This window comes from Lactococcus sp. S64 (assembly GCF_016516525.1).
GTDB classification, from domain to species: Bacteria; Bacillota; Bacilli; order Lactobacillales; family Streptococcaceae; genus Lactococcus; species Lactococcus lactis.
On sequence record NZ_JACVUQ010000002.1, the window covers coordinates 57,672 to 288,357 of the forward strand.

Genomic DNA, 230,686 nt, shown 5'->3' on the forward strand with positions numbered 1-230,686 from the left:
ATTGTGAGTGATTATAAAAAAATTGAAGTCAATCAACTTTCACAACTCCTTAATGTTTCAAACGTAACGATTAGAAAAGACCTTGATAAACTTGAAGAGAAAGGAATTATTAATCGCCAGCACGGTTTTGCTTTGATTAATAATACAGATGATATCAATTTTCGTTTAGCTAAAAACTATGATTTAAAGCGAAAAATTGCTGTCAAAGCTGCTGAAAATATTCTTGATGGGGATACAGTAATGATTGAATCTGGTTCTACTTGCGCTTTGCTTGCCGAAGAGTTAGCCTTTAATCGAAAAAATGTCACTATCATCACTAACTCTGTTTTTATTGCCAATTATATTCGTAAATCCGACTCGGTAAAGGTAATTTTATTAGGAGGAGAATATCAAAATAATTCACAGGTCAACGTTGGACCTCTGATAAAAAAGGTGGTTGATGAATTTTACGTTGATAAATTATTTATCGGTATTGATGGTTTTGACCCCGTCCGCGGTTTTAGAAGTAATGATCTCGCTCGTAGTGAAGCCATTCATGTCATGGCTGCTGCGGCTAAGGAAGTGATTATTTTAACTGATGCTTCTAAATTCAACCAAAATGGAACTGTCACCTGTTTTTCATTCCCTGAAATTTCCCAAGTTTTCACTGACAAGTCAATCAATGCAGAAAGTCAAAAAATTCTCGATTTGAAAAAAATAAAGGTTACTACTATCTAATTAAAAATGGACAATGTCCATTTTTTTATTGACAGATTTTCTAAAATATGATATATTTTCTTCATAAGAAAGAATTATACTTTCGTTTGAAAGTTTTGCTTTTTTTGGAATCTCCTAAGATTTAAATATTATTACATAAAAAAATGAGTCTAACCAACTCATTTTTTTATATTTTTTCATAAGATGATTCTTTAAAACCAATCTGTTGAACTTGACCATTTTTCACTAGTAATGGACGTTTGATAAGCATTCCATTTGACGAAAGAAGTTCTGCCATTTCTTTTTCAGATAATGTTGCTAACTTATCTTTAAGATTTAAGTCACGATAAACTAAACCACTTGTATTGAAAAACTTTTTGATGGGAAAATCTGCTTCTTTAAACCATTTCTCAAAGTTTTTTTGACTCGGTGGGGTTTCCTTCAAATCAATCGCTTGATAATCTATTCCAAGTTCATCTAACTTTGCTTTAGCTTTTCTACAAGTTGAACACTTTGGATACCAATAAAAATCGTACATCTTATCCTCCTTATGCTTTAATTTTATTATAGCATATTAAAAAGGGATTTTTTGGTCCAATTTTCTATGAAAAATCTATTTTTTAATGATTAATTTTATAGCTTGTTCGAGTTTTTCTTCCTTGTCAGTCACTTCTTTATCCAGTAAAAGTTCTTTGAGATTCTCAGCTACGATTAGACCAATCAGGCTATCTAAGCTAGAGCGAACAGCAGTTAATTGAGTCACAACATCAATACATTCCTCTCCAGATTCCATCATCTTAAGTATTCCTGTGAGTTGTCCTGTCGCTCGTTTCAAGCGATTTTCCATTTTTTTGTCATATTTTTTCATCAGTCATCCTTTTCTTGTTTCGCTCCCTAATCAAGTAATTCCTTGGTAACTTTGCTGTATAATCCAAAGGCACCATCCAAATTTTTCACTTTGTAGCCCTCTTGTTTTAGAATACGTTCTGCATTGTAAGAGCGAAGTCCTGACTGGCAGCTAACAATATATTCAGTCTTTTTATCGAGTTCATTTAGCCGCTCACGTAAGTCATCAAGCGGAATATTTTGAGAATTTTTAAATTTCCCTTTTGCCAACTCATTTGGATTTCTCACATCAAGTAAGACTTTCCCTTTTGCTAATTCAGCCGCAAGTTCATGCCACTGAATATTTTCTGATTGCCCCAAGAGAAGGTTTATTGCGGCATAGCCAGCCATATTTACTGGGTCCTTGGCTGAACCAAAAGGAGGGGCATAGGTCAATTCCAATTCTGGTAAATCAAAAATGGTTAGTTTTGCTTTGATAGCCGTAGATAAAATATCAATTCTTTTATCTACTCCTTCTTTACCAATTGCTTGCGCACCAAATATTTGTCCACTTTCTGGTTCAAAAATTAATTTCAAAACAATAGAAGTTGCATCTGGATAATATCCCGCGTGATTATTTGCTGTGACATGAACAATTTTATGATTAATCTTTAAACCTCTAAGCTGAAACTCAGAAAGGCCTGTACTTGCCACTTGCAAATCAAAAACACGGACAATGGCCGTTCCAAGTGAACCGCGATTTTTAACTGGTAATCCACTAATGATATCAGCTACCTGACGCCCTTGACGATTAGCTGGAGAAGCCAATGAAATTAAAGCATCCTGCCCTAATTGATTTTTGACAACAATGGCATCGCCTACTGCGTAAATATCCTTAACCGATGTTTCATAATGTTCGTCAACAAGAATTGCATTTCTTAGTCCTAATTTGATGCCCGCACTTTTAGCTAGACTCGTTTCTGGCTGAATTCCCACAGAAAGAATCGTTAAATCCGATTGCAGACTTTCACCATTATCTAGCAAAATTTCGTCGTTTTTAAATTCGACAGCTCCTCTATTTGTCATTACTGAAAGATTATTTTTAATTAATTCTTCATTGACAAAAGCTGCCATTTCGCGATCAATGGTTGGTAAAACATGTGGTGCTTTTTCGACGATTGTGACACTTAACCCTCGTTTAGCAAGATTTTCAGCCATTTCTAAGCCGATAAAACCAGCACCAATAATTGTTGCACTTTTAGGAGCTTTCGCTTTCAAATAGGTCATTATTTTATCCACATCAGGAATATTTCGTAAGCTAAAAACATTTGTCGCTTGGTTCAAACCTTTGATTTGTGGAATTAAGGGTTTAGCCCCTGGTGAAAGAATCAATTTATCATAGCTTTCAACATAGCTTTCGCCGTTTGAAACTACAGTCACTTTCTTTCCTTCACTATCAATCGCAATAACTTCAGAATTTTCGCGCACCTCTAGGTTAAAACGGTTTTTTAGAGCTTTAGCAGATTGAACAATTAACTTTTCTCGCTCTGCAATTTCTCCCCCCACATAGTAAGGTAAGCCACAATTGGCAAACGAAACGTAAGGGCCTTTTTCAAAAACGATGATTTCTGCATTTTCGTTAAGACGTCGCAAACGGGTTGCAGCTGACATTCCACCCGCAACTCCGCCAACAATTAATATTTTTTCTGTCATTTTTTAATTTTCCCTCTCCAAGCTCGCATTCCTCCATTTACGTTTGTCACATCATAATTAGCTTTGTTTAATATTTTGTAGGCTTTTTTTGACCGCATTCCCGACTGACAAATTAATAAATACTTTTTGTTTTTGGCTAGAACATGTTCTCTCAATTTACTTAAAGGGATATTTCGAGCGCCTTTTATATGTTCATTTTGAAATTCATGAGCTTCTCTTACATCAATTAATTGTGTTCCTTTTTTTAATTCAGTACTTACTTCTGCTGGACTGATACTTTTTATTTTCTTAAATAATTCAAACATCGTTCTCTCTCTAAAGTCTGTCAGTAAATTCTAAGGGGCCATTCCAAGCAATGGTACCGCCTGAAATATTTATAGTATCAATTCCTTTTGTCGAAAGATACTGACAGGCCCTAGCTGAACGAGCACCTGACTGACAGATAAGATAAGTTCCGTCAGTAATTTCTGCATATCTTTCTTCTAGTTGACTCAATGGAATATTTTTGGCATTAGGAACATGACCACTGTTATACTCAAAATCTTCTCTTACATCTACAATTACTGGATTTTCACTTTCTGTCAGTAATTCTAATTCACTTATGTCAATTGTTTGCATTTTTCACCTCTTGATTATTTGATTTGTAATAATTATATACCCCCGAGGGTATATAAGTCAAGTTTAATATTTCCAAATGAAAAAACCTAAGTTTTAAATAACTTAGGTTTTGCTTAATTTTGAGAAATTCAATTATTTCTCGTTTTTATGTTTGACAGAGTCAACCGTATCATTAAATTTTTCTGCAACATCTTCAGCTAGGTCAGAAGCTTTGTCTTTGATATTTTCCAAGCCTTCTTTAGCTTTTCCCATAAGTCCTTCTGTTTTACCTTTAGCTTCTAGTTTTTCATCACCAGTTACTTTACCTGTGGTTTCTTTAACTTTTCCACTTACTTTATCTTTTGTTGCATCAAGTTTGTCATTTAAAGCCATTTTAAATCCTCCTAGTAATTGCGATTTTTTCTTTTATTATCATGAAAGTTTCATAATAATTTGTTAGAAAAACTAAATCAGTTAAATTTGTCAATCATTGACTGACAACCAATAATTTACGATTTCCCCTCCTTTAATCTTCTTAATCTATTCTCATTCTAACATCCGTAGCTCAAAAAGTACAGAAAACTGCTCATAAGACAAAAAAAACTTGGAAAATTCCAAGTTTTAATAATCATAGAGTTCTGTTGAAAGATAGCGCTCACCATTGTCAGCACAAAGTGCGAGAACTTTTTGACCTTTGCCAAGTTTTTTTGCCAATTCATAAGCTGCCCAAATTGCTGCGCCAGAAGATATACCTACTAAAAATCCTTCGCTTTTGCCAATTTTTCGTGCGGTCTCTAAAGCCTCATCACTTGTTACATCAATTACTCCATCATAAGCTTCTGTATCTAAATTTGGTGACATAAATGGAATACCAATTCCTTGAATGCGGTGTGGACCACTCTCACCTCCTGTTAAAATTGGTGATTCTGCCGGTTCGACAACAAAAGTTTTGATTTTAGAATTTTGACTTTTAAGATAGTGAGAAACGCCAGAAATTGTACCCCCAGTGCCTGCACAAGCAACAAATGCGTCCAGGCCATTTTCACCAAATGCTTCAATTATTTCTGGACCAGTCGTTAATTCATGGGCTTTTAAATTAGCTGGATTTTCAAATTGCATTGGCATAAACCAACCATTTTCTTCAACTAATTTTTGACCTAAATCAATGGCAGCTTTGATGCCATCAGCTGCTGGAGTCAAAATCAATTCTGCTCCATAAGCTTGAATAAGCTGACGACGCTCTTTTGAGTAACTATCAGGCATGATAATAACCACATTATAGCCTAAAGCTGCACCAGCCATGGCAAGTCCAATTCCTGTGTTCCCAGAGGTAGGTTCAACAATCGTTCCTCCCTTTTTTAAGCGACCATCTGCTTCGGCTTGCCGAATCATTTGTAAAGCAATCCGGTCTTTAACTGAGCCTCCAGGATTAAAATATTCAAGTTTTAGATAAATTTCTGCTCCATTTTCTGGACCATTTTTTAGTTTGATAATTGGACTATTTCCAACTAATTCAGTAATATTTTCAACAATTTTTACCATAATTAATTCCTAAATTACTGACAGCTTTGTGTCAGTTCAAGTCAACCAAATAAGCGCTTGAGGCGGGAGATAGATGAATTGTATGCACTTCTGTCAGTAAATTACTTTCAATTTCTACTGTCTAATTTTTCTGTCAGTTCAACAGGACCAATGTGAGCTGTTAAAGCGAGGGAGAAAGGAGTCGTAAGCTTTGCTTACAAGTCTGTCAGTAAAATTATTTTTTTTCAAGTGCTTCTTTGATATCTGTCAGTAAATCTTCAATTGCTTCAACCCCTACTGATAGACGAATTAGGCCATCCTTAATCCCAATTTCTTCACGAAGTTCTTTTGGAATAGAAGCATGAGTCATCACTGCTGGCACTTCAATTAAAGATTCAACGCCACCTAGTGATTCAGCCAACGTAAAATAGCTCAAGTTTTCAACAAAATCTTTGACGGCATTTTCATCCGTTAATTCAAATGAAATCATCCCTCCAAAGGCAGACATTTGTTTTTTAGCAATTTCATGCCCCGGATGGCTATTAAGACCTGGATAATAAACTTTTGAGACGGCTTTAGAAGTTTCTAAAAACTCAGCAATTTTTTGAGCATTTGCCGAATGAGCCTCCATCCGAAGCGCAAGTGTTTTAATTCCTCTTTGGATTAACCAGCTGTCTTGTGGTCCAAGAACTGCCCCAATTGAATTTTGTAAAAAGCCAATTTCGCTGGCGAGTTCTTTTGAATTGGTTGTAACTAGTCCTGCCACTACATCTGAATGTCCACCTAAATATTTCGTTGCGGAATGCAAAACAATATCAGCTCCTAAAGCAATTGGTTGTTGTAAATACGGTGTCGCAAAGGTATTATCCACCAGTGTTAAGGCATCATGAGCTTTAGCAATTGCTGAAATTTCCTTAATGTCCAAAACTTTTAATAAAGGATTTGAAGGAGTTTCAAAATAAATAGCTTTCGTTTCTTCTTTAAAAGCCGATTTCAAGTCATCAAGATTACTCAAATCAACTAAATCATAAATAATCCCTGTCTTTGTCAGCACTTTATCCATCAAACGGAAAGTTCCGCCATAAACATCATCAGCTAAAATGATATGATCTCCTGCAGAAAATAGCGAAAGAACCGCATGAATTCCAGCAAGTCCTGAACTAAATGCAAATCCTTGAACACCACCTTCTAAATCTGCAATTAATTCTTCCAAGGCATGACGCGTTGGATTTCCAGAACGTGAATATTCGTATTCTTTAGGTTGTCCAAGTCCGTTTTGTTTATAAGTTGACGTTTGATAAATCGGAACAGATACTGCTCCTGTTGTCTTGTCTGTTGAAATACCACCATGAATTACTTTCGTTTTTATACTTGTCATTGGCCCTTTTCTTTCTATTTTCAATCTAATATAAAGATATCACGAAAGTGTGCCCAGTGCTATAAGATTTTTTTATAGCAGAATTAACTTTTTTTATGTATATAAAAAAACGAAGGACATCCTTCGTTTTTTAATATTTTCTAAATCTTTCGTAGCGTTGTTCTGCCAATTCTATTTCTGTCAGTAATGACAATTCACCAAGTGATTCTGTCAGTTGTCTCTTGAGGTTATCAATCAGATTTTCCTCAGAAATAATAGCATCAACAAGACCCATTTCTAAAAGATGTGGCGCTGTAATTTTCATCAATTCAGCCGCTTCATCACGACGTGAACCATCTTTCCAGAGAATCGTCGCAAAACCTTCTGGAGAAAGTACTGAATAAACAGCATTTTCTAAAATATATACTTTATTGGCAAGTGCAAGAGCTAATGCTCCTCCTGAACCACCTTCACCTGTGATGAAAGCAATAATTGGAACTTTAAGGTCAGACATTTCCAAAAGGTTTCTAGCAATTGCTTCACCTTGTCCACGTTCTTCTGCTTCAATTCCTGGATAAGCACCAGCTGTATTGATAAACGTAATGACTGGACGACCAAATTTTTCAGCTTGCTTCATCAGTCTTAACGCTTTACGATAGCCATTCGGACTTGGTTGTCCAAAATTAGTAGCTAAATTTTCAGCAAGGTTACGTCCTTTTTGAATTCCAATAACGGTCACAGCTTGATTATTGAAGCGAGCAATTCCGCCGACAATCGCTTCATCATCTGTTAACTGACGGTCGCCGTGTAATTCAAAGAAATCAGTGAAAACTTTGTCAATAATATCTCTTGCCGAAATTCTGTCAGCCGCTCGTGCTTCATTAATAATGTCAGCAATATTTTTTTGTGAAACTTCACCTGTCAGTGAATCAATTGTTTCAGACATTTTCCACCTCCGTATGAAGTTCTAAAAGAAGTGCCAATTTTTGACGTAATTCAGTCCGCTTAACAATTGCATCAACAAAACCATGATTCAAAAGAAATTCAGCTTTTTGGAAATCATCAGGTAAAGTTTGACGGACGGTTTGTTCGATGACACGACGTCCAGCAAAACCAATTAAAGATTGGGGTTCAGCTAAAATAATATCTCCCAGACTGGCGAATGAAGCTGTCACTCCTCCAGTTGTTGGGTCAGTTAAAACTGTAATATAAAAAAGCCCTGCATTTGAATGTCGTTTCACAGCAGCCGAAGTTTTGGCCATTTGCATCAATGACATAATTCCTTCTTGCATTCTTGCACCACCTGATGCCGTAAAAACAATAATCGGCAATTTTTCGGTAGTTGCATATTCAAATAAGCGTGTCAATTTTTCACCAACAACAGTTCCCATTGAAGCCATGATAAAAGTCGAATCCATAATTGCCAAAGCCGTTTTTTGCCCTTTAATTGTGGCCGTCCCAGTCATAACTGCCTCATCAAGACCAGTCCGTGCTTTTGTTGCCGCCAATTTTTCAGGATAACCTGGAAAATCCAAGGGATTTTTGCTTTCGATTCCAGTGAACATTTCAACAAAAGAATCTTTGTCAGCAACAATTGCTAACCGTTCTTTGGCTGTAATTCGGAAATTGTAATCACAATTAGGACAAACTTTATTTTTTCCTAAATCTTTTTGATAAATCGTATGTTTACAAGCAGGACATTTGGCAAAAAGTTCATCAGGAACTTCTGGCTGCTCGGCTTGCTTTTCAATAATGGAACGATTTGGATTAATTTTAATGTATTTTTTCTTTTGGAAAAGAGCCATCTTTGCATCCTTTTCTCATTTTTTTATAAATTTTACTGACAGATGAATTGTAAGCCATCTGACAATTCTGTCACTAATCTATTGATTAATCTTCTTTTTGATATTCTGGTAAGAAAACATTTCCTAAGAAGCTTGTATCATAATCTCCTGCCACAACATGTGGGTCAGAAATTAATTCTAGTTGGAAATCAACATTTGTAATGACCCCTTCAACGTCAAATTCAAGAAGGGCGCGTTGCATTTTCATCAGTGCTTCAAAACGATTTTCACCATGAACAATGACTTTAGCAATCATACTATCATAATATGGCGGAATACTGTAACCACTGTACATAGCGCTATCAACCCGCAAACCAACTCCACCACTTGGCAAGAAAAGATTAGTAATTTTTCCTGGACTTGGTGCAAAATTAAATTTAGGATTTTCAGCATTAATTCGACATTCAATCGCATGTCCACTAAAAGTCACATCTTCTTGCTTGACAGACAATTCATTGCCATTGGCTACACGAATCTGTTCTTTTACAATATCAACACCTGATACAAACTCTGTGACCGGATGTTCAACTTGAACACGTGTGTTCATTTCCATGAAATAAAACTTACCAGAAGATTCATCAAGTAAGAACTCAATGGTTCCCGCATTTTCATAAGAAACATGCTGAGCTGCTTTAACAGCCGCAGCTGTTATTTCATTTCGTAAAGTGTGTCCAATTGCAACTGACGGAGATTCTTCAAGAACTTTTTGATTATTTCTTTGCAATGAACAATCACGTTCACCAAGATGAATCACATTTCCTTGACTATCTCCTAAGATTTGAACCTCAATATGACGCGCTGGGAAAATCATTCGTTCGATGAACATGGCTCCATTACCGAAAGCAGCTTGTGCTTCCGCTTGTGCTGCCTCAAATGCTGGAACAAGTTCCTCAACATTATTAACCTTACGAATTCCTTTACCACCACCACCAGCTGATGCTTTAAGCATGATTGGATAGCCAATTTCTTCAGCAATTTTTACTGCTTCATCAGTGGTATGAACTTCGCCCTCAGAACCCGGTGTTACAGGAACACCAGCTTTAATCATTTCTGCACGAGCATTGATTTTATCACCCATCATATCCATAACTTTTGCTGACGGACCGATAAATTTAATATTCATTTCTTCACAAAGACGAGCAAATTTTGAATTCTCAGAAAGGAACCCAAAACCTGGGTGAATCGCTTGTGCGCCAGTTGCCACAGCAGCTGACAGAATATTATTCATATTAAGATAAGACTCAGTACTTCTAGCTGGGCCCACACAAATTGCTTCGTCAGCTAAATGAACATGTAAAGCATCGCGGTCTGCAGTTGAATAAATGGCAACTGTACCCACTCCTAATTCACGAGCTGCACGAATAATTCTTACAGCAATTTCGCCACGATTGGCAATCAAAATTTTATTAAACATAGATGTTCTCCATATGGGAAAATACCCCGAGCTTTTGCTCAATGGGTGTTTTGAAAGGAATGATAAAAAAGAAAGTCATTCCCAACAAAACAATTTTTTGATAAATAAAAATAAGTCCGAATTTACCATAAGTAAAAAATCTTATGGTTAAAATAAATTTTTGTTTCTTAATCATAAAAAATATGATTATTTTTAAATGAAGATGAGCTATTTACCTAAGGCAGGACACAACCTGACATCTTCGATATCAGGTCACCTTGACCGTCTTTAATCCATACTCGCTACATCGCTAAAGCGATTAGTCGTAATGGTTATAAGCCTATCTCCACTTCGTTTCGCTGTCCGTTTTCTCTACTTGCTAAAGCAAGTGATAAAAAGGCAAGTACTAAAGCACTAACGCCCTAAGGCAAAAGTCAAAGTTCCTTTAGCCGCCAATTTTCCATCAACAGTTGCTTCTGCTTCAACAACCGCAATTGGACCACGACGTTTGATAAATTTAGCATGTAAGACCAATTGATCTCCGGGAGTGACTTGTTTTTTGTACTTAACATTGTCCATTCCCGCATAAAAAACAAGTTTTCCTTTGTTTTCAGGTTTAGATAATTCTAAAACACCAGCCGCTTGTGCGAGAGCTTCCATAATCAAAACCCCTGGCATTACTGGATATTGTGGAAAATGTCCTTGGAAAAATTCTTCATTAATCGTCACATTTTTAATTGCTGTAATTTCATCCTCAGCAATATCAATCACACGATCGACTAATAGAAATGGATAACGATGAGGCAAAGCCTCCATAATTTCAGTTACATTAATGTTTACTTCAGTCATTTATTCTCACTTTTCTTTTAGAGATTCACTGACAGAACTTGTCAGTAAATTCTCTGGCACTTAAACCAGAGCTGTCAGTAACTTTTACATCAAAGATAAACTGACAGAGCTTTGTCAGTAATTTTTTTATTTGATTCTCATCAAATCTTGACCAAATTCAACGACATCTTCTCCAGAAACCATAATTTCCGTGATGACTCCATCTTTTGGTGCAGGAATTTCATTCATTACTTTCATTGCTTCAATAATAAGCAAAGTTTGACCTTTTTTAACTGAATCACCAACTTTGGCAAATTCAGCCTTATCTGGTGAAGGTTTAAGATAGGCCACACCCACTAACGGAGAAGTAACTGCTTCACCCTCAGCTTCAACAGCCGCTTCACTTGCCACGGGCACTTCTGTACTTTCTGCAACTGGCGTTACTTGTTGAGCTGTAAATGCAGGTGCAGTAGGTGCAGCACTTTGAGCTCCAACAAGGGCTTGACCTTCATTTTTAGAAAATGATAATTCACCATCAGCATTTTTCCAAGAAAATTCACGTAAAGTAGAACCATTGAATTGGTTCATCAAATCTTTTACTTCTGAAATGTTCATTTTTATTTACTCTCCAGTCCATTTCTTGAATGCCAATACAGCATTGTGTCCACCGAAACCAAAGTCTTGCGACAATGCAAGATTAATATCAGCAGGTTTACCTTCACCAAGAACAACATTAATTGTCATTCCTTCATCAAGTTCAGTTGTTCCAGCATTTACTGGTGCATATTGATTCAAAAGTGCTTGAACAGTTGCCACTGCTTCAATTGCACCTGTTGCACCAAGTGCATGACCGTGCAATGCTTTTGTAGATGAAACATAAGCTTTATCGCCAATTACATTGTGAATTGCTTTGCTTTCAGTTTCTTCATTGGCATGTGTTGAAGTTCCGTGTGCATTAACGTAATCAACATCAGCTGGACTTGCACCAGCTTCTTCCAAAGCCAATTTAATCGCATTTTCAGCACCCACTCCTGAAGGAGTTGTCATATGGAAAGCATCATTTGTATTTCCGTATCCAACAATCTCAGCCAAGATATTAGCGCCACGAGCTTGTGCATGTTCAAGGCTTTCCAAAATCAATACACCAGAACCTTCACCCATTACAAATCCTGAACGATTTTTATCGAATGGAATACATGCTTTTTCAGGGTCAGTTTCTTTAGTCAAAGCAGTCAAATTAGCAAAACCTGCAATTCCAAGTTCACAAATAGCCGCTTCAGCACCACCAGCAATCATTGCATCAGCGTAACCATGTTTGATTTCACGGAAAGCTGAACCAATTGAATTAGCACCAGCCGCACAAGCCGTTACTTCAGCACGCGAAACCCCACGAGCACCTGTACGTAAAGCAACGTTACCAGTTGCCATATTAGCAATAGCAAGTGGAACGTAGAGTGGTGCTACCCCTTTACGAGGGCCTTTAGCGACAATTGCTTGTGAATTTTTTTGTGATTGTTCAAGTCCACCAATCCCAGAAGCCATGATACAGCCCAAACGGTCAAAATTAGTATTTTCTTCTGTAATACCAGACATTTCCATTGCATCAAGTGCTGCATAAACCGCATAAAGTGAGAAAGTATCCATGCGTCGTGCATCTTTTTTCTGGAAATATTTATCAAATGGAAATTCTTTTACTTCTGCTGCAACAGAAATCCCTGTTGCTTCAGCATCAAAGTGAGTGATTGGACCAATTCCAGTTTTACCAGCTTTAAGATTGTTCCAAAATTCTTCTGGGCTATTTCCAATTGCACTAACTACACCATAACCAGTGATAACAACTCTATTTGTCATATTTTTATCCTCTTAATTTTAAAATTTATCAATGAATAATTTACATTGAAACTCCACCATCAATGGTAAGTACTTGTCCAGTCATATATTCTTGTTCAGCCAAGAATTGAGTTGCTGTTGCAATTTCTTCAGGCATTCCAAAACGTTTCATTGGAATTTGCCCTTTCATTGCATCTTTAACTTTATCAGAAAGAACTTCAGTCATATCTGATTCAATAAATCCTGGAGCCACAGCATTGACACGAACATTTCGTGCCGCAACTTCTCTAGCAATTGATTTTGTCAAACCAATAAGTCCTGCTTTTGAAGCGGCATAATTTGCTTGCCCAGCATTTCCCATAAGTCCAACAACTGATGAGATATTAATAATTGCTCCAGAACGAGCTCTGGTCATCGGTTTCAAAACAGCCTGTGTCATATTGAAAGCCCCAGTCAAGTTGATTTTAAGAACAGACTCAAAATCTTCTTCTGACATTTTCAAAGATAAACCATCACGAGTAATTCCTGCATTGTTTACCAAAATATCTACTGAACCAAGAGTTTCAATCGCTTCTGCAACCATTCGTTTTGCATCTTCTGATTTTGAAATATCACCAGAAATACCAATTGCTTTAACACCATAGGCTGTAAATTCAGCTAATAATTCTTCTGAAATTGCTGAACGACCATTAATAATTAGATTAGAACCCGCTTTAGCAAATTGAAGCGCAATTGCTTTACCAATTCCACGTGTTGAACCAGTCACAAAGACATTTTTATTTTTAATTTCCATTATTTAAGATATGAGCTTGCCTAAGAAGTTTTAGCACTTTAGTACTAAGATTTCAAAAGGACAAACTCAATTCCTTTCTTCAATTTTACTGATTAATCAAAGCTTCAAATGAAGCTAAATTTTCAACATTAGCAATTTCTGCATTTTTATCAATTTTTTTAATGAAACCTGAAAGTACTCTCCCAGGACCAACTTCAATAAAGCGAGTCACCCCTAGTTTTTGCATTGTTTCAACCGATTCATAAAAACGAACTGGTTCCATGACTTGACGCGTCAAAAGTCCTTTGACTTCATCATTTTCCATTACTTTGGCACTCGTATTTGAGATTAATGGTAATTCAAAAGGTCTAAAATCAATTTTATCAAGTTCCAAAGCCAATTTTTCAGATGCTGGTTTTAAAATTGCTGTATGGAAAGGTCCTGAAACTTTTAATTCAATAAGTTTACGAACTCCGGCTTCTTTTAGCAACTCAACAGCATAATCAACCGCCTCAACTTCACCACCAATAACAATTTGTGCGGGCGTGTTATAATTTGCTGGACTCACAATACCGCCTTTAAATTCGGCCGCTTTCTGGCAAATTTCTTCAATCAAGGCTGGGTCTGTGTTCATTACAGCGACCATTTTACCAGAACCAGTCGGTGCAGCTTCTGTCATATATTGACCACGTTTAGCTACAAGCTTAACTGCTTCTTGAAAATCAATGATTCCTGATGCTACCAAGGCAGAATATTCACCCAGACTAAGACCAGCAACAAGGTCAGGTTTAATCCCATTCTCACTTAACAAACGTAAAATAGCAACAGAGGTTGTTAAAATTGCAGGTTGAGTGTACTTTGTTTCATTTAGTTTTTCTTCATCATTATCAATCAAAGCTCGCAAATCATATCCTAAAGCTTGACTTGCTTCATCAAAAGTTGCTTTAACTGTTTCATATTGGTCATATAAGTCACGTGCCATTCCAAGCTTTTGTGCCCCTTGACCTGAGAATAAAAATGCTGTTTTAGTCATAATATATAGTAATCAACCTTTTGAATCAATGATTCAAAATCAGTCAATTAGAATTCCTCGTATTTTCTTTTATAAAGTTAATTATTAGTATTGTAAAATGTTTTTTATCTTAAAAAAAATGACATTCTTCAATATGAAAATTATAGGACAAGCTCAGTATATCATTACTGAGCCCCCTATACTAGAATTCTATTTTGAAAATAGAACTAGTCCAACGAAAAGAAGGGGCGAAATTCGCAAAAGAATCAACTCCTTTGCTCGCTTCACCCCCATCCCGAATTATTTGTTGTTTTCTACGTATTTAACGAGGTCAGCAACTGTTTTCATATCTGCTTCTGTATCAACTTCAACGTCGAATTCGTCTTCGATGTCATTGATGATTTGGAAAAGATCAAGTGAATCAGCGTCGAGCTCTTCAAATGAAGTTTCGAGTGTTACTTCTTCTTTTTCTTTACCGAGTTCGTCAACGATAATATCTTGTACTTTTTCAAATACTGCCATAATTTTTTCTCCTTTAATTGAGTGAAAATATTTATATTATATCCGCAAAGCGGTTTATAACCATTAGTTAGTGAAGATTTTTTAAAATCTTCTTGTGAGTCAAAGTTAGCTGATAATGTTTTCTTATATAGACAACTTAAGAAAAACTTGCAAACTTTGAAGCTCTTATAAATTAATAATTGCTGTACCCCAAGTGAGGCCACCGCCAAATCCTGTCAAGACGACTTTTGTTTGACCGTCCAAACTAAATATACCATTTTTTACGGATTCTGACAACAATATAGGGATGCTTGCTGCCGATGTGTTACCATATTCTTGCATATTTTGAAGGAACTTTTGGCGCGTCACACCAAGCTTTTTAGCCATTTTATCAAGGATTCTTGAATTCGCTTGATGAAGGAGATAATAATCTACTTCTTCAGCAGACAAATTAGCTTTTTCTAAAGTTGCCTGGATATTTTTAGGAACATCACGTACGGCAAAATCAAAAATTGCTCGCCCTTCCATACTCAAGTTTGAACTTTCGTATGAAACAGAGGCAAATGGAGTTTGGATGTCAGCATAACTAGAAAGTAAACTGTTCCCACGACTTCCATCTGTTTGCATTTTTTCAGCAATAATCAGAGGTTGACTCGCGCCAGCTTCAATAAGCACACCAGCAGCTCCATCTCCGAAAAGAACAGCAGTTGATCGGTCTGACCAATCAATTACTTTTGAAAAGACTTCTGCGCCAATGACAAGCCCTCGTTGATATGCTCCTGAGGAAATTAATTTTTCCGCTGTTGATAGAGCAAAGACAAAGCCTGAACAAGCCGCAGTCAAATCGTAAGCAAAAGCATTAACTGCTCCTACTTGAGCTTGAACCCGTGCCGCGGTTGAAGGCATCAATGAGTCCGGAGTTACTGTAGCAACAATGATGAAGTCAATCGTTTCTGGGCTTAAATTTGAATCGCTAATCAACTGCTTAGCAACTTTAGCTGCTAAGTCTGAGGTGTTCTCTCCAGTTGAAATATGGCGATTTTTAATCCCTGTCCGACTGTAAATCCATTCATCATTAGTATCCATTATTTTGGACAAGTCATCATTAGATACCACATTTTCAGGCACATAGTGTGCCACTTGCGTAATTTTCGCAAAAGTCATTATTTCATATTCTCCAAAGAATCGTGTAAGGTTGCAAGTTCACCAGCCAATTTATTTTCAGTAGTTCCATAAACGCTATCAAATAGATTATCTGTAATCGTATGGAAAAATTCACGGTGAGTTGCACAAAGCTCATCACCCTTCGATGTCAGTATAATGTGAGTCACTCGTCTGTCCGCTGTAGAACGCTTGCGTTCAATATATCCCTTATCTTCTAATCGATTGAGGGTAATTGTAATTGTTGACAAGGCCAATTTTTGATTTTTGGCAATATCTGTCGCACGACAAGTTCCTAGCGTATGAACCAGTGTCAAAATTTGTAATTCTTTTACTGTTACATCTGAATAAGCTGAGTCCTTTAAAAATTGCTCCTCTAATATCATAAAATCATGAAAGAGTTGAATCAGCCATTCATTCACCTTATCAAAATCTGTTTTCATCTGTCATCCTCTTCATTATTTAGATGTGAGTCCGACTTTAGACATTACGAAAAAAAAGAAATTGAAATCAATAAAACCCCCTTATGAAATTTTATTATTACATTTAGATAGGGGATAAACTGATGCAAAAAAAACATCATCAACTTACCCCCTGATTTATTATTCTATTTTTTCTTTCTCGCAAGATGAACTCAATTTGTTTTTATATTGCAAATGGTTTTCTGTATCAAATTATATTATTTTTTAGAATGATTTGCAAGTAATAATTTTTAGAAAACGTCATCATTGCTCAATTTTTATAAAAAATATTAGTTTATGTCAGTAAAATTTGCCTTCCCAAACTACTGACAGAAATAATTTCAACAAAAAAAGTTACTGACAGAAAATTTAAAGTTTTCATCAGTAACTTTTGAATACATTAGGCAGGATTGCTGGCAATAATTTCTAATTGACCAGACAAATTCCATTTTTCAATGTTGCTTGGTAAGATGAAATGAGCTCCTTTTTCAACTGGATATTCATTTCCATCAACTGTTAATTTTCCTTGACCATCAAGTACAGAAACTAAAGTGTAATCAGCAACTTTGGTAAATTCATGGTCACCATGAATTTGCCATTTATAAACATCAAAGAAATCTGATTTCACAAGAGTTGTAATTTCTGCATCAGCAAATTTTTCAGTTTTAACTTGATTTTCAGGAACTTTGTCGCCCGGAATATTCAATACATCAATTGATTGTTGAATATGTAATTCACGTAGATTTCCTTGGTCATCTTTACGGTCGAAATCATAAACACGGTAAGTTGTATCAGAAGATTGTTGTGTTTCAAGAATAACAATTCCAGCACCGATTGCGTGCATTGTTCCTGACGGAACATGGAAGAAATCTCCTGTTTTCACTTTTACCTTACGTAACAAATGATCCCAATCACCAGATTTAATCATTTCTGCTAATTCTTCACGTGATTTAGCATTATGTCCATAGATAATCTCAGCGCCTGGTTCAGCTGAAATAATGTACCAACATTCAGTTTTTCCAAGTTCACCTTCATGTTTTTGTCCATATTCATCATCTGGATGAACTTGCACAGAAAGCCAGTCATTGGCATCTAAAATTTTAGTTAGTAAGGGAAAAACTTCTTTTTTACTATCACCAAACAATTCGCGGTGACTTGCGTATAATTGGTCAAGTTTTTGACCTTTAAATTCGCCATTAGCAATTGTTGACACACCATGTGGATGAGCAGAAATAGCCCAATATTCACCAACTTTGTCTGATGGCAAATCATAGCCAAACTCTTTCAAATGGTCGCCGCCCCAGATTTTTTCTTGCAAAACTGAGTTCAAAAACAATGGTTCTTTCATAATTTCCTCCAAATGAGCAGATTTTATTCGCTTTCATTTCACAATGTCTATTATATCACAAAATTTATCTAGAACAATTCTGTCAGTATTTTTATGACAAAAAAAGTTACTGACAGAACTGTCAGAATGTATTCAACCTAAAGAATACACTCAATTTTTTCGTCAGTAACTTTTTTAATTAATATTCTGATTTATTGTTAAGCCCACGAAGAAGCTCATCAATTTTTGAACCATATTCAACAGATTCATCTTTTGCAAAAGTTAAATCTGGAATTTTGAAAATGGTCATGCGTTTTGCCAATTCACTTTTGAAAAGTCCGGTTGCTTTTTTCAAAGCAGTTGCGGCTTTTTCATTATCAGAGGCAAGATTTGACAAGAGGCTATAATAAACAGTCGCTTGACTCAAATCACCAGTCAATTGAACATCAGTGATATTTACATCTTGAACACGTGGATCACGTACTTTATTTCGTAAAATATCATTGATTTCGCGTTGAATTTCTACAGCGACACGGTCGCTACGAAAAGAATTTCCCATTTTCTCCTCCTATTTTTTCGTTTAAAATGTAGATAAATGATTTTTAAATCACTTTTCCACACCCACATTTAAAAATGAGTAAAAGCTCCCAGAAACAATAAACTTAAATAAAATTCATCATTTTTAACCAGTCGCCCTCATCTTTTATTTAACTGAGTTCACCTTCTTAGAAGTCAGTGAAAATAGACAAAGTGGAACCTACGCTACGCGTATAACCATATTTCTCTATCTACGCTGTCTATTCTCACTATGCGACTAAAGTCACAAGTCAAATGGCATTTTTCATAACTTCTTAGCAGGATTTCCTCATACCTTATTATTTACGTTCGATTTCAACCATTTTGTAAACTTCAAATGTATCGTCAATTTCAACATCGTTGAAGTCTTCAACCATCAAACCACCTTCTTGAGCATTTCCGACTTCTTTAACGTCATCTTTGAAATGTTTAAGACTGGCAATAGCTCCATCATGAATCACGACACCTTCACGAATGACACGGACAGAAGCATCACGGGCAACTTTACCACGAATAACCATAAATCCGGCAATTGTACCAACTTTAGAAACGTTGAATGTTTCGCGAACAATTGCTTCACCAATGATTTCTTCTTTGAACTCAGGATCAAGCATTCCACGCATTGCTGTTTCAACTTCTTCAATTACTTTATAAATGATACTGTGCAAACGAATATCAACTTCTTCTTGAGCCGCTTGTTCACGTGCAAGACCAGTTGGACGAACATTGAAACCAATGATAATCGCATTTGATGCTGCTGCAAGTGAAATATCAGACTCTGAAATTGCCCCAACAGCTGAATGGACGATATCTACTTTCACACCTTCAACTTCAATTTTTTGAAGTGAAGCAGCAAGCGCTTCTGCAGAACCTTGAACATCCGCTTTGATGATAATGTTAACAGATTTAGTTTGACCTTCTTTAAGAGTATCAAAAAGATTGTCCAAGTTAACACGACGTGTATTTTGACGTTTGATCAATTGAGCACGTTTAGCACGTTCTTCCCCAGCCGCACGAGCTGCTTTTTCATCTTCAAATACTGCGAAGTGATCACCAGCTTGTGGTACGTCAGAAAGTCCAGTTAATTCAATTGGAGTTGACGGACCAGCTTCTTTAATCCGACGTCCGAGGTCATTTGTCATTGTACGAACACGACCATATGTGTTTCCGACAACAATTGGATCTTGAACATGAAGTGTTCCTTGTTGTACCAAGAGAGTTGCAATTGCCCCTTTACCTTGGTCAAGACGGGCTTCAACAACAGTACCAATGGCACGAACAGTTGGGTCAGCCTTAAGTTCTTGCACTTCTGCCACCAGAAGAACTGTATCTAACAATTCATCAAGATTTTGGTTAAATTTAGCCGAAATTTCAACGAATTCTGAACCATTTTCTGGATCCCAAGCGACTGGGAACACACCATGTTCAGTCAATTCTTGTGTTACACGTTGTGGATTGGCACCTGGTTTATCAATTTTGTTGATTGCAACAATAATTGGCACACCAGCAGCTTTAGAGTGATTGATTGCTTCAATTGTTTGTGGCATTACACCATCATCAGCAGCAACTACAAGGATTGTAATATCTGTGACAGAAGCACCACGAGCACGCATAGAAGTGAAGGCTTCGTGACCTGGCGTATCAAGGAAAGTAATTTTCTTACCATTCGATTTGATTTGGTAAGCCCCAATATGTTGAGTGATACCACCTGCTTCACCCTCAGTCACACGAGATTCACGGAAACGGTCAAGCAAAGTTGTTTTACCATGGTCAACGTGTCCCATAATTGTAACAACAGCTGGGCGTTCAACCATGTTTTCTTCTTTAAGATAACCATCTTCAACAAACAAACGTTCAATATCTGATTTATCTTCTTCAACTTTTTTGACTGGTGTTACACCATAATCCATGAGAATCAACTCAATTGTATCTTCATCAAGTGATTGGTTTTGGTTGACCATTGTTCCCATCATGAAGAGTTTTTTGATAATTTCAGCTGGTTCGCGTTTGATTGATTTAGCAATATCTTGAACATTCATTCCTACTTCATATTCAAGACTTTCTGGTAATTCATGGAATTTACGTTGAGTTGCTGGAACACTTGAAGATTGGTTGTTTTGGTGACGACCACGACCACCTTTTTGATTCCAGTTTGAGTTACGCGCATTACGAACTTGATTACGATTATCATTTACGCGAAGTGGACCACCTTTACGGTTACCATCTTTTGTATTATCGCGGTTATTATCAGATTTTTTACGGTCACGGTCACGACGGTTTGTTTTACCAGAAGTAGCTGGTGTAAACGAATCTGTTGCTGGTGCACTACCTGATGAAGCGAATTTGTCACGTTTTTGACCTTGATTTTGTCCTTGACCAGATGAACGGTTCTTATCATAATGGTTTCCACCTTGACCATTTCCATTTTGGTTAGGACGGCGATTATCATTACGATTATTTCGGTCATTACGATTTTTGTCGAATTTTTTCTTTTCAGGACGAGCTGCCGCTTGTTCTTTTTTGATATCTTCGGCACGTTTAATAACTTTGATTTGAATTCTTGGTTTTTGAGTCAATGATTTTTTCTTTTCTTCAGTAACAACTGGTTCTTTTTTATCAGCAACATTCTCTGGTTTTACTTCAGCTTTTGACGTTGCTGTGTTATCTTTTGTTTCTACTTTTTCAACTTTTGGCTCAGATTTAGCTTCAACTTTTGGTTCAGCTTTTTTAACTGGTTCACTAGCTTTAGGTTTTTCTGTAACAACAGGATGTTCAGTTGATGCAACTTCTACTTTTGCTGCTTTTTCAGCTTCTTCTTTAGCTTTAATTCTTGCTAAAATTGCTGGGTCCTCAACAACTGCTTTTCCAGCAAATGTGCGTGGATGGTCTTCCTTGTTTTTCTTTGCTGACTCAGCAGCTTTTGGTTGACTTTTTTTAACAGGTTTTTCAGCAACTTTAGCAGTTTGGTCAGTGCCTGTTTTTGCACTTTGAATGATTTTTTCTGCTTGTTCTGCTGTTACAGAACTTGAATGTGATTTCACTTCAAAACCGAGAGTTTGTGCTGCCGAAACAAGTTCAGCATTTGTTAATCCAGTTTCCTTAGCAATTTGGTTTATACGTTTTTTATCAGACAATCTTTGTCCTCCTTATATCATCAATTGTTCATGAGGCTCTCCATTTTCTTTGCAAATCCATCGTCCACAAGTGCAATAACCTTGCGATTTTGTCCTATGGCGTGCGATAATTCTATTTCTGTAAAGAGTGTTGAGACAGCAATCTCATAATAATTTGATTTATCAGTAATTCTTTTACTCAAATTTGCTGCGGCATCATTGGCAAGAAAAACTAATGTAGCTTTACTGCTTTGAATTGATTTAATCACCAATTCTTCACCACTAATAATTTTTCCAGCTCGTTTTGCAATTCCTAGTAAATTTGAAATTTGTTGTTTTTTATCCATCTTTAGTCGTAGTCCGGCGCTAAATCAGCGGAATAGGTTGCAGATTCAAGTTCTCGTCGAGCAACAAGGTGTTCAACATAAGTGATTAACTCATCATAGAACTCATCAGCAATTTTAGTTTGAAAAGCTCGGTCAAAAACACGTTTTTTCTTAGCTTCTCTTGCCTCTTTATTCAAAATAGCAATATAAGCTCCGCGTCCATGTGCTTTACCAGAAGGGTCAATTGAAATTTCTCCCTCTTTATTATACGCAATCCGTAACAAATCCTTTTTGGGAAATTGTTCATTCGAGACTAAAGATTTTCTCATTGGAGTTTTTTTCTGTTTCATCGAAAATCCTCAAAATTTCTGTTGAAAAAATGACTGACAGCCAATTTCTTGACCACTAGAATATCAGCCATTTTACTGACAGACCTATAAAAAGAAATTTTCAGCACCTTTGTGCTTTTTCTAAAATATTATTTTCTGTCAGTAAATTTTCAAGCTTTTAAAATTTATTCTTTACTTTCGCTAACTTCAGGTGTTTCAACAACTTCTTCAACTACAAGAGTTTCGTCAACTTCAGTTGTTGGAATTTCTTCCCCATCTTCACCCACGAATTCATAATCATCCATATTGAATTCATCAGCCGCTTTAATATCAATTTTACTGTTTGTAACGTGTGCAGCAAGACGAACATTTTGACCACGTTTACCAATGGCAAGTGACAATTGGTCGCGCGCAACAACTGCTAAACTTGAACCATCAGCAGTAATCAAAACTTGTTCAATACGAGCAGGTTTTAAAGCATTGGCAACAAGTGTCGCTTTATCTTCTGACCATTCAATGATATCCATTTTTTCACCCGCAAGTTCGCGAATGATTCCTTGGATACGTGAACCTTTAGCCCCAACCATTGTACCAATTGCATCAACATTTTCATCATGACTTTGAACGATGACTTTAGCACGGTCTCCAGCATCACGAGCAATTGATTTGATTTCAACAGTTCCATCAAAAACTTCAGGAATTTCTTTTTCAAACATACGTTTGAGCATATCAGGCGCAGTACGTGAAATGAAGACACGAGTTCCTTTTGGAGTCAAGACAACATCAGTAACATAAACTTTTACACGGTCTCCCACATGGAAGTTTTCTTGTGGAATTTGGTCTTTCTTAGTCAAAAGAGCATCAACACGGCCAAGATTTACATAAACGGCACGAGCATCAACTTTTTCAACAGTTCCTTGGATGATTTCATCTTTGTAACGGCTATATTCGTTATAAATAATTGTGCGTTCTTCTTCACGCATTTTTTGCATGATAACTTGTTTAGCAGCTCCAGCAGCAGTACGAGCAAAATCTTTTGGTTTTTCTTCAAACATAATTTTGTCGCCAATTTCATAGTGAGGATTTAATTCATGCGCATCCTCAAGTGAAATTTCAAGACGACTATCGAAAACTTCATCCACGACTTCACGAGTCGAATAAACATTGAAGTTTCCTTTCTTTTCATCAAAGATAACTTTAACATTTTGTGCTTGACCATATTGACGCTTGTAAGCTGCTGTGATAGCTTGCTCAATCGCTTCAATAACAATCTCAGATTTGATTCCTTTTTGCTCTTCTAACATTGCAAAGGCGTTCAGCATTTCTTTGCTCATTTTTTTCTCTCTTTCTTTTTATAAGAAAATTTCATTTTTAATATAAGCTAAGTTCGACTACCTTGAATCAAGGAAGTTCTACATTTTCGCCTAACTCAAGGAAATCGAACTCAGCTTCTAATTATTGATTCTCTTTAGAAAAATCAATAAATCCTGTCATATCTTTAAAATTTAACCATCGTTTGTGCTTTTGCAACAGCAGATAAAGGAATTTCAATATTTTTATGACGGGTCTTATCCAAGACATCTACCACTAAAGTTTCTCCATCAAAGCTTACCAAATCACCAGTAATTTCTTTTTCATTATTGATTTTTTGATAAAGTTTAACGAAAATATACTCACCAACTGCACCCGCAAAATGCTCAGCTTTACGCAAAGGACGTTCAGCTCCTGGACTTGCAACCTCTAGTAGATAACCTTCTGTTGGAAACGGGTCTGGACTAATGGTATCAAGCAAAGGTGAAATGATTTCACTCAACTCAGCCGTCTCATCAATTTCGATTCCGCCTTCTTTATCCACCAGAATTGAAAGCATCATATCTCCACCAAATTTTTCCCATTCAACTGCAAACAGTTCAAAAGGTTGAGGAATATGAGGTCTAATGAAATCTTTTACAATTTTAACAACATCATTCATAGGCAATTCTCCTTTCATAAAATACAAAGTTAAAGTCAACTTCTATTTTAAAAACACAAGAGAAGGAGCGCCCTTACGAACGCTCCTTTCTAATAGTTTATTTATATTTATTATAACACGTTTCAAGTAAAAGTCAAGCACACATTTTAAATTTTTTATTAAGCCATTTTCATTAGTCTAAAGCCAGTTTATCCTTGAAAAAGCCTATCTCGAAGAGTACAATAAAAATTGTTGTAAAAATTATCCGTAATTAACTTAGGGAGTTAACAAATATGAAAATTTACCTGCAATTATTAATCATTTTTGGCTTTTCTTTTATTGGAAATGTCATTTCAAACGTCTTTCGTTTACCAGTTCCAGGCTCTATTCTAGGAATGATACTACTTTTCCTCGCATTACAATTCAAAATTCTTGAATTTCGTCATGTTGATGAAGCCGGCAGCTTTCTTATCAATAATATGACCATTTTGTTTTTGCCAGCCGGTGTTGGAATTATGGCCAAATGGAATTTGATTAGCCACTTTTGGGCACAAATCCTCTTGATTGTTGTTGGAGCACTCATTATAAATATGCTCATCTTAGGAAAATTAGTTGAATGGATTAAAGTAAAATTTGAAGGCGATTATGTCGCTTTAAAACCAGAAACTACCGTCACTTCTTCCACTGAAGACCAATAATTTGGAGCATATAAAATCATGAATATTATCACTACCGACCCTCTCTTTGGCTTTGTCCTTACCGTTCTTGTCTTTATGATTGGAGTACGAATTAATGAAAACTTTCGTAAGCCTTGGACAAATCCACTTCTCTTTGCGACTGTCGTAATAATCCTAATTCTCTCACTAGCTCATATCCCTTATAAAAACTATTATATCGGGGGTTCAATTATCAATGACCTTATTGGACCTAGTACCGTTGCTCTTGGAATTCCTCTCTATAAAACTTTCCACTTGATGAAACATCACGCGCGCTCAATTGTTAGCTCAATTGCTATTGCGGCTCTAATCAACTGTATTTTTACCGCCCTTTGTGCTAAGTTTTTCAGCCTTAGTAAACTCGCTTCTCTTTCAATTTTCCCTAAATCAGTAACCACTGCAATGGCTATGGGAATTTCAGATAAAATGCATGGTGTTGAACAAATTACCGTTGTTGTCGTTGTTGCTACAGGAATCCTCACAAGCGTGCTGGGCGGCCCTCTCTTAAAACTCTTTAGAATTACTGACCCAGTTGCTCAAGGGATTGCCCTCGGAGGAACTGGACATGCTGTCGGAACCGGAACAGCGATTGAACTTGGAAAAACCCAAGGTGCAATGGCAGCTCTTAGTATCGGAGTGACTGGTATTATGTATGTGATATTTGCTCCAATCATTGCCAAAATCATTCTTGGCTATTAAAAAACTCCTATATAAATAAATAAGGTTGAACATTTAATTGTCCAACCTTATTTATTTAGCTAAATTTAATCATTTTATTTAACTTCTTCTTCTTTTTTTCTGCGTTTTTTTAAGCAGATAATAATCAGAAATAAGACAAAACCATAAGAAGTTAATAAAAGAGAACTAGCTACACCAGTTTTTGGTAATAATCCAAAAACTTTTTTTGATGAATCATCCTTACTTTTAGGAGCTTTAGGAACTTCAATTGGTTTAGGAGCAGGCTTAGGTTTGTTTGGAGGTCCGGTTTTTTCCTTATCAACATTAGATTTAGGATAAATATAAACCTCATTTAATCCTGAAACTGGAGCCTTGATTACCAAAGGTAAAGCTGCTTTCAGCAAACCTTTCTGAGGGTTAGTTTGTTCTTCAATCAAATAATAACCATCAGACACAGATAAACTAGCTACTCCATTAGAGTCAGTCGCCAAATCAGCAACCTCTTTTAAAACTGTATAACTTGATGGCGGTGGATTTGTTGCCTTAAGTTCTGAACCATCCCCAGTAGGTGAAATTTCATAAACTAAATAATGAATTCCAGAAAGAACTGACAGTTCGTTTCCTAAATTATCCAAGGGGAGGTTATTAATCTGTAGTCCATCATTTGTCGTCTGATTCTCGCTAAAACCTGTCGCTCCAGGGCTTAGCCCATATTTTACAATAATTAAGCGACTATCAGCAAAAGCTTTTTGACTGACAAGTCCCAAAAACAAAAGCAAAGGACTATTAAGAACCCCATTAACTTGCTACTTTTTGTCAATTATTCCTCCCCCTTTCTTTAATTTATTAATATTCAAGCATTTAATATACTTTATATATCCCAATGCTTCTTCTGTTTTCAAAACATACTGCATTATTTTCTTATCACTAGTAAAAGCAGGCCCTACGACAAGCGCATGTTTTTCATCCCCATAACCTTGTTTCTCATTAATATAATTTTGCCAGTTTTCCGTTTTATCTTTAAATATCCAGCGGGACAACTTTTTAATTCTTTTTAATCGATAAACATTTAAGAAAAGCTCTTCTGAGTTCAGCTTTTCTTTTTGAGCAAATTCATCTAACCACTGAAACACTAGTTTCTTAGAATCAGTTAAATAAAAACCTTCACCAAAATCTCCTACCAATTGTCCATCAGAAAGAACAGGTTTTTCAATTTTTCTAGCAGCAACATGATATAAGTTCCGCTTTCTCCCAAAAAGTAACCATAAAAGATAGACTAATCCAAGAAACATTAAGAAAGCAGACCCAAACATCACCCAAAAATTATAACCAAACTGATTGCGTTGAATATCTTCTTGTGGCGTAACCTTTGATAATGCTGTTCTTTCACCAGTAACTAGTAATCTTTTGTTATTAATACCTGTTGGATAACAAGTGACTAAAGTCACCAAATCTCGTCCTTTTTCAATACTCAAAGATGAAACTTGATTGGGAGCAACGATGCGAATATCATTAATCTTGTACTTTAGAGTGAGATTCAAAACATGAAGATAAAAGATATCACCATTTTTGAGTTTATCTAGATTAGTAAATAAAGTATCATTCACTCGCCCAGAATGAGCAGGTAAGACAGCATGACTATTGATTTCTCCAATTGGCAAAGAGGATTGAGGCACATGTCCAACCCCTAGTCCCAAAATTTTTTCAGAATCTCCATGATAGATTGGAATATCATTGACTTTAATCTGAGGAATCGTGATAAAACCCATCATTCCCGTAGTATCAATTTTTAAGACATTGTTATAGTTAGGAATTGGCTTATTCCAAGCAATATGCTGACTTGCATCATAGATATAATCATTGTAAAGTTGCGCGTTATAAAGCTGTGCTTGACTAAGCAATTCCTTTACTTTAGCACTTCCTATATTTGAAAGATTTTCATCGTATTTCTGAACAGATTTGATATTTTGCTGTCCTGCCAAATAGTTAACAACAATCGGGTAGAACAACAATCCAATAGCAATTATCCCAAGAATAATACTCAGTAAATTTCGGAAACTGAAGCCCTTTTTACGGGAGGTTTTTGGTTTTTTCTTTGCCATCATCCCCTCCTAATCTACAATATCAATTTGGCTAGTTTACCACTTCCATTAAAGATAAAGATTTTTATTTCACAACTTCTTCTTCGTTATCTTTACGACGTTTAATAGCAAAAGCAATCACCCCTGAAACAGTTGCAATAGCAATGATTCCCGCTAAACCTTGTCCACCTGTAAATGGTAATGCAAATGGTTTATTATTGGTAATTGTAGTATCAGTAGCAGCTGGTGCTGTGCTTGCGGTGACGGCACCAGTCAGGTTAGCTGCTGTAGTAACACTAGGAAGTTGATAACCTGTTGGAGCGGCAACTTCGACAAGATAGTAATTCGTTGTGTTACTACCATCCGTGTTATTATCAACCAAGTTCAAGCCGTTAAAGGTTGCAATCCCATCTTTACCCGTAGTGAATGTGACTGGTGCAGTTGCACTTGTATTTGCATTTCCTGAAGTATCCCCAGTGACAAAAGCCGCTTTACTTGAAGTTAGATTTGTTACTGTTCCACCTGAGGCTGAGTTATTAAAATAAGCTGCATTCGCTTCAACAAAATCTTGGGCATCCTCTTTATTATCAGCACGTACAACGGTAAAAGTTGCTCCTGCCAAAGCTGCATTAGTTGAAGCATCTGTTTTAGTCATTTCAAGACCACCCACATTAAGTGTTGATTTAACTGCTGTCGTCGTTGAAAGATCTGCTCCATAAGCGTTAGTGATTGTCGTAGTGGCTGAATCTGTCGCACTACCAATGGCGCTTTTAACCGTTGATGGAATGATAATATTCAAAGCACCATCTGCGTTGCCAAGCAAGCTTGCTGCGTGTTGTTGACCAGCCGTTGTCAAAGTAACCACGATTTTTCCATTGCCATCGTTTGTGATTGTATAGTCAGTTGTCGGAGTCAAAGTACCCACTTTTGTTCCACTTCCATTTGTAACATTTACAATCACCGTACTTACTGTTACTGTTGAGCTGTTGACCAGATTATTAGGCAATTGGTCGGTAACAATATATGTACCTGTGCCCCCTGTAGTCCCGTTTCCGTTGTTTGTTTGTGAAGAATCAAAAACTGTATTCACATTCCAATTCACAGTATTTCCAGCTGCCGCAGTTGTCGTATTTTGATTATCAGACCCATTTGTCCATGTTCCATTAGCCAGATTTTCATTTCCGGCATTGTTGTCCGTATTTGTGAGCGTTTGGTCAGAATTTCCCGTCGCATTTGGATTAGCAATTTGATTTGGTGTTTGACCATTGAAATTATCATCCGCATTTGTTGTCGCACTCGTTCCTAAACCTGCTGAACTTGACATATCTAGTTTTGGATAAACGTTAACAATACCCGCTTGGCTGTCTTCGTGGCTGACTTGGACGATAAAATCTCCAACAGTTGTAATCCCGTTGACTGTTGTCACTTGATGAAACAGATAATAACCATCGGTCAAGCCAGTGAAATCAGCAAGACCAGATGCATCTGTAGTGACTGGAGCTACAGAAGTTGTATCTGTAAATGAAGGATCAGTCACACCAGTCGGAACACCCGTCCCTACATATTTTGTTGCTGAAAAAGTCACATTTGCCATTGTGCTTGGAGTTGAACCTTCAAGAGTTGTTTGTTGGCTACCGTCGTTTTTGGTGCTTCCAGTATTTCCTGCTTGTCCTCCTGTTTGATTATTAGCAATCCCACTATCATTAACAGGATTGCCATCGGAATCTACAAGTCCGTTATTTTGCGTAGGATTTTGATTCCCAGCTGCTGATTGAGCATAGATAGCCACTTCGCCATTTGAGACTTGGTCCGCTACATTAGTTGTTTTCGCATTGACAGTTGCAAGTCCACTAAATCCTGCAAGAGTACTCAAAGCAAGTAAGCTAACGCTTGCCAAAGCAAAGTTTTTATTAAGTGAGTTAATTTTCATTTGTTTATCTCCATTTTTATTTGATTGAGTTATGAGTAATTAAGTTAAAAATATACTCAAGCTTTTGGAACGGTCTTTTATTTTATGTGAAATAGGGATTTCTTAACTAGAATTTCCTCTTATTTTTTTTATCATTCGTTTGTCCCCTTTCGCTGTGCTTGTGCTAAATGAGTCCGATTTTTTGTATGGAATATTTTTGCGTAAGGACGAGTGTGTCGAGAAGTTAGGTAAATATTTGATCGTTTATTATCATTTTTTCCTAAAATCTCCTTGTTAATAACTTCAAGATCTATTTCTGCTTTACGTCGTTGACTAAAGTAGAATCCAAGTGCCCCAAAAGCCGCCAATCCTATCATCAAATATAGGAATTGATTACCAGCTCCACCTGCAAAAGGAAGTACAAAATTAGTAACTGTCAACTCTGTTGTTGATTTAACATAGTCGCTTGTGGTCGCTTGGCTAGAATTTATAAAATCGCCAACTGTATGTCCACCTGAAGCTGTAGTTGTTTGCCAATTTGTATAATCAACTAAACCTTGGGCAGTTAAAGCATAATAATTTTCTATATAGGCTCCTTCTTGAAGTTTATTTGTCGGTAGGGTGATATCAGAATTATTTATCCAAAGTATGTTCCCCGAGCTATCAGTGATAAGAACACCAATTGCATCTCCGTTAACTATTGGATTTGTTCCAATATTTTCTACTGAGCTTCCATCAGCATTACTCGCCCCTACTAGATCAGAAGATGGATTGTAAGAAGCGGCGCGTGGAATGATATGATGATTATTTGTTGTAATTGCTGTTGCATCTTGCACTTCTAGAGTAGTCTGACTTGTTACTGTATCATTTGCCAAACTTGTCGCATCTAATGTTTGCAAAAACTGTGATACTGTCCCACCAGAATGACTAGAAAGCCAGTTAGTATAGGCTTGAACACCAAGGTAATTGAGAGCATAGTAATTCTCGGTATAAGTTCCAATTGAAAGTTGCAGTGAATTTGTTGCATCTCCCCAATAGTCTGTTTGTCCTCCAGTGATATTTACAATCGCGTTATAGCCATTGATTACATAACTTAAGCCATCATCGTCCGCACCATCTATATCGGTACTTGATGTAATTTCACTACTTGGAATATAATTTGTTGCAGGATTAACATGCTGACCTGAAGTGGAATTGCTTGTAATTGTAGTCTGGTCAACTGTCATCAACAAATGAACCAATTGTGTTCTATTACTCTTTGTCCCAGCTAAAACATAAGGATGAGCAGCTAATAAATCAGAAAAGGTTTTATAAGTTGTTGTTGGAGCTGAATTTGTGGCTGTAGTTGTTGTCCCCTCTTGATACTGATAGCCAGTAACGATATATTTAATACCTGTTGCACCATCAGTATATGTGACATTATCTGTTGTACTCAAAGTATTACCAGTAAGAGAATTCATATTATCAATGACTTGACTCTGATAATTAGTTGTTGTCGAACCTCCCAAAATTGAACCTACAGTTGGAGTAAAACCTCCTTGTGCAACATTTAGAGGATCATTATCAGGATTAGGGTCAATCGAAATAAACCAGGTTACATTTACAGTGTTAGGTGCCAATTGAATATAATACTGGTTACCAGTAGGTGCATAGACTTGTCCACTTGGCCAAGCGGCATTTGTTCCATTAGTTGTTGAGCTACTAATTAATGTACCTGATGCAGATGTTCCGGCATAAATAGCTGAGATGTAATAACCTGAAGGAATTTGTGGGCTAGTATTATATCCTGTCGGTGTAGTAACACTTCCTCCTGTTGTTCCAGTTGAAGTTAAAATTGCGGGAATTGCCGGAGTATTTAATGCTGTACTAGTGTATCCATAGGTGTAAGTTGCAGTTTGTGATACTGCAGTCAAAGTAACTGTATAAGTATTCAGGGTACTTGTAGCACCAACAGTCGGATTTTGGCTTGTAAAAGCAGCTAGGGTCGCTGCCGTTGTAGCACCGGAAACTGTTGTTGTCCCATTTGATATTTGCGTAATGTTGTAGCCTGTAGGAACAGCATTTGAAAGAGCTGTTGCATAGCTAGATAACAAAGTGGTGTTTGAAAAAGGGTTGTCGGTTACAACTGATGCGTCTGTTATACCAGTTGCTCCGTAAGCAATCTGATTTGGGAGATTTGCAAGGGTTGTTCCACTTGCCTTCGCCCAGTTGAATAAAACAGTTTGCTGACTTGGTGTATAGCTTACATTTAAGGCATTGGGGTTGGTTGTTCCTACAATAAAGTTAGAAACAGTTGTGGCTGAAGTATTCGTTGTGGATGCTGGGTTTGCTGCAAGAACTGTCGTTGTTGTTGCAGAATTAGCTTGATAACCTGTTGGAGCTGCTGGAACAACGTAGGTATAAGTATTATTATCTGGGCTTGTTGAACTTGGAGCAGTTAAAGCCGCACCAATCGTATCATTGACATTTGCCGTAATTGAACTTTGTGCCATAGATGGAATCGGCTTCCCTGTAACTTTATTGAGATAGTTTATAGGTACAGGTTCTGTTCCTTTTGATCCAGTAATCGTTGCTCCATTTAAAGAAACAGAAAGATTACCATAATTCCCGCCTGTCCCGCCAACAAAACCAACTGTTAATGAATTTTGTAGATTAGTATGAGTTGTTAAGGTATAACCACCCGTTCCTCCATTGACAGCACTTGCTCCAATTAATGCGCCATTACTTGTTGTTTGAGCAATCAAATTAAATGTTAAAGTCCCTGAAGTATAGCCTGTGCTTGCAGTATTTGTTGCATCAGGAGTCCAAGTGACTGTAATAGGTTCTTGTACGGACGATGTAATAGGAGAGGCGACACCTAATGCATAGCTTGTGTCGGTTGCAAAGGTGTAGGCTGTCCCATTTTGAGTGTTGGTCACGGGACTATAGGGAGCAGCACTACCTAATGAAGGATAATTAGCAGCTTGTAAAGTTCCACTACTATCCGTATTGCGAATTGCCATTACAACTCCTGGACCATCTGTCCAACCATTTACAGTTGCAGATCCGTCAATTCCTGTCAACGAACCGGTTGAGGCGTTGGATAAGTTAGAATAAAGATCGCGGCCGAGGAAAACTGTGTTAGGCAGACCTCTAATTCCAAGCCCATCATTTGTCGCCTGAGAAGATTGAGCATTTGCTGCTAACTGTGCCTTTGATGCCCCTGTTAAAATAACCCCGATGGCATCTCCTGATTTTGTGAAATCAGTCAGAGAACTTCCTGAATCAACTTTAATTGTTGACTTCAAGGTAAAACCTGTTGTTGCTGAAATAGCTGAAACTGATCCATTAAATATTCCTAAACCAACACTATTAGCTGTTGATGAAACAAGATTAATCCAATTACTTGCTACAACTGCTTTACCATATAAAGCATAGTTTGAAGAATTAGCAAATTCAGTTCCAGAGTAGGTATGTCCTCCTGTGTCATAACTTGTATTTCCTGGAACAAGTGTTCCGGATGAAACAGATGCTGCTTGCGCTTTCTCTGTTTTAGGCTGGAAAGCTAGGTTTCCAATAGGAAGTAGAGTTGAAGCTGTGAGAGTCAAAACGGTGGCACCATATAGCCATTTTTTCCCTGATTTCCAAGTACGAAAGCGAGTTGTTTTTACTTCATGACTGGTTGTATAACCTTTTTGATGCTTAGAACGATACATGCTTTATACCTCACTTTCTAGTTATTCATCTCTTACTGAATAGAATTTCTTTTTTTACTGAGAAAACATCTCATTTCTTTTTGTCTTGACCTCATTTTAACATTGCGCTTTTGTTTCATCAAGTAAAACGGAAGCAAGCTTTTTAATGTAATTAAAAACTTTCTTGCAATGTAATATTGTTTTTTTTAGAACTAAATTTAAATTATCCTCTGACTCTTTGTAAATCAATGGCTTGTAAACCACGTATTCTATAGACTTTAAAAATAAAATAAAAACCGTTCATTTAAAAGAACGGTTTTTATATGTCTTTTTCGAAAGTAATCTTTTCGTAATGTTACTTTAGCTATATTTTTTTAGATAATTATTTTTTATAAGTACATTATGATTTTAGTGCTATTATTATTTGTATTAAATTTTTGCTTTAATAAATATTTAAATAAAAAGTTCATTTTTCAGAACGATTTTCTCTTAGTATTCTTTTATCATACTGTAGCTTTAAGGTTTTTCGAAAATCTTCTGCTCCTATTTTTTTTAGAAACTTTAGTGTTTCCTGAAGCTGCATTTTCCCCTGTTTTTTATCCGTATAATAATAACAATAAAAAGATTCAGCAAAATTTATAATGACATGACTCATCACATCACCAGGCATAAAAAATTGTTTGGAAATCATCAGAATTTCTTGAGCCTTTTCCTTTTTTTCGCTATCAATAAATTTAAAAATTATTTTATAAAAAAAACGATAGATCAGTACACGATAATAGAGATTATTTTCATAGTAGGCTTTATCATAGCGGAAGTCCTCTATGATATTATCAATTATGGAATTGTCGAGCTTATCTCCTATATTTGCCAGAATAGAAAGCTCGAAAAATCCCCAAAATTGAACTCCTCTTAGATAAAATTCTATTTCGTTAAGCTCCTCAATAGTCAACCGTCGGTATAGTCCTCTTGCAGAAAATGCGATTAACTTTTGCTCGTTTGAGCCTTCTTTATTGATTTCGTATATATATTGAAGTTGTTTAATATTTCTTTGATAATAAGCATGCTCAATTTCATCAAAAATCGAAATATAATTATCCTGCTCGCCATTATTAATCATTAAACTATAGTCTAATGGAGAAACATTCATTTTTTGAAGTGCAAAATCAAGTCGGTCAAAAGAGAGCATGCTTTTACCATTTTCAAAATTGGAGAGGGTTGACTTTGCAATCCCCAGTTCTTCAAAGGCTGAAAGCGAAAACCCATGTTGAATTCTAAGGTCATGGAAGGCTTTCCCGTATTTAAAATATACCATTTAATCTTCTTTCAATTAAATTAATTTTTTTAATAGTATATTTCAAATTTAAAATTTTTTCAATTATTTTGCATAAAAAAAAACACTGATAAAATCAGTGAATTTTTTTATTTACGTTTACGTGCAATCAAATGAACTGGTGTTCCTTCAAAAACAAAGGCTTTACGGATTTGATTTTCAAGGAAACGAAGATATGAGAAGTGCATGAGTTCTTCTTCATTGACAAAAACAACAAAAGTTGGTGGTTTAATCGCTACTTGTGTTGCATAGAAAATCTTCAAACGTTTTCCTTTGTCCGTCGGAGTTGGATTAATCGCTACAGCATCCATAATGACATCATTCAAAACAGAACTTGAAATACGTAAGTTTTGTGCATGATGAATTTCTTTAATCATATCTGGGAGTTTATTCAGACGTTGTCCTGTCTTAGCAGATACATAAACGATTGGTGCATAATCAAGGAATTTGAACTTTGTCCGAATTTCTAATTCAAAGTTTTTCATTGTATCGTTATCTTTTTCAAGGGTATCCCATTTATTGACAACAATCAAAATTCCTTTACCAGCTTCGTGAGCAAATCCAGCGATACGCATATCATATTCGCGAATTCCTTCCTCAGCGTTAATCACCATCAAAACGATATCTGAACGGTCAATGGCACGCATGGCACGCATGACTGAGTATTTTTCAGTATTTTCGTAAATTTTTCCTGATTTACGCATTCCGGCGGTATCAATCATGACAAATTCTTGGTCTTCAGAATCGACAAAGTGTGTGTCAATCGCATCACGAGTTGTTCCTGCAATTGGACTTGCAATTACGCGGTCTTCGCCAAGAATAGCATTAATAAGAGATGATTTCCCAACGTTTGGGCGGCCAATCAAGCTGAACTTGATGACATTCTCATTTTCTTCTTCAATTTCATTAGGAAGATTTTGAACGATTGCATCAAGGACATCCCCTGTCCCAATCCCGTGAACGGCTGAAACAGGATAAGGATCGCCAAGTCCAAGTGAGTAGAAATCAAAGATTTCCATTCGACGTTCTGGGTTATCGACTTTATTGACAACAAGAATAACTGGTTTGTCTGTACGATAAAGAATATTAGCAACGGCTTCATCGGCATCTGTAATACCTGTTTCTCCGTCAACAACAGCGATGATAACATCTGCTTCGGTCATGGCAATTTCAGCTTGCGCACGAATTTCAGTCATGAAAGGTTCGTCTGAAAGTTCAATCCCACCTGTATCGATGATATTGAATTTACGGGTTAACCATTCTCCTGTGGCATAGATACGGTCACGAGTTACACCTGGAATGTCTTCGACAATTGAGATGCGTTCTCCTGCAATACGGTTGAATATCGTTGATTTTCCGACATTTGGACGGCCAACGATGGCTACTGTAGGTAAGCTCATATTTTTATTTCTTTCTTTGTTTACTTATTGAATAAAAAATTATAATAGTGAAGAAGTTTGTAATCCATAGACTATATAATTTTAGATTTGGGTTTCGAGGTTCATTTTAGATAATTTCAATGCCAAACAGGCTAGTAAAAAATGGGGCTTGGCTAAGACTTATCTTCATATTTTTAGCGAGTTGAGGTGTAACTTCCATGCGTTCAAATTGATTCGTAGAAAAATCAATTCCTGCAAGTGCTGTTTCCCAAAAATTTGCTGCTTCTAATTGATTTTTTAAAAGCTCCACATTCTTAAAATTACAGGCAGTAAAGAAGGTTTCTCTAGCTTCATTTTCTAAAAAGCGGACTGACTTTAAGGTAGAACCTGAAAAATTTGCATAAGTCATTAGATTTTCTGTAAACTGAAGGTCTTGTAAGTGACTTTCAGTAAAATCAGTTCCTAGCAATTTGCAGGATTTAAAGATTGAGCGATAAATGCCAATTTTATTGAAGTTTAAATTGGAAAAATCACATTTTTCAAAAAGGCAATCTGTAAATTCACTGATCGTATTGTCAGTAAATTCAAAGGTTGTGTTTTTGAAAGAACAACCTGAAAAAATAGTTCTTTGATTGATTGTCAAAGTTTTATCTATAAATTCTGCTTGATAAATTTCTCCATCAATAAAATCTTGACTTGTGGCTACTTGATAGGTGGCTGGAAGTTTTGGTTCTAAGATTTTCTTTAATTTCACAGTAATTTTTTCGCCTTTAAATTTTCTGTTGAAGCTGAAATTTCTGGTTGGCCCCACTGGTCAACAATCCGTTCAGACCATTTGTTTAAGCGTCTATTTCCAGCATATTCTTCTTGAACTTGGTCATATTTTTCAATGGTTTCAGACGTTTGCTCAACATATTTTTCTTTAAAAGCTGTTGCTTCCAAAGGAAGACGTGGTTTTACTTTGTTCAAACGTGCGGCTTTACCGAGTGCAATGCCAAAAATAGGATAAGTATAATCTGGCAAGTTCAAGACTTTAGAAATTTCTGAGGATTGGTCCCGAATTAAGCCAACCATCACCCCGTTGTAGCCTAAAGATTCCGCTGCAAGAAGCGCATTTTGTCCAGCTGTTGCGGCATCAACTGATGTAATCAATAAGCTTTCAATTCCTTGCGGTTGGAAATTGCCTTGATGCAATTCGACTGCCTTTTGAGCACGATTTAAATCGCCAACAAAAACTAAATATGCTGCACAATTTTTGATTGATTTTTGTGGTTGAAATTCATAAATCGCATCTTTTTGAGCTTGTGATTCTACAACAATCACAGAATATGATTGGAAATTTTTCCATGTTGATGCCATTTGAGCAGCTTTTAAGATTTTTTCCAAATCTTTAGGCTCAATTGCTTCTTCTGTAAAATTTCTGACCGAAGTGTGATTCATCATTAAATCAATCGTTTCATTTGTTTCAGTCATGACGTCTATTCGTCCCCTCTAATCGCATTTCTTCTGCCAAATATTTCACGCGTTCCATAACACGTTTTGCTGGCCAAATTTCATCAGCTCGCTTGGTTTCGGCTAAATGCTGTTCTAATTCTTCCATTCTTAAATTTGAAGTGAAGAAAGTCGGGAGATTTTCTTGCATGCGATGTTGTAAAATGACTTGTAAAATACTGTCACGAACCCAAGCGTTGTTTTGCTCTGCCCCAATATCATCCAAAACTAAAACTTGGCTGGCTTTTATTTCATTGACCCAGACTTTGGCATTGTCAAAATCTAAATCAGAAATGAAAGTGGGATAATGAAGTAAAGTTGTTGAAATTCCTTTTTTGGCTAATTCGTTTGCCATTGCCGCAAGCATGAAAGATTTCCCAACACCAAAATCTCCATAAAGATAAAGTCCTTTTTTCTTGGGAAAATTAGTAATAAAATCAACTAGGGCTTGGTATGGTTTGATTCTTTGAACATCATCAAGGGCAATATCTGCCAAAGTGACTTGTTTTAAATCTTTTGGAAGTCCAATAATATTCACACGTCGCAAAAGGTTTTGAGCTGCTTGTTGCTGCGCCAATTCATTTGTCGTTTGATATGAAACATCAGCATAGCCGTGATTCATGATTAAAACAGGTTCATAACCATCAGCTGCCCGTTTTTCACCTTTTTCAAATTTTTCATGCTCACGAACGTATTCATAAAACTTGGAGTAAGAGCGTTGAATTTCGTCAGAAGTCATTTGATGTTGGGCAATAAAAGCTTGCACATCAGCATTTTTTAATACTTCTGCGACTAATTTTTCAAAATTTTCACGGATGTCTTGACGTTTTCCTAAGATGTCTCCGATAGATTCCATTAATTTTGCTCTCCTTTCAGTTTTTTGAGAGAGTCAAGCCTTATTTTCTCAAGTTTTGCAAGTTCTTCTTGGCTTGTCTTATTTTCATAATCTGGATTTGACCATTTTGGTGCTTCTTTTTTGATTTTCATTGGTCTTTTTTCAGCTCCAGCTTTTGCTTTAGCAGCAGCTAATTCTTCTCGTTCCAAAATTCGTTTTACCGCTGTTTCAGCTGTAAATACTTCATTTCTCATCCAGTCGTTGGCTAATGCATTTACAAAATTTGGATTTAACGACGCATTTTTTTGCTGTACTAAAACATAGTGAATCAAAATATTTTGGACTTCTGCTGGCAAATTTTGGCGACTTAAATTAGTTAAAAGCTTATGTTCTTCCGAACTGACAAAGCCTCCAGCTTGCGCTTTTATCTGTCGGATGAAATCATCTGGTTCATGAGATTTACTGATGACAATCAAATCGGCAAATGCTTTAGGAAAAGCTGAAAGTGCTGGTTGCGGTTGGCTAGCTCCTGAAAGACTTCTCATCAAATTATTCATGTTCAAAGTTTTATCAGCATTGGCTGTTTTTTCTGCTTGCTTGAATAATTCGTACCAATTGAGTTCAAATTTTTCTGCTAGTGAATAGAGCGTTAAGGAGTCTTGATTTTCATTGTTTAAATGATAGCCTTGACGTTCCATAATACTTTTAAAGGCCCCCATATCAAAACGTTCATTTGTATTTGAAGGGTTTTGTTGAGCTTGTGAGTCAAAACTAACTTTATAAACTTCATGAAATTTCTTGGAAATTTCTTTTCCTTTTGGTTCCATTCTTTTAGCTAAAGCAGCTACTCGATTTTCACCAATTCTTGAAATCAAAAGTTGTCTATAAAAATCATCTGCAAGGAAATTTTCAAAATTTAGCGGACTTTTTACTTCAAAATAAAGACTGGTATGATCATCATAAACACGAACTAATGATAAGCCAGATAATTTATCTAATGCTTCAATAAAAGGATTGAGGCCGAGATTTAGATATTCCAAAAAGTGAGAAATTCTTCCAGTAGAGAAGCTTAGCATTAACTGATAAAGCGCAAAGGCATCCGTGCCAATGATTGGTAAATAGAGCAGACGAAAAGCCTCAGCGTCAAAGCTGGTCTTTCCTCGATTAAGCATTGTAAATGAATCTCCCGCTCTCATTTTTTTCCTCACTTTTTACTGACAGAAAGTTCAGCGAGCTGATCTTTCTTTTATTTGCCGATAAAATGCTCCTTATTCAGTCACTTTTTACTGACGGATTTATTTTTTGGTAATATTTTTAAGGAGCTCTTCTAATTCACTGACATCTTTGAATGAACGATAGACGCTGGCAAATCTGATATAGGTGATATCATCCAATTCAGCTAATTCTTGCATCACAAATTCACCAATAACATCTGATTCAACTTCATTACTGTCTAGTTGACGAATTTTTCTTTCAACATTTGCAACTGTTGTTTCAATATCTTCACTTGATACTGGGCGTTTGTATGCTGAACGAACTAAACCACGAACAATTTTTTCACGATTAAAGGGTTCACGTTTGTCATCTTTTTTGATGACTAAAAGGGGCATTTCTTCGATACGTTCAAAGGTTGTGAAGCGAAAACCACATGATTCACAAACACGACGACGGCGAATAGCATCTTCGGCTTGTCTTGAATCAACAACTTTTGATTCTTCAGAAGAACACTTTGGACATCTCATTTTATTCTCCTTAATAGATAATAAATTCTTATTAATTTTACTGACAGAAAATTGGTTTAGACTTTCTTATTCTGTCAGTAATTTTTTTCATTAGTTTTAATGACAGAAAGCAACTTATTTACTTCTTAGGCAAAAATTTTGCTTCTAATCGATAAATTACTTGACCTTTCTGTGAGAATTTTTGCTCATACTCGGTCATTACATTTTGAGGTGCAAATTCTTCGTCTTGGTGTAAATCTAACCAAACTTTTTTAAGTTCCATGCCATAGTTAGCTAAAGAAACTAAAGAATATTCAAACAATCCACGATTGTCAGTTTTGAAATGAATTTCACCTTCAGGACGTAAAATCTTTTCATAAGTTGCAAGAAAAGATTTATAAGTCAAACGACGTTTTTCATGACGTCCTTTTGGCCAAGGGTCAGAAAAGTTCAAATAGACTTGGTCAATTTCACCATCAGCAAAATATTCACTCAAAGCAGCTCCATCAACAAGCATCATTTGTACGTTTGGCAAATCTGCTTCAATTGCTTTATCTAAAGCATAAGATAAAACTGATAATTGCATATCAATTGCAATGTAATTTATTTCTGGATGAAGAGCTGCCATTCCTGTGATGAAAGCTCCTTTTCCACAACCCACTTCAATATGAATCGGATGATCATTTCCAAAACGCTCTGACCAACGTCCTTTAAAGTCCGCTGGATTTTCAACTACGATATGTGCGTTTTCAGCAAGCATTTCGCCTGCCCCTTTACGATTTCTGACGCGCAATTTTTACCTCAATTTTTTAATTTTTGATAGAAAATCAGCAAAAGTGATCTTCTATTTCTTTATTTTTATTATTCAATTATAAGCCAAAAAATAGGAAGGTCCAAACCCTAGCCTATTTTTACTAAAATAATTCACAAAATTTACGAAGTCCCAAGATTTCTTGATTCACTTCTTTCATTTTTCCTCTAGAAAGATATTCAGAGATTTGGCGAAGAAAAGAAAGTTTTCCATACCAAGCCACTTTATCCATAATATCTGAACGAGGTCTAACACCAGATGTCATCAACCACAAAGACCAGTTATTTGGTTTAATATAATGTGATAAAACATGTGCCATATCAACCATTGAATCTGATAAAAAGACGGTATCCCAATCTACTAAATAAATTTTTCCTGAATTATCATCCACTAACCAATTTTTATGATTGACATCGCCATGAACGACTACGACCTCTTCATTTTTGATTTCGGGAACTTGTTGACGCATTTCTTCAATGATTCCTGACAAAAAATGATTTGTTCGTAAAGCCTCAGTATTTTGGACACAATCCTCTAATAATTGTTCAGGAAGAATAATTTGACTTCCCAACTTCTTATAAGATTCAACCAATTTTTTTGAGTCATGCAAATGTGCTAAAATATGATTAATTTGGCGGTCTTCCATATCCTCAGGACTTAGTGTATGACCGTCAATCCAAGGTTGAGCAGATAAGGTATCGCCTTCAGCCGTACGTTTTGTCCATAAGACTTTTGGCGTGATTCCCTCAAGATAAATACTCGGCAAAAATGGACTGCCGTTTTTTTTAATAAAAACGCGTTCCTGATCACTTTTCCCAAAAAATGCATTGCCAGAGCCACCTTTAACAGGCGTCATATCCCAATCGGCTTTCATCATCCTTATCTCCTCCTTTCCTTTAAAAATCTATTAATCATTATTTGAACCATTTACTTTATTCCTCAAACTTATGCGTTTGGATAGTGAATTAAAATAGTTTGAGTCAAAATGTCAGCATATTGATATGACTCAGTTGTTTTAGGACCACGAGCCGGAATATTTTCAATAATGAAATGTGTTGCATAGGCTTCAATCAAGTTCACTTTATGACGATTTTCGCGTTTACGACCAAATTGTGAAGTAATTTCAATCGTTTCACCCAAGTGTGCTTGAACTTTTTCACGAATGTCAACGATTTTTCCTATTTCTTGATTTTGGTTATCCATTTTTTCCTCCAAATAAGACGTAAAAGTCGGATTTCTCCGAACGCTTACCTTATAAATCTAATTTTATCCTTGATTATATCTCTCTTTTTTGATTAAAAGAATCAAATTTTATAATGTATTCTTTATCGTTCATTTTTATTAATAAAGAGAATTAGACAATTACTCATATTATAACACGAATTAGTCAAAAAAATCTAGTCGCCATATCGGTTATCAATACTTGCGAATTTATTATGCTCTTTAATAAAGAGTAATTCGACTGTTCCACGGCTTCCTGAACGGTTTTTTTCAATAATAACTTCAACTTTATTATCTTCCAGAATCTCTTCACCGTCTTCATCTTCACCAGTTCCACGTTCATAATAGTCATCTCGATAAAGAAATGCGACAATATCGGCATCTTGCTCGATTGACCCAGATTCACGGATATCAGACAAAACTGGTCGTTTATCTTGACGTTGTTCCACTCCACGTGAGAGCTGTGAAAGGGCAATAACAGGAACTTTTAATTCTTTAGCTAAAATTTTTAACTGACGAGAAATTTCAGAAACTTCTTGTTGACGATTTTCTCGACCAGTTCCAGAAATCAATTGTAAGTAGTCAATAACAATCAAACCAAGATTTCCTGTTTCTTGGGCTAATTTTCTTGAACGCGCCCGAATTTCAGAAATCTTTATCCCTGGTGTGTCATCAATATAAATACTTGCTCTTGATAAAGTCCCTGTTGCCATGAAATAATCATTCCATTCTTGGTCATTTAATTGTCCAGTACGTAAGCTGTGTGAATCAATTGAACCTTCGGCAGCAATCATCCGGCTGACAAGACTTTCTGCCCCCATTTCAAGAGAGAAAATTGCAACGGTCCGGTCTTGCTTTGTCCCAATATTTTGAGCAATATTTAAGGCAAAAGCTGTTTTACCAACCGCTGGACGAGCCGCAAGAATAATCAATTCTTCTTCATGAAGACCTGTTGTCATGTTATCTAAAGCGGGATAACCTGTTGCGATACCTGTAATATTAGACTTTTGTTGAGCTTTTTGCTCAAGGTCATCCATATGAATCGCTAGGACATCAGAAATTTTCTTAAAGCCATTTGTATTACGTCCTTGTTGGACGTCAATTAAACTTTTTTCTGCTTGAGCTAAAATATCGTCCGCTGGTGAATCTTGTTCATAAGCTTTTTCGACTGATTCAGTTAGACGATTTATCAGTTGACGGAGTAATGATTTTTCAGCAACAATCTTGGCATAATAGGCCGCATTTGCTGCGGTGGGGGTTGCGGTGGCAAGTTCTGCAATATAAGCAATCCCCCCAATTGCCTCCAGCTCCCCTTGATTTTCAAGATGTGAACGAATGGTTAAGACGTCAATTGCTTCACGAGCATCAGATAATTTTTCCATTGTCCGAAAAATTATCTTGTGAGCATTTTTATAGAAGTCATCTGAACTTAAAAATTCTTTAATTTCGACTAAGCGTTCGCTATCTAAAAAAACAGCCCCAAGAACGGCCTGCTCAGCAGCTAGGTCTTGAGGCGGGGCTTTTATTAAATCAATTTCGGGCATTTAGTTTAGGCCTCGCTAATTTTGACTTTAACCACGGCTGTCACATCACGGTGAAGTTTAACTGGTACATCTTTTGTTCCCAAAGCTTGAATTTTGTTAATCAATTGAATTTTGCGTTTATCTAACTTGAGATTAAATTGACTTTTAAGGGCTTTTGCGATATCTGCTTTATCTACAGCACCAAAAGTGTGACCTGTTTGTCCAACTTTCATTTTGATTTCAACAACAGTGTCTTCTTTTTCAAGAACTTCTTTAAGGGCTTTTGCTTCTGCTAAAAGTTCTGCTTCTTCTTTTTCCTTAGCTTTGGCTTGACCTTTCACTTCAGAAAGAGCAGCTGCTGTAGCAACTTTTGCCAAATTTTTCTTAATTAAAAAGTTTTGAGCATAACCTGTTGGTACTTCTTTAATTTGACCTTTTTTTCCTTGTCCTTTAACGTCTTCTAAGAATACAACTTTCATTTTTCGTTTTCTCTTTCTTTTAGTATTTCAATTAAATCTTCTTGCACTTCATCGATATATTTTTCATATATTTGGGTTGCAGCATTATTAAAATGTCCACCCCCACCCATTTGCTCCATAATCGTTTGAACATTAAAACCATTTCGAGAACGAGCAGAAATAGAAATATAGCCATTAGTATGTTGTGTAATTGCAAATGCAGCAGTAATCCCTGCCATATCTAGGAGAGTGTCAGCAGCTTTTGCTGTTGCTATATTATCATATTTTTGATGTTTAAGTCCAACTCCTAAAGCAATTCCTGGTAAAACCATTTTTGCATTAAGAACAATTTCATTGGCCTTCTTATATTTATCAAAGTCAGTAGCCATAATCATTTTAATTAAATCGTTATCAGCTCCACGAGAGCGTAGATAAGCTGCTGCTTCAAATGTTCTTTCGGTCGTTGTTTTTGTAAAGTTTTTAGTGTCTAATTCAATACCCGCAAGAACAATACTAGCTTCAATGGTTGACATTTTTCTTTGATTGTTATCATGGAATTGAAGAATTTCGACAGTTAATTCACTAGCAGAGCTTGCTGATGATTCAATATATGACAAAAGTGCATGTTCTGGAAAATCATCATCACGTCTGTGGTGGTCAATGACTACTAATTTCTCAAATGATTTATAGAATTCAAGATTTAAGGTTTGACTTGTTTTTGAATGGTCAACCATGATAAGTAATGAATCTTTTTTCTTCAGTTTTTGGGCAGTTTCTAACTGGACAATATGCGTAAAACCATCAGAAGACTCATTCATTTTATTAATTGCACGCTCAACATCTGGCAATAACTGTTCAGGATCATAAACGACAAAGGCTTCTTTTCCAGACATATTAGCAAATGCCTTCATAGCCACCGCTGCTCCAAGCGCATCCATATCTGTAAAGCGATGTCCTACAATAAAGACATCTTCTGCTTCGGCAATAATTGTCCGAAGTGCTGTTGAAATGGCCCGTGCTCTTGTTCTGCTTTTTTGCGTTCTACTTTCGGAATTACCGCCGAAATAAACAGGACGAGCTTGAGGAGTATTTTCTCTCAGTACAACTTGATCTCCACCACGGACTTGGGCTAATTCAAGATTATTTAGAGCAACTTTACCAATAACTGGAAAATCATTCCAACCATAAGCCACACCAACTGAAAGAGTCAAAGGAATTTCTTTTTGAGATGAAAGTTCTCTAAATTCTTTTAGAACAGAAAATTTATCGTTAATCATTTTTTCAAGAATACGATAATCACAGAAAAAATAATGGCGACTGCTATTAATACGGCGAAGATAAACTCCGTATTTGTCAGCAAATTCTTCTAAAAATGAAGCGATAAAACTATTAATAGCTGTTCGACCACTGTCAGTAATTAAATCTGTAGCATCATCATAATTGTCAACAGAAATCGCACCAATAACCGCACGACTGTCATTAAATTCTGATTTAAAAGCAACTTCTTTTGTGGCATCAATTAAATAAATAAGATTCTTATCAGAATCAAGTTCTGCGACATATTTTTGCTTACCAAGGGTGATATACTGGTCATCGCTCGCATTTTTCAATATCTTTTTAATATCGTCACGATTGATAACTTTGTCATTTCCCTTAAAAATCATATCAATGAATGGATTAAACCATTCAGGTTCAAAGGTTTCACTATTAAAACGGATGACCCCAATTGGCATATTATCCAAGGTAGCATTGAGCGAATTTTCTGCTTCATCATTAATTTTACGAATAAAATCTTGACGACGCAATTGATAGTTTTGAGTTTGTGATAGTAAAATGAGTGTAATCGCTATGTTCAAAATCAACAAATAAATCCAAATTGACCAACGTGTTGCTGAAACATGAACAACAACAGTCTCAATGATTTGAACAATAACCATTATGATAATAATAGCAAGCGGTGAAAACCGACGGACAAAATTCATAATATTACTCCTATATTCCTCTATTTTAACATAGGACAGAAAAAACTTAAAGAATCACCGATTTGTCAGTGATTTTTTCTTTTAAAATGTTTATTAAGCCTTTATCATCTTTAGTGATGATTCTGTCAGTAATTTTTGAATAGCTGTCAGTGAATCTACCTTTAAGTCAGCCTTCTCTTGATTCATGCCAAAGCCTTTGTCTTCAATTGCCCAAACGGTCGCACCAGCTGCTTCTCCAGCTTGAATTCCTTTTTCAGAATCCTCAATAATTAATGTTTCAGAAGGTGTTACACCCAATTTCTTCATTGTTGATTGATAAATTTCTGGATTTGGTTTCGTTTGTTTAAAGTCATTTCCTGAAACCACTACTTCAAAATAAGAACTCAATTGATGTATATCTAACATTTGTTTGATATCAAACATTGACGAACTTGAAGCAAGTGCAATTTTTACTTCTTTATGACGCAAAAATTCTAAAATATCAGGCACATCAGAAAATAAAAGTTCTGCATAAGGCATCGGATGATTTTCTTTGAATTGCTCATAGTCTTCTTGCAATTCACTCGCTTTTTCTTCATCAAAAGACCCTTGCAAAATTCGTGGCCAAATATCTTTCATATTTCCACCAATAAAATCGCTAGGCGTCAAGTGGCTAATAGAAATCCCATGACCGCCAAAAAATTCTTCTCTTCTTTGTAAATAATAACGTTCGGTGTCAACAAGAACACCATCCATATCAAAAATCACTGCTTTAAATTTCATAGAACCATTATAGCACAGTATCTAAGCATGGTTCAATAGACTTCATTATAAAAGTATTTTTATTTTACACAGAAATTAGTTGACAAGACAACTAATTTGATATATATTATATTCGACGGAGGAATTTATGGAAGACAATCAATATGAATATCAAGGAATCCAATTTATTGGGAAGCTTTCTTCTGAAATTTATAGAAGAGGTTATATTTATTTCACAAAACGCTTAGTGCCTTTTGACATCAATTATATTCAATTGCTTTGTTTGATTTCTTTATATATCAAAGACAATCAAAGCCAAGAGCAAATTACTGATGATTTAAGTATCGATAAATCTAGTGTTCATCGAGCAATTAAAGGCCTGATTGAAAAAGAATACGTTAGCAGAGTGCGCGATGAAAAAGATAAACGTGTTTATCGTGTCTCATTGACTCAAAAAGCAAGAGACATCCAAACTCAAATTGAAGAAATGACAAAAGAGAGAGAATACTTGCTATCAGAGGGAATTGATCCCCAAGAAAAAGCAATTGCATTTAAAGTATTGAATCAAATGACTCAAAATGCAAATCAAATTTATGAAGAGGAAAAGAAGAAAAATGACAAATAATTTAAAAAGAGCGGTTGTATTAGGCGGTGGCGGACATTTTGGTATCGCTTGGGAACTTGGATATCTTAGAGGTCTAGAAGAAGCTGGGCTGCCCATTAGAGAGGCCGATATTTTTGTTGGAACTTCTGCTGGTTCACAAGCAAGCGTAATTGTTAGCTCAGATAAAGATTGGGATTTAATCTGGAAGGAACAGATTGAAAAAGAGATTAGTGAAATCACTCCCATCTCCGATGAAAAAATGGGAGAGCTTTTCAAAACATTTGAAAACATTGCTAAAAATTCTCATTCAGCCAAAGAATGGATTGTGGCGGAAGCTGAAATTTCTAAGAAAACCCAACCTTTTATCTCTAAGGAGGAACGATTAGCTATGCTTAAAGAACGTTATGGTTCAGGTCAAGCCCGCTGGAACAGCAAATTACGAATCGTTGCAACCAGTATTGAGGATATTGAGCGTCAAGTTTTTGATGAAAATTCAAATGTTGATATTCTAGTGGCTTTACAAGCAAGTGGAGCCCTTCAAGGCGTCTGGCCTTCAGTTGAAATCAATGGAAAACATTTTTTTGATGGTGGTTCTTTTTCAATGGAAAATCCAGATGTCGTTGTTGATGCCGACAAGATGCTTGTTCTTTCAACTGGACTGCCTGTCGATGTTCCATATAAATTAGAAGATTTACTCGCTCAATTAGAGAAAAAAGGGACAGAAACCAGCCTGGTTCTTCCCTCTGAAAAAACAATGAATATCTTAAAAGATTTTAACTATAATACGGTGGAAGCAAAAATTCGTCCCTTTGTTGCTCAAGCAGGTCGTGAACAAGGACAAGCTGAGGCTGCTCTGATAAAAGAACGCTGGTTATAATTCATTTCTTTTGAAGACACTAACTTTCAAATTGTCTCTTAACAAATTAAAACATACATTAACTACTTTTAATGTATGTTTTTTAAGTATTATCATCAAAATAATTATTTATTGAATACTGCAGAAAGAAAATAGGCTATAAATGAGTTATTTATTGAAAATTATCTGAAAATTAGCTATAATAAATCAATTTATAATTTAATTTAATTTAATCTTGAAGGAAGGTAATATTTAGTGAAAGTTGCAAAATTTGGAGGTTCGTCTCTCGCATCAGCTTCGCAAATCAAAAAAGTTTTTGATATTGTTCAAGCCGATAAACAAAGAAAATTTATTGTGGTTTCTGCACCAGGCAAACGTTCGGGGGCTGATACTAAAGTTACCGATGCTTTGATTGCTTATTATAAAGCTTATAAATCAGCTGATGAAAAAGGAATTCACTATTATCAGAATTGGATTATTGAAAGATTTCGAGAAATCTATGATGAACTTGGCTTAAAAAGTCCAGTCATTAATCAAATCGCAGAAAATATCAACTATTTAGCCCAGTTAGATTTAGATAATGTTTTTACTTATGATACTTTTTTAGCCGCTGGTGAAAATAATAATGCTAAATTAGTCGCAGATTTTTTCAATCATTCTGGCTTACCAAGTCGCTATGTTCATCCATCAGATGCTGGAATTATGGTTTCATCTGATCCTGGAAATGCTCGATTGCTTGGTGGAGCTTATGAACATATTAAATATCTTAATGAACTTGAAGAAACATTAATCATCCCTGGTTTTTTTGGAATCACAAAAGAGGGGGAGGTTTGCACTTTTTCCCGTGGCGGTTCTGATATTACTGGCTCAATTATTGCTGCTGGTGTGCGAGCTGAACTCTATGAAAACTTTACTGATGTGAATGGAATTTTCGCTGCTCACCCTGGCATCGTTAAGAATCCAGCTTATATCTCTGAATTAACTTACCGTGAAATGCGAGAACTTGCTTATTCTGGTTTTTCTGTTTTACATGACGAAGCACTCGTTCCTGCCTATCGTGCCCATGTTCCTTTGGTCATCAAGAATACAAATAACCCTGATCATCCCGGAACAAAAATTGTTGTTCAAAGAGAGACTAAAGGCTCACCTGTCGTTGGAATTGCTTCATCTAGTGCCTTCTCTTCTCTTTATGTCAGTAAATATCTGATGAACCGTGAAGTTGGATTCGGCCGAAAAGTCCTTTCTGTATTGGAAAATTTAGGAGTTCGTTTTGAGCATATGCCAACTGGTATTGATGACATGTCTATCATTATTCGCAGCCGCTATCTAACTCAACCTGTTTCAAAAGCCCTTATTTCTAATCTTACAGAATCGCTCCATCCGGATGAAGTCTATATTGACCGTGATTTCTCTATTATCACCATTGTTGGTGAAGATATGAAAGAACACGTTGGGGTTACCGCTAGAGCAACGGCAGCACTTTCTAAACAGGGCATTTCAATCGCTATGCTTTCGCAAGGTTCAAGCGAAGTTTCCGTCATGTTTATTGTCAAAGAAAAATACGAAAAAGAAGCTCTAAAAGCGATTTATTCAGCCTTTTTTGACTAAAATATGTTAATAAAAAACAGCTCTAAGAGCTGTTTTTTATTCTTCTATTTTTTCGACTTTTTCAAGTGTCTCATTGGAATTACCACGACTGCTAAAATTATTTAATAAGTCAGGGACGTCAATTCCCATTGTTCCTAAGACATCAAGGCCTTGTTTAAGGCTTTCTTGTGACATTCCGAGAATTTTTGACGAGCCTTCTCCACCATAAATATTAATAGAATCAACAGCTTGAAGATTACTTGATACACTAGCAACAACTTCTGGCAGAATTTCAAGTGCCATGTTCAATTTAGCCGCATCATTCATTTTTTGCATTGCTTCGGCTTTTTTATCAATTGCTTCGGCTTCGGCAAGCCCTTTAAGGCGAATCGCTTCGGCTTCAGCTTTACCAGTTGCTTCAATAGCTGTAGCTTCGGCCATTGCTGTTACTTCACGTTGTTTAGCAGTGGCTTTGGCTGTAGCTTCAATAGCGGCTGCTTCAGCCTGTGCTCTCACTTCGCGTTCACGCGCATCGGCTTCGGCTTTAGCAATTTGTGCAGCCTTGGCAGCTTCAGCAGCTTTTACGACATTGGCTTCATTTTCTTGTGCTTTACGGAGAACTTCTTGGGTTTCTAAGTCAGTTTCTCTTTGCTTTTTAATCAATTCAACTTGCATTTCAGCTTCAGTTGTTTCTTTTTTAGAAATTGCTTCTTGAATCGCGTAAGCTTGGTCAGCAGAGGCTTGGGCTTGGTCAGCTTGAGCTTTTGCTTCAGCAGCAGCAATTGATTGTTCTTGCTCATAGTGAGCTAAACTGATTGCTTTTTCCTTTTGGGCATTGGCAACTTGAGTTGCGGCAAGTGCTTCAGCTTTTTGGGCATCTTGATCAGCCGCTGCTTTTTGAATACGTGTTTCCTTGTCGGCATTTGCAACAGCAATCGCTGCTTCTTGTTGAACACGCGCTACTTCTTTAGCACCTAATGCTTTGATGTAGTTTTGGTCATCACGAATGTCATTAATAACGAATGAAACGATTGAAAGTCCCATTTTTGAGAGGTCAGTCCCTGCTTGACCTTGAACTTCAGCTGAAAACTTATTACGGTCTTCGATTAGTTCAGATACTGTCATTGTTCCAACAATCGCCCGAAGATGTCCACGAAGCACTTGGTCAGCCATTGCGTCACGTTGTTCATCTCTTTTACCTAAAAATTGCTCAGCAGCTGTCGCAATATCTTGCAAAGTAGAACCTACTTTAATCATAGCTGTGGCTTCAACCGTTACTGGAATTTTATCTTTCGAGAGAACTTTTTCCGTTTTAATATCGATTGCAGCAGATTGTAAGCTGAGGTATCTCGCATTTTGGAAGATTGGTAAAACAAAGGTACCAGAACCACGAACCACTTTTAATCGATTCCCTTGTGAGTCTTTATTGACACCTTTTGAACCTAGGCCTGAACCATAAACGATAAGGGCCGCTTGAGGTCCTGATTTTTTGTAGTTTGCAGCGATAATTCCTAATAGAATTAAGATGATAACAATCACCACAATTGCCAAAATATAAAGTAGTGGCATAATGTCTCCTTTGTATAATAAATTTTTATTTATTTGAGCAATTTTTTAGGTTCTCTATTGCTAATAAATCGTTTGTTGATAAGGAAGAACGTAAGCAATTCCTGCCTTACTCTCAATAATCAGAACTTGTGCTCCTGATTCAATTTGCTCGATATTATCCTTATTTGGTAGATAAATTTTTGCAGGCATTGTTTTACGTGATTCATTGACAAAGGTCGTCATAACTTCGCCAGTCGCCTCTTTTGAACTGATGGCTGTTGTCAAAATTCCTGTCAATAAATCTTTTTCATCCGCATTATACTTTTGATCTGACATTTTGTTAAAAAATGCCATTCCTGGGAGTAATAAGATTGTTAAAAAGATGATGAGTACAATGATAATCAAAGTAATGATAATAAATAGCATCCCTTATTCTCCTTGAAAGCCTTTTGTTACGCTTTCTTAATATTATACCATTTTATGAAGAAGCTTATCAGTAAAAAATTGTTATTTTCTTATTTATTCTCATGTTTTTTAGCGGCTACTCTTTTTTGTCGTTCTAGTTCTTTTTTTATTTTTCCTTCTGGAGCAAATTTTTCTTCCCAATCTTCTGGTTTTAAGACTTTGTGTGTAATCGGGTCAAAGTGTGGACGTCCATCTGGAAAAATTTTCCCCATATTTGCTCGATGAACAGCATTGAAAATTTCATAAGGGTCAATTCCTGAAAGGACAAGCGAGCCATAAGTGAAATAGAGCAAATCAATCATAGCATCTACTTGGCCAGTCAAGCTGTCTTCATTATGCTCTTTTAAAGTCACTTTATTTGCTGCCTTATCGACGGCTTGATGTAAATTATTCACAAGTTCTGTAAATTTCTCTTGGTTACCGTCAGCAGAGGCGTAAAGAAATTCGACAATTTCTTCGACTTTGAAATCAGCCCGGAAACTTGCTTCTGTTGGTGAAAAGGCTTTAGGAATTTCTTGTGTTTTTCCGTCCATTAATCGGTGGAAATCTTTTACTTTATTGAAGTTTTGGTCTTTAGAAACAAAGTCTTTTTCAACAGAATAATGAATTAAGCCATAGTAAGCTAATGCTTTGGCGATTCCATCTTGATTATTGGTATCTGTAATATAAGTCGCAATCTTTTTCACTTCTGGTACAGCATTGCCCATCGCAATCCCATAACCAACTCCAGAAATCATCGTCAAATCATTTTCCGAATCGCCAAAACACATGACTTGGTCTAAAGTAAAGCCATAGTGTTCTCCTAATCTTTGAATTCCTGGTAATTTTCCTCCTGATTTTGAAATTAAGTCAACAGAATAAGGATTGCTTCGTGTCACCAGTAATTCTGGAAATGCCTCCTGTAGGCGAGCCGTTTCGTTTCTTGTTGCAACCATCATCGCCTGATAAATTACTTCTTCTTCATTATCAGCTAAATTTGAATTTTGCGGTAAGACTCTGCGAATAATGTGTTTAAAACTGTTTCTTGCCACCCCGGAAGTACCTGAGGGCAAAACGCCTGACAAAAAACTGGCTAAACGTGTCTCGCCAAATTTTAAAAGGCCAGAGCCATTTACACCGTGGGCTGTTCCCAAAGAGATGTCAGAATGGTTTTCAGTGGCATAATTTATCAGGTTTTTTAAGGATTTTTGTTCTAAAGGATTTTGGAAAATCACTTCTTTTGGTGTGAAAATATACTGACCGTTGTAACTTACAGCAAAGTCTAAATCTAAATCTTCTAATAATGGCATGACAAAAGCTGGGCCTCGCCCGGTGGCAATCCCGACAAAAATATCTTTTTGACGTAGCTCTTGTATTGCTTTACGAGTACTTGTTGCTACTCCTCGTGTTGAAGTAAACAGGGTTCCATCTAAATCAAAAAATACTGCTTTTATATCCATCTCTCAAATCTTTTCTAGCTTTGGCAAAGCTTTCATTTATTAACTAAATTATACAGTAATTTTAATTCTATTTCATTTATTAGTTATTTTTTTCTGGACTAAATTTTGATATAATGCTAATGCTGGCTTTTATTCGGAGTCTTTAAATTTAAATATTTAATTATTGTTTATTATAGATAGATAAGGAAATAATGATGAAAAAAATCTTAATTCTCCACACTGGTGGAACAATTTCGATGGCGGAAGATGAAAATGGTCATGTTTCCCCAAATGCAGTCAATCCAATGAATGCTGTGAGCATGCAGTTTGATGAAGTAAACTTAGTGACAGAGGATATTTTTAACTTACCTAGTCCACATGTCACTTTATCAGATATGTTGGTTTTGAAAAATCGAATCAAAACAGCTTTTATTGCTGAGGATTTTGATGGAGTGGTCATTACACATGGAACTGACACACTTGAAGAAACAGCTTTTTTCCTTGACACTACTCTTTCGCGTGGTAAACCAATTGTTTTAACTGGTGCCATGCGCTCAAGTAATGAATTAGGAACTGACGGAATTTATAATTTACTGACAGCTATTCGCGTCGCTGCTGACAGTAATTCAAGTGACCGTGGCGTACTTGTTGTTATGAATGACGAGATTCATTCTGCTCGTTATGTCACTAAAACACACACGACTAATGTTTCAACTTTTCAAACACCTACACATGGTCCTGTCGGTTTACTGACAAAAAATAAAATTATTTATTTCCATAAAGATAGTGAAAATCAACATTTAGATGTTGCAACTGTTCATGGAAAAGTGCCAATTGTCAAAGCATTTGCTGGGATGACTGGGGAAATTTTAGATTTACTCAATTTGGAACAACTAGACGGTCTTGTCATTGAAGCATTAGGTGCGGGAAATCTCCCACCTATTGCTAGTCAATCGCTTCAAAGATTACTAGATGCTAAGGTTCCTGTCGTTCTTGTTTCTCGTTGTTTTAACGGAATTGCTGAACCTGTCTATTCCTATCAAGGCGGTGGTTCACAACTTTATGAAGCAGGCGTGATGTTTGCTGATGAAGTCAATTCTCAAAAAGCGCGTATTAAATTGATTATTGCATTGAATGCTGGCTTGAAAGATTTATCAGAATTACGACCTTTCTTGGAGAATTAAAAAAAATTACTGACAAAAAAGAATCATCAGCTGACTGATGATTCTTTCTTTTACTGATTTAAAGCTCATTAATCAATCGCTACTGACAGAATTATCAGCTGACTGAGAAATTATTTTCGTCAGTAAATTTATTTTAAATTATCTTGTAATTCTTGCCAAATTTGTTGATTTTCTTCTAAAGAATAAGAATTAGCTCCGGAAGCTAGTGCATGGCCTCCGCCATCATGTCTTTTAGCAATTTCATTAATTGGCTTTACTTTTGAACGCATTCTTACTCGGAAATGTCCATCGGCTTGTTCCACAAATATTGCCCAAGATTCAATTCCTCGAATATTTCCTGGTGTAGAAACAATACTTGAAGTTTCTGCGTCACGTAAATCAAATTTTTTCAAAATTTCTTGAGTTAATAAAACACGTGCAGCTCCTTTTTCTGAAACTTCCATATTTTCATAAACAAATCCTTGTAAGCGAGCAACTTTCATATCAAATGACGACATTTCTCGTCCTAAAGCTGGACGGTCAAATGGAAATTCTGCTAATTTTGAAGCTACTTTTAAGGTATTCGGCGAAGTGGCTGGATACAAGAAACGTCCAGTATCTCCAATAATTCCCGCATAAAGGAGGCGGGCGGCTTCTGCATTCAATTTAAGACCTGTTTCAAAGGCAAAATCGGCAACAATTTCTGATGCTGAGCTACGTTCAGGCTCCACTAGCAACAAATCTCCATAAGCATCATCATTTGGATGGTGGTCAATTTTAATTAGAAAATCAGCATTTTTGTAGCGGTCATCGTCAATTCGTGGTGTATTTGCTGTGTCACAAACAATAGAAAGATATTTTTCATCTTCTCTAAGTTCAACCAAATCCATTTCAGCTAAATAGGTTAAGGTTGGTTCGTCATAACCAACTGCATAAATTCTTTTTTCGGGGAAATTTTCTCTCAGAATTGCTCGGAGTCCTGCTTGAGAACCAAGGGCGTCTGGGTCTGGATTTTTATGTCTGTGAATGAGAATAAGCTCATAGGCTTTTATTTTTTCTAAAATTTCGTTCATTTTTTCCTCTTTTATTTTTTATGTTAATTGTACATTGACTAGAACTTTAGCTACGATGTTATTGACATGATAAATTTCACAATCAACCATTGCACCAATTCGTGTTTCTCCAATCACCTTTGGATAAATCTCTAGCACATTGTCAATAGCGGCGGCTCCCATCATATGCATATTTAATGCTTCAATGATGATATTCCGTCGTCTTTTTTTGGCAAAAACACGTTGAACAACTTGCGTAATAAGTTCTGCAAAAACACCATTAGCAATTGTTCCCACGCTATTTATCATAAATGGTTCGACCGTCACGGTGTAGGCTGAGCCTTTTTCTACCAAAGAATTAGCAATATTATCACTGAAAGTGTGAGCCACCTGACTTTCTTCCTGTGCTTTTTGTAAGCTTTGGAGAAGGTCTGATTTAGTAATAATTCCTGCGTAAGTATAATTTTCGTAAACGACAGGCATCATATCATAGCCTTCATAAATCATCTTTTGTGAAACGCTCGCCACTGTCATACTCGCTCTTGCAACATTAGCTCTTGTCATTACTTTATTGAGCGGAGTATCGTTTTTCTTATTTGTAACATCCCGCATGGCAACTACACCCACAACAACATTGTAAGTGTTGACGACGGCAAAACGACTGTCATTCGTTTTTTTAACTAAATCTAAAAAATCTTTGACTGTATCTTCTTCCCGTAAGGTTGCCCTTTTTTGATGAAAGACATCTCCGACCGTAATAATATCTTTTTTGATGAGTTCATTGGCCAAAGCGTGACTGATACGATTGGCAACGGTAAAGGTATCATAGGATGTCCGTAAAAGAGGAATTCCTAATTGATTAGCATAGTTGACAACTTCTTGGTCCACGTCAAAGCCCCCAGTAACTAAAACAGCATTCTGCTCTCTGAGGGCTAGATTTTGAATCTCTTTTCGGTCACCAACGATAACTAGACCATTGGGCGAGAGGTAGCGCTTGAAGGATTCTCTTTGCATGGCTGAAATGACAAATTTGCTGAATTCGACTTCTAATCCAGCAAGCCCACCTAAAACATCAGCATTAGCTATTTCTGCAAGTTTACCAAAGGTTAATCGATTGGCTACTTTTTGTCCTTTAACTGCCACTCTAACGGTTCCAGAACGGTCATTTACGGCTACCAAACCTAGTATTTCTGCTTCTTTGATTGCGCGATATGCCGTTCCATCAGCGACTTTCATTCGATTGGCAATCCCACGTACACTGACTTGTTTACCAATTTCCAAACCTTCAATATAATTTAATATTTCTTCGTGCTTTGACATAAAACTTCAAATTTCCCCAATCTCTGAATTTTCTTGATAAATTTCATCGTCACTTTTTCCAAGTTCATATTGTTCAAAATCTCTAATTTTTTTGCTGTATTGATTCGTCCCTTTAAATTTTTTAACTAAGTGATAGCCTGATTTAAGGGCAACTTTTTTAGACGGAACATTTTCTTTATCAATCAATAAAATCAACTTTTTAAGTCCAAATTGTTCAAAAGAAAATTCTGTCAGTACTTTTAATGCTTCTGTCAGTAACCCTTGATTCCAATAATTTTGATTTAAAACATAACCAATTTCCGCAGACTGATTTTTATCAGAAATTTTCACAAAATGAATATCTCCAATCAGCCGATGTTCAGATTTCAACTCAATTGCCCATTTCCCTAAAGGACTTTTCATATAATCGTTAGCAATTGAAAAACGTGTTTCTGAAAGTGACAGATGCGGGGCAAAAACAAATTTTAGATTTTCAGGATTACCTGAATAGTCAAACATGTCCTCAGCGTCTTTTAAATCAAAGGGACGCAAAAGCAATCGCTTTGTTTCAATAATGCTAAACTCAGCTAATTTGACATAAATATTCATGGCACTCCTTTTTGAATGTTTTCATGATTTTAATTATATCATAGTTTTTAACACTAAATTTAATCATTAAGACCTGATAAAAATACAAGCCTATCTGTAAGTGCTAAAGCGCCAACAGCTACGCTTTGACGAAGCGAGTCTTCGCAACTACATCGCTGGCACGGCAGTGAAGATACGAACAATGAGCATTATATCAGAAAGTCTATGAAAAATGAATGAAGATTTGTAATTTTAGGGCTCATTATTCCTCTACTATGCTGAGCTATGTTATAATTTTTATGGTAGAAAAAATGAATTATATAAAAATCAATTTAAAATTAAATAACCCCTTAGCTTTCTGGGCAAACTTTTCAGAAAGTGAGCGTTTCTTTTGGTTTGACCCTCAAAAAGAAACTTTTGTTATTGGCTGTGAGCGTTTGAAAGCCATTGACCTTGAACATGATAAGTTTTCTGACTATCCCTATCTCTTTCATAGTCAGACTTTTTTTGATGACATTAAAGGAGAACTTTGGGAAAATTTCGGTGGCGAAACCATTGCTTTTAAACATTATTTCGTTGTCAATAAGGAAAATTCTTACACCCTCACTTGTGATAGCCCACGAGAAATTCCTGAAATCACTATTCCAAAACTTAAGCATCAACTCACTGAAAAAGCTTCTGATTTTTCGGCTTGGCAAGAACTTTTTTATGCCATTCAAAAAAATTTTGCTGACGGAAAGAGTCGAAAAATTGTCGCTTCAAGAGAACTTGAATTTACAAGTCAAACCTCTTTTGAACTCGAAAGTATCATCCAAAATTTATTAGATAATAATCCAAATGCTTTTATTTTTGCTTATCAAAAAGGAAAAAGAATTTTCCTTGGAGCATCGCCCGAAATTTTAGTTCAAAAAGAAAATGACCAACTCCTTAGTTATGCCTTAGCTGGAACTTTTCCAAAAACAATGGAAAATGCGGGGCAAAAATTGCTGACAGACCCCAAAAATCTTTTAGAGCATGATATTGTTGTCCAAAAAATAAAAAGAAATCTGCTTGAAAAAGCCGAGACAGTTAAGGTTGGAACAACCGAATTAATGGAGTTGAAAAATGTTTATCATCTTCGGACAATTTTAAGTGCTAAAAATTCTGAGCTTTCACTTATTGATTGGACAAAACAGCTTCACCCAACGCCTGCTCTTGGAGGAGAGCCTCGTCATGAGGCCCTCGAATTCCTCAGAAAGCATGAAAATCATGAGCGAGGACTATATGCTGCACCTCTTGGCTTAATTGACAGCAAAGGAAATGGCACAATGATTGTCGGGATTCGTTCGGCTTTGATTGTGGACAAGAAACTTTATGCTTATGCAGGGTGTGGAATTATCCCTTCTTCCGATGCTTTAGAAGAATTTAGAGAAACCAAGGTAAAATTAAAAACCATTTTAGAAGCTTTGTAACTTTTTAAAATATTTTACGATTTTAATTTTTAAATTAGAAATGGAGATAGTCATGACCAATGAATATTTAGCTCCCTTTGTTGATGAACTTTTCAATTTAGGGGTACGTGAAGCTGTTTTTAGTCCAGGTTCACGTTCAACGGCTTTAGCCATGCTCTTTGAGGAATACAAAAAATACGATACTTATGTCAACATTGATGAACGTTCGGCTGCTTTTTTTGCTCTGGGAATTGCTAAAGCGAAAAAACGTCCTGTTGTTTTAGTTTGTACTTCAGGTTCTGCTGCGGCTCATCATTTCCCAGCTGTCCTTGAAGCAAAAATGAGTCGAGTTCCCCTTATTATTTTAACGGCGGACAGACCGGCTGAGCTTCAATTCGTTGGAGCTCCTCAAACAGTCGACCAGACCAGATTTTTTGGAAATTTTGTTAATCATTTTGAAAATCTTGAAGCTCCACATATTCAAACCCAGTCTCAGACAGAAAACTTTTGGACCTATCCACGTAAAGTCGCACAACGAGCTGTCTTATCAGCTATTTCCCCTCTTTCGGGTCCTGTGCAAATCAATATTCCCTTGCGTGATCCTTTAGTTCCAGAATTAAAAAGTGAAAATTATGAAAAAGGACGTTCTAAACATGCCTTTAAATTCTATAAGGGACAAGCACAAGTAATACTTCCATTTGATGAAACATTGCTTTCTGGAAAAACATTAATTTTAGCCGGTGCCAATTTTGACAAAGATTATTCTGAATCACTTTTAAAACTTGCGGAACAATTAAAAGCTCCAATTTTAGCGGATCCACTTTCTAATCTGCGTAATCACAATCATCCTTTGGTCATAGACTCTTATGATGCTTTTTTAGCAAATAATGATTTAAAAACTCAATTAAAAGCGGATGCTATTCTACTTTTTGGACAAATGCCTGTTTCTAAACGTTTGCAACAATTCGTTGTTTTCAATAACGAAGCTGAATTTATTCAAGTTGACCCTGCTCTTGATTATCGCAACCCTAGTTTGACAACGGCAACGATGGTTCAGTCTGATGTTCTCCCTTTTGCTTCTTCAATTAAAAAAGTAAATTCTGATAGTTCTTATTTGGAAAAATGGCAAAATGCTCAAGAAAAAATGCGCCAACTTCTTGAAAAAGTGACTTATGAAGAAAGTCCTTTTGAAGGACGTTATGTCCAAGAACTACAAAAACATTTGGAAGCACTGGATGCTCAACTTCTTGTTTCAAATAGTATGGAAATCAGAGATATTGACTATTGGTGGAAAAAAGCGGATGCCAAAGTTAGAATTCTAGGAAATCGTGGTGTGAATGGCATTGACGGGACTGAATCAACTGCACTCGGAATTGCTACAACGGGTAAACCGACGGTTTTATTGACTGGGGATTTGTCAATGCTACACGATTTAAATGGTTTAATTGTCGGTAAAACACATGAACTTAATCTAACTATTGTGCTATTTAATAATGACGGTGGTGGGATTTTTCATCATTTAGCTCAAAAAGGCGTACCGAATTTTGATTATCTTTTTTCAACTCCTCATGGTTTAAATTTTGCTGGACTGGCTGAGTTGACTGGTTTAGATTATCATTTGATCAGTGGCTATGCTGATTTTGGTCAGCAATTTGAAGCTTCTCTTCATCAATCTGGCATTCATCTTTTGGAAATTAAAACGGATAAAGATTTAAGTCTTGCTTTACATCAAAAATATACAACTTATGAAAATTGATAAAAAAATAATTACTATTGATGGTTTTGATTATGCTGTCCGTATTTGGGGGACTGGAGAGGTCCTATTTGCACTGCATGGTTTTTCTGAAAGTTCTAATACCTGGCGAAATCTTCATTTGGCCGGCTACAAAATTGTTGCTATCGATTTGTTAGGTCACGGTTCATCAGCAAAACCAAAGGAACTTGACCCTTATAAACTTGAGGCGATTTTGAAAAATCTGCACTTGCTTTTTGCACAATTTACTGACGGAAATGCTTTTTCACTTCTTGGCTATTCAATGGGCGGACGATTGGCGCTTCGTTATTGCCTTGCTTATCCGTCAGCTCCTGTTAAATATTTGATTTTAGAATCAACTGGTCCTGGGCTTTTATCTAGTGAAGACCGCAAAAAAAGACGACTGGCTGACGAAGAATTAGGACAGAAGATTTTGTTAAATGGGTCTGCTTGGTTTGCTGACTTTTGGGCTAATATTTCACTTTTTGAATCACAAAAAAAGCTGTCAGTAAAAATTCAACAGGAAATTTGGGAAAGCCGTGCAAGCAATTCACCCTTAGCTCTTGCCCAAACTTTGAATGGAACAGGTCAAGGCCAGCTTTTCTATGTTGGCGATAAAATTTCTTTAATAAAATCCAACATTCTCTATCTATCTGGTGATTTAGACGAAAAATATTCAAAAATTGCTAAAGAAATTTTTGCTCCAAATCCGAATGTCACTTGGATTTCTGTTGCTGCTTCTGGTCATAATATTCATCTAGAAAATCCGGTCACCTATCAAAAAATACTAGAGGAATTTTTACCTTAGTCAAAATGCTTTATGATATAATTGAAAGGTAATGCCTATATCACTTCTGTCAGTAAAACTGATGAATTAGTTTTACTGACAGAAATAAATACAATAAAAATAATTTTTCTAAGTGGACTTATGAAAGTTAATGAAAATAATAGAACTTCATAACTTCTAAACACTCAACGACAATCTGACATCAAAGATATCAGTTTGTTGCTGACCCTGAAGTCTAAGCGCTAAAGCGTAAAGACCCTAGGGCCCCTCACATCTTAATTTTAATTGAGTTCGGACTCGCAGAAGTTGATGAAAATAGATAAAATGGAACTTGGGCTATGCCCAGAACCGCATTTTTCTAATTTTCACAACTTCTAGCGCTCGTCCTCACATCTTAAAGGAGAATCATGTCAAAATTTAACTGGGTTGCTCTCAACCGTAACTACGAAGATATTATTTATGAAACTTATGATGGAATTGCTAAAATTACCATCAATCGTCCTGAAGTCCGCAATGCCTTCCGTCCCAAAACTGTCGTTGAAATGATTGATGCTTTTAGCGTCGCTCGTGATGATACCAATGTCGGCGTGATTATTTTGACCGGTGCAAATCATGGAAAAGGTGAAGATAAAGAAGCCTTTTGTTCTGGTGGAGACCAAAAAGTACGTGGAAATGGTGGATATGTTGGTGAAGACCAAATTCCTCGTTTGAACGTTTTAGATTTGCAACATTTGATTCGGATTACACCAAAACCTGTCATTGCTATGGTGAATGGTTTTGCCATTGGTGGAGGTCACGTGTTACATATCGTTTGTGATTTGACTATCGCTTCTGAAAACGCAAAATTTGGGCAAACTGGTCCACGTGTTGGTTCTTTTGATGCTGGTTATGGTGCTGGTTTACTTGCCGCTATGGTTGGGCAAAAGAAAGCACGTGAAATATGGTTCCTCTGCCGTCAATATACTGCCCAAGAAGCAATGGACATGGGAATGGTTAATACTGTTGTTCCATTTGACCGTCTTGAAGAAGAAACCGTTCAATGGGCCCAAGAAATGCTTGCCCTCTCACCAATGGCGCTTCGTATGCTCAAAGGTTCAATGAATGCTGCAACTGACGGACTTGCTGGACTGCAACAATTTGCAGGAGATGCAACACTTATGTTCTATACGACGGATGAAGCCAAAGAAGGACGCGATGCTTTCAAAGAAAAACGCAAACCTGATTTTGACCAATTCCCAAAATTCCCATAAAAATTTCCAAAATTGCTGACAAAGCGTCTTTTTGACGCTTTTTGTGATTTAAAAGTTACTGACAGGATTTCTGTCAGTAAAAAATACACAGAAAGGAGAAAATCGAGTTCGCTCACATCTTAAAATATGAAATGGTTAAAAAAACAGGCGGAACTTTATCCCCAAAAACAATTTTTAAATGACTATACTTTTGCCCAAATCAATCAGGAAGTCAATAAGATGGCGGAACATTTGGCTCCTCTTATTGACAATCAATCACGGGTTGCGCTCCTTTCAGAAAACTCTGTTGAAATGGCAGTCGTTTTGTTTGCCTTGCTCGGTTTGTCAAAAGAAGTTCTTCTATTAAATACACACTTGACCGAATATGAACTAGCTGACCAAATCAAGGAACTCGAGATTGAGACAGTCTTCACATCGGATTCACTGACAGAAAAAATTACTGACAGTATTTCTTTTTCAGAAATTTGGACTAGTAACCCTTGCCCTGTAAGTCTGTCAGCAGATTTTCCTGATGAAAAAATTGCGGTCATCATGAACACTTCCGCTACTACCGGAAAATTTAAATCTGTCCCTATTACTTGGGGCATGATTTCAAATCACGTCAAAGCCTCAAAGGAAACGCTTGGCGCTTATGACAATGATAATTGGCTTGTCATCTTACCCATGTTTCATGTCTCTGGGCTTTCCATTATTATGCGTACTTTATATAATGCAACATCAGCGACCGTTGTTGATAAATTTGATGAAAACCAACTTCTTGAAATGATCAATTCTGGGAAAATCAACATGGTTTCACTCGTCCCAACCCTCCTTACAAGAATTGCTGACAAATTGCATAGCAATAACTTACGTTTAATTCTACTTGGTGGTGAATTTATTCCCCAACCTTTAATCAAAAAATGCCAAGAATTAGGTCTTCCTATTTACAAAACTTATGGAATGACTGAAAGTTTTTCACAATCTGTCACTTTTAATATTTTAGATTTCCCTGATAAAACAAGCGCTGTCGGGCGGCCTTTACCAGGTGTTGAAATTGAGATTCGTCAAGCTGACCTTGCTGGCGTTGGTGAAATTTGGTTAAAATCTCCGATGTTGATGAAAGCTTACCTAGGCCAAAAGCCTTACGGCACAGCTTTTGAAACAGGCGATATTGGTTATCTTGACGCGGACGGTTTTCTCTATCTGCTCAATCGCAGAAAAGATATCATTATTTCTGGCGGTGAAAATATTTACCCCAAAGAAATCGAAGATTTAGTTTATTCTCTTCCTGAAATCAAGGAATGTGCACTTGTTGCTAAGCCAGATGCCAAGTGGGGACAAGTGCCAATTCTCTTCGTTTCAGGCAATATTTCCCAAGAAAAATTAGAAAACTTTCTCACTGAAAAACTGGCAAAATACAAACGACCACAATCCATCACTTTCATGGATGAATTGCCCAAAAATGCTTCTGGAAAAATCTTGAGAAAAGAGCTTAAAGGATGATAATTGAAAAAATTACAATGTTTCATGTTCAACTCCCTATGAAATTTAATTTTAAGACCGCCAAAGGTTCCTTAAATCTCCGAGATACAATTATTATAAAAGTTGAAAGTCCTAACGGACTTTCGGGATTTGGTGAGGTTGTTGCTTTCACGACTCCTTTTTATACTTCAGAAACTTTTGCTGATTCTTGGAAAATCTTGGAAGAAACTTACCTGCCAGAAATTTTGCAAAAAGAATTCTCACACCCTTTTGAAATACATGAATTTTTTAGAAATCCCTTACCAATGGCACTGGCCGGACTAGAAAATGCACTTCTAGATTTGTATTTTAAAGAAAGAAATAAAAATTTGATTGCTGGACTTTTTCAAGAAAAATTAGCTGATAAAATCCCACGTGGTGCGGTGCTTGGACAAATGTCTGACGAGCAAACCATTAAGGAAATTGACCAACTTATTAACAGTGGCGTCAAAAGAATTAAATTAAAAATTAGTCCACAAATTGGGACTGATTTGATTAAAAAGCTGGTAAAAAGATATCCACAAATTACATTTGCTCTTGATGCCAATCGAAGTTTTCAACTGACAGACTGGCCAGTCATCAAAGAGCTAGACGAACTTGGTCTGGCTTGTATCGAAGAACCTTTTGATATCAAAGATTTATCCGAATTAAAATTACTGACAGAAAACTTCTTAACACCAATTTGCTTTGACGAATCCGTTCAAGATTTAGAAAGTCTAAAAATACTGACAGAACTTCCTTTTCAAACGATGCTCAATGTAAAAATAGGTCGTTTAGGTGGACTTTATCAAACGCAAAAAGCTATCGAATTTTGCAGACAGCATCAGATTGGCTTTTGGATTGGCAGTATGGTTGAGTCTGGTATCTCAAAAATACTCCATGTCCAACTCGCTGCGCTTTCTGGAAATGCTATGGCCGGTGATTTATCCGATTCTAAGCATTATTTTGACATAGACCTCATTCAACCAGAAATTGCATTCCCAAATGGCTGGATGACCGTCCCGACTGGAATTGGTATCGGTCTGTCAGTTAATGAAACGCTACTCAAAGGTTATACTGTAAATAAATTAATTATGACCTACTTTAGATGAACGAAAAAGAAAAAAACTGGAACCTCTACTTACAAGTAAATTTTACTTCGTAAATTTCATCCACAACCTTGAAGCTCTGCTTCAAGCAGAACCACTTTTTTCCTACATCCGCTCCGTTGTCTCTTTTGGCAATGTCGCTAGCTACGTTATCGGTTCCAGCTAAGTACTGTTCTTCGCTACGCTCGAATGTCCATGCTAAAGCGCAACGAGAATCGCAAGTACTTGCTGGCAGGGCAAGCGTCAGCCAAAAAGGCATTTTTCATCATTTCAAGACAGTCGGCGACAAACTGCTTGTTGCTATCCCCAAAGCTCGTGCACTAAAGTGCTAAGGCCCTAGGGCGGTCTCACATCTTATTAAGGAGATTTTCCAATGAACATGATTGACCAACTCAATATCACCAATTTTCAAGTTTTTACTGACGAGAATTCTGACAAGTCTGTCAGTAAAATTTATAAATTCTCAAGTAAAATGATTCTCAGTGATTTTCATGCTCAACCACACGGCTTTTTAAATGGAGGTGCAAGTCTTGCTCTCGCTGAAATCACAGCTGGTATGGCAAGTAATGCAATCGGCTCCGGTCAATATTTTGCCCTTGGTCAAAGCATTAACGCCAACCATCTCAATCCAAAAAAATGCGAAGGTTTCGTAAATGCCCGCGGTCTTCTCCTCAAAAATGGCAAACGCAACCATGTCTGGGAAATCAAAATCACTGACGAAAATGAAACGCTCATTTCTCAAATCACAGTGGTCAATGCTTTGGTACCACAAAAAAAACTCTGACAAATAGTCAGAGTTTTTTTAGACGGCGTAAGTTAACCATTTTCTCTTATAAAATAAACCTCAAATTCATCAGCAACCTTATCACTTCCTGAAGGAAGAATTCTCATTTTTACTTTATTTTTATTAATAACTTTATAACGGAAAAAAGCTTCTTCTCCTCTTTTATTAATATTTATTTTCACTGGTCGAAAACCATCTTTGTCGAGTTCATTCAATGGGCGATAAACAGAATTTTCTCTTACAAATTCCCCATCAATATTCCCTCGACCATTTTTCAATTCTCTAAATATCAACTCCACTTGTTCTTTACCATACTTAAAATGAGACTCATTATCCAAATTGGCTCGATAAAATTGTACCTTGAGCTCTTTAGACATTGGTAATCTTACATCTGAAATCCAAGCGCCATGCAAAAAATGAATTGAATCTTTTTTATTTTTCTTCTCATTTTGACTTTTAGTCAAACTCTGACAAGATTTAAAAATTACTAAAGGAATCAAAATTACCACTAAAACTAAAATTACCCATTTCACATTTTTCCAATTTTCATTTTTCATAAACTCCTCCTTTGTCATCTTTATAATGATACTTTACCATAAATAAGGATACAAAAAAAGAGCACATAAGCTCCATACTTAGTGCTGCTACCGTCAGGTCCTGACACGCTTCGTAAGAAACTTATTGCTCCGAAAACTATTATAACACAATTTATTTTTTTCGTCTATTTTTAAAGAAATCTTGCATGATTTTTGCACACTCGTCTTCTAAAATCCCCGATTCTACTTGGACTCGATGGTTCAGTCGCTTGTCTTCTAAAATCTGATAAAGACTGACCGTTCCTCCAAATTTAGGATTTGTCGCTCCAAAGTAAACTTGTGGAATCCGCGCTAACCCAATTGCTCCGGCACACATGACACAAGGTTCAATGGTGACAAAGAGGGCGCAATCAAGAAGTCGCCAATTTCCCACTGCCTGATTTGCCGCTTCAATCGCGCAAACTTCAGCATGATGTGTCGCCCGACCATCAAGCTCTCGCCTATTGAAATCACGCGCAATAATTTCGCCGTCTTTGACAATGACAACTCCAATCGGAACTTCCTCATTTTCAGCTGCTTTCTGCGCTTCTTTGAGTGCTTCCTTCATAAAAAATTCTTTTTCTTCTTCTGTAAAATTCATTTATCCTAAAAATTTCTCTTGTTCAAGACAATATATTTTGACTGGAACTGCTTCAAATTGTTCTAATGTCCCATTGACAATTGTATTATCTAAACAAATATAGTTTCGATGTTTCCCAAATAAAAAACCACTCACATGACCAACAAAGACCTGAACATCAGTGTTTGGTACGCCCACAGCTTTAGCAACACTATTTCGCCGTTCAAAAGAATCACCTGGCAAATGTTCCCAAAACAAATCTTTTGTCTTCTCTTTTTCATAAGAAAGGCTCATTTTTGCACTATGAGAGAGTACCACCCACTTATTTTCAATTTTTTCAATCAACTGTTCTGGCTGACCAAAGTTATCTTTCATTTCTGTCAGTAAAAATTGTCTGTCAGTAACTGACAGCTTTTTCCAGTTTTCAATTGAATACTGCCAGCCATTTGGTGGAGCCCCTTCATAAATATCAATCGTTCCAATTGCATTAGAAAGTTGCTCTTCATCCGTTTTACCGTCACTTGCAAGTTCTGACCACATTTGCTCATGATTTCCCATCATGACTGTCACATGATAACCAGCATCTGGCAAAGTTTTCAACAAATAAAGTAAAGCATCAAAGCCAAAACGGCCATGATCAATGCTATCTCCCAAGACAAAAAGCCGGTCATTTTTACTAAAATGAATCTCTGTCAGCGTTTTTTTCAAGCCAGATAAGCGTCCATGAATGTCAGAAACAAATAAATTACGCTGATAGTGCTTATCATCACTGACAAACCTCGTTTTAGAACTGTCAGCACTTTTTTTAACCAATTGTTCAATCTGACTTTTCGTTTTTGGTGGATTGTAATTAAGCACACAATTTTGGATACTGACAAAACCAAAGAAAATTCCTGTCAGTAAAATGATAAATGAAATGAGGAAAATTAGCTTTTTAAAAGGGCTTATCAAAGTTGCCATATTTTATGCGGAACTGCTAAATCAGTAATGACAGCATCCCCCGCTGCTTCTTTTGCTTCTGTCAGTAAAATATCCAAATCACCAAATTGTGGCAGATGAGTCAAAATTAATTTTTTAACCTTTGCATCCTTAGCAATTTGACCGGCTTCAATTGATGATAAGTGATTAGGCATTTTTGCTTTATCTTTAAAGAAATAAACATCAGCAAGAAGAAGGTCAGCCTCTTTGGCAAAGTCAGTCAATTCATCAAAATAACCCGTATCTCCAGTATAAATCAAAACTTGTCCCGTTCTACGTTCAACAATGCGCATGGCATAATTCACCACAGGATGAACTGTTTTTAGAAAAGTAATATCAAAAGGACCAACTTTTGTTCCATTTTCGACATCATAAAGATGACCTTCCGAAACCTTATCCAAAGTTAATTTAGAAAATTCATATTCATTTTCCCCATGGCCATAAATAGGCAACATCATTCCATCCCAACCATCTTGACCCAATGGATAAAGCTGACGATATTGGCGAAGAGCCCCCAAATCTGCAATATGGTCTTCATGATAATGACTCAAAATAACTGCATCAAGTTGAGTTGGTTGCAATTCATGTTCAAGTTCTGTCACCGCGCGTGAACCACAATCTAAAAGCATGTTAAAGCCTGATTCTGATTGTAAAAGATAAGAGGTTGTTCCGGCATCGCGCGTAGGATATCCGCCCCAAACACCTAGTGCTGTTAATTTCATATTTTTTCTCGCTTTCTTTATTTTTTGCTTAAGTCTATTATAACAAAGCAAAGCTAATTTAGCTTATGCGCCATTTAATCTTTACTGACAAACAAAAAAAGTGGTAGAATCCACCACTTTTACTTTATTTCCAAATTTTATCCACAATCTTTTTAATATGTGCTAATTTAGCCCATTCTTCTTCTTCAGTCAAATCGTTTCCTTCTTCTGTAGAAGCAAATCCACATTGTGTTGAAAGTGCCAAATTTTCAAGTGGAATCGATTCAAGCGCCTCGTCTAAGCGAGCTTTAATGTCTTCATACTTTTCAAGTTCTGGATGTTTAGAAGTGAAAAGTCCTAACACAAGCAAGACATCTTTTCTTTGATTCCAGATTTCTGCTAAGGGAGCAAAAGAACCTGAGCGAGCATCATCGTATTCTAAAAAGAAAGTATCATAATTAAGCTGACCTAAGTATTTTGCCACAGGCTCATAAGAACCCTCAAATAAATAAGTTGATTTGAAATTTCCTCGACAAATATGAGTTGAAACTCTCAAGTCCTCAGGCAAATCCTTCAAGAGCTTATTAACAAGATAGACAATGTCTTCACACATCTTAACATACTTTTCATGGTTTTCTGGATCATCTAATAATCTGGCAATAAGATAAGCCCAAGTCGTATCGTCCAGTTGAATATAACGCGCACCCAATTCATAAAAATGGAGCAAAGTTTCATGATAAGCTTGAGCCAAATCATCTAAGAATTCTTCCCAACTTCCATAAAATTCTGGCCAACGGTCTGAACGACCATCACGATTTGGAATTAACGAAGGTGAAGGAATAGTAACTTTAGGTTCAACTCCTTCTGGTAAAAGACTTTTTAAACAGTTAAAATCCGCAAAAAAGGGATGTTCTGGGTTAAAAGCTACTTTACCAGTCAATTCAATATTAGTTGTCCTTGTTTTTGCACCATGGAATTTATAAGAATCCTCTTGTTCATAAGTCCCAACTCCATTAAGCCCCCAGAGGAAATCTAAGTGCCACCACGAACGATTAAATTCTCCATCTGTCACCGCTTTAAGGCCAACGTTCACTTCTTCTTTCACTAATCTCTTAATTTCAGATTCTTGAATTTTTTTAAAGTCACTTAATGGAAGTTGCCCTTCTGAATAAGCCAAACGTGCTTCTTTTAAAGTTTGGGGACGGAGAAAACTTCCAACGTGGTCAAAATGATAATGCTTATAAGTTTTTGTCATGAAATTACCTAGATTCTATTAGTTTAACTCATTCCATTGTAGCAAAGCGTCATTTCTTTGGTCTTAGAAATTTTTAATGACATGATGTAAATATTTAATATTAAATTCAAGTGATTGACTTAGGAGTCAGACTGGTATAAACTTTTACTTATAAGAGAGGTAGAGAGATGAAAGCAATTGGAACTATTGATTCTAGCAAAAATTTTATTGACTTTGAAATAGAAAAGCCAATCTTAAGACCCCATGATTTATTGATAAAAGTCGAGGCAATCTCAATCAATCCAGTTGATACAAAGGTTCGTAAAGGGATTAAAGACAATTTAGCAGAACCAAAAATTCTAGGTTGGGATGGTTTAGGAACTGTCGTCGAACTTGGGAGTGAAGCTAATCTTTTTAAGGTTGGGGATAAAGTGTTTTGGGCCGGTGATGTTACTCGTTCAGGTTCAAATGCTGAATTCCAAGCCGTTGATGAACGAATTGTTGGTTTTGCTCCCAAAAATTTGACCAAAGAAAAAGCAGTCGCTATGCCTCTAACAAGTTTGACTGCCTATGAACTTCTCTTTGAAAAACTAGAAGTGACTGATAAATCTAAAAAAAAATCACTCCTCATTATTAATGGTGCAGGTGGTGTTGGCTCAGTAGCAATCCAAATGGCCAAAAATGCTGGATTGACAGTGATTGCTACGGCATCAAATCCCCAAGCCATTGAATGGGTCAAAAATTTTGGCGCCGATTATACCGTCAATCATCATGAAAATTTGGTTCCTCAAGTTCATGAACTTGGCTTTAAGTTTGTAGATTATATTTTAATTTTAAATGCCGTTGTTGAACATATGCCAGCAGTAAATGAGTTAATTGCGCCACAAGGTTCGATTGCAAATATTGTTGAACCAGGGCAAGCTATTAATTTAGATCAACTAGCTCATAAATCTGCACGTTTTAACTTTGAATGGATGTTTACAAAAGTCGTCTCAAATACATCTGATTTACAAAGTCAACATGATATTTTAAATAAAGTTTCTGAATGGCTAGATAATGGCGTTCTAAAAAGTACAATGACTCAGAATCTCGGACCAATTACCGCTGAGAATGTGAAAAAAGCTCATGAACTCATTGAAGAAAATCATACAATAGGGAAAATTATCCTATCTTAACGCTTAAAAAAATCCTCTTATTTGAGGATTTTTATATTTCATCAAAACGAACAATTAGATAAACGGCCCCTATCATGAAAGTAGAGCCCATCATCGTCCAACTTCCAAACCAATTTCCAGCAAGTGTTGCAATAGCTGCTCCAGCAAAGAAAATACTGATAAGCGCGGCATATATACCAACTGACCGGAGTTTTTGTTTATCTTTGGTAATGATATACTGAGCAAGATTTGCCGACATGGACTTCATATTACCTGTCATAAAGATACTTCCGTAAGCACGACCATGAACTTTTGTAAAAGTATCATATTGAATCGCCATAAAGTAAGAGAAAATCCCAACATAAAAGGAAACAGGAATCTTCAAGCCCAAACCATAAGCCAAGGCAAAAATTGTCACCCCTAACCATTGAACCAATAACAAATAAGAGGCATCAAAACGGCGACGTTTCATCAAATAGTGAGAATAAAAGCCCCGAGTCATTACTCCTAATATAAAGAAGATAATCGGAATTGCAAAATCCCAAAACCTAGCAAAATCTCCTTTAGCAATATTAATCCCCGCCTGAATAACATTCCCTGATTGTGCACCAATAAAACGGTCATTAAAATGAAAGAATGAGAAACCATCCATAAAACCTGCATTTAATGCAAAAATTAATGCAATACGCAGTTTTTCTTTAACTTGTCTATCCATAATTAGAATTATATCACAAAGATTATTTTCATTGTTTTTCAATAATGGTTTGAATTTCACTTTTTTATTTATTATTCTAGATTTAAGTAATATATTAAATAGTGAAGCGGATTCAAAAGACTAAAAGAATCAACTTTTTTGAGTTATAATGGATTTAAATAATTAAGAAGACAAGCGATTTTTCACTTTACTAACGAGGAGGAGTTAAAATGAACGGTTATCAACAACAATACACTTGTATCAAATGTGGCAATCATAATTTTGAAGAAGATCAACTTCAAGCAACCGGTGGAAATTTTTCAAAGATTTTTGATGTTCAAAATAAGAAATTTATTACTATTTCTTGTTCTCAATGTGGTTATACAGAACTCTACAAAGCACAAACGAGTACGGGAATGAATATTTTAGATTTTTTACTGAACGGTTAGCTTAGGTAGTCAATAAATTTGAAAATAAGACTTAGGTCTTATTTTTATTTAAGAAAATTAAGTTATAATGTAAAGTACATACTTTAAGAAAAGGAAGAGAGTCTTTATGGCCGTTTTGGAATTAAAAAATATTAGGAAATCCTATTTTCTTGGAAAAGAAGAATTTCCTGTCCTCAAAGGAATCAACCTCGAGTTTGAACGTGGTGATTTCGTCAGTCTCCTAGGAGAATCCGGGGGAGGTAAGTCAACTCTGATGAATATCATCGGAGGACTTGACCGTAAATATGAGGGGGATGTCATCGTTGACGGCCTTGCTCAAAAAACAAAAAAAGAAAAAGATATGGATGCTTACCGTCGAGATACTATCGGTTTCATCTTCCAATCTTTCAATCTTGTTAGCTATTTGAGTGTATTAGATAACATTTTAATCAGTCTTAAAATGACAAGCTTATCTGATAAAGAGCGTCATGAAAGAGCGATTGAGCTCACAAAACAAGTTGGTCTTTATGAACACCGTAAGAAAAATCCATCACAACTTTCTGGAGGACAAAAACAAAGAGTCGCAATCGCGCGTGCCCTAGCTTCTGACCCTGAAATTATTCTTGCTGATGAACCTACTGGTGCTCTTGACTCACAAAACACGAAAGAAGTTTTAGCACTCTTACGTCAAATTGCTCAATCTGGTAAGACAGTAATCGTCGTTACTCACTCACAAGAAGTTGCTGATTACGGTACAAGAATTATCCGTTTGGCCGATGGACAAATCACAGGTGACGAACGTCTAAAAGAACCCTATCCTGTTGAATCACATCAACGGATGAACTCAAAAGCGTTGTCATATCGTGATACTTTCAGAACAGCCTTTAAACACTTTACTCACTCTTGGAAAATTAATTTATTAATTGCAATCGGAACAGCAATCGGTCTGTTCTCAGTCATCTTTTTCTTAGGACTAGGAAATGGTGCAACCAAATATATGAATGACACCATTACTTCAAGTGTCAATCCGAATGTGGTTACCATCTTCAAGCGGACAACAACTGATAATAAATTAGGAAATGAGCAAGCACTCCAACAAACGCAACAGGAACTTGGGAATGCTGCTACTAACCTTGACAGTGCTCATCTTTCAAAATTGAAAAAAGTTGATAACGTCAAAAAAGTTGAGCCAACTTATTCAATTTCTGGCTTAGGAACACTTACTGCCAGTGATAAATCTAAATCTGGTTTAATGACTCTTGATACTTGGACTCAATCAAATATCAATGATGATTACGTTGCTGGTTCAAAACCTGCTGATGGCGAAATCGCAATCTATGCTAGTGATGCTAAAGAATTAAATAAAGATTATAAATCATTAGTTGGTAAGAAAATTACTTTAAAAATTCCAGCTAAAACAGCTGCTGGAGCAAGTGTTGAAGTTACAAAAGAATTCACTGTATCTGGTATTTTGAAAAATCCTCAAGGCCCAGCAAGCTCTTCTAGCAGCCTAATTGCCACTTACAATACTGTCAAAGCTGCTCTTGAATCTGCTAATGCAGATAGTGATGCCACTTATGCAGTAGTTACAGTTAATAAAGTAGATAATGTCAAATCAACAACTTCTGACATCCAAAACTTGAAAATTGATGGAACAAAAGCATTTGTTACATATAGTGTTACTTCATTCCTCGATGTCATCACTAATATTACAAATATCGTCAGCTATGTTCTTGCCGCTATTGCCGGAATCAGTTTGATTGTCTCAATCTTTATGATTGTTGTTACTACTTACATGTCTGTTGCTGAACGGACAAAAGAAATTGGTGTTATCCGCGCACTCGGTGGACGTAAGAAAGATATTTCTCGTCTCTTCACCGCTGAAAGCTTGATTCTTGGTCTGTCATCAGCCGCTATCGCTATTGGATTTGCCTACCTCGGACAATTCCTCATCAATAAAGCTCTAAGTAGTTTCCTTGACGGGGCAAGTATCGTTCAAATTTCTGGTGGACACATTATCTTTGCGATTATCGTTGCTGTATTAATTGCTCTCCTCGCAAGTTTAGCTCCAAGTGGACGTGCAGCACGTTTGAACACAATTGAAGCCCTCGCTTCTGAATAACATACAAATTCTTCTGTCAGTCATTTCAAATGACTGACAGAACTTGTAGATGAAGTTTATCTACTGACAGCCTCTGTCAGTAAACCTATGATTTCAAAAAATAGACCTTGCCAAAAGACAAAGCCTATTTTTTGTACTTTATATTGTTTGGTGGCCTTCCAGCCTTATGTTAGAATTAAAGTAATAGACAAATAAAAGGAGTATTAATGCAAGAAATAATTATCCAAGTCATGAACCAATTTGGCTACTTTGGTGTTGCCTTTCTCATTATGATTGAGAACATCTTCCCACCAATTCCTTCCGAAGTAATCTTAACTTTCGGTGGTTTCATGACTACTTATAGCGAACTGGGGATTATCGGCATGATTATCGCAGCCACTATTGGTTCTGTGCTTGGTGCATTGATACTCTACTTCGTCGGTCGTCTTTTAAGCGTTGAACGCTTAGAAAAATTAGTTTCTGGACGTTTAGGAAAAGTACTTCGTCTTAAACCAGAGGACATCACAAAAGCTGAAAAATGGTTTTTAAAGAGAGGATATGCAACAATCTTCTTCTGTCGATTCATTCCTTTAATTAGAAGTCTAATTTCAATCCCTGCTGGTTCTGCTAAAATGAAACTCCCAAGTTTTCTTATTTTAACAACCTTGGGAACACTTATTTGGAACATTGTTCTAGTGTGCCTTGGAGCCGCTCTTGGTGATAACTGGGAGATGATTGCTGGAATTCTTGATTCTTACTCTTCAGTTGTGGTTGTGATTTTAGGGATTATTTTCATCCTTGCGATTCTTATCTTTGTCAAGAAACGATTTTTCCCCAAAAATAAAAACTATTCATCTGATACAGAAAAATAAGCTTTAATGCTTATTTTTTTTATAAAATTTCATTAACTTTTGTTATAATTGGTAATACAAAGGAGATTTTATGGTATCTAAAGGGCGTTTAGCCGGTTTTATTGATGCAATTATTGCAGTAATAATGACTATTATGTTATTAGAATTCGAATTACCTAAAACAGGTGGAATTCTTGATTTTTTGAAAGATAATCTCGTCTATCTGATTGCTTACCTTTTGAGTTTTATCTATGTTACAACTTCTTGGTTTAATCAACAATATATGCTTTCACAGGCTGAGAAAATCACTCGTCGAATCTATCATAGTTGCATGATTTGGGTACTCTCATTATCAATGCTTCCTGTACTTTCTGCTTGGGCTGGACGCACAATGGACTTCTTTCATGATTTCGGAATCCACTCACCAAAAGCACCTGCCCTACTCTTTATCGTGATGATTTATATTTGGGGATTTGCATATAGTTATATGACCGATTGTTTTATTGCTGACAATCCTAAAGAAAAGGCTGAACTAATCGCTCAAATGGAAGTTTATCACTATTTACGGAATCCTTTTTGGAAGATTGGAATGGTCATTAGCTTCATTATCACTTTCTTCTATCCCCCTTTTGTATTCATTTATACAGCAGGAGAAATGATTATTGCGACAATAAGAAGTCAAAATAAAAAAAGCTCAACTTAAATCGTTGAGCTTTTTAGTTTATTGACCAACAGTCAATTGTTCTGAAACATACTTAGCATAGAGTGGATGTGTGGCAACAAGTTCATTATGTTTGCCACTCCCTGTGATTTGACCTTTTTCAATGAAGTAAATCTTATCCGCATCAACAATTGTTGAAAGTCTATGCGCAATTACGAGCGTTGTGCGACCTTTCATCAAACTATCTAAAGCCTTTTGAACCATTGATTCTGATTCACTATCTAAACTAGCCGTTGCTTCATCAAGCATCAGGATTTTTGGATTTCTCAAGAAAGCACGAGCAATCGCTAAACGTTGTCTTTGACCACCAGATATTTTCACACCTCGTTCACCAACTTCCGTATTAAGTTGATCAGGCATATTTTCAACAAAGCTTCTTGCAAAAGCTAAGTCAAGAACTTGCCAAAGGTCTTCATCTGTATAGTCTCCTTCAAGTCCATAAGTTAAATTTTCACGAATGGTTCCAGCCATAATTGCTGAATCTTGACTGACAAAACCAATTTGACTCCGCCAATTTTCCAAAGAAATATTATCAATCGGTTGACCATCAATTGTAATTTCTCCTGCCGTTGGTTGATAAAAACGTTCTAAAAGAGAGAAAATTGTTGATTTACCACCACCTGAAGGTCCGGCAAAGGCAATAATTGAATTAGGTTGAGCTTCAAAAGAGATATCACGTAAAATTTGTTCAGAATCATCATAAGCAAAGTCAACATGGCGAGCTGAGAGGGTTTTTCCTTCCAAATCAAGACTTTCTCCTTGATGAAGTACTTCTTGTTCTTCATCAAGTAATTCGGTCAAACGACCAGTTGATCCTGAAGCTTTAGCAAGTTCTGTAAAGAAAGTTGCCACAGTTGGTACGGCTCCGATTAAGTTCATCAAATACATCATCATTCCAAGCAAAGTCCCAAGACTCATGACTCCTGTTGAGATGAGATAAATTCCGTAAGCAAGAAGTCCAAAGATCATCAGCATCATTGATAACATCATAACTGGTGACATCAAACCATCAAAGATGGCTTCTTTTACCCCAATTTTATAAAGGGCATTGACATCATTTTCTGCTTTTTTAGAGGCTTGTTTTTCAGCATTTGAAGATTTTACCAAGCGAATTTCTGATAATGATTCACTAGCAATCCCTTGGAAATTTGCTAAAGAATCTTGTCTAGTTCGCCCAATTTTTTGACCAAAAGTCATAATTGGGAACATAATGAGCATAACTACTGGAACAGCAATAATCATGGCAAGGGTCAAACGCCATTGCATCTGAAGCATGAAGACAATTGAACCAACCAAAAGTAAAATAGACGTAAAAGCTTGTGGAATACTGTTTGCAATTAAATTTTTAACTTGGGTGGTATCGTTGGCTAAACGAGAACTCATTTCTCCTGTTTTAACTTCATCAAAATATTTTACTGGCAGATGAATCATTTTATCCCAGACACGCGTCCTTAGATTTTTTACAACTGATTCACCAAATATCCCAAGGACAATTGCTGCAATAGCCGAAACAGCAGCTGAACCAATATAAAGAGCAATAACTAAGGCAACTTTGCCACCGTTTACTCCATGTCCAAAACTATTAACAAGTGGTTGAACCATTTTGGGGACTTGTAATTGAATTAGTGTTCCAACGATTCCTGCTAGAATCCCAATGATAAAGAAAAGATAACGTGGCTTTGCAGCACGAATCAATTTGACGAAATGTTTAATGGATGTTTTGTCAACCGCTTTTCCTTCGATACGATTGGCCATTTGTGGACCTCTTTCCATTGTTTGCTTACTTCCTTTTTCTAATTATTGAATTTCAAGACGAAAAGAAATGATTTCAATTACTTTTTATCTTAATTTATTTTTTTATTCTTCCAAATAAACTTTGAGTTTTTCTAAGACAAGTTGATAGCCCGCTGGATTTAGATGCGCTCCATCAAAAGTTAATTCTTTTTTCAAATTGCCATTTTCATCAGATAAACCATCATTAACATCAATAAAGTGAAAATGATGGTTATCTGCAAGTTTTTTTATTTTATCTGAAGCTTTTTGAAACTTTTTATTACTTCTCGTTTCAAATAAAGTTTTTTCATCTGAGTCTTGACCAAAATCAACCGTATTAATCGGATAGTAGCGCATCACATAAACTTGCGTTTGAGGTAATTTACTTTCTATTTGAGAAAGAATTTGATCATAGTTATTCAAAAACTCTTCTTCTGGAATCTCAAAACCGATATCATTCGTTCCAATATTAATAAAGATTTTTGAGGGTTCCAAATTAAAAATTTGACTCTCTATGTGTTCTAATAAAAATGAGGTCGTCGTGGCTCTAACCGCCCGATTGTAGATATAGTGTGAAAAAGTAACTTCTCCAGCTTCCTCCCACTTCTCAATAGGAAATATCTCCATTAATGATGAGCCAACAAATAAAGTTTGTCCCTTTTTTGCTGATAGGTTTGCCTTGTCATAGTTTTTAAGAAGTTCTTCTTGAAAAGCTGCAAGCTGAGGGTTTATCGTAAGAGCTTTGGTTTCTTTTGACATTATCTTCTCCTATAAATTTAGCTATTTTAAATCCACTCTACTTTGTTTAATTGAGCCACAAACTGTTTCTCAGCTTCCGGTAAAAACTCAATCGGGTGTTTTTTAGACTCTAGCTTTATCATTGATTTTGCAATAATTTTATCGTGCCAGTTAAAAGGGGTCAAATTATTTACCTCCCCTCCAAAGTTTGCGATAGCTACAGCATTTTTGCGCAAAGGTTCGGCGATTTCTTTTTTAATCACTTTCGTAAAACTATCATATTCAACCATTGTAACGAATGCCGCAAAAGGTTTCGTTTGCAAAATTTCTTGATATTTTTTTAAGAAACTGCCTACTGAACGTTCAAATTTATGACTATAAACAGGGCTGGCAACAATCACAGCATCAAAATCTTTAGGATTTACTACTTCAGCATTTAAATCCACAAGTGTGACCTGATTTAAATGTATCGCTAGCTTTCTAGCGCACTTGGCAGTATTTCCTGTCTTACCAGCGTAAGCGATGAGTGTTCTCATTTTCCGCTCCTTATCTATTCAATCCTTAGAAATCATCCCAGTTTTCTGGTTTTTTAGGTTCTTTATTTTTGTCTGTCTTTGGTTTAGAATCAAAATCTGGACGACGGTTTCCGTCAAAATCACCAAAACGATTTTTCATTTCATCTGAAAAGTGATCCCAATGTTCATTAAAATCGGCTTGATCTCTTCCACCAAAATTATTTCTAAAGCTATCTTTGAGCTGCTTACCAAAGGCTTTCCAATCTTCACCAAACGGAGCTTGTGAGCGTTCGTCACGACGCATACGATTTTGTCCACGTTTCATTTCTTGAGATGAACGACGCATTTCACGTTGCCAATTTTGCATTTCACGGCGCATGTGATTCCCAAATGCATGACGGTCATGAGCATTCATCATATTTTCCATAAATGGATTTCCGAAAAATTGTGCCATTCGTTGGAAATCTTGATCATTACGTGCGTCGTTATTTTCTACTAATTTTTCCATTAGAAAGGCTAATTGTTCTTGTTCTTCATCTGTTAGATTGCCAAAAATTGTTTCTGAAATATCATTATGCATTGTATCACGTGTTTCTTGAGCTTCACGACCTTTATCAGTCAAGAAAATGCGGCTGACACGTTTATCATTCTCATCTTGTTTACGAATAACCATTTCCGCTTCTTCTAATTGTTTAACCTGAGCTGTTACACTTGAAGGTTTAATATCAAGAAGTTCGGCAATTTCTGCATTGGTTAGACCATCTTTATTCCATAATTCAACGAGTAAACCTTGAGCTCCATTGCGGTTACCGCGATTTTTCATTTGTTTTGAAATCCCATCTGCTCTTAAAGCAAAAAGGATGTTTGGATTGTGCAATAGTTTTGAAAATAGATTCAATAAGTTGTTTGTTTGTTCTGACATTATGTATTCTCCTTATATCAAATTCTTTGTAATTCGTCATCAAAAGCATAGATTAGTCGTTCATCTGGGCCTTCAATAAGTCTGATGAACCAATTCAATTTTTGAATTATTATTTTTATCATCTTAATCATTGGTTCTCCTTTACTATCTTTTAATTTCTTGAAAAGTTTAAATTAATTAGTTAGTTTATTTTTTATTTACCTAACAAAAAAGATTATAAAACATTTAATTAGTTTTGTCAACACAAAAACTAACTAAATTAAAAAAATCAGCCCATAGACTGATTTTTTATATTATTCATTTCCTAAATCAAGTTGATAAAGTTCCTTAAATGTTGGATTATTCTCCAGTAATGACGCGGGTTTCCCATCAAATTTAATCGAGCCATTTTCTAAAAATAGAACTCGGTCCATATGATGAACACCTAATAAATGATGAGTAATAAAAATAATTGATTTATCACGGAGCCGTTCAAAAAAGAGACTTAAGAGTTGATTTTCTGTGATTGGGTCAAGTGATACAGTTGGTTCATCAAGAATTACAACATCAACATCTGATAAAATAACCCGTGCCAAGGCTAAGCGTTGACGTTCTCCACCAGAGAATCGTTCTCCCGCTTCATCTACTGGTGTCAGAAGTTTTTGAGGTAATGATTCAACCATTTTACGGAGGCCAACTAATTCAAGAGCTTCCCAAATTTCAGCATCACTGGCATTGAGTTTCGCCAAAGTCAAATTAGAACGAAGGCTTGTCGCAAAAAGATAAGGGGATTGATTAATGACACCAATTTTTTCTTCAACATTTTTAGCTTTAGATGGCTCAACACCAGAAAATTGAATACTTCCACTTTGGGGAACTAAATCTCCTCTGATTAATCCGGCAAGTGTTGATTTACCCACGCCTGAACGTCCCAATAGAGCGATATGTTCTCCTTGTTTAACTTCTAAATTAAAATTATCAAAAATTTTTTTATTTTCTTCAAATGAAAATTGGAGATTATTGATGACTAAATCTGTAGAAACAATTTTCTCAGTCCTTACTTCTTCATCTTGGTCTGGTAAGTCATTTAAACGATTGATTGAATCGCCATAACGTTGCGTTTCAACCACCGCATCAGACAAAGGAGAAAAAGCATCAAATAAAGGGAAGGCAGCAAGACTAACTGCCGCAATATAATTAGGCGCGTCTCCCAATCTTAAGGCACCAGAAGACCAAATCATCAAATAGATCACTAATGCGCCATAGACAACTTGTAAAAATAAATTTCTTCTACGTCCGAAAACTAATAGTTTGGCTTGAATTTTTCTAGCAGATAATTCAGAACCTCGATAAGCTGTCAGAAAATCTTCTTTTCGTCCTGAAAGCACCCAATCTTGTAATCCTAAAATATCATCTGTCAAATGAGAAAAAAGTTGATTGCGATAAATTTTGAGTTCTTCATCTAATTTTACTGTAAATTTCAAAGAAATTAATGGCAAGATAACAATCAAAAATCCTAAGAAGAGCGCTAAACCTAAAGCAAACCAAAGTGAGAAAAATCCTCCAGCAATAATTAGAGCAATCGATAAACTTCCAGCAATTAAAACTGGAAATAATGTTCTCAAAAAGAGGTCTTGTAGATTTCCAATATCTTCATTAAGAACACCCAATAAGTCACCTAAACGGTAACGATCTGCTAATGTAATAGCCGTTTTTTCCAGTCGCAAATAGAGTTTTTTTCGTAAGAGACTTGTGATTTTTAAAATCCAATTATGAGAAGTTAATCTTTCGACATAATGCATCACTGGTCGTCCAATCCCAAAAATACGTACAAAGAGAACTGGAACATAAATCATTAAGATATTTTCTGGTTTTGTTGCTGATTTAGAAATGACATATCCTGAGCTGAACATCAAAAGTCCCGCCATCGAAATTGTAATCGTTCCTAAGAAAATAGATAGAATAAAGCCTGAACGATTTTTTTTCAAAAATGGAGAAATCCAGTCATTACCAAACAAAATATTTTTTAATTTCATTATTTCTGACCTCCATTATCTGATGAAGCTTGGCTGACAGAGCTGTCAGTAGATTTATCATTTACTGACGAAAAGTTTGACCTCTCAGATACTTTTTCTTCTTGGTCCTTTACTGATTTGCTCGTTTCATTGTCTAATAAATTTTTGTCATCATCAACCCCACGCATCTGACTAAGTAATTTTTGATAGTAAGTATTTTCAGATAATAGTTGTTCAGGAGTTCCAATTCCTGCGACCTGTCCCTCGTTTAATACAATGACCAAATCCATTGATGAAAGCCAATGAAGACGATGAGTAGCAATGAAAACAAGTTTATTTTCAAGTAAAGGTAAAATATTTGCTTTAATTTCTAATTCGGTTTCAATGTCCAGATGAGCTGTCGGTTCATCAAGAAACAAAATATTGCGGGTATGACTTAAAAATGCTCTGGCTAATGCAACACGTTGAGCCTGTCCCCCTGAAATTGTACGGCCACTGGCCCCAATTTGTCCATCAAGACCAATTTCATCGATAAGACTTTCTAAACCAGCAAGTTTTGCCGCTGCTTTGATTTCGTCATCAGTAGAATCAGGTTCGTAAAAAGCTAAATTTTCACGAAAAGTTCCTGCAAAAATATAAGTCTTTTGTGGAATGAATTGAACTGACTGACGATAGTTTTCGTCAGTTAAAGAAGTCAAACTTTGCTCATTTAGTTTAATTTCACCAGCTGTTGGTTTTAGAAATCCAGCCAGCATTGAAAGCAATGTTGATTTACCAGAACCTGAATTTCCGACAATGGCAATTTTTTTAAAGCCATTTACTGACAGATTAACATTTGAGATTCCACGCCCTGTGTCGTAAATTTTTCCTAACGCTGTCAGTTGAAGTTGTGAATTTGCACTCCAAGTTACTTTTTCTGTAAGTACTGACAAAGTATTTTCCTCAGTTGAAAGAACTTCATTAACAGCTGCCAAAGCATTTTTTCCATTAAGCGTCGCATGATAATCACTTGCAAAATCACGCAGAGGAAGGAAATATTCTGGCGCTAAAATTAGAGCCGCTAAAGCTGGAAAAAGTAAAATATCACCGCTCATTAACCGAAGTCCCAAAAAAAGTGCGACAACAGCAACCGAAAGACTTGCAAAAAAATCAAGGGCAAAGGTTGAAAGCATAGCGATTCTCAATGCGCCCATCGTTTCTTTACGAAAGTCTTCAGAAGTTTTATAAATTGAATTTGAGTAATCTTTAGACAATCCAAAATATTTCAATGTAGAAATTCCACGCAATGAATCTAAAAAGTGATTTGATAAATATTGGAAAGTTTTATATTGACGTTCAGCACGTCCTTGTGCTGCGTATCCCAATAGAATCATAAAAATAATTGCAAAAGGAAATGTCAAAGTTAACACAATTCCACTTTGCCAATCAAGAAAATACACTGGAATCAAAATTAACATTGGGATGATCATCATATTTAAGACTTTGGATAGGACCAATTTAATATAATTTTCAACCTGATCAATTCCTGTGATTACTGTTGTTGCAGCTGAGCCCGAACCTAAATTAGCAATAGCAACTGGACCAAGTCGGAAAAATTTATCCAACATATCCCCCCGCAATTTTGTTGCTAATTGGTAAGCAAGTTTATCCAGAGCCTTTGAACGACCAAAATTAATAATTTCACGGCTCAAAAAGCAAGCAAAAAAGCCCAAAACCCAAGGAATGGTATGAGAAAATAATTGTCCTTGCCAAAGCTTAGTAATCGCAGTAGCTAGAAATAAAGCTTGACCGGCAATTGCAATGAATTGAAAAACTGCCAGAATCCCCAATATCGGAAACATTCTTCTTACACCTGGCAGTTCAAAAAGAGATTTATCAATCATGTTTAAAGTTACTGATGAGATAATATTTTACTGATAGAACTTACCAACAAAGCTGACAGTTCCTTCATTTACCGATTGAATGACTTCCTCTGGGAGCATTCAACTGACAGAACTTATCAGCAAGGTCGGCAGTTTCTAAAATCTGCTCATAGAATTTCTGTCAGTAAAATAAAATTCCTCAGTTCCTTTCTAAAAAATTTAGGTCAGAAAAAATTTTCCTGACCATAATATGTAGTTGTCTTAATTAATTATATCAATTTACAAACTAATCTGAAAATAACTGGTTCAACCAGTTATTTTCATGTTTTATTTTTTAATTCTTTTTCTGAAAATGAAATAGGTCCAGCCCATATAGATGAGTACAAATGGTAAGATAACCAGAGTAATGATCGTCATTGTTTTCAAAGTATAGCCTGTTGAACTAGCATTTTTAATCAAAATACTGTGAGCAGGGTTAGTTGCAATCATTACACGTGGGAAAATCCCTTGGAAAATCAATGCAACAAGGGCAATGAAAGTCAAACCTGAAGCTAAGAAAGCAGACATTTCTTTTCCTGCACGAACAGATAAATGTGCCACAAGAGTTAGAATAACAATCAAAACAAGTAAAACTAAAGTTCCAATAAAATGTTTTTCAAAGAAATCAGTGAAAATAGCTAGCAATACAGCAAATACAACTTCACCAGCATAAAGAACAAAATAGAGGATATTAGCTATCTTTGCAGCTCTCTCACGCAAAGCTCCCTCTGTTTTCAAAGCTAAATAATTTAAGCCATGAAGCCAAGCTAAGAGCATTACAGCAACACCACCAACGACTGACAAAAAGTTAACGTAAGTAGTAAAAGTAGCAGTCACATTTCCTTTAGCATCCATTGGAACGCCTTGAATCATACTTGTAAACATCAATCCAAAGAGAAATGGAATAGCAAAACTTGCAACGCCCAAAACTTTTGTCCAGAGCATTTTTCCTTTTTCCGTATGTGAGTGATGACGAAATTCAAATGTTACTCCCCGGAAAATCAAACCTACTAAAATCAAAAATAGAATAAGATAGAAACCAGAGAACAATGAAGCATACCAATAAGGGAATGAAGCAAACATTGCCCCACCGGCAGTTAATAACCAAACTTCATTCAAATCCCAAACTGGGCCAATTGATCCGATAGCTTGTTCAACCTCACGTTTGTCCTTGGCAATTGTGATTGCACTCATTCCTACACCATAGTCAAAACCTTCGAGGAAGAAAAAGCCACTAAATAATACTCCAACAATAATAAACCAAAAAAGTTGTAATCCAGTCATTATTTATCCACCCCTTTCTCATCAGTTTCTTTTTGAATTTCACTATCTTCTTTTGATGAAGGAGCAAAATTTTCTTGACTAAATGAATCTAAAGAAACATAAGCTGTTTCCGCTCCTTCTACTCCTTGTTTCATTCTTTGAAGCGTAAAGTAAACCATCACAGCACCAAGGAAACAGAACAGGAAGAAATAGACGATATTTGAGAATAAAAGTGAACCGACAGAAACATTTGGTGAAACTGAATCTTTGATTGTAAATAAACCATAAACGGTCCAAGGATAACGACCAAGTTCAGTAACTAACCAACCTGAGGTAATCGCAAGGAAAGGTGCAAATAGCATCCAACGATAAACTTGTAAGCCAAATTTATTTTCATATAGACTTGGTTTTTTCTTTCTAGTCCAAAATAGCCCCAGAGCAGAAAGTAAAATCATTAACATTGATAGACCGGCCATAATCCGGAAAGTCCAGAAAAGAACCGTTACTGGTGGGAAGAAATTTCCGCCAATTTCTTTAGCTACATCAGGATATTTCTTTTGAAGTTGAGCGTTAATTTCATTCATCCCTTCAACCGAACCGCTTGGACGGTGATAAGTCAGAATTGAAAGCATATAAGGAATTTGAATTCCAAATACTTCTTTGTGGTCAGCTTCATTAAAGAAGGCAACCATATCCCAAGCCGCAGGGTCAGGTGTTGTTTCATAAACCCCTTCAGTTGCAGCAAATTTCATAGGTTGAGAGTTTTTAACTTCAATCATTTGTTGGTCACCAGCAACAAAGTTACCAACTGCACCGATTAGAGCTACTAAAAGTCCTAAACGTAAAACTGGTTTAAACATATCAATTTCACGATTTTTAAGAATTTGATAAGCTGAAATACCAGCAACCACAAAACCACCAGTTACAAGGAAACCTGTTGCCACGTGGCTAAATTCCAAAATAGTTTGAGGATTTGTCAAAAGGGCAGAGAAACTTGTTAATGTTGCTCGTCCACCTTTAACTTCATATCCCACTGGATTTTGCATCCATGAGTTTGCCGCTAAAATCCATAAAGATGATAAGAAGGTCCCAACAAATACAATCCAAAGTGTTGCATTATGCAATTTCTTACCTAATTTATCCCAACCAAACATCCATACTCCAAGGAATGTAGATTCCAAGAAGAAGGCAAGTAAGGCCTCAACGGCTAAAGGTGCGCCAAATATATCACCAACATAGCGAGAATAATCTGACCAGTTCATTCCAAATTGAAATTCTTGGATAATACCAGTTACGACCCCTACTGCAAAGGATAAGAGCATAATTGATCCAAAAAATTTCGTCCGTTTTTTCCATTTTTCATCACCAGTTTTCACATAGATAGTTTCCATGATCGCTGTCATGAGAACCATTCCGACAGAAAGTGGTACAAAGAAAAAGTGGAAGATTGTCGTCATCGCAAACTGAAAGCGTGCGAGAGTTTCAATGGTAAACATTGTTTATCTCCTTATTTTTATTTACTATATATCAAATAGATATAGACTAATTTTAAAAATATTTTTATCTAAGACTAGCTTTGGTCCTTGGTTTAATAAAAATATTTATTTTATTAATAAATAAAATAAGAGAATTTTTAAAGTTAACAAGATTTTTCAATAATAATTAATAATTAAAAATATCAGTTCTAATCGTAAATCTATAACTTTTCACTATTTCTTATCAATTTATTTATTAATTTAGCAACAGAAAAACAATAATTATTTTTTCTACAGGCCTCTTCTCAGTATCTTTTCAAACACAAAATGTTCAAAGTTTTTAGTAAACTCATATTTCTTAGTCAACCACTTTTAATGGATGACCGTGCTTGAGTATCCTTACTTTGAATTTTATATTTTTAATAACAGAGTAACTGCGAGTTTTCGAATAAAAATAGCTTTGCTTCTCACCTCTATCCTCTATAAGTTTTATTTGTAAATAAGTGATTTCATACTTTATTTTAGCATTTGTGAATGTCTTTGGCCTTTTAACCAAAGGCACTAACATCTGCAAATAATTTAAAATCACGTTACACTATATTTTATCATAATGTAAGCGCAGATAAAAACGATTGATTTGTAAAAGACTTTTAACAAGTGTAACTTTTCAGACACTTCTATAGTTTTTAAAATACAAAAAACCTATCATTAAAGATAGGTTTTATTAATTACTAATTAACGAACATCTCCCATTAATTTCAAAATAGGTTTTTTGACAATAAGAAGGATAATTCCCACGATAATACCAATAATACCAGTAATCGCAAAGAAGTGAACTTCTGTTGCTGCTTTAAAGAGTGGTGTAATTTGAGCATTGATTGCTTGTGAAGTTGAATCTGCCAAGAACCACATCGCCATCATTTGTGATTGGAAAGCAACTGGAGCTAATTTTGTTGAAACTGATAATCCAACTGGTGAAACAAGTAATTCACCTGCCATTTGGACAGCAAACATCAATACTAACCAAAGAGCACTTGCACGACCAGAAGTTCCGTTCAAGAGACCTGGAAGTGTCATAATCAAATAAGAAATCCCTGTCAACATCAAACCAAGACCAAATTTTACAATTGTTGAAGGTTGACGTTCACCCAATTTATTCCAAAGACGAACAAAGATAGGTGACAAGAGAACGATGAAGAGCGGGTTCAATAATTGATACCAAGAAGGGTCAATATGGAAAGTAATTCCAAACCAAGTTGGGTCCAAATTAGAACGTGATTCTCCCCAAACCGCAATAATTGTAGAACTTTGTTCTTCAATTGCCCAAAAGACAATAGCAGAAAGGAACAAAGGAATATATGCTGTTAATTTACGACGTTCATCTGATTCTACCTTTTTAGAGGTAAACATCATTACGAAATAAATAATTGGAACAACAATACCGATAATTGATAAAACATTAATGAAGTTATTAATGAAATTAGCTGGACTTGCTTGATAAAGTAAGAAGAAACCAATAATTGCGACAATAACAACAATTGTCAATGTAATAAGAAAATTACGTCTTGCTTTTGAATCCATTGGATTTGAAGGCTCGCGTCCAATTTCTGGGAAGTGACGAAGACGTCCATACCAATAAGCAAATAATGCAAAAATCATACCGATAGCTGCAAGTGAGAATCCTAAGTGATAATTCACGCCTTGTCCAACTGTCCCAACAATCAATGGAGCAATCAGAGAACCCATGTTAATTCCGACAACAAAGATATTGAATCCAGTGTCACGACGTGAGTCATCTTTAGAATAAAGATGTCCAACCATATTTGAAATATTCGGTTTAAGCATCCCTGTTCCCAAGATAATTAAGAATAATGCCACGAACAGTGAAGATAAACCAAATGGTGTTGCTAAAGCGATGTGTCCCAAAGTGATTAAAATTCCACCAAGGAAGATTGTGCGCGAAGCGCCCAACAAGCGGTCAGCAACCCACCCTCCAACGATTGTTGAAAGATAGACAAGTGCACCATAGATACTTACAATCGCCATTGCTTGAGCTTTAGGAAGTCCTAAACCTGCGTTGTCAGCAGTTGTCAATGCATAGAGGTAATAAACCAGAATGGCACGCATCCCATAGTAAGAAAAACGCTCCCAGAACTCAGTCTGAAAAAGCGTCAATAGGCCGCGAGGTTGACCGAAAAATGTTTTTTCTGTTTTGTTTAAGTTTTGCATAGATTATATTATAAAGTTTTCTATACAACTTGTCAAGTTGTCAAACAATTTTGCCTATACAGATTCTTTGAAAAACGCGGGAAAAAGAGGGACAATAACAAAATTTCATAGATATTTATTTATATTTTCTTCTTTTCTAAAATAAGATTTAGCTAAAAAATATAGTTTTTATCATTTTTTACTGACAAATAAATCTGTCAGTAAAAAAACTTGCATCAGCAAGTTTTAAATTTTCATCTTTAATTCTAAATTTGTTTTTCCACTAATCACTTTTTCTGTCAGTAATTTTTTTAATTCTGGTAAGAATTTCAGATTTTGTAAAAAAGTAATTTCTTGAACTTCTATATTAAGCTCATCTTCACTCGGATTAATGAGTTCAACAAAAACTTCTGAATCTGTATATCGCAATATTCCTAACAACCTGTCAGTAAAAAAAGTTGAAAACTCTCCATATTTCAAGCTATTTTCTGACAGACGTTTTTGCGTCCAACTTTTATAAACATTGTAAACATTGGGTGAAATGTTATCCCAAGGAAAATATTTACGATTCTCAGGGTCTTTGCCACCTGACAATCCTGCTTCATCTCCATAGTAAATACAAGGAATTCCTGGTAATACAAAAAGCATTGCCAACGCTACTGACAAATTCTTTTCTCCAACCATTGTCAAAATTCGTTCAGTATCATGAGTCCCTAGATTGTTTAAATTATTATAAAAAATATCTTTAGGATAATTCTCTTGCAAAGTCATCAATTGATGAGCGACATCTTGACTAGAACGATGACCATTTAATAAATTAATAATTAAATCACGAAACGGATAATTCATAGCAGCTTGCAAACTTCCACCAAGAATATAATTTCTTCTTTTTCCATAAGAAATTTTGTTGGAAGCATCTTCCCAAATTTCACCAATCAATATCTTATCTGAATAAGAGTCAAGATTTTCTCGAATTCCTTTAATAAATGAATCAGGGAGTTCATCAGCAACATCCAGACGCCAACCATCAATACCCAAGTCATTCCATTTAGCTAAAACAGAATTTTTCTCACCATAAATAAAATTGCGAAAAGAATCATTATCTTTGTCTATTTCAGGTAAATCTTTAATTCCCCACCAAGATTTATACTCAAAAGGATAATTTTCAAATTTAAACCAATCAAAATAAGGTGAATCAGGATTTTTTGCTGCTCCCTCATCATCGCCATAATCACCATTAATATTGAAATAAAGCGAGTTTTTTCCTACATGAGAAAAAACACCATCCAAAATCAAATGCATTTTTTCTTGATGAAGCAACTGAATCAATTCTTCAAAATCTTCCTGCCTACCTAGCATTGAATCAATTTTTAGGTAATCATTCGTATCATAGCGATGGTTACTTGTACCAGAAAAAATTGGATTAAGATAAATCGCATTGATTCCCAGTTCTTTTAAGTAGGGAATTTTTTTAATAATTCCTCTTAAATTTCCACCGAAAAAATCCCAACGTGCAATATCACCATTTTCTTCTTTAACATAGAAAGGACTATCCGTTTTTCTTCCATAGATAAATGAATTGGGTTTTGGGTGATTGATTTGACCATTTTCATTTCCATTATAGAAACGATCTGGGAAAATTTGATAGAAAACTGCTTCACGATACCAGCTGGGAGCTTGATCTTCTTTTTCAAATACAGTCAGCTGATAAGGTTTAACATCATTTTCATCAGTATATAGAAGCCCCTCTCCTCCTATGCCAGAACAACCATAAAATCGCCTAGTTTCTCCCAAATCCGAAGACTCGACTATTTCAAAATGATAAAAATAAAGTCCTGGCTCTTCATCAAAAGGAATGGTAACTCTAAAATCTCCGCCTGAATCTTTGGTCATAGAAAATTCATAACGTTTTCCAAAATCACGTCGAATTACACATGTCACAAGTACAGAAGGTTGGTCAGTTGTAAATCTCAAGCTCATTGAGTTTCCAACCTTGATGGCCCCAAAAGGTTGTTTATAATCTAAATTCCACGGATTATAATAATACATCTAATTCTCATTTCCTTTATTAACACTTAAGGCTAAAGGCTCCTAAAATTTACTCTGTCAGTAACAAAAATTTCTGTCAGTAAATTTCTTCATTCTTTTTTAGCCTTTATATACCAAATGTCATCAGCATATTCCCTAACTGTTCGGTCAGAACTAAAACGTCCCACATTGGCAATATTCATTAAACTTGCTTGAGTCCATGCTTTTTGGTCACGGTAAAGTTTTTCAAGTTCAGCTTGTGCCCGAACATAATCATTAAAATCACGAAGTACAAAATATTCATCATTATAGACGGTGAGCGAATCAAAAATTTCACGACCTTCACTTTTAATATTTGGCACCGTTCCATCAATTAAGGCATTCAAAATTCGATTAACTACTGGATTTTGCTCATAAATATCACGCGCATTATAATTACCATTGCGATAATATTCATAAACTTCATCCTTAGTCAGCCCAAAAACAAAATTATTTCCATCCCCTGCCGCTTCAAAAATTTCAATATTTGCACCATCAAGTGTTCCAATGGTTAAAGCACCATTTAGCATAAACTTCATATTTGAAGTTCCAGATGCTTCTTTAGAGGCCAAAGAAATTTGTTCTCCAACATTGGCTGCTGGGATAATCACTTCCGCCAAACTTACATTATAATTTTCCATAAAGACAACTTTGAGTTTATCTTTAATCGTTTGATCATTATTAATCATATTTGCTATTTCGTTAATTACTTTAATGATAGATTTAGCATAATGATATGAAGGAGCCGCTTTTGCCCCGAAAATAAATACTCGAGGAACCCTATCTAATTCCGGATTATCTTTCAAATCAAAATATAATTTTAGAATATGCAAAGCATTTAACAATTGTCGCTTATAAGCATGCAGCCGTTTTACTTGAACATCAAAAATCGCATCAGGATTAACCGTAATTCCTTTTTGTTCTTTAATCACCGCAGCCAATCGTAGCTTATCATCAAATTTAGCTTTTTGAAGTTGTTCAAGTGTTTTTTCATCATTTTTAAAATTTTTCAGCAGCTTCAATTCATCTAAATCATGACGCCATGATTTACCAATTGTTTCATCTATAATTCCAGACAAGCGTTCATTTGCAATCTGAATCCAACGACGGTCAGCAATTCCATTTGTCTTATTATTAAAACGTTCAGGATAAATTTCATAGAAATCATGAAGTTCAACATCCTTTAATAAATCAGAATGCAATTTGGCTACGCCATTGGTTGAATGTGAACCAATGATTGACAAGTTGGCCATATGAATTTGTCCATCTTTGATAATTCTCGTATTATGCACCAGTGTTGCACCCACTTTAGGAAGCAACTCAGCCGTACGTCTCCGGTCAATTTCCACAATAATTTGATAAATTCGGGGCAAAAGTTGTTTAATCATCTCTTCTGGCCACTTTTCCAAAGCTTCCGATAAAATTGTATGATTGGTATAAGACATTACCTTAAGGGTTGTATCCCAAGCTCGATTCCAGCCCACACCATATTCATCAACTAAAAGGCGCATGAATTCTGGAACACAAAGTGCAGGATGCGTATCATTAATATGGACAGCAATATAATCCCCAATTTTTCGAATATCTTTTTTTTGTGTTCCTTTATAGTGGTTCAAAATTCGTTGAAGTCCAGCAGAAACAAAGAAATATTCTTGCTTCAAACGTAAAAGTCGCCCATCATAATTAGAATCATCTGGATAAAGTTCAGCAGAGAGCATCGAAGTTTGTCGCATATAATCCAAATTTTGAAATTTAGGGTCTAATTCCTCTGGCACTTCTGAGCGCCACAGACACATATTATTGACCGTTGTATTTTCAAAACCAACCATGGGCGTATCATATGGAACAGCTAGAACACGTTCCTGGTCCTTATAATGAGGAATAAGATTTCCTTTTCCATCATCTTCTAACCAAACTTCACCACCAAATGTTACTTCAACTGCTTTGTCTGCTCTACGTACTTCCCAAGGATTCCCATTATTTAGCCAAGAATCAGGTAATTCTACTTGGTAACCATCTACTATTTTTTGTTTGAATAATCCATACCGATAGCGAATGCCATTTCCATTTCCTGGAAGCCCCGTTGAAGCTAAAGAATCCATGAAACAGCTAGCTAAGCGCCCCAAACCTCCATTTCCAATGGCCATATCTGGTTCTATCTTAGCAACCTCATCCAGTTCAATTCCAAAATCATTTAACCCTTCTCGAACGGTATTTAAAATACCCAAGTTAAGTAAATTTGATTTAAGCATTTTTCCTGGTAAAAATTCAATCGAAAAATAATATGCTTGTTTTTTTCCAGTTTCATCCTTATATTGATTATCGGCTACCCAAATATTAGCATAGTAATGTTTCACAACAGATGCCAATGCATCATAAATTTCTTGATAACCTGCTTTTGTCAGGTCAGTCGCAAATTTTGAAGTTAGACGCTCTTCGAAATCTTGCTTAAATTGTTTTTTAGAAAGTTTCAATCGTCGCTCCTTTATTATTCTCAAACATCTTTTATTTTAAAATGAATTCTACCACAATTTAATCACAAGCGCAATCGTTTGCGAGATTTTATAATTCTTGATAGAGTTCAATGTATTGCTGAGCCTTCGTTCCCCAAGAAAAATTTTTACTCATTGCTGATAAAACCATTTTATTTAAGACTTCTGGTTCTTTTCCATAAACTTCAAGTGCACGATTAATCGTCTCCAATAAAATCTGTCCTTCAAAATCAACAAAACCAAACCCTGTTCCTTCTTTGCTAATAGGATTAAATGGAATCACAGTATCTTTCAAACCACCAATTTCATGAACGATTGGTAAAGTTCCATATCTCATTGCAATCATCTGTGATAGGCCACAAGGTTCAAAAGCAGATGGCATCAAGAAGAAATCAGAACCAGCATAAATTTCCTGTGCAAATTGAAGGTCAAATGCAATATTTGCTGACAACTTATCTGGATATTTTTGAGAAAAATATCTAAAACCTTCTTCAATTTCAGGGAAACCTGTTCCTAATAGGACAATTTGCACATTTTCTTCCAATACTTTTTCCAACTGAGTCAAAACTAAATCAAATCCTTTTTGATTCGTTAAACGGGAGACCATCCCAATCAATGGAACATTTGGATTCAATGGTAATCCTGTTCGCTTTTGGAGCTCTGCTTTCATTTGACCTTTACCAGAAAGCTCTTCCTCGCTGAAATGGTAAGGAATTAATATATCATTTTCGGGATTATAAATATCATAATCTATCCCATTTAAAATTCCAGAAACTTTTCCATCTACATATTGCAAAATCGATTCTAAACCACAACCAAATTCTGAGGTCTGTATTTCCTTAGCGTAAGTTGGCGAAACTGTATTAACCCGATCCGCATATAAAATTCCTGTTTTTAACATATTTAGCATACCATTATGACGGACTACTCCTTCAAAATAGCGCTCCATTCCCATACCAAAAAGCTCACTTAAAGCATCTCCATGCATCAAGCCTTGAAATTCAATATTATGAATGGTCAGTACTGTTTTAATTTTTTCATAGGCCTTAATCCAGTTGTATTTTTCTTTAAGTAAAAAGGGAACCATTGCAGTCTGCCAATCATTGACATGCAAAACATCTGGAATGAAATCTAACTTTTCTAAGAGTTGGCAAAGAGCCAAGTCAAAAAAGGCAAAGCGCTCTCCATCATCGCCATAACCATAGAGTTGTCCCCTACCAAAATAATGTTCATTATCTAGAAAATAATACTTCACACCCTCTTTTTCTAGACTTTTAACTCCAACATATTCGTGTCGCCAACCAACATCAACAAAATCATAAAATTCATCTTTTAAAAGTGAACGATATTCTTCTTTCATTTCATTCTTAAAATAAGGAAGGATCACAGCAACTGAATCTATCTCACTTTTTTTAGCCAATTCTTTGGGCAGTGCTCCAGCTACATCTCCAAGTCCTCCCGTCTTAAAAAAGGGGGCACATTCACTTGATGCAAATAAAACTTTCATTTTTCTCTCTTTCATTTCCTCTTTAAAATATAATTCTTTTTTTGAATTTTATTCAAGAACGCCGATAAATATTATCAGCGTCATTTGTCTTCTATAAGATATCTGCGGTAACAACTGTTCCTTTAGGAATCACTACTGGTTTTTCTGAACTACCAATAATTTTGACATTATTTTCGACAACCACTCCTTTATCAATGATGGCAAATTTAACTTGAGCGCCACTTTTAACTTCAGAGTTGGTAAAAACTAATGATTCTTCAATTAAGGCATCATCTTGAATCTTAACTCCACGAGAAATGAGAGAATTTTTTACTTTACCATTGATAATACAACCAGAACCTAATTGACTATTCTCCACTTTACTATTCTCAGAAAAATAAGTGGGAACTTCATTCTTAATCTTAGTATAAACAGGTTGGCTACTATATAAAAGAGAGGTAAAATTTTGGGGGTCGAGCATGACCATATTGGCATCATAAAATGACTTAATATTAGTGATATTACTCATATAACCTGTGTATTCATAAGTATTCACATCATAGTTCTTCATATAAACACGAATGAGACGGGCAATTGAAGTCAATTCTCCTATATCTTGCATCTCTTTTATAAAATTAATCAACCAATCGGTGTTCACGATAAAGAGATTCAAACAAAGAGCTTCTTTTTCTTGGGGATTTTCTAATTGATTAACATAACAGTTACTCATTTTCCCTGATTCATCAAAACGAAGAATAGTATCATACTCACTTGCTAAATCTGGAGAAACTTTTTTATAAACGGTGGTTATTTCCTTACCTGCCAATTTATGTATTTTAAGAACAGCCGTTAAATCGACATTACAAATAAATTTACTGCCCAAAAGAACTGTATATGGTGCTTTAGATTTACGCAAAAAATTTAACTGTTGAGCAAAATAATCCTTACCTTGTTCCCTTAAACGGTCAAAATCTTGTTGAATATAGACAAAGTAACGACTATTAAAGCCATCCAAGCCCCATTCGCCACCTGAACCTAGATGGTCAAAAACAGATTGCGTTTCTCCTTCATTAAAGGTCATAAAAATATTATCTACATGGGCATTTGATAATGATGACAATGGAAAATCAATCAAACGATATTTACAATCAAAAGGAAGAGTAGCAATCGGACGAACCTCTGTTAAGGGGCTTAAGTGTTTGCTTGAAGAAATATTTGAGAGGATTGCTGCCATTTTATTACTATTGTTCATTTTTATTTTCTCCTTTAATTTCTCCGTGGCCAATCACTGCGACTTCATTTTCACCGATTATTTCTACATTATCACCAATTTTTGCATTTTCACCAATGATTGCATTTTTGATTGTAACGTTTTCCCCAATAAATGTCCCAGACATAATGAAACTGTCCTCAATCACTGTTCCTTCTTGAACATGGACATTCTGTGAAAGGATTGAATGAACAACTGTTCCATCAACGTAACAGCCATCACCAACAAGTGCATTTTTTACATTGGATTTTTCTGTGATAAACTGTGGAGCTGAAATATCATTATGTGAATAAATCCGCCAAGATTTATCTGTAATATTTAGTTCATTATTTAAATCAAGAAATTCCATACTGGATTGATGAAGAGAATCAATGGTTCCAACGTCTTTCCAATATCCCTTAAAGCGGTAAGCGAACACATTTTCCCCAGCTTCAATATAAGCCGGGATAACATCTCCACCGAAATCTTCCATTGGATTTCCTTTCGAGTAACCATTCACAAGAACTTCGCGAAGCCTTTTCCAATTGAAAATATAGATTCCCATTGAAGCAAGATTTGATTTTGGTTCTTTAGGTTTTTCTTCAAATTCAATAATTCGCTCATTATCATCGGTGTTCATGATTCCAAAACGGCTTGCTTCTTCAAGCGGAACTTCCATTACCGAAACTGTTAAACTAGCTTCACGTTCTTTGTGGCTTTCTAACATGGCTTCATAATCCATTTTATAAATATGATCTCCCGAGAGAATGAGAACATATTCTGGATTTTGCTGGTCAATATAAGAGATATTTTGATAAACAGCGTGAGAGGTTCCTTCAAACCATTTAGAACCTTCTTGTGAAGAATAGGGTTGGAGAATAGTGACTCCACTATTGATTCCATTTAACCCCCAAGGTGCTCCATTTCCAATATGAGCATTTAGAGTTAAAGGTTGATACTGAGTAATGACGCCAACATTTTTTACATTGGAATTTGCACAATTTGATAAGGCAAAATCAATGATACGATAACGACCTCCAAAAGGAACAGCAGGTTTTGCAACATCTTTTGTCAATTTACCTAAACGCGTCCCTTGACCACCAGCAAGAATAAGACCAAGCATTTCAATTGCCATAATGAAACCTCCATTTTTTTCACAAAATTTTTGTTTTTTTACATATTTATTATTATTTTATAATTTATACTTTCTAATTCAAAATGATTTACTTTGAAATTTAATAGGCTCTTTTACTTTCTTTGATAAATTTCTTTAAAAATTCAGTCCAATCCTGATTATCAATCAATGTTTCAAGTTGACAATGCAATCGGTAATTCCAGTAATGGTATGGATTTGCTGGAATATTAATTTGTTCGGATTTTGCATCTTCTTTTCGCAATTGTTCACTCATTGCTAACCAATCTTGAATAGGTAAGATAACCATCATCGCATTGGAGTTTAAATGTCTTTTAACTATCTCTTGGATAATTTCTGCACTTGCATAATAAGGAGCTTCGCCATACCAACCCATGACTTCATTGTAGTAACGTTGAATTTCCTCATGATTTTCTTCCCACCAAGCTCTTAGTGGACTTGTATCGTGACTTGAAGTCGTTAGGACCGATAAATAGGGAACTTCGTTTAAAGGACTGACAAATCGATTATCTGAAGGCATTCTCTCAATTATCAAACGTAGAATATTAAGATGATTCATGACATCTGGTACATTGGCGGGAACCATTCCTAAATCTTCACCACAAGCTAACATATTCGTAGCATCTTTTAAAACTGGTAATTTTTCATAGGCCTTTTCTTTCCAAAATTCATAATTCCTTCCATAAAAATAGTCATTATAAAGTTTTTCAAGCCGTCCTTTATAGTCATCACCAAATTCTCGAAAGCTGATTGTTTGCATTAAAGAAATACGTGGATGATATTTCTCTGGATTCTCATCATCTTTTAATAATATTATATTTTCATGTAATTTATAAAGTCCTTCTCGCACCCAATCTTCTAATTGAGCTTTTTCTACTTTTTTCTGGTTATTATACTCATTTTGAAATGTATAATTTCCATTACCTATATAATCCAGAAATGTTTGAATAATCCAATCTCGATTATCTCGGCCAAAAATTTCATCAATTACCCAATCCTTGATGAAAGGATTAATAAACCGCTCGAGGCCCCATTGTCTTAATGGAATACCATAGTTATTTTCAATTTCTTCTGCTGACAAGGCAATAGCTGGTGAAAATTGGCCCAATAAACCTCTTACGGAATCCTCTGGCATCTGCCATATTCTAAAGAAACCAAGAATATGGTCCAGCCGATAAGCATCAAAATAATTAGACATGGCTGTTAACCGTTTTTTCCACCATTCATAACCATCTTCGGCCATTTTTTTCCAATTGTAGGTTGGAAAGCCCCAATTTTGTCCATTTACAGCAAAAATATCAGGAGGAGCTCCAGCTTGTTTATCAAGATGAAAAAGTTCTGGATGAGTCCAAGCGTCTACGGAATCATGAGCAATTCCAATTGCGATATCTCCTTTTAGTGCAATTCCTAATTGATGACAATAGTCAACGGCTTCTGAAAGTTGATAATGCAAAAGATATTGCACAAAGATATACAAATCCAATTGATTACTTTCTGAAGTTAACTTTTCAAAGAAATCTTCACTATAAGTGGCATACTTTCCCCAATTCATAAAATTAGCACTTTGATTGATATCTCTTAAATACGAAAATGCCGCATAGGCCTTTAACCAATCCTCATTTTGCTGATAAAATTGCTGATAATCTTTGCTTGTTTTAAATTTATGAGCTAAATTTTGATAAATAATCTCAGCATATTCCCATTTTAAGGCTAATGCTTTTTCATAATCTATTTTTTCTAAAGCATTTAATTCTAATTCCGCGATGAGAAGCTTTTCTTGTTGAATTTTTGTGTAAGAATCCCAAAAGATGTGAATATCTAAATAAATTGGATGCAATGCAAAAACAGAAATGGCACGATAAGGATATGAATCACGCCAGTCCATAAAAGTACTGGTATCATTAATTGGTAATAATTGAATGATGTCCATCCCAGAACGGTGGGCAAAATCGGCTAACTCTTTCAAATCTGAAAATTGCCCTACCCCACTTGAGTTTTCAGTTCTTAGTGAAAAAACTGGAACTGCTATCCCTGTATGGTAAGCTTTTTTTCCGAAAGGTTCAATTGAAAAATTATTGGTGAGCATTTTTACTCCTTAATTCTCTAAAAATAGTGTAGAATCGCAAAAGAAAACGTTTTCTTTTATTATATATCTTTTAAAAAAAATATACCAATATTTAGTGTGATTTTTCAGAAAATTAATAAGTAATGTTAAATAAGATAACTCATTAATTACAAAAGCTAGAAAAACGTAATAAAAAAAAGCTACAGATAAAATTATCGGTAACTTTTTTATTAATTTTATTTTAAGAAGTTAGTTAATACACCATTAATGAATCGGCTTGATTTTTCATCACTAAAGTCTTTTGAAAGCTCAACTGCTTCATTGACCGCAACAACATCAGGTGTTTCTGTATATAATATTTCATAACTAGAAACTTGAAGGATTGCTTGTTCAACAAGAGTCAAACGTGAAAATGACCAAGTTTTTGCCAAATATTTAGAAACATTTGCTTCCAAATCTTCTTTTTTATCTAAAACTCCATCAACAAGTTGTGTAAAGTATTCAGGAGCTTCAAGATCTTCTGGACGATCATTATCATAATTGAGAACAAAGCGTTTTGTATTTTTCAAAAGCTCTGACAATTGTGATTGAGCATTATTTTCTGCTTGTGCTAATTGTTCATCAAGTTCTTCTTTTAAAGTACTTGGAGTGAATAAATCACTTGTATATTTTTCAAGAACATTTTCATGAAGGAATGAGAAGGTTTTTTGGAAAGTTTCAAGAGATTGTTCAGCTGTCGCATTTTCTGGAAGATTTTTGAAAAATTCTAGAACTTTTGGAGCAACAGGTTCTTCATCAAGTTCAATTTGGAACAAACGAATCAATTTCAAATTTGCCATGACACCAACAAATAAATTTGTTGCTTCATATTCATTCATTTTCTTAGCGTAACCACCAAAATCTCGCATGAAAGCAAGAGCTTTAGCAACCGTTGTTTTCTCGATATCTTTAAGTCCAAGAATTTCATAAATTTCATAAATGGCTTCTAAAGGTTGAGAAAGTCCTTTTGGAAATTTACGAACAGTAATTCGTTCATCACGAAAATCAACGTCAAAACGAACAGTTTGAGAAAGTTCTTCTTCTAATTTTTCAACGTTTTCTCTAAAAGAGCTTACGACATTTGTTGCCATTTCTTTTTGGACAGCATAAGAAAATAAGACCTGGACCGCTCGTTGACGAATCTGGTGTTGAGTGAGCGTCTTAGGCATCAAAAAATCCCTCATCAAACAAGTCTTCAAGCGCTGGTTTTGGTTGTTTTTCAGTCATAATTCCGACAACGTGGATATTGACTTCATCAACAATAATCTCAGTAGCTTGGGCAACTGCTTCTTTCACTTCTTTTTGGATTTTTGTAGCAACGGCTGGTAGGCTTACACCGTAAGTAAGGTACACATAGATATCAACAGCTACTTTATCATCTTTTGAGTCAATATAAACACCACGGCCTTCATTTTTCTTACCAAGGCGGTCTGAAAAACGTTTGTTACGAAGGGCGTGTACCCCATCGATTTTGGCTGTTGTAATACCGATAATTACTTCAAGAACTTCAGGGGCAATGACGATATCCCCAAGTTCTTCAGAATGTACAGTTTTTTCTGCCATTTTGATTTCTCCTTTTGTCTTTGCAAATTTTTCCAATTGGAAAAATTTCACTTACAAAATGAATTTTCTTTACTGACGAAGTCTTTAAACTTCATAAAGTTACTGACAAAAGGCTGTCAGTAAATTTTTTCAGTAATCGTACTTAATTAAGCACGTTTCAAGTATTCACCTGTTTGTGTGTTGATTTCAAGTTTTGTTCCAGCTTCAACGAAATCAGGAACGTTAACAACAAGACCAGTTTCCATAGTTGCTGGTTTACCAGAACCTGTTACTGTTGCACCTTTAATAGATGGTTGTGTTTCAGTAACTTCAAGAACAACTGTTGTTGGAAGTTGAATACCAATTACTTCTGTACCGTAGAATTGAATTTTAACATCTGTATTTTCAAGAACATAAAGAAGTTCATCTTTAACTTGTTCTACTGGAATTTCATATTGTTCGTAAGTTTCATTGTTCATGAAATTAGCAATACCATCCATTGAGTAGAGGTATTGTGCTGTTACAGTTTCAATAACAGCTTGTTCAAACTTATCTTCAGGACGGTAAGTGTCATCAAAAGTTGAACCTGAGCGTACGTCTTTAAGTTTCATACGCATGATTGTATTCCCTTTACCTGGTTTGTGATGACTTGCTTCCATAACGCGGAGAAGTTTTTCCCCATTCAAAAATGTCATGCCTGATTTAAGGTCTTTTGCTAAAACCATGTTTATGTTTCTCCTAGTATTTATAAATTTAGATATTCTGTCATTTTTCTTTTGTCAGCAATTTTTCTGTACACAAAAGAAGTGAAATGACAGGATTTAACATCTTATTTTATCACAAGTTATTGCTTTTTTCAAATAACGATAAGCTCTTTTGGGGCTTTTGTTAAGACTTCACAGCCATTTTCTGTCACTAATAAGTCATCTTCAATTCTGACTCCACCAAATTCAGGAATATAAATTCCTGGCTCATCTGTAATAACCATCCCAGCTTCCAAGTGATTTTCTGTCATTGATTGATTAAAATAAGGAATTTCATGAACATCTAAACCAAGTCCATGTCCAATTCCATGCGTAAAATACTGACCAAAATTGGCTTCTTCAATGATGGTACGCGGAACCTTATCATATTCGGCATAAGTCATTCCCGCTTTGACTTCTTTGATAAGTGTTTCATTAGCCTTACGCACGGTTTCATAAATTGTTCGCATCTTGTCATCTACAGAACCCACAAAAATTGTTCTGGTCATATCGCTAGCATAATGTTCATAATAACAACCAAAATCAATGGTCACTGGATCACCAAATTGAATCATTTTACTGGTCGCAACGCCATGAGGCAAGCTACTTCTCTTGCCTGAGGCAACAATGGTTTCAAAGGAAATTCCGCTCGCCTCTAAATCACGCATTTTGAAATCAAGAAAATTAGCAACTTCAATTTCAGTTCGGCCCGGCTCAATGAATTTTAAAGCTGACATAAACGCTTCATCAGCAATTGCACAGGCTTTTTTTATCAAATCAATCTCTGTGTCATCTTTAAATTGGCGCAATTCCAAAACAAAATTACTTGTGGCTAAAAGTTCTAATCCTGGAGTGGCGTCAGAAAGTCTTTTAAAGAAAGCATAGTCAACTGTTTCTTCAAAAGCTATATTTTTAATTGATTCACTTGCTGACAGGTCTGTCAGTAAACTTATTGGATCTCTTGTTTCAATAATTTCAAAATCACTAATCAATCCACGCGCCATTTCACTATAACGGCTGTCTGTCATAAAAATATTTCGCTTCGCTGTCAAAAAAACTGTGCCCGCGGTTCCAGAAAATCCTGTCAGATAAAAGATATTCTTCATATCAGTAATCAATAAACTATCAATATTTTCTGTCAGCATTTTTGCTTTTAATTTTTCAATTCTCATTTTATTCTCCTTTAAATTAAGAATTAAACTTTAAAATATTTCTTCATTTTCTTACATGATAACACAAAAACGCTAACATGAGTTAACGTTTCCTTTTAATTTATTTTTTAAGCGGAAGTAGAGCATCAGCTAATTTAGCAAATTCTTCAATAGATAAGGCTTCACCACGAATTGTTGGCGATATTTCTGCTTGTGCCAATAATTTTTCAATTTCAGGTTTACTTTCTTTACCAAAAGCTGCTTGTAAATTATTCATCAATGTTTTACGACGATGAACAAAACTGCTGTGCATCGTTTTAAAGAACCATTCTTCATCTTCTACTTCAACCAATGGTGCTTCACGACGAACCATTTTCAAAATAGCTGAATCAACATTTGGTGCTGGAATAAAGACAGTTCGAGGTACGATAAAGGCTACACTTGCTTCCATATAATATTGAACAGCAATTGATAATGAGCCGTAAGCTTTCGTTTTAGGACTTGCAGCAATTCGGTCTGCCACTTCTTTTTGCATCATCACCACAAATTCTGAAAATGGAATTTTGCTTTCAATCAAATGCATCAAAATCGGTGTTGTGATGTAATAAGGTAAATTCGCAACCACTTTGATTGGTAAATTTGGATTTTTAAATTTTTGAATTTCTGAAAGTAAATCAACTTTCAAAATATCTGCCGAAACCAAGGTAAAATTATCGTAAGGTGCCATCGTTTCTTCTAAAATTGGAATCAAAGATTTGTCAATTTCAAAAGCCATCACTTCAGCTGCTTCTTCCAATAGATATTGGGTCAAAGAACCAATACCTGGACCAATTTCAATGACATTTACTTCTTTTGAAAGTTCAGCGGTTTGAGTAATTTTTGTCAGAATATTATGGTCTGTCAGGAAATTTTGTCCAAATTTTTTCTTAAAATTAAAATCATGGCGACGTAAAATGTCCTGAGTACGGATAATATTGGAAATGCGGTCTATGTTGTTTTCTGTCATTTTTTCTTTCTTTTACTTTTTATGTATTTTAAAACTGATATTAAGTTTCTGTCAGTAAATTTTACTGACAGAAACCATTGATGTATTCTATCAGCGACATTTATCTTCTGTCAGTAATTCTTCATTACATTTTCAATTTGTTCTTTTGTAATTTTAAACATGTTAAGTCGTTTCTTAATTTGTTTTCCATTCGCATAACCAATTCTGAGTTGCTCACAAAGAAATTCTCGACGTTTTCTACTGTCAGCGGCCATAACTAAGCCAAAACTCATTAAATCAGTTTGTGTCAGTTCTGTCAGCAATTCTTTTTTACTGACAGAACTTCTGTCAGAGGATGGTCCTTGCGTTTTAGCACTTCCAAATTCATCAGCAACTTTTTCTCCACCAAATACTTCTGCCAAAGCCTGATTCAGTGCTTCAAAATTTGCATGCTCAACTCCTAAAGAACCTTTTCCTTTAGGTCTTGCCTCATCGCGATTTAAAAAAGCATGTTTAGCATTTGGAACGGCTTGCATTATGATTTTACGAATTCTTTCTCCTTGGAAATCTGGATCAGTAAAAACAATAATTCCTCGCTTATCTTCTAACCTCTTTAGTCGTTCTAAATCTCTGTCATCAATAGATGAACCTCCTGTTTCATAGGTCTCACAGTCAAAATAACGCTTAAGATTCGCTGTGTCATCTCGTCCCTCTACCACAATTACTTCATTAATTTTTTGCTTTTCTACCATAATTTGCTAAATATTTCTCTTTATCTTTTCGATTTTTAAGGATAATCACTTTACTTTCAACATTAAATTCTTTTATTTTTTGCTCAATCTGTGGAAACTCTTTTTCAGGAAAGGTCCAAACAAATTTCAAAAATTCCAGATATTCTTTGTCCCATTTTTCTTTAAACTCTTCAGCAATATCTGGACGATTTTTACCAAAAACACAACTCTTAATCGAGCGCTTAATCACCCGAAACGTTGTTTTTAAACGGGGCGTCTTCAACCAGATTACTTCATCAGCAAAAGGTAATCGCTCATCTAAAGTTGAACCGTAATTTCCATCAATAATCACATTCTCATTTTGAAAAATAAAAATTCTTGTCGCCTCACGTAACTTTTCTCTGGCAATTTCACTTGGATATTTATGAAAAACCTTATCTAAATGCAAAATAGGATAACTTGTAATTTTTCCTAGTTCTCTTGCAAAAGTTGATTTACCACTTCCTGAACTACCAATAATCATAATTTTCATAAAAATAGCTCCTATCCAAATCAAAATAAATACGAATTTATTTTTTCAAGCCAAAAATCCTCAAGGCATTTTCTGTTGTCGCTTTAGCCACTTCATCAGCAGAAATTTCACGTAATTCAGCAATTTTCTCAACAATAAATTTTGTGTAAGCTGGTCTATTTTCTTTTCCACGATATGGCATTGGTGTTAAATAAGGCGCATCAGTTTCCACTAAAATTTTATCCAAAGGAACTGTAGCCGCAGCCTCCTGAACATCAAGAGCCTTCTTAAAAGTGACTACACCTGAAAAAGAAATCATCATTCCAAGCTCTACAAATTTGAGTGCCTCATCGGCTGTCCCAGAAAACGAATGCATAATCGCACCAGCAGAACCAACGCCTTCTGATTTAATAATTTCATAAGTATCATCAAGAGCATCACGTGTATGTACTTGAAAAGGCAGACCCATTTCCTTAGAAATCTGAATTTGTCTTCTAAAAACTCGTTCTTGTTCTTCTTTCGGACGGACCATCCAGTGATAATCCAAACCAATTTCTCCAAGAGCAATTACTTTTTTTGCTGACAGCTTGGTCAGTAAATAATTTTCAGCTTGGTCATCAAATTCAGCAGCATCATCAGGATGCCAGCCAATTGTTGCGTAGCATTCTTCAAATTTCTCAGCCAACAAAAGTGCTGCATCATTTAATTCATAATTACTTCCAACATTATTAATTCTTGTCACTCCAAATGTTTGAGCTTGGACTGATTCATCTTGAATTCGTCCTTCAAATTCACTAGTATTTAGATGAGTATGTGTATCAAAAATTTCCATTATCTTATTTGAAATTCCTTCTCCGTAATTTTTTAAGCAAAAAATTTTCCAATTTATTACTAGAGTTTTTTCTCTTTTTTATTAATCTGTCATTGATTAATTAATTTTACTTTTATTTAATCAACCCTAAAACATATTTTAAGTTTTTTCCAAGACAAAAAAGTCAATAAGCATTTATATTATAACATATCTGTATATCTCTTTCATCTCTTCCTAGACCCCTATATTATTTTTAATGCTTTCTATAGATATCATTCTGATAAAGCAGCTTGACAAATGTCATATAAAAAAATACAATCGTAAACAGGAGGAAGAAAATGGATAATTCAAAATTATTTGGCGAAGCTGCGAATGAAGAACAACTATTGAAAAATGATTATCGTAAGTATCGTGGTGAAAACATGGATATTTATTACAATGTAGCAATTTGTGAACATGCAGGTGAATGTGTTAAAGGAAATCCTTTAGTATTTGAAGTTGGCCGTAAGCCTTGGATTATCCCCGATAATGGCGAGGTCGCTTCCAATCAATCAGTAATCAATAGATGCCCTTCCGGAGCACTAAAATATTTGGCGAAGGAGAAAAACTAATGAACATTATTGAAAGAGAAAATCTATTTGAACTTCTGTCAGATAAAGGAGAAGTCATTGGCGAAATGGCCTATATGCCTATGAATAATTCAATAATAATCACTCATACTGGCGTTTCACTTGACTATCGCGGTCAAGGCCTAGCCGAAAAATTAGTTCTTGCCGGAATCCAAAAAGCAAGACGCAAACAATTAAAATTAGGAGCCACTTGCCCCTATGCCGTCAAATATTTCAGAGAACACAAAGAAGAATTAACTGATGTTTTAAAATAAGCTAATCCTTAAATATAAAAGACCTTTTAGCGGGGCCTTTTTTATGTATTCTAAATTAAGCAATAGAAAAAATTTTCTTCAAACTTTACTTTAACACTGAATTTACTTGGTAATTTAAAAGGCTTAATAAAATCAATCGTCATGTTTTCTATAAAATTGTGTTGTAAATTCACAATTTTTTTGCTATAATAATTCATTATTTTATCTATCAAACAAATCAATTATAAGGAGTATTTATGGAGGAAAAATTAGCTGGTAAAGATTACCTCTTTATAGGGTCAATGTTATTTGGACTTTTCTTTGGTGCTGGAAATTTAATTTTTCCAATACATATGGGTCAAGAGGCCGGTGCTGCTATTTCACAAGCAAATTTTGGTTTTTTAATTACAGCAGTCGGCTTTCCCTTTTTAGGAATTATCGCTCTGGGAATTTCTCAAAGTAACGGGGTTTTTGAGTTAGCTTCCCGAGTCAATCGTATTTATGCTTATATTTTTACAATTTTACTTTATCTCGTTATTGGCCCCTTTTTCGCTCTTCCTCGCTTAGCAACTACTTCTTTTGAAATTGGAATTTCACCTTTGTTAAGTCATGAACTCCAAGCTCCACTATTGGCTCTTTTTAGTATCCTTTTCTTTGGAACCGCCTGGTTTCTGTCTAGAAAGCCAACAAAACTCTTAGATTATATCGGAAAATTTTTAAATCCCCTCTTTTTGGTTTTGTTAGGTATTATTTTGGTCATTGCTTTCACTCATCCATTAGGAAAAGTTAGCCAAGCAGAAATTGGTAAAGCCTATCAAGCATCTCCTATTTTGACGGGTTTCACACAAGGTTACAATACTCTTGATGCCTTGGCCGCCTTAGCTTTTGGAATCATTATCATCACAACTATTCGCCAACGTGGCGTAAAAAATCCTAAAATTATTGCAAAAGAAACCATAAAAGCTGGCCTTATCAGTGTAGGACTAATGGCTATCATTTACACCTGCCTTTCTTACCTAGGTACTATGAGTCTTGGGCAATTTGCTATTAGTGAAAATGGTGGAATTGCTCTCGCTCAAATTTCCAACCACTACTTAGGAAATTTCGGCATGATTATCTTAGCACTCATTGTCATCATCGCTTGCTTAAAAACAGCCGTTGGCTTAATGTCTGCCTTTTCTGAAACCTTTGCTGAATTATTTCCTAAAAAAGAATACCGTTTTTATCTCCTCATCGTAAGTATTCTTCCTTGCATCTTTGCAAATATTGGTTTGACAAAAATTATAGAACTTTCAGTTCCAGTCCTCATGTTTTTATATCCCTTAGCCATTATCCTTATTTTATTAGCTTTATTAAGCCCGCTTTTTAAACATTCTAGACTCGTTTATCAGATAACAACTGCTTTTACACTTTTAGCGGCTATTATCGATGGACTCAATGCTCTTCCAGCCAGTCTTCACACAATTACTTTCATATCAGTAATAATTAATTTTGCTAAAGACTTTCTACCCTTTTTCTCCCTAGGAATGGGTTGGATTCTTCCGGCGCTTTTAGGCTTTATCATCGGATGTTTATGTCAAATCGCGATTACTGTATATAAAAATAAAAAGTCTTCAACACTTTCATAAAAGTTGAGAGCCTACAATATATAAAAAGGAGTTTCAAATAATTGATAACTCCTTTTCTTTTACATCAACTCAGATAATTAAATTTTTGATTTTCTCTTAATATAGATCATTCCAAGCACCCCAGAAATCAATAGAAGTATTCCCAACACTTTGAAAAAATCCCTTGGGCTATCCCCCGTTTTAGGCAACTCTTCAGATGTTTCTGATTCCATTGAAGAAGACGAAGTCGACATTACTTGTGAGGATGAACTAGGAGTAGTAATTGATTGGTCGGGTTTTTCAGGAGCTTCTTCTTTAACAGGGATGATTGTATTTATAAAATTATACCCCTCCTGTTGATTCGTGTAATTACTAACAGACACCTCTTTTACATCATAATCGTAAAGTTTCCCACTTTCATCATACTTATCCAAATTGGTAAACGAATATTTCCAATTTTCTTTAGCCGTCACATCTCGTGAATCAACTTTCTCTCCATTCCGATATAACTCAATACTAATAAAACTTGGTCTTAAACCACGTGCATTATTGTCATCAATCCAAGTTTTCTCTCCAGAAATAGAAAGTTTCATACTTGCATTTCCATTTCCACCATTGTTAGGAGTATGAACTTCTACTACCTGTTTTTCAATATTTTCTCCCGTCAATTCTCCTCTATTTTCATACTGTTGAGAAAGCTCTCCATCCGTTGCCCTCGTTGAATAATCGATAATAATCGTATTTGAAATATCACCTAAATTCACGGTAAATCTGTTCACGCCATTTTCTAAAATACTAGCCTGAGGATAATAGCTATCAACATTATAATTCTCTCCATCACTACTATAAGTCACATTAGCTACCGAAATCGAACCAGAAACTAAATTCTGATTCCCACCAATAATATCAGTATAAATAGCTTTCTGGATATTTTCTTTAGCATAATTGATCCGAACCTGCCAATGAATTAAGGTTGAATCATTCTCGTCAACCCATCCCCATTTATAAAGTACCTCATCTTTATCCGGTCCTGTTGCCGGACCAATGTTAACCTCTGTTGTTCCTCCATCTTTCCAATCAACTACTACCCTTGTATTTCCTCTACTTTTTGTTCATCCCAATTAACCCAAACGGAAAATGAATCTTTAATGTCTGAAGTTGCATTTTCAACAAGTTTTGAAAAAGTAACAGTTACCACCCCCGTAAGATGATTAGCAACCGCCGTTCCGATAATATTTCCAGCTTCATCTTTTATTTCAAAAGTAATATCTTTTGATAAGTTAATAAATCAGGAACATTGACACTCATTGTATCCCCCTGAGAAACGCTTCCCACTGGAATATCAAAATCCCAATGAGCCTGAACATCATCATAAATACCAAAATCTGTTTTCGGATTTCCCAAATCATCAGTCAGTTCATGTCCCGTTATAAATTTATTTCCATAGTCAGCAGCAAATACATTTGAAGGTTTAAATAAATTAATTCCAACCAAGCACATCAATAAACTCAGAACCATTAATAATTTAAATGACTTATTCTTCGCCTTCATGAATATCTCCTTCTTATTTTCTCTTATTATTGTGTCCCTTCACTTAAGAGCCAATGTTTGATAGTTTTCCAATTATCCTTCGTAACAATCAACCTAGGAATATTACTATATAGTGTTTCATTAGTCACTACACCTGGAGATAGTGTGAATATTCCTTGAATTCCATCTTGTAGCATATAATCTTCTAAGTCTTTATTTTGTGCTCCATAGGGATAAGCAAAAACTTTTCCTTTTTGATCTAACTTCTCACCAAATGCTTTCTGACTTTTTTGGTAATCTTCTTGCACTACTTTTTTTGAAATATTAGTAGATAAAATCGGTTCAAAGTTTTCTTGATAATGTAAGTCATTCGTATGTAGTCCTGAAGTAACCAAAGGATTTTCATTCATTTTCTTTATTTCTTTCCAAGTCGACATTTGTGAACCATCAATGGTTTGTCCAACTTTTCCCGTGATAATGAATTGCGTAAAGGGTAAGTCTAATTTTTTCATTATTGGATAAGCGTTCTCTGGCAAAGACTTATCAATGTCATCAAAAGTAATCACTACTGCTTTGCCAATCACCTCTTTTTTATTAAGCTTCTCTATCAGTTCTGAACTAGTCAAAACTTTAATATGATTTTTCTTTAAAAATGTCATTTGCTGTTCAAAATCTTGCAAGAATACATTATATTCATGGAGTTGAGAATTATGCGAAATTGAATAAGCGAAATTTGTAACCACCGTATCTTTTAACACACGGTGATAACAAAGAACAATAATTCCATCATTGTCTTTAAGCAAACTCTCATAAGCAAAATCTGGCTGCTCCTTTTTTCCATCTTGTACATATTTTTTTGTTTCACGTGTGGACATAAACACCAAGATAGCAATAAGACCAAACATCAATATCAAAAAAATATTCTTTTTACTAAATTTCATATTATAAATCTAAGCCTCCTTCGTTAAAATATAAAGACTAGGAATCGTTAATATTGAAAGAAGACAAAACAAATCATAAATTATATCTTCCCAATTTGTTATTGGAAACCCAATGATTACAAAAACAGAGATAATTCCATCACTATATATCCCCAGCAAAGAGATTAATAAAAGAACGAAAACAATTAATATAAACAGCCAACATAGTGAAACAGCCAAGAATTCCAAAAAATGTCGTTTTTTCATTTTTTTACGTATTACTAATTCCATTATTACACCCCTCTATCAGGACTTTCCCATTTTCCTTTATTTGTCCGATTAGTTAAAACAACAAGTTCAGCAGAAAGAGCACTAATCAAATTTAGAAACCAATAAGCAACAAGATAAGCTGGAAATATTAATTTATCAGTCAAGGATAAGCGGCTCTCCCCTTTATCATTATTAAGTCCTAAAAAGAATACAAAAAATGAAATAAGAACAAAAATCACGATAATTTGACCCGATACTTTGAATTCTTGATTTAACAGCATTTGGAGAAAATACTGATAAGATTCTATTAAGAAAAACCAACTCCAAATATGACTACAAATCATTTCAATCAAAAGAAACCGATGTTTAAATTCTCCTCTTTTAAAAACCCATGATAAATTTGTAATTAATACTTCTACTCCACCAACTGCCCATCTTCTCCGTTGCTTTAAAAGAGATTTTAAATTTTCAGGAACGAGAATATAGCTTAAGGCTTTAGGGACATATTTGACTTTCCATTGATTACGATGAAGTCGCCAAGTGACATCAATGTCTTCCGTCATCACTTCGGTATTAAAGCCCCCAATTTCTTTCAAAGCCTCTACACGATACATAACAATCACACCTGATACGGTCATTATTGCACCTAGAAAAAGACTTTGTGCTCTCTTAATCGCATCAATCACACTTAAATACTCTAAGGTTTGTAATTTCCCCAATAGAGTTGTTCTGTTTCTAACAATAGGTCGTCCAGTCACAGCCCCAATATCTGAACTAGAAGTTAATTCGGCCAATAAATAAGATAGAGCATCTTTAGAAAGATATGAATCCGCATCAATAACAAGCATATACTTGCTGTTAACTTGTTGCAAAGCAACATTTAAAGCCGTGGCTTTTCCCTTATTTTCCTTTTGCTCAAGAATAGTTAATGTTTCCCAATCGTCGAAAGATTTTTTTACTTCATAAAGTTTCTCCAAAGTGCGGTCACTACTCTTATCATCAACAATAAAGATCTCTAGGAAAGGGTAATTTAGATTACGTAGTGATAATAAAACTTCCTCAATCGTTTCTTCTTCATTGTACGCAGAAATAACAATACTAATTTTTTCAAATTCTTTTGTTTCATCAATTGCTTTCTTATCTCTTTCTTTCCGCCGAGATAAAAAAGCACCACTTGCCCAAATGAAGGACAAGATAATCGGATAATAAACAACATAAACATCTACCATTGTTGAGATTATCATAGTTTTAATTTTCCTTTCTTTCTTTTTTTCTCTTAAAAGGGAAATTTAAAACTTTTCCCACAAAAATTCCTAGTAATGCCGCACTAGTAAAGGCTACTGGAATAATAATCGGTCCTGCTATCACTCGTTGACTTAAGTTTGGAATTTCATGCTTAAAAAATCCATAGACAAACTGATCCGTTAAATCAGATATAAGATAGATAGTCAAAGTAGCGGTAGATAGAGCCTTTAGCAACCTAACGCTCCATTTTGGAATGGGAGTTCTCCACAAGATTGCTATAACTAATACTGTCATTATGGCTGTTTGATAACCAAAATAATCATTGTGGTCTAGCCACTGAAATTCTTGATTCCAACTTGCAAAAGTGTCCGTCAAAGTAAAAATCGTAAGTGCACTTAAGAATGCTGTAACAAGTTTTCCTATTGAAATTTTCTTTATTTCATTTTGATAAGTATAAAGGTAAGCTCCAATAAAATAATAACTAACGGGATAACAAATTTGCCAATAGTCTGGAATAACTTTTCCAAAACTATTTAATAAAGAGGGTAAGAATGTTAGCAAACTTGCGATAAAGACAATATATAAATGATAATTTTTTATTTCTTTTTTATAATTCCAGATAATATTTAATAAAGGGATAAAAAGATAAAGTCCTAAATACATTTCAACATACCAAGAGTAAGAATCGGTTGAATAATCAAAAATTCCATTTATGGCTGTGGAGAAGTCGCTTCCTTTTCCGACAAGAGATAGAACTCCCCATACTAATAAAGATATGCCTATATATGAAATGATGACAGGAACTATTCCCAGAACATATTGAGCACTTAATTCTTTTCGATTCATTAAAAATCCAGTTGCCACTAAAAACAAGGGCACACAAGTAATTAAAATCGTTCTTATCCCAATCCAAAAAATTGCTAAAGTGGAATGAATTGTCATATCATAAAAGCCCGAATTTAATAAAAAGTGGACCGAAATGACAAAGAATATTGCACAACTTTTCATTAAATCTATTGATGAATTACGTTTCATTTTTTTATATTTATAGCAGAAAAATTTTGCTCCTATAAATCCTTTCTCTAATTTGGGTTATAAACCGCTCAATTCAAAATTTACAATTATTTTTCCTTTACATCACTAAGATGTCTCGAAATCATGTTATTCTCCTAACTTTAATTTAGTATGGATTTATAACTAACGAAAATCATTAATTTTTGATTGCAATCCACCAATTTATCACAGTATAACATAACAAAAAGAAATATTGTAATATAAAGCTTACAAAAATTACTTAATATCATCATATTATTCATTTTTAATTATTATTAAACCCTATAAAGTAAAATATCAATCAATAAAAAAAGCGGTACAGCCCTTATAAACTGGCACTTATGATGGTTTTAGGCATATTAGATAATACTATAAATTGCAAATTTAGAAATCAAAAACAAACATCAGTTTGTAATTAGTAACATACAAAAAAAGTACTTACTCAAGTAAGTACTTTTTTGCATTGATTTACCATATTTTTATTTTAAAAACTTCTTTTATTCCTGACAATATTAATGTAGGTAGAGCAGGAATAAAAATCACAAGTAGATATACAGGTAATGTTAACTGAGCAGTTCCCATCACACTATTGAAAAACGGAATGATTGTTACTAAAAATGAAGAAACTCCTGCAAATAACACTGCTCCAACAAGTCTAATATTCCCAAAAGGATTACGTCTAAACAATGTTCTTGAACTTCTTGCATCAAATACATGCCATAATTGTCCATAAACTAAAGTCAGAAAAGCAACTGTTTGTGCTTCACTAGCGTTCAATCCATTTTGAGCAGCCAGGAGAAATCCAAGATAAACCATCGCTCCCATAACTGTTCCCCTAATCAAAACCCTAGACCACGTGTGGTTAGCAAGAATAGATTCATTAGGGTTCCGTGGTTTTTCTTTCATCAAATCTGTTTCGGCAACATCATAACCCAAAGAAAAAGATGGAATCGCATCACTCACCATATTAACCCAAAGAACCATTAAAGCAGTCAATGTCGGAGTCATTGCTGCTACATTTCCAACACTACTTCTAAATAAAACTAAACCTAATACAAGGGCCAAAACTTCAGCAACATTTGTTGTCAGTTCGTGTCTCATAAAGTTTTTTATATTAGCATAGATAGTACGACCGCTATAAACTGATTTTTCTATCGTTGTAAATTTATCATCTAGTAAAATGAGATCTGCAGAATCTTTAGTTACTTCTGTACCAGTAATTCCCATCGCCACTCCAATATCAGCAGCTCTTAAAGCTGGAGCATCATTTACTCCGTCTCCGGTCATAGCAACAACTTGTTGATGATTTTGGAGCTGTTTAACAATACGTTGCTTATGCTCTGGTGTCACTCTTGCATAAACATTAACATTTTTTACTTCTGCATAAAGCTCCTGATCTGACATTTCTTCAAGGTCAATTCCCTTTAAAACTGTTGCATTTTTTTCTTTTACAATCCCCAAATCATAGGCAATCGCACGAGCTGTTTTTTCATGATCCCCTGTAATCATGACCACATTAATATTTGCATCATGAAGTTGTCTGATAGATTCTTTCACTTCTTCTCGTGGAGGATCAATTATTCCTGCAACTCCCGTTAATATAAAATCTTTTTCTACGTCTTCCGTGGCTCCGTATAATGCCTCTTCTTCATCAACTTTTTTGTAGGCCACAGCCAAGGTTCTTAGTGCTTCATCCGCATAATCATCTACCACTTTAATAAAGTTATCTTTTGACTGCTCAGATTGGTCAACTATATCTCCAATCAAAATCCCCGAAGCTTTTTCCATTAAAACATCTGGTGCTCCTTTGGTATAAACGTAAAATCCTTCATCATTTTGAACAATGACACTCATCATTTTTCTACTGCTACTAAAAGGAAGAGTTCTTATAATTTTATTGTTTTTTAATAACTTATTCTTGCTATAGCCGGCTTTACTACCAAGAACGGTAAGAGCAACTTCTGTAGGATTACCAAAAGTTTTTACTTGCCCCTCAACTTCTTTGACACTTGAATCATTACACAAAACGATATTTTTCATAAATTGAGCAAAATTTACATTTTTTTCACCTTTTGATACCAAGTGAATTTCACCAATGGAACGATATCCCAGACCATCCACATTATACAGTTGACCATTAGCGTAAAATTTTGTAACGGTCATCTCATTTTGGGTCAATGTACCTGTTTTATCAGAACAGATGTAAGAAGTACTCCCTAAAGTTTCCACACTACTTAGTGTTTTAATCAAACCTTTATTTTTTGACATTTTGACTGCACCGATTGTCAATACTATTGAGAGAACAACTGGTAAAGCATCTGGAATAGAGGCAACTGCGAGAGCGATTGAGGTTGAAAATACTGAAGTAATTGAGTTAATTGAAAATTCTCCAGAACTTATTAATCCAAATACAAAAGTTAATAAAACAATCCCAGCGGATATTTTCATCAGTGTTTTAGTAAGTTTTTTTACGGTTTCTTGTAATGGAGATGATTTCATTCCCTCATCTTTCATCAACTGAGAAATTTTCCCAAGTTCTGTGTTTTCTCCCGTGGCTACAACTATTCCAATTCCCTGTCCATTTGAAACGATAGAGCCAGAAAATCCCATATTCGTTTGATCACCAATTTCGACGTTTTCATTAATGACCTCTATATTTTTTATTATAGCATCAGCTTCACCCGTTAAATGAGACTCAATTAATTGAAGTTCATCAAGCTCTAACCATCTTATATCGGCCTCCACAAAATCACCTACTGTAACTTTTACGATATCACCAACAACTAGCTCATTTGATGAAATTTTTTCTAAGGCTCCATTTCTTAGTACAGATGAAAAACGATTGTTCATTTCTTTTAGTGAATTTAAATTTTTACGAGCACTAATTTCTTGCCAAAAACCTAAAAATGCATTTATAATAATCAAAATAGCTATAGCAATCGCTTCATATAAAGATTCTAAACCATGTTTTTTATCTCCAACTATTTGGAATGAATAAAATGAACTAAAAAATGATAGAGCGACTGCCCCTAATAAAACAATGATTATTGGTTCTTTAAAACTTTTAAAAAATACTTTTAAATAGCTTTCTTCCTTTTCTTCTGGAAGTTTATTTTCACCATATCTTTCTCGATTATCAGTAACCTGAGTACTCGAAAGTCCTCTATCTATCTTAACATCATAACTATGTAATAATTCTTCTTTGGATTTTTGATAAAATTTCATATCATCCCTTTCTAGTAAAAAACGACAAAAAAGAACGCAAACCTCAAAACAATCTCCTCACCCTTGGAGATATGTCTTGAAGCTTGCGCCCAACCTAGTCGTTTATTTAATTAATTATATTTTAACATTATCCATATCGTAAGTCAATCCATTTTATATTGTTTTGACTACAACACAATATATAATTATATTAAAACTCAAATTATCCCTCCGTTCCCAAAACAAATAAGTTCCAGTAGCCCCTTTAGTAAGTTAAATGGTAAAATATTATTAGAATGTATGAATTTATAATATGTACTATATAAATGAATTTTCAATTATTTTAAAGCTAGAAAGAATATCATGACTAAAAATTACTTAGAAATCCCTGAAGAACTTTATAATAAATTAAGTGATTATGCAGAAAATGACCAACTATCAATCCGTTTAGAAAATCAACAGATATTATTAGAAAATCCGAAAATTAATCATACCAATAAACAAAATTTAGCTTTACACTATTTTATAGTACCTAGTTTAGCATCTGGAATAATTGCATTGCTTATCTTTTTAAGTACCAATCATCCACAAATCGCATTTACGGGGAGCCGCCACCTCTCTGTTGCAAGTTTGAGCATAATTCTATCAACCCTTTTTGGTTTTTTTGGTTTCATATGGACTTATCTTCGCAAAAGTTGTGACTTATCCAAATCTAAATTTAAAATTTTTAGAGAAACTTTAACGCTATCGGTAGCCTATACAAGTATTTCTTTTGCTGTTCAAATCATTTTTTGGTACATAATTGGCAAAACATTTAGCGGAGTAACTTTTGACCCCTTTACTGCAGGGTTTCTTGTCTTAGTATTTGTTGGAATCATCTTTTATTTTCTTATTTCAGCAGCTCTTTCCATCACTTTACCTAATCTTATTTTGCTCCTCTTTACCACTTTCATAGGGGGTATTCTTGTTTCAATGGCAACAAACAATCAAAAAGATTGGTGGCAACATAACTTCAGCTTCTTAGGAACTGGTGAAGCCACACAGCACTGGCAGTTCAATATCACCTTAATATTTTCTGCTCTTATTCTTCTTACCATAACTGATTTTCTCTTTGCTGAGTTTTCTAAGAGCAGCCTTTACAATTATAAATTTAAAATAATTCGTGTTTTTTATATTCTCATAGCACTTTTGATCGCTTTCGTCGGAATTTTTCCAGCCCAATCATGGACAATGCCTATACATAATAATTCTGCATTTGGTCTGGTTGCGGTTGTTCTTATTATGATTATCTTTCTTAAATGGTTAGTTCCCACCATTTCTAAAGAATTTTTAGCATTATCTTGGACTGCTTTGATAGCATTAACTTTATCTGCCGTTGCCTTTATGGGAATTCACTATCTCTCATTAACGGTCTTTGAAATTATTGCTTTTGCTATAGCTTTTACCTGGCTCGTTATGTTTATCAATTCACTCAGGGGAATTATTCAAGAAGGAAACGAATGGCAAGTAAAGCTCCTTCAAAAATAATTACCTCAAGCATCAGATAAGAAAAACAAAAAGGTTGAATTTTCAGAAAATTGTGTTATAATATCTTCACAAATACATTTTGGTTGGAGGTTCATCATGGAATTTAAAAGTTTACTGCTCCTTTCACTTGCTGCAGTTTCTGCAGTTGATCCATACTTACCCACAATTTTTATTTCAGCCACAACACTTGATGATATTGAATTTGAAGGATAACAATAACCATAAAAAATTTTTTAATTCATTTTCTTTTATTATCCAATAACAATTACTATGCACTCAACAAAAAAACATTGTTCCTTTCTGGCAGTGGTTTTTTTCAATAAAAAAAAAGACGCAAATGCGTCTATAAAAATTCCAATAAATGAATATTTTAATTATGAATTAAATTGCTGAACGCAAACGAGCGCCACCATTTTCTAAAACACGAACTGTACGAGGTAAAAAAGCACGGATTTCTTCTTCATTATATCCAACATGAAGACGTTTTTCATCCATAATAATTGGACGACGCATGATTTGTGGATTTTCAGAAATAATTTTAATTGCTTGTGAAAGTGAAATATCTTCAAAATCAACACCCAAAGTCTTCACAAAGCGATTTCTACTTGAAATTAATCCTTCAACACCATCGTCACATTTTTGTAGAATTTGACTAATCTCTGTTGTTGATAAAGGATCCGCGATGAGATTTCTTTCGTTAAATGGGATGTGGTGATATGAAAGCCAAGTTTTAGCTTTTTTACAGCTCGTACAAGAGGGTGCTGTATAGATTGTGATCATCGTCTCTCCTTCGTGTATATTTATTTATCTAATAGTATTAAACATCAATGATTGTACAATTATACCATATTTATAGACTTAAAAAAAGACCTTTTCAAAATTTTTTCACAAATTTTTTCAATAAAAAAACCACTGAAATCAGTAGTTTTTTTCACTGCATTAGATATTATAATGTTGTTTTTTCAACATCGATGGATAAACATTTTTAGCCTTTTGTAACTCTCGTTTTTTTGCCTCAATATCATCAGTAATTTCGACAGAAAAATTCTCGAAAATTGTACGAGATTCTTTGAAAATGTATCCCCCATTTTTCAAGTCCTGCTCGTCATCAAATACAGCTAAATGGTGAGAGAGCTTTTTGAAAAATGTATTCAAAAAATAAGTTGGAATGTATAAATTATACATTGAAGTATAGTTTTTCAAAAAATTATAATCGTAAAAAGGAACTTTCACATCACTTTGAGGATTAATTAATTCTTTATCACTCCCAGTAATTGGGCGATTAAGAATTTCAATCACTTTTTGATTAAGTGTGTTACGAACTTCAATTTCACGAAGTAATTTTTCAATTGTTAATCGTTTCTTATAACGATTTTCATCATAAATTTTGTAAATGTAGATGCCTGCAACCATTAGCCACGCGCCAATAATCAGACCAAAAATCATTGCAATAATAAGTTCTGTATTCATGTCATAATTATAACAAATTTGAAAGCGTTAAGAAAGTTTAAACTCTTTTTTTATCAAGTTTTAGGAAAAGTCATAAAAAAAGACAATATTCTTTGACCTTTTTTGACCAATGAGTTATAATATAGAAAAATAAACAAATGAATTCAATTTTATCTAAAATTAAATTCATATCTTATTTATAAAGGAGATTCAATCTATGGGTTATTTAGTACCTACCGTTATTGAACAATCAAGCCGTGGCGAACGTGCTTATGATATTTATTCACGACTTTTAAAAGACCGCATTATCATGCTGACAGGACCTGTTGAAGATGGAATGGCAAATTCTATCATTGCTCAACTTCTTTTCTTGGATGCACAAGATAACACTAAAGATATTTATCTCTACGTAAATACACCTGGTGGTTCTGTATCTGCTGGTCTTGCCATTGTTGATACAATGAATTTTATCAAATCAGATGTTCAAACTATCGTTATGGGAATGGCTGCCTCTATGGGAACAATCATTGCTTCAAGCGGAACAAAAGGCAAACGATTCATGTTGCCAAATGCTGAATATCTTATTCACCAACCAATGGGTGGTACAGGTCAAGGCACTCAACAAACTGATATGGCTATTGTTGCTGAGCAACTTTTGAAAACTCGTAAACGTTTGGAACAAATTCTTGCTGATAATTCCAACCGTTCACTTGAACAAATTCACAAAGATGCCGAACGTGACCATTGGATGGATGCCAAAGAAACTTTGGAATATGGTTTCATCGATGAAATTATGGAAAATAATTCCTTAAAATAATGATGTAAATTTTAAAAGCCCTGATTTCAGGGCTTTTTATTTTTCTGATTATCAATCTATTTTTTAATATGTTTTTATAAAATCAATCAAAACGTCGGAAAATTTTGAAGTTGAAAGTTTTCCACCTAAATCAGCTGTCAAATTTCCATTCCTGAATGAAAATGAAAGAGCAATTTTGATTAATTCAGCCACCTCTTGCCAGCCTAAATACTCAAACATCATCACTCCAGATAAAATTAGACTAGAAGGATTTGCTATATTTTTTCCAGCGATATCTGGAGCTGTTCCATGAGTTGCTTCAAAAATAGCATGACCGCTTTTATAATTAATATTCGCACCTGGTGCAATTCCAATTCCTCCAACCTGTGCGGCAAGTGCATCTGAAATATAATCACCATTTAAATTAAGAGTGGCAATTACTTCAAAATTTTCAGGATTTAAAATAATCTGTTGGAGGAAGTTGTCAGCAATTACATCATCTACATAAATTTTTCCTGATTTTAATGCTGCTTTTTTCTCATTTTCAGCTTGTAAACTTCCTCTTTCATTTTTGATTTCATCGTATTCTAGTTTTGTAAAAGTTGGATATTCCCTAGCAACCTCATAGGCCCAATTTCTAAATCCTCCTTCAGTAAATTTCATAATATTTCCCTTATGAACAAAGGTCACTCTTTTTTTGTTCATTTTCAGAGCGTACTCAAAAGCCGCATTTACCAGTCGTTTACTTCCTTCAGGACTAACAGGTTTTATTCCTAGTGCTGAAGTTTTTGGAAAGCGAATAGAATGGACATTCAATTCTTTTTCTAAAAATTTTAATAAGTTGTGAGACTCATTTGTTTCACTAGCAAATTCAATACCTGCATAAATATCTTCTGTATTTTCTCGAAAAATTGTCATGTCAACTTTTTCTGGCGCCTTAACTGGGGATTTTATCCCTTTAAAATATTCAACTGGTCTTACGCAAGCATATAAATCCATTTTTTGTCTTAAAGTAACATTAATTGAACGAAAGCTTTCACCGACCGGGGTCATTAGTGGTCCCTTTATCGCAATTAAATTTTCATTAATATGAGCGAGAGTTTCTTTGGGCAGATATTCTCCACAAGTCTCAAATGCTTCTCCTCCTGCCAATAATTTTTGCCATTCTATTTTCTTTTTTTGACCATAAATTTTTAGAACCGCAGCATCAAAAACTTTTTGCGCCTGAGGAAAAATATCTTCGCCAACACCATCTCCTCTAATATAACCAATTGCTGGATAATCTGGCACAACTAATTTTCCATTTTTCATCTCAATTTTCATAATAATTTTCACCTATTTTTTTATTTTTTCCGAATCACATAAGGCATTATACCGTCATTAGCATAGTAATCTAAATCCGCCTGAGAATCAAAGCGTAAAAGAACCTCAAAGTTTTTTTCGGCAGTACTTACAGTAATTTTTTCATGAATTTTGGGATTTTCTGGTAGCTCTATAGAAAAACTTTCATAACCACTTAATCCTAAAGTTTCGGCATTTTCATTATCTAGAAACTGTAGGGGAAGAACACCCATCATGACGAGATTACTTCGATGAATACGTTCAAAACTCTCAGCAATTACAGCCTTGACTCCAAGTAATTTTGTTCCCTTGGCCGCCCAGTCTCGACTGGAACCCATTCCATAATCCTTACCAGCAAGAACAATTAATCCTTGTCCTTGTTCTTTATATTTTTTAGCTACCTCATAAATAGGTAATGTTTCATTATTGAATAGAGAATAACCTCCCTCAAGAGGAGCAACAAGCTGATTTTTGATACGGATATTAGCAAATGTTCCCCTTGTCATTACTTTATCATTTCCACGTCTTGAACCAAAACTATTAAAATCCTTATAAGCAAGTCCTCGAGAACTTAGATAATCCCCAGCTGGGGATTTTAAAGGAATATTCCCTGCTGGACTAATATGGTCAGTTGTGATAGAATCACCAAATTTTGCTAAAACATGTAAATTTGACAGTGAAGCTATCGGTTTATTTATCATAGTTAAGTTTTCAAAATATGGTGGATTAGAAATATAGGTAGATTCAGATTTCCAGTCATAAACTTCACTTTTCTTTGTTTTGATATTATTCCAGACTGTATTTTCATCAAAAACCTTAGCATAACTTTCAGCATATAAATCACTTGTTACGTATTTTTGCACTAAATCATTCACTTCATCAGAAGTTGGCAGAATATCTTTCAAATATACCTTTTCACCTTCTAGATTAGTCCCCAGAGCAACAGTTGTTAAATTTTTACGAACAGAACCCGCTAAAGCATACGCAACTACTAATGGAGGACTTGCTAGATAGTTCGCCTTCACTAATGGATGAATTCGACCTTCAAAATTTCGATTGCCACTCAAAACACTCGTTGCAATCAGTTCTTTATTTCTAATCTCTGTTTCCATTTCACTTAAAAGTGGCCCTGAGTTACCTATACAGGTTGTACAGCCATATCCTACTAGATAAAATCCCAACGTTTCAAGATAAGGAAGGAGACCCGCTTTCTCTAAATAAGAGGTAACAACTTTTGAACCAGGAGCTAATGAAGTTTTAACCCAGCTAGGAACCGTAAGGCCTTGTTCTACTGCATTTTTTGCAAGTAATCCCGCCATCATCATAACATGTGGATTACTCGTATTGGTACAACTTGTAATAGCGGCAATTGCAATTTTTCCATCCTCTTCTTTCAGAGGTTTTTGTTTTTTAGCAAAGTCTTCAAAGTTATTTGCTAGCTCAGACAATTCAAGCATATCTTGGGGACGAGAGGGACCTGATAATCGTGTTGCTACTTCACTTAAATCAACATTAATCGTCTTATTATAGTATGGTTCACGTTTTTCGTCATAAAATAACTTATTTGCCTTTGCATAGGTTTCTACTCGCGCAACCACTTCCTCAGAACGATTTGTCGCCCGAAGATATTTCAAAGTTTCATTATCAATCGGAAAATATCCACAGGTGGCACCATACTCAGGAGCCATATTTGAAATTGTTGCTCTATCTGCTAAACTTAAATTTTTTAGTCCTTCTCCAAAAAATTCAACGAATTTTCCTACCACTTTTTCATCTCGTAAAATTTTTGTCATTGTCAAAGCTAAATCTGTTGCAGTAGCAAATGCTCCTAAATTACCTATTAATCTAACTCCTACTACTTCTGGAACAGGCAATGAGCTAGGCTCTCCTAGCATCACTGCTTCTGCTTCAATTCCTCCTACTCCCCAACCAAGAACACCAAGGGCATTAATCATTGTTGTATGACTATCTGTACCAAAAACACTATCTGGATATAAAACGCCATTTTTTTCGGTAATTACTTCACTTAAATATTCAATATTAACTTGATGAATAATACCTGTTGCTGGAGGGACTACTCTAAAATTATCAAAAGATTGCTCTGCCCATTTTAAAAATTCGTAACGTTCACGATTACGTTCAAATTCTTTTTTTGAATTTAACAGAAAAGCCTCTTCATTTCCTTGAAAATCTACTTGAACAGAATGATCAATTACTAAATCCACTGGAATTTCTGGGTTAATTAGTTCAGGATTCTTTCCTAATTCAACCATTGCGTCTCTCATTGCCGCAAGGTCAACAATAGCTGGAACTCCTGTAAAATCTTGAAGAACAACACGGCTTGGTAAGAAAACTGTTTCTTGACCAACTTCCCCTTTTAAATAGTCTTTAACGGATTGAATATGAGCCTGATTAATATTCTCATCATTTTTCTGTCTAAGCAAACTTTCTAAAAGAACTCGTAAACTATATGGAAAGTCTTCAATTCTTTCAGTTTCTGAGATATCATAATAATGGTATATTTTATTAGAAATACTTATTTTTTTCATCTTTCCCCCAACTTTATATAATTTTTTGATTCTAAGACACTTTCATAGGCTGGACGGATAATCTTATTCATATTAATTAGTTCTTCTATACGATGTGCTAACCAACCTACAATTCTAGCAATCGCAAATAATGGAGTAAATAATTCTTGTGGAATTTCTAATATTCTATAGACAAAGCCAGAGTAGAAATCAACATTTGGACAAATCGTTTTATATATTTTCCGATTTTCCGATATTACTTTAGGAGCTAGCCTTGCAACTTTTTCATATAACTTGAATTCCTCTTCCAATCCTTTTTCTTTTACTAAAGTCTCGACATAGGATTTAAAAACCTCAAACCGTGGGTCGCTTACACTATAAATGGCATGACCAATACCATAAATTAATCCTTGCTTATCAAAAACTTCTTTATTTAAGATTTTATGGAGATACTTTTCTATTTCAGCATCATCTTCATAATTAGAAATATTTTCTTTTATATTTTCTAACATTTTTGCTGCCTTAATATTAGCCCCACCGTGTTTAGGCCCTTTTAAACTGGAAAGGGCAGAAGCAATTGTAGCATAAGTATCTGTTCCACTTGAGGTGACCACATGAGTCGTAAAAGTCGAATTGTTACCTCCACCATGTTCCATATGGAGAATCAAGGCAATATCTAATACTTTAGCCTCTACCTCTGTGTAATGGCAGTCTGGGCGAAGCATTCGTAAAATATTCTCAGCGGTCGTCATTTTTGGATCAGGATAATGAATATAAAGACTTTCTTTTTTAAAATAATGAACATAAGATTGGTAACTGTAAATCGCAAGAAGTGGAAAATCAGCAATAAGTCCCAAAGATTGTTCTAAAACATTTTCAATCGAGATATCTGAAACTTTCTCATCGTAACTAGCAAGAGCTAGTATACAACGGCTCATCGAATTCATCACGTCACTTGAAGGGTTGGTTAAAATAGTTTCACGGACAAAAAATTCTGGTAGAGTTCTCCTACTGGCTAAAAGGTTTTGAAATTCCTGAAGTTCATTTGCCGTGGGAAGTTCTCCAAATAACAATAGATAAGTCATCTCTTCAAAACCAAAACGATTTTCTTTTCTTAAATCATTAATAATATCTTTAATATTATAAGCTCTATACTCTAAAATACCGGGAATTTGGTTTCCTTCTTTATCAAAAGAATGTATCGCCGAAATATTGGTTAAACCCGCTAAAACTCCTTTCCCATTAATGTCTCTTAAACCTTTTTTAACATTGTACTTTTTGTAAAATTCACTAGGAATTTGTGAATTTTTAATCATTTTTTCTTCTTTACTTAATAAATTCATAAACGCCTCCATCTATTTCATTATTATACACTTTTTATTCCGAAAATTATATATTTTCTGAAAATTTAAATATTTTTTTGAAGAAAAATAAAAAACCTACCCAAAAGGTAGGTTTAATTTATATTAATTAATTTCGATTAACAAGTCTTGAGTTTGAATTGCCTCACCTTTAACCACATGAAGGTCAACAATCTCGCCATCAAATGGTGCTTCAATAGTTGTTTCCATTTTCATGGCTTCAGTAACCATCAAGGCTTGACCTTTTTGAACTTTGTCACCAGCTTTAACTAAAATTTCAAGAACAGAACCTGGCATAGTAGCTCCAATTTGGTTTGGATTTCCTGTTTCGGTTTTGCGTTTAGCCACAACTTGAGTTTGTACAGATTGGTCATTAATTACGACTTCTCGACGTTGACCATTTAGGTTAAAGAAGAGAACACGATTTCCAGCTAGGTCAGGTTCTCCTATTTCATCTAAACGAATGCTGAGTGTTTTACCTTTTTCAATTTGTACTTCAATTTTTTCATTGAGACGCATTCCATGTAAGAAAGTAGGAGTGTCAAGTAGTGTAACTGCTCCAAATTCTCTTTGCATTTTTTGATAATCAAGGAAAACTTGTGGATACATGATATATGAGATGACTTCGTGATCTCCTGGTTCATAGCCAATTTTTTGTTCTAGGTCTGTTTTAACAGTTTCAAAATCAACTTTTTCTGCATGTAAGCCTGGACGGTCAGTAATTACGGCTTTATCTTTCACGATAATTTTTTGTAATTCTTCTGGGAAGCCACCCACTGGTTGTCCTAAATCTCCACGGAAGAATGATACTACAGATTCTGGGAAATTAAGTTCGTTACCACGCGCATAAACATCTTCTTCTGTTAAATCATTTTGAATCATAAAGAGAGCCATATCTCCAACTACTTTTGAAGAAGGAGTTACTTTAATAATATCTCCAAACATCATGTTAACTTTACGATACATTTGTTTGATTTCATCAAAACGATGTCCAAGACCAACTGCTGCTGCCTGAGATTTTAGGTTAGTGTATTGACCGCCAGGCATTTCATGCATGTAAACTTCTGTCTGAGGACTTGTAATACCCGCTTCAAATGGTGCATAATATTTACGAACATCTTCCCAATAATGGTCAATTTGTTCAGCATTTTTTACATTAATTGAGGCATGGCGAGGACCATGTTCAAGTGCATAGTAAATAGATTGCATTGATGGTTGAGATGTTCCGCCAGCAAGACTCGCTGTTGCTACGTCAATAATGTCTACACCTGCTTGAGTTGCACCAGAATATGTAATAATTCCATTTCCTGAAGTATCGTGTGTATGCAAATGAATTGGCAAATCAACGGTATCTTTTAATTCTGAAATCAAACGATAAGCAGCTTGAGGTTTCAATAAACCTGCCATATCTTTAACTGCCAAGATATGAGCACCTGTTGCTTCTAATTCTTTTGCTAAGTCTTTATAGTATTGAATATTATATTTTGGTCGGCTTGGGTCTAGGATATCTCCCGTATAACAAATTGTTGCTTCTGCAATTTTCCCATTATCTCGAACGGCTTGAATGGATTTTTCCATTTGGGGTAACCAGTTAAGACTATCAAAGATACGGAAAACATCGATACCTTCATGCGCCGCTACTCGGATAAATTCTTCAATCACATTATCTGGATAGTTTTGGTAACCAACTGCATTTGAACCACGGAAGAGCATTTGGAACATGGTATTTGGCATGAGTTTACGTAGTTTACGTAGACGATACCACGGTGATTCATTCAAGAAACGATAAGCCACATCAAAGGTTGCACCACCCCACATCTCAGCTGAGAAAAGTTCTGGTAGCCCTTGGTCAATCGCTTGGGCAATTCCTTTCATATCTTGTAAACGTAAGCGAGTAGCAAGCAAGGATTGGTGAGCATCACGTAAAGTTGTATCTGTTAATAATACTTCTTTTGTATTTTTAACATAATCAACAACGGCATCAGCCCCTTGTTCATCTAAAATATTTTTGGCTGTCTTTTTCTTTTCAAGATTAAGAAGGGGTTGACGTGGTTCTTCAAAATGACGTTTTTCAGTATTTTCAATCCCTGGGAAGCCATTGACTGTAATCATTGATAAATAATGCAGCGTCTTTGTTCCACGGTCACGTAAGTGTGGGAAGTTGAACAGACTTGGTGTATTATCAATAAAGGTTGTTGTTGCTTGACCACTTGTGAAGTTTTCATTAGCAATAACATTAATCAAGAAAGGAATATTTGTTTTGACACCACGAATACGGAATTCATGGAGAACGCGGTCCATTTTTCTTACGCTGTCACTAAATTCATTGGCAAAAGTACAAACTTTTACTAAAAGTGAATCAAAATATGGAGTTACTTCATATCCAGCATAGGCATTTCCGACATCTAAACGTACACCAAAACCACCTGGTGAACGGTAAGTATCAATTTTACCTGTGTCTGGCAAGAATCCATTTTGTGGATCTTCTGTTGTGATTCGACATTGAATTGCTGAACCCAAAAGTGGAATTTCAGACTGTGCTGGAAGTCCAATTTCTCTATGTAAGTCTTTACCTTGAGCAATCAAAATTTGAGCTTGGACAATATCTACACCTGTGATAAGTTCCGTAATTGTATGTTCAACTTGAACACGTGGATTTACTTCAATGAAATAAAATTTATCATCTTTAACAAGAAACTCAACTGTACCAGCATTAACATAGCCAACATTTTTACAAAGTTTGACTGCTGCTTCACATATTTCGTTACGGAAGTCTAGTGAAAGTCCCACGGCTGGCGCAATTTCAATGACTTTTTGATTACGTCGTTGTACTGAACAGTCACGCTCATGGAGGTGAATAATATTTCCATGACTATCTCCAAGAATTTGGACTTCAATATGTTTTGGATTTTCAATATATTTTTCAACATAGATTTCGCCAGAACCAAAAGCTCCAATTGCTTCTGATTTTGCTCTAGCATAACCATCATGCATTTCAGCATCATTACGCGCAACTCGCATTCCGCGACCACCACCGCCTAAAGCGGCCTTAATCATAACTGGATAACCGTAAGTTTTAGCAAATTCTAAAGCGCCGTCGATATCTACTGCCCCATTTGTTCCGGGAATTCCTGGAACTTTTGCTTCGTCGGCAGCTGCTTTAGCTTTAATTTTATCACCGAAAATATCCAAATGATGAAGTTCAGGACCCACAAAAACTAAACCTGCTGCGCGAACTTTGGTAGCAAATTCGAGATTTTCAGATAAGAGGCCATAACCTGGGTGAATAGCATCTGCTCCTGATTCAAGGGCAACACGAATGATATCATCAATATCCAAATAGGCATCAATTGGTTTTTTTCCTTGACCGATTAGATAAGATTCATCTGCTTTAAAGCGATGAACAGAATATTCATCTTCTCTTGCATAGACGGCTACAGTAGAAAGTCCGAGTTCATTACAGGCACGAAAGACACGAACGGCGATTTCTCCACGATTGGCGACGAGTAGTTTTTTCATTTTGACTCCTTAATGAGGCTTGCTTGGAAAGGTAATTGGTCATTACCTTTCACTCTTTCATATATTATAAAAATCTTTTATACACTTTTAAACGACTGACAATTGTCAATCGTTTTCATAAGTTGGGACACTGCTACTATAATGATTTGAGAGCTCAGAAACTTCTCTTCGTTTCTCATCAGCTGAAATATTTAATGCAAATGCAATTCCCAACGATAAGACAAGGAAGGACGACCCTCCTTGTGATAGGAAGGGGAAGGTTACTCCTGTTTCTGGAATAATTCCGATTGCTCCACCCACATTGACAAAGACTTGAACTAACAATAAACCAGATACCCCAATCATAATGAGTGAGTTAAAGGCACTTTTAGCACGAATTCCAACAATTAACATTCTGCTTATCAAGAAAAAGAGAATAGCTAGAATAATAATTCCGCCAATGATTCCTAATTCTTCCACGACAATTGGAAAGATAAAGTCAGTTTGAGCTTCTGGTAAGAAACCATTTTTTTGAATCGAATTTCCTAAACCACGCCCTGTCCAACCACCATTAACTATAGCATAGTATGAATTAGCTAACTGGTGTCCAGAATTGGCTAAGTCTGTAAAAGGATTAACAAAAGCTTCAAATCGTTTATTGATATAAGCGATGGGTAAGAAACTTGGAATGATATTTCCACCTACAATGAAAAGAAATCCTAAGAAAATGGCCATCAAAGATAGAATTAATTTTGAATAGCCGGAATACCAACGCCAAGATATACCGCTGGCTCCAATCATTATCAAAGCAACTGCAGCAATAATCAAAGTATTACCTAGGTCAGGCATGATAAGGTCAACCAATAAAATGGCAACTACGGGTAATCGCCAACCACCAAAAAGTTTTTGAAAGAGCGTCTTTCCTTTAAAAATCTCATTTATATCACGTTTTTCAATTTCTTCTTGTTTTGTTGAAAAAACTGAGGCTAAATACCAGATAATAAAAACTTTGGCAAATTCTGCTGGCTGCACCGTTCCGATTCCTGGAATATGAATCCAACCTCTGGCTCCATTTACGGGTGCTGTCAGAGCAAAACTGGAAGGCATTATCCTACAAAATATTAATGACAGAATCAAAATAACCATTATTGTTCCTATCATTTTTCTATTCTTAAGGGCTCTAAGTTTCAGACGGTAAATCACTGCAATCATAATGAGACTCAATAATACGAATGCTGTTTGGTTAATTACTAATTTATAAGGATTTAATCCTTTTTGTAACTGATCAGGAACCGTGGTTGAAAAAACCATCACAATACCAATTCCTGCAAGAATTAGGTATGGAATCAATATAGAGTAGTTTAAAAAATTATTCTTATTTAAATTCATTATCTTTTTTTCCTCATTCATATTATTATAGCATGAGTTGAATAATTTATAAAGATTTTCAAAGTGCTTATAAGTTTCTACCACCCAAAGATAAGGTATTTCCGAATATATTTTTTAAACTGAATTTTTTCTTTTATAAATAGTCCACAAAATTATGATTAAAATTTTTTATCTGTCTCTATCAACTGCTATTATAATGAAAAAATAATGTCTTTTTTTGCATAAAACACCTCTAATGAAATATTGTTTACTTTATTATATAATATTATCACAATTCTTAATAAGTGTACATAGTAAAAACTTATTATAAATAAAAAAACAGCAAGATAATTCTTGCTGTCTAACCTTCACGATGAAGTGTAACAATTCGTTCTTTGGGACAAAACTTCATTGTTTCAACTTTTTCCGGATGGGTTGCTTTATTTTTACTACTAATATAATTTTTATTCCCACAAGAACTACAAATTAATGTGATTTTTACTCTCATTCCATAATACTCCGTTTCCGCAGATATTTTCGGAAATTAATAAAGGACCAAATAATATTAACAATGACAAAAAGACTTGTCCCTACAATTGCTGCTCGATAACTAATATAACCTGCAATTGCTGATCCGACCAATGGACCGGTTACCATTCCTAAATTAGAACACATTTGTGCGTAAGCAAAAATTCTGCTGACACCTTCTTTGGGAGTAATTTTTGAAAGCAACGAATTTACTGACGGCATCAAAGCACCAGTTCCAAAACCAAGAAGGAAGCGTAATATCCCAAGTTGGAGTGGGCTTTGCACAAAGGCCATTGGTAAATAAATAATAAATGTAAAAACTAGTCCAATCAAAATTAAACGATGCGAACCGTATTTATCTCCTAAACGTCCTAGAAAACTTGATGATAACATTGCCGACAATCCAACTGCTGACACAATTAAACCTGAAATGAACATCAAATTGTTCGTGCTTGTCGTCAGGGTTTTGATATACAAGGTCACAAATGGTTCAATAGATTGCGAGGTGATTTGAATAATAAATGTTGTCACTAATAATCCAAAAAGAATTTGTTTGTTACTGACTTTATTAATAATTTCTTTACTAGATAACATTTCACCTTTAGCAATTGGTTCAAAGTTTTCATGAACAAAGAAAATGGTCAGTAAAGTTGCTAGGGCTAATAGAGCGCCGACAATCAAAAAGACATTTGCCATGCCAAACCACTCAGCTAATAACCCACCAAGTGAAGGACCAATCAGTGTTCCAGAAACCATTGCTGTTGCTAATGTTCCAAGGGCATAGCCTGATTTATCTTTTGGAGCTTGTGAAGCAATCATTGCTGTTGAGTTAGGGATATAGCCTGAGAAAAATCCCATTAGCAAACGTAATCCAAGTAACCACCAAACATTAGGGACAAAAGCTATTCCTCCCATTGTTAGGGTCATGACGATACTGGCACGTACCATCATCACTTTACGCCCATGTTCATCAGCTAAACGTCCCCAAATGGGGGCAACTAACCCTGAAGCTAAGGCTGGCAAAGAAAAAGCTAACCCTGAGTAAAGTTCAACATTTCCACCGCTTACGCCCAGTCCTTGAATATACAAGGGGAGAAAGGGCATGACGAGTGAAAATGATGAACCTACAAAAAAGCAGCCAATCCATGTTATAAATAAATTCCTTTTCCAATTAACTGTTTTCGTGCGATTCACCTCTATTTCTGTTCTTCTATCCTAGCTAGTTCTCGCTGGATTTGTTTTTTTAGTGCTTCAATCGTTCCAGAATTATCCAGAATAACATCAGCGACTTTTTGTTTTTCTGACAATGGCATTTGTGAGGAAATTCGTTTTTTAGCTTCTTCTTCCGTAAACTTATTTCTTGCCATCAGTCTTTCTAATTGTATTTTTTCAGGTAAGCTGACCAACCATATTTCATCAAATCCGGTATAATTGTATTCAATTAATAACGGAATATCCATAAATATTGGCTTATTTACTGACAGATTTTTTCCTTGACTCTTTGACTCAAAATTTTTACTGACAGACTTGTCAGTCATTTTTTTTAATAAGTCATCACGTCTATCATATAATTCTGTACGAATAATTTCATCTTGTAAGTTTGATAATTTCTCGCGCTCTTTTGGATCAGAAAAAACTAAAGCTCCTAATTTTTCACGATTTAACTGTCCATTGTCAGCAATAAAATCTAAACCGTAAGTTTCTACTATTGCCTTGTAAAGTTTTCCGCCAGGTTCTTGTAATTGACGGACAACTTTGTCAGCATCAATCACTTGATAACCCTCAGAAATCAAAAAATCAACCACCGTTGATTTCCCACTCGCAATTCCGCCTGTCAATCCAATTACCATTTTCATTCATCTATTTTAGCATAAAATTTAACTTTCTTAAACTAAAAACAATAGTTTTTAACTATTATGATTAATTTTTTCGTAAAAAAAGTCTGTCAGTAAAACTGACAGACCGAATATTCATTAAATTTTAAGAATTAGATGTTTGAAGTATGCATTACTTCTTCATCATCGTTTGAAAGAACTTCATGGAAGACACGTTCAGTTAATTCTTGTTTTTGTTCTGGTGTGAGGTATTTAGTATTGACACAGTAACCAGAGATACGAACGATAACATCTTCACCACGCATGATTTTATCGTAAACATCTTTAAGGTCCATTACGTTCAAGTTAACGTGTTGACCTGCAAATTCAGTACCATTAATCAAAGCACCTGGTGTGAAGTATCCATCAAGAATTTGAACCAAGTTATCCACTTGTTCATCACGAGTTTTACCAAGTGCACGAGGTGAAACTTGAGTAGTCAATGAAATACCATCATTTGCATCTTTGAATTCCAATTTAGCCAATGAGCGAAGGTTTTGCAACCAACCACCCTTAGCTTTATTAGATGGGTTAGCACCTGGTGAGAAGAATTCAAGTTTAGATTTGTTTACTGTACCATCTTCATTGAGGAATACTCCTTTATGCACTGGAGAATTACCAGTTTGTTTAGAGTAAGCAACGTTAGATGTAATTGTCAAAAGTGAAACAGTAGCTTCAGCATTTTTGTAAAGTTTGTGTGAAGCTAATTTTTCATGGTACATTTTCATGACAAGTTTAGCAATATCATCAGCACGATCATCATCTTCACCATAACGAGGGAAATCACCTTCTACTTCGTAATCGTAGATATAGCCATTTTCATCACGCAATGTTTTAACTTTAGCATATTTAATTGCTGAAAGTGAATCAACTGTATTTGCGAATCCACAGATACCAAATCCCATGTTAGCACGAACTTTAGTAGGCAAGAAGGCCATTTGAACTGCTTCATAGTTATATTTATCAGTCATGTAATGAATGATATTCATTGCATCAACATAAGTATCAGTCAACCAGTCGAGAGATTTGTCAAAGTTTTCCATAACTGTATCATAGTCAAGAATTTCGTCACGAACAGGTTCGATGTCGAATACTTTATAATCTTTATGAACGTCATCATAACCACCGTTCAAACCAGTCAACATTGCTTTCAAGACGTTTACACGCGCACCAAAGTATTGGAGGTTATGACGTCCTTCTTCATTTTCTGGATCAAGTGGTGAGACACAACAAGAGATACATGACATTTCGCCATATCCATCTTTAGCCATTGTTTCAACACCTTCATATTGAATAGAAGAATGCTTGTGGCTCATAGACATTGAATAACGTTTGAATGAATAAGGAAGTTTAGAATCCCAAAGAACTGTCAAGTTTGGTTCTGGAGCATTTCCGATTGTATCAAGTGTGTTCAAGAAACGGTAGTCCATTTTAGTGACACGGTGACGTCCGTCATTACCCATACCAGCCATAGATGTCGTGATGAATGTTGGGTCACCAGAATAAAGTTCATCATAAGCAGCTGCACGAGCAAATTTCATTGTACGGAGTTTCAAAACGAAATCATCAACAAATTCTTGAATTTCTTGTTCAGTAAATGTTCCACGAGCAAGGTCACGTTCTGCAAAGATATCAAGAACGATTGGAACACGTCCAAGTGAAGTTGCAGCTCCATTAATGACACGACATACTGCCATATAAGCGATGTTAACCCATTGGATTGCTTCTTTTACGTTCATAGCTGGACGTGAAACATCAAGACCATATAAAGCACCAAAGTTTACAACTTCTTGCAAAGCTTGGTATTGCATATTAATTTCTTCTTTAAGACGAATGTTTTCTTCGTTAATTTCAGTGATTGCATCCCATTCTTTTGCTTTTTCCTTCATAAGGTAATCAGCACCGTAAAGGGCAAGACGTGCATAGACACCAATGATACGTCCACGAGAATAAGCATCTGGCAAACCTGTTACAGTATGAGCATGACGTGCTTTACGAATTGCTGAAGTATAAGCACGGAAGATTCCATCATTTACAGAAGTCATTGTTTGTGACAAAACATCATGCAAGCCTGGGTCAACTGAGAGACCGTGTTCTGTCAAAATCTTTTCAGCAACACGAAGTCCACCTCTTGGCATGAAATTCAAGCGGAAAAGTTCGCTATTTTGCATCCCATAGATAAGTTCAAGTTCTTTATCATTAGCATCGATATATCCAGCAGGGATTTTATCAATAGAGGTTACGCGGTCAGTATCGAAGGGAAATCCTACTTCTTCGTAGTGATTTTTTGTATCTTCAATAATTTTCTTTACTTTAAGTGTACGTTCTGTTGGCCCAGCAAGAAAGCTTTCATCACCATCATATGGTTTGTAGTTTTCTTGTACAAAGCGAGTAACGCTTGCTTTATCACGCCAGTTGGTTCCTTTAAAACCATCCCAAGCTTGTTCAAAGATATTTTCCGTAACTTCGGTTTTCATTTTGAAATCTCCTTTGTTCTTTCTGTTTCAAATTACAACTTCATTATATCATACAGTTTGAGAATAGCAAACAGAATTCAAGAGAAATTACAGATTCTTTACTAATACAGTTCCAATTATTTTAATATCTGTTATACTTTTTTAAAACGTTTTCATAAATAATTCACAAAATAGTTTTAACAAACATTGCTAACTTCATAATCTGCAATCACTAATTAATTTTTTCACAAAGAGCAAAAAAATGGAGATTTTTCTCCATTTTATAACATATCTTTTTTATGTAACCACCAAGTGACCCAAACACATAATAAAATTCCTAGAACTAAAATAAGCCAAACCATCCAATTAAAATTTTGACCAGGAATTGGAACATTCATTCCGTAAAAACCAACAATTACTGCTGGAATCCCTAGAACGAAAGTAGCTGATGTCATGATTTTCATGACAATGTTCAAGTTATTAGAGACAATGTTTGAGAACAAATCTCGGAGATTTTCTAGTAACTTGAGCTGAATCTTGGTTTCTGTATAAGCTTGGTCTGTTTCGACAAAAATATCATAAATCTTTTCAGCAAAACCGTCTTCATCATCTTCTCTCAAGTAATCAATAAAATCCTGAAGTACTTGCATATTATTGTGCAAGGCATCTTCAAAATAAATTAAACTTGCTTGAATGGCAATCAAATCAACAATTTGGTCGTTCTTTGTTGAATTTTTGATTCCCTGTTCAAGTCTGCGACGCCTTGTTCGGAAATCTCTCAAATAATCATGGAAAGTGTGTGTCATTTGATACATCACTTGAAAAATAACTTGATGTTTGTAGCGTTTATAATCATATTCACGCTCGAAAATTAAGCCATTATCAATCTCATGATTAAGTGCTAAAATAACCGATTCATTTTTAGTCCAAACCAAAGAATATGGAAAAGTCGCCACTTCTCCATAATTAGAAAGTGCAGGATATTGTAAGAGAATCAGATTATTATCATTATCATCTGTTTCAAAACGGGCATTTTCATAGTCATCCAAAATTCCTGATAAATAGTCAAAAGGGAAGTCATAGTATTCAGAAATATTCCCAATTTCTTCACGTGTTGGATTGAGAACATAGGTGAAATTCTTCATTTCAGAGGTTGAAATTAATTTTTTTTCGTTGGATAGTTCATAATTTTTAATCATTTTCCTATCTATCCCTTCTTTTCCTGATAAAAGAGGATTGGAATCCTCTTAGTGTCCCTTTAATTGTAGCAGATTTTAGACTTTTTTTCCGAGTATTTTATTCTCTACGACTTAAGAAAACATTTACATTAACTATTGGTCTAAAGAATACTTTGTGATATAATAAACTTATTAACTTGAGGAGATTTTTTTTGAAATTCAAACACGAACCCCTAAATTTGTATCTAAACTTTAAAAAATCAGCTGAACAGTTTCCTGATAGCCCAATTATCTTTGATGAAGCTGTTGGAGCTTTCCCTGAACTAGCTCTTGAAACGACTTACCAAAAGACTCATCAAGCAATTGTTGATAAGGCAAGTCTCTTATCTGAGTTGGGAATCAAAAAATCGGATAAAGTCATTATTTTTAAATCAAGTGCTTTTGATACCTATCTTTTAGCTGTTGCTGTTTCTTATCTAGGCGCTGTTCCAGCAATGATTTCTTATCATCTTCCTGCCCAAACAATGGATATTTTAGCTGGACGTTTAGGCAATCCTTGGCTCATTTATGACCAAGTTACTGACAAAACTGTAAATGAAATGAAGAATCTTGAAGATTCTAAAAAACTTTCTGTCAGTAAATTTGCTTTGGAAAAACCTACTCAAATTGCTGACAGTCAGCAATTGGCCAGTGATGAGATTGCTTATCTCACTCATACTTCTGGAACAACTGGTGTACCAAAATTAATCGCTCACTCTGCTAATTCAATGGGTTGGCGTTGGGTACTTCAAAGAACTGTAATGGATTGGATGCCTGATAAGGAAGAAATTTTAGCTTTCCATATTTCTCCTGTTCATTCTCGTTTCAATATAGGGGTTTCATCAGCAATGACCTTTGGGTTTGGACTTATGCCCCTCAATGATTTATCAAAAGATAATCTTGTCAATCTTTTTGCTAAACATCAGCCTTATGCTTTTGAAACACATCCAAACGATTTTGTTCGTCTAGCGAATCTTGCAAAGCAAGAACCTGAGATTTTTGCTTCAATTCGTTACCTTCACTCAACTTTTGATGCAATTAATAAAGAAACAATGCACACTTTTCTTTCTGCCTCTAAGCAAAAAGAGCCAGTCTTTCTACAAATTTATGGACAATCAGAATGTGGCCCAATGATTTGGAAAAAGCACCGTTTATCAACTTTAGCAGACACTAATGCCCGTGAAATGGGGATTGGTATGCCTGGATTATCTAAAGCACGTATTGCCGATGAAGATGGAAATGAATGTCCTGCAGGTACGCCTGGAAGAATCCACTTCCTCTCAAAAGGAAGAGCTTTGACTTACTATAAAGAAGAAGAACGTTTTAATAAAGAAGTCTATGGTGACTGGTGGGATACTGGCGATTGGGGTCTCATGAATGAAGACGGAATTCTCTTTTTACATGACAGACAAGTTGATTTAATTGATAAAATTGAATCTAATTTGGCAATTGAAGATCTTCTGTTAGACCAACACGACTTCTTAGATGAAGTTGTGATTATTCGTGATAAATCTGGTAAACCACAGCCTATTTTGGCTCTAGCTGAAAATGCGGAAATGGATTGGCCAGCTTGGTGGGCTTCAATTGTTGATTTGCCATTTTTAAATGAACCTATTCTTATGGCTTACGATGAAATTCCTCGTACAGCAACAATGAAAGTTCAACGATTAGCTCTTGAAAGAGAATTGGCTAAATAAATGTTCCTAATTTTACTGACAAAACTGTCAGCCACTTATACATCAGCAAATTTATTATCAAAACTACTGACAAAACTGTCAGTAGTTTTTTTGCTTAAAAAAATTAATTAATTGATGTTAATCAATTAATTTGTTAGAATTTAATAAATGACACAGTGTCATAAATTGAATGAATTGGAGAAAAAATGCCTAAATCAACCTATTTTAGTCTATCTGACGAAAAACGTAATCGCGTATATGATGCCTGTTTAAATGAATTTCAGACTCATTCTTTTCACGAGGCCAAAATTATGCACATCGTAAAAGCTCTTGATATTCCGAGAGGAAGTTTTTATCAGTATTTTGAAGATTTAAAAGATGCTTATTTCTATGTCCTCTCGCAAGAAACCCTTGAAATCCATGATTTATTTTTTAATTTATTAAAAGATAATTCCATTGAAGAGGCTCTAGATAAATACAAATATCTCCTTCTTGAAAATTTAATTGATTCTCCCCAATACCAACTTTATAAATATCGCTTTTTAGATTGGACTTATGAACTTGAAAGAGATTGGAAACCCCAAAGTTCAGCAACCGTCCCAGCTAGTGAAAATGATAATCCAATTTCACAAGTATTAAAATCAGTTGTTCATAATCTCGTTTATAGATTATTCAGTGAAAATTGGACTGAGAAAACTTTTATTGAAAATTATGATAAAGAAATCAAATTAGTCACCGAAGGTTTACTTAATTATATTACTGACAGAAAAAACTAAAAGGAGATTTTATGTTTTTAGCACTAAGAGAAATACGTTATAATAAAGCTCGTTACACCTTAATCGGAGCTATTATTTTTTTAATCGCTTATGTAGTCTTTATACTGTCCGGACTATCTGTAGGACTTGCCAGTCAATTTAAACAAGCTGTCCTTGATTGGAAGGCCGAAAAAGTCGTTTTATCAACAAGTTCAAATAATATTATTTCTGCTTCACAAATTACTTCTGATGATTTAAGTAATATTCATATAGAAAATGGTTCAGAATTATCATTGTTTTCTACTTCTATGCGCAAATCAAAGAGCGAGCGAGACAATATTGCTATTATTGCCCTGCCTGATAAGTCTAAAATCATGCCAGAAGTTCTTGAGGGAAAAAAATTTACTGACAATCATTTAGAAATGATTATCTCAAAAAAGCTGGCAAATCAAGGATATAAAATCGGTCAAGAAGTTTCCGTGGGAAATAATAATATTAAAATAAAAATTGTCGGAATTTCAAAATCCTCTTCTTATTCTGCATCGCCTGTTATCTATACCTCATTTTCCGCTTTGAATCAGATAAAGTTTGGTGAAAAAAGCACTTCAACTTCTTCTGTTAATGCTGTCGTTGTAAAATCTGGAAAAGTTAAGATTGATTCTTCTATTTCAAATCAATATAAAGTCATCTCTATTTCTGATTTAATTAACGATATTCCAGGTTATTCTGCTCAAAATATGACACTCAGCGCAATGATTTACTTCTTATTTCTGATTGTACTGTTGATTATTGGAGTCTTTATGTATGTTATAACTCTTCAAAAAGTTCCGATTTTTGGCATAATGAAAGCCCAAGGAATTTCAAATCGCATAATAATGAACTCTTTACTTGGTCAAAGCTTTATCATTAGTTTAGTTGGCGTATTCGTTGCTTTTATAGCAAGTTATGGAACTAGCTTTATCTTACCCGATGCAATGCCATTTGAAATTAGTCTTACAAACTGGTTGCTCTATGCTTTAATTCTCATCATCGTATCAATTATTGGGTCACTTTTTTCAATCATTACTATCCGTAAAATTGACCCAACGAAAGCAATTGGAGGTTAAAAATGAAAACAATTCTTAAAATGGAAAATGTAAAAAAATCTTTTGGTAGTGGTCATAATGAGATTCAGGCACTCAAAGGAATCGATTTAGCAGTCAATCAAGGAGAATTTGTTTCAATTATTGGTCCCTCCGGTTCAGGCAAAAGTACATTTCTCACAATTGCAGGTGGTTTACAAAGTCCAACTTCTGGGAACATTTCAATCAATGGCTTAGATTTTACACCATTGTCAGAAAAAAAACGTTCTAAACTTAGATTTAAAGAAATAGGTTTCATCCTCCAAAGTTCTAATTTGATTCCTTATTTGACTATTGAAGAACAATTTCTCCTTATTGATAAAATCAATCACGAAAAACTAACTTCTAAAAAAGGGATTGAACTTCTTAAATCACTTGATATTTTAGACTTAAAAGATAAACATCCTAGTGATCTTTCTGGTGGTGAAAGACAAAGGGCAGCTATTGCTCGTGCTCTCTTTAATGAACCAAATTTAATTTTGGCCGATGAACCAACAGCAAGTTTAGACACTGAGCATGCTTATCAGGTTGTTGAATTATTAAGACAAGAAGCTCATTTGAAGAATAAAGCAACAATCATGGTCACTCATGACCAAAGAATGATTAAAAATAGTGACAGTATTTATAAGATTGAAGATGGACTCTTATCAAAAATCTAAATAAAATAAAAACTACTAGCTTACTAGTAGTTTTTTCATAGAATATTTTTTATAAAAAATAATCCTTCTCTAAATAAAGAGAAGGATTAAATCTAAATCATTCGTTGGTAAACCTTATTTTTTAAGGTTGTAGAATGCTTTAAGACCTTTGTATTGAGCCACTTCAGCCAATTGGTCTTCGATACGAAGCAATTGGTTGTATTTAGCCATACGGTCTGTACGTGAAAGTGAACCAGTTTTGATTTGACCAGCATTAGTTGCAACAGCGATATCTGAGATTGTTGAATCTTCAGTTTCACCAGAACGGTGAGAAACGATTGCTGTGAAACCAGCTTCTTTAGCCATTTCAATAGCTTCGAAAGTTTCTGTCAAAGTACCGATTTGGTTAACTTTGATCAAGATAGCGTTTGAAGCATTTTCACGGATACCACGTTCAAGGTATTTAGTGTTTGTAACGAAGAAGTCGTCACCAACGAGTTGAACTTTTTTACCAAGACGTTCAGTAAGGATTTTCCATCCATCCCAGTCGTTTTCGTCCATACCATCTTCAATAGTGATGATTGGGTATTTAGAAACGAGTTCTTCAAGGTAGTCAACTTGTTCAGAAGCTGAAAGTTTTTTACCGCCTTCACCTTCGAATTTAGTGTAGTCGTAAACACCGTTTTCGTAGAATTCTGATGATGCACAGTCGAAACCGATCATAACGCCATCTTCACCAGCTTTGTAACCAGCTGCTTCGATTGCTTTAAGGATAGTTTCTACACCGTCTTCAGTTCCGTCGAATTTAGGAGCGAATCCACCTTCGTCACCGACAGCTGTTTCAAGTCCACGAGCTTTAAGAATTTTCTTAAGAGCGTGGAAGATTTCAGCACCCCAACGAAGCGCTTCTTTGAATGTAGGTGCACCAACTGGTACGATCATGAATTCTTGGAAAGCGATTGGAGCGTCTGAGTGAGAACCACCATTGATGATGTTCATCATTGGAGTTGGCAATACTTTAGCGTTGAATCCGCCAAGGTAGTTGTAAAGTGGAACACCAAGTTCATCAGCAGCAGCACGAGCAGCAGCGATAGAAACACCAAGGATAGCGTTAGCTCCCAATTTACCTTTGTTTTCAGTACCGTCAAGAGCGATCATTGCACGGTCAATAGCTTGTTGGTCAGTAACTTCATAACCGATGATAGCTTCAGCGATGATGTTGTTTACGTTGTCAACAGCTTTTTGAGTACCAAGTCCGTTGTAGCGAGATTTGTCGCCATCACGAAGTTCAACCGCTTCATGTTCACCAGTAGAAGCACCTGAAGGTACCATACCGCGACCGAATGCACCGTCTTCAGTGTAAACTTCAACTTCAAGTGTTGGGTTACCGCGTGAGTCAAGGACTTCGCGAGCATAAATATCAGTAATAATTGACATTTTAGTCTCCTTATTATTTTTAAGTGCGTCTGCACTCTTAATACATCTTTGATTTTACTATTTTTTGAAAGATTTTTCAAGTGAAAATCTTCGCAAAGCTAAACTTCAAAAGGTTTTGCGCTTACATTTTGATTTTTTATCTGAACATTAATAAAAAAGGATAGAAAAATCTATCCTTATTTTTTTATTCTGTTTCAATTAAACCATAACGACCATCTGTACGACGGTAAACGACATGGGTTCCGTTACTATCAGCATCTGTAAAGACGTAGAAATCATGTCCCAACATATCCATCTGAAGCACTGCTTCTTCGGCATCCATTGGTTTTAAAGCAACATGTTTAGTACGTACAATATCTACGTGATCCTCAGCAACTTCATCGGCTTTTTCTAATGGTGCAAACTCATCGCCAAAAGCTTGTCCTGTTGGGACAGCATTGCGTGGTTTACGGTTCATACGTGTCTTATATTTACGAATTTGACGTTCGAGTTTTTCTTCAACAAAATCAATTGAAGAATACATATCTTGTGAAGTATCTTCTGCACGTAAAGTGACATTTTTAGCTGGAAGAGTTACTTCAACTTTAGCTCGTTTTTCGCTGTAAACTTTAAGATTAACATAGGCTGTTACTTCATGACCATCGTTGAAATATTTATCAAGTTTTCCGATTTTATCTTCAACATAAGCGCGGATTGCATCAGTCACTTCGACGTTTTCGCCACGGATATTAAATTTGATCATAAGAGTACCTCTTCAACAGTTCTTTTTGTTTCAATGAAGCCCTTAAACTTTTGGAATTTTCAGGACTTCTGAATCTTTTCGAACTGTCCTTTCCTTTATTTCTAATTTAATTATAACATGAAACAGCTTTCATCTCAAACAATTTGAGCGATTTTAATTTTTTTATTAGATGCCCCAATTGAAACATGATTACCTGCTTTGATTTCACCAGAGAGCAATTGTTCACTTAAAAGGTCTTCAACTTCTTTTTGAAGAGCCTTGCGGAGCGGACGTGCACCATATTCTGGGTCAAAACCTACCTCAGCAATTAATTTCACCGCTGACGGTGTGAGTTTAACATGAATATCTTGTTCTGCCAGACGTTTAATCAAAGATTTACTCATAATTTTAACAATTTGTTCAATCTCTTGACTTTCCAATGAGTGGAAAACAATATTTTCATCAATTCGATTAAGAAACTCAGGACGATAATGACGTTTAAGCTCTTCTAATATTCTTGATTTCATGGCTGAATAATCAGCTGTGATATTTTTAGCGCCAAAACCAACTGTCTTATCATCACGAAGAGCAGTCGCTCCCAAGTTTGAAGTCATGATAATAATTGTATTTCTGAAATCAACTTTACGACCTTTAGTATCAGTCACAAAGCCATCATCTAGAATTTGCAACATGATGTTGAAAACGTCAGGATGAGCTTTTTCGACTTCATCTAAAAGAACAACAGAATAAGGTTTATTACGAACGCGTTCTGTCAATTGACCACCCTCATCATAACCTACATACCCTGGAGGAGCTCCAATCAAGCGTGAAGTCGAATGTTTTTCCATGAATTCACTCATGTCAACACGAATCATATTATCTTCACTACCAAACACACTGTCAGCCAGTGCTTTAGCAAGTTCGGTTTTACCGACCCCTGTTGGTCCAAGGAACATGAAAGAACCCATTGGACGACAGCTGTCAGCAACACCGGAACGTGCCCGACGAATGGCTCTTGAAACGGCAGAAATAGCTTCTTCTTGTCCAACAACTCGTTTATGTAATTCTTTTTCAAGATTGATTAAACGATCACTTTCAGACTTAGTCATTTGTGTGATTGGAACACCTGTCAGTGTTGAGGCAACAGCAACAACAGCTTGGTCAGTAACTTCTTGACGTTTATCTTCTTTTACTGAGAATTTATAAATCTTGTCAGCAATTTTTTCAACTGCTTTTTCTTTTGTACGAGACGCTTTGATATCAAGTTTAATGACAGCTTCTGATAATTCTTCTTGAGCTTCCGCTAATTCTTTTTCTAAATCAAGACGTTTTGTTTGTTGATTTTTGACAGAAATTTTCACTGCTGCTGCAGCTTCATCAAGTAAATCAATGGCTTTGTCAGGCAATTTTCGGCTAGTCATATAACGAACACTGAGCATTACAGCACTTTTAATGGCTTGGTCAGTAAATTTCACTTGATGATAGTCTTCAAATTTTTCACGTAAGCCTTGCAAAATAGCAATCGCTTCATCTGGACTTGGCTCATCAACATTTATTCTCGCCAAACGGCGTTCTAAAGCTTCATCTTTTTCAATATATTTTTGATATTCATGATAGGTTGTTGCTCCGACCATTTGAAAATCACCACGAGCAAGCGCTGGTTTCAAAATATTTGCGGCATCATTGACAGAATCCATACCGCCACCAGCACCGATGATTGTGTGTAATTCATCAATGAAAATAATGACATCTGGATCACTGCTAACTTCTTCAACAATAGCTGTCAAACGATCCTCAAATTCACCTCTAAATTTTGTCCCAGCAACAACAGTCGCCATATTCAAGGCCATAATTCGACTATTCATCAAACCAATTGGAACTTGACCATTGACAATTCTTTGGGCCAAACCTTCAATAATTGCTGATTTCCCAACACCGGGCTCTCCAACTAAGACAGGATTATTTTTTGTTCTGCGGCTGAGAATATGAATCAAACGGTCAATTTCAGCTTCTCGTCCAATCATTGGGTCAAGTTTACCCAAGCGAGCTTCTTCGGTTAAATCTGAGGATACAGAGTCTAACGTTGGCGTCGTTGAATTTTCTGCAACTCCCTTTGCCACCTTACGTTTTGACATTGGAGTCACAGCTTTTTTACTTTCTGGAACTTTGAGTCCAGTTCTTTTCTCAAGCTCTTTTCGCAAAGATACAATATTGATTTTTTGTAATTTTAGAAGTTGAAGACCAAATCCATCTTCTACTTGAAGTAGGGCATAAAGCAGGTGTTCTGTTCCAACGGCTTCTGAGTTATTATGAATTGCTAAAAAACTTGCCGCAGTCATCACTTCTTCTGCACGAGGTGAAAAACGTAAAGTTGAACGTTTGACCTTAACATGACTTGATAAATCCTCTAAATCAATCAGTAAGTCAGAAGAATCAACATTCATTCCAGCAAGGAGGCTGTAAGCAATTGAGCCTGAGGTCGTTGCCATTGCAGCTAGTAAATGAGCACTTTCAATGGTGCCATATTGATATTGGTGAGCATACTCTTCCGCTTTTTCTAAAATTCGGTCAAGCGTTGGTGTATATTTTATATTTTCAAATTTCATCGTCACGGTCCAATCTGTTTATTATACTTTTCATCATTATACCACGAGTAAAGGGACTAATGGCTCCGTCAGTAATGACTAACAAAAGTAGATTTCCCTCACGTTCTGTCAGTACTTTCTCATCAAAGAGAAGTTGAACGATATCATGGGCAGCTTTACTTGAGAGATTAGCTGGAACTTTCTGGTAAAGAGCCGTTAAGAATTCATGACGAGCAGAATATTGATACTTCACAATTTTGATGTATCCACCGCCACCACGTTTTGATTCCACATCAAAGCCTTTTGAGGCCGTAAATCGTGTTTTTATCACATAATTAATCTGACTCGGCACGACATCAAATTGATTGGCTAAGTCCGCTCGTTTAATTTCAATGACTTGTGCTTCTTCTAAAAGCTTTCTCAGATAAGCTTCGATAATATCTGATGTATTTTTTTGACCTGCCATCGCTCCATCCTTTCTTTCATCCATTTTCTAAATAATCTTTGACTATTACTGACTATTATACCTGAAAAATATTATTTTTACCAAAAATAGCAATTTTAACTTACTGACAGACTTAAGCGTTGAAAAATAAAAAAACCGTTACTGACGGCTTTTTTACTTATTATATTCTAAAATAATTAGTCAACTTTTACAATTTTAACTGTCATTTCGCCAACTGGAAGTGGTACATTTACGATGTCTCCAATTTTTTTACCAATCAAAACTCGAGCAATTGGTGATTCATTAGAAATTTTTCCTGAAAATGGGTCAGCTTCAGCAGTACCAACAATTTGATAAGATTCTTCGTCAGTTTCGCCAACTTCAACAAAAGTTACGTTTTTACCAAGTGCTACTTCGTCTTTAGCAATTTTTGCGTTATCAACAATTTCAGCATAACGAATCATTGTTTCAACAGTTGAAATACGTCCTTCGATAAAGGCTTGTTCATCTTTAGCTGCTTCGTACTCTGAGTTTTCTGAAAGGTCACCATAGCTACGAGCAACTTTGATACGGTCAATGACTTCTGGACGTTTCACAAGTTTTAAATTTTCAAGTTCTAATTTTAATTTATCAAGCCCTTCTTGGGTCATTGGGAATGTTTTTTCCATTATATTTCTTTCCTTTTTTATAAACTTTTTTCTCTTTTAATCAAATCTAAATTAATGATAGCTTAGCTACTTATCTTATCATTCACATATTTTTGAACATTTGCATTTTGTTCAGCTAATGTTTTCGCAAAATAAACTTTTCCTGTTGTCACATCAGCAACAAAATAGAAGTAGTCATTTTGAGCAGGATCAAGTACCGCTTTAATAGATGACAAACTTGGACTATCAACAGGGCCAGGGCCAAATCCAGTATTTGTGTACAAATTATATGGCGAATCTAGGTTGGTGTCAATATTAGCATCCTCTGAAAGACTTGTTTTTTCACCAAGTTTACCTTCGGCATAAAGAATTGACAGATTAGAACCCAAAGTCATTCCAGCATTCATACGATTATAGAAGGTTCCAGCAACGTTGCGTCGGTCATCATCATTGTTGGCTTCTTTTTCAACCAAAGCTGCTAAACTCAAAACTTCATTGACAGTCAAATTCTTTTGAGCGATTGTATCATAGTAAGGAGTGAGTTGAGTATTGGCTGCTTGAATCATATTTTCAATGACTGATTCAACTGTCGATGATTTTGTGTAATCATAAGTCGCTGGGAACAAGTAACCTTCTAACTGATATTTGATTCCTGAATCTTTTGTTGGCAAGCTTGCGAACAGTTTAGGATAAGCCTTAACCATTTTAGCGATAAAGGTTGGGTCTTGAACGGTTTTCATGAAGTCTGCTTCAGAAAATGGCGTTTTTGCATTCTTTTCATTGCTTCCACTATTAACTGTCACAGCTTTAGCAATTTGTGTTAGCGTATAGCCTTCAGGAACTAAAATTTTACCTAAAGTTGGAGCAACAGGTTTTTCTGTTCCGCCTTCTTCAAGTTTGCTAGCAATCGTAGATAAGCTCATGTTTGGTGCAAGATTATAATAGCCGCTTTTAAACTCTGAATAATTTTTAAATTTTGTATAATACTGAAAAACCATTCCATTTTTAATAATGGATTGTCTTTGCAAAATTTCACCAATTTGCTTACTACTTGAACCAGCAGGAATATTGATTGACTTAGCTGTTGCATTCTTAGAATCCAGAGGTTGAATGCCAGATTTTACAAAGTTATAGCCATACCAACCAGTTCCTCCAACAACTAAAACTAAAAGAACAACAATCACAGCAATGATTTTTCCTGCTGTTACTTTTTTCTTTTTCTTATTTTTGTTCTTATTCTTGTTTTTCTTGCTCAAAGAAGTTTTTTTAGAAGGACTATTGGTTCTTCTTGAAGGTTGATGTTTAACCATTTTTTCTGATTCTTTTTTTTCCAAAAATTGTTCTTGTTCAATTTTTTCATCTTGAACTTTTGGTTCACTTCTTGAAAATTGAGGAGGAATATCTTGGCTTTGAATTTCCTCAGAAACCACTCCATCTAAATTTTGACGCAATGAATCGCCTTCTTCTGGAAGGTTTTCATTTTCTACAAAAGGTTCTTCTTCGTTTTCATCCGCTGCTGGAAAATCAAAGACGGGAAGTTTGAAAGGTTCAAGATCAACTTTCCTTGGTTCGATTTTTCGCTCAGGTTCTTCTGAGTCGCTCCTGCTGGGACGTTCGAAATCTTCAGGGTCTGGGAACTTAGTTTCTGCTTGTTTCGCTGCATTTTCTTCAAGTTGGCGAAGTATTTTTTCTTTAAAACTTCCTCGAGAAAATTCAGTTGTTTCTTTGTCCACCAAATTTTTTCTCCTTATGATTAGCTTTCGCTCAATAATAAAATTTTACTTTTCCTAATTGTAACCGTTCTTTTAATTTTTTACAAATAAAAAGAGAATATTCATAAAAGTGAGGCTGATGCCTCACTTTTTATGTGTTTTAGTCTTCATCAGTATCGTCTGAATCATCTTCATCGTCTTCTACATCGATGTCAACTTCTTCATCTACATTATCAAGTTCAACTTCCGCAAGTTCTGCGTCATAAGCAGCGACGTCATCTTTATCTTCGTCTTCTGCTTGAGTATCGTATGACATGTCTTCTTCAGTTGTTTCTTTTGCGCCTTCTTCATCTTCTGGATCGATTTCGTCTTCGATACCAAAAGCATTGACTTTTTTACGTTTTTTAGCTGGTTTTTCTTCTTCTTCGTCTTCAATTTCATCAAGAGCGATAACTTCTTCGTCAATCTCATCAATGGCGTACCATGAACGAAGTGCCCAGATATTATTTCCTAATGGAATGAAACTTCCGTCTGTATTGATTTCTGTATAAAAACGAGAAATACTAGCTTTAATTTCATCATCTGATTTTTCCAAATAATCTTGAATCGCTCTGATGATTTCAGAGAATTGCATTTCTTTGCCATTTTGCTCCAATAAAGCATGAGCAACTTCAATCATTGAAAGTTCTGAGATTTTTTGTCCTTCTAAGGCTGTAATTTTCAAGTTTTTACTCTCTCTTTTCCTAATATAAAATATAGGCTCATTTCCTAAAAAACGAACGCTATGTGGATTTTCTTTTTATAGTGTATATCAAAATTAGCTTGCTGTCAATATTTTACGCCAAAAAACCTCTGTTTACTTGCTTTTAGCTTAACTATACTCTCTTGTTTTTATCAAAAGAATACTAATAACATTTATTGGCTACCGACAGTAAAGAAATTAATAGTGCATTAGAACTTTATAATCGTAATCTCCGATTTTTTCGCGACCTTTAAGTTCATCAAGTTCGATAAGGAACGCACATCCGACAACAATTCCACCCATTTTTTCAACAAGTTCAATTGTAGCGGCAATTGTTCCACCAGTTGCAAGCAAATCATCAACAATCAAGACACGTTGTCCTGGTTTGATGCTATCTGAATGCATTGTGAGTGTGTCTGTTCCGTATTCTTTTTCGTAAGTTGCTTCAATGACTTCACGAGGTAATTTACCAGGCTTACGAACTGGGGCAAATCCTACACCAAGTGCAAAAGCAACTGGACATCCAATGATGAAACCACGTGCTTCTGGACCTACAACCATATCTATTTCTTTATCTCTTGCATACTGAACAATTTCGGTAGCAGCATAGTTATAGGCATTTCCGTCTGCCATCAAAGGGCTGATGTCGCGAAAAACTACGCCTTCTTTAGGATAGTTTTCAATTGTTGCAATATAGTCTTTTAATTCCATGTTTTTGTTACTGACAGAATTGTCAGTGCTCCTTTTTTCTAACATAAGTTCGTTATTTTTACTGACAGCTTTATTATTATGAGTATAGCTGATTTCGTCAGTAACTTTTTATAAAAACGAAATTATTTTTCTAATAAATTTTGATAAATTTCTTTGACGGGTGCTAAAGCAAAAAGTTCTTGCATTTTTACAATTTTTTCTAGTTCTTGATAAATTGTACTCTCAGAAATTTCGCGTTTATCGGCCGTCTTATTAACGGTCATTAAGCCATTGTCAATGCTGACAAATTCAAGTTCCTCAAAGATTTTTATCATCTTGACAAGCAAGAGATGAGGGATTTTCAAATAATCCGCAAGTGATTTTAATTTATAGCGAATATCAAATTCTGGAAATTGATAAATTGCTTTATAAAGTCTTGCAAATTCTTCTCGTGTTCCACTTCCTGTTAAATAATAGCTATCAGTGATTTTATTTTTAAAATAAATCATTTTAAAATCATCCGACGCTGCTTTACTGACAGCTTCTTTTAATACTGACAAACCTGCTAAATCTCCAGGTGTCTCTTCGATGACAAGCACATCTTCCATTATACCATGTTTTAGCTGATTTTGAGAAAAAATATTAGCCTCTTTTGGGATAGGAATTTGTTTACTTCTTATATCAAGAAGTTCGACACCAACTGAATCAGCATCTTCAATCATTAATTGAAGACTCGTATTTCCATTCCAACTATTACTTGAAAGTGTTGCGACTAATTTTGTTTGTGCCTGTTCGAATTCCAATTCTTCTGAACCATGTTGGAAATAAACGGCATCAATTTGTTGCTTTTCTTCCTGAATTTTTAATTTAAGATGAGCATTGTCTTTCCCCATACTTCGGCTTTGAATCACCTTATAATCTTCGATTAAAAATCGAGGCTTAGGATTATCCATGCCAAAGGGAGCCAATTTTGCTAAATTAGTGATTGTTGAGAGCGAAATATCGTCTAAGTGGCAACGGTCAGCAACTTCTAAGGCACTTTTTTTAGACATATCTAAATGATTGTCCACGATATAATCAATCATCGCCTTTTTAACTGCTTCTACGTTTTCCAGACTTAAAGTCATCCCTGCGGCTTGTTTATGACCACCAAAAGCAATAAAAAGTTCACGATGGGCATTTAATGCCTTGAAAATATCAAAATTTTCGATTGACCGAGCAGACCCACGCAAAATCCCATCTTCTTGGGCCAGCATGATTACTGGCTTATGTATGGCTTCTAGCAAGCGACCCGCAACAATTCCTAAGACACCTTTATGCCAGTCCTTATGATATAAAATCTGAACAGGTTCATCTGTCAGCATACTCAGAGCTTCATTGTGAATTTTTTCCACAATTTCTTTTCGCTCTGAATTTTTTTGGTCAATCATTTTGGCAATTTCATGCGCTTCATCTTCATCCCAACCTGTCAGCAATTCAATGGCTGGGTTTGGGTCATCGAGACGTCCCAAAGCGTTTAAACGGGGAGCAATTTGAAAACCAACCGTTTCCTCAGTGATTTTATCAAAATCAACCCCGGCATACTTCATTAATTCTTGTAGGCCGGCACGCTCTGTTTGGGCCAAAACTTTTAGACCATGAGCCACTAAAATTCGGTTTTCATCAGTCAAACTGACCATGTCAGCAATTGTACCAATTGCAACTAAATCAAGCATTTCACTGGGTGCATATTCTAAAAGAGCACAGGCGACTTTGAAGGCGACACCAACTCCTGCCAAATATTTGAAAGGATATTGACTGTCAGGATGTTCGGGGTGGACAATGGCATAAGCAGGGGGAAGTTGGTCAGGAATTGAGTGATGGTCGGTAACAATTACATCCACTCCATTTTCCTGTGCCCAGGTAATTGCCTCCAAGCCAGCAACCCCATTATCTACAGTAATAATAAGATTGATATTTTCATTCTTAATATAGTACTGATAAACGTCAAGATTTGGCCCGTAACCGTCAGTAAAACGATTGGGTAAATAAACTTGAGCCTCAGCTCCTAATTCATCCAGAGCTGACTTCATGACTGATGCTGCAGTCATTCCGTCAGCATCATAGTCACCATAAATTAAGATATTTTCACCTTGCTCAATTGCTGATAAAATACGCCCTGTTGCTTTTTCCATATCATGAAGTAGAAAAGGGTCATGTAAATTTTCTAAACTTGGCTTTAAAAATTGCTCAATTTCAGCTTCTGCATGAATTCCTCTTTGATAAAGCACGCGACTTGTCAATTCATCTAATTTATGTTTTTTCGCTATCTTTAGAAAATCTTCGGAAATGGCTGTATCAGCCACTTTCCAATCATATTTTGCTTTTATCATTTTAATTCTCTTTATCTTTTCTATGCTCAATTCAATTATTTTAGCATAAATTACTCGAAAAAAATGGCTAAGTTTAGAGATTATTTTTCTTTTATTTAATAAAATCCTAAACTTTTCTATAATTTACTGACACAAATAGCATTAAGCTTCTGTCAGTAAAAAAATTCTATTTGAAATTAAAAAATTTGGCAGATATAAAATCAAAAAGCGAAGGAAAAATAGCTCGCAATTTGGCCGCTGTGGATAAAGTCCAAGGTAAATTGATTTCTCTTTTCCTTTTTCCCAAGTTATTCACAACTTTGTCAGCAACTTTAGATGCTGAAATTGCATTTTTCCCCACTTTTTCCAGATAATCTCCATTATCTTTGTGAAATTTGGTTTTTACAGGTCCAGTATTCACAGTTGTCACAATTAATTGTGGATTTTCCATACGCAAAGCATCTGAAAATGTAATCAAAGCCGCCTTAGAGGCAGCATAAATTGATGATTTACCTGTTGGTAACTTTCCAGCAATTGAAGCAATATTAATCAATTGAACTTTCGGTTCTAATAATCTGGTCAACTGGATTGGCATTAACGTATTAATGACAAACTGTTCTGTAATTTCCCCATCAGTAAGTTCAGTGAATTCTTTAAAAATACCAAAACCAGCATTATTAATCAAAATATCCACAACAAAAGATTGTTCATTAGTCAAAAGTTCATCATTGGTCAGTAATGTAACATTTTCAAGCTGACCATAGCGTTCAATCAGAGCCTTACGGCTACGTGAAACCAAAATTAAATGGTCATTTTCTTTAGATAAAGATTTGACAATTTCTTTAGCAATATCACCAGTTGCACCTGTAATTACAATATTTCTAACCAATTTTTTCCTCGTAAAAATCCTTAACCACAAAAGTGTTGGAATGAACAGTTTGTGCCTCACGCACCAATTGTCCAACCAAAGGTCCAACATAGCGTGCACTAATATGAGTCAATAACAATCGATTAACTCCGGCTTCTTTGGCGACGTCTGCTGCTTGTTTAGTCGTTGAATGACCATGTGCTTTTGCCATTTTACTTTCATTTGCTTCATAAGTTGCCTCATGAACCAATAAGTCTGCTCCATAAGCTAAGCGTACTGCAACATTCGATTTTCTTGTATCGCCTAAAATCGTGACTATTTTACCAGCTTTATCCGCTCCGATATAATCTTTAGGATCGAAAGTTTTTCCTTCGTACTGAACAATCTCACCTTTTTTTATTTTACCAAAAAGGGGTCCGAAAGGAAGCCCAGCTTCTTTTAAAGCATTGGCATCGAGTTCACCTATTCGATTTTTTTCTACGACGCGATAACCCAAGCAGAAAATAGTATGGTCAAGCAAATCTGTATGGACTTCAAAACTATCATCTTCAAAGATTTTTCCAGCCGAATCAATTTCATGAAAATTGATACGATAAGCTAAGCGTGAACCCGAGATTCTAAGAGCGGTCAAAACAAAATCTTTAATTCCCACAGGGCCATAAAGCTCCAAATCAGTTTGTTCATCTGAACTTTGAAAACTTCTACTAGACAAAAAACCAGGCAAGCCAAAAATATGATCCCCATGTAAATGTGTAATAAAAATCTTAGTAATTTTTCGTGGCTTAATTGTCGTATTTAAAATTTGATGTTGCGTTGCTTCACCACAGTCAAAAAGCCAAATTTCATTACGCTCATCAAGCATTTTCAAGGCAATTGCCTGAGTGTTTCTTGATTTAGAAGGCTGACCAGCCCCAGTCCCTAAAAATTGGATTTCCATTGAACCTCCATCAGTTTCAACTCACCTTAAGGCAAATTAAAACTTTATTTTCTCAAAAATGAGAATTATTTTCCAAAACAAGAAAAGATTGTGAAACTTCCCCACAATCTTTTCTTCAATAAATTAGTGACCCGTGCTGGGCTCGAACCAGCGACCCTTTGATTAAAAGTCAAATGCTCTACCAACTGAGCTAACGAGTCATGCTTAAAGCGTCATTTTCACGACGAAATATATTATAACACAGACTTTCTGAAATTTCTAGTCTCAGCTGTAATTTTTTTATTTTTTTTAAATTTATTATTTATTTATCTCTGATAATGGCCACACACATGCCCAATTAATCATTTTTTTCATCATCAAAGGGCAGTAAAAAATGTGACCAATCCAAAAATTATACCTGGAAAGTTTGCCGTTGCCAAAGCTAAATCTCTAGGCTTTTTGCCAATTCCATAAGTGACCCAAAGTGTACAATTAATTGCAGCAACAAGGGGCTGAATAGGATTTCCTTTCATTCCACTAAGATTGTTAGCAATTTGCGGAAGATATGACACATACATCATTACCGACATCCCAGTCGCTACCCAACTTAAATACTTAATAAATTTCTCTTGATTCATAAAAGCCCTCCTGTAAAATGATAATATCAAAAAACTCTCGGTTTCATTCTAACTATTTTTTAAATTTAAAACCTAGTCATTTTACCTTCGAGTCAATATCTTATTATAACATATTTAGGATTCTATAAAACGCAGTCATTGGCACATGTTTAGCACAAAAACAATAAAAGCCGCTCAACCGAGCGGTTTATTTACTTAATTAAATGCGTCCGGAGGGAATCGAACCCCCATCTCAAGAACCGGAATCTTACGTGATATCCATTACACTACGGACGCGCTACAATCACTTTATTCTACCTAATTTCAAAAAAAATTGCAAGAAGAAGCTTGCTATAATAAAAAAAGCTATCCATCGATAGCTTTCCATTTTTACTTTATTTACCTGCTTTAATGGCTGATAAAATCTGAGTCCTTAAACTTTCTGCTCCTTCAGCTCCGCTTGGAAGGAAAATGGTTGAATTTCCACCTGCAGCAAATTGATTCAAGGTATCTAAATATTGGTTAGTTAACAAAATCGCCATAATTTGTTCTTCATCAAGCGCCACACCAAGCTTTTTGATTTCGGTAATTTGTTGAGCCAAACCGTCAACAATAGCCTTACGTTGTTCAGCAATCCCTACCCCATGCAGACGGTCTTTTTCAGCTTCTGCTTCAGCGGCAGTTACAACTTGAATTTTATTAGCATTTGCCAACATTTGGCTGGCATCTTGTTTACGTTGTGCCGCATTGATTTCATTCATAGATTGCTTAACTTCAGCATCAGGTTCTACTTTAGTAATCAATGTTTTTACGATAATATAACCGTAAGTTTGCATTTCTTCAGCAACTGTTTTTTGAACTTCAAGAGCGATTTCATCTTTTTTCTCAAAAACATCATCCAAAGTCAATTTTGGTACTGCTGAACGAAGGGCATCTTCAATATAAGCCTTAATTTGTTCACCTGGATTCATTAACTTATAGTATGCATCTTTGATGGATTGTTCGTTTACTCGATATTGCGTTGCAATATTCATCGTAACAAAAACATTATCCGCAGTTTTAGTTTCAACTGTCATCTCTGTTTGTAATAAGCGCAATTGAACTCGAGCAGCAATCCGATCAATTCCCCAAGGAAGTTTCAAATGAAAACCAGGGTTTGCAGTAAATTGATACTTCCCAAAACGTTCAACAATTGCAACAGTTTGTTGTTTAACAACAAATACAATTGTACTCAAACTAAAGATTAAAATGAGCAGGATAATTGCTAAAACAACGAGTGGAATAAAAATCATAAAAGTTCCTCCTTATATTTGACCAAAAGTTACTGACAAACTTTTCTGTCAGTAATTATGAAAAATTCAGTCTTATTAATTACTGACAGCATCGCCAGTAACCGTTTTCACATAGTCTATCACTTATCAAAGAGAAATGCAATTTTTTTGATAGTTTATTAACTAACGATTAAAAACCTTTTGTAATATAGATAAAGTGTTTACGTCCGTCACGCCCAAAGCATAAAGGACTTAAGAAGCCAATTTCTTCGGCTTGTTCTAATAAATCCTCAATATTATAGCCGGCTAAGCGAATATATTCCCCATTTTCTGCTTGTTCTGTTAATGCTGTTAGGTCTTTCACTTTCTCAAATTCACTTTGAAATTGAGCAGGTTTCATTGTCAATTTTCCGTCTTCTTCCACTAATAGATAATGCGGGAAAATCTGTGCAATTTCAAACATCAATTCGGCTGTCACTTTTACCGGAAATTCACTGAAAATAATTGCTTCTTCTGCGTCATTTTTATATGAAAAACCAAATGATTTTCCAGAAAGATTGAGTCGAATAAATCTGAAATTTTCATAACCATTTTTTCCTTCAAGTTGAAAATCTGGATTTTCTTCAAAAATATCAAAAGCTTTAGAAAGTTCAAAGAAATAATCTGTTGCATCTTTCGGTGAGCGTTTTTGATAAAGTTCAGCAAAATAAGCATTTAAAACTGATGCTGGTGGAGTCACCAAAAGTCTTTTATCTTTTACATCGGTTAAGGTAGCTAATCTATTTTCTAAAAAGATATGGTCTTGAGCCATGAAGCCACCATATTTCATTCCCAAATCAATCCATTTTTTATCAGTCATTTTTTCTCTCCATTTTTAATAAAATTTACTTGTAAAGCCCTTTTTTCAATCTTTTTCATTATAACATTTTTAAGAAAATGCGTCAGTTCAAAAACTGAGTGACTTTATCAAAAATTGGTTCAGGATAATTTTTTGAAAAAACATCTTCAAATTCGACAGACATTCTATTTTTAAACCAAGTCAATTGTCGCTTGGCATAGCGTCTTGAATTTCTTTTGACCAACTCAACAGCTTCTTCCAAACTAATGTCCCCTGAAAAATAAGGGAAAAATTCTTTATAACCAATCCCTTTTGCCGCTTGAACTTCTGGTGCTTGCTCATACAAAGTTCTAGCTTCATCTAATAAGCCCTCACGCATCATTTGATCAACCCGTTGATTAATTCGATCATAAAGCACTTTTCTGTCAGCATTTAATCCAATAAGCAAAAAATCATAATCAGAACCCAAATTTTCATCTTGAGAGCCGAAAGTTTGCAGCTCCAAAAAACGAATCGCCCGTCTACGATTTAACTCAGGAATTTCTGGATTTATTTTAATCACTTTTGCAAACAATTTTTCATCAGATAAAAGAGATAATTCTTCACGAAGTTTCATCATCTCCTCATGATTTTCCTGTCCGCCAAGATGATAGCCTTCGATAAGAGATTGAATATATAAGCCAGTTCCTCCAACGATAATTGGCACTTTTCCTTGGTCAAGAATTTCTTTAATTAATTGATTAGCTTCAATGACAAAATCATGAACCGAAAAATTTTCTGTACATTTACGTACATCAATCAAATGATGAGGAACTTGAGCTTGTTCAGCCATAGTCACCTTAGCGGTTCCAATGTCTAATCCTTGATAAACTTGCTGAGAATCACCAGAAATAATTTCACCATTAAATTTGATTGCTAAATCAATGCCAAGTGCTGTTTTCCCCACAGCTGTAGGCCCGACAACCACTAAAACTTTATTATTTTTCATTTATTTTTTATGACTCACTCTCACCATTTTCATTCTCTATTATTTCAGAAATAGCCTGTAAATTCAAGCACTGACAAGAAAAAATTACTGACAGCTCAATTTCTGTCAGTAATTTTTATTCTATTATTCTTAAAGTTTTTATGCAGCAAAAACTTTTTGATAAATTCTTTTTCCACGATTCATTAAAGATTTCCGATAATCTTCACGTCCCACAATCAGAGTCATTTTACTAAAGATATAGCATGAAAGTAGTGTGACCGCAAAGTTAGGAAGTGACAAGAATGTTAATAAGGAAACACTTAAAACGACCACATCGACCATAAACAAAACCTTGTCAATTTTAAAGTTCCATTGCTCCTCCAAAATTCGGCTCAATAAGATTGATCCTCCAAATGTTCCTTCAGAAATAATAACTAATCCTGCCCCGAATCCTGAAAGAAGTCCATCGAAAATTCCAGCAAAAATAACATGTGAGAATTGGAAACCAGTAACTCCTAATGCTTCATAAATCATTAACCAACCACTCATGGCAAGCGCTCCAGGAATGCTCAGTAGTAAAATTCTCCGCGGAAGCGAACGTCCTCCGAAAATGAAAAGTGGTACATTTACCAAAAAGAAAGTCAAGGCTGGGTTGATGCCAAAAACAAAATCCATAAGTACAGAAAAACCAGCGACACCATTACTTGCTAGACGATTAGGGATGACGAATAACTGAACTGAGAGTACATAAAGTCCGACACCTAAAATAAGTATGAGTAAGTCCCTCATAAACTTTTTGTCAATTTTTACACCTATAATTGTCATATTTCTTACCTTCTTTCTTTATCATTTATTTATTACAACTGCTACTAATATATCACATGCACCTAATCTTAACCTTAACCAGTTAATTATTAAAGAGTCTTTCTTTTTAAAATGTGCTTCGTTAGCGTTTTCACATTTTTTGATTTATAATTAAGATAGAGCAATTTTTAAATAAAATATAAAGGAGTCCACTAAATGAAAAATAAATTTATCCAAGGCTATCTCATTGGAAAATCTGTCGAAATTCTTGTTGCAGGTACAGCCCTGTTAATTGCCAAGAAAAAAGGTTATCTTCCTTCTGCTGATAAGAACGAATTTATCGCTCAAAAACGAAAAGAAGCCGCTAGAAAACGACTTGCTCGTTAAAAATTTTACTTACAGAAATAAAAACTTACTGACAGAAATTTTGTCAGTAAGTTTTTTTATATCCTTTAATGAGTTGCTGAAGCTTCTGCTTCATCCACCTGTTCCAATCGTTCATGAATTTCCAAATTACGTACATCTGAAAGAACCAAGGGAACTGTTTCAACAGTTACTTCCGAGAATTGAAGACCAAACCAACGAATTGGGGAAGCCGTAATTCTCTTGATTTGTGCTTTAGTTTGAAGAACAAAACGCTCGAAACCTGGCATTTGACGTGCATTCATTAGCTTTTCTTCAACAACGACAAAGCGGAAATCTCCAACTTTACGTCCTGGAGTGATACTGTAATGTTGATGCTGACGTGGCAAACGTCCTGATTCCATCAAATCCGTCACAATTGTTCTTAAATAACGCGGAACTTCTTGACGCATACGGAATCCAAGATAGAGATTCACACGAACAATAAAGTCAGTATCCATCATGTCTACTTTATACTCAGAAGTATAAGGCTCGTCAGTAACTTTTACATTTACAAACCAATAACATTCTGCACGTTTTGGTCGTTTATCCAAGATTGAATATAAGATTGAACGGTCAATCCATTCATGGTCCATTTTGCTTGTTAAATAAACCACATTTGTTTGATATAAATCATAAGATTCATCATGACGCAAAGCATTAAGTTGATTTTTATACTCATTAATATTCAATGATTTGATATATTTCATGACAATCTTGTGTGACTTGTTCCAGATGAACATCACGAAGATAATTGCCAAGGCAATCAGAACCACAATATATGCTCCGTTGATAAATTGGACAAGAGAAGCAGCAAAGAATGAGCCTTCAATACAAAAGAGACCGATAGAAATAATTGCAATGGCAATTTTTGGCGTTCCTTTTTGAATTAAGAAATAAGTCAAAAGTGTTGTTGTCATCAACATAGTGATGGTAATGGCCAAGCTATAAGCGGCTTCCATATGTTCTGAAGTTTTAAAATACAAAACAAAGAATGAAGTCGTTACCCAAAGAGCAAAGTTAACTGCTGGGATATAAAGTTGTCCCAAAGTTTGCCCTGGATAATAAATTTTGAACAATGGCAAAAGTTTCAAACGAATCGCTTCAGACACCAAAGTAAATGAACCCGAAATCAGTGCTTGAGAGGCGATAATCGCCGCCAATGTTGATAAGATAACGACATAAATAACCATATTATCAGGTAAAACAGCAAAGAAAGGATTAAGTTTTTCAATGTGTTCACCACGGTGAGCTAAAAGCCAAGCTCCTTGTCCACAGTAAGATAAGATAATACAAATCTTAACAAATGGCCAGCTGACATAAATATTTCCACGCCCAACGTGTCCTAAGTCAGAATAAAGTGCCTCTGCCCCTGTCGTTACCAAGAAAATAGAACCCAAGATAAAGAAACCAGCTTTATTTTCTGGACTAAACAATAAGTGAATCGCATAATATGGATTAATTGCTTTTAAAATTGATAAGTCAAGAAAAGAATTAATCAATCCACTTACACCCAAAAAGCCAAACCAGATAAACATAATTGGTCCAAATAAACGGCCAACCAAACTTGCTCCAAACCTCTGAATCAAAAAGAGAAAGGCAAGGATTATCAAAGTTGTTACCATGACTGCCGTCTGATTTGAGTAAACATGTGTTACTCCTCTTAAACCCTCGATGGCTGACGTGACCGTCACCGCAGGAGTCAATGCTCCATCCGCTAATAATGTCGCCCCACCAATCATTGCTGGAATAATCAGCCATTTTCTCATCCGTCTCACAAGGGTAAAGAGTGAAAAGATTCCCCCCTCATGATGGTTATCTGCTTTCAAAGCAATCAGAACATATTTAACAGTTGTAATCAATGTTAAAGTCCAAATTACAAGAGAAACAGCCCCCAAAATAAAGCTTTCAGAAAGATTTGCTAATCCTCCCTGTCCTCGAACAATGGCCTGCATGGCATAAAGTGGACTTGTTCCGATATCACCGTAAACAATCCCTAATGCAATCAGGAACCCTGCAGATGTCGCTTTATTAAACGACCGATTATGTAAGTGTACTTGACCCACTTTTGTAACTCCTCAACTTTCTTCAACGAAAATAGTCAAATAAAATAAAACGAAGCGTAGCTCGTTTTTTAATAGCTTTATTATAGCAGATTATCCCCTGTTTATTCAAAAAAAACTGCGGGAAATTATATTTATTTATTTCTCACAGTTTTATATATAATACAGTAATCATCACAAAAGCGATGATAGCAACAGTAAGCTATCTTTTGATTGCTTTTATTTTATTATGATTCTCCTTGATTTTCTTCTGAAATTCGTTCGTGAATTTCCAAATTTTTAACATCCGAGAGAACCAAAGGAACAGTTTCAACCGTCACTTCTGAAAAGTGAAGACCAAACCAACGTGCTGGCGAAGCTGTAATTTTTTTAATTTGCTCTTTTGTTTGAAGAACAAATCGTTCAAAGCCAGGCATTTGTCTTGCATTAATTAGTTTTTCTTCTAAAATAATAAAACGGAAATCTCCAACTTTTCGTCCTGGTGTAATACTATAAGTTTGATTTTGTTGTGGTAATCGTCCTGACTCCATCAAGTTGGTCACAATCGTCCGTAAATACCGAGGAATTTCTTGACGCATATGAAAACCGAGATATAGATTAACACAGACAATAAAATCAGTTCCTAGCATATCCACTTCGTATTCAGAAGTATAAGGCTCATCTGTAACATTAACCTTCACAAACCAGTAAACTTTAGCTTTTTTAGGACGCTTATCCAAAATAGAATACAAGATTGAACGGTCAATCCATTCTTTATCCATTTTAGCCGTTAAATAAACGACATTCGTATGATAAAGGTCGTAAGTTTCATCTTTGCGGAGTTTATCCATTTGTTCTTTATAATCATTAAGATTTGAAGAATTAAGATATTTATAAAAAAGCTGATCAGATTTATGCCAGATTGCCATAACAAATAGAATCATGGCAGCAATAATCACAACGACATAACCGCCATGCATAAATTTTACAGCGGAAGCTGCAAAAAACAAGCCTTCAATAAAGATAAAAACGGTGAAAAATAGGCCAACCAATACTTTTTTAACTTTTTGATAGTGACTTAAATAGACAGTTAACAATGTTGTTGTCATAAGCATGGTTACTGTGATTGCTAAACCATAAGCCGCTTCCATGTGAGCAGAACTTTGGAAATAGACAACAATAAAACTCGCTGCCAACCAGAGTCCCAAATTTACGGCTGGAATATATAATTGTCCGAAAGTTTCTCCTGGATAAAAAATTCTTAATCGAGGAAGGAGTTTAAGACGAATAGCTTCTGACACAAGAGTAAATGAACCAGAAATCAATGCCTGTGAGGCAATAATTGCCGCCAAGGTTGCTAAAATTACTGAAAAAATGATTAAATTTTGAGGAAGGACAGCAAAAAATGGATTGATATCTCCTAATGATTTTCCGCGATTTTGTAAAAGCCATGCCCCTTGCCCACAATAGGATAGGATGATACAAACTTTAACAAAAGGCCAACTGACATGAATATTTCCCCGACCAACGTGTCCTAAATCGGAATAAAGAGCTTCTGCGCCCGTCGTTGCCAGAAAGACTGAACCTAAAACAAAAATTCCAGCTTTATTTTCTGGGCTTAAAAGTAAATGAATTGCCCAATAAGGATTAATTGCTTGAAGAACAGAAAAATCACCAAAGAGATTAATCAAACCCGTAATTCCAAGAAAACTAAACCAAATAAACATGACTGGTCCAAACACTTTACCAACGATTGAAGTTCCAAATCGTTGAATTAAAAATAAGACCGCTAAAATCGCTAAAGTAATAATAACAATCGGTAATTGCTGCTGACCAAAAGCTTCATGAAAAGCTGGAATTGACCTCAAGCCTTCTATTGCTGACGTAACCGTTACGGCAGGTGTTAAGGCTCCATCAGAAAGCAAAGCAGCACCACCAATCATTGCCGGAATAATTAACCATTTTGCATACTTGCGAACAAGAGTAAATAATGAAAAAATTCCGCCTTCATGATTATTATCCGCTTTTAAAGCAATCCACACATATTTGACTGTTGTAATTAATGTCAGCGTCCAGATAATGAGCGAAAGTGCCCCAATAATTGACGTTTCTGAGATTCGCTCAAGCCCCCCTTGGCCTTGGACAATTGATTCCATTGTGTAAAGAGGGCTCGTTCCGATGTCGCCATAAACAATTCCCATTGCGATGATGAAACCGGCACCTGTTGCTTTATTAAATGAGCGATTAGATTCATAACCCATTCTAATTTCCTCAACTTTCTCTAGTTCCATAAAATTTATCAAAGTAAATAATTCACATTTGATTACCTAAATCATATAACAATTTCTTGATTTTTTGTTAAAAAATGGTCTAAAGAATACTGCAAAATTTATAAGAAAAAAAGCTAGAAAATTCTAGCTTTTAATTAATTATTTTTCAACTTAATCTTCTGTGTACCAGTCGTAGTGGAAGATTCCAGCTTTGTCTGTACGTTCATAAGTGTGAGCACCGAAGTAATCACGTTGGGCTTGAATCAAATTAGCTGGAAGATTTTCAGAACGATAGCTATCGTAGTAGCTAATTGCTGATGTGAATGTTGGAATTGGAATTCCTGCTTGAACAGCAAGTGAAACTACATCACGAACAGCTTCTTGATAACGTTTTGTGATGTCTACAAAGTAGTCATCAAGCAAGAGGTTTTCAAGTTCGCTATCTTTGTCGAAAGCATCAGTAATATTTTGGAGGAATTCTGCACGAATGATACATCCAGCACGCCAAATTTGTGCAATTGTACCGTAAGGCAAGTCCCAATCAAATTCTTCAGAAGCTTTACGAAGTTGAGCAAATCCTTGAGCATAACTCATAATTTTTGAGAAATATAGCGCTTTGCGGATTTTTTCAATGACTTCTTTTTTATCGCCTGAGAAATTAACCGCTGGTCCAGATAAAACTTTGCTTGCTTTAACACGTTCATCTTTATAAGTTGAAATGTAACGAGCAAATACTGATTCTGTAATCAATGGAAGTGGTACACCAAGGTCAAGGGCAGACTCTGAAGTCCATTTACCAGTTCCTTTGTTTCCTGCTTTATCAAGAATTTTATCAACGATGTAGCCTTCGCCTTCATCATCTTTACGTTTCAATACTTCTTTAGTGATTTCAATGAGGTAGCTATCAAGTTCGCCTTCATTCCATTCTTCAAAAATGGCTTGAATTTCTGCATTGCTAAGACCAAGAACACGTTTCAACAAATCATAAGATTCAGCAATCAATTGCATATCGCCGTACTCAATTCCGTTGTGAACCATTTTAACGTAATGTCCAGCACCGTTTGCTCCCATGTAAGCCACACATGGTTTACCATCTTGAGGAGCTTTAGCTGCGATTTGTTCAAAAATTGGTGCAACCAAATCGTAGGCTTCTTTTTGGCCACCAGGCATCATTGATGGGCCTAAAAGTGCACCTTTTTCACCACCAGAAACTCCTGTACCGATGAAGTTAATACCTGAGTCTGCAAGTTCAGCATTACGACGCATTGTGTCTGGGAAATGAGTATTTCCACCATCAATCAAGATATCGCCTTTATCCAAGAGTGGTAAAAGTGATTTAATTGTCGCATCTGTCGCTGCTCCTGCTTGAACCATGAGCATGATACGACGTGGTTTTTCAAGACTTCCAACAAATTCTTCAAGTGTTTTAGTGAGAACAAGATTCTTATCTTGATGTTCTTTATAAACTTCTTCAGTTTTTGAAGTCGTACGGTTGTAAATTGCAACGGTATAACCACGTGACTCTACGTTGAGTGCAAGGTTTTTCCCCATTACAGCCATTCCGACAACACCAAAGTTTGCTTGTGCCATTTGAAATCCTCCAGAGTATTTCTTTATATTCTATACTATATAGTATAACGCAATTTATTTCCAATTACCATAGTTAAGTATGTAAATATTTTACATGACAAAAAAATCTGCCTTAAAGACAGATTTTAAATTTTATTCTTTTTCGTCAGGAAAATTTGTTAATTCTTTGGCTTTGTCAGCAATTTTTTTCGCTTCTTCAGCAAGAGACTCAGTATCAATATCTTCTTTCACTTCATCTTTGGCATCACTGAACTTAGCCACAACTTCTGCGGCTTCTTCTGAGATGTCTGATTCATTTTCATCAAAGAGTTCTTCTCCACTGTCTTTCATTGAATTAATTTTTTCAACGACAGCATCTTTAGTATCATTGAAGAAATCAACAACTGAATCTTTAGACAGTTCACCTGAGTCAACTTTTTCCATAATTAAATCACGTTTTGAAAGCAAAAATTCTTTGGCCTTGTCAGCTGAAATTTCACCTGAATCAAATTTTTCTTTGATCTCATTAAATTTTTCAGCTGAGAAATCAATAGCAGTATCTCTCATTCCAGTCAATGTTTCTTGAGGGTTTTCTTTTAAATCATCATAAATTTTTCCAGCCCCTTCGCGGAGTTCGCTTCCTTTTTTAGGAGCTAAAAATAGAGCAGCTGCGGCACCAACTAAAGCACCAACTAGAAATCCTGTTTTTTTTGACATCGGTTAAGTCCTTTCTTTCGTAAGCAAGTTTAATTTACTTTTACACCCGCTTCAGTTTTATCTTTTTTAACAAAGAATTTTTTGGCTGTTTTTGCCAAAACGACTGCTGAAGCTGAAGTTGTTTTTCGTTTTGTTGAACCTCTATTAAGACGTGTCACAAGTTTACGACTTGAAGCATTGATGTCTGAAACACTTTCAGACAAGTCAGCAACCGCTGTAAACAAAGGGTCAATCGTGGCGACTTTCCCATTAACATCATCAAGCAAGGTATTGGCTTTAGTCATTATGCCATCAGCTTGATGAAGTAAGACATCTACATCGCTAGAAACTAATTTGACTGTACGGTTGGCTTCTTCTACAACCTTAGAAACTTTATGTAATACAATAACTAAGAAGACCACCAATACAGCAAATGCTATCGCGATAATCAATAATGCAATATTTCCCACGTTTCCTCCTCTTTATTCGGGTATAAAATCAGCACCCATTTTTTCAATCTTCTTTCATTTTGATGAAAGCGATTCTATTTGACTTCATTATAACAAATTGTTTCGCTATTTTCTAATATAACTTACATTTTTTTATGACAAGAAGTCTATCCTGAAGGATAGACTTCTTAATTTTTTTTCATTCTGCGATAAATAAAGAGAACAAGTCCTACAATTACTAATAAAACTGAAAGCCATTGTGACACACGAGCAGGTCCTAACATTAGGCTATCTGTTCGCATTCCTTCAACAATAAAACGAACGGCTCCATACCAGACGAGGTAGAAACTAAAAATATCCCCACGTTTTAAGCCTTTAATTCGATGTCTAAAGACCATGACCAGAATAAAACCGCTTAGTGTACCAATACTTTCAAATAGGAAGGTAGGCATTCGATAATGACCATCAATAAACATTTGATTTCTAATGAAAGCAGGTAGCCAGTCTAAATTTGAAACAATTTTTCCATAGGCTTCTTGATTGACAAAATTCCCCCAACGTCCCATTGCCTGAGCGAGAAAAACACCCGGGATAGTAATATCAAGCAAATCAAGCGGATGAATCATTCGATAGTAGCTAAAGACAAAGAGGACAATTGCTCCAGCGATTAAACTTCCATAGATGGCTCCGCCACCATCCCACATGGCAATGATTTGTGAAGGATGTTGACTATAGTAAGACCATTGGAAAATGACATAATAGAGTCTCGCTCCAACAATTCCTAAAGGAAAGGCAAAGAGAACAAAATCAATAATATCATCAGTTTTTATATTACGCTTTGGGGCTTCTTTACATGCGAGCCAAACGGCTAATGCGGCACCGCCCACAATAAAAATAGCATACCAGTGAATGGCTAGCGGCCCTAATTGGAGTGCAATCTTATTTAAAGCTAAAAAGGGAAATAGATTATTCATATTTTTTATCAGTTTTCTAAATTTACTGACAGAATTTTCGGTCAGTAATTTCTAAGTTTTATCTTATGATTCTTTATTATGACTGATTAAATCAGTGAGACGGTCTTCAAAAGTTTTTGTTGCATCAAAGCCCATTTGCTTAGCTCTAAAATTCATAACCGCAGCTTCAACAATTACTGACACATTCCGCCCAGTTTTTACAGGAATGCGGGTTTGTGGGACTTCAACATCAGAAAATTCAACAATAGTCGGTGCATTTCCCAAACGGTCAAAAGCTTTTTCCTTATCGTAGTATTCTAAATATATAGCCATATCAATATCCGTTGAATCTTTAACAGCACCAGCACCAAAAAGACTCATCACGTCAATAATCCCAACGCCACGAATTTCAATCATATTGCGCAAAATTTCTGCGGGTTCCCCAGAAAGTGTGAATGCATCCCGTTGAAAAACATCTACACGGTCATCAGCAACTAATCGGTGGCCACGTTTGACTAACTCAAGACCAGTTTCTGATTTACCAATCCCACTAGCCCCTTGAATAAGAACGCCGACCCCAAAAATATCCATCAAAACACCATGAACAGTCGTTCTTTCAGCTAAACGTTCATCAAGAAATGAGGTCAATACTGAGTTCAATCGGCTGGTTGCTTCACGTGATTGAAGTAAAACAATGTCAGACTTTTTAGCTGCTGCCACCATTTCACTAGGAATTTCTAAATTACGTGCAACAATAACAACCGGTGTTTCTTTGGCCATGACTTTTTTCAAGAGGTCATAACGATTATCTCCAACTACAGTCATCATGTATGACCATTCTTTCATCCCAAAAAGTTGAATTCGTTCGGGTGTGAAATAATCAAAATACCCAGCCATTTCTAAACCTGGGCGCATAATTTCTGAAGTTGTAATTTCTTTTTGTAATGCTGTTTCTGTTGAGTAAATCACATGAAAATGAATTTTGTCAAGTAAATCTTGAACTGAAACCGCCATTGTAAGTCTCCCCTATTATTTCATAAATAAGAACAACTGACAGAGAATATTTTTTCGTCATAAAACTTTGTCAGTACTTTTATAATAAAAATTGTGATAAAAATCACATTTTCATATCACGTATAAATTTATCCAAGCGATAAGCAAGGAAGATTCGGCGTACTAAAAGAAAGCCGAAAAACGTGGCTAAAAACCACGAAGCAGATAGGAAGGACCAGCTGAAAATCCAAGCTTCAAGTACCGTTCCAATCATAAAAGAATAAAATCGTTGTTTAGGCATGCCTCTATTATGACATTTTTAAGCCAGAAATGTCAATGGATTGTGTTGAATAATCCTTAATAAAAAAAGCTTTTTATTTTCTAAAAAGCTTTTCAATTTGATGATTTATTTAGCAAAGAATTTGATAATTAAAAAGATAAGTCCAGCATCAACCAATAGTCCCACATACCATGAGAAATTGAAATACCATTTTCTAGTTTTATGATGACAGAGATGCCCAGCCAAAATTGCTCCAATCCCTCCACCTAAAAGTGCTTGTGCAAGTAAAACTTTTTCAGGAATTCTCCACAGATGATGTTTGGCCTTGTACTTATCTACCGCATAAAAAACAAAAACAATAAGATTCCAAACTGCTAATAAAACTAATAAATAAAGAATCATTTTTCTCCCTTCACATCTATACTAAATATCATTAGATTTTAAATTCTTTCATTTTCTCAACTCGAAGAGCCCCTTTTTGACCACTAAAAGTCCAACGTTGTTTAAACGCCCGTCTTTCCTGAGTATTTCCCGCAATAATTTGACCAGAATTAACAGAAACAAGGTAGTCAATAGCTACAAAATAGAGGTCAACTTCAAATTGATTATCTTTTACTTCTTTATAACGCGTGATTCCATCCAAAACCACACTACGCGTGTGATTAATTTGACCTTTGTCACTCATCTTTTGGAGAATTTTTTCATGTTTTTCATATAAATTATCACCATAAGATTCGGACAAAGCTCGTAAGTCATGTTTATCCCAAGCATCTTGAACTTTTAGAAAAATTGCTTCTATTTCTGCTTCCAAAGCTGAATTATTTAATGTCTTTTCTTGAAAATAACCTCTTTTTTTAAAGGGAAGTTTAACTCTATTTCTTATAAAATAAAATCCGAGACCGGCAAGCACAATCAGCCATTTCCAAATCCTTCCTCTATTATACCTGCTCCCCATTCTAGATGTCCTAGAATTAAAAGTATAGCTATTAGAACCAGTATTACTATAATGGCTGTTAGTATTTCCACCTCCAAAATTACCGCCAGTTCTTGTACTTCTATTTCCTCCCCCCCGAAATCCTCATGCTGTTGCAAAAGCATGAGGTGTGACTAAAACTAAGCCACTGACGAGCAATAAAATAACCACTTTCTTCATCATTTGATTCAAAAATTATTTCCTTTTCTTTGTCACTGATTTTATTATATATATTTTGTTATTATACCCTATTTCCCTTTTTATTTGAAACATCTGTTAAATTGCTACTTTTAGTGGAGTCTATTAAAAGAGTGTGATATAATTACCTCATGAAAAAACTCATGAATCTTTTTAAGTCTGAAACTGTTAGATATCTCATTTTCGGAGTCCTAGCAACAGCAGTCTATGCCTTTGTCAAATGGTTAACTTGGCAAGCTTGGCATTCTGGCTGGGGTTCAGAAACTGCCGCTCAAGCTTCAAGTATTATTTTTGCATTTTTTACCAATAAACTTTTTGTTTTCAAACATGAATCATCAAACTTATTACGTGATTTCATCAATTTTACTTCAGGACGAATTGTTCTTTTACTCCTATCCATCTTTATTAACTGGTGGTTCATTGACCAACATCCTGATATTTTGATGAATCTTTTTGGACTTTCTAAAAATAATATGGTTGCTGCTCTTAACCTCGTCGTTCAAGTTTTAATTATTGTTATTAACTATCTTTATTCAAAATTCTTTGTCTTCAAAAAAGATAAAAATTTAACAGAATAACTAATTTTTTACTGATAGAAAATTACTGACAAGATGAAAAAAATACTGACAGAAAATCTGTCAGTATTTTTTTCATTTTTATCAGTTTTCTTATTTTCTAATTTCCTTGATGAATTCAACAATTTCACCACGTCGTGTTTCAATCTTACCAACTTTTGTTTTTTGATAAACAGCATTTAATATGGCACCAATAATCAAAACGCGGGCGATGAAAATAAACCAAATCATCAGTGCAAAGACGACCAATGACCCAATCAATTTCAAGTCATCTAATCGTTGAAGAGCAAAGCTAACATATTTTGCAATCCAGTTGGTTAGAAAAACAAGAACAAAGGTTGAAAATATTGTTCCAGGCATGGTGTATCTCAATTTTCTTATTTTAACATTTGGTAGGATAAAATAAAGCATCATCAAAGATAAAAAGGTCGCTACAGCAATCGCTGGTAAAGTCATATTGTGTAACGTTCGGTAGAGATGATCATCAAAAGGAAATAAGCGATGAACTTGTTCAAGAATTAATTGTCCAAAAGTAGAGAGAACAATTGAAAAGTAAAGAAAGAGTAAAATCGCAAATCCGGCAGCTAAACCGATAATTCGACTGACAATAAAATCTCGATGATTAAAGACTTCATAAGCTTTATTCATTGACATTTGTAGAGCAGATAAGGCTCTTGAAAAGGTCCAAAAGCCTGCCAAAACAGAGAGTGAAAGTAGGCCTGTATTTCTTTGATTTAAGAGATTATTAATGACTGGTTCAATTCCTTTGTAAACATCACTTGGGAGTTGCTCAGACAAAAAACTCAATAAAGCTGTTGTATTGATATGTAAGAAGGGTAAAATATTTCCAACAATCAATCCTAGAGGAAAGATTGCAAGTAAAAGGTAATAGGCAACAGCAATTGAAGACAGACTCATTTCTGAACTTTTGAAAAAAGTCATAAAAGTTGTCGTTAGCTCAGCAATTTTTTGTATAACTTTTTTCATCTTTCCTCTCATCTGTTTTTCCTTTTACTTCTTAATAAGTCCGTTCTTCGCCTTGAGAAGTCAAAATCACAGGACCATCTTTAGTGATAACAAACTGGTGTTCGTATTGACATGATAAACTTCCGTCAAGTGTAACGTAACCACGTTCACCATCATGGTCAATTTCCCAACCCCCAGTGTTAATCATTGGTTCAATGGTTAAGACCATTCCTTCGCGTAAACGAAGTCCACGTCCAGCACGTCCGTAGTGGGGCACCATTGGTTCTTCATGCATTGTTGGTCCAACGCCATGTCCTACAAGGTCACGAACGACACCATAGCCACGACTTTCAGCGTATTCTTGAATAGCTGCCCCAATATCACCAATACGGTTGCCTACTTTGGCTTGTTCAATTCCAAGATAGAGACATTCGCGGGTCACATCCATCAAGTTTTTTACTTCGTCAGAAACTTGGCCTACAGCATAAGCCCAGCAAGAGTCAGCAACGCCACCGCGGAATTCTTCTTGATATTTAACCATTGATTCAGCATCGTCAAAATTAAGTTTTGAAACATCAACAGAACCATCTTCAACCAACCCGAGAACCATGTCAACCTTAATCAAATCACCATCTTTAAGAATTTGATGACGTGGAAATGCGTGAGCCACTTCATCATTCAAACAGCAGCAAGTAGCATAAGGGAATGGATTATAATTTCCTTCATCCACTCCGATTTGTAAAGGTAAAACATTTTTTTCTTTACAAACTTTGCGGACATATTCTTCAATTTCCCACATGTCAATCCCTGGTTTAATCAACTCACGAAGCCCAATGTGGATATCTGCCAAAATTTTGCTACTACGTTCCATTTGCTCGATTTCACGTTGCGATTTTAATGTAATCAATTTATTCTTTCCTTCTAAAGTTCTGAGAAAAACTCAGTTCTTTTTATTTAAATTAATGTTTTGAAGTGACTCATACTTCATCGAAAAATAAATTTTCATTTACTGGGGTTACTGAATCCTTATAAGATAGTATTTATGACTTTATCTATAAGAATTTTCTTCGACAATCATGAGCCTTTTCAAAATTACTTTGAATGCTAATTCAACTGAACAGATTTTTTTGTAATCCAAAACAGTCTATTTAGTATAAATACACTTTATTTTACCATAAATTTCCCTATAACTAGGTGTTTTTTATATAAATTGGCAGTAAAACTTCATCTACCAATTCATTAATTTGCTTATCATTCATGGATTGACCTTCAAGGAGCATATGATGACGGGTCATCTGGAAAGGTAAAAGCTTAGCTGTTTGCCCAATTTTTTCACGCGCTTCCCCTCTTTCCTGAGCCCTTGCAAGCAAGCGTTCCATAATAATCAGATTACTTGGAAGGACATTGCCAACGGTCGATTCAAGAACATTTTTTCCTTGTGACTGCATAAATGAAACGAAGGCCAGAAATCCTTTGGGATAGAGTTTAAAATTCTCTCTCATAAAGGTTAAAAGTTCAATTAAATCTTGCCGCAAGCTCCCACTGTTAATTTCTTGGTCTATCACATTTCCTCGCCACTCAGGATTTTGTGAAATATTGAAACGGACAGCTTCAAAAATTAAGTCAAAAACATCATCCCAATAACGATAAAGTACGCTTCGTGTGGTTTTGGCTTCTTTTGCGACATTTTGAAAGGTTACTTTTTCGTAGCCTTCATTTTCTAAAATATGAACTGCCGCTTTATAAATTGCTTTCTTAAGTTCATCCCCTCTTCTTCGAGAATGATTAGGTGATTTTTTTTCTTTTTCTTCAAACATAAGAGACCTCGTGTTTCTTAATTCTATTATAACATCATCTTTATCTAATACCAACAAATCAAATTAGATACAAAAAGAATCTTATTATTGACAAAACTTATTCTTAGGTTTATAATAATTTTGTATTTAAGATACAAATTGTATGTTATTTTTAAATTATAATTCCTAAGTTTTAATAACTTAGTTTTCGCTCAGACGAAAGAAAGGATTAACATGGCAAAATCAAAAAAGAATGAAAAAGAAAAATTGCCAAAGGAATTGACGCGAAATGCTTGGATTTTAGTCATTGGTGCTATTGCTCCAATGCTTGATTCAACCATGGTCAATATCGCAATCAACAAACTTCAAAGTGACTTACATACTTCACTAGACATGATTCAGTGGGCAATTACAGGCTACGTTCTTGCACTTGCTGTAGCCGTCCCTGTCTGTGGTTATGTTGTCAATCACATTGATGGAAAAAAAGTAATGCAGTGGTCACTCCTTAGTTTTGGACTTTTTAGCTTTTTATCTGGAATTGCTTGGAATATTGATAGTTTTATCATTTTCCGAGCTGTTCAAGGATTTTCAGCTGGTTTTATCACTTTACTGATGACAACCCTGCTAATGCAAATTACGCCTCCAGATAAACTTGGTCAATTAATGGCTGTTGTCTCAACTCCTATTATTCTTGGACCAATTATCGGGCCAGTACTTGGTGGTGCAATTGTATCTGGAGCAAATTGGCACTGGATTTTCTATGTTAATATTCCGGTTGTAATTATTGCAGTCCTCCTTAATCATTTTTATCTAAGTTCTTTCAAACCTTTCAACCCTAAAGCTAAACTAGATTGGTTTGGAACACTCCTTTTGGCTGGCGGTTCTGTGGGATTAATTTACGGAATGATGAAGGGTTCAACTAATGCTAAAAATTTTTTCAATAGTCAAATGATTACTTTTGTCATCATTGGCTTAGCCTTGTTTGTTATTTACGGAATTTATAATCGCATTCGCAAAAATAATACTGTTCTTCCACTCAGATTTTTCAAATCTAAAAACTTCACTGCAGCGAATATTGGAATCTTTTTAGCTGGAATTGCTTCTAATGGACCTATGCTTTTACTGCCACTTTTCTTTCAAAATACAAAAGGCTTTACAGCCGTTGAAGCAGGTCTAATGTTGATTCCCCAAGGGATTGGTATGATGGTGACTCGACCTTTGATTGGGAAGATGATTGACCGTATGGGAGCTCGTCCTGTAGTACTTGTTTCCCTGGCTATTTCCCTTCTTGGAACAATTCCTTTCATTTTTGTTCACGAAAATACAAATTTGATTTGGTTGGGATTGGTTTTATTTGTTCGTGGAATGGGAATTGGTGGTTTGCAAATGCCAATGATGACTGATATTTTCATTGGTTTAGACAAACAAGATATCCCTGGTGCATCAGTAGGACAAAGAATCATTCAAAACGTTGGTTCATCTTTTGGTTCAGCCGTCATCTCGGCAGTTGTGACGGCGGTTGTGACGTCTGAAATTGCTGGACAGATGACAACTAAACTACATCAATTAGCGGCGATGCACACCAATTTAACACCGACTGTCATTGCAAGAGCAAAAACTTCTGTTGAAAAAGCAGTCACGCTTAATGGTTATCAACTTGGCTTTCTTGTCTCTTCGATTGTTTTAATTGTGATTGCTATTCCAGCCATGTTCCTTTCACAAAAGAAGGTCAACAAATAAAATTCGTAGTTTTTAGCTTTGATTTCACTTGTTTTTTGATATAATTGAATTGAATTATCTCAATAATAGATAGATGAACTTTAATCAATTAACTGAGCTTGGAGCGCTAAATTGTATGGCTCCTTGCATCTTATAGGAGAGTGAACAAATGCCATTAGCAAAAATTGTATATGCAAGTATGACAGGAAATACTGAAGCTTGTGCCGATATTGTCGCTGATAAACTTGAAGAATTAGGTTTTGAAGTAGAACTTGACGAATGTTCTTCTGTTGATGCCGATGAGATGGCTGATGCTGATCTTTGTATCGTTGGAACTTACACTTACGGTGACGGTGAATTACCTGACGAAATTGTCGATTTTTATGAAGAATTAGCTGAGGTTGATTTATCTGGTAAAATTTACGGTTGTTTCGGGTCAGGTGATACTTTCTATGATGACTTCTGTATCTGTGTCGATATGTTTGAAGCGCAATTTGAAAAAACTGGCGCAACAAAAGGAGCTGAACTTGTTCGTGTTGACTTGTCTCCTGAAGATGAAGACGAAGCTCATCTCGAAGCCTTTGCGGAAACTTTGGCGGCTCACTTTAACTGATTGAGTTAAGATATGTGATAAGAATTACTGACAAAGACGGAAAAATAAATATAAATGCAAAAAAATTACTGACGGAGGTTCTGTCAGTAATTTTTTTGTCTACCAATTTGATATTCGGTTGTTTGGACTGATTTGTCAGTAATTTTATAATGAAAACATCAAAATTCCAGCTGCTACAGCCACATTTAAAGATTCTGCTTGTCCTGGCATGTCAATATGAACGAGTTTGTCAGCAGCTTTAACGGCTTCGTCAGAGACTCCGGCCCCTTCATTTCCCATAATCAATGCGAAGTGTGGTTCATTGATTATTTTATAAGACACAGAATTTGCTGACAGCGTGGTCGTCAATATTGAAATGCCTGCTTTTTTAAGTTGAGCAAAACAATCTTCTTTAGCCATTCGTACAAGAGGCAAATGAAAATTTGAGCCTTGCATAGACCGCATGACCTTTGGACTGTAAATATCTGCGGTTTCTCCAAGTAATATAACAGCCGAAAATCCAGCCGCATCAGCTGTTCTAATCATTGTCCCTACATTTCCTGGGTCTTGTACGTTTTCTAAAAGTAAAAATTTTGCTGCTGAAAAATCAATGACTTCTTCAATTTTTGTCACTTCAGCAATCAGTCCTTGTGGACTTTCGCTGTCAGCTAAAGATTTCAACACTTCTTTACTGACCAGATTTACAGATAAGTCTGTCAGTGATTTTTCAGACCCAATCATTTCTGTCAGTTTAGTCAGTTTATTTTCTTCAACAAAAATTTGCTTTATTGAACGACCAGCTTTCAGCGCTTCCTCCAACAAATGAAAGCCTTCGATGAGATATGAATTTTTGCGGTATTTTTTTGTCAGCAATTTTCTTGCTTCTTTAATTTTTTTATTATCTTTTGAACTGATGATTTCCATTCTCCAATTATATCATAGCCAGTAAGGCGAAACAAAGTTTTACATTGCCAGTATCCCATTGCATTGATAATCAAATGAAGTGTAAGATAGCTGTCGCCACTTTACTGGCTTACAGATATGCTAGTTCTTTCATCTAAAAAGGATAATTTCCCACTAAGTGATTGTGACTTATGAAAAACATAGATCCCTTTGGTTTGGACAGCAAAGCATAAGCAGTGAAACTTTTATCAGATTTTTGTCAATCTTGCTGGTGCTTATGTTATAATAAAAGAAAACGTTTTAATTATTATCATTTCAACAACATAAAGCTAGGAGGTCTTAAGATGTTCAAAGTAAAAATGATTGTTTCTGGGCGCGTTCAGGGTGTCGGATTTCGTTATTTTGTTATCATAAGTGCGCGTGAACTGGGCATTTTAGGGCGTGTTTGGAATAATGATGACGGTACAGTTGAAATTCTCGCGCAAACAGAGGACGAAAAAAAATTAGAAGAATTCACTGCCATTGTTCGTGGGGAAAAATCAAGTAAAGGACGTCTTTCACCCTTTGCTAAAGTCACTGATGTCAAATCAAGCCCTGCAAATTTTCCTGATTTCACTGACTTCAATATCAAATATTAGAAATTAAAAAATACTGACAAAAAGCTTGTCAGTTCAATGCGACTGAAACGAGCATTGAAGCGGCAGATAAGAAAAATTACTGACGGAAATTCCGTCAGTAATTTTTTACATTTACATTTTATTCTTTATCAGCAAGTTTATCCACAAATTCCAAAACGGTCAGTAAATTTCGCTTATCAATATGATAGGAAACAGCAGCTTTGACCGCAGGTTTTGCACAAAAGGCAATCCCAATACCAGCTGTATTTAACATTGGAATATCATTTGCGCCATCACCTACAGCAATAACCTCAGATAAATTCAACTTATTTTCATTTGCCCATTGTTTGAGCCTATCAACTTTGAAATCTTTATCCACAACTGTCCCATGAGTTTTTCCAGTCAAATGGCCATTTTCCACAGACAAACGATTTGCAAAAACATAATCTATTTTTAAATCTCTTGCGATTTTATCCACTATTTCATGAAAACCACCAGAAACAAGGCCAACTTTCCAGCCTTTCGCATGCAAAGTTTCAATTAATCCCGTTGCACCCTTAGTTAAATGAATTTCTTTGTAAACATCGTCAAAAATAGTTGTGGGCAAACCAGAAAGCAAAGCCACCCTTTCTCTCAAAGATTCCTTAAAATCAATTTCGCCAGACATGGCGGCAGCCGTAATTTCTGAAATCTTATCACCCATACCCGCTTTTTCCCCTAAGAGATCAATGACCTCTTCTTCAATCAATGTGCTATCCACATCCATCACAAGTAATCCTTTTGCAGCCATTTTCTTCCTTTTCTATTCGTTTTTTAAACTAAACTCTGATTTTCAATTAAGCGAACACGAATAATATTATCAGCAGCCTCAAAACGTGAAACTAAAGCCGCCAACTTTCCTTCATCTTTTTCATCCAAGTCAAGTAAAGTATAGGCATAATCTCCTTGACCACGATTAACAATATTAGCAATATTAATATTTTCTGCTGCCACCGCAAGTGAAATTTGAGCCACAACATTAGGCACATTTTTATTGATTAAGGTCACACGATAAGGCGTATTCAACTCTTGCAAAACACGTGGAAAATTGACTGAATTAATAATTTCGCCAGTTTTCAAATAAGTTTGAACAGAATCCAGAGCCATTCTTGTGCAATTTAAACTGGCTTCCGCCGTTGAACCACCTAAATGAGGAGTTAAAAAAACTTGTGGATGATGATAAAATTTTTCAGAACCAAAATCCGTTCCAAAAAAGCGGACAATTCCCTCATCAATCGCTTTAAGCACTGCTTCTTTATCCGTAATCTCATCTCGTGCATAATTGAGCAAAATCACTCCCTTTTTACACTTAGATAAATTTTTCCAATTGAGCATTTTCGTCGTTTCATCCGTCGCTGGCGTATGAACCGTGATATAATCTGCCTTCTCAAAAATCTCAGCCAAATCATTCACTCTTTTAACATGATGTGACAAGTTCCAAGCGTGCTCAATTGAAAGATAAGGGTCATAACCAATAACTTTCATTCCTAAACGCTGTGCATCATTGGCAACTTTTGAACCAATATTCCCAAGGCCAATTACCCCTAAAGTTTTTCCTGAAATTTCAGAACCAGAAAACGCCTTTTTCCCATGTTCAACCGCCCCATCAATAGTATTATCATCGCCTTTTTGACCAGTCAACCATTTGTTTGCTGGTTTTAAATTACGCGTTCCAAAAATCATCATTGACAAAACTAATTCTTTAACCGCATTGGCATTCCCACCAGGCGCATTAAAGACTACAATCCCTTTACTGGCACACTTTTCTATCGGAATATTATTAAAACCAGCACCAGCACGTCCAATCGCCAAAAGCGCTTTGGAAAATTCATAATCGTGGAAAGGCTGAGCCCGACAAATAAATGCGTCAGATTCAGCTTCTGACACTTGATTAACAAGAAAGCCTTCGCCAATTTCATCTAATGCGATTTGGTCGATATTATTTCCAATTGTTTTGATATGATAAGTCATTTATATCCCTCTTCAAATTCTTTCATAAATTTCACTAATTCAACAACCCCCTCTAAAGGAAAAGCGTTGTAAATACTTGCTCTCATTCCTCCCACGGAACGATGACCTTTGAGTGATTTGAAACCTTTTTCTTCAGCTTTTTGGGTGAATAGCTCATCCAATTCTTGGCTTGGACTTGTAAAAACAACATTGCAAATCGACCGCTCATCTTTATTTTTGATTGGGTTCTGATAAAAGTCAGATTGGTCAATTAAATCATACAACAATTGAGCTTTTCTCTGATTCATTTCTTCGAGTTTTTTTACGCCACCTTGCGCTTTTACCCATTTGAAAACCAGCCCGGCCACATAAATAGCAAAAGTCGGTGGGGTATTGTACATCGACCCATTTTCAACCAAAATCTTATAATCCATCATTGATGAGAGGCTTTCAGCTTCATTTAGTAAGTCTTCACGAATAATGACAATGGTTAAACCAGCAATACCTAAATTTTTCTGAGCTCCAGCGTAAATTAAGCCAAATTTACTCACATCATAATCAACCGCCAAAATATTTGAACTCATATCAGCAACCAAAGGAAGGCTTGCAAACTCAGGCAAATTTTCAGGAAAAATACTTGTTCCTTCAATCGTATTATTCGTTGTCAAATGGAGATATGCCCCATTTTTTTCATCAATTTTAGATTTATCAATTTTCAATAGATGATTATAATTATCTTTTTTAGTTGAGCCCAAACTAATCGGTATTAAATCAAGGAAATGACTCAATTTCACCGCTTCATCATAAGCCTTTTCACCAAAGGCGCCCGAAATATTGTAATAAGCCTTTTTGCCAATTGCCAAATTCATTGGAACCATTGAAAATTGACTGGAAGCTCCCCCTTGTAAAAACAAAATTTTATAGTTTTGAGGAATTGACATCAAATCACGCAAATCGTTCTCAGCCTCATCAATTACTTTTTGGAAAGCCTTGGAGCGATGCGAAATTTCCATCACTGACATACCACTTTTTTCAAAGTCTAACAGTTCTTCTTGAACCTTCTTCAAGACTTCCTTTGGAAGTACACTGGGTCCTGCGCCAAAATTATAAATCATCGATTTCACTTCCTCAAATTATTTATTAATCACTATTATAGTATAATTTTCTGATAATTCAAATATAAAAAAATACTGTTCGACAAAAAAGCACAGTCAACTGTGTTTTTCTATCTTAACAGTAATTTACCAATTTAATAAATCAAGTAAGAGCATGTTCCATTCAACCTCTTTGGCATAGAAAATATTCCCACCATTAGAGTAGAGTTTTCCTTTATTATAAATCAATGAATCCAGAGTCAAATGATAATAAGTTTCACCCGTTGTATTTCCTAAACTTGGCGCAACGACATCACGAGAATAATCCTTAGAAAGAGCGATAGTGTTCTTTCCACCATGAGCAGCTATGTAATCAACATAGGCCTTCCCATAGTTATAAGCCTGAACTCCTGCCCAAGCGTCGACCTTTTTTTGTGAAGCATATTCTAAAACTTTTGACAAATTAGAAATACCTTGTTTAATACTTTCTTGTTCTGTTGAGAAAGTATTTGTTGTGCCATTCAAGCTTTCACTTGATTGCATAATATCAACTTGTTTTCCTTTAGTTTCTGTATAAATAATTGCCAAAGCCAACTTTGTATCACCACTCAAGCCTTGTGCTTTAAGGCTTTTTTCGACCTCTGCCTCATAAGACATTACGTGTTTCACATTTTCATGCATACGGTAAACATAAAAACCACTGAATACAAGAAGTATCAGTACTATTAATCCAATTAATTTTTTAAACATTTCACTTACCTAAATTTTCTGACTGCTCTTATTCTTTACTAGCACATATCATTATTTTTTTGCAGTCATTTTTTATATAAGTTCTATTATAACACTTCTCTTTTAAATTTAGCTTAACATTAAAAAATTAGACAAATTTTCTTTGTCTAATTTTTTGATATTATAAGGGAAATTGACGAGTCAGTTCTAAAGCTGCTTTCCTAACTTCCGCAAGTTTTTCTTGATTATCGTGATTAACCAAAGCTTCTGAAACCAATTGTGCAACTTTTTTCGCTTCAACTTCTTTAAATCCTCTTGATGTAATTGCTGCTGCTCCAATTCGCACCCCTGAAGTTTTAAATGGTGATAATGTTTCATCAGGAATTGCTTCTTTATTGAGTGTGATGTGAACACTATCCAATAAATCTTGAGCTTCTTTCCCATTAATTCCTAAGTCTAAAACTTTAAGATTAAGCAAATGATTATCTGAACCACCAGCTATCAATCGTAAGCCTTCCACTTTAGCAAATTCCTCAGCCATTGCTTGCGTATTTTTAATAACTTGTTCAATATAGGTTGTGAATTCTGGGTCAAGTGCTTCTTTAAAAGCTACTGCTTTTGCTGCAATGACATGTTCTAAAGGCCCACCTTGAGTTCCAGGGAAGATTGCAGAGTTAATTTTCTTGGCCAAAGCTTCATCGTTAGTCAAAATCATTCCACCACGAGGGCCACGGAGTGTCTTATGAGTTGTTGTTGTAACGACATCAGCATAAGGAAGTGGATTAGGATGCGCACCAGTCGCTACCAATCCAGCAATATGTGCCATATCAACCATTAATTTTGCTCCAACACTATCAGCGATTTCACGGAACTTAGCAAAATCAATCAGGCGTGAATAGGCAGAAGCGCCAGCAACAATCAGTTTAGGTTGAACTTCTTTAGCAATTTTTAAAATTTCATCATAATCTAAAAGCTCAGTTTCAGAATTAACTCCATAAGGAACAAAATGATAAGTTTTTCCTGAAAAATTGACTGAAGCCCCATGAGTCAAGTGACCGCCAGCATTTAAATCCATTCCTAAGACTGTGTCTCCAGGTTGAATTAATGCCATATAAGCTGCCGCATTGGCTTGAGAACCTGAATGAGGTTGAACATTGGCAAATTTTGCACCGAAAAGTTCTTTTGCTCGTTCAATAGCCAAATTTTCTACAACATCAACCGCTTCTGTTCCGCCATAATAACGTTTCCCAGGATAACCTTCGGCATATTTATTTGTCAAAACAGAACCTTGTGCTGCCATAACTGCTTTTGAAACAATATTTTCTGAAGCAATTAATTCAATATTTTGTTGCTGACGAATTTCCTCAGCATGAATGGCTGCCCACAATTCTGGGTCAAAACTTTCAAAATCTTCTTTATCAAAAATCATTGGTTCTCCTTGTATGTCTTTTGGGATATTTTAAAAAATATAAGTAGAATTTTATAGTCATTGGCGCTATAAACTTAATCAGTTAATTTTAGTTTACTTTCGCAAGCAAACTTTCAACTCTAAAACTATTATATCGGCTAAAGGCTCTTTTTTGAAATAAGTTGGCTTGTAAATCTCATCATTGCCAAAGAATGTTCGGAAATTTTTAGATTACTTTTTTCAGCTTATTTTATTCAATTTGACCAAGTTCAGGAACTTTTTTAAGTAATTCTTCTTTAGTAACAGCCCCTTGACGCAGTAATTTTGGTTTTTCTTGCGTCAAATCGATGATTGTTGTATCTAGTCCATAGATGCTATCATCTTGAACAGCGACTGCGGCATTTTCTAAAATTTCAGGACTTAAATCGGCAAAGAAACTTGGACTTTTAGAACCACTTAAATTGGCAGAAGGTCCGACCAAAACACCGACTTCTTTGATAATTTTTTGAGTTACTGCAATATTTGGCATTCTAAAACCAACAGTACTTTTTCCAATATGAATCCATTCAGGAACATCTTTAGATGCCTCTAAAATAATGGTTAAAGGGCCAGGAAGAAAGGCTTCCACAATTTTTTGGAGATAAACTGGTTGATTGATTGAATATTTTAAAATATCTTCAAAGCTTGAAATATTCATATTTAAAGCTTTTTCTGTTGGACGTCCTTTAACTGAATAGAGTTTTTGGACTGCTTCTTCATTCATCGCATCTGCAAAGAGACCGTAAACTGTTTCTGTCGGTAAAATAGCTAACTGACCAGATTTTAGTGCTTTGATAGCTCTAGCTGATAAGCGGTTTTTATTATTATTCTCTTTTTCTGACTGCTTGTCTAGTTCTTTTTGTAATGTTTTTGCTTCAATAAAAAGATTTTCTCTAATATTTTTCAAATCATCGGGTACTTTGTAGGGACGACGAAAGAGAAAACCAATAATACCATAAAATCCACCTTCGACTTTTTCAAGTTCGTTAGCAAAATTATTGAGTCCCCCTTGCACAAACTTCAAATTTTCTTTAGCTTGGTCTATCTTGTTTGACTCAACCAAAGTTTTGATATCTTTTAATTGCACTTGCAAAAAAGAGGACATTGTTCGTAAATCATTTTCAACTTTCATTTTAACTTCTTTCTTAAATATATTTTATCTTTTAACTGAACTTTTCCTTCAAAAATAGGATGATCATAATTATCAAGAAAATAATTGGAAATTTTATGAGTAATTGTGAAGCCGCATTTTTCATAGAAAGCTACATTGTTTGAAACATCATCTGTTCCAAGAATTAGCTCATCAGCTGCTAAATTTTCTTTCAAATATGTGATGAGTTGTTTCATCATTTGCTGACCGAATCCTTGTCCTTGAAAACTAGTTTCTACCGCGAAATTCTCAATTTCAAAAGTATTTTTTTGTTTTTTTATGACTACAGCACAGGCAACGGTCTTGCCATTTTTTAATGACAGAGTAAACAAATCACCATTTTCCAGATAATTTTCTAAATGTGGTCCATCATCAGCTAATAATAATATTGGTAAAAAATCTTCTTTTTGCTGAAATACTTGTTCAAAAATTAAAGAATTCATTTTTCTCCTTAAATATAGCAACAGTAGCTTTTATCATTTGACACTAATCATTCGATCTTTTCCAAATATATCCTGATGAATACTAACAAGCTTGTCAGTAAATTTTTCTTGAAAAATAGCTTGCACAGCTTGCCCTTGCTTATAGCCGATTTCCAAATAAATTTTTCCATTATCAGTCAGATGATTGACCGCTTGGTCAGCAATTTTTTGATAAATTGCTAATCCCTGATTTTTCGCAAAAAGCGCTAAATCAGGTTCATATTTAATGACAGAATTATCCATTTCGTAAGTTTCATCAAAAGCAATATATGGCGGATTAGAAACGATAATATCAAAGCTGTCAGTAATTTTATCTAGTACATCTGATTGAATGAATTCCAAATTAGCCTGATTTATTTCAGCATTTTCAGCTGCTAAAGTTAGTGCCTCTTTAGAAATATCAGAAGCTTTTACTGACCAATTTTCACGCGCATGAGCAAGAGAAATGGCAATCGCTCCTGACCCCGTTCCAATATCTAAAATTTTGAGGGAATCATTCTCATTTTCAGCCAAAATCATTTCCACTAATTCTTCAGTTTCCGGACGAGGAATTAAAACACGCTCATCGACCTTCAATTTCAAATCACGGAATTCTGCCCAACCCACTATATATTGTGGAGGCTCATTTTGATGAAGACGTTTTGACACTTCTGTCAGTAATTTTAATTCTTGGTCAGTAATTTTTTCTCGCATTAAATTCAACCAAGATAATTTATCAAGTTCATGTAAATTTCGCCAGACAAATTCCAACTCAAAAGGGTCTTCTAAATCTGCTGACAAAGTTCGCACAGCTTCAATCCAAAGCATTTTTCTTTTTCTACTTTCCAATATTAATTATTTTTCTAATATCTTTTTAAATTACTCTTCCAAGTATAGCAAAAAAGCCCAATAAAATCAGGCTTAATCAACTTTTCAGTTTAATGTAAATCCTTGCTTTTTCAAAAATTTGGCAACATCCTCACGCCGTGGATTTGTCAGAAAATTGCTCATTTCCTGCGTCCAATCAGTAGACTTTTGATGATGACTCCGATTGGCATAATAAGCTGAAGTTTGTTCATTATAAGCCTGTAAATTCCTTACTGCCACATGATTATAAGCATTAACTGACAAAATATTTGCTCTTGGTAAACGTGGTTTAACTTCATTTCGTGTTTTTGGTATCCCAATTGTAAGACCAAAAAGTGGAACAGTCAATTCTGGTAAATCCAGTAAATCTGCCACTTTAGCAATATCATTACGAATCCCACCAATATAACAAATTCCAAGCCCCATAGATTCTGCAGCTATCGCCATATTCTGTGCAGCAATTGTAGTATCAACAATGGCAACCGTCAACGCTTCCATATTCTGGAGAGCCTTCACATCTTTATTTTCTGTCCGTAAAATCTGAGCTTGTCGATACCAGTCAGCCACAAATATATAAAAAACACCTGTTTGATTCACATAATCATCTGAACCTGATATCTTAGCCAGTTCACGACGTAAATCATTATCCGCTATCTCAATGATTGAATAAGCTTGTAGAAAATTAGATGAAGCTCCAGACTGTGCAGCTTTTAGCAACAACTCCTTGACATCAGCTGACAAAGGTTCTGCTTTAAAATCACGAACTGATGCGTGGAGCAACATTTTTTCAATCGTTGGATTCATGATTGTTTCATCATTCATCAAAATAAGTTCCTCACTACTAATAATTTTTATAAGTAATCATTATTTTACAAGATTCTCTACTAAATAAGAGGTGAAATTCGAGTTAAAAGATAAGCACATAAAGGGATTTTTACTTCTTGAGCTGGAAAAAGCAAAGCATACTGCTTTCGATTTTGATTCGTTTCGGAAACCAACTCTTCTAAAGTTCCAAGTTTTGCTCCAAGTTCTGAGAAAGATTGACGTAAAGGATTTTTACTATATTTTCCCAATTCAGACAAAGGTAAACTTTTCTTGGTCCGACTCCAGTCTTCATCTTTTTTTACTTCTTGCCAAAGTCGACAATATTGCTTTTCTTTATAATTTTCAATTGACATCCGAGTTCTTTGCGCTCGGTGCAAATGCTTAGAAAGAGACTCCATCTTTTCAGCAACTACCCAAACATCTCCATTTTCACCCCTGCAATAAAGTAAATCAAAAGATAAATCAAAGCCTTTGACCTTAAAAATAGTCACATCTGTTGAAACATTATTCACCTTTTTCGAAGTTTGCATTTTCCTATTTTCATGTCCCACTTCTCGAATAACAAAATCTTCAAATTCAAAATCCATTATTTATTTAATTCTTCTAATTTTTTAGTTTGGTCATAGACAATCAAAGCATCAATCACTTCATCCATTTTCCCAGATAAAATACTATCCAACTTTTGTAAAGTCAAGCCAATCCGGTGATCAGTCACACGGTTTTGTGGGAAATTGTAAGTTCTAATCCGCTCAGAACGATCCCCAGTTCCGACAGTTGATTTACGTTCTGCATTTTGCTTATCCAATTCAATTTGTTGATAGTAATCAAAGACTTTTGTATTCAACAATTTAATAGCTTTATCCCGATTTTTTTGTTGCGTCCGTTCTTCTTGCATTTCCACTTTAATCCCAGTTGGTAAATGGACCATACGTACCGCAGTAGCAACCTTATTGACATTCTGTCCACCAGCACCAGAGGCATGGTAAATATCCACACGTAAATCTTTTTGGTCGATTGTCATCTCAAATTCTTCAACCTCAGGCATAACAAGAACAGTAGCCGTTGATGTATGGACCCGCCCTTGTGTTTCGGTTACAGGAACACGCTGTACTCGGTGAGCACCAGATTCATATTTCAATTTTGAATAAACAGATGGACCAGAAATTAAAGCTGAAACCTCTTTATACCCACCAATTCCGGTGATGTTTGCTTCCATAATTTCAAACTTCCAACCTTGTGATTCAGAAAAATGTTGGTACATATTCAACAAATCACCAGCAAAAAGTGCAGCTTCATCACCACCAGCAGCTCCACGAATTTCTAAAATAATATTTTTTCCATCATTTGGGTCTTTTGGTAAAAGCAAGATTTTGATTTCTTCTTCCAAAAGCTCTTTTTGTGATTTTGCTGATGAAAGTTCTTCTTTGAGCATTTCTTTCATGTCATCATCAAGTCCACCTTCGCCAAGCATTTCTTCACTATCAGAAATTGTTTCAAGAACTTTTTTGTATTCATTATAAGTCGCTACTTTATCACGTAAATCTGCTTCTTCACGCGATAATTCCATAAAACGCTTTGTATCCGAAACCACCTCAGGGTCAGACAATAACTCACCCAATTCTTCATATCTTCCAACTATTGATTCTAACTGATCAAACATTTCTCTATTTCCTTTAATTATTTTTTAGTTTTTAGTTTTTAATGGTAAATTTTTAGCCATATTGACAAATGAATCCCATTGTGTCACATCTTGCAGCATGTCTTTTTTAAAAATCATCACTTGATTTCTACCTTGAAAAAAGTGCACACGATCTGAAAAAATTTCAACATTACGTACATTCATTTGAGCTTTAATTTGTTCCTCTGTCACATACATATCAAGTTCTTGTGGCTTAAAATTTTTCAAAAAACGACTTTTCAATTGCCAATGTAAAAAAAGATTTCCTAAAACAAGAACAAGCAAAGCAGAAACAACCGGCCAAAGCCATTGCCCCTTACTCCTAAATAAATTAATAACCAAAAAAATAAGCATAATTCCTGAAAAAACAAGCATCATCCGCTTGGTCATTTGCCCAAGAATTCTTTGATAATCCTCACCAGTAATCGTTCCTTTAAAATGATAAAACATCGAGTTCCTCCCTCTTGATATAAAGTCTGTTCGTGTAAAATTCTAATCTTATTTTTTAAATTTCAGGCTTAAAATAATGTTTACGACAAACGGGAATATAGGTTTCGTTTCCACCAATTTGCAACTGTTCGCCTTCATAAACTGGTTTTCCATCAATTGTCCGAATCACCATTGTTGCCTTTTTACTACAATACCAACAAATTGTTTTAATTTCTTCGATTTTGTCCGCAAGCAAAAGTAAATATTTTGAGCCTTCAAAGAGCTCATTACGAAAATCATTTTTCAAACCAAAAGCCATGACTGGAACATTTAGTTCATCCACAACACGCGCAAAATCATAGACATGTTTTTTATTTAAAAATTGTGCCTCATCAATCAGCACACAAAAAGGTTTAGCTGGCAGGCTGTTCACATAATCAAAAACAGACATTTCCTCATCAATTGCGACAGCTTCAGCTTTCATCCCGATTCGGCTAGCAACTGTCCCAACCCCTGCGCGTGTATCCAGACTAGAAGTCATTAATAAAACAGGCTTACCCTGTTCCTCATAATTATGAGCCACTTTCAAAATCTCAATTGATTTTCCTGAATTCATCGTCCCATATTTGAAATATAACTGTGCCACTACTTCTCCTTTTACTATTTTTATCGTCTAAACCATTGATACCAAAGGTTTAAAGTTTATTAAGCATTAAATAATTTTTTTTGAAATTCCCTATAATTCCCTAAAGTTCACTCAGTTTTGCCCACTTTTTGCCCACTAAAACTATTCAATTTTTCCAATAATTTTTGGTTCATTTTTGGAGTTACATGAGTATATATTTCGTTTGTTATTCGTGAAGAACTATGCCCCACTCGTTGCATTACAGCTTTTTGACTAACTTCTAACTCAGCTAATAAAGAAATATGCGAATGTCGCATACAATGACAAGAAAATTGTTTATCTAATCCTGTTCGTTTTCCAAAATTACGAAAAGACCGATTTATCCCTGATATAGACCACGGATTACCTGTCCTACTAGTAAATATATAACCATAATCACTATAACCATAAGAAATATTTCTTTGATTTTCTGATATTATTTGTTCAATAATATCAATTGCTCGTCCTGTTAATGAAACTCTGCGATAAGAACTTAATGTTTTTGTGGTAACATGACGTTTCTTTGAAATTCCTTCGCTATAATCAATATCACTTTCTATTGAGATTACTTTATTATCAGTATCGTAATTTTCAACTTTTAAGGCTGCCAACTCACAATATCTTAAACCAGTCAAAAATAGAAATTCCAAAATTAATTTAATTCTTTGAGTCTGTGGATTAGAACTTTTACTCATTTCTTCAAATACAAAGGATAAATCCGACCAAGTAAAAAATTTTCGCTCTAATTTTTGGTAATCTTCTATTGTTTTACGAGGATAAGTAATTCTAACCTTTTTCAAAACATTATTTTCGATTATTTCCATTCTTTCAGCAAAATCAAAAAATAATTTCATTACCCGAAAGTATGTATTAATTGTTGATTTTTTTAATTTTAAACGATTAAAATAGTTCTGAAGTTGAAAAACAGTAAATTCCGACATCGGCTGTTCTCCAAATTTTTTACAAAATAATTTGATAGTTCTTTTTCGTTGTATCAATGTAGAAGGTTTAAGTTTTGTTTGACTATCATCAAGCCATACATTGGCTACTTCTTCAAAACAAAAAGATGTAATTGATAGATTAGGATCTAAAATATTTACTTCTTCATCTATCTTTGCTTTAGCTTTTTTTAGCAATAATTGTCTAGCTTTAGTTTTTGCTTGAGAACTATTCGAGTTCAAAGTGATTGATACTTTATCCTCGCTTTTTGTATGGGGATTATAAAAACGTAATCTCCATAAAAACTTTTTTCCTCGAACTTCATACCATAAACTACCTTCTTGTATATCTTCAATTTTTATCATTTTACCTTCCTTACACACAGAGGGCAAATTAAAATACAATTTCAATTATATCATATTTCATTTATATTTTAACTCATCTCTTTGTTTAATAAATTCATCAAATGCTGGAAACCAAACCCTCCCATTCATTCTAAAAAAATCTCCCGTCATAAATATAGAATTATTTTTCATCTCACTTATTCTGTTTTGTGCTGTTTTCTTTGTAATGGCATAAAATTTTGAAATTTCTTCTGCACTTACCATTTTCTTTTCAATAACTATTCCTTCCATCTTTTTTCCTTTCCTGAAAACAAAAAAATAGAGCAAGATTTCTCCTGCTCATTTTCTTAATAATAACCTTTTACTAATAGTGATTTTCTAACATCCCATTTTCATAAACTTTGATAACATTATAACCAGTTCCAACAACTACAAACTGTTTAGCAAGTCGCCCATTTTTAATGTATGAAACTAGATTTCGTGTTACAAATTGAAAACCATCATTCTTAGCTTTATCATACATTTCATCAGGAGCAAACCTATCTACAAATATATCATCTTTATAGTATCCTCCATGAAGTGGAACAGCCATAACTTCTATATTTTCATCCAATAAATAATTTAATTTGCTACTTCTTTGAATTAAATCACCTACTGCTCTAAAACTTACACTCATTTGTAAATATTCCATTTTATCTCCTTTTTAAATTAAAAAAAATATTTTATAATTCTTTTTCCAATTCCTGCATTTTGTAATTTACTTCATTGTTATACATATCACTCCAAAATTCACGTTGAAAATGTTCTACTTGCATACTATTAATACTGTGTTTTGTAGGATATGGTAAGTCTAATGAATAATCTTCATAAGTAGTATGTCCTAACTCGTTTAATGCTTTTCTCAAAAGCTCAACATTCTTTCTTGTTGCTCTATATTTTTTAAATTCCATTTTTACCTTTTTATTGTTCGGAAATAATTTCAAACGTCATCAAATGTTAAACGTGAAAACTATGCTAATACCGATCATTTATAGACTATCTTTTATTTTCCTATCACATAATGTAATTGACTTGCTTGTGCTTTGGTTAAGACTTGGAAAGTATAAACTGTGCTAAATCCAGTTCCTGACTGTGAAATCAAGACTGAACCGTCTGAATGTATTGCCTCCACAAAAGCCACGTGACCGTATTGTGGGTCAGCAGTCCATTGACCACCTACTGTTTGACCGCCACTAAAGCTAACCGCACTATGAAGTGTTGGAGTAGTCGTTACAGTATATCCTGCTTGATGTTGCCAATCAGCACCATTTCCCATAAATGGACTAAAAGTAATACCGAATTCTTTCGCTCGATTCCACGTAAACCAAGTACATTGTTTATATTCATAACTTGTCGCAATATAACCGCTTGTATTAATTGGTTTATCTAAATTCCAACCAGAAGGTATATCTGGAGTAATTCCTGAATCACCACCAGTTCCACTATCACCACCAGTCGTCATGAACGTGTACCAATATTCCGCAAAACCTTGACGTTTTGAAAGGCTATCAACCGCCCCTGCACGTTCCCACTTCCGCATAATATCTTCAGTCGTTTGCTTAACATTAGTTCCTTTTACTAATTGTTTAAGTAACGTTGAATCTGCACCGTCTTGCTCAAACATGAACTCAACTTGAAGATTAGTATCTGTCCAAGATTTTTTCTGACTTTTCGCATAGTTAAGTAGGTTTACTCGCCTGCCACTATCCCATTGAGCCAAGCCGAAAGCATAACCGCCTAAAGTGGTATCCATTGCTTTTGCTTCATTATAAGTTGCATTAGATTGAATAATTGAAGGTTGAAGTTCACTTTCTGCTTGATTATTACCAAGTAAAGCAGCTGCCCCTTCTTTCGTTCCACCTTCTTTTAGAACTCTATCCCAAATCACTTTTGCAGTTTGTTGCTGTGGTGTATTAGTATTAATATCTTTATCTGAAGATGAATCACTTGAACCTACAAATAGAGCAAAGAAAGCTAGAATTGGCAATAAAAGCAATAAAAAAGGAAGGCTAAATAATATAACCTTCCGTTTAATCACCTTTTTCATTTTTCCCCTTTCTATTACTTAATCACAAATGGATTATCTGGTATTTTTTGAGTAAATGGATTGTCACTATCCTTTTCCCACGGCTCTTTTTTCTTTTGTTGTGGTTTTTTTATCCCTTCAGGCATATTTTTACCATGTAAAACTTTTGGTTTCCCTGCATTTTCAGCAATTATTGGTGATGCACTAGAATTATTCTTATTGCCTTCATTAATCACATTTTTATTAATTGAGGGTTTAATGGTGTCAGCTGATTTTGATTTATTTTTTATCATTGGGTCAACTTTATCCAATGTTTCACTTTTTGATTTTTTATCATTGGTTGAATTAGGTTTATTTTTAAGGAATTCCTCTGCTCTAGCATTAGTTGCATCATACATATTTTTTATTCCTTCACGTTTACCATTGCGTTTATCTTGAAGATTATTATATGCTTCAGTATTTTTACGCAAACGTTGTTTATCAAACGCTTCACGGAATTTAGAACGCTTTGTATTTTCTGACTGATTGAATTTACCTTGACGTTTATTCATTTTTTCTCTCAACTTTTGCTCACGTTGATTAAGTTTTTGACCCTTTTCAGAATCAGAACCTTTTTTTTGCAATTTATCTAAGGTTTTATTGTAACGTTGGTTATTCCACCCATGTCTAACCGAACCAGTACCTGCTGTAACTTTATCTTTCGCAAATTTACCTGCAAGCATACCTGCGGTTACTCCACCAGTTACCCCTGCCAAAACAGGAGCTTTCAATGTTCCCATTGCTTTAGATTTTATATTTGACAACATATTATCCATACGACCAGTAAATTTCCCTTGCCCCATGTGATGAGCAGAAAATATGCCAATTATAGTCTTACGTTTAACATAAACAAAGATATAAAGTCCAATCTTTACTAGTGTTATGAAAAAGTAGTTACTTCCTAATAGAGAACTTAGAGCTAGGCTAACAATTCCGTCAAATAGACCAATTAGAGCCGTTCCAAATACCCCTAAACCTGATAGAATTAATACACCAAAACTTGTTTTCCCCCATTGAATGATTGTCTTTTCAAAATTTGGAAAAAATGATGCAATCGCTGCAAATGGTAATATAAACACTAAAATGATGAAAAAGAAATCCATAAAGAATGAGAAAATAGAAAAGAATAAATAAATTGCACCAAGCAACAAAGCATTAAATACACTTGCTAGTGCTGTTAAAAATTTATCCCCTAGTTTTTTAAAGGTTAAATGTTTATCTTTTAAATCTTCTTGTATTTTCTTAATCGAATCGTTATCATCATCTGAAGTTAGCAAACGGTCAATATCACTCTGCTTAATATTTATTTTTCCGTCCTTATCTATCTTGACATTATCAAAATTAAGGTAAAGGAAAGGAATTTTAACCATTGTGGTAAATAAATCATTTTTATCAGTTCCTGAAACACCTGCTACTGAAATAGTTTTAACAACGCTTGTTGTAACATCATTCATTGCATCATGAACTTTAGTCACTAGACTATTTCCCCCATAAACAAAAAACGTACTTAAAGCAATGATTGAAAGAACTTTTCTAATCCCCTGCATCATTTGCTTATGTAAAAAATAATATAGAAGTGTCAAAAACAGTCCCATAGCGACTATCGGAAGTAACTCTGGACTCATAAACTTACCGTAAATGGTTTGAGCAGTTTGGAAAACAGATGTTCTCCAATCGCTAAGTATTGAATTACCATTTAAGCCTTGATTCACAAAATTTACAAACTGATAAATGGTTTTTGTCAGGAAAAATTGTGACCGTATAAACACCATTTGAATACCTGCAGTAAATGAAGGAAGTATTACGACTTTATCACTTGCATACATATAAGAGGTATAGTTATCTAAATCTTTTCTAGCTTCCTCATTTTTGGCTTCATCTACTACTGTACCTGGAGAATTAGCATCTCCATAGTCATTCATATTATCAGCAATTGGTGGATTGATTAAACCACTATTCCCTGTATTAGAGGAAACTTTTTTATTAGATGTATCATTTGAGCTATTCTTTGAATCATCTTTTGAATTATTTTTATTGTCTGAAACAGAAAAATCAGGGGTTGACGGAGGAGTAAAGCCTGAACTATCTGCATAAGTGTGTAGGGCTAAAACACTTAAAAATGCGAATAGCCCCACAAATAACAACATTTTCTTTTTCACTATGCCACCGCCTTTGTATTTTTCATTTTAGTTTCTACAGTATCAAATAAAACTGTGACTTCTGGTAATTGGAAATCAACCGTAATTCTAGCTGTCCGTCCAAATGGATCACGCATGATACATTGTCCTTTAGTCATATTGTCATACCATGCCTGCGTTGTTTCCTCAACTGGAAGTTTAAAGTATTTAAGGACTTTATCTGTTTCAGTCGGTTCACGAAAAGCAAAAATTGTACCAAAAGCCGTTGAATCATCTTCTGTTTCCACATCTGAAATAGATTGTGTAATCAATCCTAAGAAATTGTTTTGAGAACGTCCGACACGTTTCATTGACATTAAAATAGATGCTCCGATTTCTGTCTTATTAAAGAACCACGCTTCATCAACAAATATAATGGTTTCTTGTGTTCGGTCACGTTCCCCAAATTCACGACAAAATTCGCCTAAAGCATACATAACAATTAATGACTCTTTATGGTCGCTTGTGATTTTTTCATCTGCTTTAGGAAGATTTAAACCAGTAACACCCAATACTGTAATGCGTGCGTCCATATCAACGGCTGAATTTTTACCGTGAGAAAAAACTAGCTCCATTTGAGAATTTTTAATTTTTCTTAAAGCCAAATTAGCACGTGTAGAAATTATTTCATCTGTTGAATCTAATAATCTTTCAAAAACATTTAATAAACCAACTTTTTTTCCTTTTTCTCGTTCACTCATTACTGCATCTAAAGATTCAAGAAAGGCAATTTCAAACTTATCTTCTTTTGTATATTTTTCACCAAGCAATTCTTCAGTAACTTTAACAGAGATTTTTTTACAAGCATCACCATGTAAAAATACCAAAGGGTCTAGCGCTCCGTGGTTGCTTTTTTCTTTTGCATCTAAGCTGACAAAGTGAATGTTATTAATATAATCAACAACTGGTTTATAATACTTATATTCAATCCCTCGAATTACCCAGTAAAGCTGTTCTTCATCTTCAATTGCTTCACGTGCTTGCTCAATTTCAAACTCCATTTTTGGAAAATCGGCTTCATATTTTGCTTTGATTTTCATATATTGAGCCTTCATTTCATTTTTAGGATCAATATAAAGTGTCAGAGCTTTAAGAAGTGAGTGGCAAAGGAATAGTCCTTTAGTTAGGAATGATTTACCTTCACCAGTTTGTCCTACAATGGCAAAAGCTGGATTGTCTGTGATTTTTCCTGCAATCCCTTGCTTATTAGCTTGAAACAGGTTAAGAAATACAGCATTGGTAGAACTAGCAAGTGCTTTTTTATAGTCACCTGCCCAAGATTCGACTGCATGGTCGATTCGCCCAATAGGAAAACCGATATCTGAACCAATTTTTTGACTAGTGAAAAACAGATTTTCACAGGCTGATGAAAGTTTCATAGCTTGAATACAATATTTGTCTTTTTCTTCCAATTGTTCGATAAATCGATTTTTATAGAAGAAATAAAGTTGGTCTGACATGCCAGAAACAACTTGAACTCCAATATCTTTCATATCAGATTGAATAATTTTTTTATAATAATTAACCTCTCTCATACTTTGACCTGCAACTACAAAAGACGCTAGGTAATTGACAAAGAGTTCACGATTATCTACACCGTCAGTCATTTCATCAAGAATAACACGAGCAGTTGCAAGTGACCCTTTTTGATTTGAACCATTTTCATAGGCTTCAATTTGGTTTTCTTTGATTCTGTCTGATGCACGTTCTCCTTTTGATGCTAAAGAAAAAGCCCCTTTCATTCTAGAGAAATGGAACTTCCAATGTAATTCGATAGGAAAAGGTAATTTTTGAGCATGTTCTACTAAATGAATATTATTTACAACGTTTGGCATATTAGCAATAGGCAACGTTTTTACTAAACTTTTTCCGTAGCTATTTTTCAATCCAATTACGCCATTTGATAATGGTTCAATAACTGTATCATCAATATTTTGTATGCTACTTTCAATTGATGCTATTTCTTCATCACGATTATAATTAAGACCTCGTAAATAATCTACTCGTTGATAAAAGCCTGTTTCTTTTTTTGTTGTTTTTCGACCTTGAATTAATGAAAGATTTAACTCTAAATCTCTATTCGCCTTGTCATAGGCTTCATACCAGTTCATCTCAAATTCAAGTGTTTGACGAACGACAGAAACTGCTTTTTCTTTAAAGCGCCCCCACGCATCTTTTAACATTTGCTTAACATCACCTGAAACTTCAAACGATTTTAAAGGGATAGTCATAAAGAACTTATAGTTAATCAGTTGACCAATTGAACCATATAAATCTTCATTTGTTTTTTCTAAGAAATAAAGCGCCATATCATAAGTATCATCTGCGCAATCTTCTAGGAGAGCCCCAAAACGTTCTTCTAAATTAATCGGAACTGGTAACATTCCAATATCAAACGATAAATTAGGTGCTAAACTAGCAAACACCGCTTCAGTTCTTTTTTTAAATTTTATCTTTCCTTCTACGTCCATACTTGAAATAATAGACGCAGGCACTTCATACATTGCAATGACTGAACCGTCATCCCTTAGTGCTAAGTTATCATGAACAGAAATAACTCTATTCTCAAAATCGACTTTATTCACTTTTTATTCTTCCTCCATAAATTCTTCTACACTTCGCAATTTTGTTTTTTCATATTTTTGACCCTTATATATTTCAATAGCTTTCAACCCATACCCAAATTGATAAACGATAAAGTCCCACAAAAATACTGGTGGTAATTTATCATCTGGGCGCAAATCAGATACTTTAACCGAAATTTGCCACGATACAAAAAGGGTGAGCGCTACTTTCACTTGCCATTGAAAATATGGAATCAATTTTCCAACTGTAAAATATAGCAAAATGAATATTAAGAAAAAATAAGCAAATAAGGAAAGACGGACTGCCTTTCTCAATGCAAAATTATCTGTCAGTTGCTGTATCCAAAAAGGTTGGTCTAATGACAATTTATAGGAAAACTTAGGCACTTCTTCTTTTTTGCTTTTTCAGACATTCCGCCTTCCTTTCTATCCTAAACCGAGAACTTTTTTCACTAAATTACCAACTGGTGTAAGCAAACCACCTGGATTATTGACGAGTAGAGCCAATAATGAACCAAAAACAATAACAACTATCATTTTCCCATACTTTCGACCGAAAAATTCTTTTCCTGCAAGATAACCAAGAGCTATCCAAACTACGATTTGCCCTTGTTGTTGAAACCAAGACCAACCACCAGTCAACCCAATATCGCCAAAGATAACATTGTTAATTAATATATTTCGTAACATTTTTTCTCCTATTCTTTTTTACCTTCAGGTAAAGTGTGTTTAAAGTCAGTCGCAAAATATGACTGCTTTTGTTTTTCAATCGTAAATTGATAATTTTCTACATGCGTACCGAGTGCATTTTTCATTGTGATTTGAACTACCGCATGATATTTATTGTCCCCTTTTGATTCATAGGTCGCTTGGTCTAAAGATTTAAACTCTTGACCCTTATTAAGAGATAACCCTTTTGAAATCAATTTCAACGTATCACCATCAGTTGTATAAGCGGTAAACAATGTTTTTGTGAACTTATCCAAATCTTTTTTTACAGAATCACTCGTTTTTCCTGAATCAGACCACGTTTTAGTAGGCACTTGATTTTCAGTTGCTTGTAAATCAGGAACACTTGAAAAATAAGGTTCATCTGAAATATAGTAAGCTGAACCTACTTTTTGGTAAGGAATCGTAAACAAAGTTGTTTCATCATGATATTTCACCACATTTTGTTTCGTTGTATCTTTTCCCTTTTTGACTTCTTTTGTTGTGACTTCACCAGCACTATAAGTCACTTTATAAGTCGCTTCATTATCCGTCAAACTCATCATGACCGCACCCTCAAATTTGGAAGGTGTACGTTGAATACCTTGACTAATCACTGGCAGATTTTGAACAAAGTAAGCATTAATATCTTTAACTGCTGTTTCTTGTTCTTTTTCATCTTCAGGGAAAGTGAAATAAGTTTGAACAAAGCCGTCAAGATAATTTTTCGCTTGCAAATCAAGCCCATTACCTGATGCTTTTTGCGTAGCACTCACTTCTTCACGAATGATTTTATGAGTGGGTTTATATCCACTTGCTACTAGACTACCTAAAGCAACATTTGCAATAAATAAAAAAACAACCCCTCCCACGACCAAAGCCCCTGCCTGTTTAGCAGACATCTTTTTTAGTTTTGGTGGTTTTTCATTCGGCTGTTTCTTTAACATTTTAGGTTTATTCTTTTCAGGTTTTCGACTTGAAAGAAAGGAAAATTTCGATTCCTTTTTTTCAGGAATTTTAGTTGTTTCTGAAACTTTCATTTCCGATTCACATTCTTCTTTTTCAATAACTTCTGAAGTATCTGATTTTTTATAGAAATTTTCTAGTTTTAATACTTCAGCGTCACTCAAAGATTTTGATGTTGATTTAGCTGAAATTCCAAATTCTTGAGCCTTAGAAAGTAACTCTTTTCGATCAACCCCTAACTTGTCAGCTAATTCATAAATTTTAATTTTGCTCATATTCCTCACTTTCTTTTTCAACAGCTTTAAAAGATACATCACTTCTTAACCATTTTTCAGCCACTTCTTCAGATTTCTTTTTAGTATCAAAAGTAGTAGCAAATTTTAAATGTTTTGTAGGGCCACCATTGGCACAAAGATAGCCACCACGCATTTTTACAACGTACATTTTCACCCTTTTTTCTTATAAAGTTGATATGAAACAACACCTAATTTATCATGATAAAACATAACTAAGAGCGTTTTTTCATCTTCCAAGTACCATTTAGTAGTTAACAGTTCCTTTTTAAAACCATAAAACCTTTTGCTAATTGGTGGAGTTCTTGATTTAACCGCAATACGTTTTGAGATTGCTCTCTTCATATCTTGCAGTTGATATTGACTTATCTTTTTATTTCCCATTTTTACCAAAAAACAAAAGCAGACAATCAAGTCTGCTCTTTTCTATCCTTCTTCTTTAGTTGATTTTTTCTTTTTCATGTAATAAACAACACCAGTACCTAGAGCGACTAATACGGCTAACGCACCACCATACATAATCATATCGCCTGTTTCACTTCCTGTAGTTGGTAATGAAACTTTAGGAGTTTCTGTAGGAGTGGTACTTGGAGTAGTAGGTTTTGAACTTGATGGAGTTGTTGAACTTGGTGGAGTAACTGGTTTTTTGACTTTTTCGACTGTCAACGTTTGGTCTTGGTCTTTCAAATCATCATGTTTTGCTTTTGGTTCATCTGTTTTAGGATTTTTTCCTTCATCAAATAAATCTTCAGTCCAAACATAAGAAACAGTTGAAGCTTCAGGAACATCAGCATCTTTTGTCGTATCAACAATAGATTCAATTTGTTTTTCTTGTGCTTTGACCGTTTCATCATCAATTGTGAAATTCAAAGTACGGATAACTTTTGATTCTGTGACTTTTCCGTCTTTATCCGTCACAATACGGTGAAGTGAAGCCACCATTTGGTCACCTTTTTCCGCATTTGTCATCATGATTTTGTCATAGACAGGAGTTGCTTTTGACACTTCTACTTTTTGAATCGTTTGGTCACCGTCTTTGGTATGTGCTTTTGTCTTGATTGTAGGAACAACTGGTGTCACAGGTTTATCTACTAATGTTCCAAGATTGACATTAAACATAGTAGAATTATCAGTCACTTTAGCAGTTGTGACATCAAGCGTTGTAATTACTTGTTTTGTAACAGTATCAGTAAATGTTACTGTATATCCTGTGATATTTCCGTCCTTATCTTTATTTGTTGTAGTAACAATAGAGATTGGATTGATTAATTGAAGGGTATCACCTTCTTGTGGTAATTCTTCAAGAAGTCCGTCACCAAACGGAATTTTGGTGAAATTAACTTGTCCGTTGTTAGTCACACCGTTAGAATCTTCAGTTGCTTTAGAGGTTACCTCAATTGGTTCACCTTTTGTTCCATTGGTTGGAGTATAACGGAAAGTACGACCATTTAAACCAGTATGTGAGCCATTGACATCTTGAGCTTTTATGAACCCAAAGCTATAATCTAATGGTTTATCAGTAGCGATTGCACTATCAACATAGTTATTTGTTTTTGAATCAAACTTATCGTTTTTATCAAATTGAACTTTAATACGTTTGGTGCTTAGGTCATAACCTTCAGGTGCTTGAAGTTCTCCCCACTCATATTCTTTGCTATTATCAAGATTTTTAACAGCAACACCTGCTTTTAAATCTGCCATTTTCAATTGAACAGTATCGTTATTGGTTTTTGTACCTGAAACTACAGAAATTGGATAACCCTTTTGACCGTCAGAATATTTAACCAAAGTGTTTGTTCCTGCTTTGTAAAGCCCCCAAACAGAATTTACTAAACTTCCTTTCCCTTTTTCTGTTTCAGTAGAATTAGTATCTGCATCATGTTTTAACAAATCAGCTTCACCAAGTCCGATAATGTTCAAATTTAATGAACCTGATGCCTTTGAAGGGTCTTGAGATGCAAGAACTGATTGACTAGATTTACCTGTACTATCTCCGTCTGTTGAATAAACATAATAAGGGAGTGTCGAGGTTGATTGAGCTTTATTTTGGAACAAAATAGCTTTAGAAAGCAACCCTAATTTACTAGAAATATCAGCTTTAATTTTCACATCATTTCCAGAAGTGCTGACTGTTACACCGTCCACATTACTTTTGAAATAAGGGAAATTTGGAAGTACAGCTTTGGTATCTGTAACTTTCTTTTCTACTCCTTGAATAACATCAACTGTTGAACCATTAAAGCTAGGTAATTCACGCATTTTCTTAGCTTGATTAATTAAATCATTTGCCCCTGTTTTAATTGCATTAGCATCATGAAGTAATGTATTGTCTTTGACTACTAAATCCTTTGTTTGATTTTCAGAAATGCCTGCTTCATCGAGTAAAAGATATGTAGCGTGTTGAGCTTGTGCATAAGCAAGCTCTGAACCGTCTTTTTGTGCAAGATAATCTACATTATTAAGAACTGCTATCTGTTCATCTGTCAAATCATTCAAAATTCCATTTGTTGCATCTAATTGAGCTTTTGTGGAATTGTTTGGAAGTGGAACTCCTAGGCCAAGACACCATGCAGGTGTACCGTCTGCTAGTTTAAGAATAGGTTTTGGGTGTTCTTTTCCTGTTTGGTCGATTTCATAATACAAAGGCTTGTTATTTTCCCAGTTAACCGTTGTATCCGTTGGTAAACTAGCCTTCGCACTTGTACTTTGTGCACTAGCATATACAAGTCCTGCTGTACCCAAACCCACAGCCAAAACTCCTGCAAAGGCAACAAATGCTTTTTTTCGTTTGTGCATTTTCCAATTTGTGACTTTCTTTTCCTTCAAGTCATTCAACAATTTTTCTAATTTACGCATGAGTAAATCTCCTTTTTTAATTTAGCTAAAATAAAAAAACTGCCATTTCTGACAGTTAAGCGACTAGTTTTTTGTCGTTTCGGACATATATTGGATTTCTGTATTTCTTTACAATCTATATTTTTTTATATTCTAAATCCTTTATGTTAGAATTAAGTTAGATATAAATTAGAATAAAATTAGAAAGAGAGATAGTATATGATAAAAATTTACCTTTCAAGAGCATCTTCTTCATCTTGTAGAAAAGCTAGAGCTTGGTTCAATAACCATCAAATTCCTTTTGAAGAAATAAACATAAATAAAGCTTCCGAGATACCTAAGCAAGATTTTTTACATATTTTATCTCTTACAGAAGCAGGTCTTGACGACATCATTGCTAAAAAAAGTGATATTTATAAAGAACTAAACATTGACTTTGAGAACATAACTATCAGCGAAATTCTTTCTCTTATTAACGAACACCGAGCTTTAATCAAACGACCAATTATTGTAGATGATACTCACCTACAAATTGGTTTCAACGATGATGGTATTAGACAATTCATTCCGAGAAACTACAGATGTACCCAAAAAGAACTGTTTGAACAAAACCTAAATGGAAATTATTCAAATCTAACAGATTAACCTATTTCCAACTCAATCATCTATTAAAAACTTATTTGTATTTTTAACACGATAATTAGCAAACGTTAACATCATCTGTTGATTACTCTTTTTTTACATATGTTGTTGTTTGACAACTCAATTTTTACTTAGTATAATTTATGTAATCTTTAGTTATATTAACCACAAAGGAGTACATATGTTCCCTCAATTTCTTAATGCACCCGCAGCCTGGATAGGCCTAATATCTGGAATACTAGGTATAATAGCCTTCTTCTTGCCTAGCGGTGATTTAGTATACATTGACAATTCAACTAATTTTTATTTCCCAGAATCTCGAAGCAACAGTAATGATGGAAGTGTACAATTCTTCGTATTTTTATCTTTCATTACTGTATTCTATTCTTTCTCACAAATACATGCTTATTTCACCACTATAGCATCTGTCCTTTTCGCGATTAGTATGTGGAGATATAAACTACTACATATCAGTTATATTTTAGAACTTTTAAATGGTGGAATATTTTTACTTGCTGCATTTCTTCTAAATTTTCTTCCTCAAAATATTATTGATTTTTGGAATCAAATGCAAACGTTCAATTCTAAAGATCTATATGGCAAAACAGAATTCTCATCTAAAATTTCAGCCATCACTGAACAAATATTTATTGTTTTTTCCAAACTTTCCAAAGGAGATTATCTCGCAATTTCTTTAGTCCTTGAAATTCTTCTTGTGTCAGCTATTTTTGGACACTTTCTAGGTGGAATATTCAAAACAAGAAAAAATATCAAACCCACTCGCAAGTCTTCTATTATATTTAATATTATTACTCTAGGATTATTGTTTTTATTGATTATATATTTCTCTGATATGATTAACTTCTTTAAAGCTTGGAATTCACGCTAAATTTAAATTTACATTTTTAATCTAAAAAAATATAAGATTAAGGGTACTAACAAAATCCAGATTTCAAATAAAATGCAAATTATTTTTGTACTTTTAATATCTAAATTTTTATAAAATGGTACTTTGTATCCTTCCATTCTCATTTTTATATAGAATGCAAAAATAACTACATACAAAAAAAAGCTCACTAAAATCATATAAAATCTCTCCTTCTCATATTTTGTAATAGAATAAATAAATAAATAAATAAATAAATAAATAAATAAATAAATAATACTAAATAACTCTTTCTAATCATTTTTCGACTGTTACTATACTCATACTTTCTTAATAGACCAGTTAGGTTTTTGAATATTAGATTTTGGTAAAAATCTAGGAGCAATCGCAATTGACAGCGGAGTTGAAATAGGATTGTATTTCTCACACAGCCACATAACCTTTTTTTCATTAATTCCAGACCAAAATTGATTTGTACCGTCAGAAAACATAATTTGAATATCATACAAATCTTTATATGGTGCTTTGTGAAGTGAAAAATCAATCTGTGGTCGTGCTTTGCTCATATTTGTTACCGTCATATTTTTTATTTCTCACTCATGGTGAGGTTCCTTTCTCTTACCTTACCATGAGTGAGGCTTTTAAAATGTTATTTTTCAGATAAGGAAAGGCAAACCCTACCCTTATTCAAAGATTTACGTGGACTATTTATTTAGCGCCACTACGTGCTTGCGCTTGTGCTTCTTCCAGTTTTCCTTTTAATTCATTAAATGATTTTTTTGTGAAATTGTATGATGATGAAGCCTTAACAAGATTTCTAATCAAGTCATTTGTACGGTTAGCAAGAACTTCGACTGTATCATCTGAAATTGATGTATCATTTTCAAGTGAACGAAGTGCTTTCCCTTTTCCTTTAAGCTTTGAAACAGCTTCTTGATAGACATTCCCAGCATTAATAATTGCTTCAATTTCGTTTAAATCAGTTGTAATTTGGTTAAGTTCTGTTTTTAAAGTTGGCATATTTTATCTCTTTTCTTTTTTGATTTTCCCTCCACTAAATTTGCCTTCCCTTATCTGAAAAATAACTTTGTTTTTATTTATGAAAATTCATAAAGTTGCTTGTGCTAAATCATTATCAATTAAAAAGTAAATTGCCATTTTATAGCCTTCAGGCAAATTAGCAATCCTTTTTTCTTGATAGAGTGAATAATATTTTTTTCGTGTCATTGAATCAGGCGGAAACATCAAGCCTATTTCATTAAGCAATCCTAATGCTTCAGTTTCATTTGGAATATAAAAAAAGAGCTGGTCATAAACCCCTTGCTCAAATTTTTTCAAATTAAGTTCATATCCACTCATTTTATACTGAAGCATTCGGACGTTGTTTGGAACTCTCAGCATTCTTTTTTGAAAGTGTTCTACATTAGGTTTAATCATTTACCCCTCTTATCATTCTAAATTCCTTCAGGAACTTTTCTTGTCTTTCCGTGAGTTCAGCTTCATTAAAAATTTCTTCCAAACGACTTTCACCTGTCAACTCTTCCGCTTTTTTTAACAAAAGATAAGTTGATACAGGGCCACCACGTTCAAACCATGTATATTTTCGGTTCAAATCAGGCGCTTCAGGACGGACGGTAAAATGATAGGCATCCATTCGACCCATCATATCGTACCATTCAGTATCTAAGTTTCCCTCCTTATCATAAAATGTCAGATTATCATTAATAATTTTGACCCCTTCATCAGCTAAATCAAAATCTTGCTCAATATATCTTTTTATAAAGTCGGTTGATATTTCTTTTCGCATGGAAATTTCATAACGATTTCGCAGACCATACATTTCACGTATCGCTTCAACCGAAGTCATTTCTTGACTTGCTCTCTCATAATCTTTTTCGTAGAACCGAAAAAATAAATGAGTTTGTTTAGATCCAAAATAAACGGTTAGACCGTCATTAATCATTCCTTCTTTTGTCCTTCTTCCACCAAGAACCGCAGAATAGTTTTGTTTACGACCATTCCACCGCCCCTCACGGGCAGAAGTTAAAATCTTGAACAAGTCAAAATTTCCTTCTTGCGGGTTATATTGTTCATCAAGTGCTAAATCAAAACGTGTGATTTTTACAAAATCATCATTATTTGGTGCTTTTTTATTAGCATAGAGAAAACAATCGTTAAAAAAATCGTACCATGTACGCTGTTTTTGATGATATTCAAACTCATATTCCATTTCACGGCACGCTTGACCGCTCATTTCAATCAACACACCTGCTTTTATATCTTTATCATGATAATACACCGTAACTAATAAAGAAAGGATATTGATAACGGTTATACTCATTGAGTTGAAAATTCTCAACGTTTAAACCTAAAATCTTAAAAACAACTTCACGAACATTTAAAGTCTGAAAGCGAATATTTGTATAGTCATTTGTACCAACAAAGATCGTTGAACTCTCTCTTTTTTTGAAAAAGGAGTGCCTTATTTTTTCTTCCATTTCAGAAGTAACAGCACGTTCACCTTTTTCCATTTTTCGGTAATAACTCAAAGATATCCCTAAGAGGTCACACATGAACTGTTGAGTAACATTCGCACTAGAGCGTATATCCTTTAAATCAATCGTTCGTTCCTCACTTTCTAAAACACAGAAGAGGTGACACAAGCTATACCGTTGGTATGACTAGGGTAGTTAGACTTGTGTCACTTGTACCCCCCCTCATTAGCATTTGGGGGGTCAAGTCCAAGCTGACGGCAAGTCGTCAGCCGTGCAATCACACGCTCACTCCTTACGCTACACTCGGAGCTATGCTTACGTTCTTGCACTTTTTCAAAAAAGCATTACGTTTAAAACGCAATAGCCTTAAAACAAAACCCAAAAGTTTTTCCTCCAATTCTTTCAAGAATAAACCGCTGTCGCGCACTACCGTTTGCGAGGGCAATTCGACCGTGGAAAATGGCTTGCCTACGGCAAGTTGTCTAAAGACAAACGGAAACAAGTTCCTATCATTTACTCACCGCCGATTGCGTGATGTTTATTTTTAACAAAAAAAGCACTAAACTAATAGTGCTTTCTTTATTTTTTAGAAGTTGAATTATTTATCTAATTTCTTCTTCTCAACCTTACTATTTGCAATAACGAAAGGCTAAATAAACTAAATATACCGATACTTAATAAGATATTAGATAATTTATTGTTCTCACCTGTTTGAGGTAACACTTTGCCTTGTGAATTAGAATTATGATTCAGTGATATAGTATTTAGCTTTGAATTAGAACCTTGATTTGATGTTGTATTACTTGGTTTTGAACTAGAAGGGGTAGTTTGTGAATTATCTTTATTGTATACATATACAACTACTTGTTCTAGGTTAGTAAGGGTTCCCTTAATATTTAGTGGTAGCTTTTCCTCGTCTAGAGTATAACCGTTAATTGCTACCTTATAAGAAGCGGAGGAAGCATCATAATTATCTCCAATATTACCAACAATTAAATTATCATCATGAATTTTATTACCTTTTGAATCAACGTATCTGACTACAACATTTTTTGCTTTTATTGGATTTTTTGAATAAATGTACTTGATAGTTTGAGGTTGATCAGAGAATATTCCTTCTGCTTGCCCCTCTACGTTCACAAAAGAATACCCCTCAAAACTTTTCTGCTCAGACTTAAAACTATCTCCAATATATCCAGTCAGTATTTCATCCTTAGAACCAGGGATTGTATTGCCTTTTGTATCTATATACTTTACCGTAATATTTTTTGCACTATACATATATTTTACCGGTATCTTAAATGACGCACCATAATTAACAGAGATATTAGCATTTTTTGTTAAAGATAAAAGAGCAGGCAAGAGTCCTTGAGTCTCAATATAATCTGTATTAGGAGGTAAATTTTTGAATTGAATCCCCTTTTCAGTATACGAATAATCAGTATCCTCCGTTAGATAAGTAGGATCTCCATTTTTATCAAAAGCTGTCAAATAAAATGGATAGGCAGCATTTGATAGAGAAGATAATAATAAATTCCCAGAAATATCTTTTACATTCTCGTCTGAATATAACACATTAGAATTATTATCTTTTATCAAAATAGGAGTTATTACTGATTGTGCATCAGTTATAATAGTTACATAACTATTTTCTAGAACATTCGATGGTATACGAAGCTGAGAAAAGTCAGTCATTTGTGTAGTATATATTGTTAAGTCAGAAGTCTGCCAATTAGCAATATCATCTCCTACACCTAATAAATCTGAAGCAGGTAAATATGCATCATAATTACCTATGTGTACATTAGAAAATTTACCTTTTGGAGTAACATGTTTTAAAACATTAGGACGAGTAAAGAGAGTCCCATTTTGTGCAATACTTATCTCAGGTATATTAGTTGCAATAATATTTGTTGTAAATAGACTTTGAAGATTAGTCGCTAATTCAAGCCCAGTCAAATTTACTTCTGTATCTTTAGGAAAGCTTTCAAAATTAACGGTTAATAAGCTGGGCATATCAGATTTTGTTAAATCGTAAACTGTTTTTCCTAAAGATTTTGCAACAATATCCTGTAGATTTTTATCTGGCATCCACGAGTTTATGTCTTCTTTCTGTAATGATGATACAGTTTGGCTATCTGTAGAAGCACTATCTGCTAATACATTATCCCCAGCAAACATGATCCCAATAACTGATAGCGAAGCAATTATAGATAATTTTATAAAATTATATGTATTTTTTCTCATACATTAATTATATAATATTGTAACTTTGTTTGCAAACCTTTTCATAAATATTAATATTAACCGTCTATCCTTATGCTAATTAAATTAAAATCTATTAAAATTGACATATTCCTTTTCAAACTCCGCTTCATCAGATAAAACAGTATCAATGGCTTCATTCAAAGTGCATTCTTCTGTTTCTTTGGTTAAGAAAACAGTTTGTAAAGCAATAAAATCATCTTCATTGTAAGGTGATTTTTCACTTAGAGAATATCCGCCACTTGTTAAACGCTCTATGGCTGTTTTCACAGTTTTTGAAGGTTGACCCAACTTACGAGATAAAGAGGTAATTGTATAAGATTTTTCTTCCAAAACCCCACTTTCTACTCGTTCCTGTTCAACGTTAGAAATTGGTGGAGCTTCAAGCTGAACTTCAGTAGTATTAGCTAAAACTGGTAATTTTGAAAGCTCTTCTTGAAAATCATATCCTTTATCAAATGGCACAGACGGACTATAAAATTCACGTGCAAGTTCACCATTATTTGCAACGTAACCACGACCAATTTTACCCTTGATATATTTGAAAACTTTTTTCTCATTTTCATCTCCAAATACCATACGATAGCCTGAACCAGTCAAACGACCAACCGCCAACCGTTTCATAAAGTTATCACGTAAAGCTGATTTGAGATACTCAGCATCTGGACGTTGCATGGCAAGAATTAAGAAAACGCCTGACTGACGACCCTTTAGAACAATTTGAGTTAAAATTTGAATTACTTCATCAAATTCTCTAAAATCTAAACTAGAAATAAAAGCAGCCCATTCATCAAAAAGTACAAATTCAGGTGTCAAACCATAATCAGAATACCGTTTTCCTGCCTTATAATCAGGGTGATTTGTCATATAATCATAGCGTTCGTCCATAAATTGCATTTTTGAACGTAAACACTCAATCATAGACTCTTTATCAAAGAACACACGATTTTCAAAAACTGGAACATCTCTCATTCCAACAAAATCAGACCTTTTAGGGTCACATATATCAACATGTCCTACTTTAGCAAGGGCTGATAAAATTGACATCAAAAGAACGGTTTTCCCGCCCCCAGTACCACCTGCAATAAGCAGATGTGGGTCAGCTTCATAATTCCAGTAAACCCCATTCATTAATTTTAAACCTAGCTTTTTATCGACTATAACATCATTAACTGAAATACGATTACGTTCTCCGTCAATTGCAAAAACATACTCAACAAATGCCTTTTTAGAAAGAATTTTATTTTCATTTATAAAATTTTGTTCTTGATAATCAGCAAAAAAAGTTGTTTCTAAACCGTCAGCTAAATCAAGAAATTTTTCTTGATGAACTCCACCGTCAATCGGAAAATATGTATGTAATTCATACGTGTTAGGTTGCTTCAGATAAATAGGTGCTAGTTTTAACTTTTCATGACTTCCTTTTTCATCTTTAACCGTTTCTTTTTCAACTAGACCATGCTTCACAACATAGTTCAGCAACAATCTTTTATAATTTTTTTTTGAAAAGAAAAGGAACTTGTGATAAAGCAAAATCAATAAACCAAAAGCCACCGAAAATGCAATGAGCAAAATACCTACAGCATAAATTGCTAGCACTTTTGGTGGCAAGGTTTCAAAATTTTTATAAAAGAACCCTACAGGACTAGCGACAAGTAAACCAGTAATCAATACAAAAAATTCACGGTCATACTTATCTCTAAGCCTTAAACGAGAGCCTTTACTTATTGTACGTTTTGCCATTTATCATTTCTTCGGTTCATTGTTTTTAGCTTCAGGCTTTGGAGATTGTTCAGGTTTTGAATTAGATTTACCCACTTTTTCAATCCCTTCAGCATTCCATTTTTCACCTGAAAAGTAATTCGTTCGGAACTGACCGTTTCCAGTAGGTACGATTTCCTTATCAGACCAAAAATTAATTGAGCGATTCGTCAATTTAATTTCATCTTCATACTCAAGCCCTGAAAAATCAGCTTCTGCAGGCATTTTTACAACAATTTGTTTGTCTTGTGCGTCAGAATAAACGTTGACCTCATAATAATCAACTTTATCTGTCGGATAACGTTTAATTTCACCAGTTTCTTCATTTGGTTCTCCATCCTCAAAGACCATTACTGGTTCAGCATGCAAGAATAAAACTTTACCTAATGCTTTGTCAAAATCACCCTTACGAGTGGCCCTAATTTAAATCAAGGGAAGTGTGAGTTTCCTCTTGCTGGCTAAGTATATCATACTCTCTCATAATTGCAACTGAATATAAAAAAACTGAAGTCATGACTCCAGTTTTTGCACGATTTTCAGATATAATTATGCTTTTGTGATATTAACTGCTTGAGGTCCACGTTGACCTTCTTCAACATCAAATTCAACTTTTTGACCTTCGTCAAGTGATTTGAATCCATCAGATTGGATTGCTGAGAAGTGCGCAAACAAGTCTTGACCATCTTCAGAGGTAATAAAACCAAATCCTTTAGTAGCGTTAAACCATTTTACTGTTCCATTTGCCATAATATTTATTTCCTTTCGACAAAATTGTAAATCTCATTTTGCGAAAAGTGAATCTATAAAACATTTTACTCATGACAAAATCTACTTCTTCATAATAACACTAATTATACTCAATGTCAAACTACTCTCTCATTAATAAAATCCATATCGTAGTGACATGGATTTTATGAACTGTAAGGAAAGCAACTAATCTTTCCCTCACTCAGTATAACATTTTAATTCATTTTTGCAATAGCAATAAATAAAAAGCACAGGACATCCCATGCTTTAAATCATTTATCTTTTATGTACGTTTGAAGCATAACGCCCACGAGACGTCATTTTGATATCAAAAGTAACCTTTTGACCTTCATCGTATTTTTTAAAATCATTTCCTTGAATAGACAAGAGGTAAGCAAACACATCTTGCATATCATCTGCCATAATAAAACCATAGCCTTTGTCAGAGTTAAACCAATTTATTGTTCCTTTATTCATATAATACATCCTTTCGCATCATCTGTAAATCCTATTTTGCGAAAAAGTGCATTCCTAAAACATTTAAACTCGAGACAAAACCTACCTCTTAATAATAACACCTATTCTTACTAAAGTCAAATTGGTCTATTTAAAACTTATTGATCTTCTTATGATTCCCAAGATTTTCATGAGGATTTGCTTTAGCAAGTGTCAAGGTTTCTCTATCCACAACTCTGACATCATGGTTTTCTAATTCTACAATTAATGCATTCTTATAGAGATTAACATCTCCAGAAACGACTGTTGCTTGTTCCCCATTAGATAATGTAATTTTATCTCCTGTTTTCATTTTTCACTTCCAATCTAGGCTTTGCCTATTTAACGAAAAAATTTTACTACTTAAGGGTGAGTTCTATATAAGAAAAATAAGGGCTCCCTAAAGCCCTTAAAATATTGCGGGAACAGGATTTGAACCTATGACCTTCGGGTTATGAGCCCGACGAGCTACCTAACTGCTCCATCCCGCTTCGCAAGTATAACACTAATATCAGTTAAAGTCAATTTAACCCTTAAAGTTCAATAATTATTTAACTAAAAAGGATTTTTATGGACAGAACTCAAAATTTTTCTCACATCAGAAAACTTATTACTAGGTATATAACTAATATGCTTACTACAAACCCAAAAAATAGTAAGCTTATAATCGCTTTTTTCTCTTTATTTTTATTCGTTAGACATTCCTCACTCTTATTAGCGACTTAATTCTTTATCACTACACATTATTTTAAAAAAGCTACTCACAATTGAGCAGCTAATGATGAAGGTGTGGTGCTTTCGCTAAACCACCCATGAACTAAGTATATCACTTTAATTCGAAATTACAATATCAATCAAAAAATAGAAACCATACTTGGTTTCTATTCCACAACAGAGACTGTGATCTCATAAAATTAAGTATAACACCTTGTTAAGCTCAATACTGATTATTAGTTTATAAAGAGAAAAAACATATAGCTTAAAAGCATCAAACAAGCTTAACAAAATAAAAAGTCATTAATTCAATTCTTAATGACTCTTTAGTTTATTTTTTGTTCAAATCTTCTAAAATAATATGGTTAGTTTATTAAATTTATACACTCAGAAATCAAATGAGTTTAATAGTGTCTACGATTTATATAAGAATTACTGATTTTATACCCTAAAATAACGACACGCACGCCATTGAAAGCTTATATTCTTCTTATTTTTGGGCATTTCAACATTTCTTATTCTAAATAAGACAATACATAATTTGTGAAATACTACCTTCCAAACTAAGACCTGTAAATTTACCTTTCTTATACTTGAATTATTAGGCGGTTAGTACCACTAAAAGAACTTTCGGTTATCTTTCAAAAAGTTAAAAGATAACAAAAAACTGAAACTTTTTTATAGTTATAATATTGAATTAATATTTACAACTACCATTTTATTTTTTTGTAAATAAAGAATATGCTAGATAAAAATTTCCTAATGTTGCCGAACCATTTTCTTTGACAGTTGGTAAGCGAATATACTTTTCTACAGAACAAGGTAAATCTATATAATTATTAAGCATAGAAATGAAATGTTTTTGTGTAAGTGATATCATATTTGATTTTTCCATTACTCCACCTCCCAAAATTATACACTCGGGAGCTAATGTCAATGTTGCATTAATAGCCGCTTGAGCAATATAATAGCTTAAGATATCCCATATAGAATCATCTGAAGGAATTTTTTCCCCAAGTATTCCTGTTCTTGCTTTAAGACTCGGGCCCGCCGCAACTCCTTCAAGACAATCACCATGGAAGGGACAGATTCCCTCAAAAGTAAGATCATCTTTATGACGATTTATTCTCTGGTGACCCATTTCCGAATGCCCAATGCCACCAATAAAATATCCATTTTGAATTGCTGCTCCTCCAATACCTGTACCAATTGTTAAATAAACAAGATTTTTTATTCCTGTATTTTTCATTTCACCATAGGCAGAGGCGTTTACATCAGTAGTAAAATATATTGGAATATCAAGTGCTTCTTTTAATTGCCCAACTAAATTTATATTTTTCCAACCAACTTTTGGCGTCGAAGTGATGTAACCATACGTTTCACTTGAAAGGTTTAGATCAATAGGTCCAAATGATCCTAAACCAATGGCAGAAACTCGATTTTCTTTAAAATATTTAATCGTCTTACTTATAGTTTCTTGGGGCGTAGTAGTAGCAAATTTAAATTTTTTTATAATATTAAAATGTTCATCTGCAATAGCCAGTACAAATTTTGTGCCACCAGCCTCAATTGATCCATAGTATACGGACATAGTTCGCTCCCTCTAGTTCAATAATAGAATTTTTTCTCCAACTTTGATATCAACATTTTCACTCAATGGTAAAATCTCATTGTAACTTGCTGAATTGGTAATAACAATAATCACAGTATCATCGAATCCACTCTTCTTGATTTCTTCTTTATCAAAAGATCCTAGTAAATCCCCTGCTTTTACTTTCTGGCCAACTTTAACATTTTGTATGAATCCATTACCATTCATTGAAACAGTATCTATTCCAATATGTAAAAGAACTTCACCTCCATTTTTTGTTTTTATACCGTAAGCGTGACCTGTTTCATAAGCAATAATAACTTCTCCGTCGGCTGGTGAGAAAAGTTCTCCAGAATTAGGCTTGATTGCAATACCTTTTCCCATAATTTCTTTTGAGAAAACAGGGTCACTTACATCAGACAGAGGAATCACAAATCCATTTATTGGGGCAAGGAGTTCGTCACTTTTAACTGGATCGATAATAACTTTCTCCGGTTGGTATTGAGTTGTTGCATTCTGTTTATTTTTTTCTTTCGTAATAGATTTAGTTTCCATCCGACGACCATAGATTGAGGTAACAACAAAAGCAATAAGAAAGCTAATAAATATCGAAATCATAAATTGCAAGTTATACCCAGCTTTAATAGAGATAAAGCCAATTAATCCTGCGGATCCCAGACTAACCGCAAGGACATGGAATAATCCCATAAATAATGAACCAATTGCTGAAGCCCCAAGAGCAATAAAGAACGGATATTTTAGTTTTAGATTAATCCCAAATAACGCAGGTTCAGTAATACCTAGGATAGCAGATACGCCAGCTGGAGCTGCGAGAGCTTTTGTCTTAATGTTTTTAGTAACAAATAAAATTGCAAAAGTTGCACCAGCTTGAGCCATATTTGCGCAGGCAGCGACTGGAAAAATAAAGTCTCCACCAATACCACTGTGTTGATAGTTTGTGATTAACATTGTTTCAATGGCCGGAAAACTCTGATGTAATCCAGTTACTACTATTGCGGAGTAGAAGCCTCCAAACACAAGCATTCCTAGCGCTCCCAATGTGTTATAAAGTCCAACCAAACCATCTGTTAAGCCGTTTGATACAAAGCGAAGTGCTGGTCCCACAATAGTAAATGTGAGAAATCCCGTTATGATGACTGAAAGCAATGGAGTAAATGTGAAGTCTATAGCATCGTTAAGGTATTTATGAAAGAATCTCTCAAGTTTAGCAAGGATAAAAGCCACTCCAATTACAGGAAGAACTTGTCCTTGATATCCAGCCTGAGCAACTTTAAAACCAAAAATATCCCAATAAGTCATTGTATGATTAGAGATTGCTTCAGCAACATTATATCCATTAATAAGTCCAGGCATCACCATAATCATACCTACAACAGCACCTAAATATGGATTTCCGCCAAATCTTTTTGTGGCAGAATAACCTATTAAAATTGGCATAAAGGTAAATGGTGCGGCACTCATAGTATTAACAATATCAGCAAATCCTTTCCACATCGGAAACATTTCAACAAGCGATTTCGTCGCGAAAAGATGTTCAGCTGTTAGCGCATTATTAAGAGCCATTAACAGACCACCAGCTACAAGAGCTGGTATCAAAGGAACAAAAATATCAGAAAGCAGCTTTACAAGTGCCATTACTGGATTTTGTTTTTTTTGACTTCCTGCAATCTCTTTGAGATCTGCAGTTGATGCCTCACTTATTCCTGTAAGTTTAATAAATTCTTCGTATACAGTGTTAACATCACCTGGCCCTACAATAATTTGATATTGACCAGCTGCTTCAAAAGTACCCTTAAGATCTGGGTCATTATCTAGAGCCTCTTGATCAATAACGCCAGTATCTTTTAAGACTAAACGTAGTCGTGTCGCACAATGTGCAGCTCCTTGAATGTTATCACGCCCAACTGCATTTAAAATGCGTTCAGCTACCTGCTTATGATTCATAATTTTCTCCTCAAATAAAATGATTTCGCTTACAGAAGTTATTTTATCATTTTTCTGATATATGTCAAGCGCTTGCCACATTTTTTATTTTTTTATTTTTACGTGCTTATTTATATTGATTTTTTTATAAAAAACGTTTATCATAAATATATATAATTTAGTAAATGAGGAAATAAAATGAAATGGTCTACCAAACAACGATATCGTACCTACGATAGTTATTCTGAAAATGATTTACAGAGTTTACGCAAACTGGCACTAAAATCTCCTTGGAAATCAAATTTTCATATTGAACCAGAAACTGGACTTCTTAATGATCCAAATGGATTCTCTTATTTCAATGGAAAATGGCATTTGTTCTACCAACATTTCCCTTTTGGGCCAGTACATGGTTTAAAATCATGGGTACATATGGTCTCAGATGATCTCGTCCACTTTGAGAAAACAGGGCTAGTCCTTTATCCAGATACAAAATATGATAATGCAGGAGCTTATTCTGGGTCCGCTTTACCTTTTGAAAACTCCTTATTTTTAATATATACGGGTAATCACAGAGGCAAAGATTGGGTTAGAACTCCATATCAACTCGGAGCAAAAGTTGACAAAAATAATCAGTTAGTCAAATTCACTGAACCACTAATTTTTCCTGATTTTTCTCAAACAACCGACCATTTTCGAGATCCGCAAATTTTTTCATTTCAAGAACAAATTTATTGCTTAATTGGTGCTCAAAGCTCTCAAAAAAATGGTATAATCAAACTTTATAAAGCAATAGAAAATAATTTAACTGATTGGAAAGATTTGGGAAACTTAGATTTTTCAAAAGAAAAAATGGGTTATATGATTGAATGTCCGAACCTTATATTTGTCAATGGTAGAACAGTATTAGTTTTTTGTCCACAAGGACTAGATAAATCGATTGTTAAATATGATAATATATATCCTAATATGTATGTTATTGCGGATGACTTTACTACTGGTTCAAAAAATCAGCTAAAAAATGCAGGACAACTAATTAATTTGGATGAAGGTTTTGACTGTTATGCTACGCAGTCATTTAATGCACCTGATGGCTCTGCTTATGCCATTTCATGGCTAGGTTTACCTGAGACATCATATCCCACTGATAAATACAATGTTCAAGGTGTCTTGTCCATGGTTAAGAAGCTTTCAATAAAAGACAACAAATTGTATCAATATCCAGTTGAAAAAATGAAAGAATTAAGACAAAAGGAACAAGATCTCTTACTAGCAGATAATAACATTATTACATCTAACTCTTATGAACTTGAGGTCGATTTTCGTCAGCAAACCTCTACACTTCTATCTTTAATGACAAATGAAAAAGGGGATAGTGCACTTAAAGTTGAGATAGATAAAGAAAATAATACTATTACACTTATAAGAAATTATGAAAAACGTTTGGCACATGTTAAAATAGAAAAAATGAATGTATTTATTGATCAATCAATTTTTGAAATTTTTATTAATGATGGTGAAAAAGTATTATCAGGTCGTGTATTTCCAAATAAGAATCAGTATTCGATTAGAAGTCAAAATCCGATAAAAATAAAATTATGGGAGCTAAAAAAGTGATTAAACTTGAAGATGTTGCAAATAAAGCTGGGGTTAGTGTAACGACAGTTTCGCGTGTTATAAATCGTAAAGGATATTTGAGTGACGCAACAATATCAAAAGTAGAAAAAGCAATGCAAGACTTGCATTATATTCCAAACGCAGCCGCACGTTCTTTGCAAGGAAAGTCTTTAAAATTAATTGGGCTAGTATTTCCAACTATAAAAAATATTTTTTATGCAGAATTGATTGAAAAAATTGAGCAAGCTCTTTTCAAACGAGGTTACAAAGCTATGTTAGCAACAACAGAACATGATGAACAAAAAGAGCGAGACTATCTTGCCTTATTACTTTCTAACCAAGTTGATGGAATTATTTATGGGAGTCATAATTTAAAAGCACATGATTATATAGCAATTGAAGCACCTATTGTTGCTTTTGACCGTTTATTAACCCCTGAAACGACTGTTGTTAGCTCTGATAATTTTGAGGGAGGAATCCTAGCTACTAAAGCTTTGATTAACTCTGGAAGTAAAAAAATCGCCATATTTACTGGGAACGATAATACCAATTCTCCTACATATTTAAGGCGTGATGGATATCTGCTTGAGCTAGAAAGAAATCAATTAAAGCCTCATATAATAAAAATTCCTTCTCAATGGACTCTTCTTCGCAAAAAAGTTGAGATCAAAAAAATACTAGAAAACAACGATTTTGATGGTGTATTTTGTACAGATGATTTAACAGCTATATTAGTAAAAGATCTCGCCTCAAATTTAAAAAAATCACTTAATGTGGTAGGTTTTGATGGAACTGAATTTATAGAAAACTACTATCCTAACCTAACAACGATAAAGCAACCAATAAATGATTTAGCGGAACTCTTAGTTGATTTAATCATACGAAAAATTGATGGAGATAACATTGACATTACATATCAACTTCCTGTTCAGCTACATTATGGTATAGATTAAAAATATATTTTACTTCTTCAAAAAGACACTGCTTTAATTCTGCAGTGCCTTTTATTTTATATACTTTTCTATTTTTTTATGTCAACATTATACATACTATTTCTTTTTTAATATGAAATGGCCTTTGAAAATATCGAATAGTAACTTTCCAATATTGTTACCCTTCTCTTCTCGAATAGGTAATTCACTTGACGCTACTGCATATGTTTGAGTAATTAAATAAGCATATTGTTCGTAATTTAATGAAGTAAAAATTAACCCTATGTTTGTTCCGCCTTTTTTTGGTATAATTCGCCTGATAACACTCTCTAATTCATAGCCATTTACGGAAAGAATAATCTTTTGCTCTTCCTTTAGTTCTATTTTATTATTACACTCTATTGTTATACCAGCACCTAATTCATTCCAGTCCATCACTTTGCAATCTATAATTAAATGACTCTCTTTATCCAAAAGTTGAGCTTCTTTAGAGCTTAGAAATCTTTCTGATCTTCTAAATCGAGGTCTTTCAAACGGAACTAAAACCGCAAAAATTAAAATGAAAACATTATATAATAACCAAAATGCATTTATATATATCGCATCTTTTCCAGATTCAAATGGTAATATGTTAAAAATTACAAATATTGATTTACATAGTGCAATAATAGAAAAAAAGAGTAATATCAAAAGTGGTAAAGATAAGCGCCAGTTATAATATTTTTTATTAGTATTATAGCCTTTATTAGTAACTGTAAATCCTTTTTTACTTTTTAAAACTGCATCACTAATTACAGAGTAACTGATGAAAGGAGCCATAACAGTTTCATAAATATTTGTTAATAAAATACTTTGAGTTCCTTGACTAACTCTATTAAATGCAAGCTGAGATGCTATAAAGGATGGTAACCAAAAAGTTAATATACCACTGAATCTAGCATTCAAACTGTAAAATCCAAAAAGAACAAACCATAAAGGTGCCAGCATAAAGATCATTTTATATATTCCCGAAAACCAATAATGAATGCCATCCATATACAGCAACTTTTGAACTTTATTTAACCCTTTAATTTTTAACGGCAACCACTTTCTTGCTACTTGAATATTTCCTCTTGACCAACGATCTCTCTGCTTAATTAAATCTGAAAAGTTTTCAGGAGCTAAACCACTTGCCAAATTCTTATTAACAAATCTAGTTTTCCAGCCTTTTGCTTGGATAAACATTCCGGTGGCTAAATCTTCTGTTATTACACCTGTAGAAAAACCTCCAATGCTTTCGAGAGCTGCTCTTCTAAAAACAGCATTGGATCCAATATACATAACTGAGTTATATATATCTTTTTGATTTTCTATACGACGCATGAAAAAGTCTTGATCATTATTTAGATTTTTTTCAGAAAAAAAATTGAATTGATAAGGATCATTATTAAAGAATGTTTGAGGTGCTTGAATAAATCCCATTTTTGAATCTTCGAAATATCCTACCGTCTTCTCTAAAAAGTCCACCCTGGGCACCATATCAGCATCCAATGTAACTACTAAATCTCCTTTGGTTTCCTTTAAAGCATTATTCAAATTTCCAGCTTTTGCATTTTCATTGTTATCTCGTCTAATATATTTAACATTCAGCTCTTTAGCAATGAGTGCAATTTCTTCCCTATCTCCATCATCCAGAACGTATATCTCAACTTTTCTTAAATCAGGATATCTAACCTTCTTTGAAGCGATGATTGTTCTTTTTAATATTGAGCTAGACTCATTATATGTTGCAATAAATATATCTACTGTGGGATAGTTGGGGTGAAGTTCTACTAATTCCTTATCTTCTTTTGTATTTTTTTTCCAAAATAAAAAGTAAAATGTGATTGATAAAACAAAAGAACCTATCTCAGCTATTAAAAGTGATAATCCTAGTAAAACACTTATAGCAGAACCATGAGGTAACGTATAAAGAATTCTCCAAACAATATATATTGTCATAGTTATAATGTATAAGCTGATTAATATATTTTTAAAAATAAAATATTTTTTAGATAAAAAATAAATAATAAATAAAATAAAAATTGAAGTTATAATAAAAAACAAATGATTTTCCAAAGCTTTTCCTTTACTCTTTAAATAAATTGACTAGATTTAATAGTAATAATAAAATTACTTACCTACCACTAATTGATTTCTTCCATTTTCCTTAGCTTTATATAAAGCGTCATCCGCACTTGAAATGTAATTTTCAATATTTGAGAATGTCTTTATATGGGATACTCCTATGGAAACAGTAATACCTCTTACTTCTCCATCCAATAGCATTTCATCGATGTTTATTTTTTGAACTGCTAATCTAATTTTTTCTAATTTATTTTCAACCTCTACAAAATTTATTTCTTCAAAGACGAGTGAAAATTCTTCCCCTCCTATACGGTAGCAATTTATTTTATTTCCCTCAAAAGATAATAAAACTTTGCTCACTTCTAATAAGACTAAATCACCAACTAAATGATTAAATGAGTCATTAAATACTTTAAAATAATCAATATCCAAAATAGCTAAAGAAAAAATTTTTTTCTTTTTCTGTAATACTTCTAGTTTAGCTTGAAATTCACTTCTATTTTTCATTTTTGTTAGGTAATCATGAGTAGCCTTCTTCTGCATCTTTTTTATATCGTTTATCATATAATAAAGGACAAATACCAATATCGTACTTATGACATATAAGTGCAGATAAATATTTATGTCCCTAAGTGGATTTTTAATAATTATAGCATTCAAAAAATTCCCAATTAATAAACAGTAGTAATTCAAAATTAAGAGTTGAATAATATCACTATTAATTTTACTCACAATATATTTTAGCATGGGTAAGGTAAATACCAATAGTACACTATAACAAATAGCAATAGGTGTATGATTATCTATGCCCCAAAATAATCTTATAACCATTAATAATAGAGTGCTCGTTATAGTAACTTTATTTCCAAAATATTTAACAGTAAATGCTAATAAAAGAAATCTTAAATCATATCTAGCACCACCAATTTCAATTGCAAAGTACAATAAAAAAATCCCTACAATAGTTACAAAAATTGAATTAAAAAAAGTTCCCTTGTCTTTCAAAAAAGAATGAAACTTGTTATAATTCACATAATAGCTTAAGTAACCATAAAGAGAAACTAATAAAATGCTCATATTTGCTAAAATACTAATAAACATTCAACACTCCCTAAATTTATAAATACAAAATTAAAAAAATCTTTTTATTTACTTGAAGCAACATGACTTTTACCTTCACCAAATAGAAATCCCTGTTGTAGTCTTATCCCCATATTTAATAAGCATGAGGAAAATATTTTACACTCAATACCTTCAACCACAAATTCCTTATCAAATTCTTTCGCCAAATGAAACCATGCTTCAATAAATAATATTAAAGTTTCTTTTTTTATATCTCGAAAAGGCAATATGGAAAATTTTATACTAGAAACTTGTTCTATATGTTTGATGACAAAGTCTATATCATTTGTTCCATTCCCGACATCATCAATTACAAAATTATATCCAAGCATAACTAATTCAGCATATCTTGATTTGAATACCGTATCAAGATCAAATTCTATAAAATTTCTATGTTCAGTTAACTCAATTTTTATTCTATTTGAAAACTCTTTTAACTTATAAAAAAAATCAAAAATTATAGTTTCCTTCCATTGTAAAGGATGAATGTTTATAGCCAAATTAATATTTTTATTTCTAACTAAGATATCATTAAGTTTTTCAAAATACCACTCCATAAACATTTGGTGTTTTTCAGGTGAATATAAAATTTCATTAAATTTCTTATTTGGAAAACGCCTTTTATCCTGAGATCGAAGTAGAACCTCATATTCTAAAATTTCTAATGTTCCATTATTTTTAATATTTACTATTGGTTGATAAATAAGATAAAATAAATCATTATAGTCTTGCATCTACACATTCTCCTATATCTTTTCTTTTACATTGGGATGAATATTTAAGTAACTTCTGCTCATTATTATAATTGTTATTTTCAATTAAAATATAAATTGTAAAATTACTTTACAACTATAAAAATAGATACTGTAACTATGTACTTTAAAAGCCTTTATCTGTATTATACCAATTTTTAAATTATTTATTTTTTATAATATAATAAATTTTTGGTCAATTTAAATAATTTTATTTATTATTAGTTTATATTTTTGGCTTCTACTAACTTATATTTCAAAAAATTCCTACAATTTACTCTCTTGATTAAAATTTATTTAACATTTTATCTTTATGAATCCATAAAAATATTAAAAAGCAAAGTCTATACCACAATGAAAACTTTTTGTTGATATTATAATTGTAAAAATTTTTCCTGGCTATTTTTTATAATAAAAGATAGAGTTTACTTTTAAGCTTTCTTTCGCTACATTTTTCCAATCTTAAAATATAGGATATAAAATAAAATAGTTTGTACGCTATTGATTGAAAAAAATAGTTGAAAAATAAATATTTATCCATCTAAGATTTATATTTATATTTAGATTTGATTTAATATTTTCAACTACAAAAACCTACTGTAAATTTACAGTAGGTTTCTGATAAAGTAGATGCTGTATAGTTTTGCTTTGGTTAGTTCTTTGGTTCATTTTATTTTTATCAATGATACATCTTTTAATTCTAGGTTAAAATGCACTTTATATGTGTATCAAAAATACTAATTCAAAAAAATAATGTTTTTTAGTTACATATTTGAATACTCTTGACTTGAAATCCCCCCAATTTGCCCCATTTTATTTTTCAATTTAAGAACCTTACTATAGGAAACACTTTGAGACCCTTATAAAGCCTGTATTTAACTTTGAGAACGACCTAAATAATCCCCTCTTCTACTTTCTTAGCCTCAAAAATATTCAAATGACACTAATAGGTTATATGTTTTAAATATTAACTTTATGAACTAAAACTACCCCAAAAAACTGCTTCTCATTATACAATATGTAGGTGTTTTTATATTTAAATATGCTAGATATAACAATAAATAAACTACTATATATCATGTAAAGCACATTATATATTAGACTTAAAATATAACTTTACTTTTACTACTTATGTATAAAATACTATCTCATAACCGCTTCTCAAAATAAAAAACTGAAGAAATTTCTTCAGTTTTTTTGCACAATTCTTCAATTAATTATTAAGAAAATTCACTGTTATTCAAAAGCATCCGAATATTTGATGGTCCCAGTTACATTTTTTAATGCATTTTCCAATAATGGTTTTATCATGAAATTTTCATTGGGTACTTCAAAAGGAGCTTTAATCTTATATTGGCTATCAGGTATATATCCAAATTCATGAGCATGATTTTATAAAAAAACTACTAGTTATAAAGCCTAGCAGTTTTTTATAAAATCAAGTAAAAGCATTAAGATAGTCAGTGCTAATATCAAACTGTCTGTTATCCCCAAGTTCAGGAAAGTAAAGATCATTAGCCCATTGCCAAGCTGCGTTGCTAGTATTAAGAAGATTGTCTTCCGTAGGATTCATTGGCCATTCAGCAATCCAGCAGTTTTCCGCTCCTAATTTTTTCATATCTAGTACAGATGAGAACCAGTTTTTAGATGAGTAATGATATACATTTTTATACCCCCCAGATTTTAAAACTTCCGCAAACTTCAATGAATTTGATGTTGGATTTGACTCAAGTGGAGCATCCACTTTCTCATAGTCATTAACAAATGAAGTATCTCCATCTAAATTTAGTTCTTTAGCATAATCTAGGAAATATTGTGCTTCCTCAATAGCTCCTTGAGTACTATCAAACCAACTGAAATGATAAACACTAACTTTCAAGCCTGCTGCTTTAGCATTAGCAATCTGTTTTGGTGCCTCAGGATTTTTATAAACATTTCCCTCCGTTAATTTAACAATAACCCCTTTAATACCATATTTATTTTTCATAATCTGAAATTCTTCTTTAGTAATCTCACCATTATTACTTGAAATATCAATAAAGTCCTTAGATGGTCGTCCTGTTTCTGCCGCTGAAATCCCTGAAGATTCATTAATTCTCGGACTTGTATCTTTTTTTATAAGTTCTCCCATTGAGTGATTATTAGTTCCTTTGATTAATAAACTATGAGAACTCTTATAATCAATTTTGTCGGCATTTATACTGCCCACACCACTACTCAATAATAAACCACATAACATTGTAGTACCAACGGTTAGTGTAACTATTTTTTTCATTCAAAAACTCCTTAGGCATATTTAGAAATCTCTTTCTAAAATAGATTATATCATTATTTATAAAAACAACTATTATAATCATATGTCTTTTTGATTATAATATTATAATAATAATCTAATAAACTAATTTTAAAATAATCAAAAAAATAAATCGATAATATTATTGCTCCATAATTACTTTAACTTTTCTAACTATGGCTGAAAAATAAAAAATCACTATATATTGACGTACATATAATGATAAATTTATAAAATAAAAGACTGCTAATTATTAAATAGTAGCCTTTTATTTTATAAAATTTGTGTCCATAAAGTGTCCAATTTCTAGCACCTTATAGCCTGTAAAAAAATATCTTATTAATTTATGTATTTTAAATTCTGCCCACTAAGTTTTATTTTAGTTTCTATAATGCATTGCTACAAAGGCATGATGTATATAATTAAAAAGTATAAAATAAAGAGTCACTAATAATTTAGTGGCTCTTTATTTTATGCTTTTTACTTTAGCTCTACTACAATAATATGATTACTTTCTGAAGCTCAATAACAGTAAATATTTATCTACTATCATTTCTCAATTTTGCCTCTTCTATATTTTAGAGCTAGTAAAGCAGTTGTACCCATGATTAATAAACTTCCCAAGAATACTCCAATAAAAGAATTTAACATTGTATCTCCTGTTTTTGGAAGTGTAGTAGTTGTATCCAGTGAGTTTGATGAAGCTGCTGGTATTGACAATGATTTTGAACTTGGCGGCGTTGTGGACGGTGTAGTAGTTGCGTTCAATGTGTTTACAAAGTCAAATCCTTTTTGTTCACTAGTATAGTTTTTAACTGGGACTTCTTTTACTGTATATATGAATTCTTTACCATTTTTATCATATTTAGGAAGATTCGAAAAAGAATACTTCCAACTATCTACGGCACCAATTTTTGTAGAGGCAAACTTTTGATCATCTCTATACAACTCTATCGTTATGGTTTTAGGACGTAATTTTTTAGAATCATTATCATCAATCCACGTCTTTGTACCAGATATCGTTATTGATTGAGTATTATACATTGTCAAATCAACTTGTGTCTCCTGATTACTAGTTACAGTAAATTTATTAGGTGTACTATCCAAAACGTAGCCTTCAGGTGCCTTAGTTTCTACAAATGAATATTCACCAGGTGCTAACAATCCTGAGTTAACTTTGCCATCAGAACCAGTCACTAGATTATCGACAACCATATTTCCTTGGTTATCAATGACCTTGAATACAGCTCCGGCAAGAGGAGCATCAGTTTTGCTGTCTAATTTTTGTAAGATTGCTGAACCTGAAAGTATCGTTACGGCGTCATTACTATAAATTGTTGAACCTGCATAAGTATAGCTAGCCTTATTTATTATTTTATCACCAATATGTGCTGACTTATTAATAAAGTTAACTTTAACTTGAATTTCTTTACTCTCTCCTTGAGGCAAATCATTTAAAAGAGTATAACTAATAGTGTTCGTATCTTTATTATATGTTGCATCACTAAATCCATCATTTTGAACTGTTGAGTCATAAGAAACATAATTTGGTAAAGGGTCAGAGACAACCGTTCCTGCTTTAAGTGCCCCTTTATAATTACTTAATGTCAAAGTATATACTAAGCTAGCACTATTTGTTGCTAATTCTGATTGGCTTACTTTTTTTGTTAAACCTGTTGCGGAAGGGGTTAGATCTTGCATAATGAGAGGAACTTCCCTCTCATACATTTGTACCCCATTATTAGATAAAGTAGCATGATTATACTGTGTTCCAAAATTATCCACATTATATCCCGAATTTACTGATCCACCATAAGTAATGGCATAAGATTCATTTGATTCAACTTTCCCTAAATGAAGTGAGAAGCCTTTAGATGTTGCTTGGATCTCACTTGCAAAAGAATCCGTTACTAATTGAGGATTTGTAACTTTACCTGTGTCATCAACAGTTACTCTATAAATATAAAGATGATTCACACGTGCTGGATTCCCAGGTGCTCCATTAAATACTGGAATAGGATAAGTATCTGCTAAACTTAAACCATTTGGTAAAGTATCTGTAATTGTTGCATCTTCATAAGTTTGGTGGTTATAATTAAACACGACCACAAAATTATTCAATTGTGAATCCGTTGGTGACATAATGTACTGCTTAACACCATTATTATTAATTGAATCGGAACCACTATACTTTACAAATGCTGGATTTCCTGTTGTTGATGGAATTGTTTTGGAATTATCCATCGCCGTACTAACAGTATTTCCTGCAATATTTAGATTAGTATTAAAATCAATATTTTCAGGAACTTTTGTATTGTCGGTAAAGTAAGGTGCTTTAAATTCCACAGTAAATGTATAACCTACAGCCTCATTCTGATTGATTTTAGACGCATCATACTTCACATTTAAAATATAATTTCCACTTCCATCATCAGAATAAGCTGGATTATCCAAATAAAATGGATCTGTCATTTTAATCATAGATCTCAACTGTGTTGGATCAGCTACTATATTTTTAGGTATTTTAACTTCTACTGTTCCATTTTCTTTTAGGTTTCCGGCAGAAGCTGATAAAGTAACATTAAGATCTACTAATCCTTGAGAATTAATACTATCTGGAGACTGAATAGTCACCCCAGGATCGTCACCTTGCAATTTTGAGCTTGTAAGGGCAATGGCATTACTACTTTGATTTAAAACAATGAGTAAGGTTCCAAATATCATTGCTATTTTTTTCAAAAATTTAACTCTCATATTTTATCCTCCTAATAATCTGTATCGCAAAACATACACGTCACAAATATAATTATAATGAAATATACATTAATAATCAAACATTTGCTTATTTACGCTCATCCTAAATCGTTAAACGCTTTAATAAAGGACCATCAGCCTATTTCGAGAACAATTTCGTAACCAATTATACATTACATACATCTCACTAAAAAAGAAATATCATTACATGCAGAAATCACATCATAAAAATTGTTATTAAACTTCCAACTTTATATATTAAGCATTTTAAGTTGCAAAATAAAAATTCACCAGTTGTTATTGCCAGTAATTTTTTATTTTAATATTTTTTTTACTAATATCTTGTTGATTTTTGTATTTTAAATTCTGCCACTCAGATAGTATTTTTAGCTTTTTTTTAATTGAGTCACTTCAATCCAGTTTTGTTCCATCCATTTTTGACTAGTCTTAAACAGCCTATATTTTTCTTTATTACTTAAATCTTCAAAAATAATTTTTGAAACAATAGAATTTCGCTTTTCTGATTTTCCTATTAAATACTCAGGTAAAACGTTGAAATAATCTGCTAATTCTAACAATCTACTACCAGAGGGTTCCGTTCCTTGCTTATAATTATGAAGGGCGTTTCTAGAATAGTTAAGTTCTCTCTCAATACAATTCATTGATTTCCCACTCATTTTTATTAGTTCTGTAAGTCGTTCCCAGAAGATATTTGTTTTTATGCTTATTTTTTCTTCTTCCATTTTTTTTCTCCTAAAACCACAGCAATTCCAAGCATCATAGATCCTAAAACCAGAGTAAACAAAGTTACCTTCTCTTCATCCCCCGTTTGAGGTAAAGTTAAATATTTTGCTTTTGAATTAGATTGACTAGAGGAAGTAGTCCTAGCTATAGTATTACCTGATGTTGAATTTTTAATCTTCGTATAAACATAAGTTACTGTTTGAGCTTTGTCTGTAAATTGACCAGTCGAATTTCCTTGAACTTCTTTGAAAGTATAACCGGAAATGTCCTTTTGCTCTGTACTGTAGTCATCACCAACATTACCAGATTTCACAACATCACCTGAAATCTTGTTACCTTCTGTATCAACGTACTTCGCTGTCACATCTGCTGCTTTTACTGGATTCTTCGTATAGATGTAAGTGACTGTTTGAACTTTATCTGTAAATTGCCCCGTCACATTCCCTTGAACTTCTTTGAAAGTATAACCGAAAATATCTTTTTGCTCTGTGCTGTAATCATCACCAACATTACCAGATTTCACAACATCATCTGAAATCTTGTTACCTTCTATATCAATGTACTTCGCTGTCACATCCGCTGCTTTTACTGGATTCCTCGTATAAACGTAAGTGACTGTTTGAGCTTTATCTGTAAATTGCCCCGTCGCATTCCCTTGAACTTCTTTGAAAGTATAATCGGAAATGTCTTTTTGCTCTGTACTGTAGTTCTCTCCAATGTTTCCTGATTTCACAACATCATCTGAAATCTTGTTACCTTCTGTATCAACATACTTCGCTGTCACATCCGCTGCTTTTACTGAATTCTTCATATACAAATATGTGATATCGGCAGTATCATCTGATAGAATGCCAGAAACGGGGGCAGAACCAACTGCTAATCCTGAGTAAGTATAACCACCAATAGATTTCTCTGTAGAAGTATAACTCTCGTCTACAGAATCTGAACCATTAGTATCTTTCCCAGTAATTTTTTCTTCTGAAGCTAATACAGTGCCATTAGAAGTAGACCCATCCAGAGTTTCCTCATAATGTGCCGTGATTTGAGGAATACCATAAATTTGAGCTTTCATTGGCGTATTACTACTCAGATCAGATCCAGATGCTTTTCCTTTTGCGTAGGAATAACTTTGGATCCTTGCGGTATCTCCGATTTTTGTATTCTCAATTTTTAACACTTGAACAGGTAAGTATCCAGAAATGACTATCTGTGATTCCAACTTATCTGCTTTTATAGCAACAGCTCGTATGGTTGACCAATCTGTAATTTGATCTTCATTTAACCAATCACTTGATGTCAAATCAATCGAAGTGTCTGAATTATCACTTGGAAGCGAATAATTCTTTGTCGAATAGACGACTTGTGCACCAGTTCCCGACAGATTTGTAACGGGTCCAGTTAATTCCATCGTAAATGAATCACCCTCTTCAGTATTAGGAAGTACAGCGAGAGTTTGGGCATTTGTATATTCACTTTTTGAACCATTAGTTACTGAAAGCATTACTTTTCCAGAATTATTATCATCATTATTTTCTGATTTCAGTCCTCTATCAAATCCTGCCATACCGGTCGCTTCTGTGTAATAAGTAGAATCTCCTGTTTTACTACCTGCAAGTCCAACAGTATTACTAATTGATGAGGGTGCGGTTATGGTCCATTTCATTCCTTTTGAACCTTCATAAACTTTTCCACCATAAACCGGGTGAAGATCATCTTTGTTATTATCTGTTAATTGTGTAATCCATTGGTTTGTAGTTCCTGTCGCTGGAGCAGCAACATCACTTACTTTCCATGGGAGTGCTTCTGGATAAAAGAATGCTGCTGCTGGATTTGTATCTGCAGGAATCGTTACGGTATATTTAGAGAAATCAAGTTTTGTTAAATGTTCGCCTGTTACTGTATCTAGCCCTAAGTCTGTTATAACTGGATAATATTTGGTTCCTTTATAAGTCCACCCCCATTGGTTAATCTTACTTTGATCCAAATCAATTAGACCTTGATCAACACTGCTAACAATAATTGTTGGAAGCCTTACATCAGCTGTAGATCCTGTTGTTGCACTACCTGGTATTATAATTTTCCCATCTGGATTACTATCCATTGTAGTTTCTTTATTAAGCAGCGTCCACTTAGCCCCTGTGGTAAAAGTTTGACCTTGTGTATACGTACCAGATATATTGTAATCCAAAGTGTTTTTTATACTGAATTGTGAGGACGAACTTACACTGCTCTCAAAGAATTTTAAATGGCCCGTAACGGACATATTTTTATCTGTCGTCACACTGTGTACATCTAATGTTATAGGAACTTGCTCTCCATTATTATATGTACCATCTTCAATAACAGCATTAAGAAGCCTTACTTCAATATTATTACCAGCTAATATATTGGCTTGACCTGCAATGCTAACAATATGTGCCCCCCCATTTAATGCTGTAGTTATTGTTGCATCATTAGAAGATATTGTAGATACATTGTAACTTGAACCATTGTCCAATACAATTGTAAAAGGACCTATATTATTCAAATTACCCGATGTTGTTACGGAACCGTTGGGAGCAGTCGCAATAGATACATCTGTTAAATTACCACACCATTTTTGAGGCAAAGTAAATTTATAATCTTTTAGTATATTCGTTTGATTGACTGTATCATCAAGAAAATTAACTGATAAGTTTGGAGTAGCAATTGAACTATTTATGCTCGTATCTGACGTCTTTCCTGTAACAAAACCTTTTACTCCTGTATTATTACTAATTGTTTTAGAATAAAAGCCTTCATGCTCAGGGTCAATTGAAGCTTTATCATAACCTTCTAAAACACCTCCAAACATGGGAGTCATAGTACCTGGATTTGCTGCTCCGATAGTAATATCAGCCAAACTTCCAGTTGATACAGGAATATTTCCAATAGTACCATCATAGTATTGAGGAGTTAGGGTTAAATCAGGAGTAAAATGATATGTTCCTGAAGCAGTTCCTGTTGCAAAATATCCATATAAATACATATATGCTTCATTGTAAGATGTCTGATCAACTCCGTATCCCCCACCAACAACATTAGATACAATGATATCTGAACCTGCACCACCTGGTTGTGAAAGACCTGCTGGAATTGCTGGGATAGCAGTGCCATCAGTTGGAACATTTTCATTTGTATCTTGATAATTTGCTAGACTTCCACCAACCAATACAAAACCTGATGGAACATGGATCACACCTGACATTTTAGCATGGTTAGCTTGTGTAATTCCTGTACTCGCAGCAGTAAAATCAGGTTCCGTTTTTACTCCCATTACAAAATTATAAACTGAGTTCCCATCGGCTGTATATATATTATTAGACACAGCTGTATTATGTGTTCTAACAGTAGCAGTACTTGTTATGGGGTTCGTAACCACAATAGAACCAGTAACAGTTGTTGTTCCTCCTTCAATTGTAATAGGTAGAGTTGTATCTCCAGGAGCAAACTGATTGTTATCCCCTTGATCAGATAAAAAATAGGAGACGCTAAAAGATTTTACTCCTGACGTTGAAAATGTATAAGTAAGTTCAGCAGCTCCATTTACAATAGTTTTATTAACACTTGCTCCACTTGGAATGTCATAAGTTTGAACAGTTATACCTTTTGGGACCGTAATCTTAATCGTATCTCCGATAGAAACTGTAGCCGAAACAGAAAATTGTTTCGCATTAGAAGCATTATTTGGCCATCCTCCCCCATCAGGAGTTAATGTATATTTAACTGTATTATCTGAACTTGGAGTATTAACATCCATATCCAAAGTTAATCCCGATATTTTTGGTACAGCTGGTGCTTGGGGACTATCAATAACTTTAGAAGATTGATCATTAGGAATGTCTTGTTGTGTAGTATTTATACTTGAGCTATCTTGTAAATCACTATTCTCTACTGCATTAGCACTTTCTCCACTTGTCGAACTTTCCGGAGAATTTGTAAATGAGGAGCTAATTACATCAGCAGAACCAATCAAATTGGAAGGACCAAACAAAACTGTAAGAGTTACTGCGCCTATGGTTAGCCATTTTTTTCCTGATTTCCATGTTCTAAATCCTCGAGTTTCTTCTCTTCTCTTCATTTTTTCATTCCTTTTCTTTACGAAAAATTATAGTTTTTGTGAAACATGTATCACCAAATAGAGTAATTACAAAAAAAAAGTGATATAATTTGATTCACTTCTATTTATTATTCCAATATCATTTATCTAAGATTCTTTTAACCTGATTTATATTTTTTTAGTAAAGCAAAACAGGTTGACTTTTACTGATTTGTAACGTATAATAAACAAAGTAACATATATTCAAACAGTATTTTCACAAAAACTATAATTTTTCTGACTATACCCTTCTATTCATTTCTAATAAAATAAAAAATTATTAAGAGCTTTTCTAGTATCGATTTATT

Annotated in this window: 210 protein-coding genes, 3 tRNA genes, 1 other RNA gene, 1 pseudogene and 1 other annotated feature (1 of these 216 running past the window's edge); of the genes and pseudogenes, 37 read left to right on the top strand and 178 right to left on the bottom strand. The window is 34.7% G+C overall.

Annotated features, from left to right (window positions below; all coding sequences use genetic code 11):
• Positions 1-717: the 3' portion of a DeoR/GlpR family DNA-binding transcription regulator gene (locus tag IAE51_RS02705; protein WP_017864323.1), read on the top strand. The gene continues 27 nt to the left of window position 1, outside the view; 717 of the gene's 744 nt are visible here — the last part of the coding sequence; its start codon lies off the left edge, out of view; the stop codon is at positions 715-717.
• A 166-nt stretch (positions 718-883) separates the two neighbouring features.
• On the opposite strand, the gene IAE51_RS02710 is transcribed toward IAE51_RS02705, so the two are convergent.
• The 26 genes from IAE51_RS02710 to rimP all read right to left on the bottom strand — a co-directional run bounded on the left by IAE51_RS02710 (position 884) and on the right by rimP (position 24,154).
• Entirely contained in the window at positions 884-1,234 is a 351-nt protein-coding gene (locus IAE51_RS02710; RefSeq protein ID WP_003132532.1) for an arsenate reductase family protein, read from the bottom strand.
• A gap of 75 nt (positions 1,235-1,309) precedes the next feature.
• Complete coding sequence (locus IAE51_RS02715) at positions 1,310-1,564, bottom strand: metal-sensitive transcriptional regulator (protein WP_011835555.1); 255 nt, start codon at positions 1,562-1,564, stop codon at positions 1,310-1,312.
• Between the two features lie 26 nt (positions 1,565-1,590).
• A complete protein-coding gene (locus IAE51_RS02720; protein WP_200094680.1) occupies positions 1,591-3,234 on the bottom strand; it encodes an FAD-dependent oxidoreductase in 1,644 nt (547 codons plus the stop codon).
• A complete protein-coding gene (locus IAE51_RS02725; protein ID WP_200094682.1) occupies positions 3,231-3,539 on the bottom strand; it encodes a rhodanese-like domain-containing protein in 309 nt (102 codons plus the stop codon). The genes IAE51_RS02720 and IAE51_RS02725 overlap by 4 nt, the downstream gene beginning before the upstream one ends.
• Positions 3,540-3,549: 10 nt before the next feature.
• Positions 3,550-3,852, bottom strand: a complete 303-nt coding sequence (locus tag IAE51_RS02730) for a rhodanese-like domain-containing protein (protein ID WP_003132525.1) — start codon at positions 3,850-3,852, stop codon at positions 3,550-3,552.
• Between the two features lie 132 nt (positions 3,853-3,984).
• A complete protein-coding gene (locus IAE51_RS02735; protein WP_003132523.1) occupies positions 3,985-4,224 on the bottom strand; it encodes a CsbD family protein in 240 nt (79 codons plus the stop codon).
• Between the two features lie 228 nt (positions 4,225-4,452).
• Positions 4,453-5,373, bottom strand: a complete 921-nt coding sequence (cysK, locus tag IAE51_RS02740; RefSeq protein WP_033900350.1) for a cysteine synthase A — start codon at positions 5,371-5,373, stop codon at positions 4,453-4,455.
• Between the two features lie 214 nt (positions 5,374-5,587).
• Positions 5,588-6,730 (bottom strand): cystathionine gamma-synthase, encoded by a 1,143-nt coding sequence (locus IAE51_RS02745; RefSeq protein WP_200094684.1) that lies wholly within the window; start codon positions 6,728-6,730, stop codon positions 5,588-5,590.
• Positions 6,731-6,860: 130 nt separating this feature from the next.
• Complete coding sequence (accA, locus tag IAE51_RS02750) at positions 6,861-7,655, bottom strand: acetyl-CoA carboxylase carboxyl transferase subunit alpha (protein WP_052062153.1); 795 nt, start codon at positions 7,653-7,655, stop codon at positions 6,861-6,863.
• Entirely contained in the window at positions 7,648-8,514 is an 867-nt protein-coding gene (gene accD, locus IAE51_RS02755) for an acetyl-CoA carboxylase, carboxyltransferase subunit beta (protein ID WP_003132516.1), read from the bottom strand. Before accD ends, accA begins: the two co-directional genes overlap by 8 nt.
• Positions 8,515-8,599: 85 nt before the next feature.
• A complete protein-coding gene (gene accC / locus IAE51_RS02760; RefSeq protein WP_003132515.1) occupies positions 8,600-9,967 on the bottom strand; it encodes an acetyl-CoA carboxylase biotin carboxylase subunit in 1,368 nt (455 codons plus the stop codon).
• A gap of 393 nt (positions 9,968-10,360) precedes the next feature.
• On the bottom strand, positions 10,361-10,795 hold the full coding sequence (gene fabZ, locus IAE51_RS02765) for a 3-hydroxyacyl-ACP dehydratase FabZ (protein WP_003132511.1): 435 nt from the start codon (positions 10,793-10,795) through the stop codon (positions 10,361-10,363).
• Positions 10,796-10,921: 126 nt separating this feature from the next.
• Positions 10,922-11,389 (bottom strand): acetyl-CoA carboxylase biotin carboxyl carrier protein, encoded by a 468-nt coding sequence (gene accB, locus IAE51_RS02770; RefSeq protein ID WP_058204180.1) that lies wholly within the window; start codon positions 11,387-11,389, stop codon positions 10,922-10,924.
• Positions 11,390-11,395: 6 nt separating this feature from the next.
• Positions 11,396-12,625 (bottom strand): beta-ketoacyl-ACP synthase II, encoded by a 1,230-nt coding sequence (gene fabF / locus IAE51_RS02775; protein WP_011835565.1) that lies wholly within the window; start codon positions 12,623-12,625, stop codon positions 11,396-11,398.
• Between the two features lie 40 nt (positions 12,626-12,665).
• On the bottom strand, positions 12,666-13,397 hold the full coding sequence (gene fabG, locus IAE51_RS02780) for a 3-oxoacyl-[acyl-carrier-protein] reductase (RefSeq protein WP_012897456.1): 732 nt from the start codon (positions 13,395-13,397) through the stop codon (positions 12,666-12,668).
• A gap of 85 nt (positions 13,398-13,482) precedes the next feature.
• Positions 13,483-14,409 (bottom strand): ACP S-malonyltransferase, encoded by a 927-nt coding sequence (gene fabD, locus IAE51_RS02785; protein WP_039114932.1) that lies wholly within the window; start codon positions 14,407-14,409, stop codon positions 13,483-13,485.
• Positions 14,410-14,688: 279 nt separating this feature from the next.
• Positions 14,689-14,910: an acyl carrier protein gene (locus tag IAE51_RS02790; RefSeq protein WP_003132501.1), complete on the bottom strand. Its 222-nt coding sequence runs from the start codon at positions 14,908-14,910 to the stop codon at positions 14,689-14,691.
• A gap of 165 nt (positions 14,911-15,075) precedes the next feature.
• Complete coding sequence (locus IAE51_RS02795) at positions 15,076-16,053, bottom strand: beta-ketoacyl-ACP synthase III (RefSeq protein WP_003132499.1); 978 nt, start codon at positions 16,051-16,053, stop codon at positions 15,076-15,078.
• On the bottom strand, positions 16,053-16,493 hold the full coding sequence (locus IAE51_RS02800; RefSeq protein ID WP_003132498.1) for a MarR family winged helix-turn-helix transcriptional regulator: 441 nt from the start codon (positions 16,491-16,493) through the stop codon (positions 16,053-16,055). Before IAE51_RS02800 ends, IAE51_RS02795 begins: the two co-directional genes overlap by 1 nt.
• Before the next feature lie 418 nt (positions 16,494-16,911).
• On the bottom strand, positions 16,912-17,859 hold the full coding sequence (manA, locus tag IAE51_RS02805; protein ID WP_012897453.1) for a mannose-6-phosphate isomerase, class I: 948 nt from the start codon (positions 17,857-17,859) through the stop codon (positions 16,912-16,914).
• Between the two features lie 178 nt (positions 17,860-18,037).
• On the bottom strand, positions 18,038-18,397 hold the full coding sequence (gene rbfA, locus IAE51_RS02810; protein WP_003132494.1) for a 30S ribosome-binding factor RbfA: 360 nt from the start codon (positions 18,395-18,397) through the stop codon (positions 18,038-18,040).
• Positions 18,398-18,713: 316 nt separating this feature from the next.
• A complete protein-coding gene (gene infB, locus IAE51_RS02815; RefSeq protein ID WP_012897452.1) occupies positions 18,714-21,548 on the bottom strand; it encodes a translation initiation factor IF-2 in 2,835 nt (944 codons plus the stop codon).
• A gap of 20 nt (positions 21,549-21,568) precedes the next feature.
• Positions 21,569-21,874 carry a YlxQ-related RNA-binding protein gene (locus IAE51_RS02820; protein WP_003132491.1) on the bottom strand — a complete coding sequence of 102 codons (306 nt, stop codon included), beginning with the start codon at positions 21,872-21,874 and terminating at the stop codon, positions 21,569-21,571.
• Positions 21,875-21,876: 2 nt separating this feature from the next.
• A complete protein-coding gene (gene rnpM, locus IAE51_RS02825; RefSeq protein WP_003132489.1) occupies positions 21,877-22,203 on the bottom strand; it encodes an RNase P modulator RnpM in 327 nt (108 codons plus the stop codon).
• 164 nt (positions 22,204-22,367) lie between these two features.
• Entirely contained in the window at positions 22,368-23,516 is a 1,149-nt protein-coding gene (nusA, locus tag IAE51_RS02830; protein WP_058204183.1) for a transcription termination factor NusA, read from the bottom strand.
• A gap of 164 nt (positions 23,517-23,680) precedes the next feature.
• Complete coding sequence (gene rimP, locus IAE51_RS02835; protein WP_200094686.1) at positions 23,681-24,154, bottom strand: ribosome maturation factor RimP; 474 nt, start codon at positions 24,152-24,154, stop codon at positions 23,681-23,683.
• A gap of 272 nt (positions 24,155-24,426) precedes the next feature.
• Between rimP and IAE51_RS02840 the strand changes: the two genes are divergently transcribed.
• Both IAE51_RS02840 and IAE51_RS02845 read left to right on the top strand, forming a co-directional pair.
• The gene (locus tag IAE51_RS02840; RefSeq protein WP_017864315.1) at positions 24,427-24,831 is read left to right on the top strand and encodes a CidA/LrgA family protein; all 405 of its coding nucleotides are present in this window, start codon (positions 24,427-24,429) and stop codon (positions 24,829-24,831) included.
• A gap of 18 nt (positions 24,832-24,849) precedes the next feature.
• Positions 24,850-25,548: an LrgB family protein gene (locus tag IAE51_RS02845; RefSeq protein WP_033900360.1), complete on the top strand. Its 699-nt coding sequence runs from the start codon at positions 24,850-24,852 to the stop codon at positions 25,546-25,548.
• Between the two features lie 74 nt (positions 25,549-25,622).
• On the opposite strand, the gene IAE51_RS02850 is transcribed toward IAE51_RS02845, so the two are convergent.
• From IAE51_RS02850 to IAE51_RS02935, 18 genes are all read right to left on the bottom strand, one after another.
• On the bottom strand, positions 25,623-26,300 hold the full coding sequence (locus tag IAE51_RS02850) for a pilin N-terminal domain-containing protein (protein ID WP_233611017.1): 678 nt from the start codon (positions 26,298-26,300) through the stop codon (positions 25,623-25,625).
• A gap of 33 nt (positions 26,301-26,333) precedes the next feature.
• Positions 26,334-27,629, bottom strand: coding sequence for a class C sortase (locus tag IAE51_RS02855; protein ID WP_233611018.1), 1,296 nt, complete (start codon positions 27,627-27,629; stop codon positions 26,334-26,336).
• Between the two features lie 64 nt (positions 27,630-27,693).
• A complete protein-coding gene (locus tag IAE51_RS02860) occupies positions 27,694-29,538 on the bottom strand; it encodes a SpaH/EbpB family LPXTG-anchored major pilin (RefSeq protein WP_200094690.1) in 1,845 nt (614 codons plus the stop codon).
• 131 nt (positions 29,539-29,669) lie between these two features.
• The gene (locus IAE51_RS02865) at positions 29,670-33,212 is read right to left on the bottom strand and encodes a KxYKxGKxW signal peptide domain-containing protein (protein WP_200094692.1); all 3,543 of its coding nucleotides are present in this window, start codon (positions 33,210-33,212) and stop codon (positions 29,670-29,672) included.
• Positions 33,213-33,657: 445 nt separating this feature from the next.
• Entirely contained in the window at positions 33,658-34,506 is an 849-nt protein-coding gene (locus tag IAE51_RS02870) for an Rgg/GadR/MutR family transcriptional regulator (protein ID WP_200094694.1), read from the bottom strand.
• 107 nt (positions 34,507-34,613) lie between these two features.
• On the bottom strand, positions 34,614-35,924 hold the full coding sequence (gene der / locus IAE51_RS02875) for a ribosome biogenesis GTPase Der (protein WP_003132476.1): 1,311 nt from the start codon (positions 35,922-35,924) through the stop codon (positions 34,614-34,616).
• 106 nt (positions 35,925-36,030) lie between these two features.
• Positions 36,031-36,657: a pentapeptide repeat-containing protein gene (locus IAE51_RS02880; protein ID WP_033900370.1), complete on the bottom strand. Its 627-nt coding sequence runs from the start codon at positions 36,655-36,657 to the stop codon at positions 36,031-36,033.
• Entirely contained in the window at positions 36,654-37,376 is a 723-nt protein-coding gene (locus tag IAE51_RS02885) for an NADPH-dependent oxidoreductase (RefSeq protein ID WP_003132474.1), read from the bottom strand. Before IAE51_RS02885 ends, IAE51_RS02880 begins: the two co-directional genes overlap by 4 nt.
• Positions 37,369-38,250, bottom strand: coding sequence for a primosomal protein DnaI (gene dnaI, locus IAE51_RS02890; RefSeq protein ID WP_015426075.1), 882 nt, complete (start codon positions 38,248-38,250; stop codon positions 37,369-37,371). The genes IAE51_RS02885 and dnaI overlap by 8 nt, the downstream gene beginning before the upstream one ends.
• Positions 38,250-39,425: a replication initiation and membrane attachment family protein gene (locus IAE51_RS02895; protein WP_200094696.1), complete on the bottom strand. Its 1,176-nt coding sequence runs from the start codon at positions 39,423-39,425 to the stop codon at positions 38,250-38,252. The genes dnaI and IAE51_RS02895 overlap by 1 nt, the downstream gene beginning before the upstream one ends.
• A 99-nt stretch (positions 39,426-39,524) precedes the next feature.
• Complete coding sequence (gene nrdR, locus IAE51_RS02900; RefSeq protein WP_003132469.1) at positions 39,525-39,971, bottom strand: transcriptional regulator NrdR; 447 nt, start codon at positions 39,969-39,971, stop codon at positions 39,525-39,527.
• A gap of 118 nt (positions 39,972-40,089) precedes the next feature.
• A complete protein-coding gene (gene trmB / locus IAE51_RS02905; RefSeq protein WP_003132468.1) occupies positions 40,090-40,743 on the bottom strand; it encodes a tRNA (guanosine(46)-N7)-methyltransferase TrmB in 654 nt (217 codons plus the stop codon).
• A gap of 121 nt (positions 40,744-40,864) precedes the next feature.
• Positions 40,865-41,638, bottom strand: coding sequence for a phosphotransferase family protein (locus IAE51_RS02910; RefSeq protein WP_003132467.1), 774 nt, complete (start codon positions 41,636-41,638; stop codon positions 40,865-40,867).
• A gap of 68 nt (positions 41,639-41,706) precedes the next feature.
• Positions 41,707-41,964: a Veg family protein gene (locus IAE51_RS02915; protein ID WP_010905542.1), complete on the bottom strand. Its 258-nt coding sequence runs from the start codon at positions 41,962-41,964 to the stop codon at positions 41,707-41,709.
• A 194-nt stretch (positions 41,965-42,158) separates the two neighbouring features.
• A complete protein-coding gene (dnaB, locus tag IAE51_RS02920) occupies positions 42,159-43,526 on the bottom strand; it encodes a replicative DNA helicase (protein ID WP_003132465.1) in 1,368 nt (455 codons plus the stop codon).
• Between the two features lie 5 nt (positions 43,527-43,531).
• A complete protein-coding gene (gene rplI, locus IAE51_RS02925; protein WP_003132464.1) occupies positions 43,532-43,984 on the bottom strand; it encodes a 50S ribosomal protein L9 in 453 nt (150 codons plus the stop codon).
• A complete protein-coding gene (locus IAE51_RS02930; protein ID WP_003132463.1) occupies positions 43,981-45,945 on the bottom strand; it encodes a DHH family phosphoesterase in 1,965 nt (654 codons plus the stop codon). Before IAE51_RS02930 ends, rplI begins: the two co-directional genes overlap by 4 nt.
• 93 nt (positions 45,946-46,038) lie before the next feature.
• Positions 46,039-46,707: an HAD family phosphatase gene (locus IAE51_RS02935; RefSeq protein ID WP_200094698.1), complete on the bottom strand. Its 669-nt coding sequence runs from the start codon at positions 46,705-46,707 to the stop codon at positions 46,039-46,041.
• A gap of 127 nt (positions 46,708-46,834) precedes the next feature.
• Between IAE51_RS02935 and IAE51_RS02940 the strand changes: the two genes are divergently transcribed.
• The 3 genes from IAE51_RS02940 to IAE51_RS02950 all read left to right on the top strand — a co-directional run bounded on the left by IAE51_RS02940 (position 46,835) and on the right by IAE51_RS02950 (position 49,754).
• Complete coding sequence (locus IAE51_RS02940) at positions 46,835-47,311, top strand: MarR family winged helix-turn-helix transcriptional regulator (protein ID WP_058213097.1); 477 nt, start codon at positions 46,835-46,837, stop codon at positions 47,309-47,311.
• Entirely contained in the window at positions 47,301-48,167 is an 867-nt protein-coding gene (locus tag IAE51_RS02945) for a patatin-like phospholipase family protein (protein ID WP_200094700.1), read from the top strand. Before IAE51_RS02940 ends, IAE51_RS02945 begins: the two co-directional genes overlap by 11 nt.
• Before the next feature lie 234 nt (positions 48,168-48,401).
• Positions 48,402-49,754, top strand: a complete 1,353-nt coding sequence (locus IAE51_RS02950) for an aspartate kinase (protein ID WP_200094702.1) — start codon at positions 48,402-48,404, stop codon at positions 49,752-49,754.
• 36 nt (positions 49,755-49,790) lie between these two features.
• Here IAE51_RS02950 and IAE51_RS02955 read toward each other — a convergent pair whose 3' ends face one another.
• The 3 genes from IAE51_RS02955 to IAE51_RS02965 form a co-directional block, all read right to left on the bottom strand.
• The gene (locus IAE51_RS02955; RefSeq protein ID WP_010905537.1) at positions 49,791-51,302 is read right to left on the bottom strand and encodes a flotillin family protein; all 1,512 of its coding nucleotides are present in this window, start codon (positions 51,300-51,302) and stop codon (positions 49,791-49,793) included.
• A gap of 60 nt (positions 51,303-51,362) precedes the next feature.
• The gene (locus IAE51_RS02960; protein WP_058211471.1) at positions 51,363-51,707 is read right to left on the bottom strand and encodes a hypothetical protein; all 345 of its coding nucleotides are present in this window, start codon (positions 51,705-51,707) and stop codon (positions 51,363-51,365) included.
• An 89-nt stretch (positions 51,708-51,796) separates the two neighbouring features.
• Complete coding sequence (locus IAE51_RS02965; protein ID WP_012897434.1) at positions 51,797-53,185, bottom strand: Cof-type HAD-IIB family hydrolase; 1,389 nt, start codon at positions 53,183-53,185, stop codon at positions 51,797-51,799.
• Positions 53,186-53,379: 194 nt separating this feature from the next.
• Here IAE51_RS02965 and IAE51_RS02970 point away from each other — a divergent pair, with 194 nt between their 5' ends.
• On the top strand, positions 53,380-54,348 hold the full coding sequence (locus IAE51_RS02970; protein WP_026138879.1) for an asparaginase: 969 nt from the start codon (positions 53,380-53,382) through the stop codon (positions 54,346-54,348).
• A gap of 128 nt (positions 54,349-54,476) precedes the next feature.
• Here IAE51_RS02970 and IAE51_RS02975 read toward each other — a convergent pair whose 3' ends face one another.
• Genes IAE51_RS02975 through IAE51_RS02985 form a run of 3 tightly spaced genes read right to left on the bottom strand, consistent with a single transcriptional unit; the run spans position 54,477 to position 57,287 of the window.
• Positions 54,477-55,400 (bottom strand): bifunctional oligoribonuclease/PAP phosphatase NrnA, encoded by a 924-nt coding sequence (locus IAE51_RS02975; protein WP_200094704.1) that lies wholly within the window; start codon positions 55,398-55,400, stop codon positions 54,477-54,479.
• A gap of 18 nt (positions 55,401-55,418) precedes the next feature.
• Positions 55,419-56,699 (bottom strand): DRTGG domain-containing protein, encoded by a 1,281-nt coding sequence (locus IAE51_RS02980; protein WP_003132450.1) that lies wholly within the window; start codon positions 56,697-56,699, stop codon positions 55,419-55,421.
• A 6-nt stretch (positions 56,700-56,705) separates the two neighbouring features.
• Positions 56,706-57,287, bottom strand: a complete 582-nt coding sequence (locus IAE51_RS02985) for a GNAT family N-acetyltransferase (RefSeq protein WP_033898772.1) — start codon at positions 57,285-57,287, stop codon at positions 56,706-56,708.
• 290 nt (positions 57,288-57,577) lie between these two features.
• On the opposite strand from IAE51_RS02985, the gene IAE51_RS02990 reads away from it, so the two are divergent.
• From IAE51_RS02990 to IAE51_RS03020, 7 genes are all read left to right on the top strand, one after another.
• Positions 57,578-58,717, top strand: a complete 1,140-nt coding sequence (locus IAE51_RS02990) for an isochorismate synthase (protein ID WP_233611019.1) — start codon at positions 57,578-57,580, stop codon at positions 58,715-58,717.
• A 52-nt stretch (positions 58,718-58,769) separates the two neighbouring features.
• The gene (gene menD / locus IAE51_RS02995; protein WP_200094706.1) at positions 58,770-60,452 is read left to right on the top strand and encodes a 2-succinyl-5-enolpyruvyl-6-hydroxy-3-cyclohexene-1-carboxylic-acid synthase; all 1,683 of its coding nucleotides are present in this window, start codon (positions 58,770-58,772) and stop codon (positions 60,450-60,452) included.
• Positions 60,442-61,257 (top strand): 2-succinyl-6-hydroxy-2,4-cyclohexadiene-1-carboxylate synthase, encoded by an 816-nt coding sequence (gene menH / locus IAE51_RS03000; protein ID WP_200094708.1) that lies wholly within the window; start codon positions 60,442-60,444, stop codon positions 61,255-61,257. Before menD ends, menH begins: the two co-directional genes overlap by 11 nt.
• Positions 61,258-61,643: 386 nt before the next feature.
• On the top strand, positions 61,644-62,486 hold the full coding sequence (menB, locus tag IAE51_RS03005; RefSeq protein WP_003132444.1) for a 1,4-dihydroxy-2-naphthoyl-CoA synthase: 843 nt from the start codon (positions 61,644-61,646) through the stop codon (positions 62,484-62,486).
• A gap of 126 nt (positions 62,487-62,612) precedes the next feature.
• Positions 62,613-63,968: an o-succinylbenzoate--CoA ligase gene (menE, locus tag IAE51_RS03010; protein ID WP_200094710.1), complete on the top strand. Its 1,356-nt coding sequence runs from the start codon at positions 62,613-62,615 to the stop codon at positions 63,966-63,968.
• Positions 63,965-65,077, top strand: coding sequence for an o-succinylbenzoate synthase (gene menC / locus IAE51_RS03015; RefSeq protein WP_017864296.1), 1,113 nt, complete (start codon positions 63,965-63,967; stop codon positions 65,075-65,077). Before menE ends, menC begins: the two co-directional genes overlap by 4 nt.
• 370 nt (positions 65,078-65,447) lie before the next feature.
• Positions 65,448-65,858 carry a PaaI family thioesterase gene (locus tag IAE51_RS03020; RefSeq protein ID WP_058211475.1) on the top strand — a complete coding sequence of 137 codons (411 nt, stop codon included), beginning with the start codon at positions 65,448-65,450 and terminating at the stop codon, positions 65,856-65,858.
• 32 nt (positions 65,859-65,890) lie between these two features.
• On the opposite strand, the gene IAE51_RS03025 is transcribed toward IAE51_RS03020, so the two are convergent.
• From IAE51_RS03025 to IAE51_RS03050, 6 genes are all read right to left on the bottom strand, one after another.
• Positions 65,891-66,415 carry a hypothetical protein gene (locus IAE51_RS03025; protein WP_058211476.1) on the bottom strand — a complete coding sequence of 175 codons (525 nt, stop codon included), beginning with the start codon at positions 66,413-66,415 and terminating at the stop codon, positions 65,891-65,893.
• Positions 66,416-66,465: 50 nt separating this feature from the next.
• Positions 66,466-66,551: signal recognition particle sRNA small type (gene ffs / locus IAE51_RS03030), an RNA gene on the bottom strand.
• A 15-nt stretch (positions 66,552-66,566) separates the two neighbouring features.
• Positions 66,567-67,034 (bottom strand): tRNA adenosine(34) deaminase TadA, encoded by a 468-nt coding sequence (gene tadA, locus IAE51_RS03035; RefSeq protein ID WP_003129664.1) that lies wholly within the window; start codon positions 67,032-67,034, stop codon positions 66,567-66,569.
• The gene (locus tag IAE51_RS03040) at positions 67,035-67,973 is read right to left on the bottom strand and encodes a metallophosphoesterase (protein ID WP_033898754.1); all 939 of its coding nucleotides are present in this window, start codon (positions 67,971-67,973) and stop codon (positions 67,035-67,037) included.
• Positions 67,961-68,713, bottom strand: coding sequence for an MBL fold metallo-hydrolase (locus IAE51_RS03045; RefSeq protein WP_200094712.1), 753 nt, complete (start codon positions 68,711-68,713; stop codon positions 67,961-67,963). The genes IAE51_RS03040 and IAE51_RS03045 overlap by 13 nt, the downstream gene beginning before the upstream one ends.
• Positions 68,714-68,837: 124 nt before the next feature.
• On the bottom strand, positions 68,838-69,947 hold the full coding sequence (locus IAE51_RS03050) for a vitamin B12 independent methionine synthase (RefSeq protein ID WP_200094714.1): 1,110 nt from the start codon (positions 69,945-69,947) through the stop codon (positions 68,838-68,840).
• Positions 69,948-70,114: 167 nt separating this feature from the next.
• Between IAE51_RS03050 and IAE51_RS03055 the strand changes: the two genes are divergently transcribed.
• Complete coding sequence (locus IAE51_RS03055) at positions 70,115-71,101, top strand: zinc-binding alcohol dehydrogenase family protein (protein WP_200094716.1); 987 nt, start codon at positions 70,115-70,117, stop codon at positions 71,099-71,101.
• 31 nt (positions 71,102-71,132) lie between these two features.
• On the opposite strand, the gene IAE51_RS03060 is transcribed toward IAE51_RS03055, so the two are convergent.
• Positions 71,133-71,795, bottom strand: a complete 663-nt coding sequence (locus tag IAE51_RS03060) for a YoaK family protein (protein WP_003129657.1) — start codon at positions 71,793-71,795, stop codon at positions 71,133-71,135.
• A gap of 209 nt (positions 71,796-72,004) precedes the next feature.
• Between IAE51_RS03060 and IAE51_RS03065 the strand changes: the two genes are divergently transcribed.
• From IAE51_RS03065 to IAE51_RS03080, 4 genes are all read left to right on the top strand, one after another.
• On the top strand, positions 72,005-72,223 hold the full coding sequence (locus IAE51_RS03065) for a zinc ribbon domain-containing protein (RefSeq protein WP_003129656.1): 219 nt from the start codon (positions 72,005-72,007) through the stop codon (positions 72,221-72,223).
• 106 nt (positions 72,224-72,329) lie between these two features.
• Positions 72,330-74,324, top strand: coding sequence for an ATP-binding cassette domain-containing protein (locus tag IAE51_RS03070; protein WP_058206616.1), 1,995 nt, complete (start codon positions 72,330-72,332; stop codon positions 74,322-74,324).
• Positions 74,325-74,530: 206 nt separating this feature from the next.
• A complete protein-coding gene (locus tag IAE51_RS03075; protein ID WP_010905527.1) occupies positions 74,531-75,175 on the top strand; it encodes a DedA family protein in 645 nt (214 codons plus the stop codon).
• Between the two features lie 70 nt (positions 75,176-75,245).
• Complete coding sequence (locus IAE51_RS03080) at positions 75,246-75,857, top strand: TMEM175 family protein (protein ID WP_015426050.1); 612 nt, start codon at positions 75,246-75,248, stop codon at positions 75,855-75,857.
• Positions 75,858-75,875: 18 nt separating this feature from the next.
• Here IAE51_RS03080 and lmrA read toward each other — a convergent pair whose 3' ends face one another.
• The 23 genes from lmrA to IAE51_RS03195 form a co-directional block, all read right to left on the bottom strand.
• A complete protein-coding gene (gene lmrA / locus IAE51_RS03085) occupies positions 75,876-77,630 on the bottom strand; it encodes a multidrug efflux ABC transporter LmrA (RefSeq protein WP_032943351.1) in 1,755 nt (584 codons plus the stop codon).
• 102 nt (positions 77,631-77,732) lie between these two features.
• Positions 77,733-78,407 carry an SGNH/GDSL hydrolase family protein gene (locus IAE51_RS03090; protein ID WP_200094718.1) on the bottom strand — a complete coding sequence of 225 codons (675 nt, stop codon included), beginning with the start codon at positions 78,405-78,407 and terminating at the stop codon, positions 77,733-77,735.
• A gap of 26 nt (positions 78,408-78,433) precedes the next feature.
• On the bottom strand, positions 78,434-78,922 hold the full coding sequence (locus IAE51_RS03095; RefSeq protein ID WP_033898739.1) for a flavodoxin domain-containing protein: 489 nt from the start codon (positions 78,920-78,922) through the stop codon (positions 78,434-78,436).
• A gap of 25 nt (positions 78,923-78,947) precedes the next feature.
• Positions 78,948-79,823, bottom strand: a complete 876-nt coding sequence (locus IAE51_RS03100) for a MarR family winged helix-turn-helix transcriptional regulator (RefSeq protein ID WP_003129644.1) — start codon at positions 79,821-79,823, stop codon at positions 78,948-78,950.
• 293 nt (positions 79,824-80,116) lie between these two features.
• Positions 80,117-81,838: a thiol reductant ABC exporter subunit CydC gene (gene cydC, locus IAE51_RS03105; protein ID WP_200094720.1), complete on the bottom strand. Its 1,722-nt coding sequence runs from the start codon at positions 81,836-81,838 to the stop codon at positions 80,117-80,119.
• Entirely contained in the window at positions 81,838-83,700 is a 1,863-nt protein-coding gene (gene cydD, locus IAE51_RS03110) for a thiol reductant ABC exporter subunit CydD (protein ID WP_200094722.1), read from the bottom strand. Before cydD ends, cydC begins: the two co-directional genes overlap by 1 nt.
• Positions 83,701-84,006: 306 nt before the next feature.
• On the bottom strand, positions 84,007-85,002 hold the full coding sequence (gene cydB, locus IAE51_RS03115; RefSeq protein WP_033898731.1) for a cytochrome d ubiquinol oxidase subunit II: 996 nt from the start codon (positions 85,000-85,002) through the stop codon (positions 84,007-84,009).
• Positions 85,002-86,477, bottom strand: coding sequence for a cytochrome ubiquinol oxidase subunit I (locus tag IAE51_RS03120; RefSeq protein ID WP_058211481.1), 1,476 nt, complete (start codon positions 86,475-86,477; stop codon positions 85,002-85,004). Before IAE51_RS03120 ends, cydB begins: the two co-directional genes overlap by 1 nt.
• 714 nt (positions 86,478-87,191) lie before the next feature.
• Positions 87,192-88,685: a peptide MFS transporter gene (locus IAE51_RS03125; protein WP_010905519.1), complete on the bottom strand. Its 1,494-nt coding sequence runs from the start codon at positions 88,683-88,685 to the stop codon at positions 87,192-87,194.
• 225 nt (positions 88,686-88,910) lie between these two features.
• Positions 88,911-90,713 (bottom strand): glycoside hydrolase family 13 protein, encoded by a 1,803-nt coding sequence (locus IAE51_RS03130; protein WP_033898724.1) that lies wholly within the window; start codon positions 90,711-90,713, stop codon positions 88,911-88,913.
• An 89-nt stretch (positions 90,714-90,802) separates the two neighbouring features.
• On the bottom strand, positions 90,803-93,205 hold the full coding sequence (locus IAE51_RS03135) for a glycogen/starch/alpha-glucan phosphorylase (RefSeq protein WP_200094724.1): 2,403 nt from the start codon (positions 93,203-93,205) through the stop codon (positions 90,803-90,805).
• An 88-nt stretch (positions 93,206-93,293) separates the two neighbouring features.
• Positions 93,294-94,730 (bottom strand): glycogen synthase GlgA, encoded by a 1,437-nt coding sequence (glgA, locus tag IAE51_RS03140; protein ID WP_189241355.1) that lies wholly within the window; start codon positions 94,728-94,730, stop codon positions 93,294-93,296.
• 91 nt (positions 94,731-94,821) lie between these two features.
• A complete protein-coding gene (gene glgD, locus IAE51_RS03145) occupies positions 94,822-95,961 on the bottom strand; it encodes a glucose-1-phosphate adenylyltransferase subunit GlgD (RefSeq protein ID WP_014570453.1) in 1,140 nt (379 codons plus the stop codon).
• Positions 95,951-97,093, bottom strand: a complete 1,143-nt coding sequence (locus IAE51_RS03150) for a glucose-1-phosphate adenylyltransferase (protein ID WP_033898720.1) — start codon at positions 97,091-97,093, stop codon at positions 95,951-95,953. Before IAE51_RS03150 ends, glgD begins: the two co-directional genes overlap by 11 nt.
• 100 nt (positions 97,094-97,193) lie before the next feature.
• The gene (locus IAE51_RS03155) at positions 97,194-99,197 is read right to left on the bottom strand and encodes a 4-alpha-glucanotransferase (RefSeq protein ID WP_200094726.1); all 2,004 of its coding nucleotides are present in this window, start codon (positions 99,195-99,197) and stop codon (positions 97,194-97,196) included.
• Between the two features lie 215 nt (positions 99,198-99,412).
• Entirely contained in the window at positions 99,413-100,384 is a 972-nt protein-coding gene (gene nusB / locus IAE51_RS03160; RefSeq protein ID WP_129881492.1) for a transcription antitermination factor NusB, read from the bottom strand.
• A complete protein-coding gene (locus IAE51_RS03165) occupies positions 100,377-100,778 on the bottom strand; it encodes an Asp23/Gls24 family envelope stress response protein (protein WP_021722362.1) in 402 nt (133 codons plus the stop codon). The genes nusB and IAE51_RS03165 overlap by 8 nt, the downstream gene beginning before the upstream one ends.
• Before the next feature lie 146 nt (positions 100,779-100,924).
• Positions 100,925-101,482: an elongation factor P gene (gene efp / locus IAE51_RS03170; RefSeq protein WP_003129623.1), complete on the bottom strand. Its 558-nt coding sequence runs from the start codon at positions 101,480-101,482 to the stop codon at positions 100,925-100,927.
• A 131-nt stretch (positions 101,483-101,613) separates the two neighbouring features.
• Entirely contained in the window at positions 101,614-102,672 is a 1,059-nt protein-coding gene (locus tag IAE51_RS03175; RefSeq protein WP_058204803.1) for an aminopeptidase P family protein, read from the bottom strand.
• A gap of 100 nt (positions 102,673-102,772) precedes the next feature.
• Entirely contained in the window at positions 102,773-103,657 is an 885-nt protein-coding gene (gene rsmA / locus IAE51_RS03180; RefSeq protein WP_003129621.1) for a 16S rRNA (adenine(1518)-N(6)/adenine(1519)-N(6))-dimethyltransferase RsmA, read from the bottom strand.
• A 110-nt stretch (positions 103,658-103,767) separates the two neighbouring features.
• Complete coding sequence (gene rnmV, locus IAE51_RS03185) at positions 103,768-104,388, bottom strand: ribonuclease M5 (protein ID WP_015426033.1); 621 nt, start codon at positions 104,386-104,388, stop codon at positions 103,768-103,770.
• On the bottom strand, positions 104,366-104,899 hold the full coding sequence (locus IAE51_RS03190) for an adenylate kinase (RefSeq protein WP_058211535.1): 534 nt from the start codon (positions 104,897-104,899) through the stop codon (positions 104,366-104,368). The genes rnmV and IAE51_RS03190 overlap by 23 nt, the downstream gene beginning before the upstream one ends.
• A 37-nt stretch (positions 104,900-104,936) precedes the next feature.
• Positions 104,937-105,710, bottom strand: a complete 774-nt coding sequence (locus IAE51_RS03195; protein ID WP_200094728.1) for a TatD family hydrolase — start codon at positions 105,708-105,710, stop codon at positions 104,937-104,939.
• 317 nt (positions 105,711-106,027) lie between these two features.
• On the opposite strand from IAE51_RS03195, the gene IAE51_RS03200 reads away from it, so the two are divergent.
• The 3 genes from IAE51_RS03200 to brnQ all read left to right on the top strand — a co-directional run bounded on the left by IAE51_RS03200 (position 106,028) and on the right by brnQ (position 108,179).
• The gene (locus tag IAE51_RS03200; protein ID WP_058204917.1) at positions 106,028-106,300 is read left to right on the top strand and encodes a (4Fe-4S)-binding protein; all 273 of its coding nucleotides are present in this window, start codon (positions 106,028-106,030) and stop codon (positions 106,298-106,300) included.
• On the top strand, positions 106,300-106,572 hold the full coding sequence (locus IAE51_RS03205) for a GNAT family N-acetyltransferase (protein ID WP_200094730.1): 273 nt from the start codon (positions 106,300-106,302) through the stop codon (positions 106,570-106,572). The genes IAE51_RS03200 and IAE51_RS03205 overlap by 1 nt, the downstream gene beginning before the upstream one ends.
• Before the next feature lie 236 nt (positions 106,573-106,808).
• Positions 106,809-108,179: a branched-chain amino acid transport system II carrier protein gene (brnQ, locus tag IAE51_RS03210; protein WP_200094732.1), complete on the top strand. Its 1,371-nt coding sequence runs from the start codon at positions 106,809-106,811 to the stop codon at positions 108,177-108,179.
• Between the two features lie 77 nt (positions 108,180-108,256).
• Here brnQ and IAE51_RS12410 read toward each other — a convergent pair whose 3' ends face one another.
• From IAE51_RS12410 to IAE51_RS03235, 7 genes are all read right to left on the bottom strand, one after another.
• Complete coding sequence (locus IAE51_RS12410; protein WP_370524355.1) at positions 108,257-109,204, bottom strand: collagen binding domain-containing protein; 948 nt, start codon at positions 109,202-109,204, stop codon at positions 108,257-108,259.
• 38 nt (positions 109,205-109,242) lie between these two features.
• A complete protein-coding gene (locus IAE51_RS12415; protein WP_370524356.1) occupies positions 109,243-109,443 on the bottom strand; it encodes an Ig-like domain-containing protein in 201 nt (66 codons plus the stop codon).
• Positions 109,410-109,709: a hypothetical protein gene (locus IAE51_RS12155; RefSeq protein WP_023188916.1), complete on the bottom strand. Its 300-nt coding sequence runs from the start codon at positions 109,707-109,709 to the stop codon at positions 109,410-109,412. The genes IAE51_RS12415 and IAE51_RS12155 overlap by 34 nt, the downstream gene beginning before the upstream one ends.
• 26 nt (positions 109,710-109,735) lie before the next feature.
• Entirely contained in the window at positions 109,736-110,629 is an 894-nt protein-coding gene (locus tag IAE51_RS03220) for a polysaccharide deacetylase family protein (protein ID WP_023188917.1), read from the bottom strand.
• A 272-nt stretch (positions 110,630-110,901) separates the two neighbouring features.
• Positions 110,902-112,122: a glycosyltransferase gene (locus tag IAE51_RS03225; protein WP_023188918.1), complete on the bottom strand. Its 1,221-nt coding sequence runs from the start codon at positions 112,120-112,122 to the stop codon at positions 110,902-110,904.
• A 4-nt stretch (positions 112,123-112,126) separates the two neighbouring features.
• Positions 112,127-113,158 carry an acyltransferase gene (locus tag IAE51_RS03230; RefSeq protein ID WP_021722354.1) on the bottom strand — a complete coding sequence of 344 codons (1,032 nt, stop codon included), beginning with the start codon at positions 113,156-113,158 and terminating at the stop codon, positions 112,127-112,129.
• 486 nt (positions 113,159-113,644) lie between these two features.
• Complete coding sequence (locus tag IAE51_RS03235) at positions 113,645-116,401, bottom strand: cation-transporting P-type ATPase (protein WP_200094734.1); 2,757 nt, start codon at positions 116,399-116,401, stop codon at positions 113,645-113,647.
• 51 nt (positions 116,402-116,452) lie between these two features.
• Positions 116,453-116,496 (bottom strand) — a sequence feature (sodium ion sensor (DUF1646 type); this cis-regulatory element may regulate processes involved in with the transportation of sodium ions).
• Positions 116,497-116,743: 247 nt separating this feature from the next.
• On the opposite strand from IAE51_RS03235, the gene IAE51_RS03240 reads away from it, so the two are divergent.
• The gene (locus IAE51_RS03240) at positions 116,744-117,907 is read left to right on the top strand and encodes a DUF998 domain-containing protein (RefSeq protein ID WP_023188922.1); all 1,164 of its coding nucleotides are present in this window, start codon (positions 116,744-116,746) and stop codon (positions 117,905-117,907) included.
• A 381-nt stretch (positions 117,908-118,288) separates the two neighbouring features.
• On the opposite strand, the gene spx is transcribed toward IAE51_RS03240, so the two are convergent.
• Both spx and IAE51_RS03250 read right to left on the bottom strand, forming a co-directional pair.
• A complete protein-coding gene (gene spx / locus IAE51_RS03245; RefSeq protein WP_003129597.1) occupies positions 118,289-118,687 on the bottom strand; it encodes a transcriptional regulator Spx in 399 nt (132 codons plus the stop codon).
• A 159-nt stretch (positions 118,688-118,846) separates the two neighbouring features.
• Positions 118,847-119,377 (bottom strand): hypothetical protein, encoded by a 531-nt coding sequence (locus IAE51_RS03250; protein ID WP_003129594.1) that lies wholly within the window; start codon positions 119,375-119,377, stop codon positions 118,847-118,849.
• Between the two features lie 196 nt (positions 119,378-119,573).
• On the opposite strand from IAE51_RS03250, the gene IAE51_RS03255 reads away from it, so the two are divergent.
• Entirely contained in the window at positions 119,574-120,173 is a 600-nt protein-coding gene (locus IAE51_RS03255) for an ATP-dependent Clp protease proteolytic subunit (RefSeq protein WP_003129593.1), read from the top strand.
• 63 nt (positions 120,174-120,236) lie between these two features.
• On the opposite strand, the gene icd is transcribed toward IAE51_RS03255, so the two are convergent.
• The 10 genes from icd to IAE51_RS03305 all read right to left on the bottom strand — a co-directional run bounded on the left by icd (position 120,237) and on the right by IAE51_RS03305 (position 136,305).
• A complete protein-coding gene (gene icd, locus IAE51_RS03260) occupies positions 120,237-121,475 on the bottom strand; it encodes an NADP-dependent isocitrate dehydrogenase (protein ID WP_010905501.1) in 1,239 nt (412 codons plus the stop codon).
• Between the two features lie 20 nt (positions 121,476-121,495).
• Positions 121,496-124,042, bottom strand: a complete 2,547-nt coding sequence (gene acnA, locus IAE51_RS03265) for an aconitate hydratase AcnA (RefSeq protein ID WP_200094736.1) — start codon at positions 124,040-124,042, stop codon at positions 121,496-121,498.
• Positions 124,039-125,364: a citrate/2-methylcitrate synthase gene (locus tag IAE51_RS03270; protein WP_143459458.1), complete on the bottom strand. Its 1,326-nt coding sequence runs from the start codon at positions 125,362-125,364 to the stop codon at positions 124,039-124,041. The genes acnA and IAE51_RS03270 overlap by 4 nt, the downstream gene beginning before the upstream one ends.
• A 123-nt stretch (positions 125,365-125,487) precedes the next feature.
• Positions 125,488-128,901 carry a pyruvate carboxylase gene (locus IAE51_RS03275; protein WP_200094738.1) on the bottom strand — a complete coding sequence of 1,138 codons (3,414 nt, stop codon included), beginning with the start codon at positions 128,899-128,901 and terminating at the stop codon, positions 125,488-125,490.
• Between the two features lie 105 nt (positions 128,902-129,006).
• On the bottom strand, positions 129,007-130,269 hold the full coding sequence (locus tag IAE51_RS03280; RefSeq protein ID WP_012897351.1) for an FtsW/RodA/SpoVE family cell cycle protein: 1,263 nt from the start codon (positions 130,267-130,269) through the stop codon (positions 129,007-129,009).
• Positions 130,270-130,609: 340 nt separating this feature from the next.
• On the bottom strand, positions 130,610-130,756 hold the full coding sequence (gene rpmG / locus IAE51_RS03285; RefSeq protein WP_003129585.1) for a 50S ribosomal protein L33: 147 nt from the start codon (positions 130,754-130,756) through the stop codon (positions 130,610-130,612).
• The gene (locus IAE51_RS03290) at positions 130,753-131,970 is read right to left on the bottom strand and encodes a multidrug efflux MFS transporter (protein ID WP_012897350.1); all 1,218 of its coding nucleotides are present in this window, start codon (positions 131,968-131,970) and stop codon (positions 130,753-130,755) included. The genes rpmG and IAE51_RS03290 overlap by 4 nt, the downstream gene beginning before the upstream one ends.
• 2 nt (positions 131,971-131,972) lie before the next feature.
• Positions 131,973-132,632, bottom strand: a complete 660-nt coding sequence (gene coaE / locus IAE51_RS03295; protein ID WP_033899639.1) for a dephospho-CoA kinase — start codon at positions 132,630-132,632, stop codon at positions 131,973-131,975.
• A 131-nt stretch (positions 132,633-132,763) separates the two neighbouring features.
• Positions 132,764-135,127, bottom strand: coding sequence for a formate C-acetyltransferase (gene pflB, locus IAE51_RS03300; RefSeq protein WP_003129579.1), 2,364 nt, complete (start codon positions 135,125-135,127; stop codon positions 132,764-132,766).
• Between the two features lie 260 nt (positions 135,128-135,387).
• Positions 135,388-136,305, bottom strand: coding sequence for a magnesium transporter CorA family protein (locus IAE51_RS03305; protein WP_003129577.1), 918 nt, complete (start codon positions 136,303-136,305; stop codon positions 135,388-135,390).
• 191 nt (positions 136,306-136,496) lie between these two features.
• Between IAE51_RS03305 and IAE51_RS03310 the strand changes: the two genes are divergently transcribed.
• The 4 genes from IAE51_RS03310 (at position 136,497) to IAE51_RS03325 (ending at position 140,534) form a co-directional block, all read left to right on the top strand.
• On the top strand, positions 136,497-138,020 hold the full coding sequence (locus IAE51_RS03310) for a class I adenylate-forming enzyme family protein (RefSeq protein ID WP_200094741.1): 1,524 nt from the start codon (positions 136,497-136,499) through the stop codon (positions 138,018-138,020).
• 185 nt (positions 138,021-138,205) lie between these two features.
• Positions 138,206-138,775: a TetR/AcrR family transcriptional regulator gene (locus IAE51_RS03315; protein ID WP_012897348.1), complete on the top strand. Its 570-nt coding sequence runs from the start codon at positions 138,206-138,208 to the stop codon at positions 138,773-138,775.
• Between the two features lie 11 nt (positions 138,776-138,786).
• On the top strand, positions 138,787-139,860 hold the full coding sequence (locus IAE51_RS03320) for an ABC transporter permease (RefSeq protein WP_017864217.1): 1,074 nt from the start codon (positions 138,787-138,789) through the stop codon (positions 139,858-139,860).
• 2 nt (positions 139,861-139,862) lie between these two features.
• Complete coding sequence (locus tag IAE51_RS03325; protein WP_010905491.1) at positions 139,863-140,534, top strand: ABC transporter ATP-binding protein; 672 nt, start codon at positions 139,863-139,865, stop codon at positions 140,532-140,534.
• A gap of 114 nt (positions 140,535-140,648) precedes the next feature.
• On the opposite strand, the gene eno is transcribed toward IAE51_RS03325, so the two are convergent.
• The 18 genes from eno to IAE51_RS03415 all read right to left on the bottom strand — a co-directional run bounded on the left by eno (position 140,649) and on the right by IAE51_RS03415 (position 158,145).
• Positions 140,649-141,950 (bottom strand): surface-displayed alpha-enolase, encoded by a 1,302-nt coding sequence (gene eno / locus IAE51_RS03330; RefSeq protein ID WP_010905473.1) that lies wholly within the window; start codon positions 141,948-141,950, stop codon positions 140,649-140,651.
• Positions 141,951-142,134: 184 nt separating this feature from the next.
• Positions 142,135-142,692: a ribosome hibernation-promoting factor, HPF/YfiA family gene (gene hpf, locus IAE51_RS03335; RefSeq protein WP_003129564.1), complete on the bottom strand. Its 558-nt coding sequence runs from the start codon at positions 142,690-142,692 to the stop codon at positions 142,135-142,137.
• Positions 142,693-142,826: 134 nt separating this feature from the next.
• Positions 142,827-145,277 carry an ATP-dependent Clp protease ATP-binding subunit gene (locus IAE51_RS03340; RefSeq protein WP_200094743.1) on the bottom strand — a complete coding sequence of 817 codons (2,451 nt, stop codon included), beginning with the start codon at positions 145,275-145,277 and terminating at the stop codon, positions 142,827-142,829.
• Entirely contained in the window at positions 145,267-145,722 is a 456-nt protein-coding gene (locus IAE51_RS03345) for a CtsR family transcriptional regulator (RefSeq protein WP_010905471.1), read from the bottom strand. Before IAE51_RS03345 ends, IAE51_RS03340 begins: the two co-directional genes overlap by 11 nt.
• A 176-nt stretch (positions 145,723-145,898) precedes the next feature.
• The gene (gene greA / locus IAE51_RS03350; protein ID WP_033899645.1) at positions 145,899-146,372 is read right to left on the bottom strand and encodes a transcription elongation factor GreA; all 474 of its coding nucleotides are present in this window, start codon (positions 146,370-146,372) and stop codon (positions 145,899-145,901) included.
• 59 nt (positions 146,373-146,431) lie between these two features.
• On the bottom strand, positions 146,432-148,084 hold the full coding sequence (gene mltG / locus IAE51_RS03355) for an endolytic transglycosylase MltG (RefSeq protein ID WP_058203216.1): 1,653 nt from the start codon (positions 148,082-148,084) through the stop codon (positions 146,432-146,434).
• 136 nt (positions 148,085-148,220) lie between these two features.
• A complete protein-coding gene (gene rpoE, locus IAE51_RS03360; protein WP_012897344.1) occupies positions 148,221-148,784 on the bottom strand; it encodes a DNA-directed RNA polymerase subunit delta in 564 nt (187 codons plus the stop codon).
• A gap of 216 nt (positions 148,785-149,000) precedes the next feature.
• The gene (locus tag IAE51_RS03365; protein ID WP_012897343.1) at positions 149,001-149,513 is read right to left on the bottom strand and encodes an adenine phosphoribosyltransferase; all 513 of its coding nucleotides are present in this window, start codon (positions 149,511-149,513) and stop codon (positions 149,001-149,003) included.
• A 122-nt stretch (positions 149,514-149,635) separates the two neighbouring features.
• Positions 149,636-151,864, bottom strand: coding sequence for a single-stranded-DNA-specific exonuclease RecJ (gene recJ / locus IAE51_RS03370; protein WP_180259508.1), 2,229 nt, complete (start codon positions 151,862-151,864; stop codon positions 149,636-149,638).
• A gap of 166 nt (positions 151,865-152,030) precedes the next feature.
• A complete protein-coding gene (locus IAE51_RS03375; RefSeq protein ID WP_015425952.1) occupies positions 152,031-152,732 on the bottom strand; it encodes an SDR family oxidoreductase in 702 nt (233 codons plus the stop codon).
• Positions 152,725-153,648 carry a ribonuclease Z gene (rnz, locus tag IAE51_RS03380; protein ID WP_003129545.1) on the bottom strand — a complete coding sequence of 308 codons (924 nt, stop codon included), beginning with the start codon at positions 153,646-153,648 and terminating at the stop codon, positions 152,725-152,727. Before rnz ends, IAE51_RS03375 begins: the two co-directional genes overlap by 8 nt.
• 127 nt (positions 153,649-153,775) lie before the next feature.
• A tRNA-Lys gene (locus IAE51_RS03385) sits at positions 153,776-153,848 on the bottom strand.
• 156 nt (positions 153,849-154,004) lie between these two features.
• Complete coding sequence (locus tag IAE51_RS03390; RefSeq protein ID WP_003129544.1) at positions 154,005-154,265, bottom strand: SemiSWEET family transporter; 261 nt, start codon at positions 154,263-154,265, stop codon at positions 154,005-154,007.
• Positions 154,266-154,469: 204 nt separating this feature from the next.
• A tRNA-Arg gene (locus IAE51_RS03395) sits at positions 154,470-154,541 on the bottom strand.
• 98 nt (positions 154,542-154,639) lie between these two features.
• Positions 154,640-155,536 (bottom strand): SPFH domain-containing protein, encoded by an 897-nt coding sequence (locus IAE51_RS03400; protein ID WP_003129543.1) that lies wholly within the window; start codon positions 155,534-155,536, stop codon positions 154,640-154,642.
• Positions 155,537-155,705: 169 nt separating this feature from the next.
• Positions 155,706-156,374, bottom strand: coding sequence for a hypothetical protein (locus IAE51_RS03405; protein WP_033899653.1), 669 nt, complete (start codon positions 156,372-156,374; stop codon positions 155,706-155,708).
• An 82-nt stretch (positions 156,375-156,456) separates the two neighbouring features.
• Positions 156,457-157,341, bottom strand: a complete 885-nt coding sequence (miaA, locus tag IAE51_RS03410) for a tRNA (adenosine(37)-N6)-dimethylallyltransferase MiaA (RefSeq protein WP_058204348.1) — start codon at positions 157,339-157,341, stop codon at positions 156,457-156,459.
• A gap of 138 nt (positions 157,342-157,479) precedes the next feature.
• Positions 157,480-158,145: a YitT family protein gene (locus tag IAE51_RS03415; protein WP_003129540.1), complete on the bottom strand. Its 666-nt coding sequence runs from the start codon at positions 158,143-158,145 to the stop codon at positions 157,480-157,482.
• Between the two features lie 195 nt (positions 158,146-158,340).
• Between IAE51_RS03415 and IAE51_RS03420 the strand changes: the two genes are divergently transcribed.
• Positions 158,341-158,511 (top strand): DUF3042 family protein, encoded by a 171-nt coding sequence (locus IAE51_RS03420; RefSeq protein ID WP_081041882.1) that lies wholly within the window; start codon positions 158,341-158,343, stop codon positions 158,509-158,511.
• 65 nt (positions 158,512-158,576) lie between these two features.
• Here IAE51_RS03420 and IAE51_RS03425 read toward each other — a convergent pair whose 3' ends face one another.
• The 10 genes from IAE51_RS03425 to IAE51_RS03470 form a co-directional block, all read right to left on the bottom strand.
• Positions 158,577-160,592, bottom strand: coding sequence for a potassium transporter Kup (locus tag IAE51_RS03425; RefSeq protein ID WP_003129537.1), 2,016 nt, complete (start codon positions 160,590-160,592; stop codon positions 158,577-158,579).
• Positions 160,593-160,816: 224 nt separating this feature from the next.
• Entirely contained in the window at positions 160,817-162,829 is a 2,013-nt protein-coding gene (locus IAE51_RS03430) for a potassium transporter Kup (protein ID WP_010905466.1), read from the bottom strand.
• Between the two features lie 180 nt (positions 162,830-163,009).
• Positions 163,010-164,428 (bottom strand): NADP-dependent phosphogluconate dehydrogenase, encoded by a 1,419-nt coding sequence (gene gndA / locus IAE51_RS03435; RefSeq protein WP_003129534.1) that lies wholly within the window; start codon positions 164,426-164,428, stop codon positions 163,010-163,012.
• 132 nt (positions 164,429-164,560) lie between these two features.
• Positions 164,561-165,124, bottom strand: coding sequence for a YtxH domain-containing protein (locus IAE51_RS03440; protein ID WP_012897323.1), 564 nt, complete (start codon positions 165,122-165,124; stop codon positions 164,561-164,563).
• Between the two features lie 29 nt (positions 165,125-165,153).
• Positions 165,154-165,573 carry a DUF948 domain-containing protein gene (locus IAE51_RS03445; protein ID WP_003129531.1) on the bottom strand — a complete coding sequence of 140 codons (420 nt, stop codon included), beginning with the start codon at positions 165,571-165,573 and terminating at the stop codon, positions 165,154-165,156.
• Between the two features lie 167 nt (positions 165,574-165,740).
• On the bottom strand, positions 165,741-166,526 hold the full coding sequence (lgt, locus tag IAE51_RS03450) for a prolipoprotein diacylglyceryl transferase (protein ID WP_003129530.1): 786 nt from the start codon (positions 166,524-166,526) through the stop codon (positions 165,741-165,743).
• 63 nt (positions 166,527-166,589) lie between these two features.
• Entirely contained in the window at positions 166,590-167,519 is a 930-nt protein-coding gene (gene hprK / locus IAE51_RS03455; RefSeq protein ID WP_003129528.1) for an HPr(Ser) kinase/phosphatase, read from the bottom strand.
• A 103-nt stretch (positions 167,520-167,622) separates the two neighbouring features.
• A complete protein-coding gene (locus tag IAE51_RS03460; RefSeq protein ID WP_010905464.1) occupies positions 167,623-167,799 on the bottom strand; it encodes a DUF3272 family protein in 177 nt (58 codons plus the stop codon).
• A 105-nt stretch (positions 167,800-167,904) separates the two neighbouring features.
• On the bottom strand, positions 167,905-168,180 hold the full coding sequence (locus IAE51_RS03465; protein WP_200094745.1) for a DUF1294 domain-containing protein: 276 nt from the start codon (positions 168,178-168,180) through the stop codon (positions 167,905-167,907).
• 31 nt (positions 168,181-168,211) lie between these two features.
• Positions 168,212-168,733, bottom strand: a complete 522-nt coding sequence (locus IAE51_RS03470) for a TIM44-like domain-containing protein (RefSeq protein WP_233611020.1) — start codon at positions 168,731-168,733, stop codon at positions 168,212-168,214.
• 347 nt (positions 168,734-169,080) lie between these two features.
• Here IAE51_RS03470 and IAE51_RS03475 point away from each other — a divergent pair, with 347 nt between their 5' ends.
• Positions 169,081-169,527, top strand: coding sequence for a GtrA family protein (locus IAE51_RS03475; protein ID WP_003129522.1), 447 nt, complete (start codon positions 169,081-169,083; stop codon positions 169,525-169,527).
• A gap of 90 nt (positions 169,528-169,617) precedes the next feature.
• On the opposite strand, the gene IAE51_RS03480 is transcribed toward IAE51_RS03475, so the two are convergent.
• The 3 genes from IAE51_RS03480 to IAE51_RS03490 form a co-directional block, all read right to left on the bottom strand.
• Entirely contained in the window at positions 169,618-170,511 is an 894-nt protein-coding gene (locus IAE51_RS03480) for a YihY/virulence factor BrkB family protein (protein WP_010905463.1), read from the bottom strand.
• A gap of 31 nt (positions 170,512-170,542) precedes the next feature.
• Complete coding sequence (locus tag IAE51_RS03485) at positions 170,543-171,397, bottom strand: methionyl aminopeptidase (RefSeq protein ID WP_003129519.1); 855 nt, start codon at positions 171,395-171,397, stop codon at positions 170,543-170,545.
• 283 nt (positions 171,398-171,680) lie between these two features.
• Positions 171,681-172,307, bottom strand: a complete 627-nt coding sequence (locus IAE51_RS03490; RefSeq protein ID WP_200094747.1) for a TetR/AcrR family transcriptional regulator — start codon at positions 172,305-172,307, stop codon at positions 171,681-171,683.
• Between the two features lie 213 nt (positions 172,308-172,520).
• Here IAE51_RS03490 and IAE51_RS03495 point away from each other — a divergent pair, with 213 nt between their 5' ends.
• Both IAE51_RS03495 and IAE51_RS03500 read left to right on the top strand, forming a co-directional pair.
• Entirely contained in the window at positions 172,521-174,026 is a 1,506-nt protein-coding gene (locus tag IAE51_RS03495) for an MDR family MFS transporter (protein ID WP_098396264.1), read from the top strand.
• 148 nt (positions 174,027-174,174) lie between these two features.
• The gene (locus IAE51_RS03500; protein WP_003129515.1) at positions 174,175-174,618 is read left to right on the top strand and encodes a flavodoxin; all 444 of its coding nucleotides are present in this window, start codon (positions 174,175-174,177) and stop codon (positions 174,616-174,618) included.
• Between the two features lie 144 nt (positions 174,619-174,762).
• On the opposite strand, the gene IAE51_RS03505 is transcribed toward IAE51_RS03500, so the two are convergent.
• The gene (locus IAE51_RS03505) at positions 174,763-175,521 is read right to left on the bottom strand and encodes an RNA methyltransferase (RefSeq protein ID WP_058203209.1); all 759 of its coding nucleotides are present in this window, start codon (positions 175,519-175,521) and stop codon (positions 174,763-174,765) included.
• Positions 175,522-175,844: 323 nt separating this feature from the next.
• Between IAE51_RS03505 and IAE51_RS03510 the strand changes: the two genes are divergently transcribed.
• Positions 175,845-176,138, top strand: a complete 294-nt coding sequence (locus IAE51_RS03510) for an acylphosphatase (RefSeq protein ID WP_003129511.1) — start codon at positions 175,845-175,847, stop codon at positions 176,136-176,138.
• Between the two features lie 118 nt (positions 176,139-176,256).
• On the opposite strand, the gene serB is transcribed toward IAE51_RS03510, so the two are convergent.
• From serB to IAE51_RS03640, 26 genes are all read right to left on the bottom strand, one after another.
• Positions 176,257-176,907 carry a phosphoserine phosphatase SerB gene (serB, locus tag IAE51_RS03515; RefSeq protein WP_010905459.1) on the bottom strand — a complete coding sequence of 217 codons (651 nt, stop codon included), beginning with the start codon at positions 176,905-176,907 and terminating at the stop codon, positions 176,257-176,259.
• Positions 176,908-176,930: 23 nt separating this feature from the next.
• Positions 176,931-178,127 (bottom strand): phosphoglycerate dehydrogenase, encoded by a 1,197-nt coding sequence (locus IAE51_RS03520; RefSeq protein ID WP_017864199.1) that lies wholly within the window; start codon positions 178,125-178,127, stop codon positions 176,931-176,933.
• Entirely contained in the window at positions 178,124-179,221 is a 1,098-nt protein-coding gene (serC, locus tag IAE51_RS03525) for a phosphoserine transaminase (RefSeq protein WP_021723139.1), read from the bottom strand. The genes IAE51_RS03520 and serC overlap by 4 nt, the downstream gene beginning before the upstream one ends.
• Before the next feature lie 126 nt (positions 179,222-179,347).
• Positions 179,348-179,950 carry a lysozyme family protein gene (locus tag IAE51_RS03530; RefSeq protein ID WP_023163835.1) on the bottom strand — a complete coding sequence of 201 codons (603 nt, stop codon included), beginning with the start codon at positions 179,948-179,950 and terminating at the stop codon, positions 179,348-179,350.
• 160 nt (positions 179,951-180,110) lie between these two features.
• Positions 180,111-181,358, bottom strand: coding sequence for a serine hydroxymethyltransferase (gene glyA / locus IAE51_RS03535; protein WP_021723141.1), 1,248 nt, complete (start codon positions 181,356-181,358; stop codon positions 180,111-180,113).
• A gap of 229 nt (positions 181,359-181,587) precedes the next feature.
• A complete protein-coding gene (locus IAE51_RS03540; RefSeq protein WP_026138870.1) occupies positions 181,588-182,172 on the bottom strand; it encodes an L-threonylcarbamoyladenylate synthase in 585 nt (194 codons plus the stop codon).
• Positions 182,173-182,504: 332 nt separating this feature from the next.
• Positions 182,505-182,969, bottom strand: coding sequence for a GNAT family N-acetyltransferase (locus IAE51_RS03545; protein WP_012897311.1), 465 nt, complete (start codon positions 182,967-182,969; stop codon positions 182,505-182,507).
• Between the two features lie 33 nt (positions 182,970-183,002).
• Complete coding sequence (gene prmC / locus IAE51_RS03550) at positions 183,003-183,815, bottom strand: peptide chain release factor N(5)-glutamine methyltransferase (RefSeq protein ID WP_017864195.1); 813 nt, start codon at positions 183,813-183,815, stop codon at positions 183,003-183,005.
• 105 nt (positions 183,816-183,920) lie between these two features.
• On the bottom strand, positions 183,921-184,676 hold the full coding sequence (gene nfsA, locus IAE51_RS03555; protein ID WP_080735897.1) for an oxygen-insensitive NADPH nitroreductase: 756 nt from the start codon (positions 184,674-184,676) through the stop codon (positions 183,921-183,923).
• A 62-nt stretch (positions 184,677-184,738) separates the two neighbouring features.
• Positions 184,739-185,266 carry a hypothetical protein gene (locus IAE51_RS03560; RefSeq protein WP_012897309.1) on the bottom strand — a complete coding sequence of 176 codons (528 nt, stop codon included), beginning with the start codon at positions 185,264-185,266 and terminating at the stop codon, positions 184,739-184,741.
• Entirely contained in the window at positions 185,266-186,339 is a 1,074-nt protein-coding gene (prfA, locus tag IAE51_RS03565; protein WP_003129495.1) for a peptide chain release factor 1, read from the bottom strand. Before prfA ends, IAE51_RS03560 begins: the two co-directional genes overlap by 1 nt.
• Before the next feature lie 24 nt (positions 186,340-186,363).
• Complete coding sequence (locus IAE51_RS03570) at positions 186,364-186,807, bottom strand: hypothetical protein (RefSeq protein ID WP_200094749.1); 444 nt, start codon at positions 186,805-186,807, stop codon at positions 186,364-186,366.
• 55 nt (positions 186,808-186,862) lie between these two features.
• Entirely contained in the window at positions 186,863-187,432 is a 570-nt protein-coding gene (locus IAE51_RS03575; protein WP_003129492.1) for a thymidine kinase, read from the bottom strand.
• Between the two features lie 107 nt (positions 187,433-187,539).
• Positions 187,540-188,754, bottom strand: coding sequence for a site-specific integrase (locus IAE51_RS03580; protein WP_233611021.1), 1,215 nt, complete (start codon positions 188,752-188,754; stop codon positions 187,540-187,542).
• Positions 188,755-188,811: 57 nt separating this feature from the next.
• Complete coding sequence (locus IAE51_RS03585) at positions 188,812-189,024, bottom strand: hypothetical protein (protein WP_200094751.1); 213 nt, start codon at positions 189,022-189,024, stop codon at positions 188,812-188,814.
• A 73-nt stretch (positions 189,025-189,097) separates the two neighbouring features.
• Entirely contained in the window at positions 189,098-189,424 is a 327-nt protein-coding gene (locus IAE51_RS03590; RefSeq protein WP_200094753.1) for a hypothetical protein, read from the bottom strand.
• Between the two features lie 31 nt (positions 189,425-189,455).
• Positions 189,456-189,683, bottom strand: coding sequence for a hypothetical protein (locus tag IAE51_RS03595; RefSeq protein ID WP_058211557.1), 228 nt, complete (start codon positions 189,681-189,683; stop codon positions 189,456-189,458).
• A gap of 92 nt (positions 189,684-189,775) precedes the next feature.
• Entirely contained in the window at positions 189,776-190,819 is a 1,044-nt protein-coding gene (locus tag IAE51_RS03600; RefSeq protein ID WP_081041105.1) for a phage tail tip lysozyme, read from the bottom strand.
• Between the two features lie 14 nt (positions 190,820-190,833).
• Positions 190,834-192,996, bottom strand: coding sequence for a hypothetical protein (locus IAE51_RS03605; RefSeq protein ID WP_200094755.1), 2,163 nt, complete (start codon positions 192,994-192,996; stop codon positions 190,834-190,836).
• A complete protein-coding gene (locus IAE51_RS12420) occupies positions 192,996-195,599 on the bottom strand; it encodes an ATP-binding protein (RefSeq protein ID WP_200094757.1) in 2,604 nt (867 codons plus the stop codon). The genes IAE51_RS03605 and IAE51_RS12420 overlap by 1 nt, the downstream gene beginning before the upstream one ends.
• 3 nt (positions 195,600-195,602) lie before the next feature.
• Entirely contained in the window at positions 195,603-195,986 is a 384-nt protein-coding gene (locus tag IAE51_RS03615) for a TcpE family conjugal transfer membrane protein (protein ID WP_200094759.1), read from the bottom strand.
• A 39-nt stretch (positions 195,987-196,025) separates the two neighbouring features.
• Positions 196,026-196,289 (bottom strand): TcpD family membrane protein, encoded by a 264-nt coding sequence (locus IAE51_RS03620; RefSeq protein WP_012897131.1) that lies wholly within the window; start codon positions 196,287-196,289, stop codon positions 196,026-196,028.
• Positions 196,290-196,297: 8 nt separating this feature from the next.
• The gene (locus IAE51_RS03625; RefSeq protein WP_058211561.1) at positions 196,298-197,548 is read right to left on the bottom strand and encodes a translation initiation factor IF-2 N-terminal domain-containing protein; all 1,251 of its coding nucleotides are present in this window, start codon (positions 197,546-197,548) and stop codon (positions 196,298-196,300) included.
• A complete protein-coding gene (locus IAE51_RS03630) occupies positions 197,535-197,717 on the bottom strand; it encodes a hypothetical protein (RefSeq protein WP_200094761.1) in 183 nt (60 codons plus the stop codon). Before IAE51_RS03630 ends, IAE51_RS03625 begins: the two co-directional genes overlap by 14 nt.
• A gap of 2 nt (positions 197,718-197,719) precedes the next feature.
• Positions 197,720-197,950, bottom strand: coding sequence for a hypothetical protein (locus IAE51_RS03635; protein WP_058211563.1), 231 nt, complete (start codon positions 197,948-197,950; stop codon positions 197,720-197,722).
• 42 nt (positions 197,951-197,992) lie between these two features.
• Positions 197,993-200,422, bottom strand: coding sequence for an LPXTG cell wall anchor domain-containing protein (locus tag IAE51_RS03640; protein WP_200094763.1), 2,430 nt, complete (start codon positions 200,420-200,422; stop codon positions 197,993-197,995).
• 198 nt (positions 200,423-200,620) lie between these two features.
• Here IAE51_RS03640 and IAE51_RS03645 point away from each other — a divergent pair, with 198 nt between their 5' ends.
• Entirely contained in the window at positions 200,621-201,046 is a 426-nt protein-coding gene (locus IAE51_RS03645) for a Spx/MgsR family RNA polymerase-binding regulatory protein (protein ID WP_058211565.1), read from the top strand.
• 178 nt (positions 201,047-201,224) lie between these two features.
• Positions 201,225-201,932, top strand: coding sequence for a hypothetical protein (locus tag IAE51_RS03650; RefSeq protein WP_058211566.1), 708 nt, complete (start codon positions 201,225-201,227; stop codon positions 201,930-201,932).
• 317 nt (positions 201,933-202,249) lie between these two features.
• On the opposite strand, the gene IAE51_RS03655 is transcribed toward IAE51_RS03650, so the two are convergent.
• From IAE51_RS03655 to IAE51_RS03715, 14 genes and pseudogenes are all read right to left on the bottom strand, one after another.
• Complete coding sequence (locus IAE51_RS03655; protein ID WP_058211568.1) at positions 202,250-202,510, bottom strand: hypothetical protein; 261 nt, start codon at positions 202,508-202,510, stop codon at positions 202,250-202,252.
• 127 nt (positions 202,511-202,637) lie between these two features.
• Entirely contained in the window at positions 202,638-202,949 is a 312-nt protein-coding gene (locus tag IAE51_RS03660; protein ID WP_058211569.1) for a hypothetical protein, read from the bottom strand.
• An 87-nt stretch (positions 202,950-203,036) separates the two neighbouring features.
• On the bottom strand, positions 203,037-203,366 hold the full coding sequence (locus tag IAE51_RS03665; RefSeq protein ID WP_058211570.1) for a hypothetical protein: 330 nt from the start codon (positions 203,364-203,366) through the stop codon (positions 203,037-203,039).
• Entirely contained in the window at positions 203,359-204,183 is an 825-nt protein-coding gene (locus IAE51_RS03670; protein WP_370524357.1) for a replication initiation factor domain-containing protein, read from the bottom strand. Before IAE51_RS03670 ends, IAE51_RS03665 begins: the two co-directional genes overlap by 8 nt.
• A pseudogene (locus IAE51_RS12165) lies at positions 204,163-204,502 on the bottom strand (replication initiation factor domain-containing protein); the annotation flags it as partial. The gene IAE51_RS03670 and the pseudogene IAE51_RS12165, both read right to left, overlap by 21 nt.
• Before the next feature lie 528 nt (positions 204,503-205,030).
• Positions 205,031-206,671: a MucBP domain-containing protein gene (locus IAE51_RS03675; RefSeq protein ID WP_200094765.1), complete on the bottom strand. Its 1,641-nt coding sequence runs from the start codon at positions 206,669-206,671 to the stop codon at positions 205,031-205,033.
• A gap of 84 nt (positions 206,672-206,755) precedes the next feature.
• On the bottom strand, positions 206,756-208,432 hold the full coding sequence (locus IAE51_RS03680; RefSeq protein ID WP_058211573.1) for an FtsK/SpoIIIE domain-containing protein: 1,677 nt from the start codon (positions 208,430-208,432) through the stop codon (positions 206,756-206,758).
• Positions 208,433-208,435: 3 nt separating this feature from the next.
• Positions 208,436-208,873 carry a DUF961 family protein gene (locus IAE51_RS03685; protein WP_200094797.1) on the bottom strand — a complete coding sequence of 146 codons (438 nt, stop codon included), beginning with the start codon at positions 208,871-208,873 and terminating at the stop codon, positions 208,436-208,438.
• 123 nt (positions 208,874-208,996) lie between these two features.
• Positions 208,997-209,197 carry a cold-shock protein gene (locus tag IAE51_RS03690; RefSeq protein ID WP_011835124.1) on the bottom strand — a complete coding sequence of 67 codons (201 nt, stop codon included), beginning with the start codon at positions 209,195-209,197 and terminating at the stop codon, positions 208,997-208,999.
• Between the two features lie 276 nt (positions 209,198-209,473).
• Positions 209,474-209,674, bottom strand: coding sequence for a cold-shock protein (locus IAE51_RS03695; protein ID WP_200094767.1), 201 nt, complete (start codon positions 209,672-209,674; stop codon positions 209,474-209,476).
• A 130-nt stretch (positions 209,675-209,804) separates the two neighbouring features.
• Positions 209,805-210,005 carry a hypothetical protein gene (locus tag IAE51_RS03700; protein ID WP_011835139.1) on the bottom strand — a complete coding sequence of 67 codons (201 nt, stop codon included), beginning with the start codon at positions 210,003-210,005 and terminating at the stop codon, positions 209,805-209,807.
• A 104-nt stretch (positions 210,006-210,109) separates the two neighbouring features.
• Positions 210,110-210,183, bottom strand: a tRNA-Met gene (locus IAE51_RS03705).
• A gap of 941 nt (positions 210,184-211,124) precedes the next feature.
• Positions 211,125-211,997 carry a fructokinase ScrK gene (gene scrK / locus IAE51_RS03710; protein WP_200094769.1) on the bottom strand — a complete coding sequence of 291 codons (873 nt, stop codon included), beginning with the start codon at positions 211,995-211,997 and terminating at the stop codon, positions 211,125-211,127.
• A 12-nt stretch (positions 211,998-212,009) separates the two neighbouring features.
• Complete coding sequence (locus IAE51_RS03715; RefSeq protein ID WP_200094772.1) at positions 212,010-213,962, bottom strand: sucrose-specific PTS transporter subunit IIBC; 1,953 nt, start codon at positions 213,960-213,962, stop codon at positions 212,010-212,012.
• Between the two features lie 177 nt (positions 213,963-214,139).
• Between IAE51_RS03715 and IAE51_RS03720 the strand changes: the two genes are divergently transcribed.
• Both IAE51_RS03720 and IAE51_RS03725 read left to right on the top strand, forming a co-directional pair.
• Positions 214,140-215,558, top strand: a complete 1,419-nt coding sequence (locus IAE51_RS03720) for a sucrose-6-phosphate hydrolase (RefSeq protein WP_200094774.1) — start codon at positions 214,140-214,142, stop codon at positions 215,556-215,558.
• Positions 215,540-216,511 carry a LacI family DNA-binding transcriptional regulator gene (locus IAE51_RS03725; RefSeq protein WP_017864246.1) on the top strand — a complete coding sequence of 324 codons (972 nt, stop codon included), beginning with the start codon at positions 215,540-215,542 and terminating at the stop codon, positions 216,509-216,511. Before IAE51_RS03720 ends, IAE51_RS03725 begins: the two co-directional genes overlap by 19 nt.
• A gap of 96 nt (positions 216,512-216,607) precedes the next feature.
• On the opposite strand, the gene IAE51_RS03730 is transcribed toward IAE51_RS03725, so the two are convergent.
• From IAE51_RS03730 to IAE51_RS03760, 7 genes are all read right to left on the bottom strand, one after another.
• Entirely contained in the window at positions 216,608-218,587 is a 1,980-nt protein-coding gene (locus IAE51_RS03730; RefSeq protein ID WP_200094776.1) for a glycosyltransferase, read from the bottom strand.
• Between the two features lie 54 nt (positions 218,588-218,641).
• Entirely contained in the window at positions 218,642-219,697 is a 1,056-nt protein-coding gene (locus IAE51_RS03735) for a GGDEF domain-containing protein (protein WP_017864244.1), read from the bottom strand.
• 44 nt (positions 219,698-219,741) lie between these two features.
• A complete protein-coding gene (locus IAE51_RS03740) occupies positions 219,742-220,452 on the bottom strand; it encodes an EAL domain-containing protein (protein ID WP_103054526.1) in 711 nt (236 codons plus the stop codon).
• A gap of 1,456 nt (positions 220,453-221,908) precedes the next feature.
• On the bottom strand, positions 221,909-222,745 hold the full coding sequence (locus IAE51_RS03745) for a GH25 family lysozyme (protein WP_233611023.1): 837 nt from the start codon (positions 222,743-222,745) through the stop codon (positions 221,909-221,911).
• Positions 222,746-223,312: 567 nt separating this feature from the next.
• Positions 223,313-225,517, bottom strand: a complete 2,205-nt coding sequence (locus tag IAE51_RS03750) for a Cna B-type domain-containing protein (protein WP_200094778.1) — start codon at positions 225,515-225,517, stop codon at positions 223,313-223,315.
• A gap of 386 nt (positions 225,518-225,903) precedes the next feature.
• Entirely contained in the window at positions 225,904-226,260 is a 357-nt protein-coding gene (locus IAE51_RS03755; protein ID WP_200094781.1) for a helix-turn-helix transcriptional regulator, read from the bottom strand.
• Complete coding sequence (locus IAE51_RS03760) at positions 226,242-230,360, bottom strand: MucBP domain-containing protein (protein WP_200094783.1); 4,119 nt, start codon at positions 230,358-230,360, stop codon at positions 226,242-226,244. The genes IAE51_RS03755 and IAE51_RS03760 overlap by 19 nt, the downstream gene beginning before the upstream one ends.
• Between the last annotated feature and the right edge of the window lie 326 nt (positions 230,361-230,686).

Coding starts and splice junctions, on each gene's coding strand:
- manA (WP_012897453.1), bottom strand. CDS start 17,859: ATGAAAGAACCATTGTTTTTGAACTCAGTTTTGCAAGAAAAAATCTGG.
- IAE51_RS02840 (WP_017864315.1), top strand. CDS start 24,427: ATGAAAATTTACCTGCAATTATTAATCATTTTTGGCTTTTCTTTTATT.
- accA (WP_052062153.1), bottom strand. CDS start 7,655: ATGTCTGAAACAATTGATTCACTGACAGGTGAAGTTTCACAAAAAAAT.
- IAE51_RS03120 (WP_058211481.1), bottom strand. CDS start 86,477: ATGTTTACCATTGAAACTCTCGCACGCTTTCAGTTTGCGATGACGACA.
- cydB (WP_033898731.1), bottom strand. CDS start 85,002: ATGACTGGATTACAACTTTTTTGGTTTATTATTGTTGGAGTATTATTT.
- IAE51_RS03400 (WP_003129543.1), bottom strand. CDS start 155,536: ATGATTTTTATTCCACTCGTTGTTTTAGCAATTATCCTGCTCATTTTA.
- prmC (WP_017864195.1), bottom strand. CDS start 183,815: ATGCTTTGGATTGAAGCTGTGCGAACTTTGTCAGCAGATTTAGAAGAC.
- IAE51_RS03415 (WP_003129540.1), bottom strand. CDS start 158,145: ATGACAATTATAGGTGTAAAAATTGACAAAAAGTTTATGAGGGACTTA.
- lmrA (WP_032943351.1), bottom strand. CDS start 77,630: ATGGCCAATCGTATCGAAGGAAAAGCGGTTGACAAAACATCCATTAAA.
- IAE51_RS03590 (WP_200094753.1), bottom strand. CDS start 189,424: ATGGAATATTTACAAATGAGTGTAAGTTTTAGAGCAGTAGGTGATTTA.
- IAE51_RS02935 (WP_200094698.1), bottom strand. CDS start 46,707: ATGAAATTTAAAGCAGTGATTTTTGATATGGATGGTGTTCTTGTTGAC.
- IAE51_RS03205 (WP_200094730.1), top strand. CDS start 106,300: ATGAACATTATTGAAAGAGAAAATCTATTTGAACTTCTGTCAGATAAA.
- recJ (WP_180259508.1), bottom strand. CDS start 151,864: ATGATAAAAGCAAAATATGATTGGAAAGTGGCTGATACAGCCATTTCC.
- hpf (WP_003129564.1), bottom strand. CDS start 142,692: ATGATCAAATTTAATATCCGTGGCGAAAACGTCGAAGTGACTGATGCA.
- IAE51_RS03735 (WP_017864244.1), bottom strand. CDS start 219,697: ATGTTTATTAGTATTTTAGCAAATATGAGCATTTTATTAGTTTCTCTT.
- IAE51_RS03660 (WP_058211569.1), bottom strand. CDS start 202,949: ATGCCAACTTTAAAAACAGAACTTAACCAAATTACAACTGATTTAAAC.
- acnA (WP_200094736.1), bottom strand. CDS start 124,042: ATGAAAAAAATAAGTATTTCTAATAAAATATACCATTATTATGATATC.
- accB (WP_058204180.1), bottom strand. CDS start 11,389: ATGAACATTTCAGAAGTAAAAGATTTGATGAACCAATTCAATGGTTCT.
- IAE51_RS03155 (WP_200094726.1), bottom strand. CDS start 99,197: ATGCTCACCAATAATTTTTCAATTGAACCTTTCGGAAAAAAAGCTTAC.
- IAE51_RS03500 (WP_003129515.1), top strand. CDS start 174,175: ATGCCATTAGCAAAAATTGTATATGCAAGTATGACAGGAAATACTGAA.
- fabZ (WP_003132511.1), bottom strand. CDS start 10,795: ATGACTGAAGTAAACATTAATGTAACTGAAATTATGGAGGCTTTGCCT.
- IAE51_RS03585 (WP_200094751.1), bottom strand. CDS start 189,024: ATGGAAGGAATAGTTATTGAAAAGAAAATGGTAAGTGCAGAAGAAATT.
- IAE51_RS03695 (WP_200094767.1), bottom strand. CDS start 209,674: ATGAATAAAGGAACAATAAATTGGTTTAACTCTGACAAAGGCTATGGT.
- accC (WP_003132515.1), bottom strand. CDS start 9,967: ATGTTTAATAAAATTTTGATTGCCAATCGTGGCGAAATTGCTGTAAGA.
- IAE51_RS03440 (WP_012897323.1), bottom strand. CDS start 165,124: ATGTCAAAAAAAACAGGATTTCTAGTTGGTGCTTTAGTTGGTGCCGCA.
- hprK (WP_003129528.1), bottom strand. CDS start 167,519: ATGGCGGTTTCAGTTCAAGATTTACTTGACAAAATTCATTTTCATGTG.
- IAE51_RS02730 (WP_003132525.1), bottom strand. CDS start 3,852: ATGCAAACAATTGACATAAGTGAATTAGAATTACTGACAGAAAGTGAA.
- IAE51_RS02720 (WP_200094680.1), bottom strand. CDS start 3,234: ATGACAGAAAAAATATTAATTGTTGGCGGAGTTGCGGGTGGAATGTCA.
- efp (WP_003129623.1), bottom strand. CDS start 101,482: ATGGTTTTAGCAAAAGACCTTAAATCAGGCATGACATTTTTGAATGGG.
- IAE51_RS03050 (WP_200094714.1), bottom strand. CDS start 69,947: ATGACAAAAACTTATAAGCATTATCATTTTGACCACGTTGGAAGTTTT.
- IAE51_RS02940 (WP_058213097.1), top strand. CDS start 46,835: ATGGAAGACAATCAATATGAATATCAAGGAATCCAATTTATTGGGAAG.
- rnz (WP_003129545.1), bottom strand. CDS start 153,648: ATGGAAATCCAATTTTTAGGGACTGGGGCTGGTCAGCCTTCTAAATCA.
- brnQ (WP_200094732.1), top strand. CDS start 106,809: ATGGAGGAAAAATTAGCTGGTAAAGATTACCTCTTTATAGGGTCAATG.
- IAE51_RS03230 (WP_021722354.1), bottom strand. CDS start 113,158: ATGAAACGTAATTCATCAATAGATTTAATGAAAAGTTGTGCAATATTC.
- glgD (WP_014570453.1), bottom strand. CDS start 95,961: ATGAACAATAGTAATAAAATGGCAGCAATCCTCTCAAATATTTCTTCA.
- der (WP_003132476.1), bottom strand. CDS start 35,924: ATGAGCTTACCTACAGTAGCCATCGTTGGCCGTCCAAATGTCGGAAAA.
- IAE51_RS03190 (WP_058211535.1), bottom strand. CDS start 104,899: ATGAAAATTATGATTATTGGTAGTTCAGGAAGTGGTAAATCAACTTTT.
- serB (WP_010905459.1), bottom strand. CDS start 176,907: ATGGCTGCAAAAGGATTACTTGTGATGGATGTGGATAGCACATTGATT.
- IAE51_RS03595 (WP_058211557.1), bottom strand. CDS start 189,683: ATGGAATTTAAAAAATATAGAGCAACAAGAAAGAATGTTGAGCTTTTG.
- IAE51_RS03315 (WP_012897348.1), top strand. CDS start 138,206: ATGCCTAAATCAACCTATTTTAGTCTATCTGACGAAAAACGTAATCGC.
- IAE51_RS03390 (WP_003129544.1), bottom strand. CDS start 154,265: ATGAATCAAGAGAAATTTATTAAGTATTTAAGTTGGGTAGCGACTGGG.
- prfA (WP_003129495.1), bottom strand. CDS start 186,339: ATGTTTGATCAGTTAGAATCAATAGTTGGAAGATATGAAGAATTGGGT.
- IAE51_RS03750 (WP_200094778.1), bottom strand. CDS start 225,517: ATGAGAGTTAAATTTTTGAAAAAAATAGCAATGATATTTGGAACCTTA.
- IAE51_RS03165 (WP_021722362.1), bottom strand. CDS start 100,778: ATGGCAGAAAAAACTGTACATTCTGAAGAACTTGGGGATATCGTCATT.
- IAE51_RS03545 (WP_012897311.1), bottom strand. CDS start 182,969: ATGAATTCTTTAATTTTTGAACAAGTATTTCAGCAAAAAGAAGATTTT.
- IAE51_RS03090 (WP_200094718.1), bottom strand. CDS start 78,407: ATGTCAAAAGAAACCAAAGCTCTTACGATAAACCCTCAGCTTGCAGCT.
- IAE51_RS03055 (WP_200094716.1), top strand. CDS start 70,115: ATGAAAGCAATTGGAACTATTGATTCTAGCAAAAATTTTATTGACTTT.
- rpmG (WP_003129585.1), bottom strand. CDS start 130,756: ATGAGAGTAAAAATCACATTAATTTGTAGTTCTTGTGGGAATAAAAAT.
- IAE51_RS02870 (WP_200094694.1), bottom strand. CDS start 34,506: ATGGTATATTTTAAATACGGGAAAGCCTTCCATGACCTTAGAATTCAA.
- IAE51_RS02855 (WP_233611018.1), bottom strand. CDS start 27,629: ATGGCAAAGAAAAAACCAAAAACCTCCCGTAAAAAGGGCTTCAGTTTC.
- IAE51_RS03635 (WP_058211563.1), bottom strand. CDS start 197,950: ATGGGAAATAAAAAGATAAGTCAATATCAACTGCAAGATATGAAGAGA.
- dnaI (WP_015426075.1), bottom strand. CDS start 38,250: ATGGAATCTATCGGAGACATCTTAGGAAAACGTCAAGACATCCGTGAA.
- IAE51_RS03700 (WP_011835139.1), bottom strand. CDS start 210,005: ATGAAAACAGGAGATAAAATTACATTATCTAATGGGGAACAAGCAACA.
- IAE51_RS03480 (WP_010905463.1), bottom strand. CDS start 170,511: ATGAAAAAAGTTATACAAAAAATTGCTGAGCTAACGACAACTTTTATG.
- tadA (WP_003129664.1), bottom strand. CDS start 67,034: ATGAATTTTACAGAAGAAGAAAAAGAATTTTTTATGAAGGAAGCACTC.
- IAE51_RS03275 (WP_200094738.1), bottom strand. CDS start 128,901: ATGAAAAAACTACTCGTCGCCAATCGTGGAGAAATCGCCGTTCGTGTC.
- nfsA (WP_080735897.1), bottom strand. CDS start 184,676: ATGAATGATGAAACAATCATGAATCCAACGATTGAAAAAATGTTGCTC.
- IAE51_RS03175 (WP_058204803.1), bottom strand. CDS start 102,672: ATGAGAATTGAAAAATTAAAAGCAAAAATGCTGACAGAAAATATTGAT.
- IAE51_RS03405 (WP_033899653.1), bottom strand. CDS start 156,374: ATGACTGATAAAAAATGGATTGATTTGGGAATGAAATATGGTGGCTTC.
- miaA (WP_058204348.1), bottom strand. CDS start 157,341: ATGAAAAATAATAAAGTTTTAGTGGTTGTCGGGCCTACAGCTGTGGGG.
- IAE51_RS03680 (WP_058211573.1), bottom strand. CDS start 208,432: ATGGCAAAACGTACAATAAGTAAAGGCTCTCGTTTAAGGCTTAGAGAT.
- IAE51_RS03655 (WP_058211568.1), bottom strand. CDS start 202,510: ATGACGGTAACAAATATGAGCAAAGCACGACCACAGATTGATTTTTCA.
- IAE51_RS03645 (WP_058211565.1), top strand. CDS start 200,621: ATGATAAAAATTTACCTTTCAAGAGCATCTTCTTCATCTTGTAGAAAA.
- IAE51_RS03345 (WP_010905471.1), bottom strand. CDS start 145,722: ATGGCAGGTCAAAAAAATACATCAGATATTATCGAAGCTTATCTGAGA.
- IAE51_RS03040 (WP_033898754.1), bottom strand. CDS start 67,973: ATGGCAACTTTGATAAGCCCTTTTAAAAAGCTAATTTTCCTCATTTCA.
- IAE51_RS03255 (WP_003129593.1), top strand. CDS start 119,574: ATGGGTTATTTAGTACCTACCGTTATTGAACAATCAAGCCGTGGCGAA.
- IAE51_RS03625 (WP_058211561.1), bottom strand. CDS start 197,548: ATGAGCAAAATTAAAATTTATGAATTAGCTGACAAGTTAGGGGTTGAT.
- IAE51_RS03130 (WP_033898724.1), bottom strand. CDS start 90,713: ATGTATTATTATAATCCGTGGAATTTAGATTATAAACAACCTTTTGGG.
- IAE51_RS03320 (WP_017864217.1), top strand. CDS start 138,787: ATGTTTTTAGCACTAAGAGAAATACGTTATAATAAAGCTCGTTACACC.
- accD (WP_003132516.1), bottom strand. CDS start 8,514: ATGGCTCTTTTCCAAAAGAAAAAATACATTAAAATTAATCCAAATCGT.
- IAE51_RS03025 (WP_058211476.1), bottom strand. CDS start 66,415: ATGAAAAATGAAAATTGGAAAAATGTGAAATGGGTAATTTTAGTTTTA.
- IAE51_RS02910 (WP_003132467.1), bottom strand. CDS start 41,638: ATGATGAAAGCCGATTGGGATATGACGCCTGTTAAAGGTGGCTCTGGC.
- IAE51_RS03745 (WP_233611023.1), bottom strand. CDS start 222,745: ATGAAAAAAATAGTTACACTAACCGTTGGTACTACAATGTTATGTGGT.
- rimP (WP_200094686.1), bottom strand. CDS start 24,154: ATGAATGATGTTGTTAAAATTGTAAAAGATTTCATTAGACCTCATATT.
- IAE51_RS02975 (WP_200094704.1), bottom strand. CDS start 55,400: ATGAACGAAATTTTAGAAAAAATAAAAGCCTATGAGCTTATTCTCATT.
- IAE51_RS02845 (WP_033900360.1), top strand. CDS start 24,850: ATGAATATTATCACTACCGACCCTCTCTTTGGCTTTGTCCTTACCGTT.
- IAE51_RS03220 (WP_023188917.1), bottom strand. CDS start 110,629: ATGAAATTTAGTAAAAAGAATATTTTTTTGATATTGATGTTTGGTCTT.
- IAE51_RS02895 (WP_200094696.1), bottom strand. CDS start 39,425: ATGAGAGCGGGAGATTCATTTACAATGCTTAATCGAGGAAAGACCAGC.
- IAE51_RS03495 (WP_098396264.1), top strand. CDS start 172,521: ATGGCAAAATCAAAAAAGAATGAAAAAGAAAAATTGCCAAAGGAATTG.
- IAE51_RS03225 (WP_023188918.1), bottom strand. CDS start 112,122: ATGATAATCTCAACAATGGTAGATGTTTATGTTGTTTATTATCCGATT.
- IAE51_RS02800 (WP_003132498.1), bottom strand. CDS start 16,493: ATGAAAACAGATTTTGATAAGGTGAATGAATGGCTGATTCAACTCTTT.
- IAE51_RS02725 (WP_200094682.1), bottom strand. CDS start 3,539: ATGTTTGAATTATTTAAGAAAATAAAAAGTATCAGTCCAGCAGAAGTA.
- IAE51_RS03305 (WP_003129577.1), bottom strand. CDS start 136,305: ATGATTAAAAATTATGAACTATCCAACGAAAAAAAATTAATTTCAACC.
- IAE51_RS03505 (WP_058203209.1), bottom strand. CDS start 175,521: ATGGAAATCATCAGTTCAAAAGATAATAAAAAAATTAAAGAAGCAAGA.
- IAE51_RS03235 (WP_200094734.1), bottom strand. CDS start 116,401: ATGAAATTTTATCAAAAATCCAAAGAAGAATTATTACATAGTTATGAT.
- IAE51_RS03095 (WP_033898739.1), bottom strand. CDS start 78,922: ATGAGAACACTCATCGCTTACGCTGGTAAGACAGGAAATACTGCCAAG.
- IAE51_RS02915 (WP_010905542.1), bottom strand. CDS start 41,964: ATGGATAACCAAAATCAAGAAATAGGAAAAATCGTTGACATTCGTGAA.
- IAE51_RS02960 (WP_058211471.1), bottom strand. CDS start 51,707: ATGCTATTTATTATCATTACTTTGATTATCATTGTACTCATCATCTTT.
- IAE51_RS03340 (WP_200094743.1), bottom strand. CDS start 145,277: ATGAAATTTGAAAATATAAAATATACACCAACGCTTGACCGAATTTTA.
- IAE51_RS02885 (WP_003132474.1), bottom strand. CDS start 37,376: ATGACTGAAACAAATGAAACGATTGATTTAATGATGAATCACACTTCG.
- glyA (WP_021723141.1), bottom strand. CDS start 181,358: ATGATTTTTGATAAAGAAGATTTTGAAAGTTTTGACCCAGAATTGTGG.
- IAE51_RS03200 (WP_058204917.1), top strand. CDS start 106,028: ATGGATAATTCAAAATTATTTGGCGAAGCTGCGAATGAAGAACAACTA.
- IAE51_RS02990 (WP_233611019.1), top strand. CDS start 57,578: ATGAATTATATAAAAATCAATTTAAAATTAAATAACCCCTTAGCTTTC.
- rnpM (WP_003132489.1), bottom strand. CDS start 22,203: ATGAAACAGAAAAAAACTCCAATGAGAAAATCTTTAGTCTCGAATGAA.
- IAE51_RS03725 (WP_017864246.1), top strand. CDS start 215,540: ATGGGAGCTAAAAAAGTGATTAAACTTGAAGATGTTGCAAATAAAGCT.
- menC (WP_017864296.1), top strand. CDS start 63,965: ATGATAATTGAAAAAATTACAATGTTTCATGTTCAACTCCCTATGAAA.
- IAE51_RS03475 (WP_003129522.1), top strand. CDS start 169,081: ATGAAAAAACTCATGAATCTTTTTAAGTCTGAAACTGTTAGATATCTC.
- IAE51_RS02820 (WP_003132491.1), bottom strand. CDS start 21,874: ATGGATAAAAAACAACAAATTTCAAATTTACTAGGAATTGCAAAACGA.
- IAE51_RS12155 (WP_023188916.1), bottom strand. CDS start 109,709: ATGAAGGCGAAGAATAAGTCATTTAAATTATTAATGGTTCTGAGTTTA.
- rplI (WP_003132464.1), bottom strand. CDS start 43,984: ATGAAAGTTGTATTCTTAGAAGACGTTAAAGGACAAGGAAAAAAAGGT.
- IAE51_RS03580 (WP_233611021.1), bottom strand. CDS start 188,754: ATGATAAAAATTGAAGATATACAAGAAGGTAGTTTATGGTATGAAGTT.
- IAE51_RS03530 (WP_023163835.1), bottom strand. CDS start 179,950: ATGTTTAAAAAATTAATTGGATTAATAGTACTGATACTTCTTGTATTC.
- IAE51_RS03365 (WP_012897343.1), bottom strand. CDS start 149,513: ATGGAATTAAAAGACTATATTGCAACAATTGAAAACTATCCTAAAGAA.
- IAE51_RS03065 (WP_003129656.1), top strand. CDS start 72,005: ATGAACGGTTATCAACAACAATACACTTGTATCAAATGTGGCAATCAT.
- lgt (WP_003129530.1), bottom strand. CDS start 166,526: ATGAATAATCTATTTCCCTTTTTAGCTTTAAATAAGATTGCACTCCAA.
- IAE51_RS03470 (WP_233611020.1), bottom strand. CDS start 168,733: ATGGGGAGCAGGTATAATAGAGGAAGGATTTGGAAATGGCTGATTGTG.
- rbfA (WP_003132494.1), bottom strand. CDS start 18,397: ATGGGAAATTCTTTTCGTAGCGACCGTGTCGCTGTAGAAATTCAACGC.
- IAE51_RS03460 (WP_010905464.1), bottom strand. CDS start 167,799: ATGCCTAAACAACGATTTTATTCTTTTATGATTGGAACGGTACTTGAA.
- coaE (WP_033899639.1), bottom strand. CDS start 132,632: ATGAAAATGGTAATTGGATTGACAGGCGGAATTGCGAGTGGGAAATCA.
- IAE51_RS03560 (WP_012897309.1), bottom strand. CDS start 185,266: ATGGATTTTGAATTTGAAGATTTTGTTATTCGAGAAGTGGGACATGAA.
- IAE51_RS03420 (WP_081041882.1), top strand. CDS start 158,341: ATGAAAAATAAATTTATCCAAGGCTATCTCATTGGAAAATCTGTCGAA.
- IAE51_RS03125 (WP_010905519.1), bottom strand. CDS start 88,685: ATGCAAAACTTAAACAAAACAGAAAAAACATTTTTCGGTCAACCTCGC.
- cydD (WP_200094722.1), bottom strand. CDS start 83,700: ATGATTGATAAATCTCTTTTTGAACTGCCAGGTGTAAGAAGAATGTTT.
- IAE51_RS03240 (WP_023188922.1), top strand. CDS start 116,744: ATGACTAAAAATTACTTAGAAATCCCTGAAGAACTTTATAATAAATTA.
- IAE51_RS03465 (WP_200094745.1), bottom strand. CDS start 168,180: ATGATTCTTTATTTATTAGTTTTATTAGCAGTTTGGAATCTTATTGTT.
- dnaB (WP_003132465.1), bottom strand. CDS start 43,526: ATGCCCGAAATTGATTTAATAAAAGCCCCGCCTCAAGACCTAGCTGCT.
- IAE51_RS03570 (WP_200094749.1), bottom strand. CDS start 186,807: ATGTTTTATCATTTTAAAGGAACGATTACTGGTGAGGATTATCAAAGA.
- menE (WP_200094710.1), top strand. CDS start 62,613: ATGAAATGGTTAAAAAAACAGGCGGAACTTTATCCCCAAAAACAATTT.
- spx (WP_003129597.1), bottom strand. CDS start 118,687: ATGATCACAATCTATACAGCACCCTCTTGTACGAGCTGTAAAAAAGCT.
- IAE51_RS02930 (WP_003132463.1), bottom strand. CDS start 45,945: ATGAATTTTGTCCGTCGGTTTTCACCGCTTGCTATTATTATCATAATG.
- IAE51_RS03760 (WP_200094783.1), bottom strand. CDS start 230,360: ATGAAGAGAAGAGAAGAAACTCGAGGATTTAGAACATGGAAATCAGGA.
- menD (WP_200094706.1), top strand. CDS start 58,770: ATGACCAATGAATATTTAGCTCCCTTTGTTGATGAACTTTTCAATTTA.
- gndA (WP_003129534.1), bottom strand. CDS start 164,428: ATGGCACAAGCAAACTTTGGTGTTGTCGGAATGGCTGTAATGGGGAAA.
- pflB (WP_003129579.1), bottom strand. CDS start 135,127: ATGAAAACCGAAGTTACGGAAAATATCTTTGAACAAGCTTGGGATGGT.
- fabG (WP_012897456.1), bottom strand. CDS start 13,397: ATGGAAATTAAAAATAAAAATGTCTTTGTGACTGGTTCAACACGTGGA.
- IAE51_RS03250 (WP_003129594.1), bottom strand. CDS start 119,377: ATGAATACAGAACTTATTATTGCAATGATTTTTGGTCTGATTATTGGC.
- icd (WP_010905501.1), bottom strand. CDS start 121,475: ATGAAAATTGAGATGAAAAATGGAAAATTAGTTGTGCCAGATTATCCA.
- IAE51_RS02745 (WP_200094684.1), bottom strand. CDS start 6,730: ATGACAAGTATAAAAACGAAAGTAATTCATGGTGGTATTTCAACAGAC.
- fabF (WP_011835565.1), bottom strand. CDS start 12,625: ATGACAAATAGAGTTGTTATCACTGGTTATGGTGTAGTTAGTGCAATT.
- IAE51_RS02790 (WP_003132501.1), bottom strand. CDS start 14,910: ATGGCAGTATTTGAAAAAGTACAAGATATTATCGTTGACGAACTCGGT.
- glgA (WP_189241355.1), bottom strand. CDS start 94,730: ATGAAAGTTTTATTTGCATCAAGTGAATGTGCCCCCTTTTTTAAGACG.
- IAE51_RS03060 (WP_003129657.1), bottom strand. CDS start 71,795: ATGGATAGACAAGTTAAAGAAAAACTGCGTATTGCATTAATTTTTGCA.
- menH (WP_200094708.1), top strand. CDS start 60,442: ATGAAAATTGATAAAAAAATAATTACTATTGATGGTTTTGATTATGCT.
- IAE51_RS03430 (WP_010905466.1), bottom strand. CDS start 162,829: ATGGGTTATGAATCTAATCGCTCATTTAATAAAGCAACAGGTGCCGGT.
- IAE51_RS03665 (WP_058211570.1), bottom strand. CDS start 203,366: ATGATTAAACCTAATGTAGAACACTTTCAAAAAAGAATGCTGAGAGTT.
- IAE51_RS03715 (WP_200094772.1), bottom strand. CDS start 213,962: ATGAATCATAAGCAGGTAGCTGAACGCATTTTAAATGCAGTTGGGCGT.
- IAE51_RS02715 (WP_011835555.1), bottom strand. CDS start 1,564: ATGAAAAAATATGACAAAAAAATGGAAAATCGCTTGAAACGAGCGACA.
- IAE51_RS03045 (WP_200094712.1), bottom strand. CDS start 68,713: ATGAAATTAACAGCACTAGGTGTTTGGGGCGGATATCCTACGCGCGAT.
- menB (WP_003132444.1), top strand. CDS start 61,644: ATGTCAAAATTTAACTGGGTTGCTCTCAACCGTAACTACGAAGATATT.
- IAE51_RS02965 (WP_012897434.1), bottom strand. CDS start 53,185: ATGGATATAAAAGCAGTATTTTTTGATTTAGATGGAACCCTGTTTACT.
- IAE51_RS03720 (WP_200094774.1), top strand. CDS start 214,140: ATGAAATGGTCTACCAAACAACGATATCGTACCTACGATAGTTATTCT.
- IAE51_RS03740 (WP_103054526.1), bottom strand. CDS start 220,452: ATGCAAGACTATAATGATTTATTTTATCTTATTTATCAACCAATAGTA.
- IAE51_RS03755 (WP_200094781.1), bottom strand. CDS start 226,260: ATGGAAGAAGAAAAAATAAGCATAAAAACAAATATCTTCTGGGAACGA.
- nusB (WP_129881492.1), bottom strand. CDS start 100,384: ATGCCTAAGACGCTCACTCAACACCAGATTCGTCAACGAGCGGTCCAG.
- IAE51_RS03670 (WP_370524357.1), bottom strand. CDS start 204,183: ATGAGCGGTCAAGCGTGCCGTGAAATGGAATATGAGTTTGAATATCAT.
- IAE51_RS03490 (WP_200094747.1), bottom strand. CDS start 172,307: ATGTTTGAAGAAAAAGAAAAAAAATCACCTAATCATTCTCGAAGAAGA.
- IAE51_RS03510 (WP_003129511.1), top strand. CDS start 175,845: ATGTTCAAAGTAAAAATGATTGTTTCTGGGCGCGTTCAGGGTGTCGGA.
- IAE51_RS03150 (WP_033898720.1), bottom strand. CDS start 97,093: ATGGCAATTGAAATGCTTGGTCTTATTCTTGCTGGTGGTCAAGGGACG.
- IAE51_RS02735 (WP_003132523.1), bottom strand. CDS start 4,224: ATGGCTTTAAATGACAAACTTGATGCAACAAAAGATAAAGTAAGTGGA.
- IAE51_RS02955 (WP_010905537.1), bottom strand. CDS start 51,302: ATGCCACTACTTTATATTTTGGCAATTGTGGTGATTGTTATCATCTTA.
- IAE51_RS03650 (WP_058211566.1), top strand. CDS start 201,225: ATGTTCCCTCAATTTCTTAATGCACCCGCAGCCTGGATAGGCCTAATA.
- nusA (WP_058204183.1), bottom strand. CDS start 23,516: ATGAGCAAAGAAATGCTGAACGCCTTTGCAATGTTAGAAGAGCAAAAA.
- IAE51_RS02970 (WP_026138879.1), top strand. CDS start 53,380: ATGAAAAAAATCTTAATTCTCCACACTGGTGGAACAATTTCGATGGCG.
- fabD (WP_039114932.1), bottom strand. CDS start 14,409: ATGACTAAAACAGCATTTTTATTCTCAGGTCAAGGGGCACAAAAGCTT.
- IAE51_RS03270 (WP_143459458.1), bottom strand. CDS start 125,364: ATGAATTTATTAAGTAAAGAAGAAAAAATGATTAAAAATTCACAAATT.
- IAE51_RS03195 (WP_200094728.1), bottom strand. CDS start 105,710: ATGGAAATTTTTGATACACATACTCATCTAAATACTAGTGAATTTGAA.
- IAE51_RS02945 (WP_200094700.1), top strand. CDS start 47,301: ATGACAAATAATTTAAAAAGAGCGGTTGTATTAGGCGGTGGCGGACAT.
- rnmV (WP_015426033.1), bottom strand. CDS start 104,388: ATGGTAGAAAAGCAAAAAATTAATGAAGTAATTGTGGTAGAGGGACGA.
- IAE51_RS02795 (WP_003132499.1), bottom strand. CDS start 16,053: ATGACTTTTGCGAAAATTACGCAAGTGGCACACTATGTGCCTGAAAAT.
- IAE51_RS03070 (WP_058206616.1), top strand. CDS start 72,330: ATGGCCGTTTTGGAATTAAAAAATATTAGGAAATCCTATTTTCTTGGA.
- IAE51_RS03675 (WP_200094765.1), bottom strand. CDS start 206,671: ATGAGAAAAAATACATATAATTTTATAAAATTATCTATAATTGCTTCG.
- rsmA (WP_003129621.1), bottom strand. CDS start 103,657: ATGACAGAAAACAACATAGACCGCATTTCCAATATTATCCGTACTCAG.
- IAE51_RS03325 (WP_010905491.1), top strand. CDS start 139,863: ATGAAAACAATTCTTAAAATGGAAAATGTAAAAAAATCTTTTGGTAGT.
- IAE51_RS03640 (WP_200094763.1), bottom strand. CDS start 200,422: ATGCGTAAATTAGAAAAATTGTTGAATGACTTGAAGGAAAAGAAAGTC.
- eno (WP_010905473.1), bottom strand. CDS start 141,950: ATGTCAATTATTACTGATATTTATGCTCGCGAAGTCCTTGACTCACGC.
- cydC (WP_200094720.1), bottom strand. CDS start 81,838: ATGAAATTAAAAAATATTTTGTTTGGTAATGACTGGATTTCTCCATTT.
- IAE51_RS03020 (WP_058211475.1), top strand. CDS start 65,448: ATGAACATGATTGACCAACTCAATATCACCAATTTTCAAGTTTTTACT.
- IAE51_RS03075 (WP_010905527.1), top strand. CDS start 74,531: ATGCAAGAAATAATTATCCAAGTCATGAACCAATTTGGCTACTTTGGT.
- IAE51_RS02980 (WP_003132450.1), bottom strand. CDS start 56,699: ATGTCAAAGCACGAAGAAATATTAAATTATATTGAAGGTTTGGAAATT.
- cysK (WP_033900350.1), bottom strand. CDS start 5,373: ATGGTAAAAATTGTTGAAAATATTACTGAATTAGTTGGAAATAGTCCA.
- IAE51_RS03520 (WP_017864199.1), bottom strand. CDS start 178,127: ATGACTTATCATATCAAAACAATTGGAAATAATATCGACCAAATCGCA.
- IAE51_RS02710 (WP_003132532.1), bottom strand. CDS start 1,234: ATGTACGATTTTTATTGGTATCCAAAGTGTTCAACTTGTAGAAAAGCT.
- IAE51_RS03100 (WP_003129644.1), bottom strand. CDS start 79,823: ATGTCAGAACAAACAAACAACTTATTGAATCTATTTTCAAAACTATTG.
- IAE51_RS03690 (WP_011835124.1), bottom strand. CDS start 209,197: ATGGCAAATGGAACAGTAAAATGGTTTAACGCTACTAAAGGATTTGGT.
- IAE51_RS03280 (WP_012897351.1), bottom strand. CDS start 130,269: ATGAATTTAAATAAGAATAATTTTTTAAACTACTCTATATTGATTCCA.
- serC (WP_021723139.1), bottom strand. CDS start 179,221: ATGATTTATAATTTTGGCGCAGGACCCAGTGTACTTCCAAAGGAAGTC.
- IAE51_RS03630 (WP_200094761.1), bottom strand. CDS start 197,717: ATGTACGTTGTAAAAATGCGTGGTGGCTATCTTTGTGCCAATGGTGGC.
- IAE51_RS03620 (WP_012897131.1), bottom strand. CDS start 196,289: ATGTTACGAAATATATTAATTAACAATGTTATCTTTGGCGATATTGGG.
- IAE51_RS02865 (WP_200094692.1), bottom strand. CDS start 33,212: ATGTATCGTTCTAAGCATCAAAAAGGTTATACAACCAGTCATGAAGTA.
- IAE51_RS03080 (WP_015426050.1), top strand. CDS start 75,246: ATGGTATCTAAAGGGCGTTTAGCCGGTTTTATTGATGCAATTATTGCA.
- IAE51_RS02985 (WP_033898772.1), bottom strand. CDS start 57,287: ATGAATATTTATGTCAAATTAGCTGAGTTTAGCATTATTGAAACAAAG.
- scrK (WP_200094769.1), bottom strand. CDS start 211,997: ATGTCCGTATACTATGGATCAATTGAGGCTGGTGGCACAAAATTTGTA.
- nrdR (WP_003132469.1), bottom strand. CDS start 39,971: ATGAGATGTCCAAAGTGTTCTTCTGAAGAATCAAAAGTTGTTGATTCA.
- IAE51_RS03600 (WP_081041105.1), bottom strand. CDS start 190,819: ATGAAAAAGGTGATTAAACGGAAGGTTATATTATTTAGCCTTCCTTTT.
- IAE51_RS02860 (WP_200094690.1), bottom strand. CDS start 29,538: ATGAAAATTAACTCACTTAATAAAAACTTTGCTTTGGCAAGCGTTAGC.